The sequence below is a fragment of the Streptomyces sp. NPDC005374 genome, assembly GCF_042872225.1.
Taxonomy (GTDB): Bacteria; Actinomycetota; Actinomycetes; order Streptomycetales; family Streptomycetaceae; genus Streptomyces.
Genome location: NZ_JBIAKA010000003.1, coordinates 44214 through 274899 on the forward strand (window position 1 = coordinate 44214; position 230686 = coordinate 274899).

185 protein-coding genes, 5 pseudogenes and 1 riboswitch (1 of these 191 running past the window's edge) are annotated in these 230686 nt (G+C 70.2%); of the genes and pseudogenes, 123 read left to right on the forward strand and 67 right to left on the reverse strand.

Annotation, left to right across the window (positions count from 1 at the left end; genetic code table 11):
• Nucleotides 1-491 precede the first annotated feature (491 nt).
• Together ACFYRX_RS08705 and ACFYRX_RS08710 are read right to left on the reverse strand one after the other, a co-directional pair.
• The gene (locus tag ACFYRX_RS08705) at nucleotides 492-1715 is read right to left on the reverse strand and encodes a cation:proton antiporter (RefSeq protein WP_389097619.1); all 1224 of its coding nucleotides are present in this window, start codon (nucleotides 1713-1715) and stop codon (nucleotides 492-494) included.
• A gap of 5 nt (nucleotides 1716-1720) precedes the next feature.
• On the reverse strand, nucleotides 1721-2206 hold the full coding sequence (locus tag ACFYRX_RS08710) for a cation:proton antiporter regulatory subunit (protein WP_389097620.1): 486 nt from the start codon (nucleotides 2204-2206) through the stop codon (nucleotides 1721-1723).
• A gap of 120 nt (nucleotides 2207-2326) precedes the next feature.
• On the opposite strand from ACFYRX_RS08710, the gene ACFYRX_RS08715 reads away from it, so the two are divergent.
• Both ACFYRX_RS08715 and ACFYRX_RS08720 read left to right on the forward strand, forming a co-directional pair.
• Nucleotides 2327-3313: a HAMP domain-containing sensor histidine kinase gene (locus tag ACFYRX_RS08715; RefSeq protein ID WP_389097621.1), complete on the forward strand. Its 987-nt coding sequence runs from the start codon at nucleotides 2327-2329 to the stop codon at nucleotides 3311-3313.
• Nucleotides 3313-3966, forward strand: coding sequence for a response regulator (locus tag ACFYRX_RS08720; RefSeq protein WP_389097622.1), 654 nt, complete (start codon nucleotides 3313-3315; stop codon nucleotides 3964-3966). Before ACFYRX_RS08715 ends, ACFYRX_RS08720 begins: the two co-directional genes overlap by 1 nt.
• Nucleotides 3967-3996: 30 nt before the next feature.
• On the opposite strand, the gene ACFYRX_RS08725 is transcribed toward ACFYRX_RS08720, so the two are convergent.
• Together ACFYRX_RS08725 and ACFYRX_RS08730 are read right to left on the reverse strand one after the other, a co-directional pair.
• Nucleotides 3997-4404, reverse strand: a complete 408-nt coding sequence (locus ACFYRX_RS08725; protein ID WP_389097623.1) for a hypothetical protein — start codon at nucleotides 4402-4404, stop codon at nucleotides 3997-3999.
• Nucleotides 4405-4502: 98 nt separating this feature from the next.
• Nucleotides 4503-7394 carry a SpoIIE family protein phosphatase gene (locus ACFYRX_RS08730; protein WP_389097624.1) on the reverse strand — a complete coding sequence of 964 codons (2892 nt, stop codon included), beginning with the start codon at nucleotides 7392-7394 and terminating at the stop codon, nucleotides 4503-4505.
• A 166-nt stretch (nucleotides 7395-7560) separates the two neighbouring features.
• Here ACFYRX_RS08730 and rutA point away from each other — a divergent pair, with 166 nt between their 5' ends.
• Entirely contained in the window at nucleotides 7561-8643 is a 1083-nt protein-coding gene (gene rutA, locus ACFYRX_RS08735; protein WP_389097625.1) for a pyrimidine utilization protein A, read from the forward strand.
• A gap of 472 nt (nucleotides 8644-9115) precedes the next feature.
• On the opposite strand, the gene argG is transcribed toward rutA, so the two are convergent.
• Nucleotides 9116-10570: an argininosuccinate synthase gene (gene argG / locus ACFYRX_RS08740; protein ID WP_389097626.1), complete on the reverse strand. Its 1455-nt coding sequence runs from the start codon at nucleotides 10568-10570 to the stop codon at nucleotides 9116-9118.
• A gap of 293 nt (nucleotides 10571-10863) precedes the next feature.
• Here argG and miaB point away from each other — a divergent pair, with 293 nt between their 5' ends.
• Genes miaB through ACFYRX_RS08755 form a run of 3 tightly spaced genes read left to right on the forward strand, consistent with a single transcriptional unit; the run spans nucleotide 10864 to nucleotide 13435 of the window.
• On the forward strand, nucleotides 10864-12390 hold the full coding sequence (miaB, locus tag ACFYRX_RS08745; RefSeq protein WP_389097627.1) for a tRNA (N6-isopentenyl adenosine(37)-C2)-methylthiotransferase MiaB: 1527 nt from the start codon (nucleotides 10864-10866) through the stop codon (nucleotides 12388-12390).
• A 30-nt stretch (nucleotides 12391-12420) separates the two neighbouring features.
• The gene (locus ACFYRX_RS08750; RefSeq protein WP_389097628.1) at nucleotides 12421-12717 is read left to right on the forward strand and encodes a hypothetical protein; all 297 of its coding nucleotides are present in this window, start codon (nucleotides 12421-12423) and stop codon (nucleotides 12715-12717) included.
• 10 nt (nucleotides 12718-12727) lie between these two features.
• Nucleotides 12728-13435 (forward strand): class III extradiol dioxygenase subunit B-like domain-containing protein, encoded by a 708-nt coding sequence (locus ACFYRX_RS08755; protein WP_389097629.1) that lies wholly within the window; start codon nucleotides 12728-12730, stop codon nucleotides 13433-13435.
• A 95-nt stretch (nucleotides 13436-13530) separates the two neighbouring features.
• Here ACFYRX_RS08755 and ACFYRX_RS08760 read toward each other — a convergent pair whose 3' ends face one another.
• Both ACFYRX_RS08760 and ACFYRX_RS08765 read right to left on the reverse strand, forming a co-directional pair.
• Entirely contained in the window at nucleotides 13531-13800 is a 270-nt protein-coding gene (locus tag ACFYRX_RS08760; protein ID WP_389097630.1) for an antitoxin, read from the reverse strand.
• Nucleotides 13801-13823: 23 nt separating this feature from the next.
• Entirely contained in the window at nucleotides 13824-14165 is a 342-nt protein-coding gene (locus ACFYRX_RS08765) for a hypothetical protein (RefSeq protein WP_389097631.1), read from the reverse strand.
• A gap of 183 nt (nucleotides 14166-14348) precedes the next feature.
• Between ACFYRX_RS08765 and miaA the strand changes: the two genes are divergently transcribed.
• The 6 genes from miaA (at nucleotide 14349) to hflX (ending at nucleotide 22733) form a co-directional block, all read left to right on the forward strand.
• Nucleotides 14349-15287, forward strand: coding sequence for a tRNA (adenosine(37)-N6)-dimethylallyltransferase MiaA (miaA, locus tag ACFYRX_RS08770; RefSeq protein ID WP_389097632.1), 939 nt, complete (start codon nucleotides 14349-14351; stop codon nucleotides 15285-15287).
• Nucleotides 15288-15395: 108 nt separating this feature from the next.
• The gene (locus ACFYRX_RS08775) at nucleotides 15396-15899 is read left to right on the forward strand and encodes a hypothetical protein (RefSeq protein ID WP_389098202.1); all 504 of its coding nucleotides are present in this window, start codon (nucleotides 15396-15398) and stop codon (nucleotides 15897-15899) included.
• A 109-nt stretch (nucleotides 15900-16008) separates the two neighbouring features.
• Entirely contained in the window at nucleotides 16009-16878 is an 870-nt protein-coding gene (dapF, locus tag ACFYRX_RS08780) for a diaminopimelate epimerase (protein ID WP_389097633.1), read from the forward strand.
• Nucleotides 16879-17163: 285 nt separating this feature from the next.
• Nucleotides 17164-19410, forward strand: a complete 2247-nt coding sequence (locus tag ACFYRX_RS08785; RefSeq protein ID WP_389097634.1) for a RelA/SpoT family protein — start codon at nucleotides 17164-17166, stop codon at nucleotides 19408-19410.
• A gap of 148 nt (nucleotides 19411-19558) precedes the next feature.
• A complete protein-coding gene (locus tag ACFYRX_RS08790) occupies nucleotides 19559-21094 on the forward strand; it encodes a M1 family metallopeptidase (RefSeq protein ID WP_389097635.1) in 1536 nt (511 codons plus the stop codon).
• Between the two features lie 145 nt (nucleotides 21095-21239).
• Nucleotides 21240-22733: a GTPase HflX gene (gene hflX / locus ACFYRX_RS08795; RefSeq protein ID WP_389097636.1), complete on the forward strand. Its 1494-nt coding sequence runs from the start codon at nucleotides 21240-21242 to the stop codon at nucleotides 22731-22733.
• 134 nt (nucleotides 22734-22867) lie between these two features.
• Here the strand turns inward: hflX and ACFYRX_RS08800 are convergent, their stop codons facing one another.
• Complete coding sequence (locus ACFYRX_RS08800; RefSeq protein ID WP_389097637.1) at nucleotides 22868-24097, reverse strand: trypsin-like serine peptidase; 1230 nt, start codon at nucleotides 24095-24097, stop codon at nucleotides 22868-22870.
• 403 nt (nucleotides 24098-24500) lie between these two features.
• Between ACFYRX_RS08800 and ACFYRX_RS08805 the strand changes: the two genes are divergently transcribed.
• The 4 genes from ACFYRX_RS08805 (at nucleotide 24501) to ACFYRX_RS08820 (ending at nucleotide 31759) form a co-directional block, all read left to right on the forward strand.
• Complete coding sequence (locus tag ACFYRX_RS08805) at nucleotides 24501-26108, forward strand: diaminobutyrate--2-oxoglutarate transaminase family protein (protein WP_389097638.1); 1608 nt, start codon at nucleotides 24501-24503, stop codon at nucleotides 26106-26108.
• A 451-nt stretch (nucleotides 26109-26559) separates the two neighbouring features.
• Nucleotides 26560-28542, forward strand: a complete 1983-nt coding sequence (locus ACFYRX_RS08810; RefSeq protein WP_389097639.1) for an IucA/IucC family protein — start codon at nucleotides 26560-26562, stop codon at nucleotides 28540-28542.
• Nucleotides 28543-28580: 38 nt separating this feature from the next.
• The gene (locus ACFYRX_RS08815) at nucleotides 28581-29435 is read left to right on the forward strand and encodes a GNAT family N-acetyltransferase (protein ID WP_389097640.1); all 855 of its coding nucleotides are present in this window, start codon (nucleotides 28581-28583) and stop codon (nucleotides 29433-29435) included.
• A gap of 305 nt (nucleotides 29436-29740) precedes the next feature.
• Nucleotides 29741-31759 carry an ATP-dependent DNA helicase gene (locus ACFYRX_RS08820; protein ID WP_389097641.1) on the forward strand — a complete coding sequence of 673 codons (2019 nt, stop codon included), beginning with the start codon at nucleotides 29741-29743 and terminating at the stop codon, nucleotides 31757-31759.
• 158 nt (nucleotides 31760-31917) lie between these two features.
• Here ACFYRX_RS08820 and lexA read toward each other — a convergent pair whose 3' ends face one another.
• On the reverse strand, nucleotides 31918-32697 hold the full coding sequence (lexA, locus tag ACFYRX_RS08825; RefSeq protein WP_389097642.1) for a transcriptional repressor LexA: 780 nt from the start codon (nucleotides 32695-32697) through the stop codon (nucleotides 31918-31920).
• 561 nt (nucleotides 32698-33258) lie between these two features.
• On the opposite strand from lexA, the gene nrdR reads away from it, so the two are divergent.
• The 3 genes from nrdR (at nucleotide 33259) to ACFYRX_RS08840 (ending at nucleotide 37739) form a co-directional block, all read left to right on the forward strand.
• Complete coding sequence (gene nrdR / locus ACFYRX_RS08830) at nucleotides 33259-33837, forward strand: transcriptional regulator NrdR (RefSeq protein WP_389097643.1); 579 nt, start codon at nucleotides 33259-33261, stop codon at nucleotides 33835-33837.
• A gap of 159 nt (nucleotides 33838-33996) precedes the next feature.
• Nucleotides 33997-36894, forward strand: coding sequence for a vitamin B12-dependent ribonucleotide reductase (locus tag ACFYRX_RS08835; protein WP_389097644.1), 2898 nt, complete (start codon nucleotides 33997-33999; stop codon nucleotides 36892-36894).
• A 140-nt stretch (nucleotides 36895-37034) separates the two neighbouring features.
• Nucleotides 37035-37739, forward strand: a complete 705-nt coding sequence (locus ACFYRX_RS08840) for a DUF6215 domain-containing protein (RefSeq protein ID WP_389097645.1) — start codon at nucleotides 37035-37037, stop codon at nucleotides 37737-37739.
• A 4-nt stretch (nucleotides 37740-37743) separates the two neighbouring features.
• Here ACFYRX_RS08840 and ACFYRX_RS08845 read toward each other — a convergent pair whose 3' ends face one another.
• A complete protein-coding gene (locus tag ACFYRX_RS08845; protein WP_389097646.1) occupies nucleotides 37744-38268 on the reverse strand; it encodes a TerD family protein in 525 nt (174 codons plus the stop codon).
• Nucleotides 38269-38416: 148 nt separating this feature from the next.
• Between ACFYRX_RS08845 and ACFYRX_RS08850 the strand changes: the two genes are divergently transcribed.
• The 3 genes from ACFYRX_RS08850 to ACFYRX_RS08860 all read left to right on the forward strand — a co-directional run bounded on the left by ACFYRX_RS08850 (nucleotide 38417) and on the right by ACFYRX_RS08860 (nucleotide 40719).
• The gene (locus ACFYRX_RS08850; RefSeq protein WP_389097647.1) at nucleotides 38417-39022 is read left to right on the forward strand and encodes a YdbC family protein; all 606 of its coding nucleotides are present in this window, start codon (nucleotides 38417-38419) and stop codon (nucleotides 39020-39022) included.
• 119 nt (nucleotides 39023-39141) lie between these two features.
• Nucleotides 39142-39801 carry a histidine phosphatase family protein gene (locus ACFYRX_RS08855; RefSeq protein ID WP_389097648.1) on the forward strand — a complete coding sequence of 220 codons (660 nt, stop codon included), beginning with the start codon at nucleotides 39142-39144 and terminating at the stop codon, nucleotides 39799-39801.
• A gap of 12 nt (nucleotides 39802-39813) precedes the next feature.
• Complete coding sequence (locus ACFYRX_RS08860; protein ID WP_389097649.1) at nucleotides 39814-40719, forward strand: ADP-ribosylglycohydrolase family protein; 906 nt, start codon at nucleotides 39814-39816, stop codon at nucleotides 40717-40719.
• Between the two features lie 276 nt (nucleotides 40720-40995).
• On the opposite strand, the gene ACFYRX_RS08865 is transcribed toward ACFYRX_RS08860, so the two are convergent.
• Entirely contained in the window at nucleotides 40996-42543 is a 1548-nt protein-coding gene (locus tag ACFYRX_RS08865) for an MFS transporter (protein WP_389097650.1), read from the reverse strand.
• A 187-nt stretch (nucleotides 42544-42730) separates the two neighbouring features.
• Between ACFYRX_RS08865 and ACFYRX_RS08870 the strand changes: the two genes are divergently transcribed.
• From ACFYRX_RS08870 to ACFYRX_RS08880, 3 genes are all read left to right on the forward strand, one after another.
• A complete protein-coding gene (locus tag ACFYRX_RS08870) occupies nucleotides 42731-43354 on the forward strand; it encodes a TetR/AcrR family transcriptional regulator (protein WP_389097651.1) in 624 nt (207 codons plus the stop codon).
• A gap of 80 nt (nucleotides 43355-43434) precedes the next feature.
• Nucleotides 43435-44136, forward strand: a complete 702-nt coding sequence (locus tag ACFYRX_RS08875) for a ribonuclease HII (RefSeq protein WP_389097652.1) — start codon at nucleotides 43435-43437, stop codon at nucleotides 44134-44136.
• 68 nt (nucleotides 44137-44204) lie between these two features.
• The gene (locus ACFYRX_RS08880; RefSeq protein ID WP_389097653.1) at nucleotides 44205-44849 is read left to right on the forward strand and encodes a hypothetical protein; all 645 of its coding nucleotides are present in this window, start codon (nucleotides 44205-44207) and stop codon (nucleotides 44847-44849) included.
• A gap of 237 nt (nucleotides 44850-45086) precedes the next feature.
• On the opposite strand, the gene ACFYRX_RS08885 is transcribed toward ACFYRX_RS08880, so the two are convergent.
• Nucleotides 45087-45719 carry a hypothetical protein gene (locus ACFYRX_RS08885; RefSeq protein WP_389097654.1) on the reverse strand — a complete coding sequence of 211 codons (633 nt, stop codon included), beginning with the start codon at nucleotides 45717-45719 and terminating at the stop codon, nucleotides 45087-45089.
• Nucleotides 45720-46778: 1059 nt separating this feature from the next.
• Here ACFYRX_RS08885 and ACFYRX_RS08890 point away from each other — a divergent pair.
• From ACFYRX_RS08890 to ACFYRX_RS08925, 8 genes are all read left to right on the forward strand, one after another.
• The gene (locus ACFYRX_RS08890) at nucleotides 46779-48938 is read left to right on the forward strand and encodes a DEAD/DEAH box helicase (protein ID WP_389097655.1); all 2160 of its coding nucleotides are present in this window, start codon (nucleotides 46779-46781) and stop codon (nucleotides 48936-48938) included.
• Nucleotides 48939-49756: 818 nt separating this feature from the next.
• The gene (locus tag ACFYRX_RS08895) at nucleotides 49757-51484 is read left to right on the forward strand and encodes a DUF4192 family protein (RefSeq protein WP_389097656.1); all 1728 of its coding nucleotides are present in this window, start codon (nucleotides 49757-49759) and stop codon (nucleotides 51482-51484) included.
• A 707-nt stretch (nucleotides 51485-52191) separates the two neighbouring features.
• On the forward strand, nucleotides 52192-54123 hold the full coding sequence (locus ACFYRX_RS08900) for a glycogen debranching N-terminal domain-containing protein (RefSeq protein WP_389097657.1): 1932 nt from the start codon (nucleotides 52192-52194) through the stop codon (nucleotides 54121-54123).
• A 128-nt stretch (nucleotides 54124-54251) separates the two neighbouring features.
• Nucleotides 54252-55010 (forward strand): NUDIX domain-containing protein, encoded by a 759-nt coding sequence (locus tag ACFYRX_RS08905; protein ID WP_389097658.1) that lies wholly within the window; start codon nucleotides 54252-54254, stop codon nucleotides 55008-55010.
• Between the two features lie 39 nt (nucleotides 55011-55049).
• Entirely contained in the window at nucleotides 55050-57071 is a 2022-nt protein-coding gene (locus ACFYRX_RS08910; RefSeq protein ID WP_389097659.1) for an ATP-binding cassette domain-containing protein, read from the forward strand.
• Between the two features lie 162 nt (nucleotides 57072-57233).
• The gene (locus ACFYRX_RS08915; RefSeq protein WP_389097660.1) at nucleotides 57234-58121 is read left to right on the forward strand and encodes a FadR/GntR family transcriptional regulator; all 888 of its coding nucleotides are present in this window, start codon (nucleotides 57234-57236) and stop codon (nucleotides 58119-58121) included.
• 435 nt (nucleotides 58122-58556) lie between these two features.
• A complete protein-coding gene (locus ACFYRX_RS08920; protein WP_389097661.1) occupies nucleotides 58557-60095 on the forward strand; it encodes an RNA polymerase sigma factor in 1539 nt (512 codons plus the stop codon).
• Nucleotides 60096-60214: 119 nt separating this feature from the next.
• The gene (locus ACFYRX_RS08925) at nucleotides 60215-61099 is read left to right on the forward strand and encodes a serine protease (protein ID WP_389097662.1); all 885 of its coding nucleotides are present in this window, start codon (nucleotides 60215-60217) and stop codon (nucleotides 61097-61099) included.
• 107 nt (nucleotides 61100-61206) lie between these two features.
• On the opposite strand, the gene ACFYRX_RS08930 is transcribed toward ACFYRX_RS08925, so the two are convergent.
• Nucleotides 61207-61437: a hypothetical protein gene (locus tag ACFYRX_RS08930; RefSeq protein ID WP_328751037.1), complete on the reverse strand. Its 231-nt coding sequence runs from the start codon at nucleotides 61435-61437 to the stop codon at nucleotides 61207-61209.
• A 443-nt stretch (nucleotides 61438-61880) separates the two neighbouring features.
• Here ACFYRX_RS08930 and ACFYRX_RS08935 point away from each other — a divergent pair, with 443 nt between their 5' ends.
• From ACFYRX_RS08935 to ACFYRX_RS08960, 6 genes are all read left to right on the forward strand, one after another.
• Nucleotides 61881-64004, forward strand: a complete 2124-nt coding sequence (locus ACFYRX_RS08935; RefSeq protein ID WP_389097663.1) for a type IIA DNA topoisomerase subunit B — start codon at nucleotides 61881-61883, stop codon at nucleotides 64002-64004.
• A gap of 248 nt (nucleotides 64005-64252) precedes the next feature.
• Nucleotides 64253-64777, forward strand: coding sequence for a DUF1453 domain-containing protein (locus tag ACFYRX_RS08940; RefSeq protein ID WP_389097664.1), 525 nt, complete (start codon nucleotides 64253-64255; stop codon nucleotides 64775-64777).
• Nucleotides 64774-65925, forward strand: coding sequence for a sensor histidine kinase (locus tag ACFYRX_RS08945; RefSeq protein ID WP_389097665.1), 1152 nt, complete (start codon nucleotides 64774-64776; stop codon nucleotides 65923-65925). The genes ACFYRX_RS08940 and ACFYRX_RS08945 overlap by 4 nt, the downstream gene beginning before the upstream one ends.
• Nucleotides 65922-66614: a response regulator gene (locus tag ACFYRX_RS08950; protein ID WP_389097666.1), complete on the forward strand. Its 693-nt coding sequence runs from the start codon at nucleotides 65922-65924 to the stop codon at nucleotides 66612-66614. The genes ACFYRX_RS08945 and ACFYRX_RS08950 overlap by 4 nt, the downstream gene beginning before the upstream one ends.
• Before the next feature lie 60 nt (nucleotides 66615-66674).
• The gene (locus tag ACFYRX_RS08955; protein ID WP_389097667.1) at nucleotides 66675-67238 is read left to right on the forward strand and encodes a DUF485 domain-containing protein; all 564 of its coding nucleotides are present in this window, start codon (nucleotides 66675-66677) and stop codon (nucleotides 67236-67238) included.
• Entirely contained in the window at nucleotides 67235-68827 is a 1593-nt protein-coding gene (locus ACFYRX_RS08960) for a cation acetate symporter (RefSeq protein WP_389097668.1), read from the forward strand. The genes ACFYRX_RS08955 and ACFYRX_RS08960 overlap by 4 nt, the downstream gene beginning before the upstream one ends.
• Before the next feature lie 97 nt (nucleotides 68828-68924).
• Here ACFYRX_RS08960 and ACFYRX_RS08965 read toward each other — a convergent pair whose 3' ends face one another.
• Entirely contained in the window at nucleotides 68925-69617 is a 693-nt protein-coding gene (locus ACFYRX_RS08965) for a response regulator (protein WP_389097669.1), read from the reverse strand.
• 162 nt (nucleotides 69618-69779) lie between these two features.
• On the opposite strand from ACFYRX_RS08965, the gene ACFYRX_RS08970 reads away from it, so the two are divergent.
• The 3 genes from ACFYRX_RS08970 to ACFYRX_RS08980 all read left to right on the forward strand — a co-directional run bounded on the left by ACFYRX_RS08970 (nucleotide 69780) and on the right by ACFYRX_RS08980 (nucleotide 72631).
• The gene (locus ACFYRX_RS08970) at nucleotides 69780-70595 is read left to right on the forward strand and encodes an ABC transporter ATP-binding protein (RefSeq protein ID WP_389097670.1); all 816 of its coding nucleotides are present in this window, start codon (nucleotides 69780-69782) and stop codon (nucleotides 70593-70595) included.
• A complete protein-coding gene (locus ACFYRX_RS08975) occupies nucleotides 70585-71463 on the forward strand; it encodes an ABC transporter permease (RefSeq protein ID WP_389097671.1) in 879 nt (292 codons plus the stop codon). The genes ACFYRX_RS08970 and ACFYRX_RS08975 overlap by 11 nt, the downstream gene beginning before the upstream one ends.
• A 97-nt stretch (nucleotides 71464-71560) precedes the next feature.
• Complete coding sequence (locus ACFYRX_RS08980) at nucleotides 71561-72631, forward strand: ABC transporter substrate-binding protein (protein ID WP_389097672.1); 1071 nt, start codon at nucleotides 71561-71563, stop codon at nucleotides 72629-72631.
• A gap of 6 nt (nucleotides 72632-72637) precedes the next feature.
• On the opposite strand, the gene ACFYRX_RS08985 is transcribed toward ACFYRX_RS08980, so the two are convergent.
• From ACFYRX_RS08985 to ACFYRX_RS09000, 4 genes are all read right to left on the reverse strand, one after another.
• Complete coding sequence (locus tag ACFYRX_RS08985) at nucleotides 72638-73318, reverse strand: response regulator (protein ID WP_389097673.1); 681 nt, start codon at nucleotides 73316-73318, stop codon at nucleotides 72638-72640.
• On the reverse strand, nucleotides 73318-74985 hold the full coding sequence (locus ACFYRX_RS08990; protein ID WP_389097674.1) for an ATP-binding protein: 1668 nt from the start codon (nucleotides 74983-74985) through the stop codon (nucleotides 73318-73320). Before ACFYRX_RS08990 ends, ACFYRX_RS08985 begins: the two co-directional genes overlap by 1 nt.
• A 90-nt stretch (nucleotides 74986-75075) precedes the next feature.
• Nucleotides 75076-76020 carry a sucrase ferredoxin gene (locus tag ACFYRX_RS08995; protein ID WP_389097675.1) on the reverse strand — a complete coding sequence of 315 codons (945 nt, stop codon included), beginning with the start codon at nucleotides 76018-76020 and terminating at the stop codon, nucleotides 75076-75078.
• Nucleotides 76021-76125: 105 nt separating this feature from the next.
• Nucleotides 76126-77382: a citrate synthase gene (locus tag ACFYRX_RS09000; RefSeq protein WP_389097676.1), complete on the reverse strand. Its 1257-nt coding sequence runs from the start codon at nucleotides 77380-77382 to the stop codon at nucleotides 76126-76128.
• Between the two features lie 112 nt (nucleotides 77383-77494).
• Between ACFYRX_RS09000 and ACFYRX_RS09005 the strand changes: the two genes are divergently transcribed.
• Nucleotides 77495-78661 (forward strand): citrate synthase, encoded by a 1167-nt coding sequence (locus tag ACFYRX_RS09005; RefSeq protein WP_389097677.1) that lies wholly within the window; start codon nucleotides 77495-77497, stop codon nucleotides 78659-78661.
• Between the two features lie 292 nt (nucleotides 78662-78953).
• On the opposite strand, the gene ACFYRX_RS09010 is transcribed toward ACFYRX_RS09005, so the two are convergent.
• Both ACFYRX_RS09010 and ACFYRX_RS09015 read right to left on the reverse strand, forming a co-directional pair.
• The gene (locus tag ACFYRX_RS09010; protein ID WP_389097678.1) at nucleotides 78954-79193 is read right to left on the reverse strand and encodes a hypothetical protein; all 240 of its coding nucleotides are present in this window, start codon (nucleotides 79191-79193) and stop codon (nucleotides 78954-78956) included.
• A 250-nt stretch (nucleotides 79194-79443) separates the two neighbouring features.
• Nucleotides 79444-79998 carry a DUF6082 family protein gene (locus ACFYRX_RS09015; protein WP_389097679.1) on the reverse strand — a complete coding sequence of 185 codons (555 nt, stop codon included), beginning with the start codon at nucleotides 79996-79998 and terminating at the stop codon, nucleotides 79444-79446.
• Between the two features lie 323 nt (nucleotides 79999-80321).
• Between ACFYRX_RS09015 and ACFYRX_RS09020 the strand changes: the two genes are divergently transcribed.
• Nucleotides 80322-81389: a CobW family GTP-binding protein gene (locus ACFYRX_RS09020; RefSeq protein WP_389097680.1), complete on the forward strand. Its 1068-nt coding sequence runs from the start codon at nucleotides 80322-80324 to the stop codon at nucleotides 81387-81389.
• Between the two features lie 13 nt (nucleotides 81390-81402).
• Here the strand turns inward: ACFYRX_RS09020 and ACFYRX_RS09025 are convergent, their stop codons facing one another.
• A complete protein-coding gene (locus ACFYRX_RS09025; RefSeq protein ID WP_389097681.1) occupies nucleotides 81403-83862 on the reverse strand; it encodes a DNA topoisomerase (ATP-hydrolyzing) subunit A in 2460 nt (819 codons plus the stop codon).
• A gap of 327 nt (nucleotides 83863-84189) precedes the next feature.
• On the opposite strand from ACFYRX_RS09025, the gene ACFYRX_RS09030 reads away from it, so the two are divergent.
• From ACFYRX_RS09030 to ACFYRX_RS09045, 4 genes are all read left to right on the forward strand, one after another.
• Nucleotides 84190-85533 carry a M16 family metallopeptidase gene (locus ACFYRX_RS09030; protein WP_389098204.1) on the forward strand — a complete coding sequence of 448 codons (1344 nt, stop codon included), beginning with the start codon at nucleotides 84190-84192 and terminating at the stop codon, nucleotides 85531-85533.
• A complete protein-coding gene (locus ACFYRX_RS09035) occupies nucleotides 85530-86918 on the forward strand; it encodes a M16 family metallopeptidase (protein ID WP_389097682.1) in 1389 nt (462 codons plus the stop codon). Before ACFYRX_RS09030 ends, ACFYRX_RS09035 begins: the two co-directional genes overlap by 4 nt.
• Nucleotides 86919-87137: 219 nt before the next feature.
• A riboswitch (cyclic di-AMP (ydaO/yuaA leader) is annotated at nucleotides 87138-87305 on the forward strand.
• Between the two features lie 12 nt (nucleotides 87306-87317).
• Complete coding sequence (locus ACFYRX_RS09040; protein WP_389097683.1) at nucleotides 87318-88070, forward strand: M23 family metallopeptidase; 753 nt, start codon at nucleotides 87318-87320, stop codon at nucleotides 88068-88070.
• A 188-nt stretch (nucleotides 88071-88258) separates the two neighbouring features.
• Nucleotides 88259-88954 carry a GntR family transcriptional regulator gene (locus ACFYRX_RS09045; RefSeq protein ID WP_389097684.1) on the forward strand — a complete coding sequence of 232 codons (696 nt, stop codon included), beginning with the start codon at nucleotides 88259-88261 and terminating at the stop codon, nucleotides 88952-88954.
• A 137-nt stretch (nucleotides 88955-89091) separates the two neighbouring features.
• Here the strand turns inward: ACFYRX_RS09045 and ACFYRX_RS09050 are convergent, their stop codons facing one another.
• Nucleotides 89092-89373 carry an HPr family phosphocarrier protein gene (locus ACFYRX_RS09050; RefSeq protein WP_019072943.1) on the reverse strand — a complete coding sequence of 94 codons (282 nt, stop codon included), beginning with the start codon at nucleotides 89371-89373 and terminating at the stop codon, nucleotides 89092-89094.
• Between the two features lie 208 nt (nucleotides 89374-89581).
• Between ACFYRX_RS09050 and ACFYRX_RS09055 the strand changes: the two genes are divergently transcribed.
• The 4 genes from ACFYRX_RS09055 to ACFYRX_RS09070 are packed head-to-tail and all read left to right on the forward strand — an operon-like array spanning nucleotide 89582 to nucleotide 95036.
• A complete protein-coding gene (locus tag ACFYRX_RS09055) occupies nucleotides 89582-92506 on the forward strand; it encodes a GNAT family N-acetyltransferase (protein ID WP_389097685.1) in 2925 nt (974 codons plus the stop codon).
• Nucleotides 92507-92557: 51 nt separating this feature from the next.
• Complete coding sequence (locus ACFYRX_RS09060) at nucleotides 92558-93145, forward strand: DUF5998 family protein (RefSeq protein ID WP_389097686.1); 588 nt, start codon at nucleotides 92558-92560, stop codon at nucleotides 93143-93145.
• Nucleotides 93145-94347: an alkaline phosphatase family protein gene (locus tag ACFYRX_RS09065; protein WP_389097687.1), complete on the forward strand. Its 1203-nt coding sequence runs from the start codon at nucleotides 93145-93147 to the stop codon at nucleotides 94345-94347. The genes ACFYRX_RS09060 and ACFYRX_RS09065 overlap by 1 nt, the downstream gene beginning before the upstream one ends.
• Nucleotides 94348-94385: 38 nt before the next feature.
• On the forward strand, nucleotides 94386-95036 hold the full coding sequence (locus tag ACFYRX_RS09070; RefSeq protein WP_389097688.1) for a thymidine kinase: 651 nt from the start codon (nucleotides 94386-94388) through the stop codon (nucleotides 95034-95036).
• Between the two features lie 8 nt (nucleotides 95037-95044).
• On the opposite strand, the gene ACFYRX_RS09075 is transcribed toward ACFYRX_RS09070, so the two are convergent.
• On the reverse strand, nucleotides 95045-95590 hold the full coding sequence (locus tag ACFYRX_RS09075) for a response regulator (RefSeq protein ID WP_389097689.1): 546 nt from the start codon (nucleotides 95588-95590) through the stop codon (nucleotides 95045-95047).
• Between the two features lie 196 nt (nucleotides 95591-95786).
• Entirely contained in the window at nucleotides 95787-96578 is a 792-nt protein-coding gene (locus ACFYRX_RS09080) for a VOC family protein (protein WP_389097690.1), read from the reverse strand.
• Between the two features lie 293 nt (nucleotides 96579-96871).
• Between ACFYRX_RS09080 and ACFYRX_RS09085 the strand changes: the two genes are divergently transcribed.
• Nucleotides 96872-97729 carry a sulfurtransferase gene (locus ACFYRX_RS09085; RefSeq protein WP_389097691.1) on the forward strand — a complete coding sequence of 286 codons (858 nt, stop codon included), beginning with the start codon at nucleotides 96872-96874 and terminating at the stop codon, nucleotides 97727-97729.
• A gap of 66 nt (nucleotides 97730-97795) precedes the next feature.
• Here the strand turns inward: ACFYRX_RS09085 and sepH are convergent, their stop codons facing one another.
• The 3 genes from sepH to ACFYRX_RS09100 all read right to left on the reverse strand — a co-directional run bounded on the left by sepH (nucleotide 97796) and on the right by ACFYRX_RS09100 (nucleotide 101760).
• Nucleotides 97796-98824 (reverse strand): septation protein SepH, encoded by a 1029-nt coding sequence (gene sepH / locus ACFYRX_RS09090; RefSeq protein ID WP_389097692.1) that lies wholly within the window; start codon nucleotides 98822-98824, stop codon nucleotides 97796-97798.
• 418 nt (nucleotides 98825-99242) lie between these two features.
• A complete protein-coding gene (locus tag ACFYRX_RS09095) occupies nucleotides 99243-100562 on the reverse strand; it encodes a D-arabinono-1,4-lactone oxidase (protein WP_389097693.1) in 1320 nt (439 codons plus the stop codon).
• Nucleotides 100522-101760 (reverse strand): MFS transporter, encoded by a 1239-nt coding sequence (locus ACFYRX_RS09100; protein WP_389097694.1) that lies wholly within the window; start codon nucleotides 101758-101760, stop codon nucleotides 100522-100524. Before ACFYRX_RS09100 ends, ACFYRX_RS09095 begins: the two co-directional genes overlap by 41 nt.
• Before the next feature lie 176 nt (nucleotides 101761-101936).
• Between ACFYRX_RS09100 and ACFYRX_RS09105 the strand changes: the two genes are divergently transcribed.
• Nucleotides 101937-103064: a ferrochelatase gene (locus ACFYRX_RS09105; RefSeq protein ID WP_389097695.1), complete on the forward strand. Its 1128-nt coding sequence runs from the start codon at nucleotides 101937-101939 to the stop codon at nucleotides 103062-103064.
• Nucleotides 103065-103072: 8 nt separating this feature from the next.
• The gene (locus tag ACFYRX_RS09110; protein ID WP_389097696.1) at nucleotides 103073-103873 is read left to right on the forward strand and encodes an inositol monophosphatase family protein; all 801 of its coding nucleotides are present in this window, start codon (nucleotides 103073-103075) and stop codon (nucleotides 103871-103873) included.
• A 111-nt stretch (nucleotides 103874-103984) separates the two neighbouring features.
• Here the strand turns inward: ACFYRX_RS09110 and ACFYRX_RS09115 are convergent, their stop codons facing one another.
• Nucleotides 103985-104149 carry a hypothetical protein gene (locus tag ACFYRX_RS09115; RefSeq protein ID WP_020139201.1) on the reverse strand — a complete coding sequence of 55 codons (165 nt, stop codon included), beginning with the start codon at nucleotides 104147-104149 and terminating at the stop codon, nucleotides 103985-103987.
• 413 nt (nucleotides 104150-104562) lie between these two features.
• Here ACFYRX_RS09115 and ACFYRX_RS09120 point away from each other — a divergent pair, with 413 nt between their 5' ends.
• From ACFYRX_RS09120 to ACFYRX_RS09135, 4 genes are all read left to right on the forward strand, one after another.
• Nucleotides 104563-105216: a response regulator transcription factor gene (locus ACFYRX_RS09120; RefSeq protein ID WP_007385219.1), complete on the forward strand. Its 654-nt coding sequence runs from the start codon at nucleotides 104563-104565 to the stop codon at nucleotides 105214-105216.
• Between the two features lie 6 nt (nucleotides 105217-105222).
• On the forward strand, nucleotides 105223-106458 hold the full coding sequence (locus ACFYRX_RS09125) for a sensor histidine kinase (RefSeq protein ID WP_389097697.1): 1236 nt from the start codon (nucleotides 105223-105225) through the stop codon (nucleotides 106456-106458).
• Nucleotides 106459-106863: 405 nt separating this feature from the next.
• Entirely contained in the window at nucleotides 106864-107160 is a 297-nt protein-coding gene (locus ACFYRX_RS09130; protein WP_005481602.1) for a DUF4193 domain-containing protein, read from the forward strand.
• Between the two features lie 13 nt (nucleotides 107161-107173).
• Nucleotides 107174-108091: a hypothetical protein gene (locus ACFYRX_RS09135; RefSeq protein ID WP_389097698.1), complete on the forward strand. Its 918-nt coding sequence runs from the start codon at nucleotides 107174-107176 to the stop codon at nucleotides 108089-108091.
• Between the two features lie 98 nt (nucleotides 108092-108189).
• Here ACFYRX_RS09135 and ACFYRX_RS09140 read toward each other — a convergent pair whose 3' ends face one another.
• A complete protein-coding gene (locus ACFYRX_RS09140) occupies nucleotides 108190-108654 on the reverse strand; it encodes a DUF3093 domain-containing protein (RefSeq protein WP_389097699.1) in 465 nt (154 codons plus the stop codon).
• Nucleotides 108655-108766: 112 nt separating this feature from the next.
• Between ACFYRX_RS09140 and ACFYRX_RS09145 the strand changes: the two genes are divergently transcribed.
• The 8 genes from ACFYRX_RS09145 (at nucleotide 108767) to ACFYRX_RS09180 (ending at nucleotide 116671) form a co-directional block, all read left to right on the forward strand.
• On the forward strand, nucleotides 108767-109351 hold the full coding sequence (locus tag ACFYRX_RS09145; RefSeq protein WP_389097700.1) for a PaaI family thioesterase: 585 nt from the start codon (nucleotides 108767-108769) through the stop codon (nucleotides 109349-109351).
• The gene (gene dut / locus ACFYRX_RS09150; RefSeq protein WP_389097701.1) at nucleotides 109348-109899 is read left to right on the forward strand and encodes a dUTP diphosphatase; all 552 of its coding nucleotides are present in this window, start codon (nucleotides 109348-109350) and stop codon (nucleotides 109897-109899) included. Before ACFYRX_RS09145 ends, dut begins: the two co-directional genes overlap by 4 nt.
• A 1-nt stretch (nucleotide 109900) precedes the next feature.
• The gene (locus ACFYRX_RS09155; RefSeq protein ID WP_389097702.1) at nucleotides 109901-110665 is read left to right on the forward strand and encodes a DUF3710 domain-containing protein; all 765 of its coding nucleotides are present in this window, start codon (nucleotides 109901-109903) and stop codon (nucleotides 110663-110665) included.
• 150 nt (nucleotides 110666-110815) lie between these two features.
• Nucleotides 110816-111982 (forward strand): alginate lyase family protein, encoded by a 1167-nt coding sequence (locus tag ACFYRX_RS09160; RefSeq protein ID WP_389097703.1) that lies wholly within the window; start codon nucleotides 110816-110818, stop codon nucleotides 111980-111982.
• Nucleotides 111983-112134: 152 nt separating this feature from the next.
• Nucleotides 112135-114678 carry an ATP-binding protein gene (locus tag ACFYRX_RS09165; protein ID WP_389097704.1) on the forward strand — a complete coding sequence of 848 codons (2544 nt, stop codon included), beginning with the start codon at nucleotides 112135-112137 and terminating at the stop codon, nucleotides 114676-114678.
• The gene (locus tag ACFYRX_RS09170) at nucleotides 114675-115361 is read left to right on the forward strand and encodes a response regulator (RefSeq protein WP_389097705.1); all 687 of its coding nucleotides are present in this window, start codon (nucleotides 114675-114677) and stop codon (nucleotides 115359-115361) included. Before ACFYRX_RS09165 ends, ACFYRX_RS09170 begins: the two co-directional genes overlap by 4 nt.
• A 143-nt stretch (nucleotides 115362-115504) precedes the next feature.
• Nucleotides 115505-115903, forward strand: coding sequence for an OB-fold nucleic acid binding domain-containing protein (locus ACFYRX_RS09175; RefSeq protein ID WP_389097706.1), 399 nt, complete (start codon nucleotides 115505-115507; stop codon nucleotides 115901-115903).
• Nucleotides 115904-115906: 3 nt separating this feature from the next.
• Nucleotides 115907-116671, forward strand: a complete 765-nt coding sequence (locus ACFYRX_RS09180; RefSeq protein ID WP_389097707.1) for a DUF3159 domain-containing protein — start codon at nucleotides 115907-115909, stop codon at nucleotides 116669-116671.
• Nucleotides 116672-116766: 95 nt separating this feature from the next.
• Here ACFYRX_RS09180 and ACFYRX_RS09185 read toward each other — a convergent pair whose 3' ends face one another.
• Together ACFYRX_RS09185 and ACFYRX_RS09190 are read right to left on the reverse strand one after the other, a co-directional pair.
• Nucleotides 116767-117444, reverse strand: coding sequence for a TrkA family potassium uptake protein (locus ACFYRX_RS09185; protein ID WP_328751082.1), 678 nt, complete (start codon nucleotides 117442-117444; stop codon nucleotides 116767-116769).
• On the reverse strand, nucleotides 117444-118115 hold the full coding sequence (locus ACFYRX_RS09190) for a TrkA family potassium uptake protein (RefSeq protein ID WP_328751083.1): 672 nt from the start codon (nucleotides 118113-118115) through the stop codon (nucleotides 117444-117446). Before ACFYRX_RS09190 ends, ACFYRX_RS09185 begins: the two co-directional genes overlap by 1 nt.
• 380 nt (nucleotides 118116-118495) lie before the next feature.
• On the opposite strand from ACFYRX_RS09190, the gene ACFYRX_RS09195 reads away from it, so the two are divergent.
• Both ACFYRX_RS09195 and ACFYRX_RS09200 read left to right on the forward strand, forming a co-directional pair.
• Nucleotides 118496-120544, forward strand: a complete 2049-nt coding sequence (locus tag ACFYRX_RS09195) for an APC family permease (protein ID WP_389097708.1) — start codon at nucleotides 118496-118498, stop codon at nucleotides 120542-120544.
• 79 nt (nucleotides 120545-120623) lie between these two features.
• Complete coding sequence (locus ACFYRX_RS09200; protein ID WP_389097709.1) at nucleotides 120624-121943, forward strand: class I SAM-dependent RNA methyltransferase; 1320 nt, start codon at nucleotides 120624-120626, stop codon at nucleotides 121941-121943.
• A 699-nt stretch (nucleotides 121944-122642) separates the two neighbouring features.
• Here the strand turns inward: ACFYRX_RS09200 and ACFYRX_RS09205 are convergent.
• A complete protein-coding gene (locus tag ACFYRX_RS09205) occupies nucleotides 122643-124145 on the reverse strand; it encodes a SulP family inorganic anion transporter (protein WP_389097710.1) in 1503 nt (500 codons plus the stop codon).
• Nucleotides 124146-124541: 396 nt separating this feature from the next.
• On the opposite strand from ACFYRX_RS09205, the gene ACFYRX_RS09210 reads away from it, so the two are divergent.
• Entirely contained in the window at nucleotides 124542-124955 is a 414-nt protein-coding gene (locus ACFYRX_RS09210) for a MerR family transcriptional regulator (protein WP_389097711.1), read from the forward strand.
• Nucleotides 124956-125282: 327 nt separating this feature from the next.
• Here the strand turns inward: ACFYRX_RS09210 and ACFYRX_RS09215 are convergent.
• A pseudogene (locus tag ACFYRX_RS09215) lies at nucleotides 125283-125528 on the reverse strand (MFS transporter); the annotation flags it as partial.
• On the reverse strand, nucleotides 125525-126925 hold the full coding sequence (locus tag ACFYRX_RS09220) for an NAD(P)-binding domain-containing protein (RefSeq protein WP_389097712.1): 1401 nt from the start codon (nucleotides 126923-126925) through the stop codon (nucleotides 125525-125527). The gene ACFYRX_RS09220 and the pseudogene ACFYRX_RS09215, both read right to left, overlap by 4 nt.
• 315 nt (nucleotides 126926-127240) lie before the next feature.
• On the opposite strand from ACFYRX_RS09220, the gene ACFYRX_RS09225 reads away from it, so the two are divergent.
• Nucleotides 127241-127612 (forward strand): ArsR/SmtB family transcription factor, encoded by a 372-nt coding sequence (locus tag ACFYRX_RS09225; protein ID WP_389097713.1) that lies wholly within the window; start codon nucleotides 127241-127243, stop codon nucleotides 127610-127612.
• Between the two features lie 575 nt (nucleotides 127613-128187).
• Complete coding sequence (locus ACFYRX_RS09230; RefSeq protein WP_389097714.1) at nucleotides 128188-129369, forward strand: pyridoxal phosphate-dependent aminotransferase; 1182 nt, start codon at nucleotides 128188-128190, stop codon at nucleotides 129367-129369.
• 46 nt (nucleotides 129370-129415) lie between these two features.
• Here the strand turns inward: ACFYRX_RS09230 and katG are convergent, their stop codons facing one another.
• Both katG and ACFYRX_RS09240 read right to left on the reverse strand, forming a co-directional pair.
• Complete coding sequence (katG, locus tag ACFYRX_RS09235; protein ID WP_389097715.1) at nucleotides 129416-131629, reverse strand: catalase/peroxidase HPI; 2214 nt, start codon at nucleotides 131627-131629, stop codon at nucleotides 129416-129418.
• Between the two features lie 24 nt (nucleotides 131630-131653).
• Entirely contained in the window at nucleotides 131654-132100 is a 447-nt protein-coding gene (locus tag ACFYRX_RS09240; protein WP_389097716.1) for a Fur family transcriptional regulator, read from the reverse strand.
• 179 nt (nucleotides 132101-132279) lie between these two features.
• Here ACFYRX_RS09240 and ACFYRX_RS09245 point away from each other — a divergent pair, with 179 nt between their 5' ends.
• The 5 genes from ACFYRX_RS09245 (at nucleotide 132280) to ACFYRX_RS09265 (ending at nucleotide 139368) form a co-directional block, all read left to right on the forward strand.
• Entirely contained in the window at nucleotides 132280-136509 is a 4230-nt protein-coding gene (locus tag ACFYRX_RS09245; RefSeq protein ID WP_389097717.1) for a molybdopterin-dependent oxidoreductase, read from the forward strand.
• 48 nt (nucleotides 136510-136557) lie between these two features.
• Nucleotides 136558-137136, forward strand: coding sequence for a hypothetical protein (locus tag ACFYRX_RS09250; RefSeq protein ID WP_389097718.1), 579 nt, complete (start codon nucleotides 136558-136560; stop codon nucleotides 137134-137136).
• Between the two features lie 41 nt (nucleotides 137137-137177).
• Entirely contained in the window at nucleotides 137178-137894 is a 717-nt protein-coding gene (locus ACFYRX_RS09255) for a YcnI family protein (protein WP_389097719.1), read from the forward strand.
• A gap of 66 nt (nucleotides 137895-137960) precedes the next feature.
• Complete coding sequence (locus ACFYRX_RS09260) at nucleotides 137961-138602, forward strand: hypothetical protein (protein WP_389097720.1); 642 nt, start codon at nucleotides 137961-137963, stop codon at nucleotides 138600-138602.
• Between the two features lie 181 nt (nucleotides 138603-138783).
• Nucleotides 138784-139368: a sigma-70 family RNA polymerase sigma factor gene (locus ACFYRX_RS09265; RefSeq protein ID WP_389097721.1), complete on the forward strand. Its 585-nt coding sequence runs from the start codon at nucleotides 138784-138786 to the stop codon at nucleotides 139366-139368.
• Between the two features lie 184 nt (nucleotides 139369-139552).
• On the opposite strand, the gene ACFYRX_RS09270 is transcribed toward ACFYRX_RS09265, so the two are convergent.
• Nucleotides 139553-140032, reverse strand: coding sequence for a MarR family winged helix-turn-helix transcriptional regulator (locus tag ACFYRX_RS09270; protein WP_389097722.1), 480 nt, complete (start codon nucleotides 140030-140032; stop codon nucleotides 139553-139555).
• A 123-nt stretch (nucleotides 140033-140155) separates the two neighbouring features.
• Here ACFYRX_RS09270 and ACFYRX_RS09275 point away from each other — a divergent pair, with 123 nt between their 5' ends.
• The gene (locus tag ACFYRX_RS09275; RefSeq protein ID WP_389097723.1) at nucleotides 140156-140671 is read left to right on the forward strand and encodes a YceI family protein; all 516 of its coding nucleotides are present in this window, start codon (nucleotides 140156-140158) and stop codon (nucleotides 140669-140671) included.
• 4 nt (nucleotides 140672-140675) lie between these two features.
• Here the strand turns inward: ACFYRX_RS09275 and ACFYRX_RS09280 are convergent, their stop codons facing one another.
• A complete protein-coding gene (locus ACFYRX_RS09280) occupies nucleotides 140676-142400 on the reverse strand; it encodes a hypothetical protein (protein WP_389097724.1) in 1725 nt (574 codons plus the stop codon).
• A gap of 209 nt (nucleotides 142401-142609) precedes the next feature.
• On the opposite strand from ACFYRX_RS09280, the gene ACFYRX_RS09285 reads away from it, so the two are divergent.
• The 4 genes from ACFYRX_RS09285 (at nucleotide 142610) to ACFYRX_RS09300 (ending at nucleotide 145325) form a co-directional block, all read left to right on the forward strand.
• The gene (locus ACFYRX_RS09285; RefSeq protein ID WP_328751100.1) at nucleotides 142610-142999 is read left to right on the forward strand and encodes a cell division protein SepF; all 390 of its coding nucleotides are present in this window, start codon (nucleotides 142610-142612) and stop codon (nucleotides 142997-142999) included.
• Nucleotides 143000-143079: 80 nt separating this feature from the next.
• On the forward strand, nucleotides 143080-144285 hold the full coding sequence (locus tag ACFYRX_RS09290) for an ATP-binding protein (RefSeq protein ID WP_389097725.1): 1206 nt from the start codon (nucleotides 143080-143082) through the stop codon (nucleotides 144283-144285).
• A gap of 50 nt (nucleotides 144286-144335) precedes the next feature.
• Nucleotides 144336-144701: a nucleotide pyrophosphohydrolase gene (locus ACFYRX_RS09295; RefSeq protein ID WP_389097726.1), complete on the forward strand. Its 366-nt coding sequence runs from the start codon at nucleotides 144336-144338 to the stop codon at nucleotides 144699-144701.
• 153 nt (nucleotides 144702-144854) lie between these two features.
• On the forward strand, nucleotides 144855-145325 hold the full coding sequence (locus ACFYRX_RS09300; RefSeq protein WP_389097727.1) for a DUF6099 family protein: 471 nt from the start codon (nucleotides 144855-144857) through the stop codon (nucleotides 145323-145325).
• Nucleotides 145326-145847: 522 nt separating this feature from the next.
• Here ACFYRX_RS09300 and ACFYRX_RS09305 read toward each other — a convergent pair.
• A complete protein-coding gene (locus ACFYRX_RS09305; RefSeq protein ID WP_389097728.1) occupies nucleotides 145848-146012 on the reverse strand; it encodes a hypothetical protein in 165 nt (54 codons plus the stop codon).
• 233 nt (nucleotides 146013-146245) lie between these two features.
• On the opposite strand from ACFYRX_RS09305, the gene ACFYRX_RS09310 reads away from it, so the two are divergent.
• Complete coding sequence (locus ACFYRX_RS09310; protein ID WP_389097729.1) at nucleotides 146246-147169, forward strand: LLM class F420-dependent oxidoreductase; 924 nt, start codon at nucleotides 146246-146248, stop codon at nucleotides 147167-147169.
• A 99-nt stretch (nucleotides 147170-147268) separates the two neighbouring features.
• Here the strand turns inward: ACFYRX_RS09310 and ACFYRX_RS09315 are convergent, their stop codons facing one another.
• The gene (locus tag ACFYRX_RS09315; protein WP_389097730.1) at nucleotides 147269-147802 is read right to left on the reverse strand and encodes an SAM-dependent methyltransferase; all 534 of its coding nucleotides are present in this window, start codon (nucleotides 147800-147802) and stop codon (nucleotides 147269-147271) included.
• A gap of 110 nt (nucleotides 147803-147912) precedes the next feature.
• On the opposite strand from ACFYRX_RS09315, the gene ACFYRX_RS09320 reads away from it, so the two are divergent.
• Nucleotides 147913-149391 carry a 3' terminal RNA ribose 2'-O-methyltransferase Hen1 gene (locus ACFYRX_RS09320; RefSeq protein WP_389097731.1) on the forward strand — a complete coding sequence of 493 codons (1479 nt, stop codon included), beginning with the start codon at nucleotides 147913-147915 and terminating at the stop codon, nucleotides 149389-149391.
• Entirely contained in the window at nucleotides 149388-151931 is a 2544-nt protein-coding gene (locus ACFYRX_RS09325; protein WP_389097732.1) for a polynucleotide kinase-phosphatase, read from the forward strand. The genes ACFYRX_RS09320 and ACFYRX_RS09325 overlap by 4 nt, the downstream gene beginning before the upstream one ends.
• Before the next feature lie 40 nt (nucleotides 151932-151971).
• Here the strand turns inward: ACFYRX_RS09325 and ACFYRX_RS09330 are convergent, their stop codons facing one another.
• Together ACFYRX_RS09330 and ACFYRX_RS09335 are read right to left on the reverse strand one after the other, a co-directional pair.
• On the reverse strand, nucleotides 151972-152862 hold the full coding sequence (locus tag ACFYRX_RS09330) for a hypothetical protein (RefSeq protein WP_389097733.1): 891 nt from the start codon (nucleotides 152860-152862) through the stop codon (nucleotides 151972-151974).
• A complete protein-coding gene (locus ACFYRX_RS09335) occupies nucleotides 152859-153863 on the reverse strand; it encodes an SPFH domain-containing protein (RefSeq protein ID WP_389097734.1) in 1005 nt (334 codons plus the stop codon). Before ACFYRX_RS09335 ends, ACFYRX_RS09330 begins: the two co-directional genes overlap by 4 nt.
• Before the next feature lie 123 nt (nucleotides 153864-153986).
• Between ACFYRX_RS09335 and ACFYRX_RS09340 the strand changes: the two genes are divergently transcribed.
• Both ACFYRX_RS09340 and argF read left to right on the forward strand, forming a co-directional pair.
• The gene (locus ACFYRX_RS09340) at nucleotides 153987-155210 is read left to right on the forward strand and encodes an arginine deiminase (protein ID WP_389097735.1); all 1224 of its coding nucleotides are present in this window, start codon (nucleotides 153987-153989) and stop codon (nucleotides 155208-155210) included.
• Nucleotides 155211-155337: 127 nt separating this feature from the next.
• Entirely contained in the window at nucleotides 155338-156345 is a 1008-nt protein-coding gene (gene argF, locus ACFYRX_RS09345) for an ornithine carbamoyltransferase (protein WP_389097736.1), read from the forward strand.
• Nucleotides 156346-156442: 97 nt separating this feature from the next.
• Here argF and ACFYRX_RS09350 read toward each other — a convergent pair whose 3' ends face one another.
• Complete coding sequence (locus tag ACFYRX_RS09350) at nucleotides 156443-156895, reverse strand: ATP-binding protein (protein WP_389097737.1); 453 nt, start codon at nucleotides 156893-156895, stop codon at nucleotides 156443-156445.
• Between the two features lie 310 nt (nucleotides 156896-157205).
• On the opposite strand from ACFYRX_RS09350, the gene ACFYRX_RS09355 reads away from it, so the two are divergent.
• The gene (locus ACFYRX_RS09355; RefSeq protein WP_389097738.1) at nucleotides 157206-158033 is read left to right on the forward strand and encodes an enoyl-CoA hydratase family protein; all 828 of its coding nucleotides are present in this window, start codon (nucleotides 157206-157208) and stop codon (nucleotides 158031-158033) included.
• Complete coding sequence (locus ACFYRX_RS09360; protein ID WP_389097739.1) at nucleotides 158034-160418, forward strand: bifunctional salicylyl-CoA 5-hydroxylase/oxidoreductase; 2385 nt, start codon at nucleotides 158034-158036, stop codon at nucleotides 160416-160418.
• On the opposite strand, the pseudogene ACFYRX_RS09365 reads toward ACFYRX_RS09360, so the two are convergent.
• From ACFYRX_RS09365 to ACFYRX_RS09375, 3 genes and pseudogenes are all read right to left on the reverse strand, one after another.
• Nucleotides 160376-160764: pseudogene (locus tag ACFYRX_RS09365) on the reverse strand (adenylyl-sulfate kinase); the annotation flags it as partial. The gene ACFYRX_RS09360 and the pseudogene ACFYRX_RS09365 overlap by 43 nt on opposite strands.
• Nucleotides 160765-160789: 25 nt before the next feature.
• Nucleotides 160790-161602 carry a PaaX family transcriptional regulator C-terminal domain-containing protein gene (locus tag ACFYRX_RS09370; protein WP_389097740.1) on the reverse strand — a complete coding sequence of 271 codons (813 nt, stop codon included), beginning with the start codon at nucleotides 161600-161602 and terminating at the stop codon, nucleotides 160790-160792.
• Nucleotides 161603-161617: 15 nt separating this feature from the next.
• Nucleotides 161618-163210 carry an AMP-binding protein gene (locus ACFYRX_RS09375; RefSeq protein ID WP_389097741.1) on the reverse strand — a complete coding sequence of 531 codons (1593 nt, stop codon included), beginning with the start codon at nucleotides 163208-163210 and terminating at the stop codon, nucleotides 161618-161620.
• 146 nt (nucleotides 163211-163356) lie between these two features.
• On the opposite strand from ACFYRX_RS09375, the gene ACFYRX_RS09380 reads away from it, so the two are divergent.
• A complete protein-coding gene (locus ACFYRX_RS09380; protein WP_389097742.1) occupies nucleotides 163357-164553 on the forward strand; it encodes an acyl-CoA dehydrogenase family protein in 1197 nt (398 codons plus the stop codon).
• Nucleotides 164550-164951 (forward strand): RidA family protein, encoded by a 402-nt coding sequence (locus ACFYRX_RS09385; RefSeq protein WP_389097743.1) that lies wholly within the window; start codon nucleotides 164550-164552, stop codon nucleotides 164949-164951. Before ACFYRX_RS09380 ends, ACFYRX_RS09385 begins: the two co-directional genes overlap by 4 nt.
• A 23-nt stretch (nucleotides 164952-164974) precedes the next feature.
• Here the strand turns inward: ACFYRX_RS09385 and ACFYRX_RS09390 are convergent, their stop codons facing one another.
• Entirely contained in the window at nucleotides 164975-165169 is a 195-nt protein-coding gene (locus ACFYRX_RS09390; protein WP_389097744.1) for a DUF5999 family protein, read from the reverse strand.
• Between the two features lie 242 nt (nucleotides 165170-165411).
• Here ACFYRX_RS09390 and ACFYRX_RS09395 point away from each other — a divergent pair, with 242 nt between their 5' ends.
• On the forward strand, nucleotides 165412-165840 hold the full coding sequence (locus tag ACFYRX_RS09395) for a DUF6299 family protein (RefSeq protein ID WP_389097745.1): 429 nt from the start codon (nucleotides 165412-165414) through the stop codon (nucleotides 165838-165840).
• A gap of 64 nt (nucleotides 165841-165904) precedes the next feature.
• On the opposite strand, the gene ACFYRX_RS09400 is transcribed toward ACFYRX_RS09395, so the two are convergent.
• From ACFYRX_RS09400 to modA, 5 genes are all read right to left on the reverse strand, one after another.
• A complete protein-coding gene (locus tag ACFYRX_RS09400) occupies nucleotides 165905-166111 on the reverse strand; it encodes a hypothetical protein (protein ID WP_389097746.1) in 207 nt (68 codons plus the stop codon).
• Nucleotides 166108-166248, reverse strand: coding sequence for a hypothetical protein (locus ACFYRX_RS09405; RefSeq protein WP_389097747.1), 141 nt, complete (start codon nucleotides 166246-166248; stop codon nucleotides 166108-166110). The genes ACFYRX_RS09400 and ACFYRX_RS09405 overlap by 4 nt, the downstream gene beginning before the upstream one ends.
• Nucleotides 166249-166399: 151 nt before the next feature.
• Entirely contained in the window at nucleotides 166400-167590 is a 1191-nt protein-coding gene (locus tag ACFYRX_RS09410) for an ABC transporter ATP-binding protein (RefSeq protein ID WP_389097748.1), read from the reverse strand.
• Nucleotides 167587-168465, reverse strand: a complete 879-nt coding sequence (gene modB, locus ACFYRX_RS09415; protein ID WP_389097749.1) for a molybdate ABC transporter permease subunit — start codon at nucleotides 168463-168465, stop codon at nucleotides 167587-167589. The genes ACFYRX_RS09410 and modB overlap by 4 nt, the downstream gene beginning before the upstream one ends.
• The gene (gene modA, locus ACFYRX_RS09420; RefSeq protein ID WP_389097750.1) at nucleotides 168462-169289 is read right to left on the reverse strand and encodes a molybdate ABC transporter substrate-binding protein; all 828 of its coding nucleotides are present in this window, start codon (nucleotides 169287-169289) and stop codon (nucleotides 168462-168464) included. Before modA ends, modB begins: the two co-directional genes overlap by 4 nt.
• Before the next feature lie 208 nt (nucleotides 169290-169497).
• On the opposite strand from modA, the pseudogene ACFYRX_RS09425 reads away from it, so the two are divergent.
• Nucleotides 169498-169851, forward strand: a pseudogene (locus ACFYRX_RS09425) (hypothetical protein); the annotation flags it as partial.
• A gap of 5 nt (nucleotides 169852-169856) precedes the next feature.
• Here ACFYRX_RS09425 and ACFYRX_RS09430 read toward each other — a convergent pair.
• The 4 genes from ACFYRX_RS09430 to ACFYRX_RS09445 all read right to left on the reverse strand — a co-directional run bounded on the left by ACFYRX_RS09430 (nucleotide 169857) and on the right by ACFYRX_RS09445 (nucleotide 176262).
• Nucleotides 169857-170252 (reverse strand): molybdopterin-binding protein, encoded by a 396-nt coding sequence (locus ACFYRX_RS09430; protein ID WP_389097751.1) that lies wholly within the window; start codon nucleotides 170250-170252, stop codon nucleotides 169857-169859.
• A gap of 225 nt (nucleotides 170253-170477) precedes the next feature.
• Nucleotides 170478-173456 carry a hypothetical protein gene (locus ACFYRX_RS09435; RefSeq protein ID WP_389097752.1) on the reverse strand — a complete coding sequence of 993 codons (2979 nt, stop codon included), beginning with the start codon at nucleotides 173454-173456 and terminating at the stop codon, nucleotides 170478-170480.
• 2 nt (nucleotides 173457-173458) lie between these two features.
• Entirely contained in the window at nucleotides 173459-174850 is a 1392-nt protein-coding gene (locus ACFYRX_RS09440) for a hypothetical protein (protein WP_389097753.1), read from the reverse strand.
• The gene (locus tag ACFYRX_RS09445) at nucleotides 174850-176262 is read right to left on the reverse strand and encodes a hypothetical protein (protein WP_389097754.1); all 1413 of its coding nucleotides are present in this window, start codon (nucleotides 176260-176262) and stop codon (nucleotides 174850-174852) included. Before ACFYRX_RS09445 ends, ACFYRX_RS09440 begins: the two co-directional genes overlap by 1 nt.
• A gap of 124 nt (nucleotides 176263-176386) precedes the next feature.
• Between ACFYRX_RS09445 and ACFYRX_RS09450 the strand changes: the two genes are divergently transcribed.
• Genes ACFYRX_RS09450 through ACFYRX_RS09465 form a run of 4 tightly spaced genes read left to right on the forward strand, consistent with a single transcriptional unit; the run spans nucleotide 176387 to nucleotide 179038 of the window.
• The gene (locus tag ACFYRX_RS09450) at nucleotides 176387-176812 is read left to right on the forward strand and encodes a hypothetical protein (RefSeq protein ID WP_389097755.1); all 426 of its coding nucleotides are present in this window, start codon (nucleotides 176387-176389) and stop codon (nucleotides 176810-176812) included.
• The gene (locus ACFYRX_RS09455) at nucleotides 176809-177096 is read left to right on the forward strand and encodes a hypothetical protein (RefSeq protein WP_389097756.1); all 288 of its coding nucleotides are present in this window, start codon (nucleotides 176809-176811) and stop codon (nucleotides 177094-177096) included. The genes ACFYRX_RS09450 and ACFYRX_RS09455 overlap by 4 nt, the downstream gene beginning before the upstream one ends.
• Nucleotides 177097-177579, forward strand: coding sequence for a hypothetical protein (locus ACFYRX_RS09460; protein ID WP_389097757.1), 483 nt, complete (start codon nucleotides 177097-177099; stop codon nucleotides 177577-177579).
• Nucleotides 177580-177625: 46 nt separating this feature from the next.
• Nucleotides 177626-179038: a hypothetical protein gene (locus tag ACFYRX_RS09465; RefSeq protein WP_389097758.1), complete on the forward strand. Its 1413-nt coding sequence runs from the start codon at nucleotides 177626-177628 to the stop codon at nucleotides 179036-179038.
• Nucleotides 179039-179070: 32 nt separating this feature from the next.
• Here the strand turns inward: ACFYRX_RS09465 and ACFYRX_RS09470 are convergent, their stop codons facing one another.
• Both ACFYRX_RS09470 and ACFYRX_RS09475 read right to left on the reverse strand, forming a co-directional pair.
• On the reverse strand, nucleotides 179071-180054 hold the full coding sequence (locus tag ACFYRX_RS09470) for an NAD(P)H-binding protein (protein ID WP_389097759.1): 984 nt from the start codon (nucleotides 180052-180054) through the stop codon (nucleotides 179071-179073).
• Between the two features lie 132 nt (nucleotides 180055-180186).
• Complete coding sequence (locus tag ACFYRX_RS09475) at nucleotides 180187-181002, reverse strand: oxidoreductase (protein ID WP_389097760.1); 816 nt, start codon at nucleotides 181000-181002, stop codon at nucleotides 180187-180189.
• Nucleotides 181003-181528: 526 nt separating this feature from the next.
• Here ACFYRX_RS09475 and efeU point away from each other — a divergent pair.
• Both efeU and efeB read left to right on the forward strand, forming a co-directional pair.
• Nucleotides 181529-183556, forward strand: coding sequence for an iron uptake transporter permease EfeU (gene efeU / locus ACFYRX_RS09480; RefSeq protein WP_389097761.1), 2028 nt, complete (start codon nucleotides 181529-181531; stop codon nucleotides 183554-183556).
• An 86-nt stretch (nucleotides 183557-183642) separates the two neighbouring features.
• A complete protein-coding gene (gene efeB, locus ACFYRX_RS09485) occupies nucleotides 183643-184917 on the forward strand; it encodes an iron uptake transporter deferrochelatase/peroxidase subunit (protein ID WP_389097762.1) in 1275 nt (424 codons plus the stop codon).
• A gap of 46 nt (nucleotides 184918-184963) precedes the next feature.
• Here efeB and ACFYRX_RS09490 read toward each other — a convergent pair whose 3' ends face one another.
• Nucleotides 184964-186862 carry a TerD family protein gene (locus tag ACFYRX_RS09490; RefSeq protein WP_389097763.1) on the reverse strand — a complete coding sequence of 633 codons (1899 nt, stop codon included), beginning with the start codon at nucleotides 186860-186862 and terminating at the stop codon, nucleotides 184964-184966.
• A gap of 251 nt (nucleotides 186863-187113) precedes the next feature.
• Here ACFYRX_RS09490 and ACFYRX_RS09495 point away from each other — a divergent pair, with 251 nt between their 5' ends.
• Entirely contained in the window at nucleotides 187114-188211 is a 1098-nt protein-coding gene (locus ACFYRX_RS09495) for an NmrA family NAD(P)-binding protein (RefSeq protein WP_389097764.1), read from the forward strand.
• A gap of 210 nt (nucleotides 188212-188421) precedes the next feature.
• Here ACFYRX_RS09495 and ACFYRX_RS09500 read toward each other — a convergent pair whose 3' ends face one another.
• Nucleotides 188422-189357, reverse strand: a complete 936-nt coding sequence (locus ACFYRX_RS09500) for a helix-turn-helix transcriptional regulator (protein ID WP_389097765.1) — start codon at nucleotides 189355-189357, stop codon at nucleotides 188422-188424.
• Between the two features lie 174 nt (nucleotides 189358-189531).
• Here ACFYRX_RS09500 and ACFYRX_RS09505 point away from each other — a divergent pair, with 174 nt between their 5' ends.
• From ACFYRX_RS09505 to ACFYRX_RS09515, 3 genes are all read left to right on the forward strand, one after another.
• Nucleotides 189532-190878, forward strand: a complete 1347-nt coding sequence (locus ACFYRX_RS09505) for an aldehyde dehydrogenase family protein (protein ID WP_389097766.1) — start codon at nucleotides 189532-189534, stop codon at nucleotides 190876-190878.
• A 310-nt stretch (nucleotides 190879-191188) separates the two neighbouring features.
• Nucleotides 191189-192301, forward strand: coding sequence for an alkene reductase (locus ACFYRX_RS09510; RefSeq protein WP_389097767.1), 1113 nt, complete (start codon nucleotides 191189-191191; stop codon nucleotides 192299-192301).
• A 467-nt stretch (nucleotides 192302-192768) separates the two neighbouring features.
• A complete protein-coding gene (locus ACFYRX_RS09515; protein ID WP_389097768.1) occupies nucleotides 192769-193035 on the forward strand; it encodes a hypothetical protein in 267 nt (88 codons plus the stop codon).
• Nucleotides 193036-193153: 118 nt separating this feature from the next.
• Here ACFYRX_RS09515 and ACFYRX_RS09520 read toward each other — a convergent pair whose 3' ends face one another.
• Together ACFYRX_RS09520 and ACFYRX_RS09525 are read right to left on the reverse strand one after the other, a co-directional pair.
• Nucleotides 193154-194683: a helix-turn-helix domain-containing protein gene (locus ACFYRX_RS09520; RefSeq protein ID WP_389097769.1), complete on the reverse strand. Its 1530-nt coding sequence runs from the start codon at nucleotides 194681-194683 to the stop codon at nucleotides 193154-193156.
• Between the two features lie 83 nt (nucleotides 194684-194766).
• Nucleotides 194767-194967: a DUF4236 domain-containing protein gene (locus ACFYRX_RS09525; protein WP_389097770.1), complete on the reverse strand. Its 201-nt coding sequence runs from the start codon at nucleotides 194965-194967 to the stop codon at nucleotides 194767-194769.
• Between the two features lie 448 nt (nucleotides 194968-195415).
• On the opposite strand from ACFYRX_RS09525, the gene ACFYRX_RS09530 reads away from it, so the two are divergent.
• From ACFYRX_RS09530 to acnA, 3 genes are all read left to right on the forward strand, one after another.
• Nucleotides 195416-195937 (forward strand): SigE family RNA polymerase sigma factor, encoded by a 522-nt coding sequence (locus ACFYRX_RS09530; RefSeq protein ID WP_389097771.1) that lies wholly within the window; start codon nucleotides 195416-195418, stop codon nucleotides 195935-195937.
• 62 nt (nucleotides 195938-195999) lie between these two features.
• A complete protein-coding gene (locus tag ACFYRX_RS09535) occupies nucleotides 196000-196437 on the forward strand; it encodes a PASTA domain-containing protein (protein ID WP_389097772.1) in 438 nt (145 codons plus the stop codon).
• A 334-nt stretch (nucleotides 196438-196771) separates the two neighbouring features.
• Nucleotides 196772-199489 (forward strand): aconitate hydratase AcnA, encoded by a 2718-nt coding sequence (gene acnA / locus ACFYRX_RS09540; protein WP_389097773.1) that lies wholly within the window; start codon nucleotides 196772-196774, stop codon nucleotides 199487-199489.
• A 76-nt stretch (nucleotides 199490-199565) separates the two neighbouring features.
• Here the strand turns inward: acnA and ACFYRX_RS09545 are convergent, their stop codons facing one another.
• Together ACFYRX_RS09545 and ACFYRX_RS09550 are read right to left on the reverse strand one after the other, a co-directional pair.
• A complete protein-coding gene (locus tag ACFYRX_RS09545; RefSeq protein ID WP_389097774.1) occupies nucleotides 199566-199730 on the reverse strand; it encodes a hypothetical protein in 165 nt (54 codons plus the stop codon).
• A gap of 103 nt (nucleotides 199731-199833) precedes the next feature.
• A pseudogene (locus ACFYRX_RS09550) lies at nucleotides 199834-200169 on the reverse strand (S8 family serine peptidase); the annotation flags it as partial.
• A 336-nt stretch (nucleotides 200170-200505) separates the two neighbouring features.
• Here ACFYRX_RS09550 and ACFYRX_RS09555 point away from each other — a divergent pair.
• The 5 genes and pseudogenes from ACFYRX_RS09555 to ACFYRX_RS09575 all read left to right on the forward strand — a co-directional run.
• Nucleotides 200506-200657: pseudogene (locus tag ACFYRX_RS09555) on the forward strand (helix-turn-helix domain-containing protein); the annotation flags it as partial.
• Nucleotides 200654-202264 (forward strand): sensor histidine kinase, encoded by a 1611-nt coding sequence (locus ACFYRX_RS09560; RefSeq protein WP_389097775.1) that lies wholly within the window; start codon nucleotides 200654-200656, stop codon nucleotides 202262-202264. The pseudogene ACFYRX_RS09555 and the gene ACFYRX_RS09560, both read left to right, overlap by 4 nt.
• 73 nt (nucleotides 202265-202337) lie before the next feature.
• A complete protein-coding gene (locus tag ACFYRX_RS09565; protein WP_389097776.1) occupies nucleotides 202338-204521 on the forward strand; it encodes a PQQ-binding-like beta-propeller repeat protein in 2184 nt (727 codons plus the stop codon).
• A 268-nt stretch (nucleotides 204522-204789) separates the two neighbouring features.
• The gene (locus tag ACFYRX_RS09570; protein ID WP_389097777.1) at nucleotides 204790-205854 is read left to right on the forward strand and encodes a lytic polysaccharide monooxygenase; all 1065 of its coding nucleotides are present in this window, start codon (nucleotides 204790-204792) and stop codon (nucleotides 205852-205854) included.
• A gap of 355 nt (nucleotides 205855-206209) precedes the next feature.
• Nucleotides 206210-209482, forward strand: a complete 3273-nt coding sequence (locus tag ACFYRX_RS09575) for a GH92 family glycosyl hydrolase (RefSeq protein ID WP_389097778.1) — start codon at nucleotides 206210-206212, stop codon at nucleotides 209480-209482.
• Here the strand turns inward: ACFYRX_RS09575 and ACFYRX_RS09580 are convergent.
• Complete coding sequence (locus tag ACFYRX_RS09580) at nucleotides 209463-210476, reverse strand: acetylxylan esterase (protein WP_389097779.1); 1014 nt, start codon at nucleotides 210474-210476, stop codon at nucleotides 209463-209465. The two genes, ACFYRX_RS09575 and ACFYRX_RS09580, sit on opposite strands and share 20 nt — an antisense overlap.
• 202 nt (nucleotides 210477-210678) lie before the next feature.
• Between ACFYRX_RS09580 and ACFYRX_RS09585 the strand changes: the two genes are divergently transcribed.
• Genes ACFYRX_RS09585 through ACFYRX_RS09605 form a run of 5 tightly spaced genes read left to right on the forward strand, consistent with a single transcriptional unit; the run spans nucleotide 210679 to nucleotide 216932 of the window.
• On the forward strand, nucleotides 210679-211659 hold the full coding sequence (locus ACFYRX_RS09585; RefSeq protein WP_389097780.1) for an ABC transporter permease: 981 nt from the start codon (nucleotides 210679-210681) through the stop codon (nucleotides 211657-211659).
• Nucleotides 211653-212525 (forward strand): carbohydrate ABC transporter permease, encoded by an 873-nt coding sequence (locus ACFYRX_RS09590; protein ID WP_389097781.1) that lies wholly within the window; start codon nucleotides 211653-211655, stop codon nucleotides 212523-212525. The genes ACFYRX_RS09585 and ACFYRX_RS09590 overlap by 7 nt, the downstream gene beginning before the upstream one ends.
• Nucleotides 212526-212560: 35 nt before the next feature.
• On the forward strand, nucleotides 212561-214216 hold the full coding sequence (locus ACFYRX_RS09595) for an extracellular solute-binding protein (RefSeq protein ID WP_389097782.1): 1656 nt from the start codon (nucleotides 212561-212563) through the stop codon (nucleotides 214214-214216).
• Complete coding sequence (locus ACFYRX_RS09600) at nucleotides 214213-214926, forward strand: hypothetical protein (RefSeq protein ID WP_389097783.1); 714 nt, start codon at nucleotides 214213-214215, stop codon at nucleotides 214924-214926. Before ACFYRX_RS09595 ends, ACFYRX_RS09600 begins: the two co-directional genes overlap by 4 nt.
• Nucleotides 214923-216932: a beta-galactosidase gene (locus ACFYRX_RS09605; protein WP_389097784.1), complete on the forward strand. Its 2010-nt coding sequence runs from the start codon at nucleotides 214923-214925 to the stop codon at nucleotides 216930-216932. Before ACFYRX_RS09600 ends, ACFYRX_RS09605 begins: the two co-directional genes overlap by 4 nt.
• Here ACFYRX_RS09605 and ACFYRX_RS09610 read toward each other — a convergent pair.
• Nucleotides 216926-218857, reverse strand: coding sequence for an alpha-glucuronidase (locus ACFYRX_RS09610; protein ID WP_389097785.1), 1932 nt, complete (start codon nucleotides 218855-218857; stop codon nucleotides 216926-216928). The two genes, ACFYRX_RS09605 and ACFYRX_RS09610, sit on opposite strands and share 7 nt — an antisense overlap.
• A 20-nt stretch (nucleotides 218858-218877) precedes the next feature.
• Complete coding sequence (locus ACFYRX_RS09615) at nucleotides 218878-222666, reverse strand: GH92 family glycosyl hydrolase (RefSeq protein ID WP_389097786.1); 3789 nt, start codon at nucleotides 222664-222666, stop codon at nucleotides 218878-218880.
• A gap of 370 nt (nucleotides 222667-223036) precedes the next feature.
• On the opposite strand from ACFYRX_RS09615, the gene ngcE reads away from it, so the two are divergent.
• The 7 genes from ngcE to ACFYRX_RS09650 form a co-directional block, all read left to right on the forward strand.
• A complete protein-coding gene (gene ngcE, locus ACFYRX_RS09620) occupies nucleotides 223037-224497 on the forward strand; it encodes an N-acetylglucosamine/diacetylchitobiose ABC transporter substrate-binding protein (protein WP_389097787.1) in 1461 nt (486 codons plus the stop codon).
• A 16-nt stretch (nucleotides 224498-224513) separates the two neighbouring features.
• Complete coding sequence (locus ACFYRX_RS09625) at nucleotides 224514-225440, forward strand: carbohydrate ABC transporter permease (protein WP_389097788.1); 927 nt, start codon at nucleotides 224514-224516, stop codon at nucleotides 225438-225440.
• Between the two features lie 4 nt (nucleotides 225441-225444).
• Nucleotides 225445-226368: a carbohydrate ABC transporter permease gene (locus tag ACFYRX_RS09630; protein WP_389097789.1), complete on the forward strand. Its 924-nt coding sequence runs from the start codon at nucleotides 225445-225447 to the stop codon at nucleotides 226366-226368.
• 194 nt (nucleotides 226369-226562) lie between these two features.
• Nucleotides 226563-227762 carry an ROK family protein gene (locus tag ACFYRX_RS09635; protein ID WP_389097790.1) on the forward strand — a complete coding sequence of 400 codons (1200 nt, stop codon included), beginning with the start codon at nucleotides 226563-226565 and terminating at the stop codon, nucleotides 227760-227762.
• Between the two features lie 133 nt (nucleotides 227763-227895).
• Nucleotides 227896-228984 (forward strand): sugar ABC transporter substrate-binding protein, encoded by a 1089-nt coding sequence (locus ACFYRX_RS09640; protein ID WP_389098206.1) that lies wholly within the window; start codon nucleotides 227896-227898, stop codon nucleotides 228982-228984.
• A 267-nt stretch (nucleotides 228985-229251) separates the two neighbouring features.
• Nucleotides 229252-230043 (forward strand): ATP-binding cassette domain-containing protein, encoded by a 792-nt coding sequence (locus tag ACFYRX_RS09645; protein ID WP_389098208.1) that lies wholly within the window; start codon nucleotides 229252-229254, stop codon nucleotides 230041-230043.
• Nucleotides 230040-230686: the 5' end (the start) of a sugar ABC transporter permease gene (locus ACFYRX_RS09650; protein WP_389097791.1), read on the forward strand. The gene runs 673 nt beyond the window's last position; only the first 647 of its 1320 coding nucleotides appear in the window; it begins with the start codon at nucleotides 230040-230042; its stop codon lies off the right edge, out of view. Before ACFYRX_RS09645 ends, ACFYRX_RS09650 begins: the two co-directional genes overlap by 4 nt.

Sequence of the window (230686 nt, forward strand, 5' to 3'; positions counted from 1 at the left end):
GTGTCCGTCCTCGGTCCGGCGGCTCGGTTGCTTCGACAGTGCTCGGTTCCGGACGCCGGCCGCTGCGGGCGGACACCCCCCACCCCGGCCCCTTCACGCCGTCGGCGGCTTACGGCGCGTTCACCGTCCCCACTCAGGGGCGCGGGGGGCCGTGCGCGTCCGAAGGTGCGTCCACCGTCCCCACTCAGGGGCGCGGGGGCCGTGTGCGTCCGAAGGTGCGTCCACCGTCCCCACTCAGGGGCGCGGGGGCCGTGTGCGTCCGAAGGTGCGTTCACCGTCCCCACTCAGGGGCGCGCGCGGGGCCGTGCGCGTCCGAAGGTGCGTCCACCCTCCCCACTCAGGGGCGCGGGGAACTGCGCGATCAGCCCCCACCGGACCGCACCCGCCCCACGGCCCGGTGAGGCAGCTCCTACTTCTTCAGGGGCGCGGGGAACTGCGCGACCGGCCCCCCGCCGGTCGGCGGGCGTACGACGGGTTGGTCTCGTTACTGCTCAGGTGCTGTCTTGGCTCAGCGAAGCCTCCGTCATGCGTGAGGTGGGCTCCGGTGTCTTCGGGGCGTGGCGGCGGGCGGTCAGTCTTGTGGCCAGGGGTTCTGTGTAGCGGGCCGTCAGGGGACCGAGGACGACCAGGATGAGGACGTAGGCCGTGGCCAGTGGGCCCAGGGAGGGTTCTATGCCGGCTGAGACTGCCAGGCCCGCTATGACGATGGAGAACTCGCCGCGGGCCACCAGCGCGCCGCCCGTGCGCCAGCGGCCCTTGGGGGAGATTCCGGCCCGGCGGGCCGCCCAGTAGCCGGTGGCGATCTTCGTGGCCGCGGTGACCACGGCGAGGGCGAGGGCGGGGAGCAGGACCGGAGGGATGCTCGCCGGGTCGGTGTGGAGGCCGAAGAAGACGAAGAAGATCGCTGCGAAGAGGTCCCTCAGGGGGCTCAGGAGGGTGTGGGCGCCCTCCGCCACCTCGCCCGAGAGGGCTATGCCGACGAGGAACGCGCCCACCGCTGCCGACACCTGGAGCTGCTGGGCCACACCTGCCACCAGGATGGTCAGGCCCAGGACCACCAGGAGGAGCTTCTCCGGGTCGTCGCTGGAGACGAAGCGGGAGATCAGGCGGCCGTAGCGGACCGCTACGAAGAGGACCAGGCCTGCCGCGGCGAGTGCGATCGCCAAGGTCAGGCTTCCGGCCAGGAGGCCCGCTCCTGCCACCAGTGCCGTGACGATGGGCAGGTACACCGCCATCGCCAGGTCCTCCAGGACCAGGACGCTCAGGATCACCGGGGTTTCCCGGTTTCCCACTCTGCCCAGGTCGCCCAGGACCTTGGCGATGACGCCCGAGGAGGAGATCCAGGTGACGCCTGCCAGGACCACCGCAGCCACCGGGCCCCAGCCGAGCAGGAGGGCGGCCGCGGCGCCGGGGACGGCGTTGAGGGCGCCGTCGACCAGGCCGGAGGGGTAGTGGGCCTTGAGGTTGGTGACCAGGTCGCCGGCCGAGTACTCCAGGCCCAGCATCAACAGGAGGAGAATGACGCCTATTTCGGCGCCTATCGAGACGAACTCTTCGCTGGCGCCCAGCGGGAGCAGCCCGCCCTCGCCGAAGGCCAGGCCGGCCAGGAGGTAGAGGGGGATCGGGGAGAGTCGGAAACGGGCGGCGAAACGGCCCAGGAGACCCAGGCCGAGGATGATCGAGCCGAACTCGATCAAGAGGACCGCGGAGTGCATGTTTTCTACTCCCGACCGAGGATCGCCGCCGCGGCGTCCACGCCCTCGCGGGTGCCCACGACGATGAGGATGTCACCGCCCGCCAGGCGGAAGTCGGGGGTGGGCGACGGGATGGCCTCCGCCCTGCGCAGGGCCGCCACGACCGAGGCGCCGGTGTCCGTGCGCATCTTCGTGTCGCCCAGGACCCGGCCGTTCCAGCGGGAGCCGGCCGCCACCTCGATGCGTTCGGCCACCAGACCCAGGTCGGAGGTGTACAGGAGGCTCGGGCTGTGGTGGGAGGGCTTGAGCGCGTCGATCAGGGCGCCCGCCTCGGAGCCGGTCAGGCGCAGCGACTGGGCACAGGAGTCGGGGTCGTCGGCCCGGTACACGCTCACCGTGCGGGCACCGTCGCGGTGCGCCACCACGGACAGATGGCGATCCTCCCGGGTCAGGAGGTCGTACTGGACCCCGATTCCCGGCAGCGGCGTCGCCCTCAGGCGTGGAGCAGACACGTTTCTCCCCTTGCGTTTCGCGTGATCACGGGTGCGGGCTTGCATGGTGCCAGTACCCCGTACGGTGGCGATATGGGTGACGTGACGGATATACGCGGGCGGCGGGGAACGGGGAGTCTGATGGCCCGGACGCCGTACGAGAGGGGCGAGGGCACGGCCGTGTCGCTGTTCTGGCGGATCTTCTCGCTCAACGCCACGGGCCTCGTCGTCGCCGCCGCGCTGCTGCTGGGCCCGGTCACCGTGTCGACGCCGGTCCGGCAGGGGGAGGCGGTGGTCGTCCTCGGGGGGCTCGTGCTGCTGCTGGCCGCCAATGCCGTCGTACTGCGCGTCGGGCTCGTCCCGCTCCAGCGGCTGGGGCGGGCCATGGCCGCCGCCGATCTGTTGAGGCCCGGGGTGCGCGCGCCCGTTTCCGGTCCGGCCGAGACGGCCCAGCTGATCACCACGTACAACACGATGCTCGACCGGCTGGAGGCCGAGCGGGCGACCGGCGCCGCCCACGCCCTCTCCGCGCAGGAGCGGGAACGGCACCGCATCGCGCGCGAACTGCACGACGAGGTCGGGCAGACCCTCACCGCCGTGCTCCTCCAGCTGAAGAGGGTCGCCGACCGGGCGCCCGAGGAGCTGCGGGAGGAGGTGGGGCAGGCGCAGGAAGCCACCCGGGCCGGGCTCGACGAGATCCGCCGGATCGCACGCCGGCTGCGGCCCGGGGTGCTGGAGGAGCTCGGGCTGCCGAGTGCCCTGCGCTCTCTCGCGGGTGAGTTCACCACGCACGGGCTGACCGTGCGCCATCACGTCGGCGGCGATCTGCCCCGGCTGACCGAGGAGTCGGAGCTGGTCCTCTACCGGGTGGCCCAGGAGGGCCTGACCAACACCGCGCGGCACTCCGGCGCCGACCACGCGGAGGTCCGGCTGCAGCCGGTCGCCGGGGGAGTCGAGCTCCTGGTGCGCGACAACGGCACAGGACTGGGCGGGGCGCCCGAGGGGGCCGGGATGCAGGGCATGCGGGAGCGGGCGCTGCTGGTGGGGGCGGTGTTCTCGGTGGGGTCCGGGCCCGGGCGGGGTACGGATGTGCGGTTGCGGATACCGGTCGCGCAGGGGGTGCGCTGATGTCCGGGCCGACGCGTGTGCTGCTCGCCGACGACCACACGCTCGTACGGCGGGGGGTCCGGCTGATCCTGGAGGGGGAGCCGGATCTCACGGTCGTGGCCGAGGCGGGGGACGGCGCGGAGGCGGTCGAGCTGGCACGCGCGCGTGAGGTCGATCTGGCCGTTCTGGACATCGCCATGCCCCGGATGACGGGACTGCAGGCGGCCCGCGAACTGTCCCGGCGGCTGCCGGACCTGCGGATACTGATCCTGACGATGTACGACAACGAGCAGTACTTCTTCGAGGCCCTCAAGGCCGGCGCCAGCGGATACGTCCTCAAGTCCGTCGCCGACCGCGATCTCGTCGAGGCCTGCCGGGCCGCCGTACGCGACGAGCCGTTCGTCTATCCCGGGGCCGAGCGGGCCCTCGTCCGCTCCTACCTCGACCGGCTGCACCGCGGTGACGACCTGCCCGCGCGGGCCGTCACCGAACGCGAGGAGGAGATCCTCAAGCTCGTCGCCGAGGGACACACCACCAAGGAGATCGGCGAGCTGCTGTTCATCAGCGCGAAGACGGTCGAGCGGCATCGCGCGAACATGCTGCAGAAGCTGGGCATGCGCGACCGGCTGGAACTGACCCGGTACGCGATACGGGCCGGGCTCATCGACCCCTGAGCGGTCCCTTGCCGGGACAGCGATGTCTGCTCACGGGCGGCGTCTGGCCGCGCTGCGCCGTCGCCGCACCACGTACGCACCGGCGAGTCCGGCCCCGGCGAGCGTCAGGGCAACCCCCACCGCGCGCTCGAAACCCGCGGGGCCCACGCTGCCCCCGGTGCCGCCCTGGACCCCGAGCGTCGGGACGACCGTCGCCACGCTCACGACGGCGCTGCTCCGGCGGGGCAGTACCTCACAGGCGATGCCGTCGTCGGGGCCCTGGTCCTCGTCGAGCCGGTTGGGGTCGGTGGGGTCGAGGTCGAACACCGTCTGCGCGTCCTCCTGGTAGACGAAGTCGGCGCAGTCCAGGTCGGCTCGGGCGTGTGCGATGCCGGTGAACGGTCCGGCGGTGACCAGGACGGCCACTGCCGTGCCGGTGAGGGTGGCGCGTATGCGCATGGGGTGTGCCTTTCGGGCGGGGCCTGAACAGCCGTCACCGCGACCCTAGGGACACGCCCGGCGCCCGGCCCGTGGTGCTGGGCCGAAAGGGGCGCGGGTCAGAGCAGCGCCTCCCAGTCGCCTTCGAAGGCCGCGGCGTTCAGCAACAGGGCCTCCACAGGATCCGGCAGGGGGCGCAGGGGCTGTTCGGTCCAGATGCACTTGCCCGTGGAGGTGTAGCGGGCACCCCAGCGGGTGGAGAGGGCCGAGATCAGCTGGAGGCCGCGGCCGCCCTCGTCCGTTTCCGTGGCGCGGCGGATGCGCGGCATGGTCTGGCTGCCGTCGTAGACCTCGCATATCAGCTCGGCGCTGTGGAGCAGACGCAGGCGTATCGGACCGCGGGCGTGCCGGACCACATTGCCGACCAGTTCGCTGACCAGGAGTTCCGTGGTGGGAGCCAGGTCGTCCAGATCCCAGGCCGACAGCTGTTCCCGGACGTGGCGGCGGGCCTGGCCCGCCGCCCTCGGGTCGTCCGGCAGCGGCCAGGACGCCATCCGGTCGGCGGGCAGTGCGTGCAGACGGGCGACGAGGAACGCCGCGTCGTCGGCCGCCTGCTGATCCGTCGGCAGCAGACCGGCCGTCAGTGTGTCGCACAGGCGTTCAAGATCTACGGTCGTCCCGTCGGCGTGTGCCGCGCTGAGCAGACGGGCCAGGTCCGCCATGCCCTCGTCGATCTCCCGCTTCGCCGACTCCACCAGCCCGTCGGTGTACAGCACCAGCAGGCTGCCTTCGGGCACCTCCAGCTCGACCGTCTCGAAGGGCGGTTTCGCGGCGCCCAGCGGCGGGTCCGCGTCCGGCTCCGGGAAGTGCACGGTGCCGTCGGGACGGACCAGGGCGGGCGGTGGGTGGCCGGCCCGGGCGATGGAACAGACCCGGGTCGTGGGGTCGTAGAGCGCGTACAGGCAGGTGGCGTACGACGCCTCGCCCATGTTGCCGACGATGTCGTTGAGGTGGCCCAGGATCTCGTCGGGCGGCAGCTCCAGGTCGGCCAGGGTGTGCACCGCGGTGCGCAGCCGGCCCATGGTGGCCGCCTCGGGCAGGCCGTGGCCCATCACGTCGCCGACGACGAGGGCGACCTGTCCGCCGGACAGCGGGATGATGTCGTACCAGTCGCCGCCCACGTCCGCTCCCGGCCCGGCGGGCAGATAGCGGGCGGCCGCCGTGCACGCCGGCAGGTCGGGCAGCGCCTGGGGGAGCAGGCTGCGCTGGAGTTCCCGGGACCGGGTGTGCTCGGCGTCGTAGAGCCGGGCCCGCTCGAGGGACTGGGCGACGAGCGCGCTGATGGTGGTCAGCAGGGCGCGTTCCTCGTCGTTGAGCAGTCGCGGCCGGTCGAAGGCGACCACGCACACCCCGAAGGTGTGTCCGGACGCCGTCATCGGCAGGAAGGCCCAGGACTTCTTGTTGCCGCGTGCCGGGAAGCCGGCCAGTGCGGGATAGCGGGCGGCGTACTCGTGCGCCGAGGACATGAACAGAGGGCTGCCGGACGCGATCGTGTCCCAGGCGGGGTCCCCGGCCGACGGCCGGCTGCGGCTGTCCAGGAGGGCTACGAAGTCCTCGGGGTAACCGACCGCGCCGACGTGGTGGAGCCGGTCGCCCTCGATGACCTGGACCATGAGACCCGCCGCGGCGAACGGGGGCAGTACCCGCCGGGCGACCGCCTCCACCACGTCCCGCGAGGTCGTCGCCTTCGCGAGATCCGTGGTCAGTTCGGCGATCCGGACCACCCGCTCGGCCGCGGCGCGCTCGGCAGCCTGCCGTTCCTCCGCCAGCCGGCGTTTCTCGGTGACGTCCTGGAAGTAGAGGGTGCGCCCGTCGGGCCCCGGCACCAGCCGCACGTGGAGCCGCCGTTCGCAAGCCTCGAGGTGCACGTCGAAACCGGCGGGCCTCTCCTCGGCCGCGGCCTCCAGGCACCTGTCCCGCGCGCCGGGGACCTCGCGCATGGCCGGCAGCTCCCACAGCAGCCGCCCGAACAGCTCCTCCTCGGAGAAGCCGAGGAAGCGTTCCGCCTCCAGGTTGGCGAAGGTGATCCGCCACTCGTCGTCCACGGCGAGGAAGCCGTCGCTCATGTGTCTCAGGGCCCGGCCCAGCGCGTCCCGGGCGGTGCGCGACTCGTTGCTCTCCCAGCCGACGCCGATCATCCGGAGGGGCTCGCCCTGCTCGTCGTAGGTCGCCCGGCCGCGTGCCTGCGTCCAGCCCCAGGTGCCGTCCAGGCGCCGTACGCGGTACTCGGCCTCGTAGACGGAGTGGTCGAGGATGGCCTGCTGTGCCGCCGCGAGGGTGGGGGCCAGGTCGTCGGGGTGGACGATCCGCATCCAGTTGTCGATCCTGCCGGTGAAGTCGGCCTGCAGGGTGCCGTACAGCTCCAGTGCCGCCTCGTCCCAGAGCAGGTCGCCGTTGCGGATGTCCCAGTCCCACGAACCGACCTGGACCTCCTTCAGGGCCTGCCGCAGTCGCTCACCGCTCAGCTCCGCCTGGGTGGGGCCGGACGGCGGCGGTGCCTGGGCCATGCGTTCCTCGGTCCAGGCGACGACGTCCCGCAGGAAGTCCCAGTGCTCCGGGGTCGGTTCGCCCCGCTCGCCGGACAGGACGGTCAGCGCGCCGATGCTGCGTCGGCCGCTGAACACCGGGAGGGCGGCCAGTCCGGTACCGGGCCAGGAGACGTCCTGATCCGTCCGGCCCGGGGTGGACGGCACCCACACGCCCTTGCCCTGCTGGAGCGCGCGGGCCGGGGCCAGCGGGCCCTCCTGGTCGACGATCTCCCAGGAGCGGGTCAGGGCGGGCGGCAGACCGACGGAGGACACCAGACGCAGTGCGGACATCGGGCCGCGCAGGTGCATGGTTCCGCCGAGCGCGCTCAGTTCGCCGACCGCGTGCCCGAGCGCCAGCCGGAAGACCTCGCTCTCCGTCGCGCCAGGGGCCACTGTGCCGAGAAGAGCGAGCCGCGCGTTCATGGAGGGAACCTATCGTTCCCGTTTCTGTTCGAAACCTCCTTCACCGTTTCCGACCGGTCGAACTCCCGCTCAGGTGCCTCAACAGCCGTTTGTGCGCCGCAAGTTGTTGAAATCTCGACCGTGTACCGTGCCGTCGGACGGGCAGGTTCCGATCATGAGGAGCGGCATGGACATCGGTGTCTTCATCCCCATCGGCAACAACGGCTGGCTCATCTCGAAGAGTTCCCCGCAGTACCTGCCGACCTTCGAGCTGAACAAGGCCGTCGTGCAGAAGGCCGAGGAGCACGGATTCGACTTCGCCCTGTCCATGATCAAACTCAAGGGCTTCGGCGGCGAGACCGAGTTCTGGGACCACTGCCTGGAGTCGTTCACGCTGATGGCGGGCCTGGCCGCGGTGACCGAGCGGATCAGGCTGTACGCGTCCACGCCGATCCTCGCCCTGCCTCCGGCGATCGTCGCCCGCATGGCGGTCACCGTCGACTCCATCGCCCCCGGCCGCTTCGGCGTCAACATCGTCACCGGCTGGGCGCCCGGTGAGTACACGCAGATGGGCGTCTGGCCCGGCGACGAGCACTTCGGCAACCGTTATGCCCGGGCCGAGGAGTACGTGACGGTGATGAAGGAGCTGTGGAGCGAGGGCGTCAGCAACTTCAAGGGCGAGTTCTACGAGATGGACGACTGCGTGCTCTCGCCGCGCCCGGCGAACGGGCACATCGACATCGTCGCCGCCGGGCAGAGCGGCACCGGCATGCGCTTCGCCGCCGAACACGCCGACTACAACTTCATCCTGGGCAGCGGCGTCAACACCCCGCTCGCCTTCGCGGACAGCGCGGCCACGTTGGTGGACGCGGCGCGGGAGACCGGCCGTGACGTCGGGGCGCTGTCGCTGTTCATGGTCATCGCCGACGAGACCGACGAGGCCGCCCGCGCGAAGTGGCAGGACTACCACGACAACGCCGACCATGCGGCGCTTGCCTACATGGCGGGGGAGTCGGCCACCGACACCTCCGCCGACGACTCCTCAACGGCCCGCACCATCGTGCTGCCGGAAGGCGCCGTGAACTTCAACATGGGCACGCTCGTGGGGTCGTACGAGAGCGTTGCGGGGATGCTCGACGAGATCGCCGGGGTCGAGGGGACCAAGGGGATCATGCTGGTGTTCGACGACTTCCTCGACGGGATCGAGCAGTTCGGGACGCGGATCCAGCCGTTGATGAGGTCGCGGGAGGCGCGGGCAGCGGTGGGGTGACGGGGTGGGGTGTGGCGGGGCCGGGCGTGTTCGGGTACGGCTGCGGCTCGGTGGGGTGGGTGGTGTTGGGGCCGGCCGGGGCGGTGTGGGTTCGGATGCGGTCGTAGGGGGGGCGGGTCCGTGCCACCCGGCGGGCCGTGGCGGCGGTGCACGGCGTTTTGCGGCGGATGTGAGGTCTCGCCTGGGCTGTGGTTGTGGCGGAAGCGGGGTCTCGTCCGGGCCCTGCTTGTGCCGGACGCGGGTCGTACCTGCGCCGTGCTCGTACCCGTGCTCGCGGCGGAGCCTCATGTCGACGCCGCTCCGCCCCTTCGGGTGGGTCCAGCCGCCGGCAGCCGCACCGGCGCTCGCCACCCGCGGTCGCTGCTACACCGGCTCGCCGCCCCGAAGGCTTGTCCGAACGGCAGAGAGGCCGGTCAGGCGCCGTTGCCAGGCGCCGGACCGGCCTCTCGGTGCTGAATCCGCCCGCAGGGCGTCAGTCCGTGCCGAACTCCATCGCGGCCCGGTCCAGCAGGGCCTCGTCCTCGGAGACCTCACCGCGGGACGCGATCGCCTCGGCGCCGCCCTCGGGGAGCTCCGGCATGGTGCCGATCAGACCTGTCGCGGCAGCCTGGGAGGCGCCGATGGTCGGGCTGCCGGTGCCGATCAGGCCGAGACCGGCGTACTGCTCCAGCTTGGCGCGGGAGTCGGCGATGTCGAGGTTGCGCATGGTGAGCTGGCCGATCCGGTCCACGGGACCGAACGCCGAGTCCTCGGTGCGCTCCATCGACAGCTTGTCCGGGTGGTACGAGAACGCCGGGCCCGTGGTGTCGAGGAGCGAGTAGTCCTCGCCGCGCCGCAGCCGCAGGGTCACCTCGCCGGTGACGGCGGCGCCGACCCAGCGCTGGAGCGACTCGCGGATCATCAGGGCCTGCGGGTCCAGCCAGCGGCCCTCGTACATCAGACGGCCCAGGCGCCGGCCCTCGTTGTGGTACTGCGCGACGGTGTCCTCGTTGTGGATCGCGTTGACGAGACGCTCGTAGGCCGCGTGGAGCAGGGCCATGCCGGGGGCCTCGTAGATGCCGCGGCTCTTCGCCTCGATGATCCGGTTCTCGATCTGGTCGGACATGCCGAGGCCGTGTCGGCCGCCGATCGCGTTGGCCTCCATGACCAGGTCGACGGCGGAGCCGAACTCCTTGCCGTTGATGGTCACCGGGCGGCCCTGGTCGAAGCCGACCGTCACGTCCTCGGGGGCGATCTCGACCGACGGGTCCCAGAACCGCACGCCCATGATGGGCTCGACGGTCTCGACGCCGGTGTTGAGGTGCTCCAGGGTCTTGGCCTCGTGGGTGGCGCCCCAGATGTTGGCGTCGGTGGAGTACGCCTTCTCGGTGCTGTCCCGGTACGGCAGCTGGTGCGCGACCAGCCACTCCGACATCTCCTTGCGGCCGCCGAGCTCGGTGACGAAGTCGGCGTCCAGCCACGGCTTGTAGATCCGCAGGTTCGGGTTGGCGAGCAGGCCGTAGCGGTAGAACCGCTCGATGTCGTTGCCCTTGAACGTCGAACCGTCGCCCCAGATCTGGACGTTGTCCTCCAGCATGGCCCGCACCAGGAGCGTGCCGGTGACCGCGCGGCCCAGCGGCGTGGTGTTGAAGTACGCCCGCCCGCCCGAGCGGATGTGGAACGCCCCGCAGGTGAGCGCGGCCAGCCCCTCTTCGACGAGCGCGGCACGGCAGTCGACCAGGCGCGCGATCTCGGCGCCGTAGGCCTGCGCGCGGCCGGGCACCGAGTCGATGTCGGGCTCGTCGTACTGGCCGATGTTCGCGGTGTAGGTGCAGGGGATGGCGCCCTTGTCGCGCATCCACGCGACGGCGACGGAGGTGTCGAGACCGCCGGAGAAGGCGATGCCGACGCGCTCGCCGGCGGGGAGGGACGTGAGGACCTTGGACATAGGAAGATTATGCATCACAACGCATGGTCATGCAAAGTCCCTGATCGCTGTCCCTGACGTGATTCAGGTCATCCGTCCGCGGCCCCCGATGTCATTCGGTCCTCGGCCTCTGAAGCCGGCCGTGTGTGCAGCGCGAACACGGCGCCCGGACCTGCCACGCCGAAGGTGACGTCCCAGCGAGACCGGGTCCGTCGTCGGTCGGCGCGAGGTGCTGCGGCGCCACCGGTATGCCGGTGAACGCCGGGACCGAGCACCGGGCCCAGGGGTCTTTGAGGAGCGCCTACCCTTGACCCATGACCATCAGCAGCGACCGGAGCCCGGCAGTGGACGTTTCATCTCCGAAAACGTACGAAGTGCGCACCTACGGGTGCCAGATGAACGTCCACGACTCCGAGCGATTGTCCGGGCTGCTGGAGGAGGCGGGATACGTTCCCGCACCCGAGGGTTCCGACGGGGACGCGGACGTCGTCGTCTTCAACACCTGCGCGGTGCGGGAGAACGCCGACAACCGGCTCTACGGCAACCTCGGCCGGCTCGCGCCGAGGAAGACCTCGCGGCCCGGTATGCAGATCGCGGTCGGCGGCTGTCTCGCGCAGAAGGACCGCGACACCATCGTGAAGAAGGCGCCCTGGGTCGACGTCGTCTTCGGCACCCACAACATCGGCAAGCTGCCGGTCCTGCTGGAACGCGCGCGCGTGCAGGAAGAGGCGCAGGTCGAGATCGCCGAGTCCCTGGAGGCGTTCCCCTCCACCCTTCCGACCCGGCGCGAGAGCGCCTACGCGGCCTGGGTGTCGATCTCCGTCGGCTGCAACAACACCTGCACGTTCTGCATCGTCCCGGCCCTGCGTGGCAAGGAGAAGGACCGCCGTACCGGCGACATCCTCGCCGAGATCGAGGCCCTGGTCGGCGAGGGCGTCTCCGAGATCACCCTGCTCGGACAGAACGTCAACGCGTACGGCTCCGACATCGGCGACCGCGAGGCCTTCAGCAAGCTGCTGCGCGCGTGTGGCTCGATCGACGGCCTGGAGCGCGTCCGCTTCACCTCTCCCCACCCCCGCGACTTCACGGACGACGTGATCGCGGCGATGGCGGAGACCCCGAACGTCATGCCGCAGCTGCACATGCCCCTGCAGTCCGGCTCGGACACGCTCCTCAAGGCGATGCGCCGCTCCTACCGCCAGGACCGCTACCTCGGGATCATCGAGAAGGTGCGCGCCGCCATGCCGGACGCCGCGATCTCGACCGACATCATCGTCGGCTTCCCCGGCGAGACCGAGGAGGACTTCGAGCAGACCATGCACGTGGTCCGCGAGGCCCGCTTCGCGAACGCCTTCACCTTCCAGTACTCCAAGCGCCCCGGAACCCCCGCGGCGACCATGGAGGGGCAGATCCCCAAGGAGGTCGTGCAGTCGCGCTACGAGCGACTCGTCGCCCTCCAGGAGGAGATCTCCTGGGACGAGAACAAGAAGCAGGTCGGCCGCACCGTGGAACTCATGGTCGCCGAGGGCGAGGGCCGCAAGGACGGCGCCACCCACCGTCTGTCCGGCCGCGCCCCCGACAACCGTCTGGTCCACTTCACCAAGCCCGACCAGGAGGTCCGCCCCGGCGACGTGGTCACCGTCGAGATCACCTACGCTGCCCCCCACCACCTCCTCGCCGAGGGCGCCGTGCTCGATGTGCGGCGCACGCGCGCGGGGGACGCGTGGGAGAAGCGGAACGCCTCGGAGGCGGCCAAGCCGGCCGGTGTGCTGCTGGGGCTGCCGAAGATCGGGGTGCCGGAGCCGCTGCCGGCGGCCACGGGCGGGTGCGCGGCGCTCTGAGTCCCGCCGTGCACAGAGACGAGGCGGGGCATGGGGCGCTGGGTGGTGGTCGTCGACCGTCAGGTCGGCAATCAGAACGACATCGACGAGGTGGCGCATTTCGAGGGCACACGGGACGAGGCCCGGGCCCGTCTCTACGAGATCGCCTGCACCCATCGTCCCGGCGTCGTCCTGCGCCAGAAGCGCCGCCACGTCTACCGGATCGGTGACGGGGACGCGTACTACGCGAGCATCGAAGGCGCCATGTCCACGCACCGCGTGATGTACCGGCTCGCCGAACTGGCGTGGAGCACCCATCCGGAGTCCTGGCCCTGGGCCTGGAAGTAGGCTGCCGATCATGCTTGTCGCCGCCGCAGTCTGCCCCTGCCCGCCACTCCTGGTGCCCGAGGTCGCGGCCGGAGCCGCGCCCGAGCTGGACGCCGCGCGGGCCGCGTGCACGGACGCGCTCGGTGTGCTCGCCGCCGCCCGGCCCGACCTCCTCGTGGTCGTCGGGCCCGCCGGGCGGAGTGGACGCGGTGTACTGCCCGAGGGCACCCGGGGGTCGTTCCGCGGATTCGGCGTGGATCTCGGCGTACGGCTGGGCCGGGAGGGGGCGTCCGAGCGCGAGCTGCCGCCCTCCTTCGCCGTCGCCGCCTGGCTTCTGGACCGCACCGGTTGGTCGTACGCCCCGATCGAGGGACTCGGTGTGGGGGAACCTCTGGAGCCCGAGCGGTGTATTGAGACCGGAAGGGGAATCGCCGCCCGGGCGGAGCGGGTGGCGCTGCTGGTGATGGGCGACGCCAGCGCCTGCCGCACGCTCAAGGCACCCGGATACCTCGACGAGCGGGCGGCCCCCTTCGACGCGGAGGTCGCGCGTGCGCTGGGCGCGGCGGACGTGGCGGCCGTTCAGGCGCTGGACGCCGGGCTGGCGTACGAACTGAAGGCCTCCGGCCGGGCCTGCTGGCAGGTTCTCGCGGGCGCGGCCGAGGGTGCGGGCCTCGGCGGCTCGCTGCTGTACGAGGACGCGCCCTACGGCGTGGGGTACGTGGTCGCGACCTGGTCCTGAGGGGCGCAGGAGGTCGCTTCGGGCTGTCTCGGAAACCGCGGACGGCCGGGAGGCTTTCCGCCCCGCGGCCGTCCGTCGATGTGCCGTGCTGCCGGTCAGGAGCCCGGCGGTGGTGAGGCCGGCGGCGTGCTGCCGTCACCCGGTCCCTCCGTGCCGTCCTGGTGCGCGAGCCGGTCCATGGCGTCCTTGGCCTTGCCCGTGCCCGTCTGGATCCGGTCGCTGTACTTGCCCTTGGTCTTCTCGTCCACGACCTTCGCGGCCTTGTCGAGGCCGTGCTGGATCTTGTCCCCGTGCTGCTGCGCGAGGCCGGAGACCTTGTCCTTCGCCGGGCTGAGCTTGGCCTTGAAATTGTCCAGGAGACCCATCGTTCACCTTCCGGGGCGGGCGGTCACGTGCGGGCGCCCTCGCCGATCTCGCGGTCGGCCGCCTTGTCGGCGGACTGCTGCTTGGGGATCTCGACGTCCTTGGCGGCGTCCTCGACGGCCTCGGTCGCCGTCGAGCCGTCCGTGTCCTCGGCTCCGGCTGCTTCGGAGGCAGAGGCCTCGGCCTCGTTCTCGGACCTGACCTCGGTCTCGGCCGGCTCCTTCGCCTCGGCCGCGTCGTCCGCCGCCGCCTCGTCCGTCGCCTTGTCCGCCGTCGGCTCGGCCGACTGGGTGTCGGCCTGCGTCTCGGCGGTTGACGCCTCTTCCGTAGCCTTCGACCTACGGATAAGTCGTGCGAAAACGCCCATATTCACTCCATATGCTACTCGTGCGGGGGAAATCCCGCGTCGCCCGGTGCGCCCGTACGCGCCACCTGGATCGCCGCCTCCTCGGACAGGGCGGCGGAAACCACGCAACTGGCAACGACCCCCGACCCGGGCCGTCACGTAACTCGTTCGAGGTGGCACCCGGAGGTTTGCGAGACTGGAGCCGTGAGCAGCGCACCCCCCGCCCCCCGCGTCATCGCCGTCGTCGGACCCACCGCGGCCGGAAAGTCCGATCTGGGCGTCTTCCTCGCCCAACGCCTGGGCGGTGAGGTCGTCAACGCCGACTCCATGCAGCTCTACCGAGGGATGGACATCGGCACCGCCAAACTGACGCCCGACGAACGCGCCGGAGTCCCGCACCACCTCCTGGACATCTGGGACGTGACGGTCGCGGCGTCCGTCGCCGAGTACCAGAGGCTCGCCCGCGCCAGGATCGACGGGCTGCTCGCCGAGGGCCGCTGGCCGATCCTCGTCGGCGGCTCGGGGCTGTACGTCCGCGGTGCCGTCGACAACCTCCAGTTCCCCGGCACCGACCCCGACGTCCGGGCGCGCCTGGAGGAGGAGCTCCTCCTGCGCGGTTCCGGCGCGCTGCACGCCCGCCTCGCCGCCGCCGACCCCGAGGCCGGGCAGGCGATCCTGCCCAGCAACGGCCGCCGGATCGTCCGGGCCCTCGAAGTCATCGAGATCACCGGCAAGCCCTTCACCGCCAACCTCCCCGGCCACGACTCCGTCTACGACACCCTCCAGATCGGTGTCGACGTCGCCCGGCCCGAGCTCGACGAGCGCATCGCCCGCCGGGTCGACCGGATGTGGGAGGCGGGCCTCGTGGACGAGGTGCGGGAGCTGGAGGCGCAGGGGCTCAGCGAGGGGCGCACGGCCTCGCGTGCGCTCGGGTACCAGCAGGTGCTCGCGGCGCTCGCGGGGGAGTGCACGATGGAGGCGGCGCGGGCCGAGACCGTCCGGGCCACCAAACGCTTCGCGCGCCGTCAGGATTCATGGTTCAGGCGCGACCCGCGGGTGCATTGGTTGAGTGGGGCTGCGGCACATCTCACAGAACTTCCGCAGCTCGCACTGGCGTTGGTCGAACGACCGGTCACAGCCTGATCACGTCATGGCATCGGGACGCTCAGGCCGTCATCCCGGCCTCCGGCGCCGTGCCATCATCGAGCTTCGATCGACCAAGTGGAGTCCGAGTTGGGAGGGCGCGTGGCGATGGAGGCCGGCCCTCGCGACACCGCACAAGGCACCGAGCCCCGCACCGTCGAGAGCGGTGAACCGGAGCAGGACGCCGGCCGTCTGAGCCCCGACGGGCCCGACGAGGTGCAGGGCGGTGTGACCGACGACGGCCCCGCGCCCGAGGAGATGTTCGCGGCCGGGGAAGAGGTCGAGGTCGAGCTGCGCCCGCAGCGCCGGCTGCGGATCTGGCAACTCGCCCCCATCGTGTCGCTGGCGGCCCTCGGCTCCCTGATGTTCGCCTTCCCGCTGGCCTTCGACTTCGGCGACAGCGGAGCGGTGATCGCGATGCTGGGCCTGCTGATCTGCTCCTGCGCGGCGGGCTGGGGAATGATGGCCGCGCGCCGCGTTGGTTACACGTGGCCGGGACTGCCGCCGAGGGGCTCCGGTCGCCGCGCCGACTGGCGGATCGCCCTCGGATACGTACTGGTGGTGGCAGTCGTGGTCGTTCTCGCCGTATGGCGCGTGGCAAGGCTGCGCTGAGGCTTCAGCGACACGGGGCTGAGCCGTCGGGCGGCTGTGCCGAGCAGGCGTGACCGGCCTCCCGCCGCTGGCCCGCGGTCGGAGAACGGCCTTCGCCTACCATCGAGGAATGAGCACGCGGATCCCCTTTCTCAAGGGTCACGGCACCGAGAACGACTTCGTGATCGTCCCCGACCCCGAGAACACCCTCGACCTCTCGCCGACCGCCGTCGCCGTCCTCTGCGACCGCCGAGCGGGCATCGGCGGTGACGGCCTGCTCCACGTCGTGCGATCCGCGTCACACCCCGAGGCGCGTTCCATGGCGGCCGAGGCCGAGTGGTTCATGGACTACCGCAACGGCGACGGCTCGATCGCAGAGATGTGCGGCAACGGCGTGCGCGTCTTCGCGCGCTACCTCCAGCACGCCGGTCACGTCACGGAGGGCGACCTCACGGTGGCCACGCGCGGAGGCGTGAAGGCCGTGCACATCGACAAGACCGGTGAGGTCACCGTCGGCATGGGTAGGGCTCGGCTCCCCGAAGGCGACGTCACGGTGAGCGTCGGCGACCGCGCGTGGCCCGCCCGGAACGTGAACATGGGCAACCCGCACGCCGTCGCCTTCGTGGACGACCTCGCGCATGCCGGCGATTTGTACTCCCCGCCGCCCTTCAGCCCGGCCGCCGCCTACCCGGACGGGGTCAACGTCGAGTTCGTGGTCGACCGCGGCCCCGGACACGTCGCCATGCGCGTGCACGAGCGTGGCTCAGGCGAGACCCGTTCGTGCGGCACGGGCGCGTGCGCCGTCGCCGTCGCCGCGGCCCGCAGGGACGGCGCCGACCCCGCGGCCACCGGTACCCCGGCGACGTACACCGTGGATGTGCCCGGCGGCACCCTGGTGATCACCGAGCGGGCGGACGGCGAGATCGAGATGACCGGCCCGGCGGTGATCGTCGCCGAGGGCGAGATCGACGCCGACTGGCTTGAAAGCGCCGTTCGTTGACCATATGAAACCATGGCGCTCGGAGTGTCGGAGGAGGGGAAGCGCAGCCTCCGGCATCCTGCGTGATGCGAAACCACGGTCGGCCGCAGGTCAGGCGGCGCGAAATCGTAAACCTCCAAACCTTCGCTCGAATGGGTGATCCGTTTCACGCTCGCCGAGAGGCGGTCAGTCGGGCGTGATGGGCTCGGTAGCATCAAGCACCGGCCCGGACGGGGAACAGATGTCATCCCCTGAGCCGTGTCCGCCATGGGGCACCCGTCCGCCGGTCCACAGCCGGAGGTGCCCATGAGTGCGGAGGCCACGAACCCCGCGACCCCAGGTCCGGTGACAGGTGCGGCCGCCCGCTGGCGGGCGCGGATCGACCTGCGCCGCCTGGGCCGCGCCGCGCTGCTCGGCCCCGCCGCCCGGGACCGGATGCCGGATGCCATCGGCCATGTGGCCGAGGCCCACCGAGCCCACCACCCCGACGCCGATCTCGAACCCCTGCGCCGCGCCTACGTCCTGGCCGAGTCCTCGCACCGCGGTCAGATGCGCAAGAGCGGTGAGCCGTACATCACACACCCGCTCGCAGTGACGTTGATTCTGGCCGAACTCGGTGCCGAGACCACCACGTTGACGGCCTCTCTGCTCCACGACACCGTCGAGGACACCGAGGTGACGCTCGACCAGGTCGGCGAGGAGTTCGGCGCGGAGGTCCGCTTCCTCGTCGACGGCGTCACCAAACTGGAGAAGGTCGAATACGGCGCCGCCGCCGAGCCCGAGACCTTCCGCAAGATGCTCGTCGCCACCGGCAACGACGTCCGCGTGATGTCGATCAAACTCGCCGACCGGCTGCACAACATGCGCACGCTCGGTGTGATGCGCCCCGAGAAACAGGCGCGCATCGCCAAGGTCACCCGCGATGTCCTCATCCCGCTCGCCGAACGGCTCGGCGTCCAGGCACTCAAGACCGAGCTCGAGGACATGGTCTTCGCGATCCTCCACCCCGAGGAGTACGAGCACACGCGGGAGTTGATCGTCGACAACGCCTCCCGCGCGGACGACCCGCTCGCCGAGGTCGCCGACGAGGTGCGGGGGGTGCTGCGCGAGGCCGGGATCCAGGCCGAGGTCGTCATCCGGCCGCGCCACTTCGTCTCCGTGCACCGGACGGCCCGCAAGCGCGGCCGGCTGCGCGGCGCGGACTTCGGCCGCCTGCTGGTCCTCGTCGGTGAGGACGCGGACTGTTACGGCGTCCTGGGCGAACTGCACACCTGTCTGACGCCCGTCGTCTCGGAGTTCAAGGACTTCATCGCCGTCCCGAAGTTCAACCTGTACCAGTCGCTGCACACTGCCGTGGCCCGCGGTGACGGCCAGGTCGTCGAAGTCCTCATCCGCACGCACCAGATGCACAAGGTCGCCGAGGCCGGTGTGGTCGCGCTCGGCAATCCGTACGCGTCCCCTCCGGACCTCTCCGAGGAGCAGAGCCCGGGTGCCGACGAGGAGCGGGTGGATCCCACCCGGCCCGGCTGGCTCTCCCGGCTCCTCGACTGGCAGGCGGCCGCGCCCGACGCCGACACCTTCTGGTCCACGCTCCGCGAGGATCTCGCGCAGGACCGCGAGATCACCGTGTTCCGGCCCGACGGCGGCACCCTGGGGCTGCCCGAGGGCGCGACCTGCGTGGACGCCGCGTACGCCCAGTACGGCGAGGACGCGCACGCCTGCCTCGGCGCCCGCGTCAACGGCCGTCTGGCGACCCTGAGTACTGTTCTGAAGGACGGCGACACAGTCCAGCTCCTCATGGGACAGGACCCGGCCGCCGAGCCCTCCAAGGAGTGGCTGGAGCACGCGCACACGGCTGCGGCCCGGATCGCGATCCAGCGGTGGATCGCGACGCATCCGTCGCCCGAGGTCCCGCAGGAGGCCGACGAGCGGAACGGGGCGGGAGCACTGACGGCCGAGAGTGTGCAGGCCGCGCGTGAGGAGCAGGAGAGTCCGAAGCCCTTCCGGCCGGTCCTTGCCGAGCTGCCCGGCGACGACACGCCCGACAGCGCGGGCCGGAGCATCGCCGGGGCTACGGCCGACGACGACCCGGCCGCCTCCCCCGGCACCGCCCACGCCCTCGTCGACCAGCCCGGAACGACCGTACGACTGGCCGGCTGCTGCACGCCCGTACCGCCCGACGAGATCACCGGTTTCGCCGTGCGCGGGGGAGTGGTCACCGTGCACCGCGTCGAGTGCGCCGCGGTGGCGCGCATGAAGGACGTGGGGCGCAAGGAGGTCGACGTGCGCTGGGGCGACGCCGCCGAGTGCCGGGTCACGCTCTTCGCTGAATCGTTCGGCCGCCCGCACCTCCTCGCCGACCTCACCGAGGCCATGGCGGGCGAGGGCGCCGAGATCGTCTCCGCGACCGTCGAACCCCCCAGCCAGCAACGGGTGCGTCACACGTACACCGTCCAGTTGCCGGACGCGGCCCTGCTGCCGTCCCTGATGCGGGCGATGCGGAACGTGGCCGGGGTGTACGACGTGAGCAGGGCCCAGACCCCGGGGGCCTGAAGGCAGCGGAGGCATCCCCCGGCCTTCACGCGCGTGTGGAGGCTCCCGGAACCGCACGCGTCGCCGCGCCAGGGCCGGAGGACCCCGTTCGAGTGGGCCGGTCGCGAGTCGCCGACGCGGCGCACGCGCGCGCTGGTAGCGGTGGTGCATGCCGCTCACCCTCCGCATCCACGCCCGCCCCACCTTCGCCGACCGGCCCGGTCCCGACGCCCCCCGCCGCCGTACCGGAACCGCCCCGCGACTCAAGGCGGCCGCGCTGCTCGCCTCCGCCGTGTCCGTCTGCCTGCTTGCCGCGAGCGCCCCGGCCACCCCACTCGGCGTCGGTGACCGCCTCTTCCCGCACCTGGGCAACCCGGGCTACGACGTGGCGTCGTACGACCTCTCCTTCACCTATCAGGGCGACAACAGCAAGCCGCTCACGGCCGTCACCACCATCGACGCCTGGACGACGACCGAACTCGACCGCATCAACCTCGACTTCGCTCACGGCGACGTCCAGTCGGTCGAGGTCGACGGCCGGCCCGCGGCGTTCACCAGTGCCGACGAGGACCTCGTGATCACCCCCGACGAACCGCTGCCCGGCGGCAGTTGGATGCGGATCACCGTCCGGCACAGCAGTGACCCCGTCTCCGCCGCAGACCGTGACGGCGGCTGGGTGCGCACCACGGACGGGCTCGCCATGGCCAACCAGGCCGATGTCGCCCACCTGGTGTTCCCCTGCAGCGACCATCCCTCCGACAAGGCGATGTTCACCATCCGGGTCACCGCGCCCGACGATTACACGGCGGTCGCCAACGGTCTGCCGACCGACGTGGACCGGGCCGGCCGGGCGACCACGTGGACGTACCGCACCCAGCACCCCATGGCCACCGAACTCGCGCAGGTCTCCATCGGCCGCTCCACCGTGCTGCGGCGCACCGGCCCGCACGGCCTGCCCGTCCGGGACGTCGTACCCACCAAGGACCGTGCCGAACTGGAGCCGTGGCTGAAGAAGACCCCGGACCAGATCGCCTGGATGGAGAGCAAGGTCGGCCCGTACCCCTTCGAGACGTACGGCATCCTCATGGCCGGCGCCGACACCGGCTTCGAGTTGGAAACCCAAACCCTCTCCCTCTTCGAGAAGGACCTCTTCACCGAGCCCGCGTACCCCAAGTGGTACGTCGAGTCGATCATGGTTCATGAACTCGCCCACCAGTGGTTCGGCGACAGCGTCAGCCCCCGCACCTGGTCCGACCTGTGGCTCAACGAAGGACACGCCACCTGGTACGAGGCCCTGTACGCGGAGGAGAAGGCGGGCCGCACCCTTCAGGCCCGCATGAAGGCCGCGTACGGCTTCTCCGACCGCTGGCGTGCCGCCGGCGGACCGCCCGCCGCTCCCAAGCCGCCCAAGGCCGGCCAGAAGATCGGCATCTTCCGCCCGAACGTCTACGACGGCGCCGCACTCGTCCTGTACGCCCTGCGCCAGGAGATCGGCCGCAGGCCCTTCGAGAACCTGGAACGGGCCTGGGTGCAGGAACACCGGGACGGCACGGCGACGACCGCCGACTTCGTGCGGCTCGCCGCCGAGGTCTCCGGACGCGACCTCGGCGGCTTCCTCCAGGACTGGCTCTACGGCGAGCAGACCCCACCGATGCCCGGCCACCCGGACTGGAAGGCAACCGCCCCCGCCGCACCGGTGAAATAAGGCCGTGACGAGACGCCCCGTACCGTGCGACCATCTTCAGGTCGGCGCGGCACGGGGCGCGGGAATCTCCCGGAGTACTCGTGCGTTGTGAGACATGACCGCCGAATCGGAATCACCGACGACGTATCGACGACGTAAGGACCCAATGACCTCCTCTTCATCCCCTTCCCAGGACACGCAGCGCCTCGCGCACAACTACGCCGAAGGTCTTCGGGCCGATGCCCTGATGGAAGAGGACGTCGCCTGGAGCCACGAGATCGACGGAGAGCGGGACGGCGATCAGTTCGACCGCTCCGACCGCGCGGCACTGCGCCGCGTCGCCGGCCTCTCCACCGAGCTCGAGGACGTCACCGAGGTCGAGTACCGCCAGCTCCGCCTGGAGCAGGTCGTCCTCGTCGGTGTCTGGACCACGGGGACCGTGCAGGACGCGGACAACTCCCTCGCGGAGCTCGCCGCCCTCGCGGAGACCGCGGGCGCTGTCGTCCTCGACGGCGTGACACAGCGTCGCGACAAGCCGGACGCGGCCACCTACATCGGTTCCGGCAAGGCGAACGAACTGCGGGACATCGTCCTGGAGACAGGCGCGGACACCGTCATCTGCGACGGTGAGCTCAGCCCGGGCCAGCTCATCCACCTCGAGGACGTCGTCAAGGTCAAGGTCATCGACCGTACGGCCCTGATCCTCGACATCTTCGCCCAGCACGCCAAGTCCCGTGAGGGCAAGGCGCAGGTCGCGCTCGCGCAGATGCAGTACATGCTGCCGAGGCTGCGCGGCTGGGGTCAGTCGCTGTCCCGTCAGATGGGCGGCGGCAAGGGCGGCGGCCTCGCCACCCGTGGTCCCGGTGAGACCAAGATCGAGACGGACCGGCGTCGGATTCGCGAGAAGATGGCGAAGATGCGCCGGGAGATCGCGGACATGAAGACCGGCCGCGAGATCAAGCGCCAGGAACGCAAGCGCCACAAGGTGCCCTCGGTCGCCATCGCGGGCTACACCAACGCCGGCAAGTCGTCCCTGCTCAACCGCCTCACGGGCGCGGGAGTCCTGGTCGAGAACGCGCTGTTCGCGACCCTGGACCCGACCGTCCGCAGGGCGGAGACCCCGAGCGGCCGCCTGTACACCCTGGCCGACACCGTCGGTTTTGTACGGCACTTGCCCCACCACCTGGTCGAGGCGTTCCGTTCCACCATGGAGGAGGTCGGCGAGTCAGACCTGATCCTGCACGTGGTGGACGGCTCGCACCCGAACCCGGAGGAGCAACTGGCCGCCGTACGCGAGGTGATCAGGGACGTCGGCGCCACCGGCGTGCCCGAGATCGTCGTGATCAACAAGGCCGACGCGGCTGACCCGCTGACGCTCCAGCGGCTGATGCGGATGGAGACGCGTTCCATCGCGGTCTCGGCCCGTACCGGCCAGGGCATCGACCAGCTGCTCGCCCTGATCGACAACGAACTGCCCCGGCCGTCCGTCGAGATCGAGGCGCTCGTGCCGTACACCCACGGCAAGCTGGTCGCCCGCGCCCACGACGAGGGCGAGGTGATCTCCGAGGAGCACACGGCGGAGGGCACCCTCCTCAAGGTGCGGGTGCACGAGGAACTGGCAGCGGACCTCGCACCGTACGTGCCGGCACCGGTGGCCTGAGCCCCGCAGTACTGCTGAGAAGCCCGCCCCTTTTCCGAGAAGGGGCGGGCTTCCGGCATGTTCACGGATCACCGGTCGTCGTCACCCGGTGCCGTCTCGGGAGGCGGTTGAGGCTGCGAACGGGCCGGGAGCGGTTACTGGCCCGCGAACTTCTCACTGACCGAGTCGTACACGCCCTCGGCCACCTCACCCAGCCGTGGTCCGGCCAGCCAGCCAGCGCTCACCGGGCCGATCGAGGTGTTGGACACCAGCGCCCGCTCGCCGTCCGCTCCCGCCGCGACCCAGCCGCCGCCCGACGAACCACCGGTCATGGTGCAGCCGATGCGGTACATCGTCGGACTCGAGGCGTTGATCGACAGCCGTCCCGGCCTGTCCTGGCACTGGTACAGCGTCTCCCCGTCGAACGGCGCCGCCGCCGGATACCCGGAGGCCGTGATGCTCCTCGTCCGCGGCACCGCCGGAGCGCTGAAGTTCACCGGCAGGGCCGAACCGACCGTCTCCTCCAACGACTTGCCGGTGCCACCCTCCTCCGGAGTCACATGGATGACAGCGAAGTCGTACGGGGCACCGTCCCCGCCGGTCGGACCCCCCTGCCCGATCCACTGCTCCGAGGTCTGCGCCCAGTCGGCCCACCAGACACCGTAGGGGGCGAGCTCCTTCGCGGTCGCTCCCGCCAACTGCCCTGCCGACAGGGCCTGGTCGTTGTACGACGGCACGAACGCGATGTTGCGGTACCAGCCACCGCTCCTGCCCGCGTGCACGCAGTGTCCCGCCGTCCAGACCAGGTCGGACTTCCCCGGGTGAGCGGGATCCTCCACGACCGTCGCCGAGCACACCATCGTGCCCTCGGGGGAGTCGAAGAACACCTTGCCTGCTTCGGGAACGTTGTCGTGGTACGTAGGCGATACGGCCTTCGCGTTCACGGGTGCCGGCTCCGGGTCGGTCACACCCTGGTCGCCCGAGAGGTCGTTCTCCCGGACGCCGCGGTCGGGATCCTCGGCCCCCCGCATCCGGTCCGCGTCCCACAGCCCCTCGATGATCGGGTTGATGTAGTCCTGGGCCTCGCGCAGCCAGTCGTCCCTGTCCCAGTCCTTCCAGGCGCCGCCCTTCCACTTGTCGACATCGATCCCGTGCTCCTTGAGCCGGTCCCTGATGTCGTCCGGGATGGTGATCTTGCCGTCACCCTCGGATGCGGCGGAGGCGGAGGCCTGCGCGTCGGCGTCCCCCGCGTTCGACCCACAGGCGGTGGCGGTCAGAGCCAGCACGGAGGCGAGGGCCATGGCGGCCAGCACGGTGGAGGTTCTGCGACGCGCGCCCCTTTCGCCTTCGCCGTGAGCGGTCAACGACAGCGGTTCGGATCGCATGCTCTGCCTCCCCCTGGTGTGGGCGAACCGGGTGCCAGGGCCGGCGACTCCCGCAGGCGTCCCGCGAGTTCGCCTTCCGGCACCGCGCCTTGGAAACGGCATCAACGGCATCCCACACTATGCGCCCACTGTGGGTGACTTCCGACGGAATCGCTACAGTTCCGTCACGCCAAAGATCTTCAGTCCACCCGTAACCCGTTGAACGGCCCGGGGTTGGTAGCGGTGGGGGACTCGCTGCCGACGGACGGTTCGGTCCTCCACGCCCCAATCCCCGGAGATTTCCAGACATTTGGGCATCGACGTGCCGAGATGTCGAGCAAAGCCTCGCGGGGTTCCGTATGTCGGGGCGGGTGAGGCCGTGAAGGAACCGCTTGCCCCTGCACAGCGCGACGACGGGAGAACCATGGCCGTGACCGAGACCGCACCCGGGGAAGCCATGGCGGGACATACCGCTGCCGAGGAACGGTCGCCCACCCGCGCCGCACATGACGGGATCCTGCGGCGGCAGTCGGCCCGCGAGTCGGCTGCGCGCACCTACGCCCGCGCCCTCCCGATCGTGCCCGTACGCGCACGCGGCCTGACCATCGAGGGCGCCGACGGACGCCGATACCTGGACTGCCTCTCGGGCGCGGGCACCCTGACCCTGGGGCACAACCACCCCGTCGTCCTCGAAGCCATCCGCAAGGTCCTCGACTCGGGCGCGCCCCTGCATGTCCTCGACCTCGCCACACCCGTCAAGGACGCCTTCACCACCGAACTGTTCCGCACCCTGCCGCCCGGTCTCGCCGACCACGCGCGCGTGCAGTTCTGCGGGCCCGCCGGTACGGACGCCGTGGAAGCCGCGTTCAAGCTCGTACGGACCGCGACAGGCCGCAGCGGACTGCTCGCCTTCGCCGGCGCCTACCACGGGATGACCTCCGGTGCACTCGAAGCGTCCGGTGACGCCCTCGACGTACGGGTCGCCCGGTTGCCCTATCCGCAGGACTACCGCTGCCCCTTCGGCGTCGGCGGCCCGATCGGCGCCGAACTCGCTGCCCGCTGGACCGAATCCGTCCTCGACGACCCCAAGTCCGGGGTGCCGTTGCCCGCCGGGATGATCCTCGAACCCGTCCAGGGCGAGGGCGGGGTCCTGCCGGCCCCGGACGAATGGATGCGGCGCATGCGGCAGATCACGGCCGACCGCTCGGTCCCGCTGATCGTCGACGAGGTCCAGACGGGCGTCGGCCGCACCGGTGCCTTCTGGGCCGTGGACCACAGCGGTATCACCCCCGACGTGATGGTCCTCTCCAAGGCCATCGGCGGCAGCCTGCCCCTTGCCGTCGTGGTCTATCGCGACGACCTCGACGTCTGGGAACCCGGTGCCCACGCAGGCACCTTCCGCGGCAACCAACTCGCCATGGCCGCCGGCACGGCCACCATGGCCTACGTCCGTGAGAACGCCCTCACCGAACGCGCGGCCACGCTCGGCGAGCGCATGTTGATCCAACTGCGGGCACTGGCCAGGGACTTCCCCGTGATCGGTGACGTGCGGGGACGGGGGCTGATGATCGGCGTGGAGTTCGTGGAGCCGGAGGGGTGGGAGGCCGGCAGAACTGATGGGAACGCCGGGGGTGATGAGTCCGCCAGGAGTACCGGGTCCGGTGGGCAGGGTGAGTTCGGTGACCACGGAGGGGCTGACGGGGCCGGTGCCTCCGAGGGAACTGACGGGACGAGGGGCACGGTTGGGCCGAGTAGGGCCGGTGGCTTGGAAGCCGCGCTGATGATGACGGGAGCTGCTCCCTCGCCTCGCCCTGCATCTCCACGCCTTGCCACCGCTGTCCAGCGGGAGTGCCTCAGGCGGGGCCTGATCGTCGAACTCGGTGGGCGGCACGCGAGCGTCGTGCGTCTGCTCCCACCCTTGACGATCACCGACGAGCAGGCGACCGCAGTCCTGGACCGACTCGCCGACGCGGTGACAGCGGTGGCCCGCAGTCACCGCCCCGATGGTGGCCCCGGTGGCGGGAGGCGATAGCGACGTCCGGGCCGGAGCCGGAGCGACGAGGAGGAACGGAAGGAGTGGTTCCCGGGCGGCGCCGGCCGGCGGTGCCTGCACCAGTGCTCGGACCAGCAGCAGTACCAGTCCCCGTACCAAGAGCAAAGGCGAAAGCCCAGGCTGTTTCCGGAGTTGGCGTGGTGGGAGGAGACGAATGGCCAGCAGCGGCTCCGACCGAAGTCGACTGGCCGGCCGCAATCGCGTGGCACGCACCGGCCCCTCCGAACGCGACCAGTCACACCCCTCACTCACCGAATCCATCCCGAACACCGCTCACCTCCACTCGACGGCTCATTCATCACCAACTCCTCCGACAGGTCGGCCTCCTCGATGACCGCAGAACGAGGGGCATCCTCGACCCACACCCACGAGACGGCCTTTCCGAGGCAGCAGCATCCTCAGGCAGAACCACCCCCGAGGGACACCGAACTTGAACACCACCCCCACCCCCGACGACCGCACCCCCACGCACCCGCACAACTCCTCCGGCACAGTCCCCTCTCCGCAGCGGCGCCCTCGCCCCCACCACACCCCGTCCCAGGGCGGCCCACCTGAACAGGAACGCCTGCGCGGCACCACCGCCGACCTCCTGGACCATCCAGACCCACACACCGTGGCTGAAGCCGCGACCGTGGAGAACCTGCTGCGCTGCTGGGTCCGCGAGGCCGGCCTCTCCGCGCCCGACGGCGGCACCCTGCGCATCCCCCTCCCCGCCAGCTGCACCACCCTTCTTGTTCCCGTCCGCTACTGGTCCCCGGCGGGGTGGCACCGTTTCGGCCTCCCCCGTCTCGCCGAGGCACCGGAGCAGGCCCCTCCGGCCAATGCGGTCACCGTCGCGGCGTTGCTCACCCGCGAGTCGGCTGCGGCACACACCGCTGCCGCAGGCACCGAACTCCCCGCTCGCGTAGCCGACTCGGTCCGCCGCACTGCCACGTTCGTCGGCGAACGCCGCCGGCACCCCGGCGACGGTCCGGATCTCTTCCTCACCGCCGAACAGGCACTCGTCCTCGGCCACCCACTGCACCCGGCGCCGAAGAGTCGCGAAGGCCTCTCCGAAGCCGAAGGGACCTCCTACTCACCCGAGTTGCGCGGCTCCTTCCCCTTGCACTGGCTCTCTGTCGATCCCTCCCTCCTCGCCACGGACTCGGCCTGGACCGAAGGTGGTCGTCCCGTCACCGCCGCTCAACTCACCCGGCGCCTGGCCGGACCTGATCTGCAACTGCTCGACGGCCGCACGGCCCTGCCGATGCACCCCTGGCAGTTCCGTGAGGTCCGGCACCGCCCCGAAACCGCCCCGCTGTTCGATGCCGGGCTGCTCCAGGACTTGGGTGCCCATGGCCCCTGGTGGCATCCGACCTCCTCCGTCCGCACTGTCCATCGCTCCGGCGCCCCTGCCATGCTCAAGCTCTCGTTGGGCCTGCGCATCACCAACTCCCGTCGTGAAAACCTCCGCAAGGAACTCCACCGCGGCGTCGAGGTGCACCGGCTCCTGCGTGCGGGTCTGTCCACGGAGTGGCAGGCGGTCCACCCCGCGTTCGACATCGTCCGCGACCCCGCCTGGATCGCGGTCGACGGGCCTGACGGCAATCCCGCGCCTGGTCTCGACGTGGTGATCCGGCACAACCCGTTCAGTCCGTCGGTTGACGCCTCCTGTATCGCAGGCCTGGTCTCTCCCCGTCCGTCCGCCCGCCCTGGTGTCACCGCAGGTAGCCCGGAGTCGACCCGCCAGGACGTGGAGCGCCTGGACATGGGGCGCCAGGACGTAGACCGTCCGAACCAGGGCCATCCGGTCTGGCGGTCGCGGCTCTCCGAGGTCGTCACCCGCCTCGCCGCCCGGACCGGCCGTCCCCGGGGAGCTGTCGCCGCCGAGTGGTTCCTGCGCTATCTCGAGCAGGTCGTCCGCCCAGTGCTGTGGCTCGACGGGGAGGCGGGCATCGCGCTGGAGGCACACCAGCAGAACACGCTGGTCCTGTTGGACACCGACGGCTGGCCCGTCGGCGGCCGCTATCGCGACAATCAGGGCTACTACTTCCGCGAGTCCCGACGCTCGGATCTTGACGCCCGACTGCCCGGCATCGGCGAGCACAGCGACACCTTCGTGTCCGACGAGGTCACCGACGAGCGCTTCGCCTACTACCTGGCGATCAATAACGTCCTCGGCCTCATCGGAGCCTTCGGCTCCCAGCGTCTGGCCGACGAACGGCTGCTGCTTGCCGCCTTCCGCCGCTTCCTCGACGGCGTGGCCTCCGGGCCCACCCGACTGCGCACCACCCTCCCCGGCCATCTGCTCGACTCACCCGTCCTGCGTTGCAAGGCCAATCTACTGACCCGACTGCACGGTCTCGACGAACTCGTCGGCCCGGTCGACACCCAGTCCGTCTACGTCACCATCGCCAACCCCCTTCACACCTGAGGAACATGACCCACCCCATCTCCTGAGAGGAGCGCCCCGTGCCTTCCCCCGACGAGCGTGCCCACGCCACTTCCGTACCCGTCACCGACGTCGGCATCGGCACGGCTGGCTGTCCGGATACGGAAGAGGACAGCGACGCACGAGGCATCTCTCGTGGCACGGACAACGAGGACACGCTGGAGCTGCGCCTGCCCGAGGCACTCCTCTCACTTGTCGAGACAGAAGGCGTCGGCCGTGGCGTCAACCCTGGCGCCGGCGGTGGCGGGCGTCGGAGCCGGGGTGTCGGCACTGCCCTGGCCGGCTCGCTCGACCCGGCAGACGGTGACCTGCTCGACGACCTCGCCCACTGGGGTCCGGTCACCGTTCCGGCAGGGACGTTCCAACTCGTGCCCGTACGCGTCGAGCGGGATCTCCCACTGATCTGCCGCTGGATGAACGACCCCGCCGTCACGGCGTTCTGGGAGCTGGCCGGGCCACGGAGCGTGACGAAGGACCATTTGCGCTCCCAACTCACCGGAGACGGACGCAGCATTCCCTGCCTCGGAGTGCTGGACGGCACCCCGATGAGCTACTGGGAGGTCTACCGGGCAGACCTCGACCCGCTGGCCCGCCACTATCCGGCCAGACCGCACGACACCGGTATCCACCTGCTCATCGGCGGTGTCACCGACCGTGGGCGCGGTCTCGGCAGCACTCTGGTGAAAGCGGTCGCCGATCTCGTGCTCGACAAGCGACCGGCCTGTGCCCGCGTCGTCGCGGAACCCGACCTTCGCAACATCCCGTCCGTCACCGCCTTTCTGAATGCAGGCTTCCGCTTCTCCGCCGAGATGGACCTGCCCGACAAGCGGGCGGCCCTTATGGTTCGCGACCGGTCCCTGCGCGATCTGCTGTAGCCCTGCGTCATCGTGCAATCACTTTTGGTACACCGCTCGTGCCGAGTCGGTTCCGCATCTCGGTGAGAAGATTTTTGCGACGGCGCCGGATCCTGTGATTCCGCCCGCCAGGCTCTTCGGTCCCTTCCGGCCAACCGTGGGCCGGACCCGCCTCCGCCGGGATCAGATCCGGTCCAAAGCGAACCGAGTCGAGTCGATCCGACGCTCACCCGCTACTCCTCCAAGGAGCTCCAGGTCTTGATCCCGCCCGTCGTCCCCGTCGTGATCACCCCATTGTCAGTGCCGGGCCGTAGGGTGGTCGCGCTATGACGAAGCCCTCACTCCCCGAACTCCTGCATGCTGCCGTCACTGCCGTCGGCGGTGCGGAGCGCCCCGGCCAGGTGACCATGGCCGAATCCGTCGCGGACGCGATCGACGACAGTTCCCACCTGCTGGTGCAGGCCGGCACCGGGACCGGAAAGTCGCTCGGCTATCTCGTGCCCGCGCTCGCGCACGGAGAGCGAGTCGTCGTCGCGACGGCCACCCTTGCTCTTCAGAGACAACTGGTGGAGCGCGACCTGCCGCGCACGGTCGAGGCGCTGCACCCGCTGCTTCGTCGCCGCCCGGAGTTCGCCATGCTCAAGGGCCGGTCGAACTACCTGTGTCTGCACCGACTCAATGAGGGTGTGCCTCAGGACGAGGAGGAGGGCCTCTTCGACCAGTTCGAGGCGGCGGCTCCCAGCAGCAAGCTGGGCCAGGACCTGCTGCGGCTGCGGGACTGGTCGCAGGAGACCGAGACCGGTGACCGCGACGACCTCACTCCGGGCGTCTCCGACCGTGCCTGGGCGCAGATCTCCGTGTCCTCCCGCGAGTGTCTGGGAGCCACGAAGTGCGCCTACGGCGCCGAGTGCTTCGCCGAGATGGCGCGCGAGCGCGCGAAGCTCGCCGAGGTCGTCGTCACCAACCATGCGCTGCTCGCGATCGACGCCATCGAAGGCGCCCCTGTCCTCCCGCAGCATGAGGTACTGATCGTCGACGAGGCGCACGAGCTGGTCTCCCGCGTCACCGGCGTCGCCACCGGTGAGCTCACTGCAGGCCAGGTCAACCGCGCGGTCCGCCGTGCCGCGAAGCTCGTCAACGAAAAGGCTGCCGACCAGCTCCAGACCGCCGCCGAGGGCTTCGAGCGGCTGATGGAGCTCGCCCTGCCGGGTCGCATCGAGGAGGTCCCGGAGGACCTCGGATATGCGCTCATGGCGCTGCGTGACGCTGCTCGCACGGTCATCTCCGCGATCGGCGCGACCCGCGACAAGTCGGTCCAGGACGAGGACGCGGTCCGCAAACAGGCCCTGGCCTCCGTGGAGTCGGTGCACGACGTGGCGGAGCGGATCACGAACGGCTCGGAGTGGGACGTCGTCTGGTACGAACGGCATGACCGTTTCGGAGCCTCCTTGCGTGTGGCTCCCATGTCGGTCTCGGGCCTGCTGCGGGAGAAGCTGTTCGCGGACCGCTCAGTGGTCCTGACCTCGGCGACGCTGAAGCTGGGCGGCGACTTCAACGGCGTGGGCGCGTCCCTGGGGCTGGCTCCGGAAGGCACCGAGGGTGACGACCTGCCGAAGTGGAAGGGCCTCGACGTGGGCTCACCCTTCGACTATCCCAGGCAAGGCATCCTGTACGTCGCCAAGCACTTGTCGCGCCCCGCGCGCGACGGCGACCGCGTGGACATGCTCGACGAGCTGACCGAGCTCATCCAGGCGGCCGGCGGCCGAACCCTGGGCCTGTTCTCGTCCATGAGAGCTGCCCAGTTGGCCGCCGAGGAACTGCGGTCCCGCATCCCCGAGTTCCCGATACTCCTCCAGGGCGAGGAGACCCTCGGTGAGCTGATCAAGAACTTCGCGGCCGATCCGAAGACCTGCCTCTTCGGCACACTGTCCCTCTGGCAGGGCGTCGACGTCCCCGGCCCCAGCTGTCAGCTGGTCGTCATGGACAAGATCCCGTTCCCGCGCCCCGACGACCCTTTGATGAGCGCCCGCCAGAAAGCGGTGGAGGATGCGGGCGGCAACGGCTTCATGGCGGTCGCGGCCACACACGCCGCCCTGCTCATGGCCCAGGGCGCCGGCCGTTTGGTCCGCGCTTCCGGTGACCGCGGTGTCGTCGCCGTACTGGATCAGCGGCTGGCCACAGCGCGGTACGGCAGCTATCTGAAGGCGTCCCTACCGGACTTCTGGTACACCACGGACCGTAACCAGGTGAGGAAGTCGCTGACCGCGATCGACGCCGCGGCGAAGGCTACCGAGGCGGCGGCGCTCGCGGCCGAAGCCGAGAAGGCGCATGCGGAAGCCGAATGATCACGGGTTGGCCCGTCCCGATGCCGGGACGGGCCAACCCACGGTATGCACCCACCCGTTACCGGGTCCATGAGTCAGCGGGTCCGGACAGCACAGGGCCCCGGAACCGGCGCAGGGGTTCCGGGGCCCGGTCCAGTCGGCGAGGCCGGCTGCGACGCTCAGACGCGCCGCAGAACTGCCACCACCTTGCCGAGGATGGTCGCGTCGTCGCCGGGAATCGGCTCGTACGCGGAGTTGTGGGGGAGCAGCCAGACATGGCCGTCCTCGCGCTTGAAGCGCTTGACGGTGGCCTCACCGTCGAGCATCGCGGCCACGATGTCGCCGTTCTCGGCGACGGGCTGGCGGCGGACGGTGACCCAGTCGCCGTCGCAGATCGCAGCTTCGATCATCGAGTCGCCGACGACCTTGAGGACGAACAGCTCACCGTCACCGACGAGCTGGCGGGGGAGAGGGAACACGTCCTCGACCGATTCCTCGGCGAGGATCGGGCCACCGGCGGCGATCCGGCCGACCAGCGGGACGTATGACGCGGCGGGCTTGCCCGCCGTGTCCGTGGGCTGCGCCGAGGTGCCCTGATCGGAGCCGCGTACCTCGTACGCGCGTGGGCGATGCGGGTCGCGGCGCAGGAAGCCCTTGCGCTCCAGTGCCATCAACTGGTGTGCGACGGAGGAGGTGCTGGACAGGCCGACCGCCTGGCCGATCTCCCGCATGGACGGCGGGTAGCCGCGCCGCTGCACTGAGTCCCTGATGACCTCGATCACCCGGCGCTGCCGGTCGGTCAGTCCCGAGCTGTCCGCACGGATGCCTGGAGGCCGCCCCGGCAGGGAGCGCTTTTGTCCCTCGGGATTCGCGGCTTCGTTCATCGCATGCACCGGCTCGAGTCGGCCCTGGGAACGGTCCTGGGCAGTGATGGTGGCACTGTCTGCGGTCGTGGTCACGTCGGCCCCTCTCGATGGTCTCCCTGCTGGACAACGGTAGTTGCTTTCGAAAGGTTGCGCCAAACACACGTTCGAGTGAAAAATCGCGAAGCGCCTTTCGCGATGATGTGTCTGGGTGTATGGCTGACGCGCCGCCTGCCGAGCGAAAGGGCCCACTGCTGTACTCTTCACCGCCGGTGGCGACCTCGCGGGTTGTTGCCTCAGTCTGCCATCCGGTGGCCCGTCAACCGGGTACCGGCTCCCATCTCTGCGGGAATCCCACGTCCCCTCCTTGTGGCGCCCACGGTATCTCCGCATGCGGCGCAGCGATACGGCCGCGCCGCGTGTTCGCCGGGGGCGGGGTGGGTCGTACGGCACAGGCCCATACATGCGCGACACGCGTGTACGGCGTGTATGCCGTGCCAATCCCTACATGTAGTGCTTGGATTGCTGCAGCAGCCCAGAAGTTGTGGTCCCCCGGGTCTCCGTGCCCGCTGCGATCGCCTATGCTGGGGGCTGCTTCGAGGGGCCCATGGGGCTCAGCGAGGCCATTGAGTCTGCTGTGAGGAGGGTTGGGAGTTCATGCACTGCCCCTTCTGCAGGCACCCCGACAGCCGTGTCGTCGACAGTCGTACGACCGACGACGGCACGTCGATCCGCAGGCGCCGCCAGTGTCCGGACTGCTCCCGTCGTTTCACGACTGTGGAGACGTGCTCGCTGATGGTGGTCAAGCGGTCCGGAGTCACCGAGCCTTTCAGTCGTACAAAGGTCATCAACGGTGTGCGCAAGGCATGCCAGGGGCGACCTGTCACCGAGGACGCGCTCGCCCAACTCGGCCAGCGGGTCGAGGAGGCGGTGCGGGCCACCGGGAGCGCCGAACTGACCACCCATGACGTGGGGCTGGCCATACTCGGCCCGTTGCAGGAGCTGGATCTCGTCGCGTATTTGCGATTCGCCTCCGTCTACCGGGCGTTCGACTCGCTCGAGGACTTCGAGGCCGCGATCGTGGAACTGAGGGAAGAGACGGGGCCCCCCGCCGCGGACGACGAGGACCGCGGAGAGGCCACGGACGGCGAAGAGGCCGTCGTGGGTAGCCAGGAAGACGATCGCGGGCCCGGAGGGACCGACCGGGTTCCCGAGCCCGCCCGCGCCGCCGACTGATCGGCGGGCCGGACGGGCGGAGACCCCGGACGGCCGGACGGCGGCGAACGAAGACCTGTTGCGGGCGGCAGCGAGTGGGTGCCCGCAACACCAGACAAAACACCGTGCCCGGGAACATCAGGGCACTTCAGGGCGTTTTAGCCCGTACAGGGAGGCGGCATGACAGAGACGGCGAGCGGTCCGGCACGGAGTTCCCGCGCCAAGGGCACCAGGGCGACCAAGGGACTGCGTATCGAGCGCATCCACACCACCCCCGGCGTGCACCCGTACGACGAGGTGGCCTGGGAGCGCCGTGACGTCGTCATGACCAACTGGCGCGACGGCTCGGTCAACTTCGAGCAGCGCGGCGTCGAGTTCCCCGACTTCTGGTCGGTGAACGCGGTCAACATCGTCACCAGCAAGTACTTCCGGGGTGCCGTCGGCACCCCGCAGCGCGAGACCGGCCTCAGGCAGCTGATCGACCGGATCGTGAAGACGTACCGGAAGGCCGGCGAGGACCACAAGTACTTCACCTCGCCCGCCGACGCGGAGATCTTCGAGCACGAGCTGGCGTACGCCCTCCTGCACCAGATCTTCAGCTTCAACAGCCCCGTGTGGTTCAACGTGGGCACGCCCCAGCCGCAGCAGGTCTCGGCCTGTTTCATCCTGGCCGTCGACGACTCCATGGAGTCGATCCTCGACTGGTACAAGGAAGAGGGCATGATCTTCAAGGGCGGCTCCGGCGCCGGCCTGAACCTCTCCCGCATCCGCTCCTCCAAGGAACTGCTGTCCTCGGGCGGCAACGCCTCCGGCCCGGTCTCCTTCATGCGTGGTGCCGACGCCTCCGCAGGAACGATCAAGTCGGGTGGCGCCACGCGTCGCGCCGCCAAGATGGTCATCCTCGACGTCGACCACCCCGACATCGAGGACTTCATCGAGACCAAGGTGAAGGAGGAGGAGAAGATCCGCGCCCTGCGTGACGCGGGCTTCGACATGGACCTGGGCGGCGACGACATCACGTCCGTCCAGTACCAGAACGCCAACAACTCGGTCCGGGTGAACGACACGTTCATGAAGGCCGTGGAGACGGGCGGCAAGTTCGGTCTGACGTCCCGCATGACCGGCGAGGTCATCGAGGAGGTCGAGGCCAAGGCCCTGTTCCGCAAGATGGCCGAGGCCGCCTGGGCCTGCGCCGACCCGGGCATCCAGTACGACGACACCATCAACCAGTGGCACACCTGCCCGGAGTCCGGCCGCATCAACGGCTCGAACCCGTGCAGTGAGTACATGCACCTGGACAACACCTCGTGCAACCTCGCCTCGCTGAACCTGATGAAGTTCCTCAAGGACGACGGCAAGGGGCACCAGTCCTTCGAGGCCGAGCGCTTCGCGAAGGTCGTCGAGCTCGTCATCACCGCGATGGACATCTCCATCTGCTTCGCGGACTTCCCGACGCAGAAGATCGGTGAGAACACGCGCGCGTTCCGCCAGCTCGGCATCGGCTACGCCAACCTCGGCGCCCTGCTGATGGCGACCGGCCACGCGTACGACTCGGACGGCGGCCGCGCCCTCGCCGGCTCCATCACGTCACTGATGACCGGCACGTCGTACAAGCGTTCCGCCGAACTCGCCGCGGTCGTCGGCGCGTACGACGGCTACGCGCGCAACGCGCAGCCGCACCTGCGCGTCATGAAGCAGCACGCGGACGAGAACACCAAGGCCGTCCGCATGGACGACCTGGACTCGCCGATCTGGGCCGCCGCCACGGAGGCCTGGCAGGACGTGGTCCGCCTCGGAGAGAAGAACGGCTTCCGCAACGCGCAGGCGTCGGTCATCGCCCCGACCGGCACCATCGGACTCGCGATGTCCTGCGACACCACCGGTCTTGAGCCCGACCTGGCACTGGTCAAGTTCAAGAAGCTGGTCGGCGGTGGCTCGATGCAGATCGTCAACGGCACGGTCCCGCAGGCCCTGCGCCGCCTGGGCTACCAGGAGGAGCAGATCGAGGCGATCGTCGCCCACATCGCCGAGAACGGCAATGTGATCGACGCCCCGGGCCTCAAGCACGAGCACTACGAGGTGTTCGACTGCGCCATGGGCGAGCGCTCCATCTCCGCGATGGGCCACGTCCGCATGATGGCCGCCATCCAGCCGTGGATCTCCGGCGCCCTGTCCAAGACGGTCAACCTGCCGGAGACGGCGACCGTCGAGGACGTCGAAGAGGTCTACTTCGAGGCCTGGAAGATGGGCGTCAAGGCGCTCGCCATCTACCGTGACAACTGCAAGGTCGGCCAGCCCCTCTCCGCCAAGACCAAGGAGAAGGAGAAGACCGAGGTCACGGCGAAGGCCGAGGAGACCATCCGTACCGCGGTCGAGAAGGTCGTCGAGTACCGCCCGGTCCGCAAGCGCCTGCCCAAGGGGCGTCCCGGCATCACGACGTCCTTCACGGTCGGCGGCGCCGAGGGTTACATGACGGCCAACTCCTACCCGGACGACGGTCTCGGTGAGGTCTTCCTGAAGATGTCCAAGCAGGGCTCCACCCTCGCGGGCATGATGGACGCCTTCTCCATCGCCGTCTCGGTCGGCCTCCAGTACGGCGTGCCGCTGGAGACGTACGTCTCGAAGTTCACCAACATGCGCTTCGAGCCGGCCGGCATGACGGACGACCCGGACGTGCGGATGGCGCAGTCCATCGTCGACTACATCTTCCGCCGCCTGGCGCTGGACTTCCTGCCCTTCGAGACGCGCTCCGCACTCGGCATCCACTCCGCCGAAGAGCGTCAGCGCCACCTCGAGACCGGCTCCTACGAGCCGACCGAGGAGGAGGTCGACGTCGAGGGTCTGGCTCAGTCGGCGCCGCGCGCCCCTCAGGAGCTGAAGGCCGTCGTCACCCCGAAGGCCGAGGTCGTGGCGGCCGAGCCCGCCCCGAAGCAGGTCCACACCAGCGCTGAGCTGGTGGAGATGCAGCTGGGCATCCAGGCCGACGCCCCGCTGTGCTTCTCGTGCGGTACGAAGATGCAGCGGGCCGGTTCCTGCTATATCTGCGAGGGCTGCGGCTCGACCAGCGGTTGCAGCTGAGCTCAACTAGCCGCGCAGGGCGGTGCAGCCGGACATCCGGCTGCACCGCCCTCGTCCTTTTCCGTTTCTCCACGAGACGATCACAGGCTAGGCTCCCCCAGCGCGTGACCGGCGCGAAGAGCAGTGGGGGAGACAGGGCCATGACCGAGCAGCAGATCGCCGATGCCACAAAGAGCGTGGCGGAACCGAAGCAGGGCCGCAGCGGATGGGGTCAGGTCCTCGCGGCGCTCGTGGTGGTCGGGGGGCTCGCAGCTCTTCTGTTGTCAGGGACCTTTCAGCAGAAGGAGCCCGAACCCGCCGTGTGCGATGCCACGGATGACGCCCGGCCGTCCAAGCCCGTTTCCGGGGTCCAGTTGTGCACGGCGCTGAACCGTGCGGACCTGCCCGCTCTTCTCGGCACGCCGACCGAGTCCGCGATGAACGCCAGCGGCAACGAGAGCACGAGCACCTGGGCCGACGGCACCAAGGACGTCACACCCGAGGCCGAGGTCCAACTGGCCACCTACTCCGTGAAGCTCTCGACGTCGGACGACGACATTCCGGTGGCCGAGATGGCCGCCTTCCTCGGGAGCACCGCGCAGCCCAAGACGATAGGCGGGCACCCGGCGGTCCTCTACTCGGACCGGACCATCGCTCTGAAATTCAGCTTCGGCGGTGACAGCAAGGTCGACACCGGCCCCGGCGGCATCGCCCGCAGCCTGCTGGTCGCCAAGGACACCAAGGACGGCGGCGGCTTCTACGAAATCGCCATATGGCGCCAGGACGACGTCGTGCCCGATGACCTCGCCTTGCTCCGGGTCGCCGAGACGGTGCTGCCGACGGTCCCCGGCTGGACCGCCGGCTGACTCGTCACGCCCGGCCCATGCTCCGGGTGAAGGTCGCAGGGTCGTCCTCGAAGCCGTTGATCCCGGGGTGGAAGTCCCAGGTGCCGTCTTCCTGACGTACGAACTCCCCGATCGTCGCAGCTGTCGCGCCGAGAACGCTGCCGAAGTCGTCCTCGGCCAGCACCGTGTAACCCTCACGGATGCGTAGAGCCGGGTTGGCCACACCGACGAAAGTGCGGTGCGCGGAGCGCTGCTGGATGACGGCACCGACCACCACGCGCGCGTACCGGGCGTCCAGCCGCTCGAGTTCGAGGGTCATCACCTCGTCCCAGCCGAAGCCCTTGCCGTCCTTGCTGTCCCGGTTGAGATAGATCGTGCCGTCGGGGGATCGGCTGTCGAAGTGCACCACATAGGCGGGATCGCCGTACGGATCGCCGGCCACGTAGGTCGCGGCAACGATGTCCAGGTCGGTGTCCGGCTGCCCCGTCGGACTCGGATCCCACTTGAGTGCGACTTCAACCTTGCGGATCCCCTTGTTGATCGCGCTCACCAGACGTCCCCTTCCCCCTGTGTCCACGGGCCGAACTGCCGGTCAGACAAGACCGGTTGTCCATCCTGCCACGCGTGTCCGTCACTTGTGGGTCGGCTCTGCCGCCGAGCGTGACCGCCGCCACGCTCCGTGGCCTTACGATGGCGCGGTGCTGGTCAAGTGGATTCGCTGCACCGTGGTGGACCGCCGCGGCTTCGAGCGGGGGCAGCGAAAGTGGGCGGGGCTTCTGGGGGAGCCGGGGTTTCGGGGACAGGGCGGAGGCTGGAGCCGGGGGCGGCAGGGTGTGGCGCACGTCTTCTCCTTCTGGGAGAGCCGCTCCTTCTACGACTCCTTCATGGCGCGTTCCCACGACCGGCTCGCGGCGGCGCAGTCAGGCACGTTCAAGGACGTCCAGGTCAAGTTGTTCGACTACCGCTTCGACGTGAAGACGGGCTTCGAACCCCGCTTCACCGACACCGACCTGGTGCGATTCGCTCACTGCCGTGTCCATGAGGAGCGTGCGGAGCACTTCGCGTTGATGCAGGAGAAGGTCTGGAACCCAGCGATGGCCGGTTCGCCCGGCATGATCCGCGGACTGTTCGGTGAGGCTCCCGGGCACGAGTTCCTGGTGCTCTCCATGTGGCGGTCGGCCGCAGAGCATGGCAAGTACCGCACCGAACGCGTGGAACGGCTCGCCCTGCGGGCTCAGACGGAAGCCGACGTCGCGGCCCTCACGGGGGACATCCTGGACCTCGAACCGGCTTGGACGGTTTGAATTCCGAACTCGGCGTAAGTGCTTCCAAATGTGGCTAGTGGTCCAGAATCTGTGTGACCTACGCCGTATGGAGCCTGTACGAGTGCTCGATCCGGGCCCACTCGATCTAGGGTTTTGGCATGGCACGACCACGGCGCATCGTCCTTGTCCGGCACGGGGAGTCAACGGGCAATGTTGATGACACCGTGTATGAACGCGAACCCGATCACGCCCTGGCCCTGACGGAGCAGGGCTGGCGGCAGGCCGAGGAGACTGGCAAGCGGCTGCGCGAGGTCTTCGGCCGTGAACAGATCAGCGTGTACGTCTCCCCGTACCGCCGCACGCACGAGACGCTTCGGGCCTTCCACCTGGACTCCGATCTCATACGAGTGCGCGAGGAACCTCGGCTGCGGGAACAGGACTGGGGGAACTGGCAGGACCGCGACGACGTGCGCCTCCAGAAGGCGTACCGGGACGCCTACGGGCACTTCTTCTACCGGTTCGCCCAGGGCGAGTCCGGGGCCGACGTGTACGACCGGGTCGGCGGCTTCCTGGAGAGCCTGTTCCGCAGTTTCGAGGCGCCCGACCATCCGCCGAACGTCCTGATCGTGACGCACGGGCTGGCCATGCGGCTGTTCTGCATGCGCTGGTTCCACTGGACGGTCGCGGAATTCGAGTCGCTGGCGAACCCGGGGAACGCGGAGATGCGGATGCTCGTTCTCGGGGACGACGACAAGTACGCAATGGACCGGCCGTTCCAACGCTGGCGGGATCCGGAGCCGTACGGGATGACCGACTAGAGTGGCAGACCGATGACCGCTGACTCCTCTCCCGACGGGCGCCTGGACCGCGCCCTGGCCAGTCTGCGTGGTCTGGCCGTCGGCGACGCGCTGGGCTCGCAGTTCTTCGTGCCGGTGAACTACCCCCTGCTGAAGGACCGAGAGCTGCCGCCCGGCCGCTGGCAGTGGACGGACGACACCGAGATGGCCTGCTCCGTCGTGGCCGTTCTGGGGGCACACCACCGCATCGACCAGGACGCGCTGGCCCACTCGTTCGCCCATCACCACGACTTCGACCGGGGCTACGGCCCCGCCGTGAACCGTCTGCTGCGGCTGGTCCGGGAGGGCGGCGACTGGCGCGAGCTCGCCGCGGCCCTCTTCAACGGGCAGGGGTCCTGGGGTAACGGCGCCGCGATGCGGATCCCGCCTCTCGGGGCCTACTACGCCGACGATCCGGAGCAGGCGACTCACCAGGCGGAGATCTCGGCGTATCCCACGCACCAGCACCGTGAGGCCGTCGTCGGTGCCATGGCTGTCGCTGCGGCTGCCGCGCTGGCCGCCGGTCCCGAGGGCCCGCCCAGCCCCGGAGCGCTTCTCGACGGCGTCATCGCGCTCGTCCCGAAGAGTGCCGTCGGGGCGGGCCTGCGGCGAGCCCGGGACATGCTGGACTACGGCGATGCCTCCACCGTCGCGGCCGTTCTGGGCTGCGGGCGCCGGACGACGGCCCACGACACCGTGCCTTTCGCACTCTGGTCGGCCGCCCGGTCCCTCGGCGACTATGAAGCGGCGTTCTGGACGACCGCCCAGGTCGGCGGAGACGTGGACACGACCTGCGCCATCGTGGGCGGTGTGATCGCGGCGGGGAAGGCCGGGGCGCCGCCCGCCGAGTGGGTGGAGCGGACCGAGGCCTTTCCCGCATGGCTGCGGGCGACGGAGTAAGGCCCGGCGCCCGCATCGTCGAAACTCTCCGTGCATGCCGGGAACTCTGCGTGACCATCCGCTCGTTGTCGTGGCAGTTGTCCATGCGCCGCATGGGCTGTGGAGCGCTCAGGATCCACACAAGGGGCGGGAGGTGCGGTCATGAGGTTGTGGTCGGGGTTCGTGGTCGCTGTGCTGCTGTCGGTGTTCTCTGTGCGGATGACCGGACCGTCGTTCTTGCGACCGGTCCTGCGGACCCGGCCCGGCCGTTCGCTGCTCATCGTGAGCCCGGCTGGATCAGCCGAGTCCCGGACCGGCCGAGCCGGCGAGCGCCTCCAGATCGCTCTTGCGGACCTTGATCACCAGCCCGGCGCTGACCAGGGCGAGTACAGCCATCGCGGCAGCCGCGACGAAGCCCGTCGAGATGCCCTGAGTGAGCACCTCGTGCCCCCAGGGGGCAGGGAGCTGGTGCGTCTTGGCGAACTCCGCCTTCTGCTCCGCAGAACCGTCCGCCATGAACTTCGGCAGTTGCTTCGCCGCCTCGTCCTTGCTGGCCGATCCGAACACCGTCGTCAGGATGGACAGGCCGAGCGAACCGCCCACCTGCTGGGTGGCGTTGAGCAGTCCGGAGGCGGCGCCCGCCTCGTGCGGGGCGACGCCGGAGACTGCTGTGATCGTCAGAGTCACGAAGTTCAGGCCCATGCCGAAGCCGAAGATCAGCATCGGGCCCAGTACTCCACCGACGTAGGAGCTGTCGGAGCTTATGAGTGCCTGCCAGGCGAGCCCGGTCATCGCGAGCGCGGAACCCGTGAGCATGAACGGCTTGGGGCCGAGCACCGGCAGGAACCGTTGCGACAGACCCGCACCGAGCGCGATCACGACGGTCACGGGCAGGAAGGCGAGGCCGGCCTGGATCGGGGTGTAGTCCAGCACGTTCTGCACGAAGAGCACGATGTAGAAGAACATGCCGAACATCGCTGCAGCGAGGCTCAGCATGATCACGTATGTGCCCGAGCGATTGCGGTCGGCGAACATCCGCAGGGGGGTGATCGGCTCCTTGGCGCGCGACTCGATGAACGCGAAGGCGAGCAGGAGCACCACGGCGATACCGAAGGATCCGATGGTCAGGCTGTCCTGCCAGCCCTCGTCGGCGGCCCGGATGAAGCCGTAGACGAGCAGGGCCATGCCTCCGGTGGAGGTCAGGGCGCCCGCGATGTCGAAGCGGCCGGTGTGTCGCTCGGACTCGCTGATGTACAGCGGCGCCAGTACCGCGATCAGTACACCGATCGGCACGTTGACGAAGAGCACCCATCGCCAGTCGAGCCACTCGGTGAGCATGCCTCCCGCCAGCAGGCCGATGGCACCACCGCCCGCGGAGACGGCGGCGAAGACACCGAAGGCCCGGTTCCGCTCGGGCCCTTCGGGGAACGTGGTGGTGATCAGGGCCAGCGAGGTGGGCGAAGCGATCGCGCCGCCCATGCCCTGGAGGACGCGTGCGGCCAGCAGTTGCCAGGGTTCCTGGGCGAGCCCGCCGAGCAGCGATGCGAAGGTGAAGAGCAGGATGCCGGTCATGAAGACCCGGCGGCGCCCGAGGATGTCACCCGCCCGGCCGCCCAGAAGCAGCAGCCCGCCGAAGGTGAGTGTGTAGGCGCTGACGACCCATGTGAGGTCGGTGGTGCTGAACTCGAGCGCGTCTTGAATGTGCGGCAGCGCGATGTTCACAATCGTCGCGTCGAGGACCACCATGAGTTGGCAGGCCGCGATGACAGCGAGCGCGATGCCGGGATGCCCTTCCCGGCGGGCCGCACCTGGTTTCTGATCATTGCTCAACTGAGAGGTTGTCACGATGGGTCCCCCACAAACGCGTTAGTGAACGGTCGCGTTCACTGCTGTGTCGACGGTAGTGAGTCCCCAGTAGTGAACGCAAGCGTTCACTTAAGTTTTGTCGGCGCGCGGCGTATCCCCCTATGTCACCGCGCGGCGTCCCTTCCGTCCCGGAATCCCCGCTTCCCTGTCCGCTGGAGACACTCAGATGGTTACCTCGCGCTGGACGGCCGCCCCCGCTCCGACGGCCTCCCTTCGCCGGCGTGGAGCAGTGCTGGAGCGCGCGATTCTCGATGCCGCACTGGAGCAGCTCAGTACCGTCGGCTGGAACGGCCTCACGATGGAAGGTGTCGCGGCTGGAGCCCAGACGGGCAAGGCTGCGGTCTACCGTCGCTGGCCGTCCAAGGAGGACCTCGTCGCGGATGCCCTTCGAGCCGGACTGCCGCGTTTCGAGGAGGCCCCCGACCTCGGCGGCGTGCGCGAGGACCTGCTCGAACTGTGCCGACAGGCACGCGAGGCCATGTTCTCGCGCCCCGGATTCGCGCTGCGCGCAGTCATTCACGAATGCGATCAGGTCCAGGCGGAGCGCTTCCATGCGGTGATCTTCAACGGGGTTGTCGAGCCGAGCGTCAAGCTGCTGCGTGAGATCGTCACCCGAGGTATAGAGCGGGGCGAGGTGCGGCCCGACGCTGCGAACGACTACGTATTCGACGCCATGCCCGCCATGATGATGTATCGCTCCAAGATGCGCGGAAGCGAATGGAGTGACGAGGACGTCGAAGAGATGATCGACCAGTTCGTCCTGCCGCTGCTGCGCCCGGTCGGTCCGTGACCGCTGAGGGTGGGTCTCGGCACCGCCAGGGAAAACCGTGGTGTCGCACGGTGATCCGGGCGGCGTAAGCTAAGGGCGCCATGCCGTACGAACCGCCTACTCACACCGTCGAGCGCTCCCTCCGCGCCACGACCGGAGCGAAGATCATTGCTGGTGTCGACGAGGTGGGGCGAGGCGCCTGGGCCGGACCTGTCACCGTCTGCGCGGCGGTCACCGGACTGCGTCGAGCGCCCCATGGCCTCACCGACTCCAAGCTGCTCAGCGTCAAACGCCGCACCGAACTCGCCGAGGAACTGCGGAAGTGGGTGACGTCGTACGCACTGGGGCACGCGACTCCGCAGGAGATCGACGACCTGGGGATGACTGCCGCCCTGCGCATCGCCGCCGTGCGTGCTCTGGAGACTCTTCCCGTCCGTCCCGACGCGGTGATCCTCGACGGGAAGCACGACTACCTCGGCGCGCCCTGGAAGGTCAGGACCGTGATCAAGGGTGACCAGTCCTGTGTGGCGGTCGCAGCCGCCTCGGTGATCGCCAAGGTTCAGCGCGACAAAATGATGGCCGAACTGGGTATCGACCATGCAGACTTCGGTTTTGCGGCCAACGCCGGGTATCCCTCACCCGTGCACAAGGCCGCCCTGGAGGTTCGGGGCCCCACCCCGCACCACCGCTTGTCGTGGGCGTATCTTGATGCGCTGCCCCAGTGGCAGCACCTCAAGAAGGCCCGCAGTTGGGCGAACGGAAGCGCTCCGAAGATCGAGGGTCAGCTCGGCTTCGACTTCTGACGATTCCGCTCGCCTCGATGTGCCACCCGCTGACGCGAGCCGCACGAACGTTTGATAGACATCAGCTCATGCCTCTCATTCCCGAGGAGCCTCAGATTCACGAGAGTGCCCAGGGTCCCCGCGCCACAACGGCCAGCGGCCGCACCGCGCCGACCCCCCGTCCCGTACCCGGCCCCCGCCCCGTGGCTCCGCCGCGCCCCGGTCGTCCCGGCCCCCTGCGGCCCGCGCCGCCGGTGCAACGGACGCCGCACGACGTGGCCGTGGCCGAGCCCGAACTGCCGGGCCCCACTGTCCCCGCCGCCTCCCTCCCCGCTTCGGCCTCGGCGACTCCGCAGATCCAGCTCATCCCGGCCTCGGCCGCTGGTGCGCTCGACGCTGCCGAGGAAGCCGTCGACCTTCTGCTGGAGTCGGGCCGTGCCCCCGGTGACGTGCTGGTGATCACCACCGGCGAGCACCATCCGTGGGCCGTCCACGAACTGTCCTTCGGCGAAGCCGCCTACTGGGCGCAACACGATGCCGGTGACGACGTGTTCTACGCGGACGCCACCGCGGCCGCGCGTGCCGCGTCGCGTCCCGTGGTCGTGGTCGCCGTCAACGGCGGTTCCGCCGCTGTCGCCGACGCACTGCCTCTGGCTCGTGCGCGGGCAGGTGCTCTGCTGATCGTCTGCGGCGACCCGCAGCAGGTCAACTCCGCACTGGGCGTCGGCATCTGAACTTGGTCCCCGTATGTTCGGGGACACGTGGGGTGACGAAAGGTGCCGCATGTGCGGCACCTTCTCGGCGAGGCTTCCAGCGTGTCCATGGCTTTGCATGCCGGGTGAACGGCTCGCAATTGTCGCCTCCCCATCCGGGAACGCGTGCGCCCGGTGCGCCTGGTGCGCCTTCCGGTTGTCGGCCGTACGTCGAGGACGTACGGCCGTAGAACGGTGATTCGGGACGGTCTTGGGTTCTCAGCGAGCTGCTGCTCGGCGCAGGACCTCAGAGGCGACACCACCGGTACGCGGCAGCAGCGGCGGTGACTCGGACGTCGCGAAGGGCTCCGGCGCGGAGTCCGCGTTCGGCCGGCGCCCGCCGCGTCCCTCGCCGAGGACCTGCCAGCCGTCGCGCGTCAGCGTGATGTACGCCCCGCAACGCAGCCCGTGCAGGGTGCAGGCGTCGCGCAGACCCCACATCCACGCGCCGTCCTCCTCCGTCCAACGTGCGTCGCCCTCGCGGCAGTAGAGCAGCACGGCGGTCCGCACGGGTGTGCGCCGCCGCAGATCGTGCGGGATCACCCGACGGAGCTGCGCGAGCAGTGTGTTCCGGAACATCCAGCCGTCGGCCGGTGCCGGGCGGCGCGTGAACGAGGCGCTCGCCCGCAATCGTTCGTCCGGGTCGAGGACCGCCACGATCGCGGTCGCCGGCTTGGGGCGGTGGCGCGAGTGCAGCCCGCTGACAACCTCGCGCGGGTTGCGCAGAAGCGGGATGCCGGCCTCCGCCCACTCCGCGGGTTCGAGCAGACGGGCCAGAGGGTTGGCGGACGCGGCGGACAAGTCGGCTGACGACGTGGACGCCGCGGAGGACGGAGCGAGTCCGAAGGTCACGGTCCTCCCTTCGGCTACGCGCCCATACTGCGGGCGGGGTCGGATTCGGGGAGCGCGCACCGCAGCAGAGCCCTACCGGTCCATGGACGAGCCGTGCGGGGAGCGGACCTCAATTCTTCCTGTCGAACTTGGTTGCGGCAACGAGCAATTGGGCCTGCTGACCCGAATCGGATAGTTGGTGGCTTATATCCCTACCCAGTGTTTTACCGGGCGATGCCTGGGGCCTCCGGGCCCGGCTCTTCGGGACCTGAATCGGTATGCGCGCGGGGAGCGGTGCTGCCTCCAGTGCCTCTTCAGCCTCGTCCAACCAGTACCGAAGCCACAATCCCTGGATGCCCGACCGCAACAGCAGTTGGGCGACGACCGTGGGCCTTCGGCCGGTCCCAGGCATGTCGTCGACGAGCGGTACGGGAGCAGTGGAAGCCCGTAGCGCGTCCCGCGGGGGCGGAGGCGCGACGAGAGCCTCGTTCAGGGCCCGCAGACGCCGGCGTCGTCGGACGGGGTGCGGCAGGGTGCTCGGCGGAATCATTCGTGTACGCCAGGGACTCGAGGAGCGTGATGCGAGCGAGGGTGGAGATCCGGTTCCGCCTCCACTGGACCGGCCCGGGCCGGCTGTGCGGGGCGGGACGGCCGACCGGACGGGTCGGGCCGGTGCCTCGGAGGCGCCAGAGACCCAGCCTCCGGGCGACTTGGCTCACTCGGCCGGCATCGTCACGGAGGCGTTCGCCACGCTGTCCGGGAGGGAAGCCCGGGCCGGGGTGCGAGCGGCGGACGAAGCTGGTTGCCCCAGCCGGACAGGAATCCGGCTTCTGACAGAGGACGATGCAGGCCCTCGCGGATGCCGGGGGCACACGGGTTGCCTGCCCTGTCTGAGTTGGACATCCGGACCGAGTGCTTCAGCCGGCCGCGGCGCTCACTGACGTACGGACAGCGGGTGGCGAAGGGGGCGGACGGAGCGGTGCTCTCGCTCTTGCCGGGCTTTGGGCGCTGAGGGCTGGGGATCGTAGGCGAGGGCTGCGGGTTCGCGCAGTGTCAGTGCTGTGGGGTTGCATGGGGGGCATGAGCGACTTGGATTTGCGTGCCGAGGCTGATGCTGTGCTGGCCCGTCTGGTGGGGGGCGGGAGTGACGGCGCCCGGCTGCGTGAGGATCAGTGGCAGGCGATCGAGGCGCTGGTGGTGGGGCATCGGCGTGCGTTGGTGGTGCAGCGGACGGGGTGGGGGAAGTCTGCGGTGTATTTCGTCGCCACGTCGCTGCTGAGGCGGCGGGGCGCGGGCCCCACGGTGATCATCTCGCCGTTGCTGGCGCTCATGCGGAACCAGGTCGAGTCGGCGGCACGGGCGGGGATCGCTGCGCGAACGATCAATTCGGCCAATCCGGAGGAGTGGGAGGCGATCCAGGCCGAGGTCGCGGCAGGGACCGTGGATGTGCTGCTGGTGAGTCCGGAGCGCTTGAACTCGCCTGATTTCCGTGAAGCGGTGCTGCCGCGGCTGGCGGCGACGACCGGCCTGCTGGTGGTCGACGAGGCACACTGCATCTCGGACTGGGGGCACGACTTCAGGCCCGACTACCGGCGGCTGCGCACGATGCTGGTGGAGTTGCCCGCGGGTGTGCCCGTGCTGGCCACGACGGCGACCGCGAACGCGCGGGTGACCGCGGATGTGGCTGAGCAACTGGGCACCGGGGGTGGCGAAGCACTGGTTCTGCGGGGTCCGCTGGACCGGGAGAGCCTGCGCCTGGGAGTGCTGCAGTTGCCGGACGCGGCGCATCGGCTGGCGTGGCTGGGGGAGCGGCTGGGGGATCTGCCGGGTTCAGGGATCATCTACACGCTGACGGTGGCGGCGGCGGACGAGGTCGCGGCGTTCCTGCGGCAGCGCGGGTACCCGGTGGCTTCCTACACCGGAAAGACGGAGAACGCCGACCGGTTGCAGGCGGAGGAGGATCTGCTGGCGAACCGGGTGAAGGCGCTGGTGGCGACATCGGCACTGGGGATGGGCTTCGACAAGCCGGACCTCGGATTCGTCGTGCACATGGGGTCACCCTCGTCTCCGATCGCCTACTACCAGCAGGTCGGACGTGCGGGGCGTGGCGTGGACCATGCGGATGTGCTGCTGCTGCCCGGGCGGGAGGACGAGGCGATCTGGGCTTACTTCGCTTCGGTGGGCTTCCCGCCCGAGGAGCAGGTCCGTCGCACGCTGGCGGTTCTGGAGGAGGCCGGCCGGCCGTTGTCGCTGCCGGCGCTGGAGCCGTTGGTGGATCTTCGGCGCTCGCGCCTGGAGACGATGTTGAAGGTCCTGGACGTGGACGGAGCGGTCAAGCGGGTGAAGGGCGGCTGGACTGCCACCGGGCGGCCGTGGTCGTACGACGCGGAGCGGTATGCCTGGGTGGCGCGTCAGCGGGAGGCCGAGCAGCAGGCCATGCGGGACTACGTGGCGACCACAGGGTGCCGGATGGAGTTCTTGCAGAGGCAGCTGGACGACGAGAAGGCGGCCCCCTGCGGTCGTTGCGACACCTGCGCCGGGCCCTGGCTCGATCCCGTCGTTTCCCCCGGCGCCCTCGCCGGTGCGGCCGGAGAGCTGGACCGCCCCGGGGTCGAGGTCGACCCACGCCGTATGTGGCCCACGGGCATGGCGGCGGTCGGCGTCGACCTCAAGGGCCGCATCCCCGCGGGTCAGCAGGCGTCCGTGGGCCGGGCACTGGGCAGGCTGTCGGACATCGGCTGGGGCAATCGGCTGCGCCCGCTGCTGTCGGCTCAGGCGGCGGACGGGCCGGTCCCGGACGACGTGCTGGCGGCCGTGGTGACGGTGGTTGCCGACTGGGCGCGTTCGCCGGGTGGCTGGGCAAGCGGCGCCCCTGAGGCGATGGCGCGACCGGTGGGGATCGTCGCCGTGCCATCCCGTAGTCACCCGCGACTGGTCTCGTCCCTGGCCGACGGTTTGGCCCGTGTCGGCAGGCTCCCCCTTTTGGGCAGCCTTGCCTACACCCCGCTCGCCGACGAGCATGCGGCGCACCGCAGCAACTCCGCTCAGCGGCTGCGCGCCCTGGCCGCCTCCTTCACCGTGCCGGAGGAACTCGCCGCTGCCCTGGCCGACACCCCCGGCCCGGTCCTGCTCGTCGACGACTACACCGATTCCGGCTGGACGCTGGCTGTCGGTGCACGCCTCCTGCGCCGGAGCGGAGCCGACCAGGTGCTGCCGCTCGTCCTGGCCATGGCCGGATAGGGATTCACGAACCTCAACTCCTGGGTCTCCTGGGGGCTTCCGTGTGGCGGCCGGCAAGTCTGAGCGGGCTCAGCCAGCGGTCATTGCGGGAGGGGTCATCGCGACGAGGGTGGCAGGGGGCGCGCCATGCTCGGTGAGCAGATCGGCGATGGCCACAGTCCGTCGTGCGGTCTCGTCGGCCGGTCCAGTGGTCGGCCCGCCCGCAGAGGGCAACGGAGGCTCCCTCATGCCGAGATATGGTCGAAACGGGAACCGCATTACTCGACAGTCGCGGGCGGTGGCCGCCTGTGACAGGGCTGGACCGTGGAGTTCGCGTGTGGCGCGCGCGGCAACGTGTTCGTCCCGTCCTTCGTTTCGAGGCGCTGGCGGTCCGGACGTTGATGCCGGATCGAGAGGCGGCGTCGACCTGGTCGAGAATGAGCGCGCGCAGCGCAGAGATGACCACGATCGGCCCGGCGCCGGACCTGTGCAGCAGGACCGTGACCCCGAAGGCCACCCCTGCCCTGCCTCATCCCACATGCTCCACGACCGGGGCACGGCGCTTGTCGGCGACCGGCGCCTCGATCGTCCGTCACCGGTCCTCCCGCAGGCGCGACGATCCGGTGCAGTCTCCGACGAGCCGGGCGAGGATCCCGTCGGCGGCCTCGCGCAACTCCGTCTTGCTCGTGTTGCGTCATGCCCCCATACAACAGGGCGCCTCCGACAGCGCGGCGTCGTGGCGGCCGACCTGTGGACGGACGACTGTTGATTGTCGTGGCCCTGATCGGACTTATCCACAGGGTGAACCGGAATGCTGCGATCCGCGAGATCGTCAGCGCATGACGAATCACAGCGAAACGACTGGATCCGCTGCAAACGGTAATAACGGCGAGCGGGACAACGGCGGGCAGGGCAACGGAGGGCGGGGCAGTGGAAGGCGGAGCGGTGACGGCTCAGGGGTCGGTGACCGCGTCGGAATCGACGCCCACGGCGCCGAACACCAGGTCACTCTGCGGACCCCGGGCGAACTGGCAGACGCCCTGCCCTATCTGCTGGGGTACCGGCCCGAGGACAGCATCGTCCTGGTCTCCCTGCACGACCGCGGCGGTCGCGGCCGGTTCGGTGGGCGTGCCCGGCTCGGCATTCCCGCGAACAAGGACGACTGGGCCGCCGTGGCTCGGCAGTTGGCCCATGGACTGATCACCGGCAGCGAACGCAGGGGCGCCCGCCCCGAGCAGATGGTCGCCTACCTCTGCCAGGAACCGACTGCCGGTGAGACCGGAAGGCAGATCACGGAAGGGCTCGCCCCGCTCGCCGCGCTGCTGCGCACCGAGTGCGGTCGGCTCGACGTTCCTGTGATCGAAGCACTGTGCATCTCCGACGGCCGCTATTGGTCGTACTGTTGCCCGAGCGAGGAATGCTGCCCCGCGGAGGGACTCCCCATGGGTCTGCCCGGTACGTCGGTGCTCGCCGCCGCAGCCACATATGCCGGGCTGCAGGTGCGTGGCACACTGCGCGAGTTGCGGGCCAGGCTGCAGCCCTGGGAGACCGCGGCTGCTCTGGAGCAGGAAGCCGCCCTGGACGCCGCCGGCATGGACCTGGTCCCGAGGATGCTCGACGTGATGAGCCGGGCCCGAGTGGCTGAGGAGACGGTGCGCCTGGCCCGGCGCACCATGACCCGTTTCGGCGAAGCGTCCCCCGTCTCGGGCACTCTCCAGGCGGACCTGCGCGACGACGCACTGCTGGGGCACCAGGAAGCGGCACAACTCATCCTCGGCCTCCAGGACCGCACGACACGGGACCACGCGGCCGAGTGGATGGAGGCCGAGGAAGCCGGGCCGGCCCTGCGGCTGTGGCGCGCGCTGGCCCGCCGGTGCGTCGGGCCCTACGGCGAACATGCGGCGGCCCCGCTGACGCTCGCCGGGTGGGTCGCGTGGTCCGCGGGTGACGAGATCGAAGCCAGGGAAGCACTGGCCATGGCCCTGGGCGCGGATCCCAGCTACCTCTTCGCCCGGCTCCTGCACCAGGCCTGCAACGAGGGACTGGACCCGGAGTCGATCCGCCGCTGCCTGCGCGCGGAACGAGAGGGGCGTGACGTACTTGTGCGGGCGGAGTCCGCGCAATCCGGCGACATGATGAGGACCGACGCGCCGGCGTCGCCGACCACTCCCCGGTCTGGCGGGAGCCAGGCGGCGTTCTCGCCTGACTCCGACGGGATGCCACCAGCGTCGCCGTCCTGTGCCGACGGGACACCGCCGCCGTGTCCGGCTGAAATCGATGGGGCCGTTCCGGCGCCCCGGCTCGGTTCCGACGAGATCCTTCCGGCACCGCCGTCCGCGACGGCAGCCCGTCGACGCAAGCGGGTACGTCCCAGTGTTCGCACCGAAGCCTGTTCGAACCCGGCGGATGGGGAGGGACGGGCCTCGGGTGCGGAGGAAACCCGTCGGCGCTCTCGGCCGGTCGGCAGTACGCGCCCCGGTGTCCGCCGGCGCGCCGCAGGCCAGGCCGACGCGCGCGGACCCGAGGGCGCACGGCCCGGTGTCAGTGCCACCGAGGAGGAGGGATGAGCGACCGCCGGCGACGTGTTGCACGCGGGTGGTGGTCCCACCTGTGCAGGTGGGTGGCGACTCCGGCCCGCCGCCATTCGGTCGCATGCCGGGCCCGTGGGCGTGACCCTGACCAGGCCCGCCCCGTTCACCTGAGTGGCGGAACGTCTGGCCGGGCCGTGCCGTCGTCCTGCCCATGTCCATCAGGAGCCCCGCACCGGGCGCCGAACACGCCCCAACCGCGCAGAGCGCAGAGGAAGCGCCCCTTGCATCAGTCGACTCCTCCCTTCGCAGACAGCGGCAGTCCCGCCCTCGGCACGCCGACGACGGTTTGGAGTGGAAGCGCCGGTCCGCCGCCACGGGCCACGGATACCGGCATGCCCGGGCCAGGGTTCCCGACTGGAGTCCAGCGCACCCCGGTGACGGCAGAGCACCGCCGGAGCACGGCTTCGGCGGCGGACCGGGCGGGCCCCGTCCGCCCGGCGTCCTGGGACCGCGAGTTGCTCCTCTCTGCATCGTGGGACGGCGAGCCGTCGCCCTCTGCGCCATGGGATGACGGGCCGACTCCATCGGCAGAGCCCGTACAGCGTGCATCGACACCGGCGGCGCAGAGCCGGACTTCGCGTCCGCCTGTGAGTCGTCCTTCTCGCCCGCCTTCGACCGGCGCGGCCGGCCCGCCTTCACAGAGCGGCTCCTCAGGATCCCGAGGCCCCGCCGACCTGCCTGCGGTGCACTCGGCCATCATCTGCGTGGCGCTTCCCGGCCTCGCCATCTCGACGGATCAGGGGCAGTTGACCGGTCAGGGGCTGGAAGGCTTCTACCGCGCGGGCCGGCGCGTACTTTCCCGGTGTCAGGTACGTATCGCCGGCCGTGAGCCGCTTGCGGTCCAGGCGCGGGCGACGGCGGCGGATCGCGCACGCTTCGTGGCCACCGTGCGCGTCTCGCCGGGCGGAGGTCCGGACCCCGATGTCGTTGTCGAACGCACACGTCACGCGGACGGGACGGAACGCATCACGCTGCACAGCGCCGCCACCCGGCCACTGAGGCTGCCGGTGGAGGTGGCACTCGGCACGGACCTCGCGGACCTGGGCGCGATCGCGTCGGGCCGAGCGGGCCCGGAACTGCCCGCGAGCGTCAACGACTCCGGCCTTCGCTGGTCCTGTGCGGCCGGCTCCGCGTCGGTCACGGCCGATCCGCCACCGGCTGACGCGCTGGCGTCGGCAGGCCTGCTGCGCTGGGAGTTCGACCTGCTCCCCGGCGGCACGGCCGGTCTGGAGCTGCGGGTTCGCCTGGACGGCGCGGGCCCCGTCCGGGCGGCGGGGCGCGCGGCCACCAGCCCCCTGGCTCCCGCGCGCGCAACGGGAGACGTTCCCGCGATCGAGCATCTCCTGCGCACGAGCATCGACGACCTCCAGTCCTTACTGCTGCGGGACCCGGCACGCCCCATCGACACCCATGTTGCGGCCGGAGCCCCCTGGCGCTGCGGCCTGGCCCCGGCCGACGCCCTGGTCGCAGCCCGGATGACACTGGCGCTCGGCACCCGACTCGCCGTCGGGACGCTCCGCACCCTGGCGCGCACCCAACTCCGGGGGCAGGCAGCGCAGTCCGGCATGATCCCCGGGCCACGCCGCGACGCGGGGGCGCACCTGCCGGCCGCGTGTACGGGCACCGAGGCCACCCTGCTGTTCCCCGTACTCCTCGCTGAGGCTTTTCGGTGGGGGCTCTCGAGGCAGGAGACGGAAGAACTGCTCCCGGCAGCCGAACGTTGTCTGGGGTGGCTGCGGGCGGCGGCGGGGGAGGGGACGTATCTGTGCGACCCGCAGCCCGGTGGCCCGGTTCGCTGCGAGACACAGGCCCATGCGCACCGCGCGGCCGTCCTGGGCGCCGATCTGCTCGACGCGTTCGACAGGCCGGGAGGCACGGCATTGCGTCAGTGGGCCCGCCGACTGCAGACAGCCTTCCGTGAGGATTTCTGGATCGATGATCGTCGCGGTGGTCGCCCGGCGGCAGCGCGCGCTTCGGACGGACGCCTCGTACCCCAGCTCGGGGCCACGGCCGTCCATCTCCTGGACACCGGCCTGCTCGGCGGGGGTGAACCAGCACCCGGGCTGCTCGACAGAGTGCAGACCGAGCAGCTCGCCCGGCTGCTCGGCAGCCCGGCCATGGACTCGGGGTGGGGATTGCGCGGACTGGGCACGAAGGAGGCGGGATACAACCCTTTCGGCCACCGTACCGGGGCGGTAAGGGTTCACGAGACGGCGGTCGCCGTCGCGGGACTGGCCGCCGCCGGGTACGAGAAGGAGGCCGGCTCGCTCTTGCGGGGCCAGCTCGCGGCGGCTGAGAGCTTCGGTCACCGGCTCCCCGAGATGTTCGCCGGAGAGCAGCGCACTGAGGGAAGCGCGCCCCTCCCTCATCCAGCGGCCTGCCGTCCCGCGGCCACGGCGGCTGCCGCGGGAGTCCTGCTGCTGAGCACCCTCGTGGGGATCCGGCCCGACGCCCCGGCAGGGACGGTCACACTGCGCCCCATGCGCAGTGCGCCCCTCGGCGAGATCGGTCTGACCGGCCTGAGGATCGCGGGTGCCCCGTTCTCGGTGCGCGTCAGCAGACTCGGCCTCGCCATGGTCGAGGAAGCCGCCGAGGGACTGCAACTGGGGTCGTGACCTCGAACGACACGGCACTCAGCAGCAAGGGAGAGGTGCACCGTCCTGTCCCGGACCTCCGTGGATCAGTCAGTGGTGCGGTCGGCGAAGGGACTGTTTATCGTCAGGCAGACGACTATGATCACCGCATGGCCTACGACCCGTCAGCCTTTCCGCCCTTCGCCGTCACTGTGGATCTGGTCGTACTGACCGTGCGCCGCCACGCTCTGTGCGCGCTCGCGGTGCGCAGGGGCGAGTCACCGTTCCAGGGACGATGGGCACTGCCGGGCGGCTTTGTGCGGGCCGACGAGGACCTGGCGCAGGCCGCAGCCCGTGAGCTGGCCGAGGAGACCGGCCTGCACGCCCACGACCCTGAAGTCCCCGTCCAGGCCAACGGAGCACACCTGGAACAGTTGGCGACCTACGGCGATCCCAAGCGCGATCCCAGGATGCGGGTGGTGAGCGTCGCCCACCTGGCTCTCGCCCCCGATCTGCCCGCCCCGCGGGCAGGCGGTGATGCCAGCAACGCGCGCTGGGCGCCTGTCGAGGAGTTGTTGCAGCACGGTGGTTACGGCCGAGACGGGGAGCCGGTCGCGCCCCTCGCCTTCGACCATGCGCAGATCCTGTCGGACGGCGTGGAGCGCGCCCGCTCGAAGATCGAGTACTCGTCGCTGGCCACCGCGTTCTGTCCGCCCGAGTTCACCGTCGGCGAGCTGCGCCGCGTCTACGAGGCGGTATGGGGTGTGGCACTCGATCCGCGCAACTTCCATCGCAAGGTGACGGGTACCCCGGGCTTCCTGGTGCCCACTGGCGGTACGACCACACGGCAGGGCGGCCGTCCGGCCCAGCTCTTCCGGGCCGGCGGCGCCACTCTGCTCAACCCGCCGATGCTGCGCCCCGAAGTGTGACGCCATAGAAAACGGACATAACGCGCTATCTTGCTGTGGGTGATCCAGGCCTTCGGACTGACCAGCAACTCCCGCAAGAGCCTCCCGTCCACGGTCGACGACGTGTCATTCGAAGCGCGTGCAGGCCATGTCACCACGCTCCTCGGAGCGCCTGGTGCGGGCAAGACGACGGTGCTCAGACTGATGCTCGAACTGCAACACGGCCGTGGCATCACCTACTTCAGAGGCCGCCCGCTGCACCGCATCGCCCACCCCTCGCGCGAGGTCGGTGTCCTCATGGGCGATGTGCCGGGCCATCCCGCGCGCACGGTCCGCGGCCACCTGCGGATGCTGTGCGCGGCGGCCGGTGTGCCGGTCCGTCGTGCCGACGAGGTGCTCGAAGTGGTGGGTCTCGTCAGTCTGCGTGATGAGCGGCTCGGCACCCTGTCCCGCGGCATGGACCGACGCCTGGGCCTGGCCTGCGCGTTGTTGTCGGACCCGCACACCCTTGTGCTGGACGATCCCGCCGCCGGGCTTTCCACGCGGGAGAGCCGCTGGCTGCACGGAATGCTGCGAGCGCACGCCGCCCAGGGGGGCACGGTCCTGTTCACCACGCCCGAGCCCAAGGAAGCCGCGCGCGCCGCAGATCACGTCATCACGCTCGAACAGGGCAGACTCGTCTCCGACCAGGAGGCCGAGACGTTCGCCCGTACGAGGCTGCGCTCCCGTGTCGCCGTCCGTACCCCCCATGCCGCCCGCCTCGCCGCGCTGCTTGCCAAGGAGGCCCGCGCGGCACACCGCTCCGTCGAGGTCGTCCGGGAGGACGGCAACCGTCTTTCCGTGTACGGCAGTACGTGTGCCGACGTGGGCGAGACCGCGTTCCGTCACGGCATCCTCATGCACCAACTCGCTGACGAAACGGGGGACATGGGCCCGGGAGCGGAGCTGCTCCCCGGCGAGGCCGCGCGCGTGCCTCAGGACAAGCAGGCGGCTCAGGACAAGCAGTCGGCCGTCGCAGGGCCGGAATCCGGCGAGCTGCTCGGAGCCGGGGAGGCCAGGGCTGCCAGGACGGAGACAGGGGGCGGCCAGGGAGTAGATCACGGACCCGCATCGCAAAGTGGCCCGGAAACATGCGATGACCGGACGGTGCATGCCGACCGAGAGGGGCATGGTGGCCAGTCGGCACTCATGAGCCGGAAAGAGCACAGCGGCCTCACGGCAGAGAGCGGTCGCGCCGCTTCACCCTTCGCCACGGCCTCCGAAGCCCTTGCCCCCCTGTCCGCCCTCCCGCCCCCCATTTCCGTCAGGTCCGCCCCCAGCCCCTTGCGTCCTCTGCGCTACGAACTGCGCCGCGCGGCAGGAATCGGCACCGGGTTCGTCACCGGCGTCGCGGTACTCGTCGCATCCGCCCTCACCGCCGTGCTCCTCGCACGAGTCGGTCATACTCCGCAGGCGCGTCTGCTGGCCGCATGGCCCAGGGAGCTTCCACTGCCACCGGCGGCACTCGGGGCCGGGCTGCTGGGCGCGCTCGCGTTCGGCGACGAGTTCCGCCACCCCGCCCTGGCAGCGGACCGCGGCAGTGTCCCCCGCAGGCTGGGACTGCTCACCGCGAAACTCGTCGTAGCCGCAGCCACCGCGCTCACGCTGGCGTTTCTCACGGTGGGCTGCGACGCGGAAGTGCTCTACCTCGTCTACGGACGGGAACTCGCGGATGTTCCCGCCGACTGGTTCTCGCTGAGCGCGAGTTGGTTCGGGCTCGTGGTCGGGTGCGCGTGGGCCGGCGTACTGGCCGCCGGCATCTTCCGGTCCACCACAGCCGGGCTCGCCGCGGTGGTCGCCGTCCCCGTCGTCGTCGTACCCCTCGTACAGAAAGTGCTGGAGGGGACGTCCGTGCGAGCGGCGGCCGGGCTTCCCGCGCGGTTGCGCGAGGTTCTCCTGCTCCAGTGGCCCTTCGGCGGGGAGCGCTATCTGGCCGGAGCGGTACGGGTGATCGCCCAACCTGTGGGCGGCGCGCTGACGTTGTCGCTGACCGCCCTGCTGTGCGCATATCTGCTCACGACCCTGCGCAGCAGGGTTCGATGACGACCGTCCGTACGCTTCCGGTCTCGACTCGCGCACAACTTCCCGACGAAAGCGCATTTCTTTCCGATAAGGCGTCAATTGCGACGGGGTGAGCGATCACCCTTTCGTGTGCTTTTCACCAAAGACCTCAAGGGAGTTGGAGGCAACGCCGACAAAGGTTCCGTGAGTACCCTTGCGCACACCATGATGACCGCCGCCCGCTCCGCCGACTCCGGTCTGGCCGGCCCGGGCGAACTCGACCGCTACCCCTTCGCCGAAGCCCCCGCCGCCAACCGCGTCGGAGCCTCCATCTGGGACAGCCAGGAGCCGGAGCTGGGCCGCGTGGGCCGACGGGCCGCGGGCAACCGCGGGCGCGGACTGCACGGCCAACTCGTCCAGCAGCTCGGCCAGATGATCGTCTCCGGTGATCTGGGAGCCGACCGGCCGCTGGTCCCTGAGGAGATCGGCCAGCGTTTCGAGGTCTCCCGCACCGTCGTCCGGGAGTCGCTCCGTGTCCTGGAGGCGAAGGGCCTGGTCAGCGCCCGCCCGAACGTCGGCACGCGCGTGCGCCCCGTCAGCGACTGGAACCTCCTGGACCCGGACATCATCGAGTGGCGCGCCTTCGGGCCGCAGCGCGACGACCAGCGCCGCGAGCTGAGCGAACTGCGCTGGACGATCGAACCGCTCGCCGCGCGCCTGGCTGCCGGACACGGCCGCGAGGACGTCCAGCAGCGCCTCGGTGACATGGTCGAGATCATGGGGCATGCCATGAACCAGGGCGACGCGCTCACCTTCTCCCGGGCCGACGCCGAGTTCCATTCCCTGCTTGTCCAGGTGGCGGGCAACCGCATGCTGGAGCACCTTTCCGGGATCGTCTCGGCCGCCCTGCAGGTCTCCGGAGGCCCGGCGACCGGCTGTGACCGGCCGAACGAGTCGTCGCTGGCGCACCACGCCCGGATCGTCGACGCCCTCGCCGCCGGTGACGGCATGGCGGCGGAGGCCGCCGTGCGTCAACTGCTCACCGTCCACCCCGAGGTGGAGCGCGTGGTGCCCGCGCCGCGCGAGCACTGACCGCGCACCGCGGGCGGCGCGGCCGAGGGTGCCCCTCCTCTTCTGCGGCATCGTTCGGCCGTCGAGCCACTCCGTCGGACCCCGCAGGATCTCCGAGAATCCTGCGGGGCTCGACGGCTCGACGGCTCGGCGCGCTGGCGGCACCCTCCCGGCGCAGGGGGTCAGAATGGATGACTGACCTTGTCTGACCGCTTCTGACCGTTTTTAGCCGCTTACGGGGTGTGACTCGGGCCACGCAGATTGGGCGTAACGCTCGTGCGAACAGCACGATGACCTAAGAGGTGACAGCCGCGGAGGGAATACGGACGCCGTTTCAGGCGCTGTGCATCTTCCCGGCCCCCGCCCGCGCCGTCGGCCCTTCACGGGTCGGTGGTCGGCTCCTGTCCGCCGTGGACGGGGCCGTAAGCCGTTTTTCAACGTTCCGAGAGGTTGTTCGTGTCGGCCAGCACATCCCGTACGCTCCCGCCGGAGATCGCCGAGTCCGTCTCTGTCATGGCTCTCATTGAGCGGGGAAAGGCTGAGGGGCAGATCGCCGGCGATGACGTGCGTCGGGCCTTCGAAGCTGACCAGATTCCGGCCACTCAGTGGAAGAACGTACTGCGCAGCCTCAACCAGATCCTCGAGGAAGAGGGTGTGACGCTGATGGTCAGTGCCGCGGAGCCCAAGCGCACCCGAAAGAGCGTCGCAGCGAAGAGTCCGGCCAAGCGCACCGCCACCAAGACGGTCGCGGCGAAGACGGTGACCACGAAGAAGGCCACCGCCACCGCCACCCCGGCGGCTCCCGCCGCCGAGCCCGCCATTGAGGACGAGACGCCCGCCAAGAAGACAGCAGCAAAGAAGACGACGCCCGCCAAGAAGGCGGCTGCGAAGAAGGCCGTCCCCACCAAGAAGACGGCGGCCAAGAAGACGACCGCAGGCAAGGACGACGCCGAGGCCTCCGAGGACGAGGTCATCGAGGACGTCAAGCCCGGTGAAGAGGAGGAGGAGGGGGCCGAGAACAAGGGCTTCGTCCTCTCCGACGACGACGAGGACGACGCGCCTGCCCAGCAGGTCGCCGTGGCCGGTGCCACCGCCGACCCGGTCAAGGACTACCTCAAGCAGATCGGCAAGGTCCCGCTGCTCAACGCCGAGCAGGAGGTCGAGCTCGCCAAGCGCATCGAGGCCGGTCTGTTCGCCGAGGACAAGCTGGCCAACGCCGACAAGCTCGCGCCGAAGCTCAAGCGCGAGCTGGAGATCATCGCCGAGGACGGCCGCCGCGCCAAGAACCACCTCCTGGAGGCCAACCTCCGCCTGGTGGTCTCCCTGGCCAAGCGCTACACCGGCCGCGGCATGCTCTTCCTGGACCTCATCCAGGAGGGCAACCTCGGTCTGATCCGCGCGGTCGAGAAGTTCGACTACACCAAGGGCTACAAGTTCTCCACGTACGCCACCTGGTGGATTCGTCAGGCCATCACCCGCGCCATGGCCGACCAGGCCCGCACCATCCGTATCCCGGTGCACATGGTCGAGGTCATCAACAAGCTCGCGCGCGTGCAGCGCCAGATGCTCCAGGACCTGGGCCGCGAGCCCACCCCGGAGGAGCTGGCCAAGGAACTCGACATGACCCCCGAGAAGGTCATCGAGGTCCAGAAGTACGGCCGCGAGCCCATCTCGCTTCACACCCCCCTGGGCGAGGACGGCGACAGCGAGTTCGGTGACCTCATCGAGGACTCCGAGGCCGTCGTCCCGGCCGACGCGGTCAGCTTCACGCTCCTCCAGGAGCAGCTGCACTCCGTCCTGGACACCCTGTCCGAGCGCGAGGCGGGCGTCGTCTCGATGCGCTTCGGTCTCACCGACGGTCAGCCGAAGACCCTCGACGAGATCGGCAAGGTGTACGGCGTCACGCGCGAGCGCATCCGCCAGATCGAGTCGAAGACGATGTCGAAGCTGCGCCACCCGTCGCGCTCGCAGGTGCTGCGCGACTACCTCGACTAGGCCGTAGCCGTACGACGCCGAGGCCCGGTTTCCTGCAGGGAGCCGGGCCTTCGTGCTGCGCGCACAGGCGCCCTGCGTGACTCTGGGTTTCCGATCACCACCCGGAGTGAGGAGCACGTATGCGTCGTCCCATTGCCCGGGCGCTTGCCCGGCCGCTGATTCTGGCGGCCGTGGCAGCGGCCATACCGCTGGTGTCGGCTGCCCCTGTGGCGGCCGACAGCATCGTCGTCGGGGGCTTCCCGGTCGATGTCTCCCAGGCGCCCTGGACGGTGGCCCTGTCCAGCCGTGACCGGTTCGGAGGTACGCGCGCCGGGCAGTTCTGCGGCGGTGTCGCCGTCGGCCGGACCACGGTGCTCACCGCTGCCCACTGCATGGGCGAGGACGTCCTGGGGGCACCGCCAGAGCAGGTGCGCGATTTCAGGGTCATCGCGGGTCGTACGGACCTGCTCTCGGAGCAGGGAGCGGAGATCGCCGTGCGAGAGGTCTGGGTGAATCCGGGGTACGACCCCCAGAGCAACGCGGGGGATTTCGCAGTCCTCACGCTTACCGAGCCGCTGCCCCAGGACGCGGTCGTCGCCATGGCGGGCGCCGGTGATCCCGCGTACGAGCCGGGAACACCCGCCACGGTGTACGGGTGGGGCGACGTCACGGGTGGCGGTGACTACGCGCGCAGTCTGCGGGCGGCACGCGTGCATGTGATGTCGGACACAGCCTGCCGGAAGGCTTACCCGGCCGGCGCCGACGGCACCTACCTTGCCGACAGCATGCTGTGCGCAGGGGAGGAGCGGGGCGGCCGTGATGCCTGCCAGGGAGACAGCGGAGGGCCGCTGGTCGCCCGCGGGAAGCTGATCGGGCTCGTGTCCTGGGGGAACGGCTGTGGGCGAGCCGGCTGGCCCGGCGTCTATGCCCGGGTGTCCGACGTCATGCGGACGCTGGACTGGGACCGCTCAGAGACGGCCGACTCGGTGCCGCAGGGCCAGGTCGGAGTGTCTCCAGGGCGCTGAGCGACGTCGCCGAAGGCCATGAGCAAAGGGCGGTTGCCCCCGGGGATCGGGGACAGCCGCCCTCATGCCGACCTGTGTCGGCGCCGGCTCGTCGTGGACGCGAGGTGTCAGCGCTCTTCTTCGGAGGCGGATACCGGAACGGTCGTGAGCCGCTCCGTCTCGTCCTGTATCTCAGCGGCGATCTTCTTGAGTTCCGGCTCGAACTTGCGACCGTGGTGGGCGCAGAAGAGCAGTTCTCCACCGCTGAGCAGGACGACGCGTACGTACGCCTGGGCGCCGCAGCGGTCGCAGCGGTCAGCGGCCGTCATCGGGCTCGCGGGGGTCAGAACAGTAGTCACGTCGCCTCTTCTCTAGCTCGACGAGCTGTCGTACCAGGGTCAACATCCAACCAGCCCCAAAACGTTCCCGCTTGCGGCTTCACTCAGAGAGAAATTTCTCCGGGCGGCCGGCTGCTGCCGGTTTGGCGGCGAATGTGCCGTATTGCGTGTCTGTGTGTCTTACGTGTCGCACTGTGTCGGTGAAGGTCGGTCCTCCCGGCTGGGTTGCCGGTTGTTCATGAGGACGTGCCCGGAGCCTAAATGGTTCATGCCCCGAAGGGAACGTGATATGTACTTCACCCCATCGAGGGATCGAACAGGTATACGACCGTGGATTACTGTGTGCTTCACACGAGGGTGGCGTTACAACGGCTCTACCAGGCCTCGGTACCCTCGTGGCGGCGACCGATGCCGTGCCCTTACCCAGAAGGGCCCCACCTGAAATTCAGCGAGGAGCGAACCGCGTGACCGCCGAGACGTCCGTGCCGTCCACAGCTCTGCTGGCAGGAGCAGACCGCGACGGGTCCAACTACACCGCGCGGCACCTGCTCGTCCTCGAGGGGCTCGAGGCCGTCCGCAAGCGCCCGGGTATGTACATCGGCTCGACCGACAGTCGGGGGCTGATGCACTGCCTGTGGGAAATCATCGACAACTCCGTCGATGAAGCCCTGGGCGGGTACTGCGACCACATCGAAGTGATCCTCCACGACGACGCCTCCGTGGAGGTCCGGGACAACGGCCGGGGCATTCCGGTCGACGTCGAGCCCAAGACCGGCCTGTCCGGTGTCGAGGTCGTGATGACCAAGCTGCACGCCGGCGGCAAGTTCGGTGGCGGCTCGTACGCCGCCTCCGGCGGTCTGCACGGCGTGGGTGCCTCCGTGGTGAACGCCCTGTCGGCGCGGCTGGACGTCGAGGTGGACCGTAGCGGCCACACCCATGCGATCAGCTTCCGGCGTGGCGTGCCGGGCGCCTTCGCGGCCGACGGCCCCGACGCCGAATTCGATGCCACGAGCGGCCTGCGCAAAGCCAAGAAGATCCCCAGGACCCGGACCGGCACGCGCGTGCGGTATTGGGCCGACCGTCAGATCTTCCTCAAGGACGCCAAGCTCTCCCTGGAGGGCCTCCACCAGCGCGCCCGCCAGACCGCGTTCCTGGTGCCCGGCCTGACCATCGTCGTCCGTGACGAGTTCGGTCTGGGTGAGGGCGGCAGCAAGGGTGAGGAGTCCTTCCGCTTCGACGGCGGGATCAGCGAGTTCTGCGAGTACCTGGCCACGGACAAGCCCGTCAACGACGTCCTCCGTTTCTCCGGGCAGGGCATCTTCAAGGAGACCGTCCCAGTCCTCGACGACCATGGCCAGATGACGCCCACAGAGGTCACCCGTGAGCTCGGCGTGGACGTGGCGATGCGCTGGGGCACCGGCTACGACACGACCCTGAAGTCGTTCGTCAACATCATCGCCACCCCCAAGGGCGGCACCCACGTCGCCGGTTACGAGCAAGCCGTCGTCAAGACGATGAACGAGGTACTGCGCGCCAAGAAGATGCTGCGCGTGGCCGAGGACGACATCGTCAAGGACGACGCCCTCGAGGGACTCACCGCGGTCGTCACCGTCCGTCTGGCGGAGCCGCAGTTCGAGGGTCAGACCAAGGAAGTCCTCGGTACCTCGGCGGCCCGCCGCATCGTGAACACCGTGATCGCCAAGGAGCTCAAGGCGTTCCTGACGTCCACGAGGCGGGATGCCGCGGCCCAGGCCCGGGTCGTCATGGAGAAGGCGGTCGCCGCGGCACGCACGCGTATCGCGGCCCGCCAGCACAAGGACGCACAGCGCCGCAAGACGGCTCTGGAGTCCTCCTCGCTGCCCGCCAAGCTCGCCGACTGCCGCAGCGACGACGTCGACCGCAGCGAGCTGTTCATCGTCGAGGGCGACTCCGCGCTCGGTACCGCGAAGCTCGCCCGGAACTCCGAGTTCCAGGCGCTGCTGCCCATCCGGGGCAAGATCCTCAACGTCCAGAAGTCGTCCGTCACGGACATGCTGAAGAACGTCGAGTGCGGGGCGATCATCCAGGTCATAGGAGCGGGGTCGGGCCGGACCTTCGACATCGACGCGGCCCGCTACGGCAAGATCATCATGATGACCGACGCCGACGTCGACGGTTCGCACATCCGATGCCTGCTGCTGACGCTGTTCCAGCGCTACATGCGCCCCATGGTCGAGGCCGGACGGGTGTTCGCCGCGGTGCCGCCGTTGCACCGGATCGAGCTCGTCCAGCCGAAGAAGGGCCAGGACAAGTACGTCTACACGTACTCGGACCGTGAGCTACGCGAGAAGCTGCTGGAATTCCAGAGCAAGGGGGTCCGGTACAAGGACTCCATCCAGCGGTACAAGGGCCTGGGCGAGATGGACGCCGACCAGCTGGCCGAGACGACGATGGATCCGCGGCACCGGACCCTGCGACGGATCAACCTCGCCGATCTCGAGGCTGCCGAGCAGGTCTTCGATCTGCTGATGGGCAATGACGTGGCGCCGCGCAAGGAGTTCATCTCCGGATCGGCCGCCACACTGGATCGCTCGCGCATCGACGCCTAGCGCCGGGGCCGGTCCCCCGGCCGACCGCGGCCCCGCTTCGGCCGGGCTGATTTTCGCACCCTCGCCGTTCCTGCGGTTCGGTGGTCGTCGGCTGGGTCTCTCCACCCACGGGTGGAGAGACCCAGCGCATGAGAATCCACCCGTGATCCACCCCGGCTCCGATCTCCCGGCCTGCGGATTTGCGTAGCTTCGAAGGTGTCGGCGGCGTCCGCTGCCGGCAGACCCTTCCTCGCTCACGGAGGCTTGTGATGTCCGGGCTCGTCGACGCGTTGCTGATCGTGGTCGCGGTGGTCGTGGTGATCGCCCGGCAGTTCCGCGCCAGCCGGATCGACACAGGGCGGCGCTGGTGGTTGCTGCCCGTGATTCTGGCCGTCGTGGCGCTCCGCGAGCCGGGACTGGTGGACGCCCACCACCGCACGGCATCGCTCGCCCTGCTCACCGCCGAGCTGGTCACCGGCCTTGCCATCGGAGCCGGATGGGCCTGGACGAGCCGGATATGGACGGAGCAGGACGGTGCGGTGTGGAGCAGGAGCACCAAGGCGAGCGGGTCCGTCTGGGGCGTCGGTATCGGAATACGCGTCGGTCTCTTCGCGCTCGGGGCTGCGCTCGGTGTCCATCAGGACTCCTCCGCCCTTCTGCTCGCCCTGGCGGCCACGCTGCTGGTCCGCTCCGGCGTCCTGACCTGGCGTGCGCGTTCCCTGTGCCCTGCCGCCGCACCGGCTCCGGCGTACGGTGAGCCCATGTTCCGGTCCATGGGGAAGGAACGTGCGTGACGGAGAACGCCTGGACCCGCTGGCCCTCCAGGGAGGCGCTCGGGCGGGAGACGACCACGCGTCCTCGGCGCCTGCTGGGCTGGGTCGTGCGGTCGTCGGTGCTCGCCATGCTCCTCTGGGGCGCCTTCAGCGGCAGGCACGTCCACGGTTGGGGTGTGGTCGGGGCAGTGGCCGGGATCCTCTTGGCCGCGGTCGGAGCCTGGGCACTCTTCCGCACCACCCTGGCGCACCGGCTATGGCCCTCGCTGTCGCTCTACGGCGTCCTTTTGGCGATCGCGGCTGCCGCCCAGGTTACCGACTTCAGGGTGATCGCCCTCGTCCTGTGGTGCGGTTGCGCCGTCACGGCTCTGGAACGACTGCCCATCGCTGCCGCGCTGCCGGTGACCGTGGTCGCTCTGGCCCTGTACGTCGTGGTCAACGACGACGTGTGGCTGACCACCCTGGCCACGACGGGAGGCCTCGCGCTGGCCGGCTATGTCCTGAGACTGGACGCCGAGGCCCGGGGCAGTGCCCAACGACTGCTCACCCAGGAGCGGGCGGCGCGGGCGGCCGAGGCGGAGTCCGCTGCGCTCGGGGAGCGTGCCCGTATCGCGCGCGAGATCCACGATGTGCTGGCGCACAGCCTCTCGGCACAGCTCGTGCACCTGGAGGCGGCCCGGCTGCTGATCGAGGGGGGCGCGGACCGGGACCAGGTCCTCGAAAGGGTGGTGGCCGCACGAGGCATGGCCCGCGACGGACTCGCCGAGACCCGGCAGGCGCTGTCGGCCCTACGTGGCGACATGACTCCGCTGGAGGACTTCCTGAGTCAGCTCGTGGGTGGGGTCGACGGGGCCGAAGCCACCATTTCGGGTCAGCGCAGGCCGTTGCCGGCCGAGACGTCGCAGGCCGTCCGCAGAGTCGCTCAGGAGGCCCTGACCAACGTGCACAAGCACGCGCCGGGGGCCAAGGTCCGGATGCGGTTCGAGTACGGCGAGGACCACGTGACGCTGGTCGTGCGGGACTCTGGCGGTTCGCCGGGTGAACTCAGCGCCACCGGAGGCGGGTACGGTCTCCTGGGGATGAGGGAGCGGGCCGAACTGCTGGGCGGTTCGCTGGAGGTGGGGCCGGACGGCGAGGGGTTCATGGTGACGTTGAAGGTGCCCGTATGACGGAGGAGGCGGAGACGAAGCACGCCCGGGTGGTGGTCGCTGACGACCAGACCGTGGTCCGCGAAGGCATCGTGATGCTGCTCGGTCTCCTGCCCGGGATCGAGGTCGTCGGTGCCGCGAGGGACGGGGAGGAGGCGGTGAAGCTTGTCGCGGAACTCGCTCCGGACGTCGTGCTGATGGACCTGCGTATGCCTCGCTGCGACGGGGTGGAGGCCACCCGGCGGATCCGGACCGAGTACTCCGCGACGCAGGTCGTGGTGCTGACGACGTACGCGGACGACGATTCGCTGTTCCCCGCCCTCAAGGCAGGCGCACGCGGCTATCTCACCAAGGACGCGGGAGGCGACGAGATCGTGCGGGCCGTGCACAGTGTGCTCTCCGGGGACGCGGGACTGTCGCCGAGCATTCAGCGGCGGCTTCTGGAGCGGCTGTCGGACCCGGAGCCGCAGCAGCAGGTGTCCGCGGAGGCGCCCGACGGGCTCACCACCCGGGAGGTCGAGGTGCTGGCGCTGATCGCGGACGGACTCAGCAACCAGGAGATCGCCCGACGGCTGCATGTCTCCACCGCCACGGTGAAGACGCACATCAACAACCTCTTCGCCAAGACGGGTCTCAAGGACCGTGCGCAGGCGGTGCGTTACGCCTATGCGAAGGGACTTGTGCGGCCACCGACGGGAGGAATCACCTGATGGGGTGAAGAGCGTGGGGAAGAAGAGTCGGGGATCTTCCCGTTCTGTCCATCCTTGGGCATGCAGTCAAGCAACGCTCGTCCCCGCGGAAGCGGGGGTGATGCCGAGAGTTCGGCCGAGAACCACCACGGGCACGATCTGTCCCGTCCCGAGGCGTCCGCCGGGGTGCGGTACGACGACCCCTGGTATGACGCGCTTGCCTCCGGCTGGGGAGAGACAGGCGGTGGCGGCACATCCGTGACCCCGGTTGCGACGGCAAGGTCGGTGCGTGAGGACAGGGCGGCCGCAGCAGCCGACGTCTACCTCGAAGTGCAGCGCAGCGCGGCCTTCCAGGAGGTGCGCAGCCGGTACCGGAGGTTCGTGGTGCCCGCGGGCATCGGGTTCTTCGTCTGGTACGTGGCCTACGTCGTGGCAGCGACGAGCGCGCCCGGACTGATGGCGCGGCCCGTGGTGGGTGCGGTGAATGTGGCGATGCTCGCGGGACTCGGTCAGTTCCTCACCACGTTCCTGCTGACCTGGGCCTACGCCCGGCATGCGAGGCTGCGCCGGGACCGGGCCGCGCTCGAGCTGCGGTGGGACACCCAGGAACTGACGCGTACGGCCCGGGGCGGTGCGTCGTCATGACGGGTGACCACCAGACGCTGGCGTTGCTGCTCTTCAGCGTTTTCGTCGCAGTCACGCTGGGGATCACGACGTGGGTGAGCCGTCACCGGCACGGTTCGGCGGAGGAGTTCTATGCGGGCGGCAGGCTGTTCTCGCCGATGGAGAATGGTTTTGCCATCGCGGGCGACTACATGTCGGCCGCGTCCTTCCTCGGTATCTCCGGGCTCATCGCGCTCTTCGGGTACGACGGGATGCTCTACTCGGTGGGTTTCCTCGTGGCCTGGCTGGTGGTGCTGTTCCTGGTGGCCGAACTGGTGCGCAACTGCGGGCGGTTCACGCTCGCGGACGTGGTCGCCGCGCGGATGAGTGAGCGGCCGGTGCGGATCGCGGCGGGAACTTCCTCGGTCACCGTGTCCATTCTGTATCTGGTGGCGCAGATGGTGGGCGCGGGCAGCCTGGTCGCGCTGCTGCTGGGAGGCACCAGCGAGGCAGCGCAGTCCTGGACCGTCATCGCCGTCGGGGCGCTCATGGTGATCTATGTGTCCCTGGGAGGGATGCGGGCGACCACCTGGATCCAGATCGTCAAGGCGGTCCTGCTGCTCGGCGGGACCGTGGTGATGACCGTCCTCGTGCTGGTGCGGTTCCATGGTGACTTCGACCAGTTGCTGCTCACGGCGGCGGACCGCAGTGGACATGGCGAGTCGTTCCTGGCACCCGGTCTGAAGTACGGCGGGGACTGGACCGCCCGCCTCGACTTCATCAGCCTGGGGCTCGCCCTCGTGCTCGGCACGGCGGGGCTGCCACACATCCTGTCCCGCTTCTACACCGTGCCCACCGCACGCGCCGCACGGCGTTCGGTGGTCTGGTCGATCGGGCTGATCGGCGGCTTCTACCTGATGACGATCGTCCTCGGGTTCGGTGCCGCCGCGATCGTGGGGCCCGAGGCGGTACGAGGATCGAACGCGGCGGGGAACACCGCGGTCCCGCTTCTCGCCCTCGACCTGGGCGGCGGTGCCGACTCCACGGGAGGAACGGTTCTGTTCGCGATCGTCGCGGCCGTCGCCTTCGCTACGATCCTCGCCGTGGTCGCAGGCATCACGCTCGCCTCCTCGGCCTCCGTGGCCCACGACCTGTATGCCTCACTGCGGCGCCGGCGGGCCAAGCCTCACAGTGAGGTGGCTGTGGCGAGGACCGCCGCCGTGGGGATCGGCGTGATCGCGATCGCCCTCGGTCTGCTGGTCCGGGACCTCAACGTCGCCTTCCTGGTGGGCCTCGCCTTCGCCGTCGCCGCATCCGCGAATCTGCCGGTGCTGCTCTACTCGCTGTTCTGGCGCGGGTTCACCACCCGGGGTGCCGTCTGGTCCGTCTACGGAGGGCTGATTCCGGCCATAGCCCTGGTGCTGCTGTCGCCGGTGGTGTCCGGCAGCCCCGAATCGCTCTTCCCCGGCGTCGACTTCCAGTACTTCCCGCTGCAGAACCCCGGCCTCGTCTCCATCCCGCTGGGCTTTGTCGCGGGCTGGCTCGGCACGGTCACCTCGGCCGAGGTCGCCGACGAGGCCAAACACGCGGAGACCGAGGTGCGGTCACTGACGGGGGCAGGGGCTGTGTAAGGGGGGTACTCCTGAGGCGAGCGGCGCGTTCGTCGTCGTACGGCACCGGTTGTCGTCGTACGGCGTCCAGGGGCCAGGCGTGTTTGCGGCGTACGGACTATGGGGCCACCCATGCGTACCGGTGCTCCGGGCGCCCCGTGTCGCCGTATCTGAGGGAGAGGCGGAGGCGGCCGGCCTGTTCGAGGTGGCGGAGGTAGCGCTGGGCGGTGGAGCGGCTCAGGCCCGTCTCGGCGGCGACCTCGTGGGCGGAGAGCGGGTGCTCGGCGTGGTGCAGGACTCGGCAGATGAGGTCCGTCGTCGGCTCCGAGTGGCCGCTCGGGAGGCCGGGGGAAGTGGGAACCGAGGTGGTGCGCAGGGCGCTGAAGATCCGGTCGACCTGTTCCTGGCCGGCGATGCCGCGGCCGCCGACCCGGTCGACGGTGCGGCGCAGCGCGGCGTAGGAGTCCAGGCGGGTGCGCAGGGCCGCGAAGGTGAAGGGTTTGACCAGGTAGTGGAGGGCGCCAAGGCGCATCGCGGCCTGGATGGTGGCCACGTCTCCGGCCGCCGTGATCATGATGACGTCGGTGCCATGGCCCTGTTCCCGCATGCGGTGGATGAGTTCGAGGCCGGTCTGGTCGGGCAGGTAGTGGTCGAGCAGGACCAGGTCGATGGTCCCGCGCTGCACGCTGGCCAGCGCCTGGGCGGCGCTGTGCGCGCGGGCGGCCACCCGGAAGCCGGGAACCTTTCCCACGTACTTGGCGTTGATCTCGGCGACACGGAAGTCGTCGTCCACGACCAGGACGTCAATCATCGGGCCTCTTTCCCTCAAGGCCTTTGTGGGCGTGAAGCCCATGTTTCGGCTCCGCTGTTGTAGCGCGAGCAAAACAGGCACAACAGGCCGTTGCAAGCAAAAGAACGGCATGCGCTCAGAAGACTGATGCTGTGGCGCGGGCCACACCTACCGTCCCCGGCCATGAGCGCAGACATCAGCCCCGCCATCGAGCTGCGGGGCGCGAGCAAGACATTCCGGACCCCGTCGGGGGGTCTGCACACGGCTGTCAGTGGACTTGACCTCACGGTGGGGCGTGGGGAGTTCGTGGCCGTCGTCGGGCCCACGGGCTGTGGCAAGTCGACCACGCTGACCCTGGTCAGCGGGTTGGAGGAGCCCTCCGAGGGTGAGGTTCTGGTTGTCGGGGAGCCGGTTCGCGGAGTCGGGAACAAGGTCGGTTTCGTCTTCCAGCAGGACGCCACCTTCCCCTGGCGCACAGTCCTGTCCAACGTCATGGCCGGTCCCCGGTTCCGCGGTGTGCCCAAGGCGGAGGCGAGGCGGAAGGCACGGGAATGGCTGGCCCGGGTCGGGCTCACGGCCTTCGAGGACCGCTACCCCCATCAGCTCTCCGGGGGCCAGCGCAAGCGCGTGGCGCTCGCTTCGACCTTCGTGAACGACCCCGAGATCCTGCTCATGGACGAGCCGTTCTCCGCACTCGACGTGCAGACCCGGGCGCTGATGTCCGACGAACTCCTCGAACTGTGGGAGGGGACGGGAGCGTCCGTCGTCTTCGTCACCCATGACCTGGAGGAGTCCATCGCCCTGGCCGACAGGGTCGTCGTGATGACGGCCGGGCCCGCCACCGTCAAGCAGGTCTTCGACATCGACCTGCCCCGGCCCCGCAAGGTCGAGTCGGTGCGCCTGGAGCCGCGGTTCATCGAGATCTACCGCGAGATCTGGGAGTCCCTCGGCGAAGAGGTCCGCATCACCCGCGAGAGGGGTGCCGCCCATGTCGCCTGACGTCATCCCCGAGGCCCGGGTCGCGCCGACCATGACCGAGCCCGGCAACAAGACGGACCGCGCACACTCACGCGCGCGTGTCGCCCGCAGACGCAGGATCGTTGTCGCCGTCTCCCGCGTGCTGCTCCTGGTGGTCGTTCTCGGTCTGTGGGAGGTGCTCGCCAGGGCCAAGGTCATCGATCCCTTCAACTTCTCCATGCCCTCGAAGATCTGGAACCAGATCTGGACCTGGGTGACGCACGGGACCGCCCTCGGCTCGCTGGGCGAACAGATCTGGTACACGCTCTACGAGGCGCTGTTGGGCTGGGTCGTGGGCGTAATTGCCGGGGTGGTCTTCGGTATTGCGCTGGGGCGGATCACCTTGCTCGCCGACGTACTTGGTCCATACATCAAGGTGCTCAACTCGATACCCAGGATCGTCCTCGCCCCGATCTTCGTGATCTGGTTCGGTCTCGGACCGGCCTCCAAGGTCGCCTCGGCCGTCGTCCTGGTCTTCTTTCCCGTGTTCTTCAACGCCTTCCAGGGCGCCCGCGAAGTCGACCGCAACCTGGTCGCCAACGCCCGCATCCTCGGCGCGAGCGACCGCAGGGTGACGCTTCAGGTCGTGATCCCGTCCGCGACCTCCTGGATCTTCACCAGCCTGCACGTCAGCTTCGGCTTCGCCCTCATCGGCGCCATCGTCGGCGAGTACATCGGCGCGACCAAGGGCATCGGCCTGCTCGTCGCCCAGTCGCAGGGCACCTTCAACGCGGCCGGTGTGTATGCCGCGATGGTCATCCTCGCCGTCGTCGCACTCCTCGCCGAAGGGCTGCTCACCTTCGCCGAGCGCCGCATCTTCCGCTGGAAGCCGACGGGTTCCGACAGCTGACCACCTCCCCGGCAGTCGGCGGCCCCTTCCTCCGGCCCGGCCCTGACCCGGCAGCCCTCCCCATCCCCGCACCGCCCCTCACAAGGACGTGAACTCCATGCGCAAGACCGCCAGATACACCTCCCTGGCAGCCGCCGGCCTGTTGGCCCTCTCCTCGCTCACCGCCTGTGCCAACGACGCCGCTAGTACCGAGTCGGCCGGCTCCGGCAGCAAGGGTGACGGCAAGGGAACCAAGGTCAAGATCATGGTCGGTGGCCTCGACAAGGTCATCTACCTCCCGGCGATGCTGACCCAGCGACTCGGCTACTTCGACTCCGAGGGGCTCGACGTGGAACTGCTGAGCGAGCCCGCAGGCGTCCAGGCCGAGACCGCGCTCGTCTCCGGTCAGGTCCAGGGTGCCGTCGGCTTCTACGACCACACCCTCGACCTACAGGTGAAGGGCAAGGACGTGGAGTCGGTCGTACAGTTCTCGCACGCGCCAGGCGAGGTGGAGATCGTCTCCACGAAGGCGGCGGGCGACATCACTTCGCCGAAGGACTTCAAGGGCAGGAAGCTCGGTGTCACGGGACTCGGCTCCTCGACCGACTTCCTCACCAAGTACCTCGCCGTGAAGAACGGTGTGAAGGTCAGCGACTTCACACCGGTCGCCGTCGGCGCGGGACCGACCTTCATCTCGGCACTCCAGCAGGGCTCGATCGACGGCGGTATGACGACCGACCCGACCGTCGCGACGATCCTGGACAAGAAGGCCGGCAAGATCCTTCTGGACATGCGCACGCCTCAGGGCTCGGACGAGGCACTCGGCGGGCCGTATCCCTCGTCAAGCCTGTACATGCAGACGGACTGGGTCAACGGTCACAAGGACACCGTGCAGAAGTTGGCCAATGCATTCGTCAAGACGCTCAAGTGGATGTCCACCCACAGCGCGACCCAGATCGCCGACAAGATGCCCGCCGACTACTCGCAGGGCAACGGCCTGCTGTACGCGGTGGCCATCAAGAACACGCTGCCCATGTTCACCAAGGACGGTGTGATGCCCGAGAACGGCCCCGAGACCGTCGAGAAGGTCCTCAAGGCGTTCAACCCCAACATCCAGAACGCGGACGTCGACCTCGACAGGACGTACACGACGCAATTCGTCGAGAAGGCCGCGCAGAACGCCGGCTGAGCCTCCTCACGCGCGGGTCGCCCACACGTAACGGTGTTCCGGGCGGCCCGCGTCGCCGTACTTGAGAGTGAGCCTGGCCCGTCCCGTGCGTTCCAGGAGCTTCAGGTAGCGCTGGGCGGTCTGTCTGCTCACCCCTGTCCGCTCGGCGATCTCCTGGGCCGACAGGGGCCCTTCGGCATTCATCAGGGACCTGCGCACGAGCTCCGCCGTGGTGGGCGAGTGGCCCTTGGGCAGATCGGGCTCCACCGGCGAGGACAGGGCGCCGAAGATACGGTCGACCTCCGCCTGTTCGGCCTCGCCGCCCCCTTCCAAGGCCCGGCGCAGTTCGGCGTACGCCTCCAGCCTGGCGCGCAGTCCCGCGAACGCGAACGGCTTGACCAGGTACTGCAGCGCGCCCTGCCGCATCGCGGCCTGTACGGTCGTCACGTCCCGCGCCGCCGTCACCATGATCACGTCGGTCTGGTGGCCGCGACGGCGCATCTCCTGGACGACCGCCAGCCCTGTCTCGTCGGGCAGGTAGTGGTCCATGAGGACCAGGTCGACATGGGGCAGCGTCTCCAGCTGACGCAGGGCGTCCGCGGCGCTGTGCGCCTCGCCGGCCACGCGGAAGCCGGGGACCTTCTCGACGTAGGCGGCGTTGACGCGTGCCACGCGGATGTCGTCGTCCACGACCAGGACGTCGATCATCACGACTCCTCCTCGGTGGGGGCCTGCAGGGCGGCAGGTGCGGTCAGAGCAGGTTGCGTCTCGGCCAGCGCGTCGGGCAGTACGACGGTGAACTCCGCGCCACCGCCGCCGGCCTCCCCGACGGTCGCCCTGCCGCCCTGACGCTCGGCGAGCTTGCGCACCAGGGAGAGCCCGATGCCCCGTCCCCGGTGCGCCGGGGGCTCCTTGGTCGACCAGCCCTCGGTGAAGACCAGTTCCCGCTGTTCCACCGGGATTCCGGGTCCGGTGTCCCGCACCCTGAGGACGGCTGTACGGCCTTCTGTGAGCAGTTCGACCTCCACGCGCGCGTGCGGTGCGCCGGCGACGGCGTCCAGGGCGTTGTCCACGAGGTTGCCGACGATCGTGACCAGTCCGCTGGGGTCGACCAGCCGGTCAGGCAGCCGGGTCCGGTCCGAGACCCACAGGGCGACCCCGCGTTCGGCCGCGACGGTCGCCTTGCCCACCAGCAACGCGGCGAGCAGCGGGTCCTCGATCTTCTCGGTGACCTGCTCCGCGGTGGCCCGGTGATCGCCGACGACCTCGCCGACGAACTCCACGGCGTCGTCGTACATCTCCAGTTCCAGCAGCCCGAGGAGCGTGTGCATACGGTTGGCGTGCTCGTGGTCCTGCGCCCGCAGCGCGTCGATCAGACCGTGGGTGGAGTCGAGCTCCCGGCCGAGCTGTTCCAGTTCGGTGCGGTCGCGCAGGGTGGAGACGGCACCGCCGTCGTCGGTGGGCATCCGGTTGGCGACCAGCACCCGCTGGCCGCGCACGGTGACCAGGTCGGTGCCCGTGACCCGGCCGGCCAGGACATCGGCCGTACGTCCGTCTCCGAGCGCCTCGTCGGGTGAGCGGCCGACGGCCTCGTCGCCGATACCCAGCAGTCGCCGGGCCTCGTCGTTGAGCAGGCGGATGTGTCCGTCGCGGTCCAGGGCGACGACGCCCTCCCGGATCCCGTGCAGCATGGCCTCGCGCTCGGAGAGGAGGGCCGAGATGTCGGAGAAGGCCAGGTCACGGGTCTGCCGGTGAACTCTCCGGGAGATGATCCATGCTGCCAGCGCGCCGACGGCAAGGGCCCCGCCGGCGTAGGCGAACAGCCCCGGGATCGCATGGATCAGCCGGGCGCGCACGCTGTCGTAGGCGATGCCGACGGAGACCGCCCCGACGATCCTGTGCTCGCTGTCGTACAGCGGCACCTTGCCGCGGGCGGTGCGACCGAGGGTGCCGCTGTCGATCTGCATGACCTCGTGGCCGGCCAGGGCCTGATCCGGGTCGGTCGAGACGACCCTGCCGACCTCGCTGCGAGTGGGGTGCGACCAGCGCACGCCCCGCCGGTCCAGCACCACGACGTACTCGGCCCCGGTCGACCTGCGGATCCTCTCGGCCTCCTGCTGGACGGGGCCGGTGGGCAGCGGGGGCGTGTCCTTGACCTGCTCGGCGATCTGCGACTCGGCGGCGGTGGTCTGGGCGATGGCGAGCGCCCGGCGCATCGCCTGGTCGTCGAGCTGGTTGCTCAGAGGCGCGAGGAACAGACCGGTCGCGAGCACCGCTACGCCCGCGGCGATCGCCAACTGCATCAGGAGCACCTGCGAGAACACCCGGCGGGGCAGTCCGAGACGCAGACGACGGGCGGGGGGAGTGCGGCTCATACCCATGACGGTACGTGGACACGCCGGATCCGCCGCAGGCGGTGTGGCATGGATCTCTTGATCAACGCATTGATGAGCCTGTCGGCCGGGTCAGCTCGCCGACGCCGTCGACGCGCCCAGCTCGCGCACCGCCACCACGTCCAGCCGCGCGGGCGAGCCGAGCAGCGACACCCCGCAGCTCTCCGGGCGGGGCGGCAGCGACGCGCTCTGGGCGACCAGCACGCGCCAGTGCCGACCGTCGGTGTGCGCGACGGTCACCTCCCACTGCGGGGCCGCCCCGTCCGTGCGGACGACCGTCAGCGCGTCCGCCGTGTATTCGCCCGCCGTTGTGCGCACCGCCAGCTCGGCCGCCTGAGCGGGTCGCTCCCACGCGGAGTTCCCACGGCACCCCTCGACCACGATCCGGCCCTCCTGGACGCTGTGGAGGACCTGCTTGACGGTGTGGGCCTCGGCGCGGCCGTAGGCGTAGCCGTACGGCAGGACGAGCAGCGTGGGGGAGAACCGGTGGCCACCCAGATGAGTGACCTCCCAGGCGCCCTCGACGCCCGAGGCGGCCAGCTCGGCGGCCAGTGGGCGGCCCAGGAGAGCGCAGCAGCGGTCCCGCTTGCCGTTGGTGCAGACGAGCGCGAGCGGACTGCCGGTGTGGGGGCGCCCCCCGAGCACCGTGTCGAACCCGGTGGGGTCGCCCTTGCCGAGGGCGGCGAAGTCCAGGCCGAGCAGGTCCTGCGGTTCGCGGGTCGTCGCACTGCGCAGCCACACGTTGCCGGGCAGACCGTGGGCCGCGTAGATCTGCCGGGTGGTGGGCGTGCCGCTGTCGGCGTGCCGTCCGGGGCGGCGGATGAGCGCCACACGCACGCCCGTGTCCTGCGCGGCGGCCTCCAGGGCGCGGCCCAGTACGGGATCCAGATGGCTCGAAGTGAGCGCACTGGCGCCCCAGGGGCCGGGCTGTTCGAGCAGCAGCCAGGTCCGCGCGGTGGCCGCGGTGCCGGAAACGGGCTCGTCGAGGTCGTGCGAGACCGTTGAGCAGGTACTCACACAGGTGAGCCTAACCTGACTTGGAGCATGGCGACTTCCGGCCGTGACCTGTCAGTGCTCCGCACGCGCGGTGCCCTCTTCCCGGAGAGTCCCGGCGAGGTCGTGTCACGGCAGCGGCTGCGGCGGCTTCGGGCCCACGTAGATGCCGCTCGGGCGCATGCGCAACGGGCGTTCCCCGTACTCCTCCAGCGCGTGGGCGATCCAGCCCGCCGTTCGAGCGACGGCGAAGACCGTCTCGCCCGCTGTGGAGGGCATGCCGGCGGAGGCGGTGAGCACGGCGAGGGCCAGGTCCACATTGGCGTGCAGGGAGGTGTGGCGGGCGGTCGTGGCCACGATGTCGCGGGCCGCGAGGAGGGCGGGTTCGGCGCGCGGGATCTCCTCCAGGAGGGCGAACAGGGCACGCGCGCGTGGGTCTTCGCCCGGGTAGAGCCTGTGGCCGAGGCCGGGGATGCGGCGGCCGGCCCGCAACTCCTCCGCGATCACCGGGGCCGCGTCGCCCCGGTCGAGTACGTCGAGCAGCAGCCGGTGGGCGAGCCCGCTGGCCGCGCCGTGCAAGGGGCCCTCCAGAACGCCGAGTCCGGCGGAGACGGCCGCGTACGCGTGCGCGTGGGCCGACGCGGCGACGCGGACCGCGAGGGTCGAGGCGGCGAGGTCGTGGTCCACGAGCAGCCCGAGCGCGGTGTCCAGGGCGCGCAGGGACGCCTCGTCGGGCTTGCGTCCGCTCAGGCGGGTCCACAGCCGGTGGGCCACGGGACCGTCGTCGCGGCGGCGGTCGGGCAGTACGGGGGGCAGCGCGGCGACGAGGGTGGGGATCAGGGTGCGCGCGGTGCCGAGCACCGCCTCCTCGGACAGGTCGAAACGCAGTGGGTCGGCCGCTGCGGCGGCGATCGCCGCGACCCGCAACCGGTCGGTGGGGCCGGTGTGTTCGGGCAGCGCATTCACCGCGCGGCGGGCCACGTCGACGGCGGCGTCGGGTGCGGTGAAGGTGACGCCGGGGCGCAGGTGTCCGGTCCAGAGCCACTCCGCGATCTCTTCGTAGGAGTGGCGCGCGGCGAGTTCGGTCGCGTCGACGCCTCGGAAGTAGTAGCGGTCCTGATCGATGAACGTGATGCGGGTCCGTACGGACAGGTCACCGCCGGACCCCGGACTCCCGCCGCTGTCCCTGCGGTTGCGCCGGGAGAGGGCTTCCACCTCCCTGGCGTCGAAGGTGCTGCCCCGGCCGCCGGGGACGCGTCGACTGCTGAGCTGGCCGCGGCTCACGTAGGCGTAGACGGTCTCGGGCTTCACGCCCAGCAGTTCGGCGGCCTCCCTGGTGCTGAGCCGGCGTTCGGAGGACGCGGGGAGGGGGTCTTGATCGCGCATAAGACGTCACCGTATCCGCAGCCGGGTGGATTGATCGGTGTGTATTGATTCAATCAATATTGACAGCGCTTGAGTCAACCATGGACAGTCGAATCAAGTCCAGGGAGGAATCATGTCGGTCAACAGGTCCGCAACCACGCTCGTCGACGTACCGCGAGGACTCGCCGGAGTCGTCGTCACCGACACGGAGGTCGGGGACGTCCGGGGGCGGGAGGGGTTCTATCACTACCGCCAGTACTCCGCGGTCGAGCTCGCGCAGACCCGCGGCTTCGAGGACGTATGGCATCTCCTGGTCCACGGCGAACTGCCGGACCCCGGACAGGCCGTGGCCTTCCGTGCCGAGACCGCGGCGCTGCGCAGGCTGCCCGACGAGGTGCGGGCGGCGCTGCCCGTGATCGCGGAGGCGAGCGGGCGGTCCGGGCCGCTGGCCGGCATGCGTTCCGCGTTGTCGCTGCTCGGTGCGGCCGAGGAGTTCCGGCCGGTGTACGACATCGACCCCGACCAGCGGCGGCGGGACACGCTCGTGGCGACCGCGGCCGTACCCACGCTGCTCACCGCGTTGCACCGGCTGGGCAAGGGGCTCGATCCGGTGGAGCCGCGCGAGGACCTTTCGTACGCGGCGAACTACCTCTACATGTTGACGGGTTCGGAGCCGGATCCCCAGCGGGCCCGGGCGGTCGAGCAGTACCTGATCTCAACCATTGATCACGGCTTCAATGCATCAACCTTCACGGCGCGGGTCATCGCGTCGACGGGGGCGGATGTGGCGGCGTGCCTCGTGGGAGCCGTGGGTGCGTTGTCCGGGCCGCTGCACGGTGGCGCGCCCAGTCGCGCGCTGGACACCCTGGATGCGATCGGTACGCCTGACCGTATCGACCCCTGGATCCGTGAACGTGTGCTGGCCGGCGAGCGGATCATGGGCTTCGGCCACGCGATCTACCGCACGGAGGACCCCCGTTCCCGGATGCTCCGGGAGGTCGCCCAGCGGTTCGGCGGCCCGCGTGTGGCCTTCGCCGTCGAGGTCGAACGCCACGTCGAGGCGATCCTCGCCGAACTGAAGCCGGGGCGGGAACTGCACACCAACGTGGAGTTCTACGCGGGCGTGGTCATGGAGCTGTGCGGTCTGCCCCGGGAGATGTTCACCCCTACGTTCGCGGCGGCTCGGATGGTGGGGTGGAGCGCCAACATCCTGGAACAGGCGGCGGACTCGAAGATCATTCGGCCGGTGGCGCGGTATGTGGGGACGGAGGCGCCGGTGGCGGTGCCTCAAGGGGCCTGAGACATGCGGAAGGTCCGGCACCGACAGCGGTGCCGGACCTGACGGGCCCTCGATCAGCGTGGGTCGTCGGTTCTGCGGATGCGTCGCAGGATCCGGGACAACGGCCCCGGCCGGCGAGACGCGGGTCGTACTTCCGGAGTCGATCCTGAAGGTGGGGGCACCGTGTCGGTACTCGAGTGTTGCTGACACGGGTGGAACTTGATCGCCTCAACCAGCCTTGCGGCAGCGGTGAGAAGGGCAGCAACCGAAACGATGAGTGTGGCTATCTGCTCGATTTGTGCCATGACATCGCCTAGACGTCCGGAATATCGGCTTTGGCGCGCAGGAGTGTCTCGCGCGTGATGACCACGATGCGTTCGTAGTCGGCCCGTGCCGCGTCCGCGGGAAGCTGGGAGTCCAGAGAGCCGGTCGCGTCCGTACCGATGACGGCGAAGTTCCCGTCGGCCAGCTCGAAGATGTCCGGGCAGGTCGCGCCGGAGGTGCTGCCTCTTTCGCGTGGCGATGCGCCGAGGCGGCGAATGATCTGACTCACTGTTGGTTTCCCTCTGGTCTCACGGATGACGAGCACGCACACGACGGTTACGAGGCGAGGCGGCCCTGTGGGGTGCACGCGTCATTCCTGCGACGTGAGCGATGGCGGAGTGGGGCTGCCGTACGCGATCACGTGTGAGTCAACCCCGGCGGCTGAGTCAACAGCAGCGGCGCCTGGGACAACGGGATACTTAACTCGTTTGTTATGGGCCGGGGGTGTGATTTCCGCAGGCGGCGGCGCAGACGTTCTGCTACGCGCTCGGTGGTTCGCCGACCACCCACCACTGCTCGGTGTCCGCGTCCTCCAGCTGCTGGAGCAGATCGTCGACCAGCTTTCCCAGTTCCGCCTCGTCGGTGTCCGCGAGGCTCGCACGCTGCTGCTGGGTGGCATACCAGTACTCCCTGACGATCGGGTTCTGGAAGATGCCGCGGACGTGCTTGAAGTACTCCTCCTTGGACAGGTTGCCGATGCGGTAGTAGAAGAGCAGGTTCGTGTACAGGGCGTTGGCGAACAGGTACTGGCGGCGCTGTTTGGGGGAGACCGGCGTCTCGTAGAGATCCAGGACCTCGGCGAGCTCGGGATCGTCTATGGCCTTGCTCAGCAGTTCCCAGTGCTGGTGTTGCTGACTGGCCAGGTCGGAGTGCTGGTGGGAACGGGCGTTCAGTTCCAGCTGGTCCAGACGCGCGTGGAGGGACTGCATCGTGCGGTGCTGCACGGTGACGGAGGCGACGGCACCTGCCAACGCGCCGACGCCGACCGCGACTGCCGTACCCAGTCCTCGTACCCAAAAGCTCTGTGTGACCATGTCAACCCCCGATTCAGGCGGCCGTTCCGCCGGTCGTCGGGGTGCGGGTCGACTGATGGGGACCGGCGAGCGGTGGGCGGCGCTTGCCGTCTCCCAGGGTGCCGAGCGGCTCTGATCGGCGGGGGAGGCGGAGAGGAGGCGCACGGAGGGAAGTGAGGGTCGCACGAACCGGCGCCTTGCCCAACGTCTGCCCCGCAAGTGCTGCTAACAATCGTTCACTTCGCGGTGATTGTTCCGGCTCGTATCCTGGTCCGGCATGGAAACCTCGTACGTGCGCCGGGACTGCGATCCGGTGCACGCGGCAGCGCGAAAGAGGTCGCACGTTGAGTCAGCCGAGCGGGACCCCCCGGCAGATCCCGGTCGTCGTCCTCGCCGGATTCCTGGGTTCCGGCAAGACCACCCTTCTCAATCATCTCCTCCACCGCAGCGGCGGCAGCCGTATCGGAGCCGTCGTCAACGACTTCGGTGCCATCGAGATCGACGCCATGGCCGTCGCCGGAGCGCTCGGTGACTCCACCGTCTCCCTCGGGAACGGTTGCCTGTGCTGTGCCGTCGACGTCAGCGAACTCGACGGGTATCTGGCGAAGCTCGCCCACCCCGACACCGGCCTCGATGTCATCGTCATCGAGGCCAGCGGGCTCGCCGAGCCGCAGGAACTCGTACGCATGGTGCTCGCCAGCGAACTGCCCGGCATCGTCTACGGCGGCCTCGTCGAGGTCGTCGACGCCGCCGAGTTCGACGACACCCGCGCGCGGCACCCCGAGATCGACCGGCATCTCGCCCTCGCCGACCTGGTCGTGGTCAACAAACTCGACCGGGCGACCGAGACCGAGCGCGTCCTCGACCTGGTCCGTCGACTTGTCGACCACGCCGCCGTCGTTCCCGCCACCTACGGCCGCATCGACCCCGAGTTCCTCTTCGACTGCCGTCCCGGCGAGGAACGCATCGGCCAGCTCACCTTCGACGACCTGCACGATCACGTCGACGACGACGATCACGCCGGGCATCTGCACTCCGGCTACGACACCCTCTCCCTCACCTGTGACGTCCCCCTCGACCCCCGCCGGCTGATGCGGTTCCTCGACGGCAGGCCCGAAGGGCTGTACCGGATCAAGGGGTACGTCGACTTCGGGCCGTACGACGTGCGCAACCGTTACGCCGTACATGCCGTCGGGCGGTTTCTGCGCTTCTACCCGGAGGCCTGGGCGCCCGGTGAGGCCCGTCTCACCCAGCTCGTCCTCATCGGCTCGGGCATCGACGTCCCGGCGCTCGGCAGGGAACTGGAGTCGTGCAAGGCGGACACGGACGCCCCGCACACCGACGAGGCCGGCATGTGGGGCGTCCTGCGCTATGTACCGGGCACCGAGGGGGACCCGGAGGAACCGGCCTGAGGGCCGGCCCGGCTCAGACCGGACCTGCCACCACCGAAACCGTCTTCGCCAGTGACACGCCCGAGCCGTCGCGGCGCGGGTCCATCTCCGGAAGGTCGGCCGGGGTGCCGTTCTTCTGCGCGGCGCGCGCCGGGACGGCACCCGCCCAGGCCAGCGACAGGCAGTCCTCGCCCTTCAGGAACCGCTGGCAGCGGACGCCGCCTGTCGCGCGGCCCTTGCGCGGGTACTGGTCGAACGGGGTCAGCTTGGCCGTCGTCTGGACGGAGTCGTCGAGCGTGCCCCGCGAGCCCGCGACGGTGAAGACGACTGCTTCCACGGCCGGGTCCACCGCGGTGAAGGAGATGACCTTCGCGCCCTCGACGAGCTTGATGCCCGCCATGCCGCCCGCCGGACGGCCCTGCGGACGGACCTGCGAGGCCTGGTAACGCAGCAGTTGTGCGTCGTCCGTGATGAAGACGAGGTCCTCCTCGCCGGTACGCAGTTCGATCGCGCCGACGATCCGGTCACCCTCCTTGAGCGTGATTACCTCCAACTCGTCCTTGTTTGACGGGTAGTCGGGGACCACACGCTTGACGACGCCCTGTTCGGTGCCGAGCGCCAGCCCTGGGGAGGACTCGTCCAGCGTCATCAGGCAGACCAGCGTCTCGCCGTCCTCCAGGGAGAGGAACTCCGACAGCGGGGCACCGCCCGCGAGGTTGGGGGCCGACGCGGTGTCCGGGAGCTGCGGCAGGTCGATGACGTTCAGCCGCAGCAGACGGCCGGACGAGGTGACCGCTCCGATCTCGCCCCGCGCGGTGGCCGGCACCGCCGAGACGATCACGTCGTGCTTGGTACGCCTGCCGTCGGCGTCCTCCGGGAACGGCTCGCCGTTCGACGTGCGGGCCAGCAGGCCCGTCGAGGACAGCAGCACCCGGCACGGGTCGTCCGCGACCTGGAGGGGAACCGCGGCCACGGGAGCGTTCGCCCCCGACTCCAGCAGGACCGTACGCCGCTCGGTGCCGAACTTCTTGGCCACCGCGGCCAGTTCGGTGGAGACCAGCTTGCGCAGCTCGGCGTCCGACTCCAGGATCCGGGTCAGCTCCGCGATCTCCGCGTTGAGCCGGTCCTGCTCCGACTCCAGCTCGATACGGTCGAACCTGGTGAGCCGCCTCAGGGGCGTGTCCAGGATGTACTGCGTCTGGATCTCGCTCAGCGAGAACCGCTCGATCAGGCGTTCCTTCGCCTGCGCGGAGTTGTCGCTGGAGCGGATGATGCGGATGACCTCGTCGATGTCGACCAGGGCGGTGAGCAGGCCCTCGACCAGGTGCAGGCGGTCGCGGCGCTTGGTGCGCCGGAACTCGCTGCGGCGGCGCACCACTTCGAAGCGGTGGTCGAGGTAGACCTCCAGGAGCTCCTTGAGGCCGAGGGTGAGGGGCTGCCCGTCGACCAGCGCCACGTTGTTGACGCCGAAGGACTCCTCCATCGGCGTCAGCTTGTAGAGCTGCTCCAGGACCGCCTCCGGCACGAAGCCGTTCTTGATCTCGATGACCAGACGCAGGCCGTGCGCGCGGTCGGTGAGGTCCTTGACGTCGGCGATGCCCTGGAGCTTCTTCGAACCGACCAGGTCCTTGATCTTGGCGATCACCTTCTCGGGACCGACCGTGAAGGGCAGTTCGGTGACGACGAGGCCCTTGCGGCGCGCGGTCACCGTCTCCACCGCGACCGTCGCACGGATCTTGAAGGTGCCGCGGCCCGTCTCGTAGGCGTCCCGGATGCCGGCGAGGCCCACGATCCGGCCACCGGTGGGCAGGTCGGGGCCCGGGATGTGCCGCATCAGGGCGTCCAGATCCGCGTTCGGGTAGCGGATCAGGTGGCGGGCGGCCGAGATGACCTCGGCGAGGTTGTGCGGCGCCATGTTGGTGGCCATGCCGACCGCGATGCCCGAGGAGCCGTTCACCAGGAGGTTGGGGAAGGCGGCGGGCAGCGCGCCCGGCTCCTGCTCCTGGCCGTCGTAGTTGGGCGCGAAGTCGACGGTGTCCTCGTCGATGGACTCCGTCATCAGGCTCGCGGCCTCGGCGGCGCGGCACTCGGTGTACCGCATGGCGGCCGGCGGGTCGTCGTTGCCCAGCGAACCGAAGTTGCCGTGGCCGTCGACCAGCGGGACGCTCATCGAGAAGGGCTGGGCCATGCGCACCAGGGCGTCGTAGATCGACGCGTCGCCGTGCGGGTGCAGCTTGCCCATGACCTCGCCGATCACGCGGGCGCACTTCACGTAGCCGCGGTCGGGGCGCAGGCCCATCTCGTTCATCTGGTAGACGATGCGGCGGTGCACCGGCTTGAGGCCGTCGCGGGCGTCGGGGAGCGCGCGGGAGTAGATGACCGAGTACGCGTACTCGAGGTACGAGCCCTTCATCTCGTCCACGACGTCGATGTCGAGGATCCGCTCCTCGTACGAGTCGTCGGGCGGCGGGGTCTTCGTGCTGCGGCGGGCCATCGCTGCCGGCTCCTCTTTTCTGGTCGCTCGCCTACGGGTCGCTCACGTCGGCCCTTTGGCTCACTCTTGCTGAAGCGTGAACAGGTTCTGACGCGGACCATTGTGGACCGCGGCACTGACAGTCCGGGCCAGGACCCGGCTGAGCCGCACGGCCCGGGGACCGCACAGCGTCCTGCTCACGGTTGCCCGCAGGCTACGCGATCCGCTGTGGGCGTACGCGCTGCGGGAACTTCACCGAGGGTCCGCACGCTTGCATACAGTGGCAGGACCGGCAGGAAAACCGCGGTTTCAAGGACCGCGACAGCGATCGAAGGGACGTACATGCCCATGGGTCACACGGCCACAGACCAGGCAGGCACCGGGGGCCTGACAGCGACCGAGCACCGCCTGGCCAACGGGCTGCGCGTGGTGCTCTCCGAGGACCACCTGACCCCGGTCGCGGCGGTGTGCCTCTGGTACGACGTCGGTTCGCGCCACGAGGTCAAGGGGCGTACCGGCCTGGCTCACCTCTTCGAGCACCTGATGTTCCAGGGCTCCAAGCAGGTGCACGGCAACGGGCACTTCGAGCTCGTCCAGGGCGCCGGCGGCTCGCTCAACGGCACCACCAGCTTCGAGCGCACCAACTACTTCGAGACCATGCCGACCCACCAGCTGGAGCTCGCCCTCTGGCTGGAGGCCGACCGCATGGGCTCGCTGCTGGCCGCCCTCGACGACGAGTCGATGGAGAACCAGCGCGACGTCGTCAAGAACGAGCGCCGGCAGCGCTACGACAACGTCCCCTACGGCACCGCGTTCGAGAAGCTCACCGCGCTCGCCTACCCGGAGGGCCACCCCTACCACCACACCCCGATCGGCTCGATGGCCGACCTGGACGCGGCCACCCTGGAGGACGCGCGCGCGTTCTTCCGCACGTACTACGCCCCCAACAACGCCGTCCTGTCGGTCGTCGGCGACATCGACCCGGAGCGGACGCTCGCCTGGGTCGAGAAGTACTTCGGCTCCATCCCCTCGCACGACGGCAAGTCCGCCCCGCGTGACGGCTCGCTCCCCGACGTCATCGGCGAGCAGTTGCGCGAGGTCGTCGAGGAGGAGGTCCCCGCGCGCGCGTTGATGGCCGCCTACCGGCTGCCGCACGACGGCACCCGCGAGGCGGACGCGGCCGACCTGGCGCTCACCGTCCTGGGCGGCGGCGAGTCCTCCCGCCTGTACAACCGGCTCGTACGACGCGACCGTACGGCCGTCGCTGCAGGCTTCGGACTGCTGCGGCTGGCCGGTGCGCCCTCCCTGGGCTGGCTCGACGTGAAGACCTCCGGTGACGTCGAGGTGCCGGTCATCGAGGCCGCCATCGACGAGGAGCTCGCCCGGTTCGCCGAGGAGGGCCCGACCGCCGAGGAGATGGAGCGCGCCCAGGCCCAGTTGGAGCGCGAGTGGCTGGACCGGCTCGGCACCGTCGCGGGCCGCGCCGACGAACTGTGCCGCTACGCCGTCCTGTTCGGCGACCCGCAGCTCGCCCTGACCGCCGTGCAGCGCGTCCTGGAGGTGAGCGCCGAGGACGTCCAGAAGGTCGCCAAGGCCAAGCTGCGCCCCGACAACCGCGCGGTGCTCGTCTACGAGCCGACCGTCGCCGAAGCCCCCGCCGACCAGGACGAGAACGAGGAGGCGGCCAAGTGACCGAGCTCGCCGCGATGGAATTCCACCCTCAGCCGCAGGCGGGCGAGCCCAAGGTCTGGGCCTTCCCCGCTCCTGAGCGCGGGACGCTCGACAACGGTCTCACCGTCCTGCGCTGCCACCGCCCCGGCCAGCAGGTAGTCGCCGTCGAGGTGCTCCTGGACGCCCCCCTGGAGGCCGAGCCGGCCGGCCTGGACGGTGTCGGCACGATCATGGCGCGCGCCTTCTCGGAGGGCACCGACAAGCACTCCGCCGAGGAGTTCGCCGCCGAACTGGAGCGCTGCGGCGCCACCCTCGACGCGCACGCCGACCACCCGGGCGTCCGGCTGAGCCTCGAGGTGCCGGCCTCCCGCCTCGCCAAGGCGCTCGGTCTGCTGGCCGACGCCCTCAGGGCGCCCGCCTTCGCGGACAGCGAGATCGAACGGCTCGTCAACAACCGGCTGGACGAGATCCCGCACGAGCTCGCCAACCCCTCCCGCCGTGCCGCCAAGGAGCTCTCCAGGGAGCTGTTCCCTGCGGACTCGCGCATGTCGCGCCCGCGCCAGGGCACCGAGGAGACGGTCGAGAACATCGACTCCGCGGCCGTGCGCGGCTTCTACGAGAAGCACGTGCGCCCCGCCACCGCGACCGCCGTGGTCGTCGGCGACCTCGACGGCATCGACCTGGACGCGCTGCTCGGCGACACCCTCGGTTCCTGGACCGGCTCCACGGCCCGGCCGCGGCCCGTGCCGCCGGTGACCGCCGACGACACCGGCCGGGTCGTCATCGTGGACCGCCCCGGCGCCGTCCAGACCCAGCTGCTGATCGGCCGCGTCGGCGCCGACCGGCACGCGCGCGTGTGGCCCGCGCAGGTGCTCGGCACGTACTGCCTCGGCGGCACCCTCACTTCCCGCCTGGACCGTGTCCTGCGCGAGGAGAAGGGCTACACCTACGGCGTGCGCGCGTTCGGGCAGGTCCTCAGGTCCGCCCCGGACGGCTCGGGCGCCGCGATGCTCGCCATCAGCGGCTCCATCGACACCCCGAACACCGGTCCCGCTCTGGACGACCTCTGGAAGGTACTGCGCACCCTCGCGGAGGGCGGCCTCACCGACGCCGAGCGGGACGTCGCCGTACAGAACCTCGTCGGCGTGGCGCCGCTCAAGTTCGAGACGGCGGCGGCCGTGGCGGGCACCCTGGCCGACCAGGTAGAGCAGCACCTGCCCGACGACTTCCAGGCGACCCTGTACCAGCAGCTCGCCGCGACCGGCACCGTCGAGGCCACAGCGGCCGTGGTGAACGCCTTCCCGGTGGACCGGCTGGTGACGATCCTGGTCGGTGACGCGGCCGCCATCAAGGAGCCCGTCGAGGCCCTCGGCATCGGCGAGGTCAAGGTCGTGTCGGCCGAGTAGAGGGACCGGCAGCAAAGGCGCCACAGGGGCCCTGGTGACGGAAGCGCCACCAGGGCCCTTTGGATGTCCAGGCTTCTTAGATGTCCGAATTGGGCAGGAGGTTGCCTGTCTGGCCTGTGGGATGCGCCTCAAAAACCGTGATCGGTTTGGGGATTGAAAGTCGGCCCGCTTAGCGTCATCCCGGCTGTTCGTCAGGCAGTGCGCCGCGTCCGTGGCACCGGACAGTCATCGCCGAGTCCCCGCATGGCGCGAGCCAGGGGAGCCGGGGACCCACATGTGTTGTCCCTGGGGTGAATCGGACGCCCGCGCGAGCTCGCGAGGGGCCCGTAGGAGACCTTCCTGCTCCGAACCCGTCAGCTAACCCGGTAGGCGAGAAGGAAGGAAAGGACCAGCCACCACATGGCGTTCACCTGCGCCGCCGGGAAGCACCGTCGGCCCAGCCGGATGAAGCGCACCACCGCCCGTGCGGCGGGCGTCGCGGCCCTCGCCACCACCGGCGTCATCGGCACCATCGCCGCCCCGGCGCTCGCCGCCGAGAACTCCGTCGAGCAGACCGGGCTCATGCCCGTCGTCAGCGTCGGCGAGTCCCTCTCCGCCCAGCTCGACGCCCAGGCCGCCGCCCAGCAGCAGGCCGCCGAGGAGAAGAAGGCCGCGGCCGAGGCCAAGAGGAAGGCCGAGGCGCGGGCCAAGGAGGAGCGCGAGGCCAAGGAGCGCGCCGCCCGCGCCGCCGAGCGCGAGCGCCTCAACAGGTTCGTCACCCCGATCTCCGGCTCCTACATCTCCACCGGCTACAAGACCGGCGGTTCCCTGTGGTCCTCCGGCAGCCACACCGGTGTCGACTTCCACGCCGCGAGCGGTACCTCCGTCCACGCGGTCGGCCGCGGCACCGTGGTGGAGACCGGCTGGGGCGGGGCGTACGGCAACGAGATCGTGATCAGGATGGCCGACGGCACGTACACCCAGTACGGCCACCTGTCGTCCATCGGCGTCTCGGTCGGCCAGTCGGTCACCCCCGGCCAGCAGATCGGCCTGTCCGGCGCGACCGGCAACACCACCGGGCCGCACCTGCACTTCGAGGCCCGCACCACCGCCGAGTACGGTTCGGACATCGATCCCGTCTCCTACCTCCGCTCGCACGGCGTGAGTGTCTGACGACGTACCGCGAGATCTTCTTCGGCCCCGGCTCCTGTGAGCCGGGGTTTCGTCGTTTGCAGTGGCCCGCTGTCCAAAAAATATCCCTGGATTCCGGCCCGCCGTCGGAAATTCCCGCTCATTGCAATAGAGTCACTGAACACACGTCAATCGGAGACGTTTCACGGGGATTAAGACGGAGGTCGGGCATGCGTATTCCGGCGCACTCGGTATGCACTGCTATCCGGGACGACATCGTCGCCGGTGTCTACGAGCGCGGCGGCCGGCTCACCGAGGAACTGCTCGCCCGCCGCTACGGCGTCTCCCGCGTCCCCGTCCGGGAGGCCCTGCGCACGCTGGAGGCCGAGGGCTTCGTGGTGACGCGCAGGCACGCGGGCGCGTGCGTGGCCGAACCGACCGAGCAGGAGGGCGCCGACCTCCTGGAGATGCGCATGCTGCTGGAGCCGCTCGGCGCCTCCCGGGCCGCCCAGCGGCGCACCGAGGCCCATCTGAAGGTGCTGCGCGGCCTGGTCCGGCTGGGCCAGGAGCGGGCCAGGAGGGGCAACAGCGAGGATCTGCGCTCCCTGGGGGGCTGGTTCCACGAGACGCTCGCCCAGGCCTCCGGCAGCCCGGCCATGACCTCGATGCTGACCCAGCTGCGGCACAAGATCGCCTGGATGTACGTGGTGGAGGCGCCCGCCAACCCGGTGGAGTCGTGGGCGGAGCACGGTGCGATCGTGGATGCGGTGGCGCGCGGGGACGGTGAGCGGGCGCGGGCGATCACGGCACTGCACACCGAGCGCTCGAGCGTGGTGCACCGGCTGCGGTTCACCTCCAACGGTGAGCGCGCGGACCGTGTGAGGACCTCGCAACATCCTGTAAACGTGACGGGCCTGCGGCATTAACACGGGCACCGTATACAAAGAGAGAGTAATTCGCGGGAGACTATTCATGCTGCCCGTGAAATGGAAATGCGAAGGGCCCGCCCGATAATTCGGACGAGCCCTTCGGTGGTGTTTTACGGCACTGTGCCGCGGAAAGCTCAGACGGTCTCGGGAAGCTCTTCGAGCCCCTCGGCGACCAGCTTCGCCAACCGGTCGAGGGCCGCGTCCGCGCCCTCGGCGTCGGAGGCGAGGACGATCTCCTCGCCACCCTGGGCGCCCAGGCCGAGCACGGCCAGCATGGAGGCCGCGTTGACGGGGTTGCCGTCGGCCTTGGCGATCGTCACCGGGATACCTGCGGCCGTGGTGGCCCGGACGAAGATGGAAGCGGGGCGGGCGTGGAGACCCTCGGCCCAGCCGACGTTGACGCGGCGCTCAGCCATGTGATGCTGCCCTTCGGTGTTCAGGGTTGTCTAGACCAGTTTCCCACACGTGAAGCGTCTCCGGAGGGGGCGTTCGTCCCCTCCGGGGTGGGCGGTCGGACCGCGGCCTCGGTCCGACTTCCGTCCTGGCGAATCCTCGTGCGCTCACGCCCGGTTCTCCGTGGACCGCCTCGCGCCGTTGTCGTACGCGAGCCGTACTCTGGGGCCCATGCAGAGCGCGTCGGACCGGCATGAGTACCCCGCCCACTGGGAGGCCGACGTGGTGCTGCGCGACGGCGGCACCGCGCGCATCAGGCCCATCACCGTCGACGACGCCGATCGCCTGGTCAGCTTCTACGAACAGGTCTCGGACGAGTCGAAGTACTACCGGTTCTTCGCGCCCTACCCTCGCCTGTCCGCCAAGGACGTCCACCGCTTCACGCACCACGACTTTGTGGACCGGGTGGGTCTCGCCGCCACCGTCGGCGGCGAGTTCATCGCCACCGTACGCTACGACCGCATCGGCGCCGACGGGATGCCCGCACCCGCCCCCGCCGACGAGGCCGAGGTCGCCTTCCTCGTCCAGGACGCCCACCAGGGGCGCGGCGTGGCCTCCGCCCTCCTCGAACACATCGGGGCCGTCGCGCGCGAGCGGGACATCCGGCGCTTCGCCGCCGAGGTGCTGCCCGCCAACGCCAAGATGATCAAGGTGTTCACGGACGCCGGCTACACCCAGAAGCGCAGCTTCGAGGACGGCGTCGTACGCCTGGAGTTCGACCTGGAGCCCACCGACCGCTCGCTCGCCGTGCAGTACGCGCGCGAACACCGTGCCGAGGCGCGGTCCGTGCAGCGCCTGCTCACCCCCGGCTCCGTCGCCGTCGTCGGCGTCGGCCGCGCCCCCGGCGGCGTGGGCCGCAGCGTGCTCGGCAACATCAGGGACGCGGGGTTCACCGGCCGCCTGTACGCCGTGAACAAGGCGTTCCCCGAGGAGTGCAAGGAACTCGACGGGGTCCCCGCACACCGTTCGGTGCGTGACATCGACGGCCCCGTCGACCTCGCGGTCGTCGCCGTTCCCGCCGAGCACGTCCCCGAGGTCGTCGCCGAGTGCGGGGCGCACGGCGTGCAGGGCCTTGTCGTGCTCTCCGCCGGGTATGCCGAGAGCGGCCCCGACGGGCGCGAGCGCCAGCGCGAACTCGTACGGCACGCACGCGCGTACGGCATGCGCATCATCGGTCCGAACGCCTTCGGGATCATCAACACCTCCCCGGACGTCCGGCTGAACGCCTCGCTGGCCCCCGAGGCCCCCCGCCCCGGACGGATCGGCCTGTTCGCCCAGTCCGGCGCCATCGGCATCGCCCTGCTCTCGCGGTTGCACCGGCGCGGCGGCGGCGTCACCGGGGTGACCGGCGTCTCCACCTTCGTCTCCTCCGGCAACCGCGCGGACGTGTCCGGCAACGACGTCCTTCAGTACTGGTACGACGACCCGCACACCGACGTCGCCCTCATGTACCTGGAGTCCATCGGCAACCCCCGCAAGTTCACCCGTCTCGCCAGGCGCACCGCGGCGGCGAAACCCCTGGTCGTCGTGCAGGGCTCGGGGACCACCCCGCAGGGACACGCGGTCCGGGCCACGCGGCTGCCGCACACCACGGTGTCCGCTCTGCTCAGGCAGGCCGGAGTGATCCGGGTCGACACCATCACCGAACTGGTGGACACCGGCCTGCTGCTCGCCCGCCAGCCGCTGCCCACCGGACCCAGGGTGGCGATCCTCGGCAACTCCGAGTCGCTGGGGCTGCTGACCTACGACGCGTGCGTGGCCGAAGGGCTCCGGCCGACGCACCCTCTGGACCTGACCACGGCCGCCGCCCCGGACGACTTCCACGCGGCCCTCGCTCGCGCGCTGGCCGACGACGCCTGCGACGCGGTGATCGTGACGGCGATTCCGGCAGTGGGGGAGGGCATCGCCGGGGCCTTCGGCACCGCGGGACCCGCCGGGGACGCGGCGCTGGCGGAGGCGCTGCGCTCGGCGGCCGAGCGGGTTCCGGGCAAGCCGGTGCTGGTGGTGCACGTCGAACTGGGCGGGCTCGCGGAGGCGCTGTCGGCGGCGGCGAGCACAGCACCGTCGACGGCGGCCGGCGCCACGCCACGGAGCGGCGGCGGGGGTGCGACACCTTCCCCCACCCCGGCAACCGGAGCGATCCGCGCCGACCACCCCTTCCGCGCCCTGGACCGCCTGCGGGCCCCGGCCACCTCGGCAACGGAGCTCCCCGACCCCCGGTCCGCCACCGCTCCCCGCCTCATCCCCGCCTACCCCGCCGCCGAACGTGCGGTGCGCGCCCTCGCCGACGCCGTGCAGTACGCCCAGTGGCGCCGGGAGGCCGCCGAGCCCGGCAAGGTGCCCGACTACGAGAACATCGACGAGAAGGGCGCCGCCGCCCTCATCGACGGCCTGCTCACGCGCGGGCAGGGCCTCACCCTCGGCACCGAGGAGACCTGCGACCTGCTCGGCAAGTACGGCGTCCAGGTCCACCGCGCCCTGCCCGCCCAGACCTCCGACGCCGCCGCCGAGTCCGCCCGCACCCTCGGCTACCCGGTCGCCCTCAAGGCCACCGCCCCGCACCTGCGCCACCGCGCCGACCTCGGCGGCGTACGCCTCGATCTCACGGACGAGGAGCAGCTGCGGCGGGCGTACGCCGAGTTGACCGAGCTGTTCGGCACGCCCGACGAACTGCGGCCCGTGGTGCAGGGCATGGCCCCGCGCGGGGTGGACACGGTGATCCGGGCCGTCATCGACCCCGCCGCCGGCGCCGTACTGTCCTTCGGGCTCGCCGGAGCCGCCTCGCAGCTGCTCGGCGACACCGCGCACCGGCTGATTCCGGTCACCGACCGGGAGGCGGCGACCCTGGTCCGCTCGATCCGGACCGCGCCGCTCCTCTTCGGCTGGCGCGGGTCCACGCCGGTCGACACACCTGCCCTGGAGGAGCTCCTGCTGCGGGTGTCCCGGCTGGTCGACGACCATCCCGAGGTCGTCGCGGTCACCCTGGAGCCGGTCGTTGTCGCCCCGCGCGGCCTGAGCGTCCTCGGCGCCTCCGTACGGCTCGCGCCGCCGCCCGCCCGCGACGACCTCGGCCCGCGGACACTCCCCGCCTACTGAGCTGCGGCGAGCGGTGCCTCGCAGTCGGCGCGCCCCCGTAGGATGGACGTCATGGCCAAGACCAGTACGACGACCCAGGGGCTGCGTGCGGCGATCGAGCGCAGCGGCTACTACCCGGCCCTCGTGGCCGAGGCGGTGGAGGCTGCCCTGGGCGGCGAGCCCATCCGGTCGTACCTGGTCCACCAGGAGACGACGTTCGACCAGAACGAGGTGCGGCGGCATGTGACCGTGCTCGTCCTCACCGGCAACCGCTTCATCGTCAGCCACACCGACGAGCAGAACGAGGACACCACCTCCCCGACGCCGTACGCCACGACGTCCACGGAGTCCGTGAAGATCGGCCGGATCTCGTCGGTCGTGGTCAGCCGTGTCGTCGCCAACCCGGAGTCGTACCAGCCGGGCACGCTGCCCCGCGAGGTCGTGCTGACGATCGGCTGGGGTGCCGTCTCCCGCATCGACCTGGAGCCCGCCGCCTGCGGCGATCCCAACTGCGAGGCGGACCACGGCTACACCGGCAGCTCCACGGCGGACGACCTCAGCCTGCGCGTCAGCGAAGCCGGGGACGGCCCGGACACCGTGCGTCAGGCACTTGTCTTCGCGCAGGCCATCTCCGAGGCGACCGCGGACGTCACCCGCTGATGGCGGCGCAGCCCGCCTCCGCCTGGGACCACCCGGAACCGCTCGCCCTCGACACCGCGCCTGTCCCCGAGTACGGCACCGGCTCCCTCGCCGACCTGCTGCCCACCCTCGCCGCCGGTATGGCCGTACCGGGCACGACCGCCGCGATCTCCGAGCTCACCCCCGCCGACCGGAACTGCGTGTTCCTGATCGACGGGCTCGGCTGGGAGCAGCTGAAGGCGCATCCGGACGAGGCGCCCTTCATGACCTCCCTGCTGGGCAGCTCGCGCGGCGGCACCGGCCGCCCCCTGACCACCGGCTACCCGGCGACCACCGCGACCTCCCTCGCCTCGGTCGGCACCGGCCGCCCGCCCGGCGCCCACGGTCTGCCCGGGTACACCGTGCGCAACCCGGCCACCGGCGAGCTGATGAACCAGCTGCGCTGGCAGCCGTGGACCAAGCCGCAGGTCTGGCAGCCGTACCCCACCGTCTTCCAACTCGCCGACCAGGCGGGCGTGCACGCGGCCCAGGTCTCCTCGCCCACCTTCCAGAACACCCCGCTGACCAAGGTCGCGCTCAGCGGCGGAACGTTCCACGGACGGGCGTCGGGCGAGGAGCGCATGGACCTCGCGGCCCAGCAACTGGCCGCCGGTGACCGCTCTCTCGTCTACACCTACTACTCCGAGGTCGACGGCGCCGGCCACCGTTTCGGCGTCGACTCCGACACCTGGCGCGGCCAGTTGATGTACGTCGACCGCCTGGTCCAGCGCCTCGCCGAGCAACTGCCGCCGAACAGCGCGCTCTACGTCACCGCCGACCACGGCATGGTCGACATCCCCTTCGACGAACAGCACCGCATCGACTTCGACGAGGACTGGGAACTGCGCGCGGGGGTTGCCCTGTTGGGCGGCGAGGGCCGGGCCCGCCATGTCTACGCGGTGCCGGGCGCCTCGGGCGACGTCCTGACCTGCTGGCGCGAGGTCCTCGGTGAGCAGTTCTGGATCGCCTCGCGGGACGAGGCGATCGCGGCGGGCTGGTTCGGGCCGCCCGACCGCTTCGACGAGCGGGTGTACGACCGGATCGGCGACGTGGTCGCCGCCGCTCACGACGACGTCCTCATCGTCGCCTCCGAGCGGGAGCCGAAGGAGTCGGCGATGGTCGGCAACCACGGTTCGATGACCCCTGCCGAACAGCTGGTCCCGTTGCTCGAAGTACGCTCCTGACCCCTGTGTCCCCTTCGCCGAAAGGTGCTCGACTCGCCATGCCCGAGCTGGTGTTCTTCTCCGGAACGATGGACTGCGGGAAGTCCACTCTGGCGTTGCAGATTGCGCACAACCGGTCGGCGAGGGGTCTGCAGGGTCTGATCTTCACCCGGGACGACCGCGCGGGGGAGGGGAAGCTCTCCTCACGGCTCGGGCTGGTGACCGACGCGGTCGAGGCGCTGCCGGGCATGGACCTGTACGTCCATGTCGTCGACCTGGTGTCCCACGGCGGTAAGGTCGACTACCTGATCGTGGACGAGGCACAGTTCCTGGAGTCGGCGCAGATCGATCAACTCGCGCGCGTCGTGGACGACTTGGACCTCGATGTCTTCGCCTTCGGTATCACCACGGACTTCCGCACGAAGCTCTTCCCGGGCTCGCGGCGGCTGATCGAGCTGGCGGACCGTCTCGAGACGCTCCAGGTGGAGGCGATGTGCTGGTGCGGAGCCCGTGCCACGCACAACGCCCGCACGCTGGGCGGCGAGATGGTGGTCGAGGGCGAGCAGGTCGTCGTCGGTGACGTGAGCGGCTTCCCCGAGGACGTCGGCTACGAGGTGTTGTGCCGACGGCATCATCGTCGCCGTATGACGAGCGCGTCCGCCCATGCCGGAGTGCTCTCGCCGGACGTGCTGCCGGTGGGCTCCGACTGAGGCTGTTCTCAGGGCTGTGTCTCCCCGGCGCGGACCAGGTTGGCCACGGCCCGGTTGGCGTGGGTCTTGACGGTGACCGGGGTCACGAAGAGGCGTTCGGCGATCTCGGAGTCGGACAGGCCGGTGGCCACGAGGGTCATCACCTCGCGCTCCCGCGGTGTGAGAGCGGCGAGGCGGCCGGGATCCGAGAGCCCGCCGGGGGACGGCCGGGCGAGGAACCGGACGATCAGTTTCTTCGTCGCCACAGGAGAGAGCAGCGCCTCGTCCGCCGCGACGAGCCGGATGGCGTGGAGGAGTTGAGCGGGTTCGATGCCCTTGCCGAGGAAGCCGCTCGCACCCGCCCGGAGCGCCTCCACGACGAACTCGTCGACCTCGAAGGTGGTGAGGACGAGCACCTTCACTCCGGCCATGTCCTCGTCCCGGCCGATGAGACGGGTGGCCTCGATGCCGTCGAGCTCCGGCATGCGGATGTCCATCACCACGACATCGGCCCGCTCGGACCGGGCCAGCCGTACGGCTTCGTGGCCGTTGGACGCCTCCGCGACGACCTCCACCGCTAGATGAGGGAAGGTCGGCGGGACGAGGAACGATCCCGGCGCCGCTCACGCTCCAGGACTCCGCTGTCGCGTCGTCAGCCGTGCGCAGATACTTGCGTCTACTGCGAGCGCGGTAAGACGCTCCCGGGGCCCGGAGCAACCGACGGCTCCTGGTTGAGTCGCCGGTAAGGCCCCGTAGGCGACCCGAGGAGCCTCAGTGCGGGTTCTCGATCAGCGAGAACCGCGCCCCCTCCGGATCCGCCACCGTGGCCACCCGGCCGTGCGGGCTGTCGTGGGCCGGGCGCAGGACGTGCCCGCCGAGATCGACGAGGAGGTGGGTGGCCGCGTCCACATCCGCCGCCTCGAAGTACGTCATCCAGTGCGGGCCCCGGTCGCGCGGGAGGGCGTTGCCGACACCGTGGAGACCGGCCACCGGGCGGCCGTCGGCGTGCAGCGTGACGTAGTCGAGGTCGGCGGACTCCACCGGCTCCTCCTCGTAGCCGAACACCGTCTCGTAGAACTTGGCGACACCGACCGTCTCGACGGTGAGCAGTTCGTGCCAGGCGGGGGTGCCCGGCACGCCCGCGACGGACGTGCCGAAGTGCGCCGCCGTCTGCCACACACCGAAGACGGCGCCGGACGGGTCCGAGCCGATCACCAGCCGGCCCGCCTCTCCCGCGTCCAGCGGGCCCACTCCCACCGTGCCGCCGCACAGCCTGACCGTCTCGGCCGTCAGATCGATGTCGTCCGAGGCGAGGTAGGGCGTCCAGGCGACCGGAAGATGGCGGTCGGGCGGCAACTGGCCGATCCCGGCGACCTCCTGGCCGTCGAGCAGGGCCCGGACGTAGGGCCCGAGCTGCTGCGGTCCCGGTACGAACTCCCAGCCGAACAGTGATCCGTAGAACTCCTGGGTCGCGGACATGCCGTGCACCATCAGGCTCACCCAGCAGGGTGTGCCGGGCGTGGGCCGAGCGGGCGGGGCGGCCGATCCCCTTGCCTCGGTCATCGTCACTCTCTCCTCGGCCCCTCGCGGTGGCCGTGTCGCGTCAGCTGGATCTCCGTGCCGATGCTCGCACCACCCGTGGTGCCGCGCGCTCCGGGCGCGCCGCCGCCCGGCCCTCCCAGGACCCGGGAGCGCCCGCCGCGCGGCTGTCCGTCCGTTGCCGCGCCGTGGCCGACGGATGCCGATCGGCAGTACAGCATGTGCCCGTTCCCGTACGCCTCGTGATCGGGCCTGTCCGGTCGAGCAGAGTAGCCGGACATCGACGACGCGGCCACCTCGTGCGCAAGGATGGGGCCATGAACGCCATCATCTCCGCATCCGATCTGGCGAAGGACCTCGCGGGCCCGAACCCGCCCGTCCTGCTCGACGTCCGCTGGCAGCTGAGTACGGCCAAGGCCACCGGCGTGCCGCCCTTCGACGGCCGGGCCGAGTACGCGGCCGGGCACATCCCGGGCGCGGCCTACGTCGACCTGGACCGGGAGCTGGCCGGCCGGGCCGGCACCGGCGGGCGGCACCCGCTGCCCGACCTCACGGAGTTCGGCGCGGCGATGCGCCGGGCGGGTGTCTCCTCCGGGACGCCCGTGGTCGTGTACGACGGCGGACAGGGCTGGGCGGCGGCCCGCGCGTGGTGGCTGCTGCGCTGGACGGGTCACCCGGACGTGCGAGTCCTCGACGGCGGGTTGCCGTCCTGGAAGGGACCGCTCCAGTCCTCCGTGCCGGGTACGGCCCTCTCCGAGGGCGACTTCGAGCCGGTGCCCGGAGCGACCGGTCTCCTCGACGCCGACGGGGCCGCGGCGCTGGCCCGCGCGGGGGTCCTGCTGGACGCGCGCGCGGGGGAGCGGTACCGAGGTGAGGTGGAGCCGATCGACCGGGTCGGCGGCCACATCCCGGGCGCCCGTTCCGCGCCCACCACGGACAACGTCGGCCCGGACGGCCGCTTCCTGCCCGCGGAGGAGTTGACCGCCCGTTTCAAGGCCCTCGGCGCGGGTGACGGCACCGAGGTCGGCGTCTACTGCGGGTCCGGCGTCTCCGGCGCCCACGAGGTGCTGGCCCTGGCGGTGGCGGGCATTCCGGCGGGCCTGTACGTCGGTTCCTGGTCGGAGTGGTCCTCGGACCCGGAGCGACCGGTCGCCGTCGGCCCCGACCCCCAGTAACCCCGCGCCGTTCAAAGGGAAAGGGCCGCACTCGCCGAGTGCGGCCCTCTTCCGTCGTACGACTGACTACTCCTGCTTCTTCCTGCGCGTCCCGAACACGATCTCGTCCCAGCTCGGGACCGCCGCTCTGCGGCCCGGGCGGACACCGTCGGCCTCGGCCTGGCGGTCGGTCGCGCCGATGAGGCGGTCACGGTGGCTGGCCACCGAGCGCGGCATGAGGACGTCCGCGTAGGCGGAACCGGCCGAGGCCGCGGGAGCGGGCGGCTCCTCCGCCTCGGGCTCCTCCGGGTCGGGCTCCTCGATCGTCGCCGTCTCGGACGGCCGCTCCGGTACGACCATGTCGCCCCGGAAGCTCGGCACCGCCTCCAACAGGCTGGTCAGCGAGTCCCGTTCGGCCGCGCCCTCCTCGATCGGCTCGGGCGCGGGCAGGCTCGGCCGGTCGAGGGCGCGGTCCAGCGGCCGGTCGCGCGGCAGCCGTGCGATACGCGGCACGAACGGAAAGCTGGGCTCCGGCGCGCCGAGGTCCTCGGACTCGCCGATGAGCGAGCGAGCCTCCTCGTCGACGGCCTGGACGAGCCGCCGGGGCGGGTCGTAGGTCCAGCTCGCCGAGTGCGGTTCGCCGGCGACGCAGTAGACCAGCAGGACCTCCCAGGTGCCGTCGTCACGGCGCCACGAGTCCCACTGGACGGTGTCCTTCTCGGCGCCGCGCAGCAACAGCCGCTCCTGCACGGCCTCGCCGAGCTGCGGACCGGCGTTCTCACCGGGCCGGCGGACCGGGGTCTTACGGGCTCGTTCGGCCATGAAGGCGCGCTCGGCGAGCACAGGGCCCTCGAAGCGCCTTACACGGTCTACGGGGATACCTGCGAGCTGGGCTACCTCTTCCGCGGTGGCACCGGCACGTATACGCGCCTGGATGTCGCGGGGACGGAGATGGCTTTCGACCTCGATCTCGATCTGACCGAGGCGGGGACGGTCGCCGCGCACAGCTGCGCGCAGTCGCTCGTCGATCGGAAGCGTGTACTCCGTTGAGTCGGCAGCCTTCAGCACCAGCCGTGTGCCGTCATTCGAGACGGCCACGACACGCAGTTCGGGCATGGGGACCTCCCGGGTGGTGCCTGCCGACGTCACGTGCGTCGCTGCTTCCGCTAGTCGAGTGTGGCCTGCCCGGGTGCAGCCTGCCACAACCTTGCCGAGTTGCCCGGCGTGTCGGGCACGGGCCCGGGATCGCCGTTATGGCACGGTTATCAATTCGCAACGCTAAGTGACCAACTCCGTAACCCTGTGCAACTGCCCCCCTCCTGACGCCCCTTGAAGGCCGCGGACGCCCTGGCGGGAGACCGAACCCAGGGCTCGCAACAGTACTCCATTTGGGCCACGTGCGTGGATTGGCGCGCCACTCGACTTCTTCCAAGAAACGGTGTCCGACCGTCCGTTGAGCGGTTTTGGGGATCTTGGACGTGGCGTGCTTCACGGAATCACCAGAAACGCAACCATGGGGCCGCGGATGCGACGGCTACGCCCCCAACACCCTGCGCAGGTAGTCGTTCTGGAAGCGGCGATCGGGGTCGAGACGGTCCCGGAGCGCGGTGAACTCGCCGAAGCGCGGATAGACCTTGTCGAAGTACCCGGCGTCGCGCGTGTGCACCTTGCCCCAGTGCGGGCGCCCCTCGTGCGCCGTGAAGATCCGCTCCGCGGCGGTGAAGTACGCCTGGTACGGCGTCCCCTTGACCATGTGGACGGCGATGTACGCGCTGTCGCGGCCGGACGCGGTGGACAGCGTGATGTCGTCGGCGGGCGCGGTGCGCACCTCGACGGGGAAGCTGATCCGGAGGGCGGAGCGGTCCATCATCGTCCTGAGTTCACGCAACGTCTCGACGACGGCCTCGCGCGGGACGGCGTACTCCATCTCCACGAACCGCACCCGGCGGGGCGATGTGAAGACCTTGTACGGGATGTCGGTGTAGGTCCGCGCGGACAGCGCCTTGCTGGAGATCCGGGCGATCGAGGGGATCGTGCCCGGCGCCGCGCGGCCGACCCACTGGGCCACCTGGAACACGCCGTTGGAGAGGAACTCGTCCTCGATCCAGCCCTGGAGCTGCGGCACCGGCTTCTCGGGGCCCGCGCTGCGGTTGTTGCGCTTGGTGTTGGTGCTGCCGGTGTGCGGGAACCAGTAGAACTCGAAGTGTTCGTTCTCGGCCCACAGTTCGTCGAACGTGCTGGTGACCTTGTCGAAGCTCATCGGCTCCTCGCGGGCCGTGAGCAGGAAGACCGGCTCGACGGCGAACGTGATCGCCGTGACGATGCCGAGCGCGCCCAGGCCGATCCGGGCGGCCGCGAAGACCTCGGGGTTCTCCTTCTCGGAGCACGAGAGGACCGAGCCGTCGGCGGTGACGAGCTCGAGCCCCTTGATCTGGGCGGCGATCGAACCGGACTCGCGGCCCGTGCCGTGGGTGCCGGTGCTGGTGGCCCCGGACACCGTCTGCTCCATGATGTCGCCCATGTTGGTGAGCGACAGTCCCTCGCGCGCGAGGGCCATGTTGAGCCTCTTGAGCGGGGTACCGGCCTCGACCGTGACGGTCATGGCGTCCCGGTCGATGTTGCGGATACCGGTCAACAGTTGAGGGCGGATCAACACGCCGTCGGTCGCGGCGATCGACGTGAAGGAGTGCCCGGTGCCGACGGCCTTCACCGTCAGACCGTCCTCGGCGGCCCTGCGCACGGCAGCCGTCAGCTCCTCCACCGAGGCGGGCGTGACCTCCCGCGCGGGACGGGCGGCGACATTGCCTCCCCAGTTACGCCACGTTCCGTTCTTCCCGCTCGCTGTGCTGCTCAACGGTCCCTCCCCGACCCGGTGCCGGTCTGCTGAGCCGGCGATACCCCAGGAACCCGACCGCGACCGCGACGGCCCCGGACACCGCCGGAACCCCGTACCCGGCCCGCGCACCGGCCGCGTCGATGACCCAGCCGGCGATGGAGGAGCCGAACGCGACCCCGACCGCCAGCCCGGTGCTGATCCAGGTCATGCCCTCGGTCAGTTGCGCGCGTGGTACGTGCTGTTCGATCAGGGACATCGTCGTGATCATCGTCGGAGCGATGGACAGACCCGCAACGAACAGCGCCACGGCCAGAAACGGCAAGTTTCCGACCAGTAGGAGGGGGATCATACTCACGGCCATCGCGCATACGCCCAGCAGCCAGCGACGTTCGGGCGCTCCCCCGAAGCGCAACAGCCCGAAGACCAGGCCCGCGACACAGGAGCCCGCAGCGTAGAGCGCCAGCACGAGGCTCGCGGCGCCCTTGTGGCCCTGTTCGTCGGCGAAGGCCACGGTGACCACGTCCACCGCTCCGAAGATCGCCCCGGTCGCCACGAAGGTGGCCACCAGGACCTGCAGGCCCGGTGCGCGCAGTGCCGTACCGCTGTCGTTCTGCTCGCGCGGGTGCGGGGCGGGCTCGGTCGCCCGCTGGGCGGTCAGCCAGAAGACGCCGACCGCGAGGAAACAGGCGGCGAGCAGCGGGCCCGCCTCCGGGAACCAGGCCGTGGACAGGCCGATGGAGATGATCGGCCCGAAGATGAAGCAGACCTCGTCGACGACGGACTCGAAGGAGTACGCGGTGTGCAGCTGCGGGGTGTCCCGGTACAGGGCCGCCCACCGCGCGCGGATCATCGCGCCGATGCTGGGCACGCACCCGATACCGACGCTGAAGACGAACAGCGTCCAGTCCGGCCAGCCGTAGTGCGCGGCGAACAGCAGCCCGGCCGCCGCGACGAGCGAGATCAGCGTCGCGGGGCGCAGTACCCGCCGCTGCCCGTACCGGTCCACCATCCGGGAGACCTGCGGGCCCGCCACCGCGGCGGCCAGCGCGATGGTCGCCGAGAGCGCGCCTGCCAGGCCGTAGCGCCCGGTGAGCTGGGAGACCATCGTCACCACGCCAATGCCCATCATCGACAGCGGCATCCGGCCGAGGAACCCCGCGGCGGAGAAGCCCCTGGAACCGGGGGCGGCGAACAGGGCGCTGTACGGGCTGGGCACGGGGGTCTCCGGTCGGGCAGGGACAGGTGAGCGGGCCGACGACCAGGTAAGGCGTCAACGCGGCCCATACAGCTTACGAGTGAGGTGACCCTAACGCACCTGGCCGGACGGCCCGGGAACCCGGGTGCCCACCCCGCCGTTTCCCGGCTGTCAGTACCGGATGACAGGATCGACCCATGCCAGACGCGCTCGACGCCACCCCCTACGACGCCCTGCTCCTGCTCTCGTTCGGAGGCCCCGAGGGCCCCGACGACGTGGTCCCGTTCCTGGAGAACGTGACGCGGGGGCGAGGCATCCCCAAGGAACGCCTGAAGGAAGTCGGTCAGCACTACTTCCTGTTCGGCGGGGTCAGCCCCATCAACGACCAGAACCGTGCCCTGCTGGACGCCCTCCGCAAGGACTTCGCGGAGCACGGCCTGGACCTGCCGATCTACTGGGGCAACCGCAACTGGGCGCCCTACCTCACGGACACCCTGCGCGAGATGGTCGCCGACGGCCACCGCCGCGTCCTGGTCCTCGCCACCAGCGCCTACGCCTCCTACTCGGGCTGCCGCCAGTACCGCGAGAACCTCGCCGAGTCGCTGGCGGTCCTTGAAGCCGAGGGCCTGGAGCTGCCGAGGATCGACAAGCTCCGGCACTACTTCAACCACCCCGGCTTCCTGGAGCCGATGGTCGACGGTGTGCTGGAGTCCCTCGCGGAGCTTGCGGAGGACGTCCGCGACGGCGCCCACATCGCCTTCTCGACCCACTCGATCCCGACCGCGTCCGCGGACACCTCGGGGCCGGTCGAAGGCCACGGCGAGGGCGGCGCGTACGTCGCGCAGCACCTGGAGGTCTCGCGGCTGATCGCCGACGCCGTCCGTGAGCGCACCGGTGTCGACCACCCCTGGCAGCTCGTCTACCAGTCGCGTTCAGGCGCCCCGCACATCCCGTGGCTGGAGCCCGACATCTGCGACCACCTCGAGGAGCGCCACGCGTCCGGCGCCCCGGCCGTGGTGATCGCGCCCATCGGCTTCGTCTCCGACCACATGGAGGTCCTCTACGACCTCGACACCGAGGCCAAGGACAAGGCGCGGGAACTGGGCCTGCCGATGCGCCGCTCGGCCACCGTCGGCGACGACCCGCGATTCGCCGCGGCGATCCGCGACCTGGTCCTGGAGCGCGCCGCGGTCGAGCGCGGCCAGGAGGTCACGCCCTGTGCCCTGGGCGCGCTCGGGGCCGACCACAACGTCTGCCCGATCGGCTGCTGCCCGGCCCGCGCGGCCAAGCCCGCCGCCGCGGGCGTCGACAGCCCGTACGCGTGAGGAGCGCCGTGACCGACCCCCTGCACGCCGAACTGCTGCAGCTGGCCCAGGAGGCGGCCCGGCGAGCCGGCGCCCTGCTGCGGGACGGCCGCCCGGCCGACCTCGCGGTCGCCAGGACCAAGTCCAGCCCCATCGACGTGGTGACCGAGATGGACATCGCAGCCGAGAAGCTGATCACGGACCTTCTCTCGCAGCACCGCCCTGACGACGGCATCCTCGGCGAGGAGGGTGCCGCCACCGAGGGCACCAGCGGTGTCCGCTGGGTGATCGATCCCCTCGACGGCACCGTCAACTACCTCTATGGACTGCCGACTTGGGCCGTCTCCATCGCGGCCGAGCAGGACGGCGAGACCGTCGTCGGGGTCGTCGCGGCGCCGATGCGCGGGGAGACGTACCACGCGGTCCGCGGCGAGGGTGCCTGGGCGGGCGAGCGCAGGCTGACCTGCCGTCCGGCCCCGCCCCTGGAACAGGCGCTGGTCTCGACGGGCTTCAACTACGTGACCGACGTCCGCGTCCACCAGGCCGAGGTGGCCCGGAAACTGATCCCGCTCGTCCGCGACATCCGGCGCGCGGGCTCGGCGGCGGTCGATCTGTGCGACCTGGCCGCAGGCCGCCTCGACGGCTACTACGAGCGCGGCCTGAACGCATGGGACTACGGAGCGGGCGACCTCATCGCCCGGGAAGCGGGCGCCCTGACCGGTGGCCGCCCCGGAGAGCGCCCCAACCCCGCCCTCACCGTCGCCGGTACCCCGGGCGTCTTCGAGCCCCTCCAGCGGCTCCTGGAGGACTTCGGGGCCTGGCACGACTGACGGGCCGACTCCGTACGAACGCCAGGTGAACGCGCCCGTACGGCGACGCAGCGGACCCCCGGCGCTGGATTCGCCGGGGGTCCGCTGTCGTGCCGCGAAGCCGATCAGACGCTAGGCGCCGACCTCCACACCGTGCTCGGCGGCGAGGCGGCGCAGATCGTCGAGTTCGCCCTGCTCGACCTCGACGAGGAAGTCGTCGCCGTCGTTGCGAGCCCGCGTCAGGTCCGTCTCGGTCGCCCTTATGCGCTGCAGAAGTCCTGCGGTGAATGCGTCCATGCTGCGCCCCCTCGTCCTGGGTCGTGGGTCGGTGGCACGGGGGTGTGCCGTTCGAAAGGGGCGATCACGTCTCCTGTAGGTGCCCAGCGCTGCCCTGCCGGGCGGCGACGGTGCCGGACACCCACGCCCACTCGGCAAAAGCGGATCGCGTCGTGCCGCATGGTGGTACGGCACATGCAGAGTGTGATCGCGGGGTGTAAAGCCGTCCTCCCCCCGCTCCTTCCGACGGAAACCTCAACCTCGCGAGAAAATCCCGCATTCCCGCTCTCACACCCGTCTTTCAGCCGCCCCTCACCCGGCTTACAGCCGACTTATGGCCGAAAAGGGCAGGATGGAGGCCGACACTCACCCGACCCCCTGCCCGCGTGTGCTCACAGCGCGCTACGCGGGTGGACACAGGAAGGACAAGCGACGTGCGCGTACTCGTCGTCGAGGACGAGCAACTGCTCGCCGATGCGGTGGCCACCGGACTGCGCCGGGAGGCCATGGCCGTCGACGTCGTGTACGACGGTGCGGCCGCCCTCGAGCGCATCGGCGTCAACGACTACGACGTCGTCGTCCTCGACCGTGACCTCCCCCTCGTCCACGGCGACGACGTCTGCCGCAAGATCGTCGAACTCGGCATGCCCACACGCGTGTTGATGCTCACCGCGTCCGGCGACGTCAGCGACCGCGTCGAGGGCCTGGAGATCGGCGCCGACGACTACCTGCCCAAGCCGTTCGCGTTCAGCGAGCTGACGGCACGCGTGCGTGCCCTCGGCCGGCGCACCAGCGTGCCGCTGCCGCCGGTCCTGGAGCGTGCCGGGATCAAGCTCGACCCCAACCGCCGCGAGGTCTTCCGCGACGGCAAGGAGGTCCAGCTCGCCCCCAAGGAGTTCGCCGTCCTGGAGGTGCTGATGCGCTCCGAGGGCGCCGTCGTCTCCGCGGAGCAGCTCCTGGAGAAGGCCTGGGACGAGAACACCGACCCGTTCACCAACGTCGTGCGCGTGACCGTCATGACCCTGCGCCGCAAGCTCGGCGAACCCCCGGTGATCGTCACCGTCCCCGGCTCCGGTTACCGGATCTGATAGCCCGTGGCCTCGAATCCCGCTCCTCCCCAGGCACCTCCGAAGCCCACCTGGGACCCCAGGCGACCGGCGCCGCAGCTGCCCTGGCTGCGCCCGACGATCCGCATAAGGCTCACCCTGCTCTACGGCGGCATGTTCCTGATCGCGGGCATTCTGCTGCTGTCGATCATCTACTTGATCGCCGCCCAGGCGCTGAACGTCGGTAGTGACCTGCCCTTCAAGATCACCGCAGGCAGTCTCGCCAGTGACACCTGCAACCTGCCGTCGAACGCGTCGCCCGACGTCATGAACAAGGCGATGGCCGACTGCGTCAACGTGCAGCGCCAGCACGCCCTGGACAACCTGCTCAGCCGCTCGCTGCTGGCCCTGCTCGGTCTCGCGATCATCGCCTTCGCCTTCGGCTATGCGATGGCGGGACGCGTCCTGTCGCCGCTCGGCCGGATCCTGCGCACCGCGCGCGCGGTGGCGGGCTCGGACCTCTCGCGCCGTATCGAGCTGGACGGCCCGGACGACGAGCTCAAGGAACTGGCCGACACCTTCGACGACATGCTGGAGCGTCTGGAGCGGGCCTTCACGGCCCAGCAGCGCTTCGTCGGCAACGCCTCGCACGAGCTGCGGACACCGCTGGCGATCAACCGCACGCTCCTGGAGGTGCATCTGTCGGATCCGGGGGCACCGGTGGAGCTCCAGCAGCTCGGCAAGACGCTGCTGGCCACCAACGAACGCAGCGAGCAGCTCGTGGAGGGGCTGCTGCTGCTCGCCCGCAGCGACAACCAGATCGTCGAGCGCAAGCCGGTGGACCTCGCCGAGGTGGCCGAGCAGGCGGTCGACCAGGTGCACGGCGAGGCGGAGGCCAAAGGTGTGGCGATCCGCGGCGAGCAGAAGTCGGCGGTGGTCCAGGGCAACGGCGTCCTGCTGGAGCGGATCGCCCTCAACCTGGTGCAGAACGCCGTGCGGTACAACGTGTCCGAGGACGGCTGGGTCGAGGTGACCACGGAGGTCCAGCACGGCCACGCGGTGCTCACGGTGTCCAACACGGGCCCGGTCGTGCCGGCGTACGAGGTCGACAATCTCTTCGAGCCGTTCAAGCGGCTGCGCGGGGCCGACCGCACCGGCAGCGACAAGGGCGTCGGGCTCGGTCTGTCCATCGTGCGGTCCGTCGCACGGGCACACGGCGGGCACATCACGGCTCAGCCGCGCGAAGGGGGTGGGCTCGTGATGCGAGTCACCCTGCCTGTCTGAGATCATGGCCCCCGCACTGAGACCGACACACAGGGATGTTCGCTTTGCGCGGAATTTTCTGGGCAAGGAACGGACAGTTTCGTGTGTGATCGATCACAAGGGAGATTTTCCCGCCATCTACTCTCGGTGATCATGCACCCTGTCGGAAAGCCGGGAACATCCTGGTTTTCAGGGCTCCTGATCACGGGAAGTACACGGTGAGACGCCTTTGAAGTGCGGGATTCGGACCGTGTACGGTCCCGATCGCCATCCAACCCGATCACTCAAGAGGGGTCCGGTTGGGTGTCGATTGAGTAACAGACCTTGATGTGAGGCAAAATCTCCGCCTCAGGTCGGGCACAAGTCCGGCCTCTCACGCGTTACGTGCGCTGGAGACACCGCAGAAACCCAGAGGGGGAGAGCGACATGGCAACGGATTACGACACCCCACGCAAGACCGACGACGACGTTGACTCGGACAGCCTTGAAGAGCTCAAGGCCCGTCGGAACGACAAGTCCACGTCCGCCGTGGACGTCGACGAGTTCGAGGCCGCAGAAGGCCTGGAACTGCCCGGAGCGGACCTCTCGAACGAAGAGCTGGCCGTCCGGGTACTGCCCAAGCAGCAGGACGAGTTCACCTGCATGAGCTGCTTCCTGGTGCACCACCGCAGTCAGCTGGCCCGAGAGAAGAACGGCCAGCCGATCTGCCGCGACTGCGACTGAGGGCGGGTCGGGCATGACTGGCTCGACCCCACCTTGGAAGCGCCGCTCCCCCCTGCAGGGAGCGGACCAGGGGCCGTCCGACGGTCCTCATGGCGCGCGTGACGACGAGCGGGGCTCTTCCGATCCGGGAGCCTCGCTCGAACCGGCGGTCGACCGGGCTGACCTCCCGGCGCCGACCGGGCAGACCGGGACGCCCGCGCCCGTCGCGAAACGACGGGTGGCGGCGATCCGGGACAGGGCCCGGGAAGGGGTCCGCAAGGGCGGCAGCCGGGCCAGGGCGGGCCTGGCGTACCTCGCCGACCGGATCATCGAGAACGCCCCGCGTGTCCCCGTACGGGACCTCGCGACCCTCCGCCGCCAGTTCCCCGGTCTCGGACCGGAGGAGCTCGCGGACAAACTCGTCACGGGCGCCGCGAGCGCCACGGCGACGGTCGGAGCGGGGGTCGGTGCGGCGGCGATGCTTCCCGTGCCGCCGGCGATGCCGGCCGAACTGGCCGCCGAGATCACCGGCGTGGCCGCGATCGAGCTGAAGCTGATCGCCGAACTCCACGAGGTCTACGGAGTGCGGCCGCCCGGCAACCTCAAGGAGCGCAGCACCGCGTACCTCAACTCCTGGTCGGGGGAGCGCGGGATCGACGTGAAGAAGCCGTCGAGTGTGGGCGGCGCGCTCAACAGCCAGATGAAGCAGCAGCTGCGGCAGCAGATCATGAAGCGGATGGTCCGCGACCTGCCGAACCTGATGCCGTTCCTGGTCGGCGCGGCCGTAGGAGCGGTCATGAACCGCCGGGACACCAGAAAGCTCGCCGAGCGGATCCGCAAGGACCTGCGCAGGGTCCAGGTGCCCTGGGACGAGCTCCCCGGCCTGCCGGCCCTGGAGGCACCGGCGAACCCGCTGGAGATCGGCGACATCGCCAAGGAGCTCGGCCGCTGAAGCGGGACAGGACCACCGCCCGGTAAGACTTCCGTGAGACTCCCGGCTCCACCGGCGGCCCCGGGCCCCACCGCCGGGTGAAACCCTGCACGAACTTTCTAGGAGGCGGCCGTCCGGGCCGCCTTCAGTGCCTCGGCCAGCCGCTCCGGCTCCCGGGTCGACAGGTACAGGTACGGCGTCGGGTCGTCCGGATCCGTGACCTCCACCTTCAGCGCGGTGGGGATGTAGGCGCGCAGCAACAGGAAGGCGCGGGTGTCGGCCTTGTAGGTCCGCCAGGCCCGGGTCTCCTCCGGATCCAGGACCTCCGCGTCGCCCAGCGCCGACACCGGGATCTTCGCCTCGCCCGCGATCAGGGAGTCCCCCACGATGCGGATGCGCAGCGAGCCGTAGGAACTCGCGAGGACCGCCGCCACGGCGGTGCCGCCGACCAGGCCGCCGAGCAGGGGAAGCGTCCCGAACGGGAGCAGGATCAGCGCGAAGGCCACCCCGACCAGGAAGGAGATCAGCCACCAGGAGCGGGGGGCGGTGAGGCGTTCGTCGTACGGGGCGGCGGAGGGCTGCATGAGCCAAGCTTGGCACGGTGTGCGGACAGAGCCACTGTCAGGGGGAGTCGGCGCGAAGTGCTGTCAGGCAGGGTGGCGGTGGGTGACGGGCGGGCGGGTAAGGTCTGCGCCTGTGAGTGGTACTTCCCCGGCTCTCGAGCCTCCCGCCGACGCGGCGCACCCGGTGCGGCACCCGGACGCCCCCGCGCCCGGTGAGCTGCTCGGTGCGCACTACGGCCGGTGTTTCGGCTGTGGCGGCGACCAGCCCCATGGGCTGCACCTGGAGGCGCGGGCCGGCGAGGGGGTCTCGGTCACCGCCGAGTTCACCGTGCGCCCCGCCCATCAGGGAGCTCCCGGACTCGCGCACGGCGGGGTGCTCGCGACCGCCCTCGACGAGACCCTGGGCTCGCTCAACTGGCTGCTGCGCACGATCGCCGTGACCGGCCGTCTGGAGACCGACTTCGTGCGTCCGGTGCCCGTGGACACGGTGCTGCACCTGGAGGCCGAGGTGACCGCGGTGGCCGGGCGGAAGATCTACTCGACCGCGACCGGCCGGATCGGCGGCCCCGAGGGGCCCGTCGCGGTCCGGGCCGACGCCCTGTTCATCGAGGTCAAGGTGGACCACTTCATCGACAACGGCCGCCCGGAGGAGATCCGGGCCGCCATGGACGACCCGGACCAGGTCCGCCGTGCCCGTGCCTTCGAGGTGAACCCGTGAGCCGTGCCCCCCTGAACGTGCTGATCCGGCGCGTCGACCCGGACGTACCGCTTCCGGCGTACGCGCACCCCGGTGACGCGGGGGCCGATCTGCGGACCACCGAGAGCCGTGAACTGAAGCCGGGCGAGCGGGCCGTGCTGCCCACGGGGGTGTCTGTGGCGCTGCCGGAGGGGTACGCGGCCTTCGTGCATCCCCGATCTGGGCTCGCCGCCCGCTGCGGTGTCGCTCTCGTGAATGCCCCGGGGACGGTTGATGCCGGGTACCGTGGGGAGATCAAGGTGATCGTGGTGAATCTCGACCCGCACGAGTCGGTGCGGTTCGAGCGCTTCGACCGGATTGCCCAACTCGTGGTCCAGCAGGTCGAACGGGTCCGCTTCCAGGAGGTCGCGGAGCTTCCCGGATCGGCGCGGGCCGAGGGGGGCTTCGGGTCCACCGGCGGTCACGCCGCCGTGGGCGACGGGGGCGATACAAGCGCAGAGGCCGCCGTGGGCGGCACAACGGGTGGGAATCGATACGCATCGGTCGTATCCGACCGGGAAGGACAGTGACGTGTTCGGACGTCGCAAGAAGAAGGGTGCCGCCGAGGACGCGGCCGGCGAGGCCGAGCAGGTCGTCGACAGTGTCGACACTGAGGCGGACGACGTAGAGGGCGAGCGCGAGCGCGTACGGCTGGAGCCGGAACCGCGCCCCGACGGGCCCTGGGACGACACCGAGGTCCGTGACCCTGCCGAGGGCCGGGTGGACCTGGGCGGTCTGTTCGTGCCGGGTGTCGAGGGCATGGAGCTGCGGGTCGAGGTCGCGGGCGACGCGATCGTCGCGGCCACCGTCGTGCTGCGCGACAGCGCCATCCAGCTCCAGGCCTTCGCCGCTCCCAAGCGCGAGGGCATCTGGGGCGAGGTGCGCGAGGAGATCGGCTCCGGGATCACCCAGCAGGGCGGCATCATCGACGAGGTCGAGGGGCCGCTGGGCTGGGAGTTGCGTGCCCAGGTGCCGGTGCAGCTGCCGGACGGCACGGGCGGCTTCCAGGTCGTGCGGTTCGTGGGTGTGGACGGCCCGCGCTGGTTCCTGCGCGGTGTGATCTCGGGTCAGGGCGCGGTGCAGCCGCAGGCGGCCGGGCTTCTGGAGCAGATCTTCCGGGACACCGTCGTGGTGCGCGGTGAGGGCCCGATGGCGCCCCGCGACCCGATCGTCCTGAAGCTGCCGAACGACGCCCAGATGGTCCCCGAGGGAGTCCAGCAGCAGGACGAGGGCTCGCGCTTCTCCGGAGGCATGGGCCAGTTGCAGCGCGGCCCGGAGATCACCGAGGTCCGCTAGCCGTACGACGTCGAGGGCCGTACCCCGCCAGGGGTGCGGCCCTTTTTCGTGCGCGGGGTCTTGACGGTGTATTGGTCTGTACCTACGGTCATCCGCCAACGCCTATGTTCATAGGGGCGCTTCACGTTCACATACGAGAACGGAGCCGCTATGCACCATTCCGTACGGCTGGTGGTCGTCACCGCGTTCGCCCTGGGTGTCCTCGCCCGGCCCGCCGACGCCGCTCCCGCCACCTTCGTCCATCCCGGAGTCACTGTCTCCCAGGGGCAGTTGGACTTCGTCCGCGGCAAGGTCGACGCCGGCGCCCAGCCCTGGAAGGGCGCCTTCGATGCGATGCTGGCGAGCCGGTACGCCGATCTGAACCGCACGCCCAAGCCGCGCGCGGTCGTCGAGTGCGGGTCGTACTCGAACCCCAACTACGGCTGCACCGACGAGCGCGAGGACGCGATCGCCGCCTACACCGACGCCCTCGCCTGGTACATCACCCGGGACGAGCGGTACGCCAAGAAGGCCATCCAGCTCATGGACGCCTGGTCGGCTGTCATCGCGGACCACACCAACAGCAACGCGCCCCTGCAGACCGGCTGGGCGGGCTCCTCGTGGCCCAGGGCCGCCGAGATCATCAAGTACACGTACAGCGGGAGCTGGGCGAACTCCGGGCGCTTCGCGACCATGTTGCGCACCGTCTATCTGCCGGAGGTCATCAACGGCTCGAACTCCAACGGCAACTGGGAGCTGTCGATGACGGAGGCGGCCGTCGGCATCTCCGTCTTCCTCGAGGACAAGACGTCGTACGACAAGGCCATGGCGAAGTTCCGCACCCGTACCGCCGCCTATGTGTACCTCGACTCCGACGGTGAGCTGCCGAGGACCGTGCCGAGCCAGAACCTCAACACCCGGGACAAGATCGTCGGTTACTGGCAGGGACAGTCGACCTTCGTCACCGGGCTCACTCAGGAGACCTGCCGGGACCTCACGCACACCGGATACGGCATCTCCGCGATCTCGCACGTCGCCGAGACCGGCCGGATCCAGAAGCAGGACCTCTACGGCACCGACGTGGGCGAGCGGCTTCGGCAGGCGCTGGGGTTCCAGGCGAAGTACGAGCTGGGGACGGCCGTACCCGGCTGGCTGTGCGGCGGGTCGCTGAAGCTCGGGCTCGGGCCGGTCACCGAGGTCGGGTACAACGCGCTGCACAACAGGATTGGCATGGGCATGACTAACACGCAGACGCTGACCGAGCGGAACCGGCCGGCGGGGAGCAACAACCTCTTCGTGGCGTGGGAGACCCTCACGCACGGGGACAACCCGAACTGAGACCGCTGGGGCGTACTGGAAGGGGGTGGCAGGCCGGGCCGTCAGGGTTGCGTCAAAGACGGTCTCCGGGGCGGTCCCGGGACCGTCGGCCGGGATTCTTGGCCGTAGGGTCGACGCTGCGTAGGCAGTAGTGACCGGAAGACAATGGATCCATGGGACGCGGCAGGCTTCGGATATACCTCGGTGCGGCACCGGGCGTCGGCAAGACGTACGCGATGCTGTCGGAGGCGCATCGCAGAACCGAGCGGGGCACCGACTGTGCCGTGGGCTTCGTGGAGCACCACGGGCGGCCGCGCACCGAGGTGATGCTGCACGGTCTCGAGGAGATCCCGCGCAGGGAGCTGGAGTACCGCGACTCGGTCTTCACCGAGATGGACGTCGATGCCGTCCTGCGCCGCGCCCCCGCCGTCGCCCTGGTGGACGAACTCGCCCACACCAATATCCCGGGCTCCCGCAACGCCAAGCGCTGGCAGGACGTGGAGGAACTGCTCGCGGCCGGAATCGACGTGGTCTCGACCGTCAACATCCAGCATCTGGAGTCACTCGGCGACGTGGTCGAGTCGATCACCGGGGTGCGGCAGCAGGAGACCGTGCCCGACGAGTTCGTGCGGCGCGCCGACCAGATCGAGCTTGTCGACATGTCGCCCCAGGCGCTACGGCGGCGGATGGCGCACGGCAACGTCTACCAGCCGGACAAGGTCGACGCGGCCCTCTCCAACTACTTCCGCCCCGGCAACCTCACCGCGCTGCGCGAACTCGCGCTGCTGTGGGTGGCCGACCGGGTCGACGAGTACCTCAAGCAGTACCGCAGCGAGCACCGCGTCTCGAAGATCTGGGGGTCCAGAGAGCGGATCGTGGTCGGGCTGACCGGCGGGCCGGAGGGCCGGACGCTGATCCGGCGGGCCGCGAGGCTGGCCGAGAAGGGCGCCGGCGGTGAGGTGCTCGCCGTCTACATATCCCGCAGCGACGGGCTGACCTCCGCCTCGCCCAAGGAACTCGCCGTCCAGCGCACCCTGGCCGAGGACCTCGGTGGCACCTTCCACCACGTGGTCGGCGACGACATACCGGCCGCGCTGCTCGACTTCGCGCGCGGGGTCAACGCCACCCAGATCGTCCTCGGCTCCTCCCGCCGCAAGACCTGGCAGTACGTCTTCGGACCCGGCGTCGGCGCCACGGTGGCCCGGGAGTCGGGACCCGACCTGGACGTGCACATCGTCACCCACGACGAGGTCGCCAAGGGACGTGGACTGCCCGTCGCCCGGGGCGCACGGCTCGGGCGGGCCAGGATCCTGTGGGGATGGCTGGTCGGCATGACCGGCCCGGCGTTCCTGGCGGTCCTCCTCAACACCGTCGACCTCGGCCTCGCCAACGACATGCTGCTGTTCCTGGCGGTCGTGGTGGCCGCCGCCCTGCTCGGCGGACTGTTCCCGGCACTGGCCTCGGCCGCGGTCGGCTCGCTGCTGCTGAACTACTTCTACACACCGCCCCTGCACCGCTGGACCATCGCCGACCCGAAGAACATCGTCGCCATCGTGATCTTCGTAGGCGTCGGCATCTCGGTGGCCTCCGTGGTCGACCTCGCCGCCCGCCGCACCCACCAGGCCGCCCGGCTGCGCGCCGAGTCGGAGATCCTGTCCTTCCTCGCCGGGAACGTGCTGCGCGGCGAGACCGGTCTGGAGGAGCTCCTGGAACGCGTTCGGGAGACCTTCGGCATGGAGTCGGCGGCCCTGCTGGAGCGGGCGGGTGACGTGGAGCCCTGGACATGTGCCGGCCGCGTCGGTCTCGGGCCGCCCGTGGAGCGGCCGGAGGACGCCGACGTCGACATGCCGGTGGGGGACCACATGGCGCTCGCGCTCACCGGCCGGGTGCTGCCCGCCGAGGACCGCCGGGTGCTGGCCGCCTTCGCCGCCCAGGCCGCCGTCGTCCTGGACCGGCACAGGCTCCAGGAGGAGGCCGACCAGGCCCGCACGCTGGCCGAGGGCAACCGGATCCGTACGGCGCTCCTGGCCGCCGTGAGCCATGACCTGCGCACACCCCTGGCCGGGATCAAGGCGGCCGTGTCGTCCCTGAGGTCCGACGACGTGGCGTGGTCCGAGGAGGATCAGGCGGAGCTCCTGGAGGGGATCGAGGAGGGCGCCGACCGGCTCGACCACCTGGTGGGCAACCTGCTCGACATGTCCCGCCTCCAGACCGGCACCGTCACCGCGCTCATCCGCGAGATCGACCTCGACGAGGTGGTGCCGATGGCGCTCGGCGGGGTGCCCGACGGAAGCGTGGAGCTGGACGTTCCGGAGACCCTGCCGATGGTCGCCGTCGACCCTGGGCTCCTGGAGCGCTCGGTGGCCAACCTGGTCGAGAACGCCGTCAAGTACAGCCCGCCCGGCACCCCCGTCTGGGTGTCCGCCAGTGCCATCGCCGACCGGGTCGAGGTGCGGGTCGTCGACCGCGGCCCCGGCGTCCCCGACGAGGCGAAGGAACGCATCTTCGAGCCCTTCCAGCGCTACGGCGACGCCCCGCGCGGTGCCGGGGTCGGGCTCGGGCTCGCGGTGGCCCGGGGTTTCGCCGAGGCCATGAACGGCACCCTCAATGCCGAGGACACACCCGGCGGTGGCCTCACCATGGTGCTGACGCTGCGGGCGGCGAGTGCCGAGCCGTCCGACGAACTTCACGCAGAACCCGAAAGGCAGGCCACATGACCAGAGTGCTGGTCATCGACGACGAGCCGCAGATCGTGCGCGCCCTCGTGATCAACCTCAAGGCGCGCAAGTACGAGGTCGACGCGGCGCACGACGGTGCCACGGCCCTGCGGCTCGCCGCCGCCCGCCACCCCGACGTGGTCGTCCTCGACCTGGGCCTGCCCGACATGGACGGCGTCGAGGTGATCAGGGGGCTGCGCGGCTGGACCCGGGTGCCGATCCTCGTGCTGTCCGCCCGGCATTCCTCCGACGAGAAGGTCGAGGCGCTGGACGCGGGCGCCGACGACTACGTCACCAAGCCCTTCGGCATGGACGAGCTGCTGGCCCGGCTCCGGGCCGCCGTGCGCCGCGCCGAGCCCACCGGGGCCGGCGAGGAGGACGACGTCCTGGTGGAGACCGACGAGTTCACGGTCGACCTGGCCGCGAAGAAGGTCCAGCGGCACGGCAGGGACGTACGGCTCACGCCCACCGAGTGGCACCTGCTGGAGGTGCTGGTCCGCAACACCGGCCGGCTGGTCGGCCAGAAGCAGCTCCTCCAGGAGGTGTGGGGGCCCTCCTACGGGACGGAGACCAACTACCTGCGGGTCTACATGGCCCAGCTGAGGAGGAAGCTGGAGGCGGACCCGTCCCATCCGAAGCACTTCATCACGGAGCCGGGCATGGGGTATCGGTTCGAGAGGTGAGCTGTGGGGTCGGCTGGGGGGCCGGGGGTCGTCCCCCGGAGGGTGGGGCATCACCGAGAGGTGAGCGTTGGCGGCGGGATATCGGTTCGAACGCCAGTGCTGTGGGTACAACGCTGTCGGCGCACCCCGGTACGCTTTCGGATATGAGTGCTGTCCCTCGTTCCGAGAAGCCGGTGGGCCGGTTCCGGCGCATGCTCGACCGGCTCTCCTCGTCGCAGGAGGACCTGGAGTCCGAGGAGCTGCGTGAGGACGCCGAGACCACCGGCTGTACCCGGATCGGCGACTGCCACGACCGTCAGATCGTGACCGTTACTGGTACCTTGCGCACGGTCACCCTGCGGCCGCGTGCGGGCGTCCCGGCCCTGGAGGCCGAGCTGTTCGACGGCTCCGCCGCCCTGGACGTGGTGTGGCTCGGCAGACGCTCCATCGTGGGCATAGAACCGGGGCGCAAGCTGATCGCATCGGGGCGGGTCTCGATGAGCCGGGGCCGCCGGGTGCTGTTCAATCCGAAATACGAACTCAGACCCCTCGGACGGGAGTAGCCGGTGACGTCTCTCGACAAGCCGACCCAAGACACTCAGGCCGACGACGCACGGGCGGTGACCGAGGCCGCCCTGTTCGAGGCCTTCGGCGGCGTCCGGGGCATGGTCGAGACGGTTCTGCCAGGCCTCCTCTTCGTCACGATCTTCACGATCAACAAGGACCTGCACCTGTCGGCGATCGCCGCCCTCGCGGTGTCCCTGCTGCTCGTCGTGGTCCGCCTGGCGATGAGGGACACCGTCAAGCACGCGTTCAGCGGTGTCTTCGGCGTCGCCTTCGGTGTCGTCTTCGCGATGATGACGGGCAACGCCAAGGACTTCTACCTCCCCGGCATGCTGTACACCCTGGGCCTCGGCCTGGCGTACATCATCACGACCCTGGCCGGAGTCCCGCTGATCGGTCTCATCCTCGGCCCGGTCTTCAAGGAGAACCTTTCCTGGCGCACCCGCAACCCGGGCCGCAAGAAGGCGTACGCCAAGGCCAGTTACGCCTGGGGCGCGATCCTGCTCGCCAAGTGCGCGATCCTCTTCCCGCTGTACTGGTGGGCCAACACCGCGCAGCTCGGCTGGGTCCTGATCGCCCTGAAGATCCCGCCGTTCCTGCTGGCCGTGTGGCTGACCTGGGTCTTCCTCGCGAAGGCGCCGGCCCCGATCGACGTGTTCGCGGAGATGGAAGCCGCCGAGAAGGCCGAAGAGGAGCGCAAGGCGGCGCAGTCCGCGGAGCATGGGGACGCCGAGGCCGCGGCCGGGCGGCACCGGCGCGAGGCGTAGGCCCCGCCGCTCCAGCCTGCCGTTGCCTCCGTGACGACGGCGAAGGGCGCCCTGCACACGCAGGGCGCCCTTCGCCGTCGTACCCCTCGAAGACCTCAGCTCGCCGTGTCCTCCCGGCGCACCGACAGCAGGTCCTCCAGCTGTTCCTCGCGGGCCTGGGCCGCCACGAACAGCAGTTCGTCGCCGGCCTCCAGGGAGTCCTCCCGGGTCGGGGTCAGGACGCGGGTGCCGCGGATGATGGTGACCAGGGAGGTGTCCTCCGGCCACTCCACATCGCCGACCTGCGTGCCGGCCAGGGCCGACTCCTCCGGGAGGGTCAGTTCGACGAGGTTCGCGTCGCCGTGGCTGAAACGGAGCAGCCGGACCAGGTCGCCGACGCTCACCGCCTCCTCGACCAGGGCCGACATCAGACGCGGGGTCGAGACGGCGACGTCCACGCCCCAGGACTCGTTGAACAGCCACTCGTTCTTCGGGTTGTTCACGCGTGCGACGACGCGCGGGACGCCGTACTCCGTCTTCGCCAGCAGGGAGACGACCAGGTTGACCTTGTCGTCGCCGGTCGCGGCGATCGCCACGTTGCAGCGCTGGAGCGCGGCCTCGTCCAGGGAGGTGATCTCGCAGGCGTCGGCGAGCAGCCACTCCGCCTGGGGGACCCGCTCGACCGAGATGGCGGTCGGAGCCTTGTCGATGAGAAGGACCTCGTGGCCGTTCTCCAGCAGTTCGCCCGCGATCGAGCGGCCGACCGCACCGGCGCCGGCAATGGCGACCCTCATCAGTGACCGCCCTCTTCCTCGGGGCCCTCGGCGAAGGACGCCTCGACCTTCTCGATGTCGTCCGTACGCATCATCACGTGGACCAGGTCGCCCTCCTGGAGCACCGTCTGCGAGGTGGGCAGGATCGCCTCGCCGAGGCGGGTCAGGAACGCCACGCGGACGCCCGTCTCCTCCTGCATCCTGCTGATCTTGTGGCCGACCCAGGCGGTCGAGGCGTGCACCTCGGCCAGCTGGACACCGCCGGTGGGATCGCGCCACAGCGGCTCCGCGCCGGACGGCAGCAGACGGCGCAGCATCTGGTCCGCGGTCCAGCGGACCGTGGCCACCGTGGGGATGCCGAGCCGCTGGTAGACCTCGGCGCGCCGGGGGTCGTAGATGCGGGCCGCGACGTTCTCGATGCCGAACATCTCGCGGGCCACGCGCGCGGCGATGATGTTGGAGTTGTCGCCGCTGGAGACCGCCGCGAACGCGCCGGCCTCCTCGATGCCCGCCTCGCGCAGGGTGTCCTGGTCGAAGCCGACTCCGTTGACACGACGACCACCGAAACCGGAGCCCAGTCGTCGGAAGGCGGTGGGGTCCTGGTCGATCACGGCGACCGTGTGCCCCTGTTGCTCCAGGGTCTGGGCGAGAGCGGAACCCACTCTCCCGCAGCCCATGATGACGATGTGCACGACCGTCCTTCCGGTGTCAATAGTTACTGCTCAGCCACATCAGGGTCTCAGACCGAGGCCCAAGCTACACACGCGCGGTAGGACGACGGCACCCCTGTGCACGGTTGCCGTGTCCCGGCGCCGGTCAGCGGCGGCTGATGCTGCGGACGCTCGCGAGGGTCAGGAATCCCAGGCCGACGAGGGCCGCCGCGGCGCCGATCAGCTCTGCGGACGTGTGCATGGGTCCTCCGGGGGCTCGATGGGCGGGGTCTTGTCATATAGGCATGCGTATCCGGCCACCTGCGGAATTCGTAGCCGGGACGGCGCCGGTTTTCACTCGGAGAGCAGATGCGGGGTGCCGGGTGGTTGGGCGCCCGTTCGAACGCTTACGCTTCACTGTTGTGTCCAAACTGACCGACGTGCCCAAACGCATCCTGATCGGGCGCGCCCTGCGCAGTGACCGGCTTGGGGAAACGCTCCTGCCGAAGCGCATCGCCCTGCCGGTGTTCGCCTCCGACCCGTTGTCCTCCGTGGCGTACGCGCCCGGCGAGGTGCTGCTGGTCCTGTCCATCGCGGGTGTGTCGGCGTACCACTTCAGCCCCTGGATCGCCGTGGCGGTCGTCGTGCTGATGTTCACGGTGGTCGCCTCCTACCGGCAGAACGTGCACGCGTACCCGAGCGGCGGCGGCGACTACGAGGTGGCCAACACCAACCTCGGCCCCAAGGCCGGCCTCACGGTCGCCAGCGCCCTGCTCGTCGACTACGTCCTCACGGTCGCCGTCTCCATCGCCTCCGGCATCGAGAACCTCGGCTCCGCGGTGCCCTTCGTCGTCCAGCACAAGGTGCTCTGCGCGATCGCCGTGATCCTCCTGCTCACGCTGATGAACCTGCGCGGCATGAAGGAGTCCGGCTCGCTGTTCGCGATCCCGACGTACGTGTTCGTCACGGGCGTCTTCATCATGATCGCGTGGGGTGCGTTCCGCGGTCTGGTGCTCGGCGACACCATGCGGGCACCGACGGCGGACTACCACATCAAGGCCGAGCACCAGGGCCTGGCCGGATTCGCCCTTGTCTTCCTGCTGCTGCGCGCCTTCTCCTCCGGCTGCGCCGCGCTCACCGGTGTCGAGGCCATCTCCAACGGCGTACCGGCCTTCCGCAAGCCCAAGTCGAAGAACGCGGCGACCACGCTCGCGATGATGGGCCTGCTGGCCGTCACCATGTTCTGCGGGATCATCGTGCTGGCCACGGTGACCAAGGTCCGCATGGCGGAGAACCCGGCCGTCGACCTGATCCACAACGGCGTCGCGATCGGCTCCGGGTATGTGCAGAACCCGGTGATCTCCCAGGTCGCCGAGGCCGTCTTCGGCAAGGGCAGCTTCCTGTTCATCGTGCTGGCCGCGGCCACCGCGCTGGTGCTGTTCCTCGCCGCGAACACCGCCTACAACGGCTTCCCGCTGCTCGGCTCGATCCTCGCCCAGGACCGCTACCTCCCGCGCCAGCTGCACACCCGCGGCGACCGCCTCGCCTTCTCCAACGGCATCGTGCTGCTGGCCGGCGCCGCCGGACTCCTGGTGTGGATCTACGGGGCCGACTCGACCCGGCTGATCCAGCTCTACATCGTCGGCGTGTTCGTGTCCTTCACGCTGAGCCAGACCGGCATGGTCCGGCACTGGAACCGCCACCTGGCCACCGAGAAGGACGCCACGAAGCGCAGCCACATGATCCGCTCCCGCGCGATCAACGCCTTCGGCGCCTTCTTCACCGGGCTCGTCCTCGTCGTCGTCCTCGTCACCAAGTTCACGCACGGCGCCTGGGTCGCGCTGCTCGGCATGTGCATCTTCTACGCGACGATGACGGCGATCCGTAAGCACTACGACCGGGTCGCCGACGAGATCGCCGCTCCCGATGAGCCGGGCGACGACAGCCTGCGGCCGTCCCGGGTCCACTCCGTCGTGCTGATCTCCAAGATCCACCGGCCGGCGCTGCGTGCCCTCGCCTACGCCAAACTGATGCGCTCCGACAGCCTGGAGGCGCTCAGCGTCAACGTGGACCCGGCCGAGACCAAGGCGCTGCGCGAGGAGTGGGAACGGCGCGGGATCACCGTGCCGCTGAAGGTGCTCGACTCGCCGTACCGCGAGATCACGCGGCCGATCATCGACTACGTGAAGGGACTGCGGAAGGAGTCGCCGCGTGACGTGGTGTCCGTGATCATCCCCGAGTACGTGGTCGGCCACTGGTACGAGCACCTGCTGCACAACCAGAGCGCGCTCAGGCTCAAGGGCCGGCTGCTGTTCACGCCGGGCGTCATGGTGACCTCGGTGCCCTACCAGCTCCAGTCCTCGGAGGCGGCAAGGAACCGGGCCCGCAGGCGGCAGGACTGGAACGCGCCGGGAGCGGTGCGGCGCGGTCCCGCCGTGCACAGGGCGAAGGAGACGTCGGCGCCGAAGTAGACTGGTTGGCTGTCGTCCCGGCCGCTGTCCTTTCGTGTCCGGCCCTTTTTCCCCTTTGACGTTGTGGAGTCACCCCGCCATGCAGGCAGAACCGAAGAAATCGCTGGTGGGGGTCGACTACGAGGTCGAGGTGGGGCCCGTCGCCCACGGCGGGCACTGCATCGCCCGTACGGCCGACGGTCAGGTGCTGTTCGTCCGGCACGCGCTGCCCGGTGAGCGGATCGTGGCCCGGGTGACGGAGGGCGAGGAGGGCGCGCGGTTCCTGCGTGCCGACGCCGTGGAGATCCTGGAGGCCTCCAAGGACCGGATCCAGGCGCCTTGCCCCTACGCCGGACCCGGCCGCTGCGGCGGCTGCGACTGGCAGCACGCCAAGCCGGGCGCGCAGCGGCGCCTCAAGGGCGAGGTGGTCGCCGAGCAGCTGAAGCGGCTCGCGGGCCTCACCCCCGAGGAAGCCGGATGGGACGGCACCGTGATGCCGGCCGAGGGCGACAAGCTGCCCGCGGGCGAAGTGCCCGGCTGGCGCACGCGCGTGCAGTACGCGGTGGACGCCGACGGCAACGCCGGACTGCGCCGCCACCGTTCGCACGACGTCGAGCCGATCGAGCACTGCATGATCGCCGCGCCGGGCGTGAGCGAGCTGGGCATCGAGGAACGCGACTGGTCCGGGATGGCGTCGGTGGAGGCGATCGCCGCGACGGGCTCGCAGGACCGCATGGTCATCCTGGAGCCCCGCCCCGGCGCCCGCCTGCCCCTCGTCGAACTCGACAAGCCGGTCTCCGTCATGCGGGTCGAGGAGCATGACGGCGGCATCCACCGCGTCCACGGCCGCGCCTTCGTGCGCGAGCGGGCCGACGGCCGTACCCACCGGGTGGGCAGCGGCGGCTTCTGGCAGGTCCACCCGCAGGCGGCCGACACCCTGGTGAAGGCGGTCATGCAGGGCCTGCTGCCCCGCAAGGGCGACATGGCGCTCGACCTGTACTGCGGCGTGGGACTGTTCGCGGGGGCGCTGGCCGACCGCATCGGCGACCAGGGCGCGGTGCTCGGCATCGAGTCCGGCAAGCGCGCGGTCGAGGACGCCCGGCACAACCTCGCCGCCTTCGACCGCGTCCGCATCGAGCAGGGCAAGGTCGAGTCCGTCCTGCCGCGCACCGGCATCACCGAGGTCGACCTGATCGTCCTTGATCCGCCTCGGGCGGGCGCCGGCCGCAAGACGGTCGAGCACATGGCGTCGCTGGGCGCGCGCAAGATCGCGTACGTCGCCTGCGATCCGGCCGCGCTGGCTCGGGACCTGGGGTACTTCCGGGACGGGGGGTACCGGGTGCGGACGCTCAGGGTGTTCGATCTGTTTCCGATGACGCATCACATGGAGTGCGTGGCGATTCTGGAGCCCACCCGATAGGGCTTCCGACCTGGGGTTTACCGGGTCTGCTCCGTCCGTTCGACCTGTTTCGGCCTGCGCACGACGTGGGCCGAGTCGCTTGCTGAGCCGACGGTCCTGACCTGTGGTTTCCCTCCATGGTGAGGAGGATGGCGCCCGTCTGTCAGGGTGCCTGAAGGGGGCGTGGAGCATTCTTGACGCTCCGGCGACGCTCGTCCTGACGGGGCGTCATGACGGGATTCCGGGTCGATTGTGAGGCGGAAGGTGGCGATCACCTGTCGCCGGATGGACCTTCCTCGGGCCTGTGCTCGGTCGCTGGTGCCCCGCTGCGTGTCTCACCGGCCGTGCCATCCGGGCCCGCCACGACTCCGTCGTCCCGTGGGGGGCCTTCAGCGTCAGCGTCTTTGCCTGCGCCGGCCTTGGCTTCCTCGCCGGCGCCACGACCGTCCTCCACACACTTCAGCACCTCATCGACCCGGCTTGCGCGCGATGCTCAGCACCTACTCCACCTTCTCCTTCGAGAGCCTGCGCCTGGCCGAGGCCGACGCGAAGTACTCCGCCGGCCAAGGCCGTCGTCAGCGTTTCCGCCGGCCTGGGAGCAGCCGTCCTCGGCCGGGCATGGCCGGCTCCCTGCTCCGGTAACTGCCCACAGCAAGGGCGGTGGAAATGCGGAGGACCCCGGCTCGGCCGGGGTCCTCGGGATGCGGTGGGGGCTCGGGGTCAGTGGCTGGTGAGTTCGCCGGTGAGCTTGCCGTGGAGGCCGGCACTGAGGTCGTTCAGGCCGATGATCTTCACCGTCTTGCCTCGCTGCTTGTACTTGGTCTCGATGGCGTCGAGTGCGGCGACGGAGGAGGCGTCCCAGATATGGGCTTGGGAGAGGTCGATGATGACCTTGTCCGGGTCTCCGGCGTAGTCGAACTGGCCGACGAGGTCGTTGGAGGAGGCGAAGAACAGCTCGCCGGTCACGGAGTAGACCACGCTGGTGCCGTCCGGGTCCGTGACGGCGTTGACGCGGGCGAGGTGGGCGACGCGCTTGGCGAAGATGACCATCGCGGTGACAGAGCCGACGACGACGCCGATGGCGAGGTTGGAGGTGGCGACCACGCAGATCACCGTGATCACCATGACGGCGATCTCCCCTGCGGGCATGCGCTTGAGGGTCTTGGGGGCGATGGAGTGCCAGTCGAAGGTGGCGAAGGACACCATGACCATGACGGCGACGAGGGCGGCCATGGGGATGTCGGAGACGACCGGGCCGAAGACGATGCACAGCACCATCAGGAATGAGCCGGCGAGGAAGGTGGACAGGCGGGTACGGGCGCCGGAGACCTTCACGTTGATCATGGTCTGGCCGATCATGGCGCAGCCGCCCATGCCGCCGAAGAAGCCGGTGACAATGTTGGCGATGCCCTGACCGATGGACTCGCGGGTCTTGGAGGAGTGCGTGTCCGTGATGTCATCGACGAGCTTGGCGGTCATCAGCGACTCCATGAGGCCGACCAGAGCCATCGCGAACGCGTACGGCGCGATCGTCGTCAGCGTGTCCATCGTGTGCGGTACGTCCGGCAGACCGGGCACCGGCAGCGAGGACGGCAGCTCGCCCTTGTCGCCGACGGTCGGTACCGCGATCCCGGCCGCGACCGTGATGACGGTGAGGATGACGATGGAGACGAGCGGCGCCGGGATCACCTTGGTGATCTTCGGGAAGAACACCATGAGCGCCAGCCCGCCGGTGATCAGCGGGTACACGGCCCAGGGAACGTCGTGCATCTCCGGCACCTGCGCCATGAAGATCAGGATCGCGAGGGCGTTGACGAAGCCGACCATCACCGAGCGGGGAACGAACCGCATCAGCTTCGCGACCCCGAGCGCACCAAGGGCGACCTGGATGATCCCGGCGAGGATGACGGTGGCGACGAGGTAGCCGAAGCCGTGCTCGCGGTTGAGCGGTGCGATCACGAGCGCCACGGCGCCGGTCGCCGCGGAGATCATCGCGCGGCGGCCGCCCACGATCGAGATGACCACGGCCATGGTGAACGATGCGAACAGACCGACCGCCGGGTCGACGCCGGCGATGATCGAGAACGAGATCGCCTCGGGAATCAGGGCCAGGGCGACGACCAAGCCGGCCAACACCTCGGTGCGCCAGACCCTCGGATCGTTCAGCCAATCGGGGCGCAGGCCGCGCAGGCGCGCGGTGGGAGTCACAGCAGCAGAAGACAAGAGTTGCGTACCTGTCGTGCTCGGGCACACCCCCCCGGCAGGCCGGGGCGTGCAGGACGGACACGCAGGGGCCGGACGGCACCCCGCGGACGGCCCGCGGAGGGCCGGACGTCAAGGGGATGGTCGAAGCCGGGGCCTGGCGCGAAGCGCAGCCGGCTCACATCAGAGGCGAAGGGTCACGGCGGGCAGGCGGCGGCGATCGGCGTCGTGGGCTCGCGCACGCTCTCTCCTGCAGGAATCGGGATCTTCGCCGGGGGCACCATCGGCCCCGGAACGGCAGTGGTGAGGCAGACGGACTGCCCTCGCCAGCTTCAACTCTACCCTAACGTTAGAGTAGAGGTTGGTGGGGTCGCACGGGACGTGGCCCACCGTGACGGAGAGAGCGGGGAGACGGACGTGGACGACCGACACATGCAGATCGGGGAAGTCGCCGCACGGACGGAGCTGTCGCTGCGTACCATCCGGCACTACGAAGAAACCGGCCTGGTCATCCCCTCCGCCCGTTCCCAGGGCGGGTTCCGCCTCTACACGGAGACCGACGTCGCCCGGCTCATGGTCATCCGCCGTATGAAGCCACTGGGCTTCACCCTCGACCAGATGCGCGATCTCCTGGACGCCACCGACCGTCTCGACCGCGGCGAGGCCCTCGACAACGACGAGCGCGAAACCCTGCTCGGTCGCGTCCGGGTATACGAGCAGGCTGCGACGGAGCAGGTGGAGAAGCTACGTGTCCAGCTGACCCGCGCCGAGGACTTCGCCGCCACCCTGGGCGCCCGCCTGGAGCAGAACGTCCCCGCGGCCCGCCCGTGAGCCCGTGGCGCTGCACGTGGGCCGGCCTGGTCGGTGGCCCCCGACCAAGAGGCACTGCCGCTGGGCTGACCCCGCCGGGGATGACTGACGGTTCTCGCTTCCGCTCCGACTGACGAAATGCTTTCGGCCGACCCGGGGCGTCGTGGTCGATGCGCGGTTCGTCTCCTCGCTCCTGCATTCAGCGTCCGGACCGCCCCTTCCTCGCGTACCTCCATGACCGCCTGCCGGACTGCGCCCGCGCGGTTCTCGGAGGGGACGATCACCAACGACCAGTCGTGAGTCGACGACTGCGGGGCCGTCGCCCGGGTCGGCCGCGTACGGCCCCGGTAGCTGTCCGACGCGGATCCCGGGGAGGGCGGAGACGACGAGACCGAGAGAGAACGCCGCGGTGGTTGTCCCGGCCGGCCAGCCGGTCGCGGCGGTGATCTGCGGGTTGAGGACGGGGAAGGCGTAGTAGACGACGCCCCAGCTCACGATCTGCGTGACGCAGAGGGCGGGCAGGGCGGCGCGGGGCCGCGACCGGTCCCCTGTGCCGGTCGCGGCCCCGCGTGTGGGGGTGCCCAGGTCGGTCACGAGCCGCAGCAGCCGCCCGCGGGAGCCTCCTCGGCAACCGCCCCGGCCACGGCGGGGGCGGCGAGCTGGACGAGCTGCTGCGCGGGCGCGCAGCAACCGCCGACGTCGCCCTCCTGGGCGTCAGGGGTGTCGAACAGGCCGGCGCCGCCGCAGACTCCGGTCTCGGGCAGGGTGAGTTCCACGCGGTCGGCCGCGTCGAGGTCGCCGGCGATCGCCGCGGCGACGGAGCGGACCTGCTCGTAGCCGGTCATGGCCAGGAAGGTGGGGGCACGGCCGTAGGACTTCATCCCGACCAGGTACACGCCCTGCTCCGGGTGGGAGAGTTCGCGGTGGCCGTGCGGGTAGACGGTGCCGCAGGAGTGCTGGTTGGGGTCGATCAGCGGAGCCAGCGCGACCGGCGCCTGGAGACGCTCGTCGAGGCCCAGGCGCAACTCGTCCAGGAAGGACAGGTCGGGGCGGAAGCCGGTCAGGACGATCACCTCGTCGACCGCGTCCAGGCGGCGGCCGTCCTCGCCGACCAGAATCAGGCGGCCGTCGGTGTCGCGCTCGATGGCCTCGGTGCGGAAGCCGGTGACCGCGTCCGCGTGACCGGCGTCGACGGCGGCCTTCGCCGCCAGTCCCAGGGCCCCGCGTGCCGGCAGCTGGTCTGCCTCCCCGCCACCGAAGGTCGAGCCCGAGATGCCCCGGCGCACGATCCATACGCCCTTCGTCCCGGCGCCGTCGCCGGATTCGGCGAGGTCGGCCAGGTAGGCGAGGGCGGTGAACGCGGAGGCGCCGGAGCCGATGACGGCAGTGCGCTTGCCGGCATACCGGGCGCGGACGGCCGGGTCCTTGAGATCCGGGACGCGGTAGGTGACCCGGTCCGCGGCGGCCTTTTCGCCGAGCGCGGGCAGTCCGCTGCCGCCTGCAGGGCTCGGTGTGGTCCAGGTGCCGGAGGCGTCGATGACCGCGCGGGCGAAGAGCCGCTCCTCACGGCCGTCGGCGTGGGCGACGTGAACGACGAACGGCTGCTGCTCGCGGTCGGCGTCCACGATGCGGTCGCGGCCGGCCCGGGAGACGCCGGTGACGGTGGCGCCGGTGTGGACGCGGTCGCCCAAGACGTCGGCGAGCGGCCGCAGGTACAGCTCGGTCCAGTCACCGCCGGACAGGTAGGCGGCCGGGTCCGGCCGCGTCCAGCCGGTGGGAGCCAGGAGCTTCTCGGCGGCCGGGTCGACGACCTCACCCCAGGTGGAGAACAGGCGCACGTGCGACCACTCACGCACCGCGGCGCCGGCACTCTGGCCGGTTTCCAGGACCAGGGGCTCAATGCCCTGGTCGATCAGGTGGGCGGCGGCTGCCAGACCGGCAGGACCGGCCCCGATCACGACGACGGGCAGCTTGGTGGCGGGCGCGTTCACGGCGACTCCTTGCATGTTTCGACATCCGTCGATGGCTTGCGCGGCCCAGCATGGCATCTGTATTGATAGACGTCAACATAGATGAATATCAAAGTCGAGAAGGGGGGTCTGTTGATGGATTGCACCGCGAGGGCCTGGCCACCGATGTGCCGGGGCCGGCGTTGGTCGGACTGCAGTGGCGGCGCAGCTTGTCGTCGAACTCGCTGCGCGGGGTCGGCCGGGACGCGGAGCGGATCGCCCGGCGCATGACCGTTCACCTCGCGGGTCGGTGACGGGCCCTCCCCGCGCTGCTTCGACGTGTGTCAACATAGACGCATGTCGAATGCGAACGTGCTGCCGCTGCTCGAAGCCGACGGCCAGGGTGTGGCGCCGTGCTGCCCGCCGCTGGCCGAGCGTCCGATGACCGCCGCGGAGGCCGAGACGGCCGCGCGGATGTTCAAGGCGCTTGGCGACCCGGTCCGCCTGCGGCTGTTCTCCGCCGTGGCCTCGCACGAGGGCGGGGAGGCGTGCGTGTGCGACATCTCCGATGTCGGTGTGTCCCAGCCGACCGTCTCCCATCACCTGAAGAAGCTGAAGGAGGCCGGGCTGCTGAGCTCCGAGCGGCGCGGCACCTGGGTGTACTACCGGGTCGAGCCGTCGGTGCTCGCGGCGATGGGCAAGCTGCTGACCCTGCCGGCCGCCGCCTGACGACCGGGGGACAGAGGGAGGGGGGCGAGCGGGACGCGTCCGCGGACGTGGTCGAGCGTCGCAGTCCCGCCATCATCGTGTGACGCTCATTTGGCGCTCAGTCCGCGGTACCGCTCGGCACCCGAGGACCCACACATGACTCCGTGGCCTCGCCCGAGTGGGTCGGCGACGGAGCGATGTGCACGGGCCCGGCCTACGTGGTGCTGCTTGGTCAGGCGCTCCAGCACGTCCTCGCCGTACACCCCGAAGGTGCGCGGCCGGCGGGCGAGAGACAGGGCGACGTCGCGAGGCCCGTGACGCCGCCCGCGCGATCGCACAGCTGTTGTGACAGTCAGGTCGCGGCCCAGAAGCCCAGCGCACAGAGGTCGAAAACTCTTGCTGACCATCAATGACGCGGATGCCGATCCACCGCCCGCGTTCTGCGTACAGCCCGGAACGGCACGAACCGCCTCACGAACGCCGTCGGGCCTCCCCATGACATCTTTGCCCTGGCGCACGACGTGGAGTGCGTGACGATTCTGGAGCCGTCCAATCTCCGGAGCCGTCCAGCGAGCAGCCCCCGGGAGGCCGGCCGCATGAGGATTTCGCAGCGCGCCCAGTCCGTCGCGCCGTTCTACGCCATGGAGTTCGGCAAGCACGCCGCGGCGCTGGAGGCCGAGGGGCGGCATGTCGTCAAGCTCAGTCTCGGGGAACCGGACTTCGGGGCGCCGCCGGCGGTGCTGGACGCGATGCGGGACGTCGTGGGCAGCAGGCCGATGAGCTACACCGGGGCGCTCGGCCTGCCCGAGCTGCGGCAGGCGATCACGCGGTTCTACGGTGAGCAGCACGGCGTCGACATGGATCCCGGCCGGGTCGTCGTGACCGCCGGGGCCTCGGCCGCGCTGGTGCTGGGCGCCGCCGCCCTGGTGGATCCCGGCGACGAGGTGCTCATCGCCGACCCCTCGTATCCCTGCAACCGGCAGATCGCCGAGAGCTTCGGCGCGCGGGTCACGCTCGTGCCCACGTCGGCCGCGTCCCGGTACCAGTTGGACGCCGGTTCCGTGCGGTCGTACTGGACGGACCGCACCCGCGGGATCATGGTCGCCAGTCCGTCGAACCCGACCGGCACCTCGGTGCCGGCCGACGAGCTCGCGGCGATCTGCGGCCTCGCCCGGGAGCGGGACGCCTGGCGGATCGTCGACGAGATCTACCTCGACCTCGGCGACCACGACGAGCACGGGCGGCCGCCGCGCAGTGTGCTGTCGTACGACGAGGACGCCGTCGTCATCAACAGCTTCTCGAAGTACTTCGGGATGACCGGCTGGCGGCTCGGCTGGTGTGTGGTGCCCGAGGTGCTGGTGCCGCCGATGGAGCGGCTCGCCCAGAACTACATGATCTGTGCCTCGACTCCCGCCCAGTACGCCGCGCTCGCGTGTTTCACGCCCGAATCGCTGGCCGTGTGCGAGGAGCGGCGGGCCGAGTTCGGGCGGCGGCGGGCGCTGGTCCTCGACGGGCTCGCACAGATCGGACTGCCGGTGCCCGTGCCGCCCGACGGGGCGTTCTACGTCTACTTCGACGTCAGCGGCACCGGGCTCACCTCGTGGGAGTTCTGCGGGCGGGCGCTGCGGGAGGCGCATGTCGCGCTCACCCCGGGGCGGGACTTCGGGGTGAGTACCGCCGACACGCATGTACGGCTGTCGTACGCGGCCTCCGCCGACGAGCTGCGCGAGGGGATCGCGCGGCTCGGGAAGTTCGTCGACACGCTCGCCCGGACATGACACAGGGGCCGGTCCAGATGGGCCGGCCCCTGTGTCGTTCAGGCGATCAGACCAGGTCGAAGCGGTCCAGGTTCGAGACCTTGACCCACGCGTCGACGAAGTCCTTCACGAACTTCTCCTTGGCGTCGTCGCTCGCGTAGACCTCCGCGATGGCGCGCAGTTCGGAGTTGGAGCCGAAGACCAGGTCGGCCCGGGTGCCGGTCCACTTCAGCTTGCCGGTGTCCGCGTCGCGGCCCTCGAAGGTGGTCTGGTCCTCGGAGGTCGACTTCCACTCCGTGCCCAGGTCGAGCAGGTTGACGAAGAAGTCGTTGGTCAGCGCGCCCGGGGTGGCGGTGAAGACGCCGTGCGCCGAGCCGCCCTGGTTGGCGCCCAGGACACGCAGGCCGCCGACGAGGACGGTCAGCTCGGGGGCGCTCAGGGTGAGCAGGTTGGCGCGGTCGAGCAGCAGGTACTCGGCCGGCAGGCGGTTGCCCTTGCCCAGGTAGTTGCGGAAGCCGTCGGCGACCGGCTCCAGCGCGGCGAACGACTCCGGGTCGGTGTGCTCCTCGGTCGCGTCCACACGGCCCGGCGTGAAGGGGACGTCCACGTCGTAGCCGGCGTCCTTGGCGGCCTTCTCGACCGCGGCGGCACCGCCGAGGACGATCAGGTCGGCCAGGGAGACCTTCTTGGCGCCGGAGTTGAACTCCGACTGGACGCCCTCCAGGACCCGCAGGACCTGCGAGAGCTGCTCGGGGTCGTTGGCCTCCCAGCCGCGCTGCGGCTCGAGGCGGATACGGGCGCCGTTGGCACCGCCGCGCTTGTCGCTGCCACGGAAGGTGGACGCCGACGCCCACGCGGTGGACACCAGCTGCGAGACGGTCAGGCCGGTGGCGAGGAGCTTGGCCTTGAGGGCCGTGACGTCGGCGGCGTCGATGGTCTCGCCCTCCGCCTGCGGCAGCGGGTCCTGCCACAGCAGCGTCTCCGCCGGGACCTCCGGGCCGAGGTACAGGGACTTCGGGCCCAGGTCACGGTGGGTCAGCTTGTACCAGGCGCGGGCGAAGGCGTCCGCGAACTCGGCCGGGTTCTCGTGGAAGCGCTTGGAGATCTCGCCGTAGATCGGGTCGAAGCGCAGCGAGAGGTCGGTGGTGAGCATCGTGGGCAGCTTCTTGGAGTCGCTGTGGGCGTCGGGGATGATCGCCTCGGCGTCCTTGGCCACCCACTGGTTGGCGCCGGCGGGGCTCTGGGTGAGCTCCCACTCGTAGCCGAAGAGGATGTCGAAGAAGTCGTTGCTCCACTGGGTGGGCTTGGTGGTCCAGGTGACCTCGAGACCGGAGGTGATGGCGTCGCCGCCCTTGCCGGTGCCGTAGGTGGACTTCCAGCCCAGGCCCTGGTCCTCGATCGAGGCGGCCTCGGGGTCGTTGCCGACCGCGTCGGCCGGGCCGGCGCCGTGGGTCTTGCCGAAGGTGTGGCCACCGGCGATGAGGGCGACGGTCTCCTCGTCGTTCATCGCCATACGGCGGAACGTCTCGCGGATGTCGCGGGCCGCGGCCAGCGGGTCCGGGTTGCCGTTGGGGCCCTCCGGGTTGACGTAGATGAGGCCCATCTGCACGGCACCGAGCGGGTTCTCCAGCTCACGGTCGCCGGTGTAGCGCTGGTCGTCGAGCCAGGTGGTCTCGGGACCCCAGTACACGTCCTCGTCGGCCTCCCAGACGTCGGCACGGCCGCCGGCGAAGCCGAAGGTCGTAAAGCCCATCGTCTCCAGGGCCACGTTGCCCGTGAGGATCATGAGGTCGGCCCAGGAGATGGACTGGCCGTACTTCTTCTTGACCGGCCACAGCAGACGGCGGGCCTTGTCCAGGTTGCCGTTGTCCGGCCAGCTGTTCAGCGGCGCGAAGCGCTGCTGGCCACGGCCGCCACCGCCGCGGCCGTCGCTGATGCGGTAGGTGCCGGCGCTGTGCCAGGCCATCCGGACCATCAGCGGGCCGTAGTTGCCGAAGTCCGCGGGCCACCAGTCCTGCGAGGTGGTCAGCACCTCGGCGATGTCCAGCTTCACGGCCGCCAGGTCGAGGTTCTGGAACGCCTCGGCGTAGTCGAAGGACTCACCGAGCGGGTTCGCGACGACCGGGTCCTTGGCGAGGATCTTCAGGTTCAGGCGCTCCGGCCACCACTGGCGGTTGCCCCCGCCCTGGGTGGGGTGCGCGGCGCGCGTGTGCGCGACCGGGCAGCCACCGGTGCCGTCGGTCTTGGCGTCGGTGACGATTGCGTCGGGGTTCTCAGACATGGGGGTCCTTCCGAACGGGGTGGATCAGGGTGCTGACGTAAGGGCTTGCGGGGTGCAGTCGGGGCACAGGCCCCAGTAGATGACCTCGGCCTCGTCGATGGAGAAGCCGCGGTCGTCCGAAGCTGTGAGACAGGGCGCGTGACCGACGGCACAGTCGACGTCGACGACGGCCCCGCACGACCGGCAGACCAGGTGATGGTGGTTGTCACCGACCCGCCCCTCGAACCGGGCCGGGCTGCCCGGCGGCTCGATACGGCGGACGAGATTCGCCGCGGTGAGCGAGTGCAGGGCCTCGTACACGGCCTGGAGGGATATGTGGCCGAGACGGTCGCGCACTCCCGTGGCGATCGCGTCGGCCGGGAGGTGGTCACCGGCCCGAACGGTCTCGAGCAGTGCGACGCGCGCGGCCGTCACCCGCAGGCCGGCACCGCGCAGCTCGTCTGCGGTGTTCGGAGGCTGGGGAGCGGTCATGCGCCCAACCTACCCCCACAAACACGAATGGTTCAAGAAATGGAACTGTTCCAAGTCTGTGTCGGGTCGGATCGGGCGTGACCTGGGGCAGCGAGGGGCCCGGATACGCTCACAACCGTCTCCTGTTCCGTGTGCGGGCGGTGTAACTCCTGATGAACGGCTTGGGAGACCTCCGTGTAATGGGCAGTTCGTACCGTCGACGGAGATCGAACTGTCGAGGTACAGGAGGCGTGCCGGTGGTGCGGACGGTGTGCTCGTACTGCGGTGTGGGCTGCGGCATGGTCCTCGACATCGGCATGGGCCCGGACGGGCGGCGTACGGTCCTCAAGGCGTCCGGCGACAAGGAGCACCCCGCCAACTTCGGCAAGCTGTGCACCAAGGGCGCGACCACCGCCGACATGCTCTCCGCACCCGGCCGCCTCACTACGGCCCTGGTGCGGCCCGAGCGCGGCGAGGAACCGGTGCCTGAGGCCGTCGGCACCGCGATCACCGGGACGGCCCGGCGGCTGCGCGCGATCATCGACGAGCACGGTCCCGACGCGGTCGCCTTCTACGTCTCCGGGCAGATGAGCCTCGAAGCCCAGTACCTGGCGAACAAGCTCGCCAAGGGGTTCGTGCGCACCAACCAGATCGAGTCGAACTCCCGGCTGTGCATGGCCAGCGCCGGCACCGGCTACAAGCTGTCGCTCGGCGCGGACGGTCCGCCCGGCTCCTACCAGGACTTCGACAAGGCCGACCTCTTCTTCGTCATCGGCTCCAACATGGCCGACTGCCACCCCATCCTCTTCCTGCGGATGATGGAACGGGTGAAGTCGGCGGGCGCCAAGGTGATCGTCGTGGACCCGCGGCGCACCGCCACCGCGGCCAAGGCCGATCTGTTCCTGCAGATCAAGCCGGGGGCCGATCTCGCGCTGCTGAACGGGCTGCTGCACCTGCTGCACGCGGACGGCCGCATCGACCCCGAGTTCATCGCCGCCCACACCGAGGGCTGGGAGGCGATGCCCGAGTTCCTCGCCGACTACACGCCCGCCGCCGTGGCCGAGATGACGGGCCTGGCCGAGGACGACATCCGGGAGGCCGCGCGGCTCATTGGATCAGCCAGTGAGTGGATGAGCCTGTGGACCATGGGGCTCAACCAGTCCACGCACGGCACCTGGAACACCAACGCCCTGGTCAACCTGCACCTCGCCACCGGCACCATCTGCCGCCCCGGCAGCGGCCCGTTCTCCCTCACCGGTCAGCCCAACGCCATGGGCGGCCGCGAGATGGGCTACATGGGCCCGGGCCTGCCCGGCCAGCGGTCCGTCCTCGTCGACGACGAGCGGGCCTTCGTAGAGGACCTGTGGGAGCTGCCGCCGGACACCCTGCGCGCCGACGGCGTCGGCAAGGGCACCGTCGAGATGTTCCGGAAGATGGCCGACGGCGAGATCAAGGCCTGCTGGATCGTCTGCACCAACCCGGTCGCCTCCGTGGCGGGCCGCCGCACCGTCATCGAGGGCCTGGAGGCCGCCGAGTTCGTCGTCACCCAGGACGTCTTCGCCGACACCGAGACCAACGCGTACGCCGACGTCGTGCTGCCCGGCGCGCTGTGGACGGAGGGCGAGGGCGTCTTCGTCAACAGCGAACGCAACCTCACGCTGACCCAGGCGGTGGCCGACCCGCCCGGCGAGGCGATGGCGGACTGGCGGATCATCGCGGCCGTCGCCCGCGAGATGGGGTACGAGAAGGGGTTCTCGTACGACAGCGCCGAGGACGTGTTCGAGGAGATCAAGCAGGCCTGGAACCCGAAGACGGGCTGGGACCTGCGCGGGATCTCGTACGACCGGCTCCGCGCGACGCCGGTGCAGTGGCCGGCCGCGAGCGAGGACGGGCCCGACCGCAACCCGATCCGGTACGTGGGGGAGGACGGTTCGCTCAGGTTCCCCACCGCGAGCGGGCGGGGCGTCTTCTACGCCCGGCCGCACATCCCGCCGGCCGAGATGCCGGACGACGACTATCCCTTCGTCCTGAACACCGGGCGGCTCCAGCACCAGTGGCACACGCTGACCAAGACGGCGAAGGTGGCGAAGCTCAACAAGCTGAACCCCGGGCCCTTCGTGGAACTGCATCCGCAGGACGCCGACCGGCTGGGGATCGCGGAGGGGGACTCCGTGGAGGTGGCGTCCCGGCGCGGACGGGCCGTGCTGCCCGCCGTCGTGACGGACCGGGTGCGGCCGGGGTGCTGCTTCGCGCCCTTCCACTGGAACGACCTCTTCGGGGAGTACCTGAGCGTCAACGCGGTGACGAACGACGCGGTGGATCCGCTGTCGTTCCAGCCGGAGTTCAAGGTGTGCGCGGTGTCGCTGACGAAGGTGCCGACGCCGGTGACGGTACGGACGCCGGTGACGGCACCGGCGGTGGCCACTGCGGCGGTGGGCGGGGCGGCCTCTGTGGTGCCGCCTCCGGTCGCCGATTCGGCTGCCTCTGTCGCCTCTGCCGCCGCGGGCGTGTTCGGGCTCGCGCCCGCCCCACCGCCCGTCCTCAGCGCGCAGGAGCGCCAGTACCTGGTCGGTTTCCTCGCCGGGGTCCCGGCCGGTGCGCCCGGAGTGCCGGTACTGCCTCCCGACGCCCCGTTCAGCCCCGAACACGCCCTGTGGGTGAACGGCACACTCGCCGGGATGTACTCACGGGCGGCCGCCACACAGGCCCCCGCCACACAGCCGTCGGTCGCACAGTCCGCGGTCAGCGTTCTGCGTCGTGAGGTCGTCATCCTGTGGGCCTCGCAGACCGGCAACGCCGAGGAGTTCGCCGCCGCCACCGCGGATCGGCTCAGCACCGTCGGCCACAGCACGTCCCTGGTCGGCATGGACCAGGCCGACCTCGGCGCGCTGCCGCCCGGCGCCGACCTGCTGCTGATCACCAGCACCTTCGGGGACGGCGACGCCCCCGACAACGGCAGCGGCTTCTGGGACACCCTGGCCGACCCCGGCACACCCCGCCTGGAGGGACGGCGGTACGCGGTACTGGCCTTCGGCGACTCGTCGTACGGCGACTTCTGCGGGCACGGCCGACGTCTCGACCAGCGGCTCGACGAGCTGGGCGCGCTGCGGCTGGCCCCCCGCACCGACTGCGAGCCGGACTTCGAGGACGCGGCACACGGGTGGCTGGACGAGGTCCTGACGGCGCTGTCCGGTACTCCGGCCGCCGACGCCGACGCCGACGCCGTGACCCCGGCCCTGCTCCAGGCGACCCCGGCCCCGGCCCCCACCGCGATCCAGGCAGCCCCCGTCGCGGCCCCCCGTGCGAAGAAGCCCGCCCCCGTCCTCGCCCGCCTCACCGGCAACCGCCTCCTGAGCCTGCCGGGCGCCGGCAAGGAGGTCCGCAGGTTCACCTTCGACACCCGGGACAGCGAGACCCCCCTGCTGTACGAGGCGGGCGACGCCCTCGGCATCCGGCCGCTCAACTCCGCGGCCCTGGTCGAGGAGTGGCTGGCGGTCACCGGCCTGGACGCCGGGGCCGTGGTCGACGTGAACGGCGTCGGCGAGGTCCCCGTCGCCGAGGCGTTCCTGCGCCACCTCGACCTCACCAGAATCACCCCGGGCCTGCTCCGCTTCGTCGCCGAACACACCCGTGACCCGCGGGAGTTGAAGAAACTCCTGCGCCCGGACAACAAGGACGAGCTCGCCAAGTGGGGCTGGGGCAGGCAGGCCGTGGACGTGATCACGGAGTACGGCGTGACGGCCGCCCCGCAGGACTGGGCGAAGACCCTCGGGCGCCTGCAGCCGCGGCTCTACTCCATATCGTCCAGCCCGCTCACCGACCCGCACCTCGTCTCCCTGACCGTGTCCGTCGTGCGCTACGAGAACCTGCACGGCAGGCCCCGCCACGGGGTCTGCTCGCCCTTCCTCGCCGACGCCGCCGCGGACACCCCGGTACCGGTCCACGTCCAGCGCTCCCCGCACTTCCGCCCGCCCGCCGACTCCGCCACGCCCATGATCATGGTCGGCCCCGGCACAGGGGTCGCCCCCTTCGTCGGTTTCCTGGAGCAGCGCCGCGCCCTCGGTCACCGCGGCCCGAACTGGCTGTTCTTCGGCGAACAGCACAGGGCGACCGACTTCTACTACGAGGACGAGCTGACCGGCTTCCTCGCCGACGGCACTCTCGCCCGTCTGGACACCGCGTTCTCCCGCGACCAGCGCGCCAAGGTCTACGTCCAGGACCGGATGCGGGAACACGGCCCGCTGCTGTGGTCGTGGCTCCAGGACGGCGCGCATTTCTACGTGTGCGGCGACGCCTCCCGTATGGCGAAGGACGTCGACCAGGTGCTCAGGGACATCGCGGCCCTGCACGGCGGCATGGACCAGGCGGGTGCGGCGGCCTATGTGAAGCAACTCGCCACCGAGAAGCGCTATGTGCGTGACATCTACTGACCGAACCGGTGGGCGGGGTCCCACCCACACGTGGGAGTATCTGTCGCCATGAGGGCGTCCTCTGCGGTCCGGAGCCTGCGCGCGGCGCTGTTCGCCGCGCTCTGCGTGCTGCTGGCCGCAGGGGGACACACACTGGCGACCGGGATGGCGCCGCCGGTGTGGGCGCAGGCCGCCGGATTCGTGCCGGTGTTCGCGGCCGGCTGGCTGCTCGGCGGCCGGGAGCGGTCGCTCGGTGCCATCGGCGGGGCGACCCTCACCTCCCAGGGCGGACTGCACCTGGCCTTCGGCGCGGCACGACCGCACACGGTGATGGTCATGCACGGCATGCGCATGTCCCACTCGCACGTGCACGCCCTGACTCCGCACGCCACCGCGGCCCACGTCTTCGCCGCCGTCCTGCTGACCTGGTGGCTGCGGCGCGGCGAGGCCGCCCTGTGGTCGCTCCTGCGCCGGACCGGCGCCCTCGTCCCCGGACTCGCGGCCTGGTGGCGCGGGTACGGCGAACCCCTCGCACCGGGCTTCGTGCGGCCGGTCACCGAGCAGAGCCCCCAGACACTGCGCCGTCTCCTGCTGCGGCACTCGGTCCACCGACGCGGACCGCCCACCTGGATCCCGTACCCGACCTGACCCCTACACCCCCTTTTCCTCGGTACGGAGATCCCTCACCCATGTCCTCAGCACACACCCTCCTGCGCCGCGCCGGCCTCGGCAGCGCGCTCGCCGCCGCCACCGTCCTCACCGCCGCCGGCGTCGCCTCCGCCCACGTCACCGTCCACCCCGACAGCTACGCCAAGGGCGCCACCGACGGCGTGCTGACCTTCCGCGTGCCCAACGAGAGCGACACCGCGAGCACCACGAAGGTCCAGCTGTTCCTGCCCACCGACCACCCCCTGCTCGGCGCGCTCGTCTCCCCGCACGACGACTGGACCGCCAAGGTCACCGACACCAAGCTCAAGACGCCGGTCAAGACCGACGACGGCACGATCACCGACGCGGTCTCCGAGATCACCTGGACCGGCGGGAAGATCGCCCCCGGCCACTACGAGGACTTCGACGTCGCCTTCGGCCAACTGCCCGACGACACCGCCCAACTGACCTTCAAGACCCTCCAGACCTACTCCGACGGCAAGGTCGTGCGCTGGATCGAGGAGGCAGCCAAGGGCGACGACGAGCCGGAGAACCCGGCTCCGGTCCTCAAGCTGACGGCGGCCGACACCACGTCCGCCACCACCTCCGAGACGGCGTCGAAGACCTCGGTCACCACCACGAAGGCGTCGGCGAGCGACTCCACCGCGCGCGGCCTCGGCATCGCCGGACTGGTCGTCGGCGTGCTCGGCCTCGCGGCCGGGGCCTTCGCCGTCGTACGGAGCCGCCGTACGCAGTGAGGAAGTAGCTGTGGATTTCCGTACCCACAGGTGACTTCCGGTGCCCGGATGGAAGGATGAGGCGCCATGACAGCAGGGTGGGGTTCGCGCACGGTGCGGGCCGCGGTGTTCGCGGCCGTCTGTGTGCTGCTCGCCGCCCTGGGCCACGTCCTGATGTCCGGCACCCATGTGCCCGGCTGGACACTGGCCGCGGGCCTGGTCGTGACCGGGTGCGCGGGTTGGTGTCTGGCCGGCCGTGAACGCGGGCTGCCGCTGATCGTGGCCGTCGTCGTCGCCGCCCAGACGGCCCTCCACTCGGCGTTCTCCCTCGCCCAGCCCACGCCGGCGGCGCAGGACATGGGCGCGATGCACATGGAGTCCATGCACACGAGCGGCATGGACTCCATGGACGCCGCCCAGTTGGGCGCCTCGTCGGGTGTCGGCGCGCTCTCGTACTGGCTGCCCTTCGGCATGTACGCCGCCCACCTGCTCGCCGCGCTCCTCACGGGTTTCTGGCTGGCGTACGGCGAACGGGCCGCGTTCCGCATCCTGCGGGCCGTCGCCGGACGGCTGGCCGCCCCGCTGCGGCTGCTGCTCGCCCTGCCCGCCACCCCGCACCGCCCGCGTCTGCGGGTGCGCCGCGCCCGTTCGACGCGGGGGCCGCGGCTTCTCCTTCTCGTTCACGCGATCACCCATCGCGGTCCGCCCCTGGGGACGGCTGTCGCCTGACGACAGCCGGCATTCCGAGGCCGCCCTTGTGCGCCTCGGCCCGGCCGTACGCCCACGTATGTGCTCCGCGCACATGTGGTCGCCGCACGGCCGTACCCCTTTCACCGGACCGCCGCGCAGCTGTGTGCACCTGACTTCACGGCGGCGGTCCGGATCACGGCTGACCCGAGAAGGACACCTGGTGATCACTTCCACCCTGCCCGCCCCGGCCGACCTCCGACGTGAACGGGAGGCCGCCGACGCCTCCGCGACAGCCTGGGCACTCGCCGCCCGCGCCGGTGACGCGGATGCCGTCGACCACTTCGTACGTGCCCTGCACCGTGACGTCCTGCGTGTCGTCTCCTATCTGTGCGCCGACCCTCAGGCCGTGGACGACCTCGTCCAGGACACGTTTCTGCGGGCGCTCGGCAGCCTGCACCGGTTCGAGGGCCGGTCCTCGGCGCGGGTCTGGCTGCTGGCCATCGCCCGCCGGGCGGTGACCGACGGTTTCCGGCACGCCGCCGCTCGGCCCCGCCGGTATGACGGTTCGGACTGGCAGGACGCGGTCGAGCGTGCGCAGCCGCGGGGCGTGCCCGGCTTCGACGACGGGATAGCGCTGCTTGATCTGCTGGGAGCGTTGTCCGACGAGCGGCGGGAGGCGTTTGTGCTCACACAGATGCTGGGGTTGTCGTACGAGGAGGCGGCTGTGGTGAGTGGGTGTCCGGTGGGGACGGTTCGGTCCCGGGTGGCACGGGCCAGGGCGGCGCTGCTGGAACTGGTGGTGTGAGGGCGCGCAGGGGGGGCCTCGGTTTGTCGTCCAGCGGGTGCGGCGGCGTCGTGGCTGGTCGCGCAGTTCCCCGCGCCCCTGGTGGGATCCAGTCATCGTTCGTTCTGGAGGTACCGGGCTGTCGCGGCTGCCGCAGTCAGGCCTGCCAAGCCCGCTCCGGTCAGGGCCAGTGCCCTGGCCCTGCCTACTCCGGCTGCGCCTCCACGGCGAGATCGGGGAGGAGCGAGCGCAGGGCCTCGCGCTGGTCGGCGCCCATGAAGCGGTTCAGCGACTCCTTGACCGTCGCCGCGAGGCTCCCCGAGGCCTCCGCCAGCAGGCGCCGGCCCTTCTCGGTGAGGGTCACCTCGACGCCCCGCTTGTCGCCGCACACCGACTTCCGGGTGACGAGACCGGCGTGCTGGAGGCAGGCGATCTGGTAGGTGAGCCGGGTCTTGGGGCGGCCGAGGAGCTCCGCGATCTTCGTCATGCGCACCCCTTCCGCGGGGCGCGCGCCCAGCAGGCACAGGACCAGGAACTCGTCGTGCGAGACATCGAGCCCCTCCTTGACGGCGGAGCGCAGTTCCTGTTCCACGGCTCCCGTCGCGGCCAGCAGCAGCATCCAGGCGTGCAGCTCGGGTGGGAGGAGCCCGTCGGACAGGGAGGGGCATTCGGACTGGTCGGCCATGGATTCCAGTGTATCTGTTGTTCAAATTTGGAGCATCGGCTAGCGTGGTGTCATCCAAATTTGGACTATAGAGGTCCATGAACGTCCCCGGACATGTCCGGACACCCCCAGGAGCGAGAGATCATGACCGTCGCCGTCGAAACCGGAACCTGGCAGCTCGACCGGACCGCCACCACCGTCGCCCTGAAGCACAAGACGATGTGGGGTCTGGTCACGGTGAAGGGCGCCTTCACCACCGTGGACGGTCAGGGCGAGGTCCGGTCCGACGGATCCGCCCTCGGCACCCTGACCATCGACGCCGCCTCCCTCGACACCAAGAACGCCAAGCGCGACGAGCACCTGCGCGGGGCCGACTTCTTCGACATCGCCAACCACCCCGAGATCACCTTCGCGGTGCGCAGCGCCGAACTGCGGGACGGCGACCAGGTGCAGGTGATCGGTCAGCTGACCGTGCGCGGCATCAGCCGCCCCCAGTCCCTCACCGCCCAGCTCACCGACGTGAGCGCCGACGCGGTCACGCTGAACGCCCAGTTCTCGGTGGACCGCGACCACTTCGGCCTGGGCTGGAACCAGATGGGCATGATCCGCGGCCTGACCACGGTCACCGCCGCGCTCCGCTTCAAGCGGTCGGCAGCCTGACCCGTCACGTCGTCGGCAACGTGATCCAGGCGCTCGACAGTGTCTGCGGCGAGGACGTGAACACCCGGAGCCGGATCCGCTGACCCGGCTTCGGCAGGGCGTACGTCCCGCCGGGCGGCCGCAGTTCATAGGTCGCCGTCGCGTGGGCGGGCAGGGTCGCCGGCCCACGCAGGACTGCGAAGTACGGGTACATGCCCTGGCCCCGCGTCAGCGTGAAGTGCGGGGTGAGGGCGTCGTCGTCGGTGTTGGTGATGCGCAGGGTCAGCCCGGACAGGGTGCGGGCGTCACGGTGCAGCGCGGTGACCTCCATGCGCAGCGGCGGTGAGCCGGTGGCCGCCAGCGCCGCGCTCACCAGGGCCGGACTCAACAGCAAGGCGGCCGCGGCGATCCGCGCGGGGCGCCGGTCCGGGCCACCGAGCCGGCCCTCGAACGGCTGCCAGGCCCCGGCGAACTCCGACGCGGGCGCGGTGACCGCCGCCGCGAGCCACAGCGGGGTCATCAACAGGTAGTACCCGTCCTGCGAACGGGTCGCCAGCCAGAACGCCAGCCACGGCAGCACGGTCGCCGCCGGCCCCAGCCGGCGCACGAACAGCACGGACAGCACCAGCAGACCGGCGAGCAGCAGCAGGCTCGCGTAGCCGTACCAGTCGAGCCGGTCGCTGCCGTTCGTGAGGTACAACGACACGCCCACCAGGCCCTGGCCGTGCAGCACCGCGCCCTGGATCAGCGGCAGCGCGATCCCCTTGAACCACGCGACCGGCTGACTCACGACGAAGTACGTGTTGATCAGCAGCCATACGGTGACGGCGACCCCGGCGAGCCGCAGCACCACCAGGGCCGCCGCCCGCGCCCCCAGCTCCCCGCGCCGTACGGCGTAGATCCCGGCCAGCAGGAACGGCGCCAGGAACCACGGCAGTTGCTGCGCCGCGCACGCGGCGCCCAGACAGGCGGCCTGTGCCACCCCGGCCGCACCCAGTCGCCCGCCCCGCCCGATCCGCGGCCAGCGCACCACCACCGGGACCAGCAGGGCCAGCGCCAGGATCGCCGGGTAGCCGAGCCTGCCGTACATGGGAATCATCGAGAATCCCAGGCACACCATGGTCGCCGCCGACCGCCACGGCACGGGCAGCAGTCGCCACAGCACGACCGTGCCGACGAGCAGCGCGCCGGTGCTCATCGCTATGGCGGGCAGGCCGCCGTGCCCGAGCCACAGCAGGGGGGCGGTCAGCAGCGGGGCGAGCGGGGGATAGCCGTACGTGTAGTCGTAGCCGCCCGTCACGGTCGGGGTCAGCGCGATGCCGTGGCCGCCGAAGAGCCACGGCCAGGGGTTGCCGTAGACGCCGTGTCCGGCGACCAGCTCGCGCGCCGCCTGGGCGGTGAGGACGGACTCGTCGGAGCCGCGGTGGAACAGGACGAACGTGCACAGGGCGAGCGTCAGCCCGGTCACCAGCACGCACAGGTCCACGCGCGCCAGGGACCGCCGGCCGCGCACCACCAGGGCCAGTACGCCGCAGACGAGGATCGAGGCGTAGCAGGCGGAGATCACCATGGCCACGAGAGGGCGGTGCGTGGCCGCCTGCGTCCACACCTCGCGGGTGCCGATGAGCAGGCTGACGTCCGCGAGCAGCGTCAGGACGCGATGCCACTGGGCGGGGGGTTCCGGGGCGGCGGTCACCGCCGGCTGGGTCCGCCGGCCGGGTTCCGACAGCTGGGTATCTGTCAGGAGCACGGCATCGGACGCTAATGGGGCCCGGTGAGGCGCGTGTCGCCGGAGGCCTAGAGTCCGGTGTGAGCCCGGTAAGACCCTTTCGTCATGATGGGTGGCGGCTCGATGCGCCGCCGAGACGTCGCGCACCGTGTCGCTGTTGGGCCGAACGGGTGACTTGGCGTAAGAATGGCTGGTGCAGGCATGGAAAGCGAGTCGGAGCGGGGGAGCCGGTGAACAGGTACGACGTCACCGATGAACAGTGGGAAGGGCTCGCCCAGGTCGTTCCGTTGCGAGGGCGGGACGCGTGGCCCTCGGCGGTCGACCACCGGTCCGTACCGGAGGCCGAGACCGAGGCCCGGCGTCGTTTCGTCGTGCTGCGGATCAGCGTCTTCGCGGACGCCCGCGAGGTCGCCGAAACGCTCATGGCGGGGATCCCGGTCCTGCTCGACCTCACCGCCGCCGAGACGGACGTCGCCAAGCGGGTCCTCGACTTCAGTACGGGCGTCGTGTTCGGGCTGGCCAGCGGGATGCACCGGGTGGACCGCAACGTGTTCCTGCTGACACCGGCAGGGACCGAGGTGACGGGGCTGATGGAGGGAGCGGGGATGCCGGGGTCCTGAGCCCCGGGCGGTTCGCTCGATCGTAGGAAGGCCGTGAGGCAGGAACGGTTCGCCTGCCTGCGGAGTCCTACGGTCCGGATATGCGTGTACCCCCCACATCCTCCACGTCCTCCGTGGTGCCTGCCCAGCCGGCTCCTCCGCTCACGGAGTCGTCACCGGGCGGTGAACACCGTCCCGGCCGGCCCTGCCTCACCGAACTCCGGCTGTCCGCGTACGCCTCGCACCGGCGGGCCGGGTTACCGCTCGGGCCACTGACCCTGTTCGCCGGACCGAGCGGCGGCGGCAAGACGAGCGCGCTCAGGGCGTACGAGGCTCTCGCGCGGCTCGGCGGCGGCGCGAGCCTCGCCGAGGTGTTCCTCGACCCCCTCGCCTGCGTCCCGGACCGCGCCCGCCCCGACGCGCAGCGCCGCCGCGGCTTCCGGATCGGCTGCACGGCCGACGGACCCGAGGGGCCGGTACGGCTCGACGTCGCCATCCAGGCCGAGCCCGAACTGCGCATCGTGGGCGAGCGGTTGACCTCCGGCGGGCTCGTGCTCCTGGAGACCGCTCTGCGCGACCCCTCCCGTCGCACCGTGCAGGCCGCCTGGCACACCGCGGGGGCCGCGCCGGTCACCCGGGCCCCGCTCCCGGACGACCGACTCGGCACCGCACTCCTGCCGCTGCGCGTGGCCGGCAAGACGGACGGGCAGCGGCGCGTCCTCGCCGCCGCCGAACAGATGGTCGTCGCCCTGCGCTCCGTCTTCGGCTGCGATCCGCGGCCCGGCCGCATGCGCCTGCCCGTCCCGACCGGCTCGGGACGGCTGCTCGGCGGCTGCGACAACCTCGCCGACGTCCTGTGGCGCACCCGCGCGGAGTGCGCCCGACGGCACGCGCAGCTCGTCGCGGCAGTGCGCGCCGGGTGCGCGGGGCCCGTCGCCGACGTCCTCGCCGAACCCCTGCTCGCCGGCACGGTCAGGGCGCTGCTCGACCGCGGCGACGGCAGCCGTACGGAGCTGAAGCGGCTCGGCGACGGCGAGTTGCGGTACCTCGCCCTCGCGCTGGTGCTGCTCACCGGACCCGGTGTGCTGGAGGTCGACCCGGCCGGCGAGGTGCCCGCGGCGATGCAGACGCTCACCGTGCTCGCCGACAACCTCGACCGCGGGCTGGACGTACGGCAGCGGGCCGAACTGCTGGGGCTGGCCGTGCGGATGTGCGAGCGCGGGCACATCCGGCTCGTCGGCGCGGTGAGCGACGCCTCGTGGGCGGCCGGGACGGATGGCGTCACGGTGGTACACCTGGAGCCGTGACAGAACCTCTCGACGTGACAGAACCCCTCGACGCGACAGAAGCGAACGGCGTGACAGACCGGAACGGCGTGGCAGAACCGAACGGCCTTGCAGAACAACCCCTCGACGTGGCGAAACTGCAGCGTCGGCTGGTCGAGTTCGCGGCGGCCCGCAACTGGCAGCGCTACCACATCCCCAAGAACCTCGTCGCCGCCCTCAGCGTGGAGGCTTCCGAACTGGTCGAGATCTTCCAGTGGTTGACGCCCGAGGAGTCGGCGCGGGTCATGGACGACCCCGACACCGCGCACCGCGTCACCGATGAGGTCGCCGACGTGCTCGCGTATCTGCTCCAGTTCTGCGAGGTGCTCGGAGTCGATCCGCTGGCCGCGCTGGCCGCGAAGATCGACCGGAACGAGCGGAGGTTTCCGGTGTCGTGAGGAGTGGTTCAGTCCTCTTTCACTCTCCGTGAGGGAAAGGTGGTCTGAAATCGATTCGTTGTCCACAAATTTCCGTCTACCTCTGGCTTTTCGTTCCGAGCGACCTCACTCTGGGTAGTGGACAAGGGAGTTCGCGACAGACGGGGGCAGCCGATGGACGCGATGCGGCTCATCGTGACGAGCAGGCGTGCCCTGGCCGGAGGCGGCGAGGCGCCCGAGGTCATGGCCGAGGTGTGGCAGGCGCAGGCCCTGGCCCAGGCGATAGGGAGTCGCCTCGCGGTCGCCGGGCCACCCGAACTCCGGGGCGAGGCCCTCGGGTTGACCGAGCTCGCGGGCCGTGGCTGCGGTGTCCTGGACCGCCCCGACATCGCCCTGGCGGAGTTGCGGGCCGCCCAGCTCACCGACCTGGGCGATGCCCGCCAGGCCCTGCTCTGCCTCGGTGGGCTCCTCGGCGAGGTGGGCATAGCCCTGGTCGGTCTCGCCTGCGCGGCGGACGACGAAGCGACGTACTGGCAGTGCATGGAGGCGATCGACGCGGCGGACGAGTCGCGGGACCGGGTGCTGGAGATGCTGCGAAGACTGGCGGACCGGGGGGAGGTGGCGGTGGAGCAGGAAGCGGGGTGAGTGTTCGGCCGCGGGCTCGGTGGGGGCCGGCTGCGTCCCGCGGTGGAGCCGCTCATGTCACAACCCCGCACCCCCGGCCGGGCCCAGCTGAGCCCGCTCCGACGTCACCCACTCAGGGGCGCGGGGAACTGCGCGGCCAGCCCCCACCGGGCCCGCACCCAGCCGGTGTCTGAGGGGCGCGGGGAACTGCGCGGCCAGCCCCCGCCGGGCCCGCACCCAGCCGGCGTCCGTCCCGCTCCGACGTCACCCACTCAGGGGCGCGGGGAACTGCGCGACCAGCCCCCCACCGGGCCCGCACCCACCCGACATCCGGCCCGTTTCGAGGTCACCGACTCAGGGGCGCGGGGAACTGCGCGGCCAGCCCCCCACCGGGCCCGCACCCACCCGACATCCGGCCCGCTCCGACGTCACCCACTCAGGGGCGCGGGGAACTGCGCGACGAGCCCCCCACCGGACCCGCACCCACCCGGCGCCGGGTGAGCGGAACCCACCCGCGGCCCAGACCCTCAGGTGACCGAACCCTCAGACGGCTTCCTCCTCGACAACCTCCCGCCCCGCCGAACCCCCGGCCGACTGCAGATCCGCGTCCAACGCCGACAGATCCGCGTTCAGCGACGCCATCAACTCCTCCATCTGCTGCAGCAATCCCTTCGGCTGCCCGGACAGCGGCACGGTTTCTTCGGACATGACGGCCTCCTCGGCCCAAGGCCCCGACGAAGGGGCCGGCGCGGGTAACGGATGACGCACCGGCGACGACAAGCCGGCTCCGCCCGAGCAACGATCACCAAAGGGCCCGGTCACTGGCACGGTCACCCCTCCCGCGCCCCGTCGGCGAATTTTCACCCGCCCGGGGACCAGGGGCCAGGGAGGCCACAGGGACCGCTGTGGCCACAGTTCACCCCTGCGTGCAGGATGGAGACATGGATCTCCGCATCTTCACCGAGCCCCAGCAGGGCGCAAGCTACGACACCCTCCTCACCGTCGCGAAGGCCACCGAGGACCTCGGTTTCGACGCCTTCTTCCGCTCCGACCACTATCTGAAGATGGGTGACGCCGACGGCCTCCCCGGCCCCACCGACGCCTGGATCACCCTGGCCGGCCTGGCCCGTGAGACCAAGCGCATACGCCTCGGCACCCTGATGACCGCCGCCACCTTCCGGCTGCCCGGCGTCCTCGCCATCCAGGTCGCCCAGGTCGACCAGATGTCCGGCGGCCGGGTCGAACTGGGCCTGGGTGCGGGCTGGTTCGAGGAGGAGCACGCGGCGTACGGCATCCCGTTCCCGAAGGAGAAGTTCCCCCGCCTGGAGGAACAGCTGGAGATCGTCACCGGCCTGTGGGCCACCGAGCCCGGCGAGACCTTCGACTTCCACGGCAAGCACTACGACCTCAGCAAGTCACCCGCGCTTCCCAAGCCCGCCCAAGCCAAGATCCCCGTGCTGATCGGCGGCCACGGCGCCACCCGCACCCCCCGCCTCGCCGCGCGCTACGCCGACGAGTTCAACATGCCGTTCGGCTCGGTCGAGGACAGCGAGGCCCAGTTCGGCCGGGTCCGTGCCGCCGCCGAGGAAGCGGGCCGCGGGGCCGACGCGATCACCTTCTCCAACGCCCTCGTCGTCTGCGTCGGCAAGGACGACCAGGAGGTCGCCCGCCGCGCCGCGGTGATCGGCCGCGAGGTCGACGAGCTCAAGGCCAACGGCCTGGCCGGCACCCCGGCCGAGGTCGTGGACAAGATCGGCCGCTATGCCGCCGTGGGCTCGCGCCGGGTCTACCTCCAGGTCCTCGACCTCGACGACCTGGACCACCTGGAACTCATCAGCGCCCAGGTTCAGTCACAGCTCTCGTAACGCCGTACGACCGTGACCCGGCCGTACGTTCCCACGACGGTGGCCGGTCGACCGTCCGGCGGATCGAGCCACGCGCGGGGCGATCCGCCGGACCGGCCGTCACGGCTTGCGGCCCACCCCCACGTACAGCGGTATCTCCGCGCCGCCCTGCGGTTCACCGAGTCCGGGATGCCACTCGGCGGCCAACACCACGCCGGGATCCACCGGTTCGAGACCCTCGAAGAACCCGGTGAACTCCGCGCGCGAGCGCACCTGCGCGGCCGTACCGCCCCGGCGGTACACCTCGACCACGCGCTCCCACGTGTCCGGATCGAAGTCACCGGTCGCGTGGGAGAGGATCACGTGGCTTCCCGGCGGCAGCGGTTCGAGGAGCTCGCGCACGATCCGGCGGGGTTCGTCCGCGTCGGCCACCAGATGCAGAAGCGCCACGAGGGACAGCCGGGACGCGCGCTGCATGAACGCGCGATTGGTGCGGGCCATGTCCCGCACGGCGGGGAAGAGGGAGATCACCTGGTCGGCCGCCGCCGCGTCGACCGGGTAGTTGTCCTTCCCGCCGAGGAAGTAGTCGTACATGCGCGCCGAATGCGGCTTGCCGGTGTCGATGTGATGCGCGCCCGAGCCGGTGTCCGTCACGTGAGGCCTCTCCTGGTGAAAATTCCCGAGTGCTGGCGATGTCCGGTCTGTACGGTGTGCGTATTCGCAGTTCAGACCAGTACTCCGACCATTTTCGAGGCCAGTCAACCGTGTTCCTGACCCTCACCACCACCGGTACTCCCGAGCGTCCCGCCACCGATCTCGGCTTCCTGCTGCACAAGCACCCCGGGAAGGCGCAGGCGTTCTCCACGTCCTACGGCAAGGCGCATGTGCTGTATCCCGAGGCGGACGATCAGCGGTGCACGGCTGCGCTGTTGCTGGAGGTCGACGCCGTGGCGCTGGTCAGGCGCGGCAAGGGCAAGGGTCGCGGCGGCGCCCCCGACGCGGCGCTCGCGCAGTACGTCAACGACCGCCCGTACGCGGCCTCTTCGCTGCTCGCGGTGGCGCTGAGCGCGGTGTTCTCCAGCGCGATGCGCGGGGTGTGCAGCGCCAGGCCCGAACTCCCGGGGCAGGCACGGCCATTGCGCATCGAGGTGCCGGCGCTCCCGGCCCGCGGTGGTCCGGAACTGGTACGTCAGCTCTTCGAGCCGCTCGGCTGGACGGTGACCGCCGAACCGGTCGCGCTCGACACCGAGTTCTCGGAGTGGGGCGACTCGCGCTACGTCCGTCTCGAACTGGAGTCCACACAGCTCACCGTCGCCGAGGCGCTGCGTCATCTGTACGTCCTCCTCCCCGTCCTCGACGACGCCAAGCACTACTGGGTGGCCTCCGACGAGGTCGACAAGCTGCTCAGGGCCGGTGAGGGCTGGCTGCCCGAGCACCCGGAGCAGAAGCTGATCACCAGCCGTTACCTGTCCCGCCGCTGGTCGCTAACGCGCGAGGCCATGGAACGCCTCGAACTGGTGCGGCTGGCCGAGACCGACGACAGCGAGGTCGAGGACATCGACAACGCCGTCGAGGCGGAGACCGAGACCGAGGAGAAGCCCAGCCCGCTCGCCGTGCAGCGACGGGACGCGATCATCGACGCCCTGCGCGCCGCCGGTGCCGCGCGCGTCCTCGATCTCGGGTGCGGACAGGGCCAGTTGGTGCAGGCACTGCTCAAGGACCCGAAGTTCACCGAGATCGTCGGCGTCGACGTGTCGGTGCGGGCGCTCACCATCGCCTCCCGTCGGCTCAAGCTGGACCGCATGGGGGAGCGGATGGCCTCCCGCGTCCAGCTCTTCCAGGGCTCGCTCGCGTACACCGACAAACGGCTCAAGGGGTACGACGCCGCCGTGCTCAGCGAGGTGATCGAGCACCTCGACCTGCCCTGGCTGCCCGCCCTGGAGTACGCCGTGTTCGGCGCGGCCCGCCCCCGGACCGTCCTTGTGACCACCCCGAACGTCGAGTACAACGTCCGCTGGGAATCGCTCCCGGCCGGGCATGTCCGGCACGGCGACCACCGGTTCGAGTGGACCCGAGAGGAGTTCCGCGCCTGGGCGGGGTCGGTGGCCGAACGGCACGGGTACGACGTGGAGTTCGTGCCCGTGGGACCGGACGACCCCGAGGTGGGGCCGCCCACCCAGATGGCCGTTTTTGAATTGAGCACAGCCGTGATCAGGACCGAGAAGGAGGCGAAGGCGGCATGACCGAGATCCAGCACACGGGACGTACTCTCCCCGTCACCGACCTCTCCCTCGTCGTCCTCGTGGGTGCCTCCGGCTCGGGCAAGTCCACCTTCGCCCGGCGGCACTTCAAGCCGACCGAGGTCATCTCCTCGGACTTCTGCCGGGGCCTGGTCTCCGACGACGAGAACGACCAGGGCGCCACGAAGGACGCCTTCGACGTCCTGCACTACATCGCGGGCAAACGCCTGGCCGCCGGCCGCCGCACGGTCGTCGACGCGACCAGCGTGCAGTCGGACTCCCGGCGGCAGTTGATCGACCTGGCGAAGCAGTACGACGTCCTGCCGATCGCCATCGTGCTCGACGTGCCCGAGGAGGTGTGCGCCGAGCGCAACGCGGGCCGCACCGACCGGGCCGACATGCCGATCCGGGTCATCAAGCGGCACATCCGCGAACTGCGGCGCTCCATCCGCCACTTGGAGCGCGAGGGCTTCCGCAAGGTGCACGTCCTGCGCGGGACGGAGGCCATCGAGCACGCCACCGTCGTCACCGAGAAGCGTTTCAACGACCTGACCCACCTCACCGGCCCCTTCGACATCGTCGGCGACATCCACGGCTGCGCCGCCGAACTGGAGACCCTGCTCGGCAAGTTGGGCTACGCCGACGGCGTCCACCCCGAGGGTCGTACCGCGGTCTTCGTCGGCGACCTCGTCGACCGGGGCCCGGACAGCCCGGGCGTACTGCGCCGGGTGATGTCGATGGTCAAGTCGGGCGACGCGCTGTGCGTACCGGGCAACCACGAGAACAAGTACGGCCGTTACCTCAAGGGCCGCAAGGTCCAGCACACCCACGGCCTCGCGGAGACCATCGAGCAGATGGAGAGCGTCCCGGACGAGTTCTGGGCCGAGGTACGGGAGTTCATCGACGGGCTCGTCAGCCACTACGTCCTCGACGGCGGCCGCCTGGTCGTCTGCCACGCGGGTCTGCCGGAGAAGTACCACGGCCGCACCTCGGGGCGGGTCCGCTCGCACGCGCTGTACGGCGACACCACCGGTGAGACCGACGAGTTCGGGCTGCCGGTGCGCTACCCGTGGGCGGAGGAGTACCGGGGCAGGGCCGCGGTCGTCTACGGCCACACCCCGGTCCCGGAGGCGACCTGGCTCAACAACACCATCTGCCTCGACACCGGCGCCGTCTTCGGCGGCAAACTCACCGCGCTGCGCTGGCCCGAGCGTGAGCTGGTCGAAGTACCGGCGGAGCGGGTCTGGTACGAGCCGGTCAAGCCGCTGAGGTCGGAGGCCCCCGGCGGGCACGACGGCCGGCCGCTCGACCTGGCCGACGTGCACGGCCGCAGGGCCGTGGAGACCCGGCAGGCGGGCCGGGTCGCGGTCCGCGAGGAGAACGCGGCGGCGGCCCTGGAGGTCATGAGCCGCTTCGCGGTGGACCCGCGGCTGCTGCCGTACCTTCCGCCGACGATGGCGCCGACGGCCACCAGCCACGTCGAGGGCTATCTGGAGCACCCGGCCGAGGCGTTCGCGCAGTACGCCGAGGACGGTGTCGCGCGGGTCGTGTGCGAGGAGAAGCACATGGGCTCGCGGGCGGTGGCCCTGGTGTGCAGGGACGCGGAGGCGGCTGGCAAGCACTTCGGCGTGGACGGTCCGACCGGCTCGCTGTACACGCGCACCGGCCGTCCGTTCTTCGACGACGCGTCGGTGACGGAGACGATCCTGGACCGGCTGCGGACGGCGGTCGGCGAGGCCGGTCTGTGGGACGAACTCGACACGGACTGGCTGCTGTTGGACGCGGAGCTGATGCCGTGGTCGCTGAAGGCCTTCGGCCTGCTGCGGTCGCAGTACGCCGCCGTCGGCGCCGCGTCCGGCGCGGTGTTCCCGGGTGCGCTGGCCGCGCTCCGGGGTGCGGCGGACCGGGGTGTCGACGTGAGCGACCTGCTGGCCCGCCAGCGTGAACGGGCCGACGCGGCAGGCGCGTTCACCGACGCGTACCGCCGCTACTGCTGGAGCACGGACGGTCTCGACGGTGTCCGCCTGGCACCGTTCCAGATCCTCGCGGTCCAGGGCCGCAGCCTCGCCGCGCTCCCGCACGACGAGCAACTGGCCCTGCTGGACAGGCTGGTGGAGCACGACGGCACCGGCCTGCTGCAGACCACCCGGCGCCTGTACGTCGACACCGGTGACCCGGAGTCCGTCCGGGCGGGCGTCGACTGGTGGCTGGAGATGACCGGCCGAGGCGGCGAGGGCATGGTCGTCAAACCGCTCGGCGCGATGGTCCGCAGCACGGAGGGCCGTCTGGTCCAGCCCGGCATCAAGTGCCGGGGCAGGGAGTACCTGCGGATCATCTACGGTCCCGAGTACACCCGCCCGGAGAATCTCGGCCGCCTCCGCAGGAGGTTCCTCAACCACAAGCGCTCGCTCGCGATCCGCGAGTACGCGCTCGGCCTGGAGGCCCTGGACCGGCTGGCCGAGGGCGAGCCCCTGTGGCGGGTGCACGAGGCGGTGTTCGGGGTGCTGGCGCTGGAGTCGGAGCCGGTGGACCCGCGGCTGTAGCCACGGGTGCGAGGGGGAGGAGTGACGGGCAGGTCACCCCTCACCCCACCAGCCGCAACCGCTCCCCACACACCCCCACCTCCACCGTCTGCCCCCACGTCAGTTCCACCGCGTCCGCCTCCATCCCGTCGCCGAAGGCGATGAGGCGTTCGGATTCGACGGTGAGGCGGAGGCGGGTGGGGGCGGGGAGTTCGCCGGCGGTCAGGGTCGTGCCGGTGGCCGGGGACGGCCACGCCTCCCGGACGAACCAGAGCAGGCGTTCCTCCGTCGGACGGGGCAGCGGCAGGCCGCCGCCCCGTTCCTGCCACACCGACCGGAGCCAGCCGGTGGCTCCGGTCCCCGTCCCCACCAGCACCCCGGAAGAAGCCTGGGCCTCGACGACACCCCCGTCGCCCTCCAGGCCCAGGCGGTATCTGGCGGTCTGATGACCGGCGGCGCCCAGGTAGATCTCGTTCAGCGCGACGAGCCGCTGGGTGTCGTCCGCGACGGCCTCGACCATCGTCAACTCGTCGACGCTCGCACCGGCCACCGCCAGCAACTCCGCCGTGTCCCGCGAGCGGTGCCGTACCAGCACACCCGGGTTCCGGCCGGGTTCCGTGTCGATGCCCAACACCGGCTGCCCGGAGAGGTACTTGGCCACGTTCGCCACCAGACCGTCCTGCCCGACCACCACCACGACGTCCTCGGGCGCGAACAGGAAGCGGTCCAGGTCCGTGCGTTCCACCCGTGCCTGACGCCACGTCAGAGGGATCGCCGCGGTCACCTCGGCGAGCGCGCGCCGGGTGCGGTGGTGGCGTTCGGCGACCTCCTCGATGTCCCGGCCCCGGGTGGCGAGGAAGAAGGCGGCCTGGCCGTGGGTGCCGTGGTGGGCCACCAACTCCTCGTACTCCGTGGTGCGGTGGACCAGGACGGCCCGCGGCGCGAGACTCATTCCGGCTCCCGCGCGCCCAGCTTGGCCAGCAGTCCCGTCAGCACGTCAGGTGAGATCGTCACGCTGTCGATGTGCGGCAGGTTCTCCGCGAACCGGGTGCCGGTGAGGGCGTGCAGCGTGGCGACGTCGACGTCGGCGTGCACCCGCAGCCAGGCGGCCTGTGCCTGGGCCTTGGCGTCACCCACCGTGCGCACTCCTTCGGCCTCCGCGCGGGCGAGCCGTACCGACCGGGTCGCCTCCGCCTCCGCCCGTACCGCGTCCGCGGCCGCGTGCTCCTCGGCCTCCCGGCGGGTGTTGGTGCCGCGCTGGTCCACCAACTGCTCTTCCCGGCGGGCGAGTTCGATCTGGCTGTCCAGTTCGTTCTCGGCGATGGCCCGTTCCCGCTCGACGGCCACGGCACGGCGTTCGTACGTCGCCCGGTCGGCCTCCTGCTGGATCTGTTCGCGGGCCGGGGTGCGCAGGGCCCGCTCGACCTCCGGTTCGGGGCGCAGGGCCATCACGCGTACGGCGACCACCTCGATGCCGGTGGCCGGCAGCCGGGGCTCGGTGCCAAGCCCTGCCGTGATCCGCTCGCGCACCGCCGCCACACCGTCGACCAGGGTCGACGACAACGGCGTACGGGCCAGGACGTCCAGCGCGTGCTGCTGGGCCGTCTCCGTCAGCAGTGAGCCGAGCTGCTCCAGCGGGGCGCCCCGCCACACTCCGGTGTCGGGGTCGATCGAGAAGTCCAGCCGGGCGGCGGCCAGTGCCGGGTCGTCGATCCGGTAGGTCACCGTGGCCTGCACCGCGACGTCCTGGAAGTCGGACGTACGGGCGTGGAACGTCATGGCCAACTCGCGGTCGTCGACCGGCACTTCGGAGAGTGCGGCGGTCAGTGCGCGGTACCAGAAGCTGAGTCCGGGGCCGTCGTGCAGCAGTGTGCCGCCGCGGTGGTGCCGGATGTGCGCCGTGGGTGCGCCGCGCAGATGGCGCCAGCCGAGGCGCCGGGTGATGTCGGCCATCGAACGTCCTCTTTTCGTCTCGAAGACGATAACCGGCCGCCCCGTTTATCGTCAAGAGGACGACAATGAGGAATCCGGCCGAACGGAGGGGTCAAGACGCCTTCGGTTGGTCAGGATGGGGGCATGGGATTCCATGTCGACTCCGAGGCCGGGCGGCTGCGCCGCGTCATCCTTCACCGGCCGGATCTCGAGCTCAAAAGGCTCACCCCGAGCAACAAGGACGCACTGCTCTTCGACGACGTGCTGTGGGTGCGCCGGGCGCGCGCCGAGCACGACGGTTTCGCGGACGTACTGCGCGACCGCGGCGTGGCCGTCCATCTCTTCGGCGACCTGCTCACCGAGGCCCTGGAGGTACCGGCGGCCCGGTCCCTCGTCCTGGACCGCGTCTTCGACGAGAAGGAGTACGGTCCGCTGGCCACCGACCATCTCCGGGCCTCCTTCGAGACGCTGCCCGCCGGGGAACTCGCGGAGGCCCTGGTCGGCGGCATGACCAAGCGGGAGTTCCTGGACGCGCATCCGGAGCCGACCTCCGTGCGCTTCCATGTCATGGACCTCGACGACTTCCTGCTCGCCCCGCTCCCCAACCACCTCTTCACCCGTGACACCTCGGCCTGGATCTACGACGGCGTCTCCGTCAACGCCATGCGCTGGCCGGCCAGGCAGCGCGAGACGGTCCACTTCGAGGCGATCTACCGGCACCATCCGCTCTTCCGGGACGAGACGTTCCACATCTGGTCGGAAGGGCAGGCCGACTACCCGTCCACCATCGAGGGCGGGGACGTCCTCGTCATCGGCAACGGTGCCGTCCTTATCGGCATGAGCGAGCGGACCACGCCCCAGGCCGTCGAGATGCTCGCGCACAAGCTCTTCGCCGAGGGGTCCGCGCAGACGATCGTGGCCCTGGACATGCCCAAGCGGCGGGCCTTCATGCACCTCGACACCGTGATGACGATGGTCGACGGCGACACCTTCACCCAGTACGCCGGGCTCGGCATGCTCCGCTCCTACACCATCGAGCCGGGTGTCGACGACAAGGAGCTCAAGGTCACCGACCACCCGCCGGAGCACATGCACCGCGCGATCGCCGCCGCGCTCGGGCTCGACGCGGTCCGTGTGCTGACCGCCACCCAGGACGTGCACGCGGCCGAGCGCGAGCAGTGGGACGACGGCTGCAACGTCCTCGCCGTCGAGCCGGGTGTCGTCGTCGCCTACGAGCGCAACGCCACCACCAACACCCATCTGCGCAAGCAGGGCATCGAGGTCATCGAGATCCCGGGTAGCGAGCTGGGGCGGGGCAGGGGCGGGCCGCGCTGCATGAGCTGTCCGGTGGAGCGGGAGGCCGTATAGGGGGAGGGGATGTGAGCCGCCGTAGGGAACACGTGAACGCATAGTCGTACAGCGGGCTGTATATAAATGCTGAACGTCGTATAGACTTCCAAGGGTCAGTCTGTTCACGTACCTCTGGAGCGCCCCCATGGCGACTGTCCCGACCGCCCTCGCCGGGCGCCACTTCCTCAAGGAACTCGACTTCAACGAGCAGGAGTTCCTCGGCCTGATCGAACTGGCGGCCGAGCTGAAGGCCGCCAAGAAGGCAGGCGCCGAGACGCGCTACCTGAGCGGGAAGAACATCGCGCTGATCTTCGAGAAGACCTCGACGCGCACGCGCTGCGCGTTCGAGGTCGCGGCGGCGGACCAGGGGGCCTCGACGACCTACCTGGACCCGTCCGGCTCGCAGATAGGGCACAAGGAGTCCGTACGGGACACCGCGCGCGTGCTCGGCCGGATGTACGACGGGATCGAGTACCGCGGGGACAGCCAGCACAAGGTGGAGGAGCTCGCCGCGTACGCCGGCGTCCCGGTGTACAACGGGCTCACCGACGACTGGCACCCCACGCAGATGCTGGCCGACGTGCTGACGATGACCGAGCACACCGCCAAGCCGGTCCGGGAGATCGCCTTCGCCTACCTCGGTGACGCCCGGTTCAACATGGGCAACTCCTACCTGATCACCGGCGCGCTGCTCGGCATGGATGTGCGGATCGTCGCCCCGAAGACCTACTGGCCCGCGCAGGACGTCGTGGAGCGGGCCCGCGCGCTCGCCGCGGACAGCGGGGCCCGCGTCACCCTCACGGAGTCACTGGAGGAGGGGGTGCGGGGGGCCGACTTCGTCGCCACGGACGTCTGGGTGTCCATGGGGGAGCCGAAGGCGGTCTGGGACGAGCGGATCGCCGCCCTGTCGCCGTACGCCGTGACCATGGACGTGCTGCGGGCGACCGGCAACGCGGACGTCAGGTTCCTGCACTGTCTGCCGGCCTTCCACGACCTCGGTACGAAGGTGGGGCAGGAGATCTTCGAGACCCACGGCCTGGAGTCCCTGGAGGTCACGGACGAGGTGTTCGAGTCGGCGCACTCGGTGGTGTTCGACGAGGCGGAGAACCGGCTGCACACGATCAAGGCCGTGCTGGTCGCGACACTGGCGTAGTCGGTTCACTGTCGGGCGCGGGCCGGTGGGGGCTGGTCGCGCCCGCGCGACGGTAGCCGCACATTCAACACAGCCCCGCGCCCCTGGGTGGGTTGGGTCATGCCGGGCGCCATTGCTGAGGTACTGATGGCAGCCTGAACCACACCGCCTTGCCCGTTTCTGTGGGCCGGTGGCCGCAGGACGAGCTGAGGGCGCGGATCAGCAGGAGGCCGCGGCCGTGTTCCTGCCAGGGGTCCGGGTCCTGGGTGTCCGGCTGGGTGAGATGGCCCGGGGGTGCCGGGTCCGGGTCGTGCACCTCGACCTGACAGCCGGTGGGGAGCAGCTCGACCACGAGCTCTATGGGGGTGTCGCCCGCCGTGTGCTCCACGGCGTTCGCCACCAGCTCGGCCGTCAGCAGCTCCGCGGTGTCGCTGTCCGCCCCGTGCTCCAGCTCGGCCAGCGCGGTGCGGACCAGAGTGCGCGCCACGGGCACGGCCGCGGCGGAGTGCGGCAGCGCGATGCGCCAGGAGGCGGAGGCTGAGGGGCGATCTTGCAAGGCGGTTCCGTTCATGAGCAGGCTGTCCTGCTTTCAACCGTATGAATGGTACGGCGCCGTCGGCAGAGGCATCCGGCGGGCCGTACGGGACCGTCGGCCCCGTTGGCAGGCGGCTTACCCGTAGCAACGGCTTGCCTCCCGCCGCTGATCCCGTCGTTGCCCATCTGTGGACGAGCCGTGACGGCTGTGACGGGTCCAGGTCACATCCACCTGCCTCTATCGCGCACTCGTGACGACAGTCAAACTTGGGTGATAACTTCTAAGGAGAGCGCACCTCGCACCTCGCATCTCGCACCTCGCCTGAGCACGAGGAGGCCGCACGATCATGAGCCCCTTCACCGGCTCCGCCGCCCGCACCCCCGACTGGCGGCACCTGCGCGTCGACCTCACCGCCGGCGTCGCCACGGTCACCCTCGCCCGCCCCGAGAAGCTCAACGCGCTCACCTTCGGCGCCTACGCCGACCTGCGCGACCTGCTCGCCGAGCTGTCCCGTGAGCGTTCCGTGCGGGCCCTTGTCCTGGCCGGCGAGGGCCGCGGCTTCTGCTCCGGCGGCGACGTCGACGAGATCATCGGCGCGACCCTCGCCATGGACACCGCCCAGCTTCTCGACTTCAACCGGATGACGGGCCAGGTCGTGCGGGCCGTACGGGAGTGTCCGTTCCCCGTGATCGCGGCCGTGCACGGGGTGGCGGCGGGGGCCGGAGCGGTGCTGGCGCTGGCCGCCGACTTCCGGGTGGCCGACCCCTCGGCCCGCTTCGCGTTCCTGTTCACCAGGGTCGGCCTGTCCGGCGGCGACATGGGCGCGGCCTATCTGCTGCCCAGGGTGGTCGGACTGGGACACGCGACCCGGCTCCTGATGCTGGGCGAGCCGGTACGGGCACCGGAGGCCGAACGGATCGGCCTGGTCAGCGAGTTGACGGAGGAAGGTGGTGCGGACAAGGCCGCTTCAGCCCTTGCCCGCCGTCTGGCCGAGGGCCCGGCACTGGCGTACGCCCAGACAAAGGCGTTGCTCACGGCGGAGCTGGACATGCCGCTGGCGGCCGCGGTGGAACTGGATGCCTCGACTCAGGCCCTCCTGATGCACGGCGAGGACTACACGGAGTTCCACCAGGCCTTCACGGAGAAGCGCCCTCCGCAATGGAAGGGGCGTTGAGTGTCTCCACCTACAGAGGCGCGGGGCCGTGTTGAATTCGCGGCTGCCGCCGCGCGGGCGCGACCAGCCACGACGAACCCGCAGCCGCCACACGGGACCAGCCACCCCCTACGGGTCGCGATCATCGGCGGCGGCCCAGGCGGCCTCTACGCAGCCGCCCTGCTCAAACGCCTCGACCCTCGCAGAGACGTCACCGTCTGGGAACGCAACGCCCCCGACGACACCTTCGGCTTCGGCGTGGTCCTCTCCGACGAGACCCTCGGCGGCATCGAACACGCGGACCCCCAGGTCTACGAGGCCCTACAGCACCACTTCACCCGCTGGGACGACATAGACATCGTCCACAGAGGCACCCGCTACACCTCCGGGGGCCACGGGTTCGCCGCCCTGGGCAGGAAACGGCTCCTGGAGATCCTCCACGACCGCTGCCGGGAGCTCGGAGTACACCTCCGTTTCCGCACCATGGCCCCACCCGACCTGGCCCGGACCCACGACCTGGTCATCGCCGCCGACGGAGTCAACAGCACCACCCGTCAGGCGCACCAAGATGTGTTCCGGCCCCATGTGGCCACCCACCACTGCCGCTATATCTGGCTCGCCGCCGACTTCCCCTTCGACGCCTTCCGGTTCGAGATCGCCGAGACCGAACACGGCGTCATGCAACTCCACGGCTACCCCTACGCCCCCGACGCCTCCACCGTGATCATCGAGATGCGCGAGGAGGTGTGGAGAGCGGCCGGGTTCGACGACGTCACCCCGCAGGAGTCGACGGAGAGCTGCGCCAAGATCTTCGCGGAAGCACTCCACGACCGTCCCCTGCGCTCCAACAAGTCCGCCTGGACCACCTTCCGCACGGTGGTCAACGAACACTGGTCGCACGGCAACACCGTGCTGCTCGGCGACGCCGCCCACACCGCCCACTTCTCCATCGGCTCCGGCACCAAGCTCGCCGTCGAGGACGCCCTCGCCCTGGCCGCCTGCCTGGAGGAACAGCCTTCACTGGAAAGCGCGTTGGCGGCCTACGAAGCGGAGCGGAAACCCGTCGTCGCCTCCACACAACGCGCCGCACGCGCCAGCCTCGAGTGGTTCGAGAACCTCGGTCTGTACCTCGACCAGCCGCCCCGCCAGTTCGCCTTCAACCTGCTCACCCGAAGCCGCCGCGTCACCCACGACAACCTGCGCCTGCGCGACTCCCGCTTCACCGGCGCCGTGGAGCGCGAGTTCGGCTGCGAGCCCGGGACGCCCCCGATGTTCACCCCGTTCCGGCTGCGCGGGCTGACCCTGCGCAACCGGGTCGTCGTGTCGCCGATGGACATGTACTCCGCCACCGACGGCCTCCCCGGCGACTTCCACCTGGTCCACCTGGGCGCCCGGGCGCTCGGCGGTGCCGGACTGGTGATGACCGAGATGGTGTGCGTCTCTCCCGAGGGCCGGATCACGCCCGGCTGCACCGGCCTCTACAACGCGGAGCAGGCCGAGGCCTGGAAGCGGATCACCGACTTCGTGCACGCGCGGGCGCCGGGCACCGCGATCGGCGCGCAGCTCGGCCACAGCGGCCGCAAGGGCTCGACCAAGCTGATGTGGGAGGGCATCGACGAACCGCTGCCGAACGGCAACTGGCCCGTGGTGGCGCCCTCCCCGATCCCGTACAAGCCCTTCAGTCAGACTCCCCGCGAGCTGGACACGGCCCAACTCACCGACATCCGCGAGCAGTTCACGTCGGCCGCCCGGCGTGCCGCCCGCGCCGGCTTCGACCTTCTCGAACTGCACTGCGCCCACGGCTATCTGCTGTCCGGCTTCCTCTCCCCGCTGACCAACCGGCGCACGGACTCCTACGGCGGCTCGCTCGCCGGCCGACTCCGGTTCCCCCTCGAAGTCTTCGACGCCATAAGGGAAGTGTGGCCCCAGGAGAGGCCCATGACCGTCCGTGTCTCCGCCACCGACTGGGCCGAGGGCGGCAACACGGCCGAGGACGCGGTGGAGATCGCCCGCGCCTTCGCCGGGCACGGCGCCGACGCGATCGACGTGTCGACCGGGCAGGTGGTGGCCGAGGAGCACCCGGAGTACGGACGGTCGTACCAGACGCCGTACGCCGACCGGATCCGTCACGAGACCGGCGTCCCGGTGATCGCGGTCGGTGCGATCTCCTCGTGGGACGACGTCAACTCGCTGCTCCTGGCCGGACGTACGGACCTGTGCGCACTGGCCCGCCCGCACCTCTACGACCCGCACTGGACTCTGCACGCGGCCGCCGAGCAGGGCTACGACGGTCCCGGCGTCGTCTGGCCCGACCCGTACCGCGCGGGCAGCCGCCGCCCGCAGACCGGACGCACGGACGCCCCCAAGCCCCGGCTCACCCTGGGGACGTCGACTGCCCTGCCCTGAAGGGCCGGGTCCTGGGTCCTGAGCACCAGCGAGGGGTCCTCCGGCGGCTCGTACGGATCGTCTACGCCGGTCGGTCCGGTCAGCCGACCCGCGGCCTGCCGGGCGTAGAGACCCTTACGTCCCGCTCGCTGCACACCTCGACCGGGACGTCGGTGTTGCGGTCCTCCCGGGAGAAGCCGAGCCCGGTGGACAGGAAGCGGCGCACCTCGTCGCCGTCGAGGACCTCCACGCGACGTCCCTCGGCCTTCAGACGGTCACCGAGCAGGCGGGCGACGGCCGTCTTGCCCGCGCTCGGCAGTTCCGTCAGCCAGACGGTGGCTCCCTGAGCTCTTGCCGTGGTGGTCATGCGCGACGGTCCTCTGTGTCGGGGGTCACAGGCCGGCGAACGCGGCCCCCGCGTCCCGCAGCCGCTCGTGCAGCCCCCGGAACACCGCCGCCGCCCGCTCGCCCGGCCAGTCCTTTGGGAGCAGCGGGGCGGGCAGGCCGGGGTCGGCGTAGGGGAGGTGGCGCCAGGAGTCGAGGGCGAGGAGGTAGTCGCGGTAGGCCACCTCCGGTGGAGTGTCGGCGCGGTCCTCCCAGTCGTGCAGTACGCGCGCGTGGCGGTCGAGGAACGCCTCGTGCTCCTTGGCGATCGCGGCCAGGTCCCACCATCGGGCCACCGCCTCGACGGTCGCCGCGAAGCCGAGGTGCTCACCGCGGAAGAAGTCGACGTACGGGTCGAGCCGCAGCCGCCGAAGCGTGTGCCGGGCCTCCTCGTACAGTCGCGCCGGGGCGATCCACACCCCGGGGGCCGCCGTGCCGAAGCCGAGTCCGGCCAGCCGTGAACGCAGCACGTGCCGCTTCTGCCGCTCCGACTCCGGCACCGAGAACACGGCGAGCACCCAGCCCTCGTCCTCGGGCGGTCTCGCCGCGTAGATGCGCCGGTCGCCGTCGTCGAGCAACTGGCGGGCGTCCGGCGACAGTTCGTAGCCCGCCGAGCCCTGTGCCGTACGGGCCGGGAGCAGCAGCCCGCGCCGCTTGAGCCGGGACACCGACGAGCGTACGGAGGGGGCGTCCACGCCGACCGCGGCCAGCAGCCGGATCAGCTCGGCGACGGGCACGGGGCCCGGCATGAAGCGGCCGTAGGCTCCGTAGAGCGTGACGATGAGAGACCGTGGTGCATGCTGGTCGGACACGTTGATCATCTTAGGTCGTGTGGATCACTGCTGGTCACCATCGGTGCGCAGCTTGAACCGCTGCAGTTTGCCGGTCGCCGTCCGCGGCAGCGCGTCGAGGAAGACGATCTCGCGCGGGCATTTGTAGGGCGCCAGTTCGGACTTGACGAAGGCGCGCAGGGACTCGGCGTCCCGCTCGGCGCCCTCCTTGAGGACGGCGTAGGCCACGACCACCTGCCCGCGCGCCTCGTCGGGGCGGCCCACGACGGCCGCCTCGAGCACGTCCGGGTGCCGCAACAGGGCGTCCTCGACCTCCGGTCCGGCGATGTTGTACCCGGCGGAGATGATCATGTCGTCCGCGCGGGCCACATAGCGGAAGTACCCATCGCTCTCCCGGATGTATGTGTCGCCGGTGATGTTCCAGCCGTGCCGCACGTATTCGTGCTGCCGGGGGTCGGCGAGGTAGCGGCAGCCGACGGGGCCGCGTACGGCGAGCAGGCCTGGCTCGCCGTCGGGCACCGGCTCGCCGTCGGCGTCCTGCACGCGCGCGTGCCACCCGGGCACCGCCACCCCGGTCGTCCCGGGCCGGATGTGCTCGTCGGCCGCGGAGATGAAGATGTGCAGCAGTTCGGTGGCGCCGATGCCGTTGACGATCCGCAGCCCGGTCCGCTCCTGCCAGGCCCGCCAGGTGGCCGCGGGCAGGTTCTCACCCGCGGAGACGCAGCGGCGCAGGGACGAGACGTCGTACCCGTCGAGTTCGTCGAGCATCGCCCGGTAGGCGGTGGGGGCGGTGAACAGCACCGAGACCCGGTGCTCGGCGATGGCCGGCACCAGTTGCTTGGGATGGGCCTGTTCGAGGAGCAGGGAACTGGCGCCCGCGCGCATCGGGAAGATCACCAGACCGCCGAGTCCGAAGGTGAAACCGAGCGGGGGACTGCCGGCGAACACATCGTCCACATGTGGCTTGAGCACATGCTTCGAGAAGGTGTCCGCTATGGCGAGCACATCCCGGTGGAAGTGCATACAGCCCTTGGGGCGCCCGGTGGTCCCCGAGGTGAAGGCGATCAGCGCCACGTCGTCGGCCGCGGTCTCCACGGCGGTGTACGGCGTTCCGGTCGCCTCGCGGTTCAGGAGGTCGTCGGGGCCGTCGCCGCCGTACGTCGTGATCCTGAGGCCCGGTATCTCGGCCTTGGCGAGGTCGTCGACGGCGCGTATGTCGCAGAGAGCGTGCTCTATGCGCGCGATCTCGCACATCGTGGCAAGTTCGTGCGGCCGCTGCTGGGCCAGCACGGTCACGGCGACGGCACCCGCCTTCAGCACCGCCAGCCAGCAGGCCGCGAGCCATGGCGTGGTCGGGCCGCGCAGCAGGACGCGGTTGCCGGGGACGACCCCGAGGTCGTCGGTGAGGAGGTGCGCGAGCCGGTCGACACGGGCACGCAGTGTGCCGTACGTCCATGTGTCCCCGGAGGGGGTGTGGAACACCGGGCGGTCGTCGGGCGGGCCCGTCAGCAGCTCGACGGCACAGTTCATCCGATCGGGGTACCGGAGCTCCGGCAGGTCGAAGCGGAGCTCCGGCCACTGGTCGGGGGGCGGGAGGTGGTCGCGCGCGAAGGTGTCGACGTGGGCCGAGACGTTCATGGCGGGTCGCCCCCTGCCTTGTGGCCGCCTTGTGGGCGTCGATGGTGGGCTCGCACATGGAGCGTATCGTGTTGGTGACGACAGTCAACGGCACGCGATACTGTCGTGGGGTCCTGGCGTAGGGACCTGCCGAGAGGGGACCGGCGATGCCCGCATTCTCACTCGAACCGTCGCAAACCGCCTGGTGTGCTCAGCTGCGCACCCTCACCGCGGAACGGCTGCGCCCGCTGGCGGAGAAGGGCGAGCCGGGCCGGGTGAACCGCCCGCTGGTCGCCGAACTCGGCCGGCTGGGCCTGCTGGAGCGCCTGTTCACCTCGGGCGCCCTGGACCTCTGCCTGATGCGGGAGTCCCTCGCGTACGCCTGCACGGAGGCGGAGACGGCCCTCGCCCTCCAGGGCCTGGGCGCGCATCCCGTCCACGCCTACGGCACCCCGGCCCAGCGGGAGCGCTGGCTGCCCGCGGTGAGCGAGGGCGGTGCGGTGGCCGCGTTCGCGCTGAGCGAGCCGGGCGCGGGGTCGGATGCGGCCGCGCTGTCACTGTCCGCGACTCCCGACGGTCCCGCACGCTGGCGGCTCACCGGGGAGAAACGCTGGATCTCCAACGCCCCCGAGGCCGACTTCTGCACCGTCTTCGCCCGGACCACTCCCGGCGCCGGAGCCCGTGGAGTGACGGCCTTCCTCGTCCCCGCCGACCGTCCCGGACTCACCGGCACCGCGCTCGACATGCTCTCCCCGCACCCCATCGGCGCCCTCGCCTTCGACGCCGTGCCGGTGAGCGCGGACGACGTCCTCGGTGACGTCGACCGCGGCTTCCGGGTCGCCATGGGCACCCTCAACCTGTTCCGGCCCAGCGTCGGCGCCTTCGCGGTCGGTATGGCACAGGCGGCGCTCGACGCGACCCTCGCGCACACCGCCCGACGGGACGCCTTCGGCGGCAAGTTGAGGGATCTGCAGAGCGTCGCCCACACGGTCGCCGAGATGGCCCTGCGCACGGACGCGGCCCGCCTCATGGTGTACGCGGCGGCGACGGCGTACGACGAAGGCGCCCCGGATGTACCCAAGCGGGCGGCGATGGCGAAGCTGCTCGCGACCGAGACCGCGCAGTACGTCGTCGACGCCGCCGTCCAACTGCACGGCGCACGGGCCCTTCAGCGAGGCCATCTGCTGGAGCACCTGTACCGGGAGGTCCGCGCCCCGCGCATCTACGAAGGGGCGAGCGAGGTGCAACGGGGCATCATCGCCAAGGAGTTGTACGCGGACCTCGGGGCCGGGGACGTCACGGGGAAGGCCGGGGATGTCAGGGAGAAGGCCGGGGATGTCGCGGAGAAGAGGGAGGTCTCATGAGCGTCGAGCGCATCAATCCGGCTGAACTGTCCCCGCCCACCGGCTTCTCGCACGCGGTCGTCACCGCCGGGTCCCGCACGGTCTTCCTTGCCGGGCAGACGGCCCTCGACACCGACGGCAAGGTGGTGGGCGGCTCCTCCCTGCCGGAGCAGTTCGAGAAGGCCCTCACCAACCTCCTCACGGCCCTCGCGGCCGCCGGTGGTACCCCGTCCGACCTCGCCCGCGTCACGGTGTACGCCACCGACATCGCCGACTACCGCGCCAACGTCCGCGAACTCGGCCGTATCTGGCGAGAGTTGGCGGGCCGGGACTATCCGGCCATGGCGGTCGTGGAGGTCGTACGGCTGTGGGACGACCAGGCGGCGGTGGAACTCGACGGTATCGCCGTGCTTCCCTAGCGGTGGTCAGGTGGGGCGGTTGGTCAGGCGGCGACGGCCAGTCGGCCGACCGGCTCCCGGTGCGGTGCGACGATCCGGCCGTCGGGCAGCAGCTCGCCGGTGTCGTCGAAGACGATCGCACCGTTGCACAGCAGGTTCCAGCCCTGCTCGGGGTGGGCGGCGACGACGTGCGGGGCGGTGCCGTCGGACGAAGCGCTCGAAGACCGGTGAGAACACATGGCGCACCTCCACATTGGTAGGACCGTCCCTATGGGGTCCGTATCCGTATGTGTAGACCATGCTCTCGTCGCGAACTCATCGGAACGGCCCGACATGAAGCGTGACAACACGCGGACAACTCTCGGACGGTTCCACAACGCTCGGTGCGGACTCGCCACCGAAGGAGTGACGATCACGGCTGTCGGCACGCGTTCCCGGTAGCAGTGGAGGCTCTCACTCCACCGATCCGGGAGGTATCCCCGTGTCCGTACGACCCGCCCTCGCCGCCGCTGCCGGCGTCGCGCTGTTCCTGCTCGCCGCCCCCGCGCTGCCCGCGAGCGCCGACGCCTACGAGACGGTCACCGTCGACCCCGTCGGCCGTATCGCCGAGGACGGCACCGTCACGCTCTCCGGCACCTACCGCTGCACCGGCGGCACGGGGCCGGTGTTCGTGAGCTCCTCCGTGGGCCAGCGCTCCCCGTCGGTCCGGCAGGGCATCGGCGGGACCCGCGCGGTGTGCGACGGCGCCGAGCACGTCTGGGAGAACACCGGCAAGCCCACCCCTGGTGCCCTGGAGCCGGGCGGGGCCCATGTCGAGGCCACCCTCATGGAACTCAGCCCCCAGGGCGGCCTGCCGCTGCCCCGCTTCCATGCGGCCCAGCAGCAGGACATCACGCTGACGGAGGGCTGAGCCCGGCGCGGAGGACGCCGGTCGTTCAGTGCCCGCGGGGCCGGAGCCCGCTCCCGCCGGTCGTTCACCGCACCAGTCTGATCTCCGGTGGCCACAGCACACCGTCGGCCAACAGCAGGGCGGGGCCCAGGTGTTGAGGGCACACGATCAGCGGGGGCCGGGCGTGGCAGGAGATCTCGAAGCGGGCGCGGGCGCCGCACTCCTCCCCGTCCCGCGGTCCCGACTGCCGGCTCGCGCACCGCAGTGCGGGCGTGGTGTCCGCGGCCGTCACCGGGTGCCCGCCTTCACGTCGGAGGTCTGTTCGAGGTTGGCCAGGGGCATGGTCTCCTCCTTCGCTGCGGTGGTGCGGTGGTGCGGTGGTGCGGTGGTGCGGTGGTCCGGAGTGGGCCGGGCGGGCGGGCCGTGCATGCCTTCACGCTAGGAACGGGCAGGCCGGACGGCCTGTCCGGGGGGCCGTCCGGGTGAGGCCGGATCGGGTGGGCGCTCCGGCCGCTCGGGTGAACGCGGTGCGGCAGACTGCCGGGGGCCGTCGGCTCGGGGGAGTGGTCGGCGGTGGGGGTCAGACGGGATACGCGTGCGTCTGCGTCGCCTTCACCGTGGCCCAGACCTCCGCGCCCGGGTGCAGGTCCAGTTCGGCCGCTGCCACCGTCGTCAGGTCCGCCGCCAGGGGGAGTTCGCCCGTGAGGTCGGCTCGGATCTGGTCGCCGTGGGTCTCCAGGCCGGCCACCTCGCAGCGCCAGTGGTTGCGGGCGCTGGAGCCCGCGGGAGGTTCGCGGTAGAGGGTCACGGCGCTCGGTGGGAACGCCACGAATACGGGCCCCGAGAGGTCCTCCGTGGTGGTGACGGCGGGCCCCGTCTCGAGGCGGACGGTGTGGCCGTCGGCCTCGCCCCGGTAGAGGTTCAGACCGACCAACTGGGCGATGTAGTCGGTGCGGGGGTGACGGGCGATGTGGGAGGGAGCACCTTCCTGGACGACCTCGCCGTGTTCGACGACCACGAGCCGGTCGGCGAGGACCATGGCGTCCAGCGGGTCGTGGGTGACGAGTACGGCCACGGCCTCGAACTCGGCCAGGTGGCGCCGGAGTTGGGCGCGGACCTCCAGGCGGGTGCGGGCGTCCAGGGCGGCCAGGGGCTCGTCGAGGAGCAGCAGCCGAGGGCGGGTGGCCAACGCACGTGCCAGGGCGACGCGTTGGGCCTGACCACCGGACAACCTGCGGGGCCTGACGCCTGCGTGGGCGGCGAGACCCATGCGGTCCAGCCACTCGGTGGCCTGCGCCCGGGCCTCCGTCTTGGTCGCGCCCTGGCAGCGCGGGCCGAAGGCGACGTTGTCCAGGGCGGTGAGGTGCGGGAAGAGCAGATAGTCCTGGAAGACCACGCCGACCGGACGGGACTCCGGCGGCGTACGCTCCAACGAGGCGCCGTCAAGCCGTAGACGGCCGTCGGTGAGCGGGGTCAGACCGGCGAGGGCGCGCAGGGCGGTGGTCTTTCCGGCACCGTTCGGTCCCAGCAGGGCGACGACCTCGCCGGGAGCGACGGACAGGGAGACGTCGAGACGGAAGGCGCCGCGGTCCACGATCAGACGGGCGTCGAGGCCGTCGGGGGTGGTATCGGGGCGGATGCCGGAGTGCGCGTCGGGGGTGGCGTCGGAACGCACGCCGTTGTCTGCGGTCCTGCCACCGGTGTTCGTCCCGGGCGTCCCGCCCCCGGCGTTCCCTGCCCCGGCCATCCCGCCCCCGTCGCTCTCGGTCATCCCGCTGTCATCCAACGGTCGCGCAGTCCCGCCAGCACCGCCACGGACACGGCCAGCAGGACCAGGCTGAGGGCGATGGCCGCTTCCGGGTCGCTCTGCAGGGCGAGGTAGACGGCGAGCGGCATGGTCTGGGTGCGGCCGGGGAAGTTGCCGGCGAAGGTGATCGTCGCGCCGAACTCCCCGAGCGCCCGCGCCCAGGCCAGTACCGCGCCCGCCGCGATGCCCGGCGCGATCAGCGGCAGCGTGACCCGGCGGAACGCGGTGAAACGGGAGGCGCCGAGGGTCGCGGCCGCCTCCTCGTAGCGCGGGTCGGCGGCCCGCAGGGTGCCCTCGACGCTGATCACCAGGAAGGGCATGGCGACGAACGCCTCGGCGATCACGACGCCGGTGGTGGTGAAGGGGAGCGTGATCCCGAACCAGGTGTCCAGCCACTTGCCCACGACTCCGTTGCGGCCCAGCGCCATGAGCAGGGCGACACCGCCGACGACCGGCGGCAGCACGAGCGGCAGGGTCACCAGGGCGCGGACCAGGCCGCGGCCGGGGAACTCGACGCGGGCCAGCAGCCAGGCCAGCGGCACCCCGATGACCAGACTCACCGCGGTCGCGGCCGTGGCACAGAGCAGGGACAACCGGAGCGCCTGCCATACGCCCGGGCTGGTCAGCTGCTCGGGCATGCTGCGCCAGGGGGCCCGTAGGAGCAATGCGACCAGGGGCACGATCAGGAACGCCAGGCCGATCAGCGCGGGCACGAGCAGCGGCAGCGGTGGTACGCCACGGCGGCCACCGCCGCCGCCACCGCCCGCCCGGGCACGCCTGCGCAGCGGCCCGCCCCGGAGGGCCTCGGTCGCGGCGTCGGCTCTGCCGGTCGGGGTCACGGCTTGAGGAACCCGGCCTCGGTCAGGACCTTCTGCCCTTCGGCGGACCGCACGAGCGCGATGAACGCCTTGGCGGCCTCCGTGTTCCGGGTGGCCTTGAGCAGGGTGATGGGGTAGTCGTTGATCGCGTCGGCGGACTCGGGGAACTCCACGCCCTCCACCTTGTCACCCGCCGCGTGCACATCGGTCTTGTAGACGACGGCCGCGTCGGCCTCCTTCAGCTCCACCTTCGTCAGCGCGGCCTTGACGTCCTGCTCGTAGGAGACCGGAGTGAGTGTCAGCCTGCTCGCGTCCAGGGCCTTCTGTGCGGCGGCGCCGCACGGCACCTCCTTGTCGCACAGCACGACCTTCAGGGCCTTGTTCGTGAGGTCCTTCAGCGATGTGACCTTGCCCGGGTTGCCGGGCAGAGTCGCGATCTCCAGCTGGTTGCGTACGAAGGTGGCGGGTGTGCCGGTGGCGTCCCCCGCGTCCGTGACGATCTTCATCGTCTTGGGGCTGGCCGAGGCGAACACGTCCGCCGGGGCGCCGCCGGTGATGCTCGCGGCGAGCGAGTCGCTGCCGCCGAAACTGAAGGTGACCTTCGTGCCGGGGTGGGCCTTCTCGAACTCCTTGCCCAGCGTCGTGAAGCTCTCCTGGAGGGAGGCGGCGGCGAAGACGGTCACCGTGCCGGAGAGCTTGTCCGAGGAGGAGGCGGACGCGGCGGAGCCCGAACCCGTGGACGAGGAGTCCGAGTCGGACGACGAGCAGGCGCTCAGGGCCAGCAGCGCGGCGGCGCCCCCGACCGCCAACAGGGTCCGGCGGTTCCGGCGCGTGGTACGGGTCATGACGGGTCCACTCCCTCTGGTCCTCACGGACACGATCATCTGCGGTCCAGATGGACCCACTCGCCTACGGTGCTGAATGATACTGGCGCAGATGCGAGGCGAAAGTCTCCTGTCGCTTCGCATGAGCCGTGATCCTGATCGGTCAGGTTGGTATGTGCGTTTGTACGGGGCGCCGGGCCGGGTACGGTCGTCCGGGAGGCGGTAGGCCGTGAGCCGGCCCCTCACCGCCGCCGGTACGCCCGCCGCGCCGGGGGCGGAACTCGTCCTCATCGGTGATCCGACCCGTCCGGCCCGGCTGTCGGTGCCCGATCTGCTCGCCTGGCCGCAGCACGCGGCCGACGTCAGCTTCGAGTGCGCCACCAGCGGTGTCCGGTGCCACCGCTTCACCGGCCCGCTTCTGCATGACGTCCTGTCGGCGGCGGGCCCCGGGTTCGACCCAGGCCGCCGCGAGGACCGCCTGCGCCTCCTCATCGCGGTCTCCCGGGCGGACGGCCACCGCGTCCTGCTCTCCTGGGCGGAGACCGACCCCGAGTTCGGCCGCGCGCCCGCCCTGCTCGGGGTCTACGTTCAGGTGCGGTCGATGTGTACGTTCGTCGACTTCACGCGGGCGGTGGCCTCCACCCCGACCTCGAGGCCGAGTTCCTCCACGGCCTCCCGCGTCAGCAGTGACACCAGACGGTGCGGGCCCGCCTGGATCTCCACCTGGGCCGCGACGTCGCCGAGCTTCACGGCGGTGACGATGCCGGGAAAGGCGTTGCGGACGGAGGTGTGGGAGGGCTCCTCCTCGCCGCCGTCGCCCTTGGCCAGCTCCACCGAGAACGCGGCCAGGTCCTTGCCGTCGATGAGGCGTCGGCCGCTCTCGTCACGGTGCGTGGGCATCCGCCCGGCGTCCGCCCACCGCCGCGCGGTGTCGGGGCTCACGCCCAGCAGCCGGGCGGCCTGGCCGATCGTGTAGGACTGCATACGCGCCAAGATAGGCGATCAACGGCTGCCGAGTGCGGCCGCGTGGGAGCCTGCCCGCCGCGATCGAACGAACCTGTGGCCCTGGGCGTAAGCATTGATGGCCGTGATCACACCACATGGACCGCGGGCACATGGAGATGCCCGCGGGCACCGGGCCGGCCGTGTTCACACCACATGGACCGCGGGCACACCGGCCCGATCACGGTCACACCATGCCGACCGCGTTCACACCACGATGCAGGTCATGGCCGCCCACACCAGGGGCGAGTGCTCGATCCGCCCGTCAGCGCGCCAGCGGTCCAACTGCTCGCGCTGCCAGCGGCCCAGCCGGTGCACCGGGTCGGGGTGCTCGTGGGCGGTGTCCACGGCGAGGACCGCCTCCGACAGCGGGCGTACGGACTCCGGCAGACCGGCGAGCCGGTGGAACGCGAAACTGGTCGGCAGGACCCAGCGGGTGGCGGTGACCAGCTCGGCACCGTTGTGGATCATCGCCGTGGCCAGGCCGAACGACTCGGCGAACCGCAGATCGCCACCGCTCTCGCAGCCGATCAGCGCGACCCGTGGTGGTGCCGGCCAGATCCGCGCGCCAGGCTCCCCGTCGGCCCGCAGGGGCAGCGTTCCCAGCAGCAGGTCCTTGGCGGACAGCGGCCGATGGGTACGGACCGCCTCGGTCAGACCGGTGGTTTCCGGACCGCAGCACAGGTGGAGGGTGCCGTCCTCGCTCTGTCCGCCCTCGACGGGCGCGCCGCTGACGTGACCGACGTACATCAGCCTGCGTGCCCCCTTGCGGAGTACGCCGCTCAGCCAGTCCCGGTCCAGGTCGGTACGGCGGAACGCCTCCGCCGGGGTGTCCAGGGGCGGTTCGACGGCACCCGCGTCCAGGAGGGTCCCGACCAGCTCCAGCAGCTCCGGATCCGAGCCGGGCGGCCCGAGTACCGAGCCGAGCGGGGAGTCGGCCCGGAATCCCGGCACCCGGGGGTCGAGGACCAGGACGATCGGGTCGGTGTCCCGCACCGGACGTTCAGGGGCCGGGTGCCGTCGCAGCGACGTCGGCGTGGTGGTCACCACGTCCGCGAGTTCGATCAGCCGGACATCGTCGTCGTTGACGGCCAGTAGTTCCCAGGGGACCTGGGCCACCCGGGGCGACGGCTGGATCCGTACCAGCGGGCGGCCAGCCTGTGCCGACACCTGACGTATCTGATCCGTCAGCCCCTCCGGCCAGAGGGCTTCCGCGAGTGTCCGGGCGAGTCGGCGCTCGGCAGGGGGATCCGCCAGCGCGCCCGACTCGAACGCCCTCCGCATCCCCGCCGCTCCCTCACCCGCCCCGGGCAGCGCGGCGGCCAACTCGCCCACCGCCCGGTCGACTTCGGCGGCGGGACCGTGGCCGGTGCCGAACCCCCGGGCACCGCCGGCCCACGTCCAGGTCATGAACAGGTCGCCCGCGTCGGCCAGTCGGACCTGGACCACCGGGCGGTTCGTCAGGTCGTCGGTGAACCAGAACGGGACCTCCTCGTCGTCCACGATCCGCCGCCGGTAGCGGAACTCGGCCCCCGCGATGAACTCCTGGAGCGCGACCCGGCCGGACTCCGCCGACATCCGCACCTTCGGCGGCGGCGCGACGCGCAGCCCGGCGGAGGCGGCGGCCTCCGTCGCCACGCCCCCGAGCGCGGTCGTCCCGTCGTCGGCGTCGCCGTACGTCTTCTTCATGCCCGCGTCCGGGAAGACCGGCGTACTGGCCCCGGACGGCGTCATGGACCCTGGTGCCCCTCCCAGGAGCACCGCAGCGCCCGCGCAGTGGTGTTCCACCAGCTCGAACAGGAGCCCCTGGTCCTGGCGGCGCACGGCGAGCCGGAACGCCAACCGCATGGCGTCGTCGGCCAGTTGCAGCCACTGGCTGCGCGCGTGGGCGGTGACGAAGTCGTGGCGCGCGGCCGCCAGTGCCAGGGCGGCCGGGACGGCGAGGGAGAGCGCGGTGTCGATGGACCGCGTCTCGTGGTCGCCGTGGTCCGTCCGGTTCAGGGTGTCCTCGAGGGTTCGCGCGAGCATGAGGTCGACCTGCGCGCACCGCTCCAGGATCCCCCGCTCCTGGTAGACGTCACGGGCCCCCTGCGCCAGCCGCTTCATCTCCTCGATGTCGCCCCGGTCGTACGCCTGTTGGGCACCCATCAGCATGCTGTCGGCGGCGGCGACCGTGGCGCCGAGCTGTGCGAACCGGTCCAGGCTCGCCGCCAGGAGACCGTGCGCGCCCGGGGCGTCGCCGCGCCGGTCGGCGAGGAAGCTCCGGGCCTGCTCGCAGACGGCGAGTTCGCCGAACCGCCGCTGCTGCTCGAAGAAGGCGGACGCCTCGGTGAACAGCCGCTCCGCCAGGTCGAGTTCACCCCGCTGCATCGCGAGGGACGCCCGGTGCGCGAGCATCGTCTGCTGCTCGCCGGTGTCCCCCAACGCCCGGAACGCTTCCTCCGCGCGGGCGAAGTGGTCCTCGGCCGCGTCGAACCGTCCGGTGGAGGAACAGATCACACCGAGCGCGGACAGCAGTCGCGGCACCATCTCCGCCGTGCTCGCCGTGGTGGTGGCCAGCAGCAGCGTGGCCTGTTCCTCGGCCGTTCCCCACTCGCCCCGGTCCATCAGCAGGAGCACCCGGTTCAGACCGACTTCGGAGCCGCGCAGTCCGTCGGGATCGTCGAACTCGGACAGTTTGGCCGCCGCCTCGTCGAGACAGGCCAGCGCCTCGTCCGGACGCCCTGTTCTGCGCAGCAGGTCGGACCTGGCGATCAGCGTCTTCAGCACCGTTTCCAGCCACAGCTGACGGCCGCGTGGCCCCATGGGCGCCGACGCGATGTCGTCGAGGAGGGCACGGGCCCGGCCTACGGCGTCCTCGGCGCCGGGCAGGTCCGAAGCGCTCAGCAGGACGCTCCCGAGGTCGGCCAGCAGGTGCGCGCGCAGGAACCGTACGTCGGGGGAGTCCTCCAGGGACTCGGCAATGGTGAGCAACTCGTCGTAGACGGCGCACGCGGCCTCGAAGTCGGCGGCCATGTGGTGCTCGTGGGCCAGGGCGAGGCCGCTGTCGAAGGGGTCCCCGTAGAGCGGTACCGGCTCCGGTGCGTCGTCCGCGGCGGCCCTGGGGTGGACGGGGCTGCCGGTCTCCGGGTCGACGGACCTCCCGGTCTCCGGGGCGACGGGTCCGCCGGTGTTCTCGTCCTGCATCGTCAGTAGTCCTCATCGGTCGCGGCGGCGGCGAGGGTCTCGGCGAGAAACGGTCCCGTGCCGTCCGCGTCGTTCGTCCGGGGCCGTGTCGCGTCGGTCAGCCGCCGCCGGGCCAGCGCACGGATCGCGTCCCGGTCGGCACGGCCGTCGGGCCCGGGGCCGGGGCCGGGGTCGAAGCCGGGCATCAGGACACCCACCTCGATGCGCGGCGGCACCGTGGCGGACGACAGGGCCGCGCCCGTGTCCTGATCCAGATCCGTCCGGCCCGTCCACACGTCGTCCCGCCGGGCGAGGGGCACGCGGTGCGCGCGGCCGCCGTTCACCCGCACCTCCGCGACCAGCGGCACACCGACCACGGGTGCCGTGACGTGCGCGACCACCTCGACCTCGAGCCGGCGGCGGGCACCGAGCGCACGGGCGGTCCAGGACACCGCGTCCTCCGCGGCGTCGACGAACCCCGGCGGACAGCGGCGCCAGTCGTTGGTCCCGTGGCCCCGCGCGATCACCCGTCCGCCCGCGAGCAGTGGATCGCCCGCCGCGAGGGCGTAGCCGGACCCCCGCGCGAACAGGGCGCCGGGGCCGACCGGTGCACCCGCGGAGACGGTACGGCCGGGCTCCCGCTCCGCATCGAGGGACGCGCGGAGGCGGCGCAGGTCCGGTCCGTCCAGTCCGGCGCAGTCCGCCGCGTCGTCCACCAGGCGCAGGACGCTCTCCAACTGCCGTGCGGTTGAGGCCGGTTGCGGCTCGGCGCGCCACCACTGGATCAGCGGGTCGAGGGCGGCCCGGTGCTCCTCGATCAGGTCGGCCGCGCAGTCGTCGAGTTCGACCCCGGGGCCGCCCGAGTCGGCAGGGTCGGCCGGTTCGCTCAAGTCGCCGAAGAGTTGCTGGCATCGGTGGGTGAGTGCCGCCAACTCAAGCCCCAGCACGCCCTGTTCGAGGGCGGGAATGCCGTCCGTGTACGACGCCGGCCACCAGCGGGCGGCCCAGTGGCCGAAGCCGAGCCGGGCGGCGGCGTTCGCGAGAGCGGTCGGGTGATCCGCCGGCTCGCCGACGACCCGGGGTTCCTGCGCCCCCGCCGCGCACGCGTGCACAGCGGCGGCGACGCGGGGGCCGTAGACCGCCCACAGCCACTGCTGCGCCCGCCCCACGTCGTGGATCTCCGCCACGGGCAGCCCCGGGTCCCCGAGAACGGGGCGGATCAGCACCGCTCCCGCGACGTCGAGTACGGACCGGGTGGAGTCCGGGCCCGCGGCGACCGTACTGTCGTAGGCCAGACCGTCGTAGGCGAGACCTTCGTGGGCGAGACCGTCGTGGGCGAGAAGAGGCGCGGGTGCCACCCGGACCGTGCCGTTTGCGCCCGGCGTGACGTGGATCTCCGCCCCGGTCCCCGGCATCAGGCGCTCCTCGGCTCGGCCGCTTCCACGGCGGTCGCCGGCGTGGTCGGCAGTGCGCGCAGCGCCGCCCGGACCCTGGTGCGGTGGTCCATGATGACCGAGCGGGCGACGCCGTCGAGCACCGCCCAGGCCGACGCGAGGTCCTCCAGCGGTGCGTCGCGGACGTCCCGGCCGTGCAGCCGCACCCAGAGCCGCCGCATGTAGGCGGCCCACGGGGTGCGGAGGTCCTGGGCGAGGGCGTCCAGGGTTCCGCCCTCCGGGTCGGCGTGGGGGGAAACGGTCATCCTGCGGGCGCGCAGCACCGAAGCCTCGCGCCGCCAGCGGCTGTTGACGGCCCGGTGCGCCGCGGTTCGCCCCGCCGCCGCATCCCCGGTGCCCAGCGGGTCGAGGCCGACCGCGAGCCGTCCGCCGAGGACGACGGTGACGCGCAGGCTCTCGTCGTACAGGCCGAGCGGGGCGCAACTGCGGCCGGCCTCCCGCTCGACGAGCTCCCGCGCCGTCGGCAGTTCCTCGCGCCGGGCCGATGACTGCAGCACGACGAAGAGCCGCTCGAACAGTGAGCGGTCCAGCGGCGCGGGCAGCGTGGCAGTCGAGGCGCTCCGGCCGACCTCGGGCTGCGACGGCACCGGCCGCGCCGTCAGTCCCAGATGCGCCGGCGGGTCCACGCCGCCCCAGACCCCGCTGGTGTGCGCCCACAGGACGCGGCCGAACAGCGCTCCGTGCCCCGCCTCGACCATGGACGCGTACGCCGACGAGCGCTCCGCCGGGCCCGGTGCGCCGCACGCCTCCAGAGCGTCGGCCGCCAGTGCCACCGCCTCGGCCGCCGGGGCCGGGGACTCGGTCGCGGTCGCGTCCGTGGCCGTGGCCGTGGCCGGTCGACGGCCTTCCCATCCGACGGCCAGCTGCGCGTCCAGCCGGGCACGCAGGGCCGCGTCCGTGAGGCAGTCCTTCAACGCCTCCACCGTGCGTCCGCCGCCCGCGTCCGCCACGTCCTCGACCACGGTCCTGGCCAGCGCGTCCGCACCGGCCGCGGGCTCCCCGTGCTCGGTGGCCAGCTCGAAGCAGCGCTGGAAGTACAGGTCCTGGGGGTTGCCCGCCACGACACCCAGCGCCCTGCGGGTCTTCTTGACGAGTGTGAACCACCGTGCCGTCGCCGCGAGACGCGCACCGGACTCCCGGATCAGCGCGTCCAGGCGCGCCGCCCCGGCCGGTTCGAGGAAGTCCGCCGCGAGTTCGGGACGCAGCGCGGGCCGGACGATCAGCGGCAGCACGATCAGCTTGACCGTCCGGGTCAACGGCGCTCCGTCCGGGCCGCTGAGCGACTCCAGCCCCGGCCCGAGGCCGCGCCAGGCCTGGTCGATGACCAGGGCGCGAGGTCGGCGCTCGTCGGTCTGCTGGCTCGGCGGCGGCATGGGGGGAGGGTACGTCGTCCACGAACAGGCGGTCGAACCTGGGATCGGTAGGCGAGCGGGGCCGCCTAGCGTCCCGTCCATGCACCGCACCGGACACCGGTGAACACCACAAGGAGAAGCGGTCATGGGAATCTTCGGAAAGCGTGGCGGCAACCGCGAGGAGCGGGCCGCCGAGATCGCCGGCAAGGTCGCGAGCGGCAAGGGCTTCTACGGCCGGGCCACGCGCGCGTTCCTCGGCGCGGAGGACTTCGCCAAGGTCCAGCAGTCGATCGGCGCGTACCAGTCGGGCCACGACGTCCAGCAGTTGCTCGCAGCGGGAGTGCCGACGACGCCCGCCGTCGTCGTGTCGATCAGCGACACCGGCCGCCTGGTCAACTTCGACCCCGTCGTCGACCTGGTCCTCCAACCGGACGCGACCACTGACCGGATCACCCTGCAGACCATCGTCTCCAAGCTGCGCATCCCCCGCGCCGGCGACCAGGTCCTGCTGATCGCCGACCCCGCCCGGCCGGGCGGCTACCTCTACGCCGGGGACGGCGTGACCCCGTGACCTCGCCACCGCTGCCCCCGCTGTACGAGGCACCGGCGAACGAGCACGTCCTGGTCTCCTTCGACGGCCGGGTGCTGGAGGTGTTCGGCTACGTCGACGACGCCCGGTACCACCTCTGGGAGCGGCCGCGCCTGGAATTCGGCCCCGGCCGCCGTCAGGGACTGGCGATCGTCACCAGGCACGGCAGACGCCATTCGATCCCGTACGACGCCCACCTGCTCCCCGGCCTCCAGTCCCTGGCGGAACAACTGGCGCGGAGCCTGGCCGAGACCCCGGAGCACTGAATGGCCGGGGGCGGGGGCGGGGGCGGGGACGAGGCCGGAGATGGGGCCGGGATCCGGTGGACGCGGACATCGAGGACCGGGTTCGGGCAGTACGAAGTGGCCGCCCTGATGTGCCTGTCCGGGCCGGTCATGCTGGGCTCAGCCCTGTTCGCCGGCGCGGACCTCATGGTCATCGGCATCGTGTTCACGGTGGTCTTCGTCCCGCTGGGCCTGGGGCTCTGGTTCCAGACCTCCGCCGAGCGGGAGCAGAACCGGCGGCTCGACGCAGTAGGGGTACCGGCGACCGCGGAGATCACCGACCTGACGGACGTCGACCGGAACGGCGAGGAATCCGGCGCGGAGGTCGAACTGCGGGTCAGCGGGCCGGGGTTCAGGACCTTCGAGACGACCTGGAGCCGCTCGCAGCATCCCGCGCTCCGCGTGGGCCTACGGCTCCCGGCCGTCGTCGACCCGACTGCCGCGCTGTTCCGGGTGAACATCTGATGCACGGTCATGTCCCGTACGGCCATGGTGAGTTGAAGGAGGAACAATGCGCAGCAGATCCGGGGTGTTCGTCGGCAACCTGGTGTTCGCCGCGGTCTGCATGTCGGCAGCGCCGATCTTCCTCGTCATGGGGTACAGCACCAGGCATGACGACACGGGCCCAGGGTGGGTGGCCGCCGGGCTCGGCGCGGTCGGCACCGTCATGATCCCTGTCACGGCCGCCATTTTCACGCGCAAGGAGTTCCCCCGGATCACGCGCAGGGACCGGGCGAAGGACAGTGCCGTCTCCTACGGCGACCACACCTTCGTGATGTCGGCGCCACGGTCCCCACAGGGCACGGCGGACGCGCGGCTGGTGCGGGCGGACGTCCTGGAGGCGTCGTTCGTGCGGTACAGCCCCGACGGGGAGGCGACGTTCACGACGTACCACGGTAACTACGCGCCCACCGAGTTCATGCCGGTGATCCGGCTCAGGTTGCGGGTGCACGTGGCGTCGGAGTCCGAAGGGGCCGCAGGGCACGGGGAGTTCGAGACCACCGGCGAGTGGCGGGTACCGCCTCTGTGTCTGTCGGCGATCACGGCGGGCCGCCTGGTCGTCCTGGTGGAGCCGCCCGGCCCCGCGGGCCCGGGCGAGGTCACGGTCCTGTGGCCACGCAGCGTCCTGCTGGCCGGCACGAGAACCTGCCGGGTGATCGACCTCGAAGGCCGGCTGACCGAGGTGACCCGGCGTCCCGTCCGCCAGCTGGAACAGATGCGGATCTCGAGGTCGGTCGGAGGCGTCGTGATGGCCGGAGACACGATCGACCTCCGGCGCCTGGACGCCGAGACGGCGGGCCGGTACAGCGCGTTGGCGGACCGGGCCCGCGCTGTACCCGAGGACCTGGCGCCGGTGACCGAACCGGGGGAGGAGAACCGCCTGCTCGTGGACCATCTCCCCGGTGAGCAAGGGGAGTTCGGCACCGTCGGCCGAAGCTGGTCGCGTCGCGGCGGCCATCTGGTGCGCGCCCGGTTCCTGGAGATGCGCGGCACGACCACGTTCCAGGACCACGGCCCGGTGCTCGACACGGTGCTGCGCATCCGGCCTGCGGACGGCACACCCGCGTTCGACGCCGCCCGGCGGCTGACGGTACCGATGAACTATCTGGCGGTCCTGCACCACACCAAGGAGCTGGTGCTCCAGGTCGGCCCGAACGGCAGGTCGTTCGTGGTCGACTGGAACCGCACCAACCTTCTCGCGGGGGTCGGTACGGCCAAGGTCATCGCGCCGGACGGCCGGGAGTTCCCGCTGCCCGCCCGCTCCGACGCGCTGTGGCCCCTGATGAACCTGCTGGCCTCGCACGGCCTCTCGAACCCCGGCCCGGTACTCGACCTTCGCAGGCGCCGCATGCGTGCGGTGGCCGGGACGGTGATGGACGTGGTGCGGGACCGGGGCCAGGTCCCGACCGACCGTCCTGCATAGGGTCTCTCCATATAGGTCGCTATATATGTCGCTCAGTTGCTCAGAGCGGCTGCCAGCCCCTGGATGCGCGGGTGGTTCTCCAGCGCCCACCGCACGGTCTTCGGCGGGCGCCCGAGCAGGGTCTCCAACTCGTCGGTCTTGCCGCCGTATCCTCCGCGGCCGATGATCCGGTTCAGGGTCTTCAGGTGCTCCGCGATGTGCGGGTACGCGGACATGTTGGTGTCCACGTAGGTCTTGTTCCAGGTTTCGATGTCTTCGGGAACATAGGTGACCGGGCTGCCCAGCACGGCCGCGAAGTCCTCCGCGATCCCGTGCATGTCCTTGAGCTCCGGTCCGGTGAGCGCGTAGGACTTGGCGATGTGCGGCGCCGGGTCGGCGAGGATCTTCGCGCACAGTTCCGCGACGTCGTAACCGGCGATGGGCGCGAGCCGGTGGTCCCCGAAGGGCAGGCGCAGTTCACCGTCGGCCAGTGCGCCCATGGCCAGCCAGGTCAGGATGGGATTCTCGACGAAGAAGGCCGCCTGGATGTTGACGGTCGGCACGCCGGACCACTCCAGCACCTGCTCGGCGACCCAGTGGGCCCGTTGCTGCGGCGACCAGTTCGCGACGAGTCCGCCGAGCTTCGCGCGCCGCTCCTCCTCCGGTGCGGTCATGTCGTCGAAGGTCATGAACGACTGCTCGTACTCGGAGATGTTGACGAGCACCTCGATGTCGCCCTTGGCCCGCGCCGCCGCGGCCATCAGGCTGACGGCGTCGGTGTAGTACGGCGACAGGCCCATGCTGAAGTAGATGCGCCGGACGCCCTTCAGCGCGGCGTTCACGTCGGCGATGGTGAGCAGGTCACCGACGAAGACCTCGGCTCCGGCCTCGCGGAGGGCGTGCGCGCGTTCGTCGTCCTGCCGTACGAACGCACGCACCGGGTGCCCTTGTTCGAGCAGCATGTCGACCATCATGCGGCTCACGCCACCGATGGCTCCGCCTGCACCGGTGATCAGAAGGGGATTGCGCTCCGGCATCGATATGTCCTCTGTGTGGTGGGGGTGGGGTGGCTGTCCGAGAACCCGGGATGTGGCCGATGGCGTCCAGGGCTGCCTGATTGCCTGATTGCCTGATTGCCGGGGTCGCTCGGGCCGCAGGGCGCGTGGGCGTCAGCCGGCCAGCTGGTTGAGCTTGCGGATCTGCTTGTCGAACGCCCGGGCGGGAGCGAGACGGCGCAGGGTGCTCACGCGTCCGGCCACGGAACCGGCGGTGTAGCGCAGCTTCGGCCGCGCGTCGGTCGCCGCCGCGACGATCACGTCGGCGACGACGGAGGGGGCGTCGCCGTCCTTGATCGCCTCCACCATCAGACGGTCGAAGGTGTCACGCTGCTTCGCGTAGACCTGCAGGGGTGCGTCGGGCCGCGCGCTGTTGGCCTCGAAGCCCGTGCTGGTGTAGGCGGGTTCGACGAGAAGTGCCCGGACGCCGTGCTCGCGGATCTCGTGGTCCAAGGACTCGGAGTAGCCCTCGATCGCGTGCTTGGAGGCGGCGTAGACGGCCATGTACGGCGAGGGGATGAACCCGACCACGGACGAGAGGTTGATGATGCGCCCGCGTCGCTGTGCGCGCATGTGCGGCAGCACTTCCTTCACCATGCGCATGACGCCGAAGACGTTGGTGTCGAAGACGTCCTGCGCCTGCGCGACGGAGATCTCCTCGGCCGCGCCCATGGAGCCGACGCCCGCGTTGTTGACCAGGACGTCGATCTGCCCGAACCGCTCGATCACCTGCTGGACCGCGGTGGTGACCGACGCGTCACTGGTCACGTCCAGGTCGAAGAACGTCACGCCGCCGACCGGCGTGACGCGTGAGGCGTCGCGACTTGTGCCGGCCACGTCAAAACCCGCGGCGACCAGTGCGAGCGCGGCTTCCCTGCCGATACCGGAGGACGCACCCGTCACGAGTGCCACCGGCCGATTCGTCGTCATCACGGACTCCTGAACTCCTGAGAAACTGATCGGTTTCCACCACCGTAAACTGATCGGTTTTCATATGCAAGTCCAAGAGGAGCCGCTACCTGTCCGTCCACGTCACCGCCGGGGCGGCAGGGGTGCGCGGAGGAGGTGCGGGACCTGCATCCCTGTGGTGGATCGCCGGGTTCGCGCCGAGGCCGGACACCGTGCCGAAGTGGCTCCGCAGCACGATCGGTGACCTCGGGCCTCAAGCTCCGACTCCGCCTGGACGACGCCGGCATCGACCGGGTGGGACAGGCGGGCGGGAAGCCGGCGATCCCGGGGGTCTGTGAGGACGCGCGCGCTGCCCGCACACCGCGTCGGCCCCTTTGCGCAGCGATCTTTGCCGCTCCCTTGCGCGCTCATGACCGGATAAGTGCCGATGCATGACCGGATGGCTGCAGACATGCACTCATGATGGTCGGCGTAAGTAAGGCGTGCCTTCGCTAACCAGTGGCGACGGCGGCCCGGTACGGCAGAGCAGGCTGGGAGGCCGCAGCACATGTGGGACGACGCGTTTCCGAGCTTCCTGATCGGGCTGCGGGAGGGTCTCGAGGCCGGGCTCATCGTCTCCGTCCTTGTTGCCACCCTGGTGCGGGCCGGGGCCCGCTCCCGACTGCCGCAGGTGTGGACGGGCGTCCTGGCCGCGATATCGCTCGCCCTGAGTTTCGGTGCGGTGCTGACCTTCACCGCCGCGTCCCTGTCCGCCACCGCCCAGGAGGCGTTCGGCGGCGCACTGAGCGTGGTCGCGGTCGGGTTCGTCACCGCGATGGTGTTCTGGATGCGCCGTTCGGCGCGCACCCTCTCCGGCGAGATCCGGGAGAAGATCACCGGAGCGCTGGGCATGGGCGCGGGCATGCTGATCGCCACGTCGTTCCTGGCGGTGGGCCGCGAGGGCCTGGAGACCGCCCTGTTCCTGTGGACGACGGCCCGCGCGGCGGGCGAGTCCGCCGGACCGCTGACCGGCGCCGGCGTCGGCCTGGTCCTCGCCGCGGGGCTGTGCTGGGGCCTGTACCGCCGAGTCCTGCACATCAACCTGACGAAGTTCTTCACCGCCACCGGCGCCGTCCTCATCGTGATCGCGGCAGGCGTGCTCGGGTACGGCCTGCGCGACCTGCAGGAGGGCGGAGTACTGCCCGGCGGGACGTCGTACGCCGTCGATCTCGGCGGCAGCATCGACGCGGGCTCCTGGTACAGCACCCTCGTGCAGGGCGTGTTCAACCTGACGCCGACGATGACCTGGCTGCAGGTGGTCGGATACGTCGGCTATCTCGCCGTGGTGCTGACCCTCTTCCTGCGCGGCGCCGCGCCCCGGACAGCCGAGCCCGCCGCGAAGGCGCAGCGGGCGAGGCCCCTGGCTCCCGGCCGCCGTCGGCCGCCCTGGGTGGTGCCCGTCGCACTGGTCGCCGGGCCCGCGGTCCTGGCGGGACTCGCCGTCACCCTCGGCGACTCCCCGCCTGCCGCAGCACAGACCGTCACCGTGTCGGAGACGGACTGCGGCAAGGGCTTCACCGCGCCGAAGCCCGGACGGCAGACGTTCCAGATGCACAACACCGGCGACAAGACCTCCGAGGTCTACCTCGTCGCCCCGGCCACCGGCGCGGTCTACGGCGAGGTCGAGGGCCTCGCCCCCGGCACCACCCGAGCCCTGGTGGCGACCGTCGGCGGCGGCACGTACGCGTGGCGCTGCGTCCCGAGCAGCGGCAAGGCGGTCACCTCCCGCGCGGTCCGGGTCGCCGGCACCGGCGGCGCGAGCACGGCGGTCGTGCCGGTCTCCGCCGCCGATCTCGCGGCGCCGCTCACGTCGTACAAGACATACGTCGAACGGGGCCTGGCCACCCTCGTCACCCAGACCCGGCGGCTCGGCGACGACATCGCCGGCGGCCGGCTGGGCGCGGCCCGCACGGACTGGCTGACCGCACACCGCACCTACGCCTCGCTCGGCGCCGCCTACGGCACCTTCCAGGACTACGACCAGAAGATCAACGGCAGGCCCGACGGGCTCCCGGGCGGTGTGCACGACAAGGACTTCACGGGCTTCCACCGGATCGAGTACGGGCTGTGGCACGGCCAGTCCGCGAAGGAGCTGACCGCGCCCGCCCGACAGCTCGCAACCGACACCGCGGGACTGCGCAAGGCGTTCCCCACCCAGGACTTCGACCCCGGCGACCTGCCGCTGCGCGCCCACGAGATCCTGGAGAACACGTTCCAGTTCGAACTGACCGGTGACGCGGACCAGGGCAGCGGCACCGAACTGGCCACTGCCGACGCCAACCTCACCGGCACCCGCGAACTGCTCACCGTACTGCGGCCGTTGCTGACCAGCCGCGCCCCGCATCTGCTGCCCACCGTCGACGCCGACATCGCCCGGCTGCAGAAGCTCCTCGACTCCGCGCACCACGGTGGCCGCTGGACCCCGGTCGACCGTCTGGACGCGACCGCCCGGGCCCGGCTGAACGGCGCCACCGGACAGCTCCTGGAAGACCTCGCACCCGTACCGGACCTGCTCGAGATCAGGAAGTCGGCGTGACGAACGAAGACCACGGGCGCCTGCAAATCGAAGACCACGGGCGCCTGCAGAACGAAGACCACGAGCGCCCGGAAGGGAACCACCCCATGCCGTCCACCGAAGCACACGGCTGCCCCGCCGGCGCCGGCCGCCGCTCCTTCGTGAAGAGGGCCCTGGGCGCGGGCGCCGCCGGAGCGGCCCTGGCGGGCGGTGCCTTCGCCCTCGCCGAGAGCGGCGGCACGGCCCAGGCGCAGGCCGCGGACGCCACCGACACGGCGAAGGTCCCCTTCCACGGCACCCACCAGGCAGGCATCCTCACCCCGGCGCCGGCCGCGGCCACCTTCGTCTCCTTCGACGTCATCGCCGACGACCGGGCCCAACTGGCCGAGCTGCTACGGACGATCACCGCCCGGGCCCGCTTCCTCACCACCGGCGGCACCCCCGGCGACCTCGGTGTCGGCGCCCCGCCCTCCGACAACGGCATCCTCGGCCCGGACGTCCCCGCCGACGCGCTCACCGTCACCGTGGGCATCGGAGCCTCGCTGTTCGACGACCGCTATGGGCTCGCGAAGGCGAAACCGCGACAACTCACGCCCATGCGCACCTTCCCGAACGACAACCTGAACCCGGCCGAGTGCCACGGTGACCTGTCCCTGCAGATCTGCGCCGCCCGCCAGGACGTGGTGCTGCACGCGCTGCGCGACATCGCCAAGCACACCCGGGGCGCGATGCAGATCAAGTGGCGCATCGACGGCTTCCAGAACGGCCCGCGCCCGACCGGTGCCCAGCGCAACCTCCTCGGCTTCAAGGACGGCATCGCCAACCCGGACGTGGCGTCGGCCCGTGAGATGAGCCGGCTCGTCTGGGTGGGCGACGCGCAGGGCGAGCCGGCCTGGGCACACGGCGGCAGCTACCAGGTCATCCGGGTCATCCGCATGCTCGTCGAGTTCTGGGACCGGGTCTCCCTGAGCGAGCAGGAGCTGATGTTCGGCCGCCGCAAGGACACCGGCGCCCCGCTCGACGGGGCCAGGGAGACCGACATCCCGCAGTACGCCAAGGACCCGCACGGCACCGCGATCCCCCTCGACGCCCACATCCGCCTCGCCAACCCGCGCACCACCACGACCGACAACTCCCGCATCCTGCGGCGGGGTTACAACTACGACCGGGGCATCGACCAGGTCGGCAACCTCGACATGGGCCTGGCCTTCTGCTGCTACCAGCAGGACGTACGGCGCCAGTTCGAGGCCACGCAGACCCGTCTGATCGACGAACCCCTCGTCGACTACATCTCCCCGACCGGCGGCGGCTACTTCTTCGCCCTGCCCGGCGTCCGTGACTCCGCCGACTGGCTGGGCCGAGGCCTGCTCACGAGCGCGTGAGCTGCCGCCCGGCACAGCCGCGCAACGTGCCGGCCGGCACCCTCGCTCAGTCGGCGACATCGACCCCGTAACCGCGTGCGAGGGCATCGAGGCCGTGGTCGTAGCCCTGACCGACGGCGCGCAGGCGCCAGAGCGGACCTCTGCGGTAGATCTCCGCGAGGAGCATGGTGCGTTCGGTTGTCGCGGCGTCCAGAGTGGCCCGGGCGAGGGGCGATCCGCTGGTGCCGGGAGCCGCACCGATCTGGATCGCGCCGACCGTGCCGAAGGTGGCCGGACCGTCGATGGCCGCGGCGACGACGACCTTGCGGGTCGCGGGCGGCAGGGCCGCGAGATCGAGGGCGATGCTCTGTTCGGCGGGACCGCCGGTGAGGAGTCGTACGGTGCCGGCGGGGCTTTCCGGCGCGCCGTAGAAGATGAAGTCCTCGTCGAAGGTGACCTGTTCGTCCTCGTCGAGGATGAAGGCCACGACGTCGATCTCGCAGTCGGACCGCGGAGCCCAGCAGGCGGTGACGTACCACCCGGGGGCGGGCGTGCCGGGTGGCACGGGCAGGTCGATGACGCCGCCCCTGGGCAGCACGTGCGGCTCCTTCGGCCGGACGGCCGCCGTGCCCGGGGCGGTGGCGGTGACGGTCGGCGAACTGAGCCAGTCCGCGTCGTGCACGGGCAGTTCGAGGGCGGTGATGCGGTGCATGCGGCGGTCCTTGTCGCCGTCGGCGAGGAGGACGACGTCGGTGACACTGGCGGACAGGTTGACCGCTGCGGATCCGCCCAGTTCGACGACGCGGGTACGAGCGGCAGCGGCATCGGCGTGAACACCGCCGACCACCAGCACTCGTCGGCTCGTCAGCGGCTTGGCCGAGGTGCCGCCCGAGTCGCCGGATCGGCGTGGAGCGGGAACGGTTGCGCCGGGGGAGGACGAGGACAGGACAGGCACGGTGGTGGACAGGGGTTCGGTGGCGGCCTGTACTGCTGCCATGGCCGGCGCCTTCGCCTGCGTGATCACGGCGGAAGCGGCCATCGCCTCGTGCGCCGTCCCACCTCGCACGTCGGCCAGCAGCCTCAGAAAGGTGTGCTCGTCGATGACCGGTACACCCTCGGCGGCCGCGCGCCGGGCCTTCGCGGACCGGGACGCGGGCTCGTTGGTGACGAGCACGCTGGTGTGCCGACTCACGGAGGTCATCATGTTCAGCCCGGCGGCGACAGCCCGCCCGATCAGCTCCGCCCGTGCGTGCGCGGTCTCACCGGTCACCGCGATCTTCATCCCCTGCAGCAGCGGCCCGCCGGGAGCCATCCGCCCCGGATTGCGGTAGCCGCACGGCGTCTTGGGCGGCTTCGGCGTGAACTGCGATTCCGCCCGCGGCGGACAGCTCACCAGGGGTAACGGCAGATCGAGTCGCGCCGCCTCGCGCAGCGAAGCCCGCAGGATCCCGGCAAGCACCCGGGTGTCGTCGAGCGCATCGTGCGCGCGCTGCTGCGGTACGCCGTAGTGGGCGGCCAGCGTGCCCAGCTTCATGTCGCCCGTCGGCGGATCCACCTGGCGGTTCAAAGCCAGCGTGCAGAGCCGTTGGGACACCGGCAGCCACATCCGCGCGCGGGCGAACTCGTGGGCCAGGAAGTCGTAGTCGAACTGTGCGTTGTGGGCGACCAGGACCCGGTCCTGGAGCATCGCGCCGATCCGCCCGGCGACCTGGTCGAAGGTCGGCGCACCTCGCAGCCGCTCGGCGGTCAGCCCGTGCACCTCCACCGGACCCGGATCACATCCCGGGTCCAGCAGCGTCGAGAACTCCCCGGTCTGCTCGCCGTCCGGTCCGATCGTCACCACTGCGACGGACAGCACCCGGTCCCGCCGGGCGATGAGCCCGGAGGTCTCCACATCGACCAGGGCCCAGTCGCGGGCGTAGTCACCCGTGGCGGGCAGGTCGGAGAAGGCTGAGGCAGGACTCATGGCGACAAGGATGATCCGATATGTGGCCCTCCTTCAACCTGCATGCCGTTGTGCCCTGTTGCGGACGGCGAACTCGGCCGGGCCCGCCTTCGGCGACATGAGGATCCGGCCCGGCCGCTTGTGATCTGGAAACCGATCGGTGTACCATACGGAAAAACCGATCGGTTTCCGCAGGTGCGGAAGTCCGGTCGGAACGTGCCCGCCCCTCGCCCGATGGTCGCGTCCGTACACAACCCAGGGAGTCAGCGACGATGTCTTCTCATGCCACCACCACCATCTTCGTCATCGGCGGTACGGGGGCTCAGGGGATGCCCATCGTCCGCGCTCTCGTCGCCGACAAGAAGTACTCCGTCCGCGTCCTCACCCGGGATGCCACCTCCCCCCGCGCCCAGGCTCTCCTCGCGCTCGGCAACGTCTCCGTCGTCGAAGGTTCGTTCGCCGACGAGGACGTACTGCGAGAAGGATTCCGCGGCTGCGACGGGGCGTTCGTCAACATCGACGGATTCAACACCGGCGAGAAGACCGAGACCTACTGGGCTTTCCGCAGTTACGAGATCGCGATCGAAGAGGGCATCAAGTTCTTCGTCTACGGAAATCTCGACTACGCCCTCAAGAAGTCGGGCTACGACTCCAGGTTCCGCACCGGCCACTATGACGGCAAGGGCCGCATGGCCGAATGGGTGCTCTTCCAGAACGAAGGCAACAAGGACCGGATGGGAGCGGCGGTCTTCACGTCGGGCCCCTACATCGAGATGGCGATCTCGCCGCTGACCCCCATGACGCCCAGTGTCGAGGACGGCGTCGTCACCTGGCGCGTCCCGCTCGGCGAGGGGGCTGTTCCGCACGTGGCTCTCGAGGACTGCGGCTTCTACGTCCGCTGGCTCTTCGACAACCCGGAGCGGGCCAACGGCATGGATCTGGAAGTCGCCATCGAGCACATGACCTACGCCGATCTGGCCGCGGCGTTCGAGAAGGTCACCGGACATCCGGCGCGGTACATCGACACGGATCTGGAAACATATTGGGCCCATCCGGACCTGCAGGGGATCGCTGATCACCCTGCCGGATACAACGCCGACCCCCACGACAAGAGCACCATGAGCTTCCGCGACAATTTCACGGGCTTCTGGAACGTGTGGAAGCACGGAATCATCACCAGGGACTACGCCCTGCTCGACGAGATCCATCCCAACAGGATCAGGAGCGCTGAGGAATGGTTCCGCCGGGAGGACCAGTTGGGGCGCGAACTCGGCAAGGGAAGCCTCTGGGAGCGGGTCCAGGCGGAGAACTGGACCATGGAATCCGCGGTCCTCAAGAGCAGCGCGGATTTCCGGACGGGCAAGTTGTAGGTCGGGCGGGCAATGTCTTCCCGGCACCCCGGCCCCTCCGCCAAGGCCTGGGTGGCCGTCACGGGCACCTGGGATCCCGGCGGACCCTCGGCACGAACTCCGCATCCGCTCTCGACGCCCGGTGCGTGAAGAAGATCGCCAACCCGGTGAATTCGTACACCGACGCTCTTCCGCTCACGCTGGGCGTGGAGCGCAGCCGACCACCGATGATCAACTGTTCATCGAGCCCGTGCGTGTCGGCGGCATCCCGGCTCCCGCCGTTGTCGCGTCGGTGCCCCAGCTGGCCAGCAACCGTAGTGCCTCCGCGGACGGGGAACCGGGTTCGGCGTGGTACGTCGCCAGTGTCTGTTCGTGGTCGTCGGCCAGGTGGAACGACTCGAGGCGCAGCTCGAGTTCGCCGACGAGCGGGTGGTGCAGGCGCTGGATGCCGCGGCACTTGTCCTTGACGTCGTGGGCGGCCCACAGGCGCCGGAACTCCTCGCTCTTCACGGAGAGTTCGCCCACCAGCGCGGACAGCCGGGGGTCGTTGGGATGGGAGCCGGCGTCCATGCGCAGTTGAGAGACGACGTCGTTCGCTTTGTGCTCCCAGTCCACGAACAGGTCGCGGTACTCGGGCTTGAGGAACACCAGCCGCGCCCAGTTCCGCTCGTGTGCGGGCAGTTCGGCCCAGTCGCCGAAGACCGCCGCGGCCATCCGGTTCCAGGCGAGGATGTCCGAGCGCCGCCCCACGAGGATCGCCGGGCCGCCTTCCATCGTGTCCAGCAGGGTCCGCAGGGGGCCCCGCACCTGCTGGGTGCGGCCGGCCGGCTTCTTCTTGTGCTGTTTCGGCTTGGCCAGGTGGGTGAGGTGGGCGTGCTCCGCGTCGCTCAGCCCGAGCGCGCGGGCGATGGCGTCGAGGACCTCCGCCGACATGTGCTGCCCGTTGCCCTGCTCCAGGCGCGTGTAGTACCCCACCGACACCCCGGCCAGCTGCGCCAGCTCCTCGCGGCGCAGCCCCGGCACCCGCCGGTGCCGCCCGAAGTCCGGCAGGCCCACGTCCTCCGGCTTCAGCCGGGCCCGCCGGGTGCGCAGGAACTCGCTGAGCTCGGCACGCGGGTCCAGAGCGCCGTCGGCGGGCTGGTGCACCGGTTCGGGGTGTTCGTCCATGCCTTCGAGTATCCACGGTCGGACACACACCAGCCTGCCCAAGCCAGTGGTAGGCACAGCGGAGGTACACAAGGCTGTGACCTGGGTGAATACCGGATCGTCGAGCACGCTGGAGTCTGTGCCCGGCTGGAAGGCAGCCGGGGCGTGGCTTGCATCAGGAACGGAGCACCCCCCATGACCGCAACCCAGGGGACCGAGTCGAGGACGCACCAGAGCGAAACGGCCGTGGAGGTGGTCGGCCGCCTTCGTGCGACGTTCAACACCGGCGTCACCCGCCCACTGGACTGGCGCGTCGACCAGCTTCGGCGGCTGCGGGCGCTGCTGGTCGACAACGAGCAGGAGCTGCTCGAAGCGCTCTGGGCGGATCTGAGGAAGAACCCCGCCGAGGCGAAGACGCAGGAGATCGACTTCACCGTCGCCGACATCGACGAGACGCTGGCGAACCTCGAGAGCTGGCTTCGGCCTCGCCCGGTGGAGGTTCCTGCCCACTTCGGCCCCACGACCACGGCCTACACCACGTACGACCCTCTCGGTGTCGTTCTCGTGATCGCTCCGTGGAATTTCCCGCTGCACCTTCTCATCGACCCCATCATCGGCGCCCTGGCCGCCGGGAACACCGTGGTGGCCAAGCCGAGCGAGATCTCGGTGCACACATCGGCCGTGGCTTCACGCCTCCTGCGGCAGTACTTCGACGCCGACGTGCTCACCGTCGTCGAAGGGGGAGCCGAGGAGACCACGGCCCTCCTGGCACAGCGTTTCGACCACATCTTCTACACCGGCAACGGCACGGTCGGCCGGATCGTCATGGCCGCAGCCGCCAAGCACCTCACTCCCGTCACGCTCGAACTCGGAGGCAAGTCACCGGTCTTCGTGGCCCCTGACGCCGACGTGGACGAGACCGCGAAGCGGCTGGTCGGCGCCAAGTTCGGCAACGCGGGGCAGCAGTGCATAGCCCCCGACTACGTTCTGGCCGATCCTGCCACCGCCGCCGCACTGGTTCCCGCCCTGCGCACGGCGGTCGAAGCCCAGTTCGGCACCAGCCCCCAGACCTCGGCAGGCTTCGGCCGGATCATCAACGAGCGGCACTTCGACCGGCTCACGCGCCTGCTGGACTCCGGCCGGGCGGCGGTGGGTGGCCGGCACGACCGCGACGACCTGTTCATCGCACCGACCGTGCTCACCGACGTCGACCCCGCATCGCCGGTCATGCGGGAGGAGATCTTCGGTCCGATCCTCCCCGTCGTGGAAGTCGAAGACCTCGATGCCGCCCTCGCCTTCATCAACGAACGCGACAAGCCCCTCGCGCTCTACGCCTTCACCACGTCCGAGGCCACCAAGTCGCGCCTCGTGAACGAGACGTCCTCCGGCGGGATCGCCTGGGGCCAGCCGGTGATGCAACTGCTCATGCCCGGCCTGCCTTTCGGCGGCGTCGGCGAAAGCGGCACGGGCCGGTACCACGGTCGGTATTCCCTGGAGACGTTCAGCCACCTCAAGGGTGTCGCGGACGTACCGCTCAGCTAGCCTCGCGCTCTCGTGAAGCACGCTGCCCGATGGGCGATCGGCTGGCGGAAGTACCTCAAGCAGGTGAGAACGAGGATCGCTGAGATCGCAGTTCCCGCCACCGCCGCACTGGGGGGCCAGGTGGAGCCGCGTATCGGTCCTCTTCGCGGGCAAGGAGCGAACGCCCGTACTCCGGCGGGCAGTTGCGCTTGACCGGCGTCGACGCCGACGGCATGCGGCTCTCACCGTGTTCGCCGCCAACACAGCGTGGACCTCCTGCGCCGCAGCCCTTCATCCCGTTTCCCTCCGTATTGCAGAAAGAAAGAAACCCATGACTGTCAACACTTCAGAAATTTCGCCCGTTCCGTCGCTTTTCTCCCCCGTCTCCTTCGGGAAGATCGAGCTCGCCAACCGCGTCGTCATGGCACCGATGACCCGGGTCCGGGCCGGTTCCTCCGGCACCCCCGGGGACCTGATGGTCGAGTACTACCGGCAGCGGGCGAGCGTCGGAATGATCGTCACCGAGGGCACCTACCCCGACCACGCGTCGCAGGGGTATGTCGGTGAGCCGGGCATCGCCACCGACGAGCAGGCGGCCGGCTGGCAGCGGGTGTTCGAGGCGGTGCACGCCGAGGGCGGCCGCATCGTCCTGCAGATCATGCACGCCGGCCGCGGCACCCACCCCGACATCAACGGCGGCCGCCGCATCCTCGCCCCCAGCGCGATCGCCATCGACAACAAGACGTTCACCGAGAAGGGTGAGCAGCCCTACCCCGTACCGGAGGCGATGACCACCGCAGAGATCCGGGCAGCCCTGGAGGACTTCGTCACCGCGGCCCGCCGGGCCGTCGAGGCGGGAGCGGACGGCGTGGAGATCCACGGCGCCAACGGCTACCTGCTCCAGGAGTTCCTCTCCCCGGCGGCCAACCAGCGCACCGATGGATACGGCGGCTCGCCGCAGAACCGCGCCCGCTTCGTCGTCGAGGTCGTCACGGCGGTCGCCCAGGCCGTCGGCGCCGAGCGGGTCGGACTGCGGATCTCGCCCGAGGTCGACCTCGGGGACGTCTTCGAGACCGACCGGGACGACGTCCTGGCCACCTACGGCACCCTGCTCGACCAACTGCGCCCGCTGGGCCTGGCCTACCTCTCCGTCCTGCACGTGGAGCCGGGCGGCGACCTTGTACAGGAGCTGCGGCGGCGCTTCGACGGCAAGCTGATCGTGAACAACGGCCCCTTCGGGGGGCAGACCACCCGCGAGCAGGCGCTCCAGCAGATCGAGGCCGACCACGCGGACGCCGTGGTCGTGGGCCGGGCCCTCATCGCCAACCCCGACCTCGTCGAGCGCTGGCAGGGTGGCCACCCGGAGAACGAGCCGCGGCCCGAACTGTTCTACGGTCCGGGCGCCGAGGGTTACACCGACTACCCCTTCCTCGAAAGGGCATGAGGCCCACGGTCACGCTTGTCCATGCGGCAGCCCCACCCACCCAAGGACAGGCGCCCGACCGGTGACACCGTGCCCGCCCCTTCGAGCCCGCGGTCACATCGGCGATCGAGCACATCGCTCCCGTGCGTGGCCACCGCGGCGTAAGGGATTCCTCACGCGGTGGCGAACGTCCCGTGGACGTCTTGGGTGCACCTGCCCGGGCAGCGGGTGGCGAGGGTTCAATGGCCCTCATGATGCGTACAAGAACGTCATCGTCCGCCGCCGTAGCCGTTGTTGTCGCCGGCGTGTTCGCCGTTCTCACGTCGTGTTCCTCGGATTCCTCGGACGGATCTTCCGCCGAGGACCAGCCCGGCAGGGCCGGATCCAGGGCGGCATCCGAGCCCACACGGACGGCCGCGCCCTCGCCCTCGGCGACCGGGCCGTGTGCTGACGGGACGTGCGACATCAAGGTCGCCGTGGGAGACACCGTGACTGTGCCGGCACGGTACGGCCTCGGGCCGATCAAGGTGACGGCGATCGCCGATGGCAAGGTCGACATGGTCGCTGCCCTGACAGGTTCGGGCTACAGCGTCTCGGGCTGTTCCGGGGGCGGCGGCGTGTCGTCGGCGGGCGGCGGCGGTGTCGGGTTCAGCTGCAGCGAGGGACCCGCCGCGACCATCAACAACGCCATGAGCCTGAAGGTTGTCGACATCCTCGACGCGGCCGCCGTCCTGCGCATCGAACCCGCCGGCTGACGTTCGACCCGACAGGTGCGCCAGGGCTGCTTGCGGGCAGTTCCGTCCCAGAGATGCCGCCGCACCCCTCCCTGACCCGTAAGTAGCAGGTCAGACGGGGTGCGGCGGCATCGTCGTGTCAGATGTCCCGGAAGATCTCGATCTGCGCCCCCACCGAGTTGAGGCGTTCGGCCAGGTCCTCGTAACCGCGGTTGATGACGTAGACGTTGCGCAGCACCGACGTGCCGTCGGCCGCCATCATCGCCAGCAGGACCACCACGGCGGGGCGCAGGGCCGGCGGGCACATCATCTCGGCGGCGCGCCAGCGGGTCGGGCCCTCGACCAACACCCGGTGCGGGTCGAGGAGTTGGAGGCGTCCGCCCAACCGGTTCAGGTCCGTCAGGTAGATCGCGCGGTTGTCGTAGACCCAGTCGTGGATGAGGGTCTGGCCCTGCGCGACCGCCGCGATGGCCGCGAAGAAGGGGACGTTGTCGATGTTCAGGCCGGGGAACGGCATCGGGTGGATCTTGTCGATCGGCGCCTCCAGCTTGGAGGGGCGCACGGTCAGATCCACCAGCCGGGTACGGCCGTTGTCCGCGAAGTACTCCGGCGTACGGTCGTGGTCGAGCCCCATCTCCTCCAGGACCGCGAGCTCGATCTCCAGGAACTCGATCGGCACCCGGCGCACCGTCAGCTCCGACTCCGTCACCACGGCGGCCGCCAGCAGGCTCATCGCCTCGACCGGGTCCTCGGAGGGGAAGTAGTCCACGTCCACGTCGATGTGGGGCACGCCGTGCACGGTCAGGGTCGTGGTGCCGATGCCCTCGACCCGTACGCCGAGCGCCTCCAGGAAGAAACACAGGTCCTGGACCATGTAGTTGGAGGAGGCGTTGCGGATGACGGTGACGCCGTCGTGGCGGGCGGCGGCGAGCAGCGCGTTCTCCGTCACGGTGTCGCCGCGCTCGGTCAACACGATCGGCCGCCCGGGACGGACGTTCCGGTCGACCCGGGCGTGGTACTGGCCCTCGGTCGCCGCCACGTCCAGACCGAACCGGCGCAGCGCGATCATGTGCGGCTCGATGGTCCGGGTGCCGAGGTCGCAGCCGCCGGCGTAGGGCAGCTTGAAGCCGTCCATGCGGTGCAGCAGCGGACCGAGGAACATGATGATCGAGCGCGTGCGTACGGCGGCCTCGGCGTCGATGGCGTCCATGTTCAGCTCGGCCGGCGGGACCAGCTCCAGGTCGACGCCGTCGTTGATCCACCGGGTGCGGACGCCGATGGAACTCAGCACCTCCAGAAGGCGGTAGACCTCCTCGATGCGCGCGACCCTGCGCAGCACCGTGCGCCCCTTGTTCAGGAGCGAGGCGCAGAGCAGGGCCACGCACGCGTTCTTGCTCGTCTTGACGTCGATCGCACCGGACAGCCGACGACCGCCGACCACACGCAGATGCATCGGGCCCGCGTAGCCCAGCGAGACGATTTCGCTGTCCAGTGCTTCACCGATGCGGGCGATCATCTCAAGGCTGATGTTCTGGTTGCCGCGCTCGATGCGGTTGACGGCGCTCTGACTGGTGCCGAGCGCCTCGGCGAGCTGCGACTGTGTCCAGCCCCGGTGCTGCCGGGCGTCACGGATGAGCTTGCCGATACGTACGAGGTAGTCGTCTGCCATGAGCGTGAGGTTATCTCAGATATGAGATGGCGCATTCCGGGAGGTCCGTTCGGGTGAGGGACCCGGACGGACCGGAGGGAACGTCAGTGGCGCTTGGCGGTACGGGTCCGGCGCCATCCGAAAGGTCCGGGCAGATCAACCGATGTCGTACGACGTCCCGAGCTGCTGTGGGTGTGCTTCGGCCCGTGGCTGCCGCCACCGGTCGTGATGGACCAGGAACGCCGGTTGATGTTCAGTCGCACCCCGGGCAGAATCCGGAAACTCTTGCGGAACGTGAGCGGCATGGTGGCCTCCCGTCGAGGTCGGTCAGATGCTTTCGGCCTCGTTCGAATACCCCGGTACGGCGAACTGATGGGTGCCAGCGGTCGGCCGTATGAAGGCAGTTGTGACCGGTGCCTCGGGAACCATCGGCCGTGCTGTCGCAGCGGAGTTGGGGGAGCGGCTGTTTTCAGCCCGTCCGGCGTTTGAGGACGAGGCCCTTCGGGCCGACGGGGGTCTGGGGGCGCAGCCCCCAGGGGCGGGACGGGGAGGGCGGCAGGCCGCCCGCGGACGGATCACGGCGTTGGTGCCTCGACGGCTTCTGGCTGCTCCCGGCGAGCCCGGCCCGCGGCCCAGGGCCGCCCGTCCCCCGGTGGCGCGTCGGACGCCTCCTGTGACCCAGGTCTCAGTGCGGCCGTGCAGCAGATGAGGCGGGCCGTGCGTCGAGGACAGGTGACAGGAAGGGAGGAGCGTATGGAGACGGACTTTCAGGCTTTCGTGGCCGCGAGGTCGACCACGCTGTTCCGGGGCGCTTTAGTCCTGACGGGCGACCGTGAGGCCGCGGAGGATCTGGTCCAGGAGACCCTGGAGCGGGCCTGCCGCAAATGGCGCACCATCGCCGGGAAGGACGCTCCGGACCTCTACGTGCGGCGGATCATGGTGAACCTGGCCAACGACCGCTGGCGCAGGTTCCGCCGCCTGGTCACGATCTCCGACTCGGAAGGCGCCGACAAAGCCGCCCCGGGAGACGAGTTCGGACAGGTGGACAACCGGGACCAGTTGGTGCGCGCCCTGCAGCAACTGCCCATGCGGATGCGCACGGTCGTGGTGCTGCGGTACTTCCACGACCTCTCCGACGCCGAGATCGCAGCCGACCTGGACATATCGCCCAGCACGGTGCGCTCCCAGCTCGCTCGCGGGATCGAGAAGCTCAGAGGTCAGCTCCCCGTACTCTCCGCCCCTTCGCCACAGCAGCACACGGAAGGAATCCGATGACTTCCTACGGTGATGCACGGCCTTCCGGCTGCACACCTTTCGAAGAGGAACTGACGAACGCCATGAACCGATTCGCGAACTCCGCCGAGGCCCCCGAATTCGACGCGCCCCAGATCCAGCGCCGCACCCGGCGCAGGCGCACCATCGGCGTCGCCGCCGTCGCCGCCGCCCTGATCGCCGCGGGCGGGGGCACGGCCCTGGCCACCTCGGTCGCCAGCGGTGGCAATTCGACCCCGGCGGCTGCCTCCACGGCCACCAGCAACGACGCCACCACCGTGCTGTACCTCCACCCCCAGGGCCTGACCATCCCGATCGACTTCGCGGGCTGGAGCCTGGACGGGGCCAAGTCGTACATGGAGAAGATGCAGACCAAGCTCGGCACCGTCACCAAGAAGTCCGCCAAGGGCTGCAAGCCGGGCTCGGTGATCGGTGTGTCCCCGCATGCCCCGAAGACCGTCGGGGTGGGCGACACGGTCAACTTCACCATCTGCGCCGGCTGACCCGGTCCTGAGTCGACACGACGCCCGCCCCTGCGTCAATCAGGGGCGGGCGTCTCCGTCGCATCATCGCACCGGACCGGACCGGACCCCCGAACCGTCATCCGCCGGCGAGGACCGAGTGGGGGCAGGATGTGACGAGCCCGGGCATGACCATTCAGCGCCCATGTACTAGAGTTATCTCGACATCGAGATATCTGCCGAGGCGTACCGCAGTCGCACGCTTCCGCCGAGCCTGGCAGTAAGGCATGCCTAACTTAGCCTTACCTTAGCGGATCGGCCAAGCGGCGTGGCGGCAGGATGCGGTGGTAAGCGCACAAAAATGAAGGAGACTGTCGTGTCGGCGAACAGCTTCGACGCCCGCAGCACGCTGAGCGTGGGCGACGAGTCGTACGAGATCTTCCGGCTGGACAAGGTGGAGGGCTCGGCTCGCCTGCCCTACAGCCTCAAGGTCCTGCTGGAGAACCTGCTCCGCACCGAGGACGGCGCGAACATCACCGCCGACCACATCCGTGCCCTCGGCGGCTGGGACTCCCAGGCCCAGCCCAGCCAGGAGATCCAGTTCACGCCGGCCCGCGTGATCATGCAGGACTTCACCGGTGTGCCCTGTGTCGTGGACCTCGCCACCATGCGTGAGGCCGTCAAGGAGCTCGGCGGCGACCCGGCGAGGGTCAACCCGCTCTCCCCGGCCGAGCTGGTCATCGACCACTCCGTCATCGCGGACAAGTTCGGCACCCACGACGCGTTCGCGCAGAACGTCGAGCTGGAGTACGGCCGCAACCGCGAGCGCTACCAGTTCCTGCGCTGGGGCCAGACCGCGTTCGACGACTTCAAGGTCGTCCCGCCGGGCACCGGCATCGTCCACCAGGTGAACATCGAGCACCTGGCGCGCACGGTCATGGTCCGGGGTGGCCAGGCGTACCCCGACACCCTCGTCGGCACCGACTCGCACACCACCATGGTCAACGGCCTCGGTGTGCTGGGCTGGGGCGTCGGCGGCATCGAGGCCGAGGCCGCGATGCTCGGCCAGCCGGTCTCGATGCTCATCCCGCGCGTCGTCGGCTTCAAGCTCACCGGCGAGCTGCCCGCCGGCACCACCGCCACCGACCTCGTGCTGACCATCACCGAGATGCTCCGCAAGCACGGCGTCGTCGGCAAGTTCGTCGAGTTCTACGGTGAGGGCGTCGCCGCCACCTCCCTCGCGAACCGCGCCACCATCGGCAACATGTCGCCGGAGTTCGGCTCCACCGCCGCGATCTTCCCGATCGACGACGAGACCCTGAAGTACCTGCGGCTGACCGGCCGTGACGCGCAGCAGGTCGCGCTCGTCGAGGCGTACGCCAAGGAGCAGGGCCTCTGGCTGGACCCGAAGGCCGAGCCGGACTTCTCCGAGAAGCTGGAGCTCGACCTCTCCACGGTCGTCCCCTCCATCGCAGGACCGAAGCGCCCGCAGGACCGCATCGTCCTCGCGAACGCCGCCGAGCAGTTCAAGACGGACGTCCTCAACTACGTCGACGCCGTGGACGAGGCGGGCAAGGAGTCCTTCCCGGCCTCCGACTCGCCGGCCGTCGCCCCGAACGGCGCCCCGTCCAACCCGGTCACCGTGACCGCCCCCGACGGCTCGACGTACGAGATCGACCACGGCGCGGTGACGGTCGCGGCCATCACCTCCTGCACCAACACCTCGAACCCGTACGTCATGGTCGCCGCCGCGCTCGTCGCGAAGAAGGCCGTGGAGAAGGGCCTGACCCGCAAGCCGTGGGTCAAGACCACCCTCGCCCCGGGCTCCAAGGTCGTCACCGACTACTTCGACAAGGCGGGGCTCACCCCCTACCTCGACAAGGTCGGCTTCAACCTGGTCGGTTACGGCTGCACCACCTGCATCGGCAACTCCGGCCCGCTGCAGGAGGAGGTCTCCAAGGCCGTCAACGACCATGACCTCGCGGTGACTTCGGTCCTCTCCGGCAACCGCAACTTCGAGGGCCGGATCAACCCGGACGTCAAGATGAACTACCTGGCGTCCCCGCCGCTGGTCGTCGCGTACGCCCTCGCGGGTTCCATGAAGGTGGACATCACCAAGGACGCCCTGGGCATCGACCAGGACGGCAACCCGGTCTACCTCAAGGACATCTGGCCCTCCGAGGCCGAGGTCAACGACGTCGTGGCGAACGCCATCGGCGAGGACATGTTCAACAAGTCCTACCAGGACGTCTTCGCGGGCGACGCCCAGTGGCAGGCGCTGCCGATCCCGACCGGCAACACCTTCGAGTGGGACGCGGAGTCGACGTACGTCCGCAAGCCCCCGTACTTCGAGGGCATGACGATGGAGACCACCCCGGTCTCCGACATCACCGGCGCCCGGGTCCTCGCCAAGCTCGGCGACTCGGTGACCACGGACCACATCTCGCCCGCCGGTGCCATCAAGGCCGACACCCCGGCCGGCAAGTACCTCACCGAGCACGGTGTGGAGCGTCGCGACTTCAACTCCTACGGCTCCCGCCGAGGCAACCACGAGGTCATGATCCGCGGCACGTTCGCCAACATCCGCCTGCGCAACCAGATCGCGCCGGGCACCGAGGGCGGCTACACCCGCGACTTCACGCAGCCCGACGCGCCGGTGTCGTTCATCTACGACGCCTCGCGCAACTACATCGAGCAGGGCACCCCGCTGGCCATCCTGGCCGGCAAGGAGTACGGCTCCGGCTCGTCCCGCGACTGGGCCGCCAAGGGCACCGCGCTCCTCGGCGTCAAGGCCGTCATCGCCGAGTCCTACGAGCGCATCCACCGCTCGAACCTCATCGGCATGGGCGTCCTCCCGCTCCAGTTCCCGGAGGGCGCCACCGCCGAGTCCCTCGGCCTGACCGGCGAGGAGACCTTCTCCTTCACCGGTGTCGAGGAGCTCAACAACGGCACCACGCCGCGCACGGTCAAGGTCTCCACCGACACGGGCGTCGAGTTCGACGCGGTCGTCCGCATCGACACCCCCGGTGAGGCCGACTACTACCGCAACGGCGGCATCATGCAGTACGTGCTGCGCAGCCTGATCGCCAAGTAGCCGATCCGGTACGGCAGTCGGGCCGCACTCCCCGCCAAGAAAAGGGGGGTGCGGCCCTTCGCGTGTGCGCGTACCGCTACACCCAGCCCCGCTGCGCCGCCCGCATCCCCAGCTGGAACCGGCTTGCCGCCCCCAGCCGGTCCTGCGGCTCGCTCACCCGGCGCCGCAGGGTCCTGAGACTCACCCCCAGATGGCGGGCCACCGCCTCGCCCTTCATGCCGGCCGCCAGCAGCCGGGTCAACGTCCATTCGTGGCCGAGTGGTGTCGCCTGCCAGGCCAGGCCAGGCCAGGTCGAAGAGCTTTCTGCAGCGCCTGGGTCACCGCCGAGTGCCGGACGATCCCGTGTCACCGTCCTCGAAGGTGCCGAAGCTCAGCGCCGAGCTCGCGAACACGCCCTGCCCGGCCGCCCGTGCGACATCGACCCGGCCATCGCTCTGCTCGTACACGGAGTTGACGTCGTTCGTCTTCGCCGTGCCGGCCAGGGACTGCTTGATCTGCTCGCCCGTCCAGTCCGGATGGGCCTGCGCGACCAGCGCCGCCGCGCCCGCGACATGCGGGGTCGCCATCGAAGTACCGTTCGCCGACGTGTGGTTGGCGTCGACCGGTGTACCCATGGTGGTGCCCGCCGCACGGGCCGCCACGATGCCCACGCCCGGCGCGGTGATCTCCGGCTTGACCGCGGAACGCCTCCGCCGGCGGGCGGAAGCCGCTGATCAGCCTGAGCGCCGAGTCACAGCCCGCTCAAACGGAACCGGTGGCCGATGCGTGCCAACGCCCCCTTTGGCCACGGTGGTCGCTCTTCCCACGGTGGTCAGGGGAGCCCCGGTCGTGTCTGGCGAACGGCCGTTTCGCACGGCTGCGGCCCAGTCGGAACACAGGGTTCCCTCAGACAACCGGGGCAGAATCCGGACATGACCGCCACCACCGGAGCACCCACCAGCCGGAGCCGCGTCCGCATCGTCGACGACGCACCCGCGCTCACCGAAGTGCTGTCCGTGGCGGTCACGGAGGCGGGCCACGTCCGGAGCAGCTCCTTCGGCGGCGGCGGCAACTCGTCGAGGTCCACATCTCCGGTCTGCGCCGGAAGGCCGACAGGGGACGGGCACCGATGATCCACACCGCCCGGGGTCTCGGGTACACCATCAGGGCCGCGGAGGACGGCAGATGAGCGGCCGAGCGAGCGCGAGGATGCGCACCCGGTCCATCCGCGCCCGCCTGCTCGTCTTCGTCAGCGCCACCCTGGTCGTCGTCTGCGCGGCGATGGGCCTGGTCACCACGCTCTTCCAACACGCCTATCTGATGGGCACCATGGACGACCGCGTCCTGGCCACCGCCGAACGGGCCCTGTCCGGGGCCTCGTTGCACCCGGAGATCGAGGACGACCTGACCTTCCTGAGGCAGACCGGACAGCCCGCCGGGATGCTCTCCGCACGGCTGGACGAGAAGGGCGCCATCGTCGCCGCGGCCGTCGTCGCCCAGGACGCCCCTCCCCGGGGTCTCAGCACCGAGCAGCGCACCGCCCTGGCCGACATCCGGGCCGACGGCGCGATGCACACCCGGACCGTGCCCGGTCTGGGCACCTATCGGGTCACCGTCCTTGCGAGCGGGGGCGTCCGGGTCCTCGCCGGCCTGCCCATGGACGACGTCCAGGACGTGATCAGCGGACTCGTGATGATCGAGACAGGCGTTGCCGTGGCCGGGCTGGCCGCCGCCGGCTGCGTCTGCGCGGTGGTCATCCGGCGACAGCTGCGACCCCTGGGCCGGGTCGCCGCCACCGCCGCCGAGGTCTCCCGTGCCCCGCTCGGCCACGGCGAGGTCGCCGGCCTGACCCGGGTGCCCGCACGCGACACCGACCCCGACAGCGAGGCGGGCCAGGTCGGCGCGGCGCTCAACCATCTGCTCGACCACGTGGAGTCCGCCCTCGCCGAGCGGCGGCGCAGCGAGGAACACGTACGGCACAGCGAGGAGCGCATGCGGCGGTTCCTGGCCGACGCCAGCCACGAACTCCGTACGCCGCTGGCCTCGATCGCCGGATACGCCGAGCTGATGAACCTCGGCGCCGACCGGATCGAGCCGGTGCTGGCCTGGCGGCGGGTCTCGGCGGAGTCGGCCCGCATGACAGGCCTGGTGGAGGACCTGCTGCTGCTCGCCCGCCTCGACGAGGGCCGTCCCCTGCACTCCGGCGAGGTGGACCTGGCGGCACTGGTCGCGGAGGCTGTGTGGAACGCGCGAGCGGCAGGCGGCGGCCACGAATGGCAGCTCGAACTGAGCCCCGACACCCCGGTGTCGGTGACCGGCGACGCGACCCGTCTGCACCAGGCGGTGGCGGGCCTGCTGTCCAACGCGCGCATGCACACACCGGTCGGCACAACGGTGGTGGCATCGGTGGAGTCAGCCGGAACGCACCACGTGATCCGAGTCCGCGACAACGGCCCCGGCATCCCGCCGACCCTCCTCCCGACGGTCTTCGAACGCTTCACGCGAGCGGACACGTCCCGCTCGCGGGCCGACGCCAAGTCCGGTGGATCCGGGCTGGGTCTGGCCATCGCGTCGGCGATCACGGGCGCGCACGGGGGCCGCATCGGGGTGGAAAGCGCCCCGGGCCGAACGGAGTTCACGATCGAACTCCCGGCGGCGACGGAGACCGGGGTGGAGAAACGAGCGGTTTCAGGCAGGCCCACCCAGGGGCGCGGGGAACTGCGCGATCAGCCCCCACGCACCCGCACCCGCCCGCCTGCCCCAGTCACCCGGATCCCTTGGCGCACAGGTCGCTAGTCTGTTCCCTTGAGCGTCCCCGAGCATCCCCAAGTACCCCGGTGACGCATGGGACATGAAAGGTCGACCAGCAATGCCGCTGAGCCCCGAGGAGTCCATCGGCGCAATAGGCGGCTACACCCTGATCGACCGGCTCGGCGCCGGAGGCATGGGCGTCGTCTATCTCGCCCGCTCGGACTCCGGCCGGCGCGTCGCCGTGAAGGTCGTCCACACCCAGTACGCCCAGGACGAGGAGTTCCGCACCCGGTTCCGCCAGGAGGTGGCCGCGGCCCGCCGAGTGAGCGGAGCGTTCACCGCGCCGGTCGTCGACGCCGACCCGGACGCCGAACTCCCCTGGATGGCGACGCTGTACGTCCCGGGCCGCACCCTGGACGACCTGGTCGCCGCACACGGCCCCCTCGGTGCCCCCGAACTCCGCACGCTGGCTCTGGGGTTGGTCGAGGCACTGAGGGACATCCACCAGGCGGGCGTCGTACACCGGGACCTGAAGCCGAGCAACGTCCTGATGGCCGAGGACGGTCCCCGCGTCATCGACTTCGGCATCTCCCGCGCCGCCGACAACCAGGCCCTCACGGTGACCGGCCGGCTGATCGGTACCCCGCCCTTCATGTCCCCGGAGCAGTTCGCCTCGCCCAAGGACGTCACCGCCGCCTCGGACGTGTTCTCGCTGGGCTCGCTCCTGGTGTACGCCGCCACCGGCAACCGTGCCTTCGACGGCGACAGCCCGTACATGACGGGCTATCAGGTGGTGCACGGCCCCCCTTCCCTGGACGGCGTACCCCAGCCGCTGCTGGGCGTCATCGAGCGCTGCCTCCAGAAGGACCCGGCGGACCGGCCCCAACTCGCCCATTTGCAGCGCCTGTTCAGGTCCCTGCCGACTGCGGATGTGCCAGCTGCCCTCCCCGGCGGCCGCAGGTCGTCATCGCGAGGCTCCGCCGACACGACGGCCGCGGCCGCCACGGCACCCCGTGGAGGTCGGCGCCGCGGTCTCCGTCTCGCCGTCCTGGGTGTCGTCCTCGCCGTCGGCGCGGCAGCCGCGACGCTGGTCCACCTGGCGACGGGTGCGGACACGGGCACCGGCTCGACCGCCGCCGACTCCACCGCCTCTGTCGCCCCGAAGCTCCCCACCGGCTGGCGCTCCTGGCAGACGAAACTCACCCGAGCCGTCAAGGGTGACCCGCTGAGCGTCGACGTGGACAGCGTGGACGCCGGTTGTGTGTCCGACGGATCCGCCCTGTACTGCGCGGGCACCGGCTTCACCGTCGCCCGGCTCGACCCCGCGTCGGGCCGGATCGCCTGGCGGTACGGCACCAACTCCCAGGCCGCCGAACGACCGCTCGGCGTGCGGGACGGACTCGTGTACACCTACGAGCAGCCGGACGAGGTGAACGCCGACCAGCGGGTGACCGCCATCGACGCCGCCGGCGGGAAGAAGGTCTGGGCCCGGGACGTCGACGCCAGTCACCCCGTGGCCCTGTTCGACGGCGGCGTCCTGACGGCGTCGGACACCACGAAGGAGTTCATCGCCCTCGACCCCGCCACCGGCAAGGACCTGTGGCGAGTACCGGCCAAGTCGTCGTCCGGCACCCTGTGCGGTCCGCTGGTCCTGGGCGACGCCCCGTACGGCCTGTGTGCCGACGCCGATGACCCCACCGAGGGACCGGTGGGCTTCCTGCGCCTCGACCCGGCCGACGGGACGGCCCACGAACTCCGTACGCTGCCCCAGAGCGCGACACCGCTCGGCGCCGTGGACGGGCACCCGCTGTTCGTGCTGCCGAAGAACACCTCGGGGTACGTGAGCGGCGACGGCCGCGACGAGTCGTACACCGCCCTGCTGCAGGTGGACCTGGACACCGGCAGGACCGTCAGGGTCCCGCTGGAGGGCACCCCGCGCGGCACTCCGGCCACGATCGACGGAACCGTCTGCTTCACCCGCCCCGACGGAACGGTCACTGCGCTCAGGGCATCCGACGGCATCCGCCTGTGGCAACAGGACACCCAGATCGAGAACCTCTCGATCCCGGTCCGCTCCTCGTCGTACAACGCCCTCTACTTCAGCAGCCGTTACGGTCGCCTCCTCGCTCTCGACCACAGCACCGGAGCCGTCCGCTGGACCACACCCAAGCTGGACGACGTGGGCGCGTCGGCGGAGAACACCAACCCGGGCGTGGTGCTGGTGAGGGACGCGATCGTGGCCGTGGCGGGGGACACGGCGTTCTCGGTGAGTCCGGTTCGCGGGGCGGGGGCTGAGGGGTGACCTGGCCGTCGGCGGAGGCGGGGCGCCTCCGTGTCACGCGCCGTGATCGTACGTACGAAGGCAGCGGCACCCCAAACGGGGACGCCAACGCGCGCCATTGACCCCGGCGCCGCCCGTTTACAACTGCCCCACATCCCGCTACCTTCCGCAGGAGTGGGGTGGGAGCGCTCCCACTCGGACGGACCGGAACCCGCCCGCGTGTGGGCTCCCGCCCCACGGCAACCCCACACCCGCACGGCCCGTACCTCAAGGAACGGACTGGACTGTCATGATCCTGACAAAGTTACCGAGGGTGTCACGCACCAGAGCCCTCCTCCTGGTCCTCGTCTCCCTGCTCGCCACCATCCCCGCCATCGGCCTCGTCGTCACGGCCGGCGGCAGGGCCGAGGCCCACGGCACCCCCATGAAACCCGCCAGCCGCACCTTCCTGTGCTGGCAGGACGGGCTGACCAGCACCGGTGAGATCAAGCCGGTCAACCCGGCCTGCAAGAACGCGCAGGCGGTCAGCGGCACCACGCCCTTCTACAACTGGTTCTCCGTACTCCGCTCGGACGGCGCCGGCCGCACCCGCGGCTTCGTCCCGGACGGCCAGCTGTGCAGCGGCGGCAACGCCAACTTCACCGGCTTCAACGCGGCCCGCAACGACTGGCCGCTCACCCATCTCACCTCGGGCAAGACGGTCGACTTCTCCTACAACGCCTGGGCTGCGCACCCGGGTTGGTTCTACGTCTACGTCACCAAGGACGGCTTCGACCCGACCAAGACCCTCACCTGGGACGACATGGAGGCCCAGCCGTTCCTGAGTGTCGACCACCCGCCGCTCAACGGCAGTCCGGGCACGGTCGAGGCCAACTACTCCTGGACCGGCCAGCTTCCGGCCAACAAGTCCGGCCGCCACATCATCTACATGGTCTGGCAGCGCTCGGACAGCGCGGAGACCTTCTACTCCTGCTCCGACGTCGTCTTCGACGGCGGCAACGGCGAGGTCACCGGCATCCACGACCCGGGCAACCCCACCGACCCGGTCCCCGGAACCTGCACCGCCACCCGTAAGACCACGGGCAGTTGGAACGGCGGCTACCAGTCCGAGGTCACCGTCACCAACTCCGGCAACGTCCCGATGCTGGGCTGGATGGCCAACTGGACCCTGCCAGCCGGACAGAAGGTCGACAGTCTCTGGAACGGCAACGCCACCTACACGGGCCAGGACGTGATGGTCCACAACGCCGACTGGAACGGCTCGCTCAGTCCGGGGCAGAGTGCGACGTTCGGCTACGTCGTCACGGGCTCCGGTGGTGACACGGCCACGACCCTTCCCTGCCGCGTCGGCTGATTCACCGTCAGCAAACGCAGGAACCTGTGCTCTGGGCGGACCCGGTGGGGCTTGTGCGCCACCGGGTCCGCGAGCCGTGTCGGCGGATACGGGGGGTGGCCGACCCGGAGGGAACAGGGCTTGCGACGACTCTGGTGTGCGACAACGTTGTCGAGTGGTCTGAGCCCGACTCTACTCCCACAACAGACAACGATGTCAAATCAGTTGGGGGAAGCGGTGGTCCCGTCCGGGTGAGGGTCCCGCGTGCCCGTCGGGTCGCACGCCCTCTTCCGTGATACGCGTGGCGCACGTTACTGTCCCCGCGGCTTGTGCGACCTGTGGTGCGCGACCCGTCCGAAGGAGGAGGGGCCGCATCATGCGTTTCCGTCCCATGTCCCTGCTGCTGGCGGCCGCCCTCGCGGCCGGTGGCGGTACCACTCCCGCCCTCGCGGCGACCACCGCACCGCCCGGTCTCGTCGGCGACCCGACCGCCTACGTCGACCCGCTCATCGGCACGAAGAACGGCGGCAACGTCTTCCCGGGCGCCGTCACCCCCTTCGGCATGTTCTCGTTCAGCCCGGAGAACACCCGCGGCGACGCCACTCGCACCGCCGCTCCCGGCGGCTACCTGTACGACGCCACCCGCATCCGCGGCTTCAGCCTCACGCACATGTCCGGCACGGGCTGCGCGGGCGGCAGCGGTGACATCCCGCTCCTCCCGTTCGCCGGCGAGGTCACCTCGTCTCCGGCGAGCGACACCAAGGACGCGGTCTATGCGGCCGACTTCAGCCACGCCGACGAGACGGCGGAACCCGGGCACTACAGGGTGGGCCTCGCCTCCGGCGTCACGGCCGACCTCGCGGCCACGGCCCGCACCGGCTCGGCCCGCTTCACCTACCCCGCCGACAAGCCCGCCTCCCTGCTGTTCCGTACCGCCAACTCCGAGGTGGGCTCGACCGGTTCGACGGTCGAGATCGACCCGGCGAACCGGACGGTCTCCGGGTCCGTCACCTCCGGAAACTTCTGCGGCTATCTCGACCCCGAAGGCCAACGCGCCTACTACACCCTCCACTTCACCGCCCACTTCGACCGCCCCTTCGCAGCCACCGGCACCTGGCAGGACGACAGGCTCACCCCCGGCTCACTGGAGGCGTCCGGCGGTACGGGCGGGTTCACGCGGGGCGGGCGGCCGGTCGAGGGCAAGGGGGCGGGCGGATACGTCCGGTTCGCGCCCGGCACCGAACAGGTCGGCGTCAAGATCGGGATCTCGTACGTCAGTCGAGCGGGCGCCGAGGCGAACCTGGCCGCGGAGAACCCGCCCGAGCGCTCCTTCGACGAGGTGCGGGACGCGGCACGCCGTGCCTGGCGCGACCGGCTGCGGACCATCCGGGTCGGCGGCGGCACCGACGACGAGCGCACCACCTTCTACACCGCGCTCTACCACTCCCTCCTCCACCCCAACGTGATCAGCGACGCCGACGGCGGATACCGGGGCAGCGACGACCAGGTGCACCGCGTCGCCCCCGGCCACCGCGCCCAGTACGGCACCTTCTCCGGCTGGGACGTCTACCGCGGCCAGGTGCAACTGCTCACCCTCCTCGATCCGCGCACCGGCTCGGACATCGCGCAGTCCCTGTACGAACTGGCCCGGCAGAACGGCGGCGTCTGGGACCGCTGGCTGCACGGCGCGAGCGGCACCCACGTCATGAACGGCGACCCCTCACCCATCGCCCTGGCCGGCATTCACGCCTTCGGTGGCACGGACTTCGACCTGCGCGGCGCACTGGACTCGCTCGTCCGGGCCGCCACGGTTCCGACGGAGAAGGACCTGTCGTCCGCCGGGAGGCCGGTGCTGTCCGTCGGCCAGCGTCCCTCCCTCGACCAGTACCTGAAGCTGCACTACATGCCCTCCGTCTCCAACGCCTGGGGCGGCGCCGCCGAGACCCTGGAGATGTCCGGCGCCGACTTCGCACTGTCCCAACTGGCCCGGGCGGCAGGGGAGAAGGACACGGCGGCGGCCTTCGCCACGCGATCCCAGTGGTGGCAGAACACCTTCGACATCGCCGCCGACCCGGGCGGCGGCTACATCGCCGACCGCAAGGCGGACGGCAGTTGGGCCACCGGCTTCACCCCGGCCACCGGCAACGGCTTCGTCGAGGGTACGGCGGCTCAGTACACCTGGATGGTCCAGCACGACCCGGCCGGTCTGTTCGCCGCGATGGGCGGCCGCGACAAGGCCCTCGTGCGCCTCGACACCTTCTTCCACGACGCGAAGGGCGACTGGTCCTTCACCGGCGGCGGCGGTGAGAAGTCCGAGCTGGACAACGAGCCGTCGATCAACGTCCCCTACCTGTACGACTACGCGGGCGCCCCGTACAGGACACAGGAGACCGTCCGGGCCGCCATGCGGCAGCTCTGGTCACCCCGGCCGGGCGGCATCCCCGGCAACGACGACCTCGGCGCGATGTCCGCCTGGTACGTCTTCTCCGCCCTCGGGATGTACCCCCAGGTGCCCTCCCGCCCCGAACTCGTCCTCGCCTCCCCGCTGTTCCCGCGCATCGAGATCGACCGGCCCGGCGGCCACCGCATCTCCGTCCGCGCGGAGGGAGCGGCCGCCGACGCACCGTACGTCCACGAGCTGAAGGTCAACGGCCGTACCAGTCAGCAGCCTTGGCTACCGGCATCCTTCGTCCGGGACGGCGGTCGGCTGGACTACACGCTGTCCGCCGAGCCCGCTCCGGCCTGGGGAGCGGCATCGCCGCCGCCGTCCTTCCGGGAGGGCGAGCAGCCGTACCAGGTCGGCGTCGGCCCGACCACGGCGACGATCGCGCCGGGCGGCAGCACAAAGGTCGGTATCCGCGCCCTCTCGCTGAGCGGCGACGACCCGGGCCCCGAGGTCCGCTTCCGCGTCGGGACACCCGACGGCATCACGGCAACCCCGGTCGAGGGCACGGTGGTTGAAGGATCGCGGGCGATCACCCTCAAGGCCGCCGAGGGAGCCAAACAGGGCTTCTACGACGTCACGGTCGCCGTCACCTCGGACGGCACCGCGTACGAGCAGCCCGTGTCCCTCACGGTCGCCGCGCCCGGCAGCCTCCTCGCCGCGTACGACAACACCGGGATCTCGGACGACACCGGCGACCACGCCGAGGCCGACTACGACGGCGGCGGCTGGAGTTACTCCCGGCAGGCGCTGGCGGCGGCAGGCCTCACCCCGGGCGCCCGGAGCACCGTGAACGGCCTGTCCTTCAGCTGGCCGGACTCGCCGAGCGGGCGGCCCGACAACGCCACGGCGACCGGCCGGACGATCCAACTTGACTCCCCGGTGAGCCAGTTGTCCTTCGTCGGCAGTGCCGTCAACGGCGACCAGCAGTCCCAGGCCACCGTCACCTACACCGACGGCAGTACCGGAACGGTCGAACTGGCCTTCACCGACTGGACCGTCGGCGGCGGTGGCGGCACCGTCCAGTACGACAACGAGACCGTGGCCCGCACCGCGTACCGCAACGTGGCGGGCGCGGACCGGGACCCGGTGGCGACGTACGTCTTCGCCACCAAGCCGTTCACGGCACCGGACGGGAAGCGCATCGCGAGCGTGAAGCTGCCGCAGAACACGGGCCTGCATGTGTTCACCCTGGCTGTGAGCTGACCGGAACCATCTCCAACACCTCGGCCATCCAGCCGAGTTGGCGGCGCACCTGCACCGCGTCCCCGCCCTCGTGGCCGTTGTACGGATAGGCGTGGAGTTCCTTGCGGGGCTCCACGCCGGTCAGCTCCCCGTAGCGGTTGAACGCCGCGTACGCCCCGCTCGGCGGGCACACCGTGTCGCGCAGGCCCACCCCGAAATGGGCCGGGGCGAGAGCGCGCCGGGCGAAGGAGACGCCCTCCATGTACGAGAGTGTGCGATACGCGGCCTCCTCCGCGCCCCGGTGCACGGTGAGGTACGAGGTGATCTCGCCGTAGGGGCTCGCGTCGGTGAGGTCCAGGGCGCGTCGGATGCCGCACAGGAAGGGCGCGGTGACCACGGCCGCCGCCAGGTCCGGCACCAGACCCGCGACGGCCAGCGCGAGCCCGCCGCCCTGGCTGTTGCCGACGGCCGCGACGCGTTCCTCGTCCACATCCGGCAGTGCCCGCACGGCCGCCACCGCGCGCACCGCGTCCGTGATCAGGCGGCGGTAGTGGTAGTCACGCGGATCGAGCAGACCGCGTGCCGCGGGGCCCGGTCCGCCCGGTGCCGAGGCGTGCGGGTCGGGGGTCGCGCCGCCGTTGCCGTACTGGTCGCCCTGGCCGCGGTTGTCCATCAGCAGATGCGCGTAACCGGCGTTCACCCAGGTCAGCCGCTCGTGGGGCAGGCCGCGCCCGCGGCCGTAGCCCGCGTACTCGACGACCGCGGGCAGTGGCTCGCGCACCCCGGCGGGTCTGCTGTACCAGGCGCGCACCGGATCCCCGGCGAAGCCCCGGAAGGTGACGTCCCAGGTCTCCGTCAGCCGTAGGCCGCTCTCCACCGGGCGCACCGACACCAACGGGTCGCCCTGCGCCGCCTCTTTCAGAGTGTCACGCCAGAACTCGTCGAAATCCGGGGGTTCCCGGACATCGGGGCGGTACCGCTCCAGCTCCGTCGGCGGCAGATCGAACGCAGGCACAGGACACCTCGCATGAGTCGGTCGAAGTAATGAAACTTGCGGAGGAGGCCGGGACTCGGCACCCCTGTCCTACCCCACTCACGCCTCAGGTATCTCCTGTCTGACCCATTGACAGCGCTTTCTGGGTGCCTTTAAGTTGCCGCGAAGTTACCGGTAAGAGCTCGAAAGTTTCGGTTCCGTCCCCCGCCTGAGAGGACCGAGCGTGAGCACATCCATCAAGTCGGCCTCTCCACCGTCCAGCGTCGAGGACCCACCCCCACCGGTCACCCACCCCGCACCGCGCCGCGGCCTGCGCCGGGCCCTGCGCCGCGACTGGCAGTTGTACTCGCTCGCCGTCCTGCCGCTGCTGTTCTTCCTGGTCTTCCGCTATCTCCCGATGATCGGCAACGTGATCGCCTTCCGGCGCTTCCAGCCAGGCGGTTCGATGTTCGGCGAGGACTGGGTGGGCCTGCGCTATGTGCGCATGTTCCTGAGCGACCCGACGTTCTGGCAGGTGTTCCGCAACACCCTGTGGCTCGGCGGGCTCACGCTCGTGTTCTGCTTCCCCATCCCGATCGTCCTCGCGCTCCTGCTCAACGAGGTGCGCCGGCGCTCCCTGAAGCGGTTCGTGCAGTCGGTGTCGTACCTCCCGCACTTCCTGTCGATCGTGATCGTCGCGGGTCTGACCATGCAGATGCTCGCCACCGACGGCCCGGTCAACCACGCCCTCGGCTGGCTCGGCCACGACGAGATCCGCTTCATCCAGGAGCCCGACTGGTTCCGCACCATCTACGTCGGCTCCGAGATCTGGCAGACGGCCGGCTGGGGCACGATCCTCTACCTCGCCGCGCTCACCACCATCGACGAGGACCTGTACGAAGCCGCGCGCATCGACGGCGCCAACCGCTGGCGCCAGATCTGGCACGTCACCCTGCCTGGCATCCGCCCCACCATGATCACGCTGCTGATCCTCAACGTCGGCACCTTCATGGCCGTCGGCTTCGAGAAGGTCCTGCTGCTGTACAACCCGCTGACCTATCCGAAGGCCGACGTGATCTCGACGTATGTGTACCGGGCGGGCGTCGAGTCCAACAGCTTCAGCTACGCCGCCGCCATCGGACTGTTCGAGGCGATCATCGGCCTGGTCCTGATCACGACGGCCAACACGCTCTCGCGCCGCACGGTGGGGACCAGCCTGTGGTGAAGCCGAGCCGTTCCTACCGGGTCTTCCAGGGCGTCAACGGGGTGATCCTGACCCTCGTCGTGGTCGTGACCCTGTACCCCTTCGCGAACATCGTCGCGAGGTCCTTCAGCGGGGAGCGCCAGATCAGGGCCGGTGAAGTCACCCTGTGGCCCAAGGGGTTCAACCTCACCACGTACAAGATCGTGTTCCAGGACTCGATGTTCTGGCGCAACTACGGCAACACCGTGTTCTACACGGTCGTGGCCACCGTCGTCGCCATGGTCCTGACGACCTGTTACGCCTACGTCCTGTCGAAGAAGAACCTCAAGGGGCGCGGGGTGCTCGTCGGCATCGCCGTGTTCACGATGTTCTTCACCGGCGGTCTGATCCCCAACTACGTCCTGATCACCAGTCTCGGACTGAAGAACAGCGTCTGGGCGATCGCCCTGCCCAACGCGATCAGCGTCTTCAACCTCCTGGTGATGAAGGCCTTCTTCGAGAGCCTGCCGACCGAACTGGAGGAGGCCGCGCAGATCGACGGCCTCAGCACCTACGGCATCCTGCTCAGGGTCGTGCTGCCTCTGTCCAAGGCGGTCGTCGCGACCATGGTGCTCTTCTACACCGTGTCCTTCTGGAACTCCTGGTTCAGTGCCTTCCTCTACATGGACCACTCCGACCTGATGCCGGTCACGGTCTATCTGCGCAACCTCATCGCGGGCGCCACGGGCGGCGGCAACGCCGGTGCCAGTACGGCGGAGCTCAGCCAGGTCGGCGCGAGCATCCAGGCGGTCACGATCGTGCTCACCGCGCTGCCGATCATCTGCGTGTACCCGTTCGTCCAGCGCTTCTTCGTCTCGGGCGTGATGCTCGGCGCGGTCAAGGGCTGATCCCAGCAACTCGCCTACGGAACAAAGGAGTTCCCGTGAAGAACACAGGAGAGCTGTCGCGGCGTCAGATCCTGGCCGCCGCGGGCTTCATCGGCCTCGCCACCCTCACCGGCTGCGGCAGCGGCGACGACGGAGGCGACTCCAAGGACCTGTCCAAGAAGCAGAACGGCGCGATGAAGGACTACCAGGCCGGCCAGCAGTTCAAGGCCGCCAAGGCGCTGTCCTTCTCGATGCTGCACAACGACAACCCGGTCTACCCCCTCAAGAACAGCTGGCTGTTCTGGAAGGAGCTCACCAAGCGCACCGGGATCACCATCAAGCCCCTCGACGTCCCGCTCGCCGACTACGAGAAGAAGCGCAGTGTCCTCATCGGCTCGGGCGACGCCCCCTTCATCATCCCGAAGACGTACCACCCCGGCGAGGTCGCCTTCGTGTCCTCGGGCGCGATCCTCCCGGTCAGCGAGTACGCCGACCTGATGCCCAACTTCCGGGACAAGGTGAAGAAGTGGAGCCTTGAACCCGAACTCGACTCCATCCGCCAGTCCGACGGCAAGTACTACCTGCTGCCCGGCCTGCACGAGCGGCCCAAGTCCGGCTACTCGCTGTCCTTCCGCACGGACATCCTCGACAAGCACGGACTGACCCTGCCCAAGACCTGGGACGAGGTGTACGACGTCCTCAAGGCACTCAAGACGGAGTACCCCGACAAATACCCCTGGACGGACCGCTGGAGCACCAACACCCCCTTCCCGTGCGGGGCGTTGTTCGGCTATCTCGGCCAGGCCTACGGCGTGAAGGCCGGCTGGAACTACGACAACATCAGCTTCGACACCAAGGCGCAGAAGTTCGTCTTCACCGCCACCCAGGATGCCTACCGGCAGATGGTCGAGTACCTGAGAAAGATCGTCGCCGAGAAGCTGCTCGACCCCGAGAGCTTCACCCAGCAGGACGACCAGGCCATACAGAAGCTGCTGGCCGAGAAGTCCTACGTGATCAGCGCCAACCCGCAGGAGCTGGTGCAGAACTACCGCTACAACCTGGGCAAGCAGGTCAAGGGCTCGAAGATCGAGATGATCCCGGTGCCGCTCGGCCCGGCCGGCCCGATCCTGCTGAGCGGCATCCGGCTGGAGAACGGCGTCATGATCTCCAGCAAGGCCCTCAAGAGCGACACCTTCGTCGCGATGATGCAGTTCGTGGACTGGCTCTGGTACTCCGACGAGGGCCAGAAGTTCTGCAAGTGGGGTGTGGAAGGCGTCACTTACACCGAGTCCGGCGGCAAGTACACGCTGGAGCCCGGGATCTCGCTGATGGGTTCCGACCCCGACGCCCCGAAGGACCTCCAGAAGGACTACGGGTTCTTCAACGGCGTCTTCACCTACGGCGGCAGCTGGGAGCTGGTCTCCTCCAACTTCAGCCCGGACGAGAAGAAGTTCCAGGACGTCATGTCCCAGCGCAAGCAACTCCCCGTCGACCCGGCGCACCCGCTCCAGTCCTTCGAGCAGGAACAGGCGACCCTCTGGGACACCCCGCTCAAGGACACCGCCATCCAGAACACCCTCCAGTTCGTCCTCGGCAAGCGGCCGATGTCCGAATGGGACGCGCACGTCGCCGAGTTGAAGTCGAAGAACATGCAGCAACTCGTCGACCTGCACAACAAGGCGTACGAACGGTTCAAGAAGGAGAACGGGTGATCTCCGGCGCCGGCTCCCGGCAGACCACAGCCACCGGCTCCGCCGTTTCCTTCGGCATCGGCCCCCTCTCCCGCGCCGCCGCCCTCATCCACACCCTCGTCACCGTCGAGGCCCTGCTGCTCGTCGCGGCCTCCCCGGGACTGGTGGGGCTGCTCCTGCTGGGCCCCGACCCCGCGGGCCTCCCCCTCGCCGCCGTATGTCTGCTGCCCCTCGGCCCGGCGACGGCCGCCGCCCTGTACGCCCTCCACCACCGCGACCACGACTTGGCCGACCTCCACCCCGCCCGGGCCTACTGGCGAGGCTGGCGCCTCAACGCGCTCCCTTCGCTCAGGCTGTGGACCCCCCTGCTGGCCTGGCTCACGGTGATCGCCTTCACGCTCACCCACTTCTCCGCCACCGGCCTGCCCGGCTGGTGGGCGGTGCTGCTCACGGCGATCGGTGCCGGTTCCCTCCTGTGGGGCGCGCACGCGCTCGTCCTGACCGCCCTGTTCGCCTTCCGGGCCAGGGACACCGCACGCCTCGCCGGGTACTTCCTCTTCCGGCACGGCCGCGCCACCCTCGCCGCGGCTTCGCTGCTCGTCCTGACCGTCACCGGGACCACCCTTCTGACCGAGGCCCTGCCCGCCCTCCTGGCCGCCCCGTTGCTGCTCTCCCTGCTGCACAGCAGCCGTCCGGTGATCGCCGAGACCCAGGAGGAGTTCACCGTATGAGCCCGTCGAGCTCCAAGATCCCCTACGGCGGCGACTACAACCCCGAGCAGTGGCCGCAGGAGGTCCGGGACGAGGACCACCGCCTGTTCACCAAGGCCGGCATCGACACCCTCACCGTCGGCGTCTTCTCCTGGTCCCTCACCCAACCCGCCGAGGACACCTACGACTTCACGGTCCTCGACCGCATCCTCGACCGGGCGGCGGCCGAGGGCCGACAGGTCTGTCTGGCCACCGGCACGGCCGCCCTGCCGCCCTGGATCGCGCGCAAGTACCCCGAAGTCAACCGCACCGACTTCGAGGGCCGCCGACATCGCTACGGCCAGCGCCACAACTTCTGCCCCAGCTCACCGGCGTACCGCAGACTCGCCACCGGAATCGCGGCATGGCTCGCCGAACGCTACGCGGACCACCCGGCGTTGCTCGCCTGGCACATCAACAACGAGTACGGGGGCGTCTGTTACTGCGAGCTGTGTGCCGAGGCCTTCCGGGAGTGGCTGCGCGACAAGTACGACAGCCTCGACGCCCTCAACGACGCCTGGTGGACCACCTTCTGGTCGCACCGCTTCACCGACTGGGCCGAGATCGAGCCTCCGAACGCCCTCACCGAGCACTGGCGGGGCCCCGACCACACCGCCTTCCAGGGCATCACGCTCGACTACTTCCGCTTCACCACCGACGCGCTGCTCGGCTGCTTCCTCGCCGAGAAGGAGGTGATCCGCACCCATGACCCGGTCACCCCCGTGACGACCAACTTCATGGGCATGTTTCGCCCCCTCGACTACCACCGCTGGGCGCCCCACCTCGACTTCGCGTCCTGGGACAGCTACCCGCCCCTCGACGCCCCGCCGACCTGGACCGCCCTGGCCCACGACCTGATGCGCGGCCTCAAGGACGGCGCCCCGTTCTGGCTGATGGAACAGACCCCGTCCGCGACGGCGTGCCGCGACGTCAACCCGCTGCGCAGGCCGGGGGAGTTGCGCCTGGCCACCTTCCAGGCGATCGCCCACGGCGCCGACGCGGCCCTGTACTTCCAGCTGCGTGCCTCCCGCGGCGCCTGCGAGAAGTACCACGGGGCGGTCATCGGCCACGCGGGCCGCGACGACACCCGGGTGTTCCGCGAAGTGGCGGAGGTGGGAGGGGAGTTGGAGCTCCTGGCCGACGCGTCCCTCGGTGCCCGCACCCCCGCCCGCGCCGCCCTGGTCTTCGACTGGGACAGCTGGTGGGCCCTGGAGATCTCCGACGGCCCCTCGCGGCTGGTCAGGTACCTGGAGGTGGTCCACGCCTACTACCGGGCCGCCCAGCAGGCCGGAGCCGACGTGGACGTCGTCCCGCACACCGCCGACCTCACCCCGTACGACGTCGTCCTCGCCCCCGCCCTGCACATGGTCAAGGGCGACCTCGCCACCCGCCTCGAAGCGGTGGCGGAACGCGGCGGCACAGTCCTCACGACCTTCCTGTCCGGCCGCGTCGACGAACACGACCGCGCCTTCCTCGCCGACGTCCCCGGCCCCTTCGCCCCTCTCATGGGCATCCGGATCGACGAATGGGACTCCCGGCCACCGGAGTTCACCCAGCCCGTCCCGGAGCTCGACTCGCAGGGACGGCTCGTCTTCGAGATCGTGCGGCTGCGAGGAGCCGAGCCGGTCGCCACGTACGGCTCCGACTTCTACGCGGGGACTCCCGCCGTCACCCGTAACCGGTACGGGGAGGGCGAGGGCTGGTACGTCGCCACAGCTCTGGACCAGCCCGGGGTCGACCAGGTGGTGCGCCGCGTCCTGGCCCGCCACGACCTGGTCGGCCCCTACGCCGGCCTCGAGGGACTGGAGACGGCGACCAGGGTCGCTCCTGACGGAACCCGTCTGCTGTTCCTGCTCAATCACACGGCGGAGCCGGTCGAGTTGACGGCCCAGGTCACCGGAACCGACCTGCTCACCGGGAAGCGGACCGAGGCGGGCGCCCCGCTCACCCTCGATCCGCGGGGCGTCGCCGTCCTGCGCCCTCAGTAGATGCGTCGCCCCCGCTCGTCCGGCACCCCCGACTTGCGGAAGAAGTAGCTGTTGACCTGATCGCGCCACTCGCGGGCACTGCGGAGCTGCTCCTCGAACCGTTCCGTCACCCGCGCGTGGAGCGCCGGATCAACGAGCTCAGCCATCGAGGCCCACACCTCCCGGGCGGCCTCCACCTCCTCCACGCCCTCGAAGTGCGTGTCGTAGATGTGCTGGATCACCGTCTTGCCGCTCTTCAGCATGTGCCCGTACGACACGTGGTGGAAGAACAGCAGCAGCTCGTCGGGACAGGTCTCCCGAGACTCGTACACCTCGGCCCAGGGCTTTGTGTACTGCCCCGCGTACCCGGTCCCGCTCGCCACGCTCCGGTCCACGCCGACACCGTCACGGTCGGCGAAATGATAGGTGCCCCACGGGCTGTACTCGTAGCCGTCGACACTCGGCCCGTAGTGGTGCCCCGGCTGGACCATGAAGCCCACGCCGAGGGGAGCGGTGTACTTCTCGTACGTCCGCCACGAACCGGCCAGCACCGCGCGCACCCCCGCCGCCGGACCGTCGCCGAACGTGAGCCCGATCCACTCGTCGAGGACACCGTGCGGATCCGCTGCCGGATCCCAGGCCAGCCGGCCGAAGGTGTAAAGGTTCGCCTGGGCCAGCGGATGCCCGGTCCAGAACCGGTCGTCACCGACGTTGGACACGGCGACGAGCCCACCGCGCGCGGATGCGCCCACCGGGGACTCCCCGTCGATCCCGAACCGCAGCACCTCGCTCCACATCGGCCCCAGCCAGCACACGTGCCGCTGCTGCCCGGTGTACTCCTGCGTGACCTGGAGCTCCACCGCCAGCCGGGTACGCGGCATCGCCCCGATCAAAGGTGAGACCGGCTCCCGTACCTGGAAGTCCATCGGCCCGTGCTTGACCTGGAGGACGGCGTTGTCGGCGAACTCCCCGTCCAGCGGCACGAAATGGTCGTACGCGGCCCGCGCCCGGTCCGTCGAGCGGTCCCGCCAGTCCTGGCGGTGGTCGTAGACGAAGGCCCGCCAGTGGACGGTACCGCCATGCGGCTCCAGAGCGGCGGCCAGTATGTTCGCACCGTCGGCATGCGTGCGGCCGTAGGCGATCGGCCCCGGCTGCCCCTCCGAATCGGCCTTCACCACGAACCCGCCGAAGTCGGGGATCTCCGAGTAGACCCGAGCGGTCACCCCGCCCCACCACTCCCGCACCTCCGCGTCGAGCGGATCGGCCGTCTCCAGCCCACCCAGTACGACCGGCGCGGCGAAGGTCACCGACAGATGGGTGCGAATCCCGTACGGCCTCAACGCGCCCGCGATGTCCGCCACTTCAGGCAGTCGGTCGGTCAGCAGCCGCGCCTCGGCCGCGTGCACGTTGACGTTGTTCACGGCCACGGCGTTGATCCCGCAGGCCGCCAGCAGCCTGCCGTACGCCCGGACCCGGTCGAGGTCGCCGCGCGCCCGGCCGTCCTCCCAGAACAACGACCCCCCGGCGTACCCGCGCTCCACCTGACCCATGACCGGATGCACGGCCACGTTGTCCCAGTGGTCGAGCATCCGCAGCCCCAACTCGGGCCGGTGCAGCTCCCGTCGGGCCTCGCCGAGGAAGGCGGCCTCTCCGAGCCGTACGACATGGAAGAAGCCGTACAGCAGCCCGGCCCCGCCGGAGGCCGTGACGGTCGTACAGCCGGCCCGGCGGTCGTACGTGAACGCCTCGCTCCCGTCGTCGACGGTCAGGTCCAGCACGAGTTCGGGGTCGGTCCGCACGACCGCGCCCCCGAACCGCGCACAGGCCTGGGCCACTTCTCCGCGAACCGTGTCCACCAGCGGACCCGAGCCGCGGATCAGCGTCCGCCGGGTGCCGATCGGCCGGAACGCCCGGTCCGGCAGCCAGGCCGGATCGACACCCTGCATGAGACCCCCAACGCGTGCGCTCAGGCGAGCAGTTCGACCTCCGACACGACCGCCTCGTCGTCGAGCACCAGACGGTACTTCCGGTACGTACCCGGAGACCTCACGGTGAACGCCCGTGTCTGCCGGTCCCATGCGAAGGACTCCCCGGACCGGCGGTCGAGGGTCTTCCACACCGTCCCGTCGTTCGAGCCCTGGAGGGTCCAGCCGGTCGGTGCCCTCGTGTGGTCCCCGGCCGACGTCACCGTGTACTGGGCGCCCTTGACCTTCCCGGACACCGGAAGGTCGACCGAGGTGACGGTCGCGTCGGTGGCGGAGGTGTCGTCGAACAACGCCCCGTCACCGTCGAGTACGTCAGCCCGCGGCGTGGGCACCTTGTCGTCCTGGGTGATCGACACCGGAGCCGCGTTCTTCCCGGAGCCCCACTTCGACGGCCGCGGGCCCATGTCGAAGTCCAGGACGGCACCCTTGGACAACACCGAGTGGGGGAGTGAAGTCGACGTCCACGCGCGGCCGTTGACCTCCAGCCCCTGCACGTACACGTTCCGTGCGCTGTTCTTCGGTGCCCGGACCACCAGCTCCCGTCCGTTCTCCAGATGGACCGTCGCCTTCGTGAACAGCGGTGAGCCGACCGCGTATTCGCCGCTGCCCATCACCAGCGGGTAGAAGCCCAGCGCCGAGAACAGATACCAGGCGGACTGCTCGCCGTTGTCCTCGTCACCGTGATAGCCCTGCCCGATCTCGCTGCCCACGTACAGCCGCGACAGCACCTCACGGACGTTCTTCTGCGTCTTCCAGGGCTGACCTGCCGCGTCGTACATGTAGGTGACGTGGTGGGCGACCTGGTTGGAGTGCCCGTACATGCCCATCCGGACGTCCCGCGCCTCCGTCATCTCGTGGATGACACCGCCGTAGGAGCCGACGAACTCGGGTGAGGCCGTCTCGGGCGTAGCGAAGTACTCGTCGAGCTTGTCCGCGAGGCCCTTGCGGCCGCCGTAGAGGTTGGCGAGACCCCGGCTGTCCTGCGGGGCGGTGAAGGCGTAACCCCAGCCGTTGGTCTCGGTGTAGTCGTAACCCCACACCCGCGGGTCGTAACTCGCCGAGTCCACGCGCCAGTTGCCCGCCCTGTCCTTGCCCTGGAAGAAGCCGGCCCCCGGGTCGAAGAGGTTCACGTAATCCCGGGCCCGGTTGAGGAAGTACTCCGACTCCTCCTTGTACCGCTTGACGCCTGTCCTCGCGTACAGCGCCTGTCCCATCCGGGCGATGCCGTAGTCGTTGAGGTAGCCCTCCAGGGCCCAGGACAGACCCTCGTGGGTGTCGCTGCCGGTGTAGCCGAGGAAGGGCGAGGTCTCCATGCCCTTGCGGCCCACACCCGAGGAGGGAGGCACGACGGTCGCGTTCTTGAGAGCCGCTTCGTACGCCGACCCGGCGTCGAAGTCGACACCCTTGACGTACGCGTCCGCGAAGGCCACGTCCGAGGAGGTGCCGGTCATCAGGTCCGCGTACCCGGGGGAGGACCAACGGGAGGTCCAGCCGCCGTCCTTGTACTGCTGGACGAACCCGTCGACCATCTCACCCGCCTGAGTGGGCGTCAGGAGCGAGTACGCCGGCCAGGTCGTCCGATAGGTGTCCCAGAAACCGTTGTTGACGTACACCTTGCCGTCCACGATCTTCGCCCCGGTGTGCGTCGGGGTGTCGGGAGAGGGCATCGGGGAGAACGGGGACGCGTACTGGTACTTCGAACCCACCTTCTCGAAGCCCGAGTTGGGGTACAGGTACAGCCGGTACATGCTGGAGTACAGGGTGGTCAGCTGGTCCTCGGTCGCGCCCTCGACCTCGACCTTGCCGAGCAGCCGGTCCCACTGCCGCTGCGCCCGGTCCCGGACCGTCTCGAAGGACGTTCCGTCGGGGATCTCCTGGCGCAGGTTGTCCTTGGCCTGGTCGAGGCTGATGAGCGAGGTCGCCAGACGCAGGGTGACGTCACCGCCCTTGAACCGCATGTACCCCTTGACCCCGCTCGACGCGCCGTCCGTCACGGGCCGGTCGAAGACCCCGTACAGGAAGAGCCGTGTCGCCCCGGTCGACAGACCGGACTTGACGTCGGAGTACCCGCTGACGACGCCCGCCGTCGTGTCCAGGGTCAGCCCCGCCTGGTCCGTCACGTTGTCGAAGAGCACGCTCGTGTCGTCGCCCGGGTAGGTGAAGCGCAGCGCCGCCGCGTGGTCGGTCGGCGCCATCTCCGCCTTGATCCCGTTCTCGAACCGGACACCGTAGTAGTACGGCCGCGCGGTCTCGTTCTCGTGCCGGAAGGCCAGCTCCCGCGCCTCACGGCCGGTGTCCGGGGTGCCGGTGGCGGCCGACGGCATCACCTGGAAGGTCTGCCGGTCGCCCATCCACGGGCTCGGCTCGTGGCTCGCGCTGAACGCCTGGATCGTCGGCAGGTTGTCGGCGTTGTTGGCGCGGGCGTAGTCGTAGAGCCAGCTCAGCGAGGACGCGTTGGTCACCGGCGTCCAGAAGTTGAAGCCGTGCGGCACCGCGGTCGCCGGGAAGTCGTTGCCGCGCGAGAAGCCGCCGCTGGACTGGGTGCCCCGGGTGGTGAGCGCGTAGTCGGACAGATGCGCCTTCGGCTTCTCCGGCGCGGCCCGCTCGATCGTCACGTCGTCCAGCCAGCCCCGGAACTTCGCCGGCCCGACGGGGGAGTCGTACGCGAGGAGGATCCGGTCGACGGTCTTCCCGGCCGCGACCGACCCGATCCGCGAGACCACGTTGTTCCACTGGTTGACGTAGAGCACCTTGGCGGCGCCCTGTTCCTGCGGCGAGAGCCCGAATCCGTGCTGGTCGCGCGCCCCGAGGCCGCTCAGGAAGGTTCCGTCGGTGAAGGCGAGGTCCACCGACACGTTCGTCGCGTCGTAGTCCCGGTCGCCGTCGGCCATCGACGGGAAGATCCGGTACGACAGCCGGGTGCGCGCGCCGACCGCCACGTCCACGTCGAAGACCTTGTTGTACGAGTAGGCCCGCCCGTCCACCGTGTGCCGACCGGCGTAGCGCAGAGCCCTCTTTCCGGTGAATCCGGCGCCCGCCTTCGCGGTGGGCGACCCGCTCGGGCCCCGGTCGACCAGCGAGAGCATGTCCTGCGGCACCGGCCCGCCGCCACCGCCCGTGGAGAACTGCACGTCGGCGAGCTGGAGGAGGCCGGAGGCGCCGTTGTTCCGCGTGATGTCCAGCCGGAAGTGCCGGTACTCGGCGACGGCGTCCTGGGGGATGTCGTACGACTTCGTCTGGAACCGTTCGGCGAAGGTCTCACCCGAACGGGTGTCGAGGGTCTTCCAGTCCTTGCCGTCCGTCGAGCCCTCGAGCGTCCAGTCCCGGGGGTCGCGCTCGGCGAAGTCGTTGGCCGAGGTCAGCGCGTAGGTGAGCGCCTTGACCGGTTTGTCCAGGTCGAACTCGGCCCAGCCGGTGGACTCGAAGACCAGCCACTTGGTGCCGGGTTCGCCGTCGACGAGGTTCTCCTTGACCTCGCCGCCGCCGGTGTTCTCGGCGCTCGCCCGGACGTCCGTGACGTGGTCGGTGACATTGCCGGGGATGCCGGTGCTGTAGCCGCCGTCGACGCCGGAGGCCCGGCCGCCGTCGACGCTGTTGATCCAGTCGGGGGCCGGGTCACCCGCCTCGAAGGAGGACGCGAATCCCCCGTCGGCCCGAGGGGTCACCTCGGGCAGGGCGACCGCCGCTCCCTGCGAGGCCACCGTCACGCAAAAGGCGGCCGTGATCACGACCGCCGTACTCCTTCTGAGCCGAGTTCTGTACCGATCCATCGGCGAGTACCCTCCCTGCACGAGGACGGACAACGTTGTCAGCAGTTTCGTGCAAGGATCAGTAGTGGCCCAAGTGGACAGTGATGTCAAGGGGGTTGGCTGCGGCATTCGGGGCCTATGTCGCGGATTTTTCCGGCAAGCCTCGCACAGGGCGCTCATATTTCCGTGAGGTCTCAACTCGGAAAAGACCCATGGCCAACCTTGCATTCGATCTTGCTCCGCCGACCGGAAGTGGACTATACCTGTCGGCAATTCACACCTGTTGCACGAACCTCCACACGAACCTCCTGCACGAACCTGCTTGACCTGACCGCGGTGCCGGGAGGATCCGGTTCACCGCCTGAGTCCTGGAGAAGGCGAGGACTTGAGCATGGGATCCACTACCGCCGAGAACGACACGAACGGCTCCGCAGGTGTAGGCCGCCGAGACCTGATCAAACGGTCGGCCGCGCTCGGACTGATCTCCGTCCCGACGATGAGCTTCCTCTCCGCCTGCGCCAGCAGCGGCGGCGACGACAGCGGCGACAAGGCCAAGGCGGGCAAGAAGACCGCCAAGAACCCGCTGGCCGTCAACGACACGGCGCAGATGGAGTTCGTCCTGTTCGACGGTGGTTTCGGCAAGGAGTACGCCGAGGACGCCGTGAAGATCTACGAGAAGAACTTCCCCAAGGCCAAGGTGAAGTTCTCCGCCACCCAGAAGATCCAGTCCACGCTCCAGCCCCGCTTCAACCAGGGCACCCCGCCCGACCTCATCGACAACTCGGGCGCCGAGCAGATGGACATGGGCGTCCTGGTCGGCAAGAGCCAGCTCGCCGACCTCACCCCGCTCCTGGACGCCCCGTCCTACGACGACCCGAACAAGAAGGTCCGCGACACCCTGCGCCCCGGGATCGTCGAGATGGGCCAGTTCGACGGCGACCCGGTGTGGATCATGTACTACGCGTACACGGTCTACGGCGTCTGGTACTCGCAGAAGGCCCTGGACTCGCTCGACGAGCAGTACCCGGAGACCTGGGACCAGATGCTCGCGGTGTGCGCGAAGGCCAAGAAGAAGGGCATGGCGGGCTGGACGTACGCGGGCAAGTACCCGTACTACCTCCCCTTCTCGCTGTACCCGATGATCGGCAAGGTCGGCGGTGTCGAGGTCCTGGACGCCATCGACAACCTGGAGCCGAACGCCTGGAAGAACCCGGCGGTCAAGGCGTGTTTCGAGGCCTACTACGAGCTCTACAAGAAGGGCTACGTCCTCAAGGGCACCCCGGGCCTCGACCACATCCAGTCCCAGACCGCCTGGGCCCAGGGCAAGGCGCTGTTCATCCCGAACGGCTCCTGGGTGGAGAACGAGTCGGCGAACGTCATCCCCGCCGACTTCAACCTCGCCGTCTCCGCGCCCACCGGCATCGACTCCTCCGACAAGATGCCCTTCGGCACCATCTGGGCCTCCGGCGGTGAGCCCTTCATCGTCCCGGCCAAGGCGAAGAACACCGCGGGCGGCATGGAGCAGCTGCGCATCATGCTCAGCGAGGCGTCCTCGAAGAACTTCACGTCCAAGGTGAAGTCGCTGACCGCCTACAACGGCGGCACCGACGGAATCACCCTCACCCCGGGCCTCAAGTCCGGTGTGGCGGCGCTGAAGCTGGCCGGCGACAACGTGGTGAACCCGCGTCTGCAGGACTGGTACGTCCAGCTCCAGAAGGAGCAGATCGGGGTGGCGGGTCTCGGCGAGATGATGGCCGGCCGGCTCACTCCGGCGGAGGCCATCAAGAAGATCCAGGGCTACGCCGACGCGGCCGCGAAGGACTCGTCGATCAAGCACTACAAGCACCAGTAACAGCGACGGAGCAGCGATGCAGCACGGCAAGTACCGGTTCATCGTGGGGTTTCTGGCGCTGCCCCTGGGACTGTACGCGCTATTCGTGGTATGGCCGTTCATCCAGTCCATCTACTACTCGTTCACGGACTGGACCGGCCTGAGCCCCGAATTCAAGATGGTCGGCCTGGACAACTACCGGAGGATGCTGGACGACGAGATCTTCTGGAAGTCCTTGCAGCACAGCTTGATCTTCGCGCTCGTGCTGCCGCTGGTGACGATCAGCCTGGCGCTGTTCTTCTCCTTCATGATCAATGTCGGCGGACGGAAGAAAAGGGGAGGCCCGGTCGTCACCGGCGTCCGGGGCTCCTCCTTCTACAAGATCGTGTATTTCTTCCCGCAGGTCCTCTCGATCGCGATCGTCGCCCTGCTCTTCGCCTTCGCGTACAACCCGGACAGCGGGTCGATCAACTCGGTCCTGCGGGGCATCGGGCTCGACAGCGTCCAGCCACTGTGGCTGGGCGACCCGAGCCTCGCCCTGTGGGCCGTGATGGCGGTGCTGGTGTGGTCCACGGTCGGCTTCTTCGTGGTCCTGTTCAGCGCCGGTATGGCCTCCATCCCGACGGACCTGTACGAGGCCGCGCTGCTCGACGGGGCGGGCCGGGCCAGCACGTTCTTCCGGATCACCCTGCCGCTGCTGTGGGACACCGTGCAGTCCGGCTGGGTCTACATGGGCATCCTGGCCCTCGGTGCCGAGTCGTTCGCGGTCGTACAGATCATGACGACCGGGCCCGGCGGTCCCGACTACTCGACCACCGTCATGGTCCTGTACGTGTACCAGAAGGCGTTCCGTGACGGACAGGCCGCCTACGCCACCACCATCGGCGTCGCCCTGCTCGTCGTCACGCTGGCGTTCGCCGCCCTGGTGATGCGGCTGGGCCGGCGCGAGCGGCTGGAGTTCTGATCCGATGAAGACGACCGAAACCCCCGCCCCCGTACCGGCCGAGTCCGGTCTCCCCGTGTCCAAGGCCGACGGCCCGGCCGACCCGCCCCGCAGGGCGAAGAAGGACGGCAACGTTCTCAACGTCTTCTCGCACGGCGTCCTGATCCTCTGGGCGATCATGGTCGTGATGCCGCTGCTGTGGGCGGTGATGACGTCCTTCAAGGACGACAGCGCCATCTTCAACTCGCCCTGGGCGCTGCCGGACAAGCTGCACTTCGACAACTGGGCGCGCGCCTGGACCGACGCCAACATGAGCGACTACTTCCTGAACACCATTCTGGTGGTGGCGGGTTCACTCATCGGCACCCTGGTCCTCGGCTCCATGGCGGCCTACGTGCTGGCCCGGTTCGACTTCCCGGGCAACCGTTTCATCTACTACCTGTTCATCGGCGGCATGAGCTTCCCGATCATGCTGGCCCTGGTCCCGCTGTTCTACGTCGTGAACAACATGGGCCTGCTGAACACGATCCACGGGCTGATCCTGGTCTACATCGCCTACTCGCTGCCGTTCACGGTCTTCTTCCTGACCGCGTTCTTCCGCACCCTGCCGAGCTCGGTGGCGGAGGCGGCCTTCGTCGACGGGGCCTCGCACTCCAGGACGTTTTTCCAGATCATGCTGCCGATGGCCAAGCCGGGCCTGATCAGCGTGGGGATCTTCAACTTCCTGGGCCAGTGGAACCAGTACATGCTGCCCACGGTGCTCAACACCGACCCGGACAAGCGGGTGCTGACCCAGGGGCTGGTGCAACTCGCGGCCAGCCAGGGCTACAAGGGCGACTGGTCGGGCCTGTTCGCGGGCCTGGTGATGGCGATGCTCCCGGTCCTCGCCGCGTACATCGTCTTCCAGCGGCAGGTGGTGGCCGGGCTCACGGCGGGCGCCCTGAAGTAGACCCGGGGCCGCCCGCACGGGCGCTGCCTCTTCAAGATCCAGATCTTGAACGGGCGGCGCCCCTCAGTCATGGGCAAGAACGCGGATACTGTTCAACCTCTTGACGGGAGGCGACCCTAACGGCTCAGCTTAGAGTTCACTAGTTGGACATAGACGGGGCCTCATCGATGCGGTCCCGCGCGCGGGAGGTCGTCGTGGAGACTCCGGGGTCGCAGTCGTCGCTGCACCGAGCCAACCTGGAGCGGGTCGTACGGGCCGTCCGGCTGGCCGGGTCGCTCACGCAGGCGGAGATCGCCCGGACCACGGGACTGTCGGCCGCGACCGTCTCCAACATCGTCCGCGAGCTCAAGGACGGCGGAACCGTCGAGGTCACACCCACCTCCGCGGGGGGCCGGCGGGCCCGGGCGGTGTCCCTGAGCGGTGACGCCGGCATCGTCATAGGGGTGGACTTCGGGCACACCCATCTGCGCGTCGCGATCGGGAACCTCGCCCATCAGGTGCTGGCCGAGGAGTCCGAGCCGCTGGACGTGGACGCCTCCTCCACGCAGGGCTTCGACCGGGCGGAACAGCTGGTCAACCGGCTGATCGAGGCGACCGGCGTGGACCGCTCGAAGATCGCCGGGGTGGGCCTCGGGGTCCCCGGCCCGATCGATCTGGAATCCGGTTCCCTCGGCTCCTCGGCGATCCTGCCGGGCTGGATCGGCACCAAGCCCGCGGAGGAGCTCGGGGGGCGCCTCGGCGTGCCCGTGCACGTGGACAACGACGCCAACCTCGGCGCCCTCGGTGAGCTGGTCTGGGGCAGCGGCCGGGGGGTCAGGGACCTGGCGTACATCAAGGTCGCGAGCGGCGTGGGCGCCGGACTGGTGATCAGCGGCCAGATCTACCGTGGCCCGGGTGGCACAGCGGGAGAAATCGGGCATATTACTCTTGATGAGTCCGGCCCCGTCTGCCGTTGCGGCAACCGCGGCTGCCTGGAGACCTTCGCGGCCGCGCGCTATGTGCTCCCGCTGCTCCAGTCCAGTCACGGCACCGACCTGACCATGGAAGGCGTAGTACGACTCGCGCGGGACGGAGACCCTGGTTGCCGTCGGGTGATCGCCGACGTCGGCCGACACATCGGCAGTGGAGTCGCCAATCTCTGCAACTTGCTGAACCCGAGCCGAGTCGTCCTGGGCGGTGATCTCGCCGAGGCCGGTGAGCTGGTGCTCGGGCCGATCAGGGAGTCGGTCGGCCGCTACGCGATCCCCAGTGCGGCACGCCAACTGAGCGTGCTTCCCGGGGCACTTGGCGGGCGCGCGGAGGTGCTCGGAGCACTCGCCCTCGCACTCAGCGAGATGGGTGATTCGACCCTTTTGGACAGCACGCTGCATGCAGCGACACCTGCCTTCACTTAGAGAACGCAGGACGCCGTTGCCATCTCGTTAAGTATTTACTTCTTGACGTCGCACGTGTGGCCGAGTTGACTTCCAGCCACCTCGGCCGCAACGACGCGGCCTCGTCAGGGAGGTTTCTCAAGTGAACACGCTCATGCGTCGTGTGGCCGTATCCGTCGTCGTCAGTGCGCTCGCCGTCACGGCGGCCGCCTGTGGCAAGGCCGGTGACAAGAAGGACGACAGCGGGAGCAGCAGCGACTCCGGCAAGAAGTCGATCGGCCTGCTGCTGCCCGACAGCGTCACCACCCGGTACGCCAAGTTCGACAAGCCGTACTTCGACGCGAAGGTCAAGGAGCTCTGCTCCGACTGCACCCTCGAGTACGCCAACGCGGCGGGCAGCGCGGCCACCCAGGCCCAGCAGGTCTCCAGCATGATCACCAAGGGCGTCAAGGTCATCGCGATCAGCGCCGTGGACTCCGCCGCGATCAAGTCCTCCATCCAGGCCGCGGTCGACAAGGGCATCAAGGTCGTCGCCTACGACCGTCTCGCCCAGGGTCCGGTCTCCGCGTACATCTCCTTCGACAACGAGAAGGTCGGCGAGCTCCAGGGCCAGTCCCTGCTCGACGCGCTGGGCTCCAAGGCCACCCCGAAGTCCAAGGTCGTCATGATCAACGGTCTGGCCACCGACCCGAACGCCGCGCTGTTCAAGAAGGGCGCGCACAAGATCCTCGACGGCAAGGTCGACATCGCCTACGAGCAGGCCGGCGACTGGGACGACAAGGTCGCCGCGCAGAAGATGTCCGCGGCCATCACCCAGCTGGGCGCCAAGAAGATCGCGGGCGTCTACTCCGCCAACGACGGCATGGCCGGCGGTATCGCCACCGTCCTCAAGGGCGCCGGGATCAGCACGGTCCCGCTGACCGGTCAGGACGCGGAGCTCAGCAGCATCCAGCGGATCCTCGCGGGCACCCAGGCGAGCACCATCTACAAGGCGTACAAGCCGGAGGCCGACGGCGCCGCCGAGCTGGCCGTCGACCTGCTGGAGGGCAAGAGCATCGACTCGCTGGCCTCCACGTCGATGACCAGCGGTTCCGGTGACAAGGTGCCCTCGAACCTGCTGACCCCGGTCACGCTGACCAAGGACAACATCGAGAGCACCGTCATCAAGGACAAGCTCTACACGGTCGCCGACATCTGCACCGCGGACTTCGCCGCCGCGTGCAAGAAGGCCGGCCTGCAGTAGGCAGTCGGCCTGCAGTAGGCAGCCGCCCGGTGGGCCGGTCCGAGCCGTTACAACCCCGGTCGGCCCCCTGGCAACAGACCCTGTCCGGCGCCCCTCCCACCACCAGACCCCGCTGTGGGGCGGGCGCCGGGCAGAAGTACGGCGACAGCGACCGTTGCCAAGTGGCGCCCGCCGTGCGCATGTTCATCCTGTAAATCTGTGCCTCGCGCACAACTCTCCGCGGCTCACCCCAAGCGCGGCATCCCCGCCGGTCAGGCGGCGAAGGAGATGGTTCACGTGTCCGCTACGCCCGTGCTGGCGTTGCGCGGAGTCTCCAAGCGGTTCGGTGCGGTTCAGGCCCTCACCGACGTTGAGCTGGAGGTCCATGCCGGAGAAGTGGTCGCCCTGGTCGGCGACAACGGCGCAGGAAAGTCCACCCTGGTCAAGACGATCGCCGGAGTGCACCCCATCGATGAGGGAGTCATCGAGTGGGAGGGCAACCCGGTCAGCATCAACAAGCCGCACGACGCCCAGGGACTCGGCGTCGCGACCGTCTACCAGGACCTCGCGCTCTGCGACAACCTCGACGTCGTCGGCAACCTCTACCTCGGCCGCGAGCTGCTGCGCCGGGGCGTCATCGACGAGGTGACGATGGAGAAGAACTCCCGCGAGCTGCTGTCCACGCTCTCCATCCGCATCCCGAGCGTCCGCATCCCGATCGCGAGTCTGTCCGGCGGTCAGCGCCAGGTCGTCGCCATCGCGCGCGCCCTGATCGGCGACCCCAAGGTCGTCATCCTGGACGAGCCCACCGCGGCCCTCGGCGTCGAGCAGACCGCCCAGGTCCTCGACCTCGTCGAGCGCCTGCGTGAACGCAACCTCGGCGTCATCCTCATCAGCCACAACATGGCCGACGTCAAGGCGGTCGCCGACACGGTCGCCGTGCTGCGTCTGGGCAAGAACAACGGCGCCTTCTCGGTGAAGGACACCAGTCAGGAAGAGATCATCTCCGCCATCACCGGTGCCACGGACAACGCCGTGACCCGCCGTGCGGGGCGTCGCAGCACGGAGGCCGCGAAGTGAGCGACACGTCGAAGGCAGAGAAGACGGACGGCATGGTCGAGTCACAGACCACCGTGGCCCCCGCAGACGACCCCACGGCCGCCGCCGTACCGGTTGTCGACCCCCGCCTGCTGGTCCGCGAAGAGGGCCTCAAGGGCTACTGGACCGAGTTCAAGCGCCGGGTCAAGGGCGGTGAGATCGGCTCCCTGCCGGTCGTCGTCGGCCTGATCATCATCTGGACCATCTTCCAGGTGAAGAACGACCGGTTCCTGAGCGCCGAGAACCTGTCCAACATCAGCTTCTACCTGTCGGCCACCGGCATGATCGCCATCGGTCTGGTGTTCGTGCTGCTGCTCGGCGAGATCGACCTGTCCGTCGCCTCGGTCAGCGGACTCGCGTCGACGCTGTTCGCCGTGTTCGTGGTCAACCACGGGGTGAACGTCTGGCTCGCCCTGCTGCTGACCATCGCGATCGGCGTCGGCATCGGTTCCCTGCACGGCTGGTTCTTCGCCAGGATCGGCGTACCGGCCTTCGTGGTGACCCTCGCCGGCTTCCTCGGCTGGAACGGCCTGATGCTGTGGCTGCTCGGCTCGACCGGCACCATCAACATCCCGGACAACGGCCCGGTGCACCTGCTCGGCCAGCGTTCCTTCTTCATGGACCA

Coding starts and splice junctions, on each gene's coding strand:
- ACFYRX_RS09475 (WP_389097760.1), bottom strand. CDS start 181,002: ATGACGACGAATCGGCCGGTGGCACTCGTGACGGGTGCGTCCTCCGGT.
- ACFYRX_RS09340 (WP_389097735.1), top strand. CDS start 153,987: ATGGGATTCCATGTCGACTCCGAGGCCGGGCGGCTGCGCCGCGTCATC.
- katG (WP_389097715.1), bottom strand. CDS start 131,629: ATGTCTGAGAACCCCGACGCAATCGTCACCGACGCCAAGACCGACGGC.
- argF (WP_389097736.1), top strand. CDS start 155,338: ATGGCGACTGTCCCGACCGCCCTCGCCGGGCGCCACTTCCTCAAGGAA.
- ACFYRX_RS09115 (WP_020139201.1), bottom strand. CDS start 104,149: ATGGACGCATTCACCGCAGGACTTCTGCAGCGCATAAGGGCGACCGAG.
- ACFYRX_RS09440 (WP_389097753.1), bottom strand. CDS start 174,850: ATGCCGGGGACCGGGGCGGAGATCCACGTCACGCCGGGCGCAAACGGC.
- ACFYRX_RS08765 (WP_389097631.1), bottom strand. CDS start 14,165: ATGGGCGTTTTCGCACGACTTATCCGTAGGTCGAAGGCTACGGAAGAG.
- ACFYRX_RS08755 (WP_389097629.1), top strand. CDS start 12,728: ATGCTTGTCGCCGCCGCAGTCTGCCCCTGCCCGCCACTCCTGGTGCCC.
- ACFYRX_RS09270 (WP_389097722.1), bottom strand. CDS start 140,032: ATGGCCGACCAGTCCGAATGCCCCTCCCTGTCCGACGGGCTCCTCCCA.
- ACFYRX_RS08835 (WP_389097644.1), top strand. CDS start 33,997: ATGACAGAGACGGCGAGCGGTCCGGCACGGAGTTCCCGCGCCAAGGGC.
- ACFYRX_RS09130 (WP_005481602.1), top strand. CDS start 106,864: ATGGCAACGGATTACGACACCCCACGCAAGACCGACGACGACGTTGAC.
- ACFYRX_RS09350 (WP_389097737.1), bottom strand. CDS start 156,895: ATGAACGGAACCGCCTTGCAAGATCGCCCCTCAGCCTCCGCCTCCTGG.
- ACFYRX_RS08800 (WP_389097637.1), bottom strand. CDS start 24,097: ATGCGATCCGAACCGCTGTCGTTGACCGCTCACGGCGAAGGCGAAAGG.
- ACFYRX_RS09160 (WP_389097703.1), top strand. CDS start 110,816: ATGCACCATTCCGTACGGCTGGTGGTCGTCACCGCGTTCGCCCTGGGT.
- ACFYRX_RS09055 (WP_389097685.1), top strand. CDS start 89,582: ATGCAGAGCGCGTCGGACCGGCATGAGTACCCCGCCCACTGGGAGGCC.
- ACFYRX_RS09300 (WP_389097727.1), top strand. CDS start 144,855: ATGGACGCGATGCGGCTCATCGTGACGAGCAGGCGTGCCCTGGCCGGA.
- ACFYRX_RS09260 (WP_389097720.1), top strand. CDS start 137,961: ATGACAGCAGGGTGGGGTTCGCGCACGGTGCGGGCCGCGGTGTTCGCG.
- ACFYRX_RS09375 (WP_389097741.1), bottom strand. CDS start 163,210: ATGAACGTCTCGGCCCACGTCGACACCTTCGCGCGCGACCACCTCCCG.
- ACFYRX_RS09605 (WP_389097784.1), top strand. CDS start 214,923: ATGAGCCCGTCGAGCTCCAAGATCCCCTACGGCGGCGACTACAACCCC.
- ACFYRX_RS09535 (WP_389097772.1), top strand. CDS start 196,000: ATGAACCGATTCGCGAACTCCGCCGAGGCCCCCGAATTCGACGCGCCC.
- ACFYRX_RS09275 (WP_389097723.1), top strand. CDS start 140,156: ATGACCGTCGCCGTCGAAACCGGAACCTGGCAGCTCGACCGGACCGCC.
- ACFYRX_RS09330 (WP_389097733.1), bottom strand. CDS start 152,862: ATGAGTCTCGCGCCGCGGGCCGTCCTGGTCCACCGCACCACGGAGTAC.
- ACFYRX_RS08785 (WP_389097634.1), top strand. CDS start 17,164: ATGAGTGCGGAGGCCACGAACCCCGCGACCCCAGGTCCGGTGACAGGT.
- ACFYRX_RS09355 (WP_389097738.1), top strand. CDS start 157,206: ATGAGCCCCTTCACCGGCTCCGCCGCCCGCACCCCCGACTGGCGGCAC.
- ACFYRX_RS09135 (WP_389097698.1), top strand. CDS start 107,174: ATGACTGGCTCGACCCCACCTTGGAAGCGCCGCTCCCCCCTGCAGGGA.
- ACFYRX_RS09245 (WP_389097717.1), top strand. CDS start 132,280: ATGGGCAGTTCGTACCGTCGACGGAGATCGAACTGTCGAGGTACAGGA.
- ACFYRX_RS09445 (WP_389097754.1), bottom strand. CDS start 176,262: ATGCCGCCGCCGAGCCAGCAGACCGACGAGCGCCGACCTCGCGCCCTG.
- ACFYRX_RS08940 (WP_389097664.1), top strand. CDS start 64,253: ATGTCCGGGCTCGTCGACGCGTTGCTGATCGTGGTCGCGGTGGTCGTG.
- miaB (WP_389097627.1), top strand. CDS start 10,864: ATGACCATCAGCAGCGACCGGAGCCCGGCAGTGGACGTTTCATCTCCG.
- ACFYRX_RS09030 (WP_389098204.1), top strand. CDS start 84,190: ATGGGTCACACGGCCACAGACCAGGCAGGCACCGGGGGCCTGACAGCG.
- ACFYRX_RS08950 (WP_389097666.1), top strand. CDS start 65,922: ATGACGGAGGAGGCGGAGACGAAGCACGCCCGGGTGGTGGTCGCTGAC.
- efeU (WP_389097761.1), top strand. CDS start 181,529: ATGTGGGACGACGCGTTTCCGAGCTTCCTGATCGGGCTGCGGGAGGGT.
- ACFYRX_RS09430 (WP_389097751.1), bottom strand. CDS start 170,252: ATGCAGTCCTACACGATCGGCCAGGCCGCCCGGCTGCTGGGCGTGAGC.
- modA (WP_389097750.1), bottom strand. CDS start 169,289: ATGACCCGTACCACGCGCCGGAACCGCCGGACCCTGTTGGCGGTCGGG.
- ACFYRX_RS08960 (WP_389097668.1), top strand. CDS start 67,235: ATGACGGGTGACCACCAGACGCTGGCGTTGCTGCTCTTCAGCGTTTTC.
- ACFYRX_RS08855 (WP_389097648.1), top strand. CDS start 39,142: ATGGCACGACCACGGCGCATCGTCCTTGTCCGGCACGGGGAGTCAACG.
- ACFYRX_RS08975 (WP_389097671.1), top strand. CDS start 70,585: ATGTCGCCTGACGTCATCCCCGAGGCCCGGGTCGCGCCGACCATGACC.
- ACFYRX_RS09040 (WP_389097683.1), top strand. CDS start 87,318: ATGGCGTTCACCTGCGCCGCCGGGAAGCACCGTCGGCCCAGCCGGATG.
- ACFYRX_RS09435 (WP_389097752.1), bottom strand. CDS start 173,456: ATGCAGGACGAGAACACCGGCGGACCCGTCGCCCCGGAGACCGGGAGG.
- ACFYRX_RS09610 (WP_389097785.1), bottom strand. CDS start 218,857: ATGCAGGGTGTCGATCCGGCCTGGCTGCCGGACCGGGCGTTCCGGCCG.
- ACFYRX_RS09000 (WP_389097676.1), bottom strand. CDS start 77,382: ATGCGCGATCAAGACCCCCTCCCCGCGTCCTCCGAACGCCGGCTCAGC.
- ACFYRX_RS09500 (WP_389097765.1), bottom strand. CDS start 189,357: ATGGACGAACACCCCGAACCGGTGCACCAGCCCGCCGACGGCGCTCTG.
- ngcE (WP_389097787.1), top strand. CDS start 223,037: ATGGGATCCACTACCGCCGAGAACGACACGAACGGCTCCGCAGGTGTA.
- ACFYRX_RS09085 (WP_389097691.1), top strand. CDS start 96,872: ATGAACGCCATCATCTCCGCATCCGATCTGGCGAAGGACCTCGCGGGC.
- ACFYRX_RS08905 (WP_389097658.1), top strand. CDS start 54,252: ATGGCCTACGACCCGTCAGCCTTTCCGCCCTTCGCCGTCACTGTGGAT.
- ACFYRX_RS08955 (WP_389097667.1), top strand. CDS start 66,675: ATGCAGTCAAGCAACGCTCGTCCCCGCGGAAGCGGGGGTGATGCCGAG.
- ACFYRX_RS09410 (WP_389097748.1), bottom strand. CDS start 167,590: ATGACCGAGAGCGACGGGGGCGGGATGGCCGGGGCAGGGAACGCCGGG.
- ACFYRX_RS08805 (WP_389097638.1), top strand. CDS start 24,501: ATGGCCGTGACCGAGACCGCACCCGGGGAAGCCATGGCGGGACATACC.
- ACFYRX_RS09310 (WP_389097729.1), top strand. CDS start 146,246: ATGGATCTCCGCATCTTCACCGAGCCCCAGCAGGGCGCAAGCTACGAC.
- hflX (WP_389097636.1), top strand. CDS start 21,240: ATGACCTCCTCTTCATCCCCTTCCCAGGACACGCAGCGCCTCGCGCAC.
- ACFYRX_RS08875 (WP_389097652.1), top strand. CDS start 43,435: ATGCCGTACGAACCGCCTACTCACACCGTCGAGCGCTCCCTCCGCGCC.
- efeB (WP_389097762.1), top strand. CDS start 183,643: ATGCCGTCCACCGAAGCACACGGCTGCCCCGCCGGCGCCGGCCGCCGC.
- rutA (WP_389097625.1), top strand. CDS start 7,561: ATGGACATCGGTGTCTTCATCCCCATCGGCAACAACGGCTGGCTCATC.
- ACFYRX_RS09645 (WP_389098208.1), top strand. CDS start 229,252: ATGGTTCACGTGTCCGCTACGCCCGTGCTGGCGTTGCGCGGAGTCTCC.
- ACFYRX_RS09025 (WP_389097681.1), bottom strand. CDS start 83,862: ATGGCCCGCCGCAGCACGAAGACCCCGCCGCCCGACGACTCGTACGAG.
- ACFYRX_RS09565 (WP_389097776.1), top strand. CDS start 202,338: ATGCCGCTGAGCCCCGAGGAGTCCATCGGCGCAATAGGCGGCTACACC.
- ACFYRX_RS09560 (WP_389097775.1), top strand. CDS start 200,654: ATGAGCGGCCGAGCGAGCGCGAGGATGCGCACCCGGTCCATCCGCGCC.
- ACFYRX_RS08730 (WP_389097624.1), bottom strand. CDS start 7,394: ATGAACGCGCGGCTCGCTCTTCTCGGCACAGTGGCCCCTGGCGCGACG.
- ACFYRX_RS09460 (WP_389097757.1), top strand. CDS start 177,097: ATGGCCGGGGGCGGGGGCGGGGGCGGGGACGAGGCCGGAGATGGGGCC.
- dapF (WP_389097633.1), top strand. CDS start 16,009: ATGAGCACGCGGATCCCCTTTCTCAAGGGTCACGGCACCGAGAACGAC.
- ACFYRX_RS08750 (WP_389097628.1), top strand. CDS start 12,421: ATGGGGCGCTGGGTGGTGGTCGTCGACCGTCAGGTCGGCAATCAGAAC.
- ACFYRX_RS09250 (WP_389097718.1), top strand. CDS start 136,558: ATGAGGGCGTCCTCTGCGGTCCGGAGCCTGCGCGCGGCGCTGTTCGCC.
- ACFYRX_RS08760 (WP_389097630.1), bottom strand. CDS start 13,800: ATGGGTCTCCTGGACAATTTCAAGGCCAAGCTCAGCCCGGCGAAGGAC.
- ACFYRX_RS09525 (WP_389097770.1), bottom strand. CDS start 194,967: ATGCCGCTCACGTTCCGCAAGAGTTTCCGGATTCTGCCCGGGGTGCGA.
- ACFYRX_RS09505 (WP_389097766.1), top strand. CDS start 189,532: ATGACCGCAACCCAGGGGACCGAGTCGAGGACGCACCAGAGCGAAACG.
- sepH (WP_389097692.1), bottom strand. CDS start 98,824: ATGCCCGAACTGCGTGTCGTGGCCGTCTCGAATGACGGCACACGGCTG.
- ACFYRX_RS09060 (WP_389097686.1), top strand. CDS start 92,558: ATGGCCAAGACCAGTACGACGACCCAGGGGCTGCGTGCGGCGATCGAG.
- ACFYRX_RS09175 (WP_389097706.1), top strand. CDS start 115,505: ATGAGTGCTGTCCCTCGTTCCGAGAAGCCGGTGGGCCGGTTCCGGCGC.
- ACFYRX_RS09255 (WP_389097719.1), top strand. CDS start 137,178: ATGTCCTCAGCACACACCCTCCTGCGCCGCGCCGGCCTCGGCAGCGCG.
- ACFYRX_RS08790 (WP_389097635.1), top strand. CDS start 19,559: ATGCCGCTCACCCTCCGCATCCACGCCCGCCCCACCTTCGCCGACCGG.
- ACFYRX_RS09045 (WP_389097684.1), top strand. CDS start 88,259: ATGCGTATTCCGGCGCACTCGGTATGCACTGCTATCCGGGACGACATC.
- ACFYRX_RS08895 (WP_389097656.1), top strand. CDS start 49,757: ATGACGAATCACAGCGAAACGACTGGATCCGCTGCAAACGGTAATAAC.
- ACFYRX_RS09640 (WP_389098206.1), top strand. CDS start 227,896: ATGCGTCGTGTGGCCGTATCCGTCGTCGTCAGTGCGCTCGCCGTCACG.
- ACFYRX_RS08980 (WP_389097672.1), top strand. CDS start 71,561: ATGCGCAAGACCGCCAGATACACCTCCCTGGCAGCCGCCGGCCTGTTG.
- ACFYRX_RS09465 (WP_389097758.1), top strand. CDS start 177,626: ATGCGCAGCAGATCCGGGGTGTTCGTCGGCAACCTGGTGTTCGCCGCG.
- ACFYRX_RS08775 (WP_389098202.1), top strand. CDS start 15,396: ATGGAGGCCGGCCCTCGCGACACCGCACAAGGCACCGAGCCCCGCACC.
- ACFYRX_RS09230 (WP_389097714.1), top strand. CDS start 128,188: ATGAGGATTTCGCAGCGCGCCCAGTCCGTCGCGCCGTTCTACGCCATG.
- ACFYRX_RS09170 (WP_389097705.1), top strand. CDS start 114,675: ATGACCAGAGTGCTGGTCATCGACGACGAGCCGCAGATCGTGCGCGCC.
- ACFYRX_RS09105 (WP_389097695.1), top strand. CDS start 101,937: ATGCCAGACGCGCTCGACGCCACCCCCTACGACGCCCTGCTCCTGCTC.
- ACFYRX_RS09630 (WP_389097789.1), top strand. CDS start 225,445: ATGAAGACGACCGAAACCCCCGCCCCCGTACCGGCCGAGTCCGGTCTC.
- ACFYRX_RS09305 (WP_389097728.1), bottom strand. CDS start 146,012: ATGTCCGAAGAAACCGTGCCGCTGTCCGGGCAGCCGAAGGGATTGCTG.
- ACFYRX_RS09495 (WP_389097764.1), top strand. CDS start 187,114: ATGTCTTCTCATGCCACCACCACCATCTTCGTCATCGGCGGTACGGGG.
- ACFYRX_RS09050 (WP_019072943.1), bottom strand. CDS start 89,373: ATGGCTGAGCGCCGCGTCAACGTCGGCTGGGCCGAGGGTCTCCACGCC.
- nrdR (WP_389097643.1), top strand. CDS start 33,259: ATGCACTGCCCCTTCTGCAGGCACCCCGACAGCCGTGTCGTCGACAGT.
- ACFYRX_RS09065 (WP_389097687.1), top strand. CDS start 93,145: ATGGCGGCGCAGCCCGCCTCCGCCTGGGACCACCCGGAACCGCTCGCC.
- ACFYRX_RS08725 (WP_389097623.1), bottom strand. CDS start 4,404: ATGCGCATACGCGCCACCCTCACCGGCACGGCAGTGGCCGTCCTGGTC.
- ACFYRX_RS09335 (WP_389097734.1), bottom strand. CDS start 153,863: ATGGCCGACATCACCCGGCGCCTCGGCTGGCGCCATCTGCGCGGCGCA.
- ACFYRX_RS09015 (WP_389097679.1), bottom strand. CDS start 79,998: ATGGTCACACAGAGCTTTTGGGTACGAGGACTGGGTACGGCAGTCGCG.
- ACFYRX_RS09385 (WP_389097743.1), top strand. CDS start 164,550: ATGAGCGTCGAGCGCATCAATCCGGCTGAACTGTCCCCGCCCACCGGC.
- ACFYRX_RS09005 (WP_389097677.1), top strand. CDS start 77,495: ATGTCGGTCAACAGGTCCGCAACCACGCTCGTCGACGTACCGCGAGGA.
- ACFYRX_RS08860 (WP_389097649.1), top strand. CDS start 39,814: ATGACCGCTGACTCCTCTCCCGACGGGCGCCTGGACCGCGCCCTGGCC.
- ACFYRX_RS09140 (WP_389097699.1), bottom strand. CDS start 108,654: ATGCAGCCCTCCGCCGCCCCGTACGACGAACGCCTCACCGCCCCCCGC.
- ACFYRX_RS08840 (WP_389097645.1), top strand. CDS start 37,035: ATGACCGAGCAGCAGATCGCCGATGCCACAAAGAGCGTGGCGGAACCG.
- ACFYRX_RS08890 (WP_389097655.1), top strand. CDS start 46,779: ATGAGCGACTTGGATTTGCGTGCCGAGGCTGATGCTGTGCTGGCCCGT.
- ACFYRX_RS08870 (WP_389097651.1), top strand. CDS start 42,731: ATGGTTACCTCGCGCTGGACGGCCGCCCCCGCTCCGACGGCCTCCCTT.
- ACFYRX_RS09240 (WP_389097716.1), bottom strand. CDS start 132,100: ATGACCGCTCCCCAGCCTCCGAACACCGCAGACGAGCTGCGCGGTGCC.
- ACFYRX_RS08970 (WP_389097670.1), top strand. CDS start 69,780: ATGAGCGCAGACATCAGCCCCGCCATCGAGCTGCGGGGCGCGAGCAAG.
- ACFYRX_RS09380 (WP_389097742.1), top strand. CDS start 163,357: ATGCCCGCATTCTCACTCGAACCGTCGCAAACCGCCTGGTGTGCTCAG.
- ACFYRX_RS08820 (WP_389097641.1), top strand. CDS start 29,741: ATGACGAAGCCCTCACTCCCCGAACTCCTGCATGCTGCCGTCACTGCC.
- ACFYRX_RS08925 (WP_389097662.1), top strand. CDS start 60,215: ATGCGTCGTCCCATTGCCCGGGCGCTTGCCCGGCCGCTGATTCTGGCG.
- ACFYRX_RS08985 (WP_389097673.1), bottom strand. CDS start 73,318: ATGATCGACGTCCTGGTCGTGGACGACGACATCCGCGTGGCACGCGTC.
- ACFYRX_RS09225 (WP_389097713.1), top strand. CDS start 127,241: ATGTCGAATGCGAACGTGCTGCCGCTGCTCGAAGCCGACGGCCAGGGT.
- ACFYRX_RS09290 (WP_389097725.1), top strand. CDS start 143,080: ATGCGTGTACCCCCCACATCCTCCACGTCCTCCGTGGTGCCTGCCCAG.
- ACFYRX_RS09450 (WP_389097755.1), top strand. CDS start 176,387: ATGGGAATCTTCGGAAAGCGTGGCGGCAACCGCGAGGAGCGGGCCGCC.
- ACFYRX_RS09490 (WP_389097763.1), bottom strand. CDS start 186,862: ATGAGTCCTGCCTCAGCCTTCTCCGACCTGCCCGCCACGGGTGACTAC.
- ACFYRX_RS09070 (WP_389097688.1), top strand. CDS start 94,386: ATGCCCGAGCTGGTGTTCTTCTCCGGAACGATGGACTGCGGGAAGTCC.
- ACFYRX_RS09520 (WP_389097769.1), bottom strand. CDS start 194,683: ATGGCAGACGACTACCTCGTACGTATCGGCAAGCTCATCCGTGACGCC.
- ACFYRX_RS08720 (WP_389097622.1), top strand. CDS start 3,313: ATGTCCGGGCCGACGCGTGTGCTGCTCGCCGACGACCACACGCTCGTA.
- ACFYRX_RS09325 (WP_389097732.1), top strand. CDS start 149,388: ATGACCGAGATCCAGCACACGGGACGTACTCTCCCCGTCACCGACCTC.
- ACFYRX_RS09625 (WP_389097788.1), top strand. CDS start 224,514: ATGCAGCACGGCAAGTACCGGTTCATCGTGGGGTTTCTGGCGCTGCCC.
- ACFYRX_RS08880 (WP_389097653.1), top strand. CDS start 44,205: ATGCCTCTCATTCCCGAGGAGCCTCAGATTCACGAGAGTGCCCAGGGT.
- ACFYRX_RS09405 (WP_389097747.1), bottom strand. CDS start 166,248: ATGCACGGCCCGCCCGCCCGGCCCACTCCGGACCACCGCACCACCGCA.
- ACFYRX_RS09185 (WP_328751082.1), bottom strand. CDS start 117,444: ATGAGGGTCGCCATTGCCGGCGCCGGTGCGGTCGGCCGCTCGATCGCG.
- argG (WP_389097626.1), bottom strand. CDS start 10,570: ATGTCCAAGGTCCTCACGTCCCTCCCCGCCGGCGAGCGCGTCGGCATC.
- ACFYRX_RS09570 (WP_389097777.1), top strand. CDS start 204,790: ATGATCCTGACAAAGTTACCGAGGGTGTCACGCACCAGAGCCCTCCTC.
- ACFYRX_RS09080 (WP_389097690.1), bottom strand. CDS start 96,578: ATGACCGAGGCAAGGGGATCGGCCGCCCCGCCCGCTCGGCCCACGCCC.
- ACFYRX_RS08990 (WP_389097674.1), bottom strand. CDS start 74,985: ATGAGCCGCACTCCCCCCGCCCGTCGTCTGCGTCTCGGACTGCCCCGC.
- ACFYRX_RS08715 (WP_389097621.1), top strand. CDS start 2,327: ATGGCCCGGACGCCGTACGAGAGGGGCGAGGGCACGGCCGTGTCGCTG.
- ACFYRX_RS09470 (WP_389097759.1), bottom strand. CDS start 180,054: ATGCCGGAGCGCAATCCCCTTCTGATCACCGGTGCAGGCGGAGCCATC.
- ACFYRX_RS09575 (WP_389097778.1), top strand. CDS start 206,210: ATGCGTTTCCGTCCCATGTCCCTGCTGCTGGCGGCCGCCCTCGCGGCC.
- ACFYRX_RS09615 (WP_389097786.1), bottom strand. CDS start 222,666: ATGGATCGGTACAGAACTCGGCTCAGAAGGAGTACGGCGGTCGTGATC.
- ACFYRX_RS08705 (WP_389097619.1), bottom strand. CDS start 1,715: ATGCACTCCGCGGTCCTCTTGATCGAGTTCGGCTCGATCATCCTCGGC.
- ACFYRX_RS09390 (WP_389097744.1), bottom strand. CDS start 165,169: ATGTGTTCTCACCGGTCTTCGAGCGCTTCGTCCGACGGCACCGCCCCG.
- ACFYRX_RS09530 (WP_389097771.1), top strand. CDS start 195,416: ATGGAGACGGACTTTCAGGCTTTCGTGGCCGCGAGGTCGACCACGCTG.
- ACFYRX_RS09370 (WP_389097740.1), bottom strand. CDS start 161,602: ATGATCAACGTGTCCGACCAGCATGCACCACGGTCTCTCATCGTCACG.
- ACFYRX_RS09510 (WP_389097767.1), top strand. CDS start 191,189: ATGACTGTCAACACTTCAGAAATTTCGCCCGTTCCGTCGCTTTTCTCC.
- ACFYRX_RS08965 (WP_389097669.1), bottom strand. CDS start 69,617: ATGATTGACGTCCTGGTCGTGGACGACGACTTCCGTGTCGCCGAGATC.
- ACFYRX_RS09165 (WP_389097704.1), top strand. CDS start 112,135: ATGGGACGCGGCAGGCTTCGGATATACCTCGGTGCGGCACCGGGCGTC.
- ACFYRX_RS09200 (WP_389097709.1), top strand. CDS start 120,624: ATGCAGGCAGAACCGAAGAAATCGCTGGTGGGGGTCGACTACGAGGTC.